The organism is Sulfitobacter sp. SK011, assembly GCF_003352065.1.
GTDB lineage: Bacteria > Pseudomonadota > Alphaproteobacteria > Rhodobacterales > Rhodobacteraceae > Sulfitobacter.
Genome location: NZ_CP025803.1, coordinates 459,703 through 690,388, shown reverse-complemented (window position 1 = coordinate 690,388; position 230,686 = coordinate 459,703). Strand labels below are relative to the sequence as shown.

Annotated in this window: 214 protein-coding genes (2 of these 214 running past the window's edge); 106 read left to right on the top strand and 108 right to left on the bottom strand. The window is 56.4% G+C overall.

The genetic code is table 11. The features are described 5' to 3' along the window. The 3 genes from C1J02_RS03235 to C1J02_RS03225 all read right to left on the bottom strand — a co-directional run. On the bottom strand, window positions 1-356 hold the 5' end (the start) of the coding sequence (locus C1J02_RS03235) for an ABC transporter permease (RefSeq protein WP_114877132.1). It extends 406 nt beyond the left edge of the window; 356 of the gene's 762 nt are visible here — the first part of the coding sequence; the start codon lies at window positions 354-356; its stop codon lies beyond the left edge, outside the window. Further along, the gene (locus C1J02_RS03230) at window positions 353-1,282 is read right to left on the bottom strand and encodes an ABC transporter ATP-binding protein (protein ID WP_114877131.1); all 930 of its coding nucleotides are present in this window, start codon (window positions 1,280-1,282) and stop codon (window positions 353-355) included. Before C1J02_RS03230 ends, C1J02_RS03235 begins: the two co-directional genes overlap by 4 nt. Window positions 1,283-1,343: 61 nt before the next feature. Then, window positions 1,344-1,859 carry a CoxG family protein gene (locus C1J02_RS03225; RefSeq protein ID WP_114877130.1) on the bottom strand — a complete coding sequence of 172 codons (516 nt, stop codon included), beginning with the start codon at window positions 1,857-1,859 and terminating at the stop codon, window positions 1,344-1,346. A 105-nt stretch (window positions 1,860-1,964) separates the two neighbouring features. Between C1J02_RS03225 and C1J02_RS03220 the strand changes: the two genes are divergently transcribed. Then, the gene (locus tag C1J02_RS03220; RefSeq protein WP_114877129.1) at window positions 1,965-2,942 is read left to right on the top strand and encodes a DMT family transporter; all 978 of its coding nucleotides are present in this window, start codon (window positions 1,965-1,967) and stop codon (window positions 2,940-2,942) included. Here C1J02_RS03220 and C1J02_RS03215 read toward each other — a convergent pair whose 3' ends face one another. The 6 genes from C1J02_RS03215 to C1J02_RS03190 form a co-directional block, all read right to left on the bottom strand. Then, entirely contained in the window at window positions 2,943-3,911 is a 969-nt protein-coding gene (locus tag C1J02_RS03215; protein ID WP_114877128.1) for an NADPH:quinone oxidoreductase family protein, read from the bottom strand. A gap of 78 nt (window positions 3,912-3,989) precedes the next feature. Further along, window positions 3,990-4,100 (bottom strand): DUF2474 domain-containing protein, encoded by a 111-nt coding sequence (locus C1J02_RS03210; protein ID WP_114877127.1) that lies wholly within the window; start codon window positions 4,098-4,100, stop codon window positions 3,990-3,992. Next, on the bottom strand, window positions 4,100-5,107 hold the full coding sequence (gene cydB, locus C1J02_RS03205) for a cytochrome d ubiquinol oxidase subunit II (RefSeq protein ID WP_114877126.1): 1,008 nt from the start codon (window positions 5,105-5,107) through the stop codon (window positions 4,100-4,102). Before cydB ends, C1J02_RS03210 begins: the two co-directional genes overlap by 1 nt. Before the next feature lies 1 nt (window position 5,108). Then, on the bottom strand, window positions 5,109-6,518 hold the full coding sequence (locus tag C1J02_RS03200; protein WP_114877125.1) for a cytochrome ubiquinol oxidase subunit I: 1,410 nt from the start codon (window positions 6,516-6,518) through the stop codon (window positions 5,109-5,111). 82 nt (window positions 6,519-6,600) lie between these two features. Further along, complete coding sequence (locus C1J02_RS03195; protein ID WP_114877124.1) at window positions 6,601-7,944, bottom strand: HAMP domain-containing sensor histidine kinase; 1,344 nt, start codon at window positions 7,942-7,944, stop codon at window positions 6,601-6,603. After that, window positions 7,941-8,612, bottom strand: coding sequence for a response regulator transcription factor (locus C1J02_RS03190; RefSeq protein ID WP_114877123.1), 672 nt, complete (start codon window positions 8,610-8,612; stop codon window positions 7,941-7,943). Before C1J02_RS03190 ends, C1J02_RS03195 begins: the two co-directional genes overlap by 4 nt. A 151-nt stretch (window positions 8,613-8,763) precedes the next feature. On the opposite strand from C1J02_RS03190, the gene C1J02_RS03185 reads away from it, so the two are divergent. Further along, window positions 8,764-9,876, top strand: a complete 1,113-nt coding sequence (locus tag C1J02_RS03185; protein WP_114877122.1) for a Do family serine endopeptidase — start codon at window positions 8,764-8,766, stop codon at window positions 9,874-9,876. 190 nt (window positions 9,877-10,066) lie between these two features. Then, window positions 10,067-11,266 carry a sodium:proton antiporter gene (locus C1J02_RS03180; RefSeq protein ID WP_114877121.1) on the top strand — a complete coding sequence of 400 codons (1,200 nt, stop codon included), beginning with the start codon at window positions 10,067-10,069 and terminating at the stop codon, window positions 11,264-11,266. Window positions 11,267-11,295: 29 nt separating this feature from the next. On the opposite strand, the gene C1J02_RS03175 is transcribed toward C1J02_RS03180, so the two are convergent. Further along, the gene (locus tag C1J02_RS03175) at window positions 11,296-13,869 is read right to left on the bottom strand and encodes a DUF3131 domain-containing protein (protein WP_114877120.1); all 2,574 of its coding nucleotides are present in this window, start codon (window positions 13,867-13,869) and stop codon (window positions 11,296-11,298) included. Continuing rightward, window positions 13,866-17,129, bottom strand: a complete 3,264-nt coding sequence (locus tag C1J02_RS03170; protein ID WP_114877119.1) for a glycosyltransferase — start codon at window positions 17,127-17,129, stop codon at window positions 13,866-13,868. The genes C1J02_RS03175 and C1J02_RS03170 overlap by 4 nt, the downstream gene beginning before the upstream one ends. A 900-nt stretch (window positions 17,130-18,029) precedes the next feature. Here C1J02_RS03170 and C1J02_RS03165 point away from each other — a divergent pair. After that, on the top strand, window positions 18,030-18,563 hold the full coding sequence (locus C1J02_RS03165; RefSeq protein ID WP_254693191.1) for a hypothetical protein: 534 nt from the start codon (window positions 18,030-18,032) through the stop codon (window positions 18,561-18,563). A gap of 29 nt (window positions 18,564-18,592) precedes the next feature. On the opposite strand, the gene araD is transcribed toward C1J02_RS03165, so the two are convergent. The 7 genes from araD to iolD all read right to left on the bottom strand — a co-directional run bounded on the left by araD (window position 18,593) and on the right by iolD (window position 26,783). After that, a complete protein-coding gene (araD, locus tag C1J02_RS03160; RefSeq protein WP_114880340.1) occupies window positions 18,593-20,326 on the bottom strand; it encodes an L-arabinonate dehydratase in 1,734 nt (577 codons plus the stop codon). Between the two features lie 81 nt (window positions 20,327-20,407). Continuing rightward, on the bottom strand, window positions 20,408-21,394 hold the full coding sequence (gene iolG, locus C1J02_RS03155) for an inositol 2-dehydrogenase (RefSeq protein ID WP_114877118.1): 987 nt from the start codon (window positions 21,392-21,394) through the stop codon (window positions 20,408-20,410). Next, the gene (locus tag C1J02_RS03150; protein ID WP_114877117.1) at window positions 21,395-22,237 is read right to left on the bottom strand and encodes a class II fructose-bisphosphate aldolase; all 843 of its coding nucleotides are present in this window, start codon (window positions 22,235-22,237) and stop codon (window positions 21,395-21,397) included. After that, window positions 22,234-23,088, bottom strand: coding sequence for a 5-deoxy-glucuronate isomerase (locus tag C1J02_RS03145; RefSeq protein ID WP_114877116.1), 855 nt, complete (start codon window positions 23,086-23,088; stop codon window positions 22,234-22,236). The genes C1J02_RS03150 and C1J02_RS03145 overlap by 4 nt, the downstream gene beginning before the upstream one ends. 10 nt (window positions 23,089-23,098) lie before the next feature. Then, window positions 23,099-24,082 (bottom strand): 5-dehydro-2-deoxygluconokinase, encoded by a 984-nt coding sequence (gene iolC / locus C1J02_RS03140; RefSeq protein ID WP_114877115.1) that lies wholly within the window; start codon window positions 24,080-24,082, stop codon window positions 23,099-23,101. Then, complete coding sequence (locus C1J02_RS03135; protein WP_114877114.1) at window positions 24,079-24,918, bottom strand: phytanoyl-CoA dioxygenase family protein; 840 nt, start codon at window positions 24,916-24,918, stop codon at window positions 24,079-24,081. The genes iolC and C1J02_RS03135 overlap by 4 nt, the downstream gene beginning before the upstream one ends. Next, a complete protein-coding gene (gene iolD / locus C1J02_RS03130) occupies window positions 24,918-26,783 on the bottom strand; it encodes a 3D-(3,5/4)-trihydroxycyclohexane-1,2-dione acylhydrolase (decyclizing) (protein WP_114880339.1) in 1,866 nt (621 codons plus the stop codon). The genes C1J02_RS03135 and iolD overlap by 1 nt, the downstream gene beginning before the upstream one ends. 117 nt (window positions 26,784-26,900) lie before the next feature. Here iolD and C1J02_RS03125 point away from each other — a divergent pair, with 117 nt between their 5' ends. Genes C1J02_RS03125 through C1J02_RS03115 form a run of 3 tightly spaced genes read left to right on the top strand, consistent with a single transcriptional unit; the run spans window position 26,901 to window position 30,058 of the window. Next, complete coding sequence (locus tag C1J02_RS03125) at window positions 26,901-27,998, top strand: Gfo/Idh/MocA family protein (RefSeq protein WP_114877113.1); 1,098 nt, start codon at window positions 26,901-26,903, stop codon at window positions 27,996-27,998. Window positions 27,999-28,018: 20 nt separating this feature from the next. Next, window positions 28,019-28,909 (top strand): TIM barrel protein, encoded by an 891-nt coding sequence (locus tag C1J02_RS03120; RefSeq protein WP_114880338.1) that lies wholly within the window; start codon window positions 28,019-28,021, stop codon window positions 28,907-28,909. 12 nt (window positions 28,910-28,921) lie between these two features. Beyond that, window positions 28,922-30,058 carry a Gfo/Idh/MocA family protein gene (locus C1J02_RS03115; RefSeq protein WP_114877112.1) on the top strand — a complete coding sequence of 379 codons (1,137 nt, stop codon included), beginning with the start codon at window positions 28,922-28,924 and terminating at the stop codon, window positions 30,056-30,058. A gap of 1 nt (window position 30,059) precedes the next feature. Here C1J02_RS03115 and C1J02_RS03110 read toward each other — a convergent pair whose 3' ends face one another. Continuing rightward, a complete protein-coding gene (locus C1J02_RS03110) occupies window positions 30,060-31,058 on the bottom strand; it encodes a LacI family DNA-binding transcriptional regulator (protein WP_114877111.1) in 999 nt (332 codons plus the stop codon). A 187-nt stretch (window positions 31,059-31,245) separates the two neighbouring features. Here C1J02_RS03110 and C1J02_RS03105 point away from each other — a divergent pair, with 187 nt between their 5' ends. The 7 genes from C1J02_RS03105 to C1J02_RS03075 all read left to right on the top strand — a co-directional run bounded on the left by C1J02_RS03105 (window position 31,246) and on the right by C1J02_RS03075 (window position 40,100). Continuing rightward, entirely contained in the window at window positions 31,246-32,196 is a 951-nt protein-coding gene (locus C1J02_RS03105) for a sugar ABC transporter substrate-binding protein (RefSeq protein WP_114877110.1), read from the top strand. Window positions 32,197-32,277: 81 nt separating this feature from the next. Further along, complete coding sequence (locus C1J02_RS03100; RefSeq protein ID WP_114877109.1) at window positions 32,278-33,390, top strand: ABC transporter permease; 1,113 nt, start codon at window positions 32,278-32,280, stop codon at window positions 33,388-33,390. Next, window positions 33,390-34,166, top strand: a complete 777-nt coding sequence (locus C1J02_RS03095; protein ID WP_114877108.1) for an ATP-binding cassette domain-containing protein — start codon at window positions 33,390-33,392, stop codon at window positions 34,164-34,166. The genes C1J02_RS03100 and C1J02_RS03095 overlap by 1 nt, the downstream gene beginning before the upstream one ends. A gap of 115 nt (window positions 34,167-34,281) precedes the next feature. Then, window positions 34,282-34,950: a cupin domain-containing protein gene (locus C1J02_RS03090; RefSeq protein ID WP_114877107.1), complete on the top strand. Its 669-nt coding sequence runs from the start codon at window positions 34,282-34,284 to the stop codon at window positions 34,948-34,950. Between the two features lie 466 nt (window positions 34,951-35,416). Next, window positions 35,417-37,873 (top strand): Lon protease family protein, encoded by a 2,457-nt coding sequence (locus C1J02_RS03085; protein WP_114877106.1) that lies wholly within the window; start codon window positions 35,417-35,419, stop codon window positions 37,871-37,873. Continuing rightward, on the top strand, window positions 37,873-38,670 hold the full coding sequence (locus C1J02_RS03080) for a hypothetical protein (RefSeq protein WP_114877105.1): 798 nt from the start codon (window positions 37,873-37,875) through the stop codon (window positions 38,668-38,670). The genes C1J02_RS03085 and C1J02_RS03080 overlap by 1 nt, the downstream gene beginning before the upstream one ends. A gap of 563 nt (window positions 38,671-39,233) precedes the next feature. Further along, window positions 39,234-40,100 carry a helix-hairpin-helix domain-containing protein gene (locus C1J02_RS03075; RefSeq protein WP_114877104.1) on the top strand — a complete coding sequence of 289 codons (867 nt, stop codon included), beginning with the start codon at window positions 39,234-39,236 and terminating at the stop codon, window positions 40,098-40,100. Window positions 40,101-40,185: 85 nt separating this feature from the next. On the opposite strand, the gene C1J02_RS03070 is transcribed toward C1J02_RS03075, so the two are convergent. From C1J02_RS03070 to C1J02_RS03025, 10 genes are read right to left on the bottom strand one after another with little or no spacing between them, the layout of a single operon-like run. Beyond that, window positions 40,186-41,112 (bottom strand): FoF1 ATP synthase subunit gamma, encoded by a 927-nt coding sequence (locus tag C1J02_RS03070; protein ID WP_114877103.1) that lies wholly within the window; start codon window positions 41,110-41,112, stop codon window positions 40,186-40,188. Continuing rightward, window positions 41,096-42,634: a F0F1 ATP synthase subunit alpha gene (locus C1J02_RS03065; RefSeq protein ID WP_114877102.1), complete on the bottom strand. Its 1,539-nt coding sequence runs from the start codon at window positions 42,632-42,634 to the stop codon at window positions 41,096-41,098. The genes C1J02_RS03070 and C1J02_RS03065 overlap by 17 nt, the downstream gene beginning before the upstream one ends. Then, window positions 42,624-43,394 (bottom strand): F0F1 ATP synthase subunit B, encoded by a 771-nt coding sequence (locus C1J02_RS03060; RefSeq protein ID WP_114877101.1) that lies wholly within the window; start codon window positions 43,392-43,394, stop codon window positions 42,624-42,626. Before C1J02_RS03060 ends, C1J02_RS03065 begins: the two co-directional genes overlap by 11 nt. 3 nt (window positions 43,395-43,397) lie before the next feature. Further along, complete coding sequence (locus tag C1J02_RS03055) at window positions 43,398-43,685, bottom strand: F0F1 ATP synthase subunit C (protein WP_114877100.1); 288 nt, start codon at window positions 43,683-43,685, stop codon at window positions 43,398-43,400. After that, on the bottom strand, window positions 43,682-44,377 hold the full coding sequence (locus C1J02_RS03050; RefSeq protein ID WP_114877099.1) for a F0F1 ATP synthase subunit A: 696 nt from the start codon (window positions 44,375-44,377) through the stop codon (window positions 43,682-43,684). Before C1J02_RS03050 ends, C1J02_RS03055 begins: the two co-directional genes overlap by 4 nt. Continuing rightward, window positions 44,374-44,673 (bottom strand): ATP synthase subunit AtpR, encoded by a 300-nt coding sequence (locus C1J02_RS03045; RefSeq protein WP_114877098.1) that lies wholly within the window; start codon window positions 44,671-44,673, stop codon window positions 44,374-44,376. The genes C1J02_RS03050 and C1J02_RS03045 overlap by 4 nt, the downstream gene beginning before the upstream one ends. Further along, a complete protein-coding gene (locus tag C1J02_RS03040) occupies window positions 44,670-44,957 on the bottom strand; it encodes an AtpZ/AtpI family protein (RefSeq protein ID WP_114877097.1) in 288 nt (95 codons plus the stop codon). The genes C1J02_RS03045 and C1J02_RS03040 overlap by 4 nt, the downstream gene beginning before the upstream one ends. Then, on the bottom strand, window positions 44,954-45,364 hold the full coding sequence (locus C1J02_RS03035) for an ATPase (RefSeq protein WP_114877096.1): 411 nt from the start codon (window positions 45,362-45,364) through the stop codon (window positions 44,954-44,956). The genes C1J02_RS03040 and C1J02_RS03035 overlap by 4 nt, the downstream gene beginning before the upstream one ends. Further along, complete coding sequence (gene atpD / locus C1J02_RS03030; RefSeq protein WP_114877095.1) at window positions 45,361-46,737, bottom strand: F0F1 ATP synthase subunit beta; 1,377 nt, start codon at window positions 46,735-46,737, stop codon at window positions 45,361-45,363. Before atpD ends, C1J02_RS03035 begins: the two co-directional genes overlap by 4 nt. Beyond that, window positions 46,734-47,675 carry a carbamate kinase gene (locus C1J02_RS03025; protein ID WP_114877094.1) on the bottom strand — a complete coding sequence of 314 codons (942 nt, stop codon included), beginning with the start codon at window positions 47,673-47,675 and terminating at the stop codon, window positions 46,734-46,736. The genes atpD and C1J02_RS03025 overlap by 4 nt, the downstream gene beginning before the upstream one ends. A gap of 501 nt (window positions 47,676-48,176) precedes the next feature. On the opposite strand from C1J02_RS03025, the gene C1J02_RS03020 reads away from it, so the two are divergent. From C1J02_RS03020 to C1J02_RS02980, 10 genes are all read left to right on the top strand, one after another. Further along, the gene (locus C1J02_RS03020) at window positions 48,177-49,358 is read left to right on the top strand and encodes an acetate/propionate family kinase (protein WP_114877093.1); all 1,182 of its coding nucleotides are present in this window, start codon (window positions 48,177-48,179) and stop codon (window positions 49,356-49,358) included. 275 nt (window positions 49,359-49,633) lie between these two features. Further along, the gene (locus C1J02_RS03015) at window positions 49,634-51,412 is read left to right on the top strand and encodes a heme peroxidase family protein (RefSeq protein ID WP_114877092.1); all 1,779 of its coding nucleotides are present in this window, start codon (window positions 49,634-49,636) and stop codon (window positions 51,410-51,412) included. 36 nt (window positions 51,413-51,448) lie between these two features. After that, entirely contained in the window at window positions 51,449-53,116 is a 1,668-nt protein-coding gene (locus tag C1J02_RS03010; RefSeq protein ID WP_114877091.1) for an amidohydrolase family protein, read from the top strand. Between the two features lie 44 nt (window positions 53,117-53,160). Continuing rightward, the gene (locus C1J02_RS20770) at window positions 53,161-54,405 is read left to right on the top strand and encodes a peptidase M10 (protein WP_162798216.1); all 1,245 of its coding nucleotides are present in this window, start codon (window positions 53,161-53,163) and stop codon (window positions 54,403-54,405) included. A gap of 28 nt (window positions 54,406-54,433) precedes the next feature. Further along, window positions 54,434-56,653 (top strand): S8 family serine peptidase, encoded by a 2,220-nt coding sequence (locus C1J02_RS03005; protein ID WP_162798215.1) that lies wholly within the window; start codon window positions 54,434-54,436, stop codon window positions 56,651-56,653. Continuing rightward, window positions 56,650-57,783 (top strand): serine protease, encoded by a 1,134-nt coding sequence (locus C1J02_RS03000; RefSeq protein ID WP_114877089.1) that lies wholly within the window; start codon window positions 56,650-56,652, stop codon window positions 57,781-57,783. Before C1J02_RS03005 ends, C1J02_RS03000 begins: the two co-directional genes overlap by 4 nt. A 219-nt stretch (window positions 57,784-58,002) precedes the next feature. Next, the gene (locus C1J02_RS02995; protein ID WP_114877088.1) at window positions 58,003-59,577 is read left to right on the top strand and encodes an inorganic phosphate transporter; all 1,575 of its coding nucleotides are present in this window, start codon (window positions 58,003-58,005) and stop codon (window positions 59,575-59,577) included. Window positions 59,578-59,590: 13 nt separating this feature from the next. Further along, the gene (locus C1J02_RS02990; RefSeq protein ID WP_114877087.1) at window positions 59,591-61,423 is read left to right on the top strand and encodes a Na/Pi cotransporter family protein; all 1,833 of its coding nucleotides are present in this window, start codon (window positions 59,591-59,593) and stop codon (window positions 61,421-61,423) included. Window positions 61,424-61,488: 65 nt separating this feature from the next. After that, the gene (locus C1J02_RS02985) at window positions 61,489-61,740 is read left to right on the top strand and encodes a hypothetical protein (RefSeq protein ID WP_114877086.1); all 252 of its coding nucleotides are present in this window, start codon (window positions 61,489-61,491) and stop codon (window positions 61,738-61,740) included. A 471-nt stretch (window positions 61,741-62,211) separates the two neighbouring features. Then, the gene (locus C1J02_RS02980; RefSeq protein WP_254693190.1) at window positions 62,212-63,084 is read left to right on the top strand and encodes a formylglycine-generating enzyme family protein; all 873 of its coding nucleotides are present in this window, start codon (window positions 62,212-62,214) and stop codon (window positions 63,082-63,084) included. A gap of 4 nt (window positions 63,085-63,088) precedes the next feature. On the opposite strand, the gene C1J02_RS02975 is transcribed toward C1J02_RS02980, so the two are convergent. Continuing rightward, a complete protein-coding gene (locus C1J02_RS02975) occupies window positions 63,089-64,225 on the bottom strand; it encodes a mandelate racemase/muconate lactonizing enzyme family protein (protein WP_254693189.1) in 1,137 nt (378 codons plus the stop codon). After that, window positions 64,222-64,950: a GntR family transcriptional regulator gene (locus C1J02_RS02970; protein WP_114877084.1), complete on the bottom strand. Its 729-nt coding sequence runs from the start codon at window positions 64,948-64,950 to the stop codon at window positions 64,222-64,224. The genes C1J02_RS02975 and C1J02_RS02970 overlap by 4 nt, the downstream gene beginning before the upstream one ends. Window positions 64,951-65,055: 105 nt before the next feature. Between C1J02_RS02970 and C1J02_RS02965 the strand changes: the two genes are divergently transcribed. The 7 genes from C1J02_RS02965 to betC (C1J02_RS02935) all read left to right on the top strand — a co-directional run bounded on the left by C1J02_RS02965 (window position 65,056) and on the right by betC (C1J02_RS02935) (window position 75,548). After that, window positions 65,056-66,687: a GMC family oxidoreductase gene (locus C1J02_RS02965; protein ID WP_114877083.1), complete on the top strand. Its 1,632-nt coding sequence runs from the start codon at window positions 65,056-65,058 to the stop codon at window positions 66,685-66,687. Further along, window positions 66,677-68,065: an aldehyde dehydrogenase gene (locus tag C1J02_RS02960; RefSeq protein WP_114877082.1), complete on the top strand. Its 1,389-nt coding sequence runs from the start codon at window positions 66,677-66,679 to the stop codon at window positions 68,063-68,065. Before C1J02_RS02965 ends, C1J02_RS02960 begins: the two co-directional genes overlap by 11 nt. 4 nt (window positions 68,066-68,069) lie before the next feature. Beyond that, window positions 68,070-69,692, top strand: a complete 1,623-nt coding sequence (gene betC, locus C1J02_RS02955) for a choline-sulfatase (RefSeq protein WP_254693188.1) — start codon at window positions 68,070-68,072, stop codon at window positions 69,690-69,692. Window positions 69,693-69,818: 126 nt separating this feature from the next. Beyond that, complete coding sequence (locus C1J02_RS02950) at window positions 69,819-71,018, top strand: ROK family protein (RefSeq protein WP_162798214.1); 1,200 nt, start codon at window positions 69,819-69,821, stop codon at window positions 71,016-71,018. Next, window positions 71,011-72,954, top strand: a complete 1,944-nt coding sequence (locus C1J02_RS02945; protein ID WP_162798213.1) for a TRAP transporter fused permease subunit — start codon at window positions 71,011-71,013, stop codon at window positions 72,952-72,954. Before C1J02_RS02950 ends, C1J02_RS02945 begins: the two co-directional genes overlap by 8 nt. Continuing rightward, a complete protein-coding gene (locus C1J02_RS02940) occupies window positions 72,951-73,922 on the top strand; it encodes a TAXI family TRAP transporter solute-binding subunit (protein ID WP_114877079.1) in 972 nt (323 codons plus the stop codon). The genes C1J02_RS02945 and C1J02_RS02940 overlap by 4 nt, the downstream gene beginning before the upstream one ends. A 63-nt stretch (window positions 73,923-73,985) precedes the next feature. Beyond that, on the top strand, window positions 73,986-75,548 hold the full coding sequence (betC, locus tag C1J02_RS02935; protein WP_114877078.1) for a choline-sulfatase: 1,563 nt from the start codon (window positions 73,986-73,988) through the stop codon (window positions 75,546-75,548). A 347-nt stretch (window positions 75,549-75,895) separates the two neighbouring features. On the opposite strand, the gene C1J02_RS02930 is transcribed toward betC (C1J02_RS02935), so the two are convergent. After that, a complete protein-coding gene (locus tag C1J02_RS02930; protein WP_114880335.1) occupies window positions 75,896-76,354 on the bottom strand; it encodes an Lrp/AsnC family transcriptional regulator in 459 nt (152 codons plus the stop codon). A gap of 112 nt (window positions 76,355-76,466) precedes the next feature. Between C1J02_RS02930 and C1J02_RS02925 the strand changes: the two genes are divergently transcribed. From C1J02_RS02925 to yghX, 5 genes are all read left to right on the top strand, one after another. Next, window positions 76,467-77,672 carry a methionine gamma-lyase gene (locus tag C1J02_RS02925; RefSeq protein WP_114877077.1) on the top strand — a complete coding sequence of 402 codons (1,206 nt, stop codon included), beginning with the start codon at window positions 76,467-76,469 and terminating at the stop codon, window positions 77,670-77,672. Window positions 77,673-77,683: 11 nt separating this feature from the next. After that, complete coding sequence (locus tag C1J02_RS02920; protein ID WP_114877076.1) at window positions 77,684-80,059, top strand: 1-deoxy-D-xylulose-5-phosphate synthase N-terminal domain-containing protein; 2,376 nt, start codon at window positions 77,684-77,686, stop codon at window positions 80,057-80,059. An 878-nt stretch (window positions 80,060-80,937) separates the two neighbouring features. Continuing rightward, window positions 80,938-81,807: a glutathione-dependent disulfide-bond oxidoreductase gene (yghU, locus tag C1J02_RS02910; RefSeq protein ID WP_114877075.1), complete on the top strand. Its 870-nt coding sequence runs from the start codon at window positions 80,938-80,940 to the stop codon at window positions 81,805-81,807. Window positions 81,808-81,935: 128 nt separating this feature from the next. Then, window positions 81,936-82,952 carry a Fe(3+) ABC transporter substrate-binding protein gene (locus tag C1J02_RS02905; protein WP_114877074.1) on the top strand — a complete coding sequence of 339 codons (1,017 nt, stop codon included), beginning with the start codon at window positions 81,936-81,938 and terminating at the stop codon, window positions 82,950-82,952. Window positions 82,953-83,044: 92 nt separating this feature from the next. Then, window positions 83,045-83,941 (top strand): YghX family hydrolase, encoded by an 897-nt coding sequence (gene yghX, locus C1J02_RS02900; RefSeq protein ID WP_114877073.1) that lies wholly within the window; start codon window positions 83,045-83,047, stop codon window positions 83,939-83,941. A 37-nt stretch (window positions 83,942-83,978) separates the two neighbouring features. Here yghX and C1J02_RS02895 read toward each other — a convergent pair whose 3' ends face one another. From C1J02_RS02895 to C1J02_RS02855, 9 genes are all read right to left on the bottom strand, one after another. Continuing rightward, window positions 83,979-85,643, bottom strand: coding sequence for an iron ABC transporter permease (locus tag C1J02_RS02895; RefSeq protein ID WP_114877072.1), 1,665 nt, complete (start codon window positions 85,641-85,643; stop codon window positions 83,979-83,981). 64 nt (window positions 85,644-85,707) lie between these two features. Then, window positions 85,708-86,913 (bottom strand): phenylacetate--CoA ligase family protein, encoded by a 1,206-nt coding sequence (locus C1J02_RS02890; RefSeq protein ID WP_114877071.1) that lies wholly within the window; start codon window positions 86,911-86,913, stop codon window positions 85,708-85,710. 46 nt (window positions 86,914-86,959) lie between these two features. Next, window positions 86,960-87,796 carry an ABC transporter ATP-binding protein gene (locus C1J02_RS02885; protein ID WP_114877070.1) on the bottom strand — a complete coding sequence of 279 codons (837 nt, stop codon included), beginning with the start codon at window positions 87,794-87,796 and terminating at the stop codon, window positions 86,960-86,962. 69 nt (window positions 87,797-87,865) lie between these two features. Then, on the bottom strand, window positions 87,866-89,149 hold the full coding sequence (locus tag C1J02_RS02880; protein ID WP_114877069.1) for an ABC transporter substrate-binding protein: 1,284 nt from the start codon (window positions 89,147-89,149) through the stop codon (window positions 87,866-87,868). A gap of 76 nt (window positions 89,150-89,225) precedes the next feature. Further along, window positions 89,226-90,338, bottom strand: coding sequence for a branched-chain amino acid ABC transporter permease (locus tag C1J02_RS02875; protein WP_114877068.1), 1,113 nt, complete (start codon window positions 90,336-90,338; stop codon window positions 89,226-89,228). Further along, entirely contained in the window at window positions 90,339-90,611 is a 273-nt protein-coding gene (locus tag C1J02_RS02870) for a hypothetical protein (protein ID WP_162798212.1), read from the bottom strand. A gap of 73 nt (window positions 90,612-90,684) precedes the next feature. Next, the gene (locus tag C1J02_RS02865) at window positions 90,685-91,692 is read right to left on the bottom strand and encodes a branched-chain amino acid ABC transporter permease (protein ID WP_114877066.1); all 1,008 of its coding nucleotides are present in this window, start codon (window positions 91,690-91,692) and stop codon (window positions 90,685-90,687) included. A 48-nt stretch (window positions 91,693-91,740) separates the two neighbouring features. After that, window positions 91,741-92,559: an ABC transporter ATP-binding protein gene (locus C1J02_RS02860; protein WP_114877065.1), complete on the bottom strand. Its 819-nt coding sequence runs from the start codon at window positions 92,557-92,559 to the stop codon at window positions 91,741-91,743. 5 nt (window positions 92,560-92,564) lie between these two features. After that, the gene (locus C1J02_RS02855; protein ID WP_114877064.1) at window positions 92,565-94,550 is read right to left on the bottom strand and encodes an AMP-binding protein; all 1,986 of its coding nucleotides are present in this window, start codon (window positions 94,548-94,550) and stop codon (window positions 92,565-92,567) included. A gap of 168 nt (window positions 94,551-94,718) precedes the next feature. Between C1J02_RS02855 and C1J02_RS02850 the strand changes: the two genes are divergently transcribed. Beyond that, complete coding sequence (locus C1J02_RS02850) at window positions 94,719-96,629, top strand: PAS-domain containing protein (RefSeq protein WP_114877063.1); 1,911 nt, start codon at window positions 94,719-94,721, stop codon at window positions 96,627-96,629. After that, window positions 96,626-97,327, top strand: coding sequence for a response regulator transcription factor (locus C1J02_RS02845; RefSeq protein ID WP_114877062.1), 702 nt, complete (start codon window positions 96,626-96,628; stop codon window positions 97,325-97,327). The genes C1J02_RS02850 and C1J02_RS02845 overlap by 4 nt, the downstream gene beginning before the upstream one ends. Here the strand turns inward: C1J02_RS02845 and C1J02_RS02840 are convergent. Both C1J02_RS02840 and fdhF read right to left on the bottom strand, forming a co-directional pair. Continuing rightward, complete coding sequence (locus C1J02_RS02840) at window positions 97,324-98,514, bottom strand: hydantoinase/carbamoylase family amidase (RefSeq protein ID WP_114877061.1); 1,191 nt, start codon at window positions 98,512-98,514, stop codon at window positions 97,324-97,326. The two genes, C1J02_RS02845 and C1J02_RS02840, sit on opposite strands and share 4 nt — an antisense overlap. Before the next feature lie 150 nt (window positions 98,515-98,664). Next, entirely contained in the window at window positions 98,665-101,433 is a 2,769-nt protein-coding gene (fdhF, locus tag C1J02_RS02835) for a formate dehydrogenase subunit alpha (protein WP_114877060.1), read from the bottom strand. A gap of 208 nt (window positions 101,434-101,641) precedes the next feature. Between fdhF and C1J02_RS02830 the strand changes: the two genes are divergently transcribed. Genes C1J02_RS02830 through C1J02_RS02820 form a run of 3 tightly spaced genes read left to right on the top strand, consistent with a single transcriptional unit; the run spans window position 101,642 to window position 103,985 of the window. Continuing rightward, window positions 101,642-102,295, top strand: coding sequence for a histidine phosphatase family protein (locus C1J02_RS02830; protein ID WP_114877059.1), 654 nt, complete (start codon window positions 101,642-101,644; stop codon window positions 102,293-102,295). A gap of 11 nt (window positions 102,296-102,306) precedes the next feature. After that, the gene (locus C1J02_RS02825; RefSeq protein WP_114877058.1) at window positions 102,307-102,927 is read left to right on the top strand and encodes a glutathione S-transferase family protein; all 621 of its coding nucleotides are present in this window, start codon (window positions 102,307-102,309) and stop codon (window positions 102,925-102,927) included. 2 nt (window positions 102,928-102,929) lie between these two features. After that, the gene (locus C1J02_RS02820) at window positions 102,930-103,985 is read left to right on the top strand and encodes a saccharopine dehydrogenase (protein ID WP_114877057.1); all 1,056 of its coding nucleotides are present in this window, start codon (window positions 102,930-102,932) and stop codon (window positions 103,983-103,985) included. A gap of 4 nt (window positions 103,986-103,989) precedes the next feature. Here the strand turns inward: C1J02_RS02820 and C1J02_RS02815 are convergent, their stop codons facing one another. The 5 genes from C1J02_RS02815 to C1J02_RS02795 are packed head-to-tail and all read right to left on the bottom strand — an operon-like array spanning window position 103,990 to window position 108,601. Next, complete coding sequence (locus tag C1J02_RS02815) at window positions 103,990-104,721, bottom strand: SDR family oxidoreductase (protein WP_114877056.1); 732 nt, start codon at window positions 104,719-104,721, stop codon at window positions 103,990-103,992. Then, the gene (locus tag C1J02_RS02810) at window positions 104,721-105,281 is read right to left on the bottom strand and encodes a DUF3833 family protein (protein WP_114877055.1); all 561 of its coding nucleotides are present in this window, start codon (window positions 105,279-105,281) and stop codon (window positions 104,721-104,723) included. Before C1J02_RS02810 ends, C1J02_RS02815 begins: the two co-directional genes overlap by 1 nt. Beyond that, window positions 105,281-106,516: an MFS transporter gene (locus C1J02_RS02805; protein ID WP_114877054.1), complete on the bottom strand. Its 1,236-nt coding sequence runs from the start codon at window positions 106,514-106,516 to the stop codon at window positions 105,281-105,283. The genes C1J02_RS02810 and C1J02_RS02805 overlap by 1 nt, the downstream gene beginning before the upstream one ends. Then, the gene (locus C1J02_RS02800) at window positions 106,513-107,271 is read right to left on the bottom strand and encodes a DUF1365 domain-containing protein (RefSeq protein WP_114877053.1); all 759 of its coding nucleotides are present in this window, start codon (window positions 107,269-107,271) and stop codon (window positions 106,513-106,515) included. Before C1J02_RS02800 ends, C1J02_RS02805 begins: the two co-directional genes overlap by 4 nt. Window positions 107,272-107,281: 10 nt before the next feature. After that, complete coding sequence (locus C1J02_RS02795) at window positions 107,282-108,601, bottom strand: NAD(P)/FAD-dependent oxidoreductase (RefSeq protein ID WP_114877052.1); 1,320 nt, start codon at window positions 108,599-108,601, stop codon at window positions 107,282-107,284. Between the two features lie 208 nt (window positions 108,602-108,809). Between C1J02_RS02795 and C1J02_RS02790 the strand changes: the two genes are divergently transcribed. Then, a complete protein-coding gene (locus C1J02_RS02790; RefSeq protein ID WP_114880334.1) occupies window positions 108,810-109,379 on the top strand; it encodes a sigma-70 family RNA polymerase sigma factor in 570 nt (189 codons plus the stop codon). Window positions 109,380-109,387: 8 nt separating this feature from the next. Then, on the top strand, window positions 109,388-110,032 hold the full coding sequence (locus C1J02_RS02785) for a ChrR family anti-sigma-E factor (protein ID WP_114877051.1): 645 nt from the start codon (window positions 109,388-109,390) through the stop codon (window positions 110,030-110,032). Here C1J02_RS02785 and C1J02_RS02780 read toward each other — a convergent pair. From C1J02_RS02780 to C1J02_RS02765, 4 genes are all read right to left on the bottom strand, one after another. Continuing rightward, the gene (locus tag C1J02_RS02780; protein ID WP_114877050.1) at window positions 110,029-111,267 is read right to left on the bottom strand and encodes a DNA recombination protein RmuC; all 1,239 of its coding nucleotides are present in this window, start codon (window positions 111,265-111,267) and stop codon (window positions 110,029-110,031) included. The two genes, C1J02_RS02785 and C1J02_RS02780, sit on opposite strands and share 4 nt — an antisense overlap. Next, entirely contained in the window at window positions 111,264-113,105 is a 1,842-nt protein-coding gene (mutL, locus tag C1J02_RS02775) for a DNA mismatch repair endonuclease MutL (RefSeq protein ID WP_114877049.1), read from the bottom strand. The genes C1J02_RS02780 and mutL overlap by 4 nt, the downstream gene beginning before the upstream one ends. Before the next feature lie 184 nt (window positions 113,106-113,289). Further along, the gene (locus C1J02_RS21015; RefSeq protein WP_205389851.1) at window positions 113,290-114,264 is read right to left on the bottom strand and encodes a LysM peptidoglycan-binding domain-containing protein; all 975 of its coding nucleotides are present in this window, start codon (window positions 114,262-114,264) and stop codon (window positions 113,290-113,292) included. Continuing rightward, window positions 114,261-114,881 carry a rhodanese-like domain-containing protein gene (locus C1J02_RS02765; protein WP_114877048.1) on the bottom strand — a complete coding sequence of 207 codons (621 nt, stop codon included), beginning with the start codon at window positions 114,879-114,881 and terminating at the stop codon, window positions 114,261-114,263. Before C1J02_RS02765 ends, C1J02_RS21015 begins: the two co-directional genes overlap by 4 nt. A 259-nt stretch (window positions 114,882-115,140) precedes the next feature. Between C1J02_RS02765 and uraH the strand changes: the two genes are divergently transcribed. Further along, a complete protein-coding gene (gene uraH, locus C1J02_RS02760) occupies window positions 115,141-115,500 on the top strand; it encodes a hydroxyisourate hydrolase (RefSeq protein ID WP_114877047.1) in 360 nt (119 codons plus the stop codon). On the opposite strand, the gene C1J02_RS02755 is transcribed toward uraH, so the two are convergent. From C1J02_RS02755 to C1J02_RS02725, 7 genes are all read right to left on the bottom strand, one after another. Then, a complete protein-coding gene (locus C1J02_RS02755; protein ID WP_114877046.1) occupies window positions 115,480-116,409 on the bottom strand; it encodes a metal ABC transporter permease in 930 nt (309 codons plus the stop codon). The genes uraH and C1J02_RS02755 overlap by 21 nt on opposite strands. After that, the gene (locus C1J02_RS02750; RefSeq protein WP_114877045.1) at window positions 116,406-117,611 is read right to left on the bottom strand and encodes a metal ABC transporter permease; all 1,206 of its coding nucleotides are present in this window, start codon (window positions 117,609-117,611) and stop codon (window positions 116,406-116,408) included. Before C1J02_RS02750 ends, C1J02_RS02755 begins: the two co-directional genes overlap by 4 nt. After that, on the bottom strand, window positions 117,608-118,408 hold the full coding sequence (locus C1J02_RS02745; RefSeq protein WP_114877044.1) for a metal ABC transporter ATP-binding protein: 801 nt from the start codon (window positions 118,406-118,408) through the stop codon (window positions 117,608-117,610). Before C1J02_RS02745 ends, C1J02_RS02750 begins: the two co-directional genes overlap by 4 nt. Window positions 118,409-118,411: 3 nt before the next feature. Continuing rightward, window positions 118,412-119,335 carry a metal ABC transporter solute-binding protein, Zn/Mn family gene (locus C1J02_RS02740; protein WP_254693187.1) on the bottom strand — a complete coding sequence of 308 codons (924 nt, stop codon included), beginning with the start codon at window positions 119,333-119,335 and terminating at the stop codon, window positions 118,412-118,414. 127 nt (window positions 119,336-119,462) lie between these two features. Then, on the bottom strand, window positions 119,463-120,407 hold the full coding sequence (locus C1J02_RS02735; RefSeq protein ID WP_114877042.1) for a HAMP domain-containing sensor histidine kinase: 945 nt from the start codon (window positions 120,405-120,407) through the stop codon (window positions 119,463-119,465). Next, the gene (locus C1J02_RS02730; protein ID WP_114877041.1) at window positions 120,392-121,090 is read right to left on the bottom strand and encodes a response regulator transcription factor; all 699 of its coding nucleotides are present in this window, start codon (window positions 121,088-121,090) and stop codon (window positions 120,392-120,394) included. The genes C1J02_RS02735 and C1J02_RS02730 overlap by 16 nt, the downstream gene beginning before the upstream one ends. After that, window positions 121,087-122,574, bottom strand: coding sequence for a DUF4173 domain-containing protein (locus tag C1J02_RS02725; RefSeq protein ID WP_114877040.1), 1,488 nt, complete (start codon window positions 122,572-122,574; stop codon window positions 121,087-121,089). Before C1J02_RS02725 ends, C1J02_RS02730 begins: the two co-directional genes overlap by 4 nt. A gap of 178 nt (window positions 122,575-122,752) precedes the next feature. Here C1J02_RS02725 and deoC point away from each other — a divergent pair, with 178 nt between their 5' ends. Both deoC and C1J02_RS02715 read left to right on the top strand, forming a co-directional pair. Continuing rightward, complete coding sequence (gene deoC / locus C1J02_RS02720) at window positions 122,753-123,766, top strand: deoxyribose-phosphate aldolase (RefSeq protein ID WP_114877039.1); 1,014 nt, start codon at window positions 122,753-122,755, stop codon at window positions 123,764-123,766. Window positions 123,767-123,776: 10 nt separating this feature from the next. Then, window positions 123,777-126,119 (top strand): aldehyde dehydrogenase family protein, encoded by a 2,343-nt coding sequence (locus C1J02_RS02715; protein ID WP_114877038.1) that lies wholly within the window; start codon window positions 123,777-123,779, stop codon window positions 126,117-126,119. A 105-nt stretch (window positions 126,120-126,224) separates the two neighbouring features. On the opposite strand, the gene C1J02_RS02710 is transcribed toward C1J02_RS02715, so the two are convergent. The 6 genes from C1J02_RS02710 to C1J02_RS02685 form a co-directional block, all read right to left on the bottom strand. Next, window positions 126,225-127,541, bottom strand: coding sequence for a pitrilysin family protein (locus tag C1J02_RS02710; protein ID WP_114877037.1), 1,317 nt, complete (start codon window positions 127,539-127,541; stop codon window positions 126,225-126,227). Then, window positions 127,538-128,881 carry a pitrilysin family protein gene (locus tag C1J02_RS02705; protein WP_254693262.1) on the bottom strand — a complete coding sequence of 448 codons (1,344 nt, stop codon included), beginning with the start codon at window positions 128,879-128,881 and terminating at the stop codon, window positions 127,538-127,540. The genes C1J02_RS02710 and C1J02_RS02705 overlap by 4 nt, the downstream gene beginning before the upstream one ends. 105 nt (window positions 128,882-128,986) lie before the next feature. After that, window positions 128,987-129,493, bottom strand: a complete 507-nt coding sequence (locus C1J02_RS02700; RefSeq protein ID WP_114877036.1) for a DUF3035 domain-containing protein — start codon at window positions 129,491-129,493, stop codon at window positions 128,987-128,989. Window positions 129,494-129,544: 51 nt separating this feature from the next. Continuing rightward, window positions 129,545-130,033 carry a signal peptidase II gene (gene lspA / locus C1J02_RS02695; RefSeq protein WP_114877035.1) on the bottom strand — a complete coding sequence of 163 codons (489 nt, stop codon included), beginning with the start codon at window positions 130,031-130,033 and terminating at the stop codon, window positions 129,545-129,547. Between the two features lie 12 nt (window positions 130,034-130,045). Continuing rightward, window positions 130,046-131,632: a bifunctional phosphoribosylaminoimidazolecarboxamide formyltransferase/IMP cyclohydrolase gene (purH, locus tag C1J02_RS02690; protein ID WP_114877034.1), complete on the bottom strand. Its 1,587-nt coding sequence runs from the start codon at window positions 131,630-131,632 to the stop codon at window positions 130,046-130,048. A 17-nt stretch (window positions 131,633-131,649) separates the two neighbouring features. Further along, window positions 131,650-133,398: a heparinase II/III family protein gene (locus C1J02_RS02685; protein WP_114877033.1), complete on the bottom strand. Its 1,749-nt coding sequence runs from the start codon at window positions 133,396-133,398 to the stop codon at window positions 131,650-131,652. A gap of 175 nt (window positions 133,399-133,573) precedes the next feature. On the opposite strand from C1J02_RS02685, the gene C1J02_RS02680 reads away from it, so the two are divergent. Beyond that, window positions 133,574-134,326 (top strand): phosphate/phosphite/phosphonate ABC transporter substrate-binding protein, encoded by a 753-nt coding sequence (locus tag C1J02_RS02680; protein ID WP_114877032.1) that lies wholly within the window; start codon window positions 133,574-133,576, stop codon window positions 134,324-134,326. Here the strand turns inward: C1J02_RS02680 and C1J02_RS02675 are convergent, their stop codons facing one another. Beyond that, entirely contained in the window at window positions 134,327-135,601 is a 1,275-nt protein-coding gene (locus C1J02_RS02675; RefSeq protein WP_114877031.1) for an RsmB/NOP family class I SAM-dependent RNA methyltransferase, read from the bottom strand. A 109-nt stretch (window positions 135,602-135,710) separates the two neighbouring features. Between C1J02_RS02675 and C1J02_RS02670 the strand changes: the two genes are divergently transcribed. Further along, complete coding sequence (locus C1J02_RS02670; RefSeq protein WP_114877030.1) at window positions 135,711-135,977, top strand: DUF1674 domain-containing protein; 267 nt, start codon at window positions 135,711-135,713, stop codon at window positions 135,975-135,977. Between the two features lie 55 nt (window positions 135,978-136,032). On the opposite strand, the gene C1J02_RS02665 is transcribed toward C1J02_RS02670, so the two are convergent. After that, window positions 136,033-136,389, bottom strand: coding sequence for a dihydrodipicolinate reductase (locus C1J02_RS02665; RefSeq protein WP_114877029.1), 357 nt, complete (start codon window positions 136,387-136,389; stop codon window positions 136,033-136,035). 82 nt (window positions 136,390-136,471) lie between these two features. After that, entirely contained in the window at window positions 136,472-137,287 is an 816-nt protein-coding gene (gene dapB / locus C1J02_RS02660) for a 4-hydroxy-tetrahydrodipicolinate reductase (protein WP_114877028.1), read from the bottom strand. An 84-nt stretch (window positions 137,288-137,371) separates the two neighbouring features. Between dapB and rbfA the strand changes: the two genes are divergently transcribed. The 6 genes from rbfA to rpsO all read left to right on the top strand — a co-directional run bounded on the left by rbfA (window position 137,372) and on the right by rpsO (window position 141,674). Next, window positions 137,372-137,788, top strand: a complete 417-nt coding sequence (gene rbfA / locus C1J02_RS02655) for a 30S ribosome-binding factor RbfA (RefSeq protein WP_114880331.1) — start codon at window positions 137,372-137,374, stop codon at window positions 137,786-137,788. After that, a complete protein-coding gene (locus C1J02_RS02650) occupies window positions 137,785-138,522 on the top strand; it encodes a phosphodiester glycosidase family protein (protein ID WP_114877027.1) in 738 nt (245 codons plus the stop codon). The genes rbfA and C1J02_RS02650 overlap by 4 nt, the downstream gene beginning before the upstream one ends. A 95-nt stretch (window positions 138,523-138,617) precedes the next feature. Beyond that, window positions 138,618-139,541: a tRNA pseudouridine(55) synthase TruB gene (gene truB / locus C1J02_RS02645; protein ID WP_114877026.1), complete on the top strand. Its 924-nt coding sequence runs from the start codon at window positions 138,618-138,620 to the stop codon at window positions 139,539-139,541. Window positions 139,542-139,638: 97 nt separating this feature from the next. Beyond that, window positions 139,639-140,163, top strand: coding sequence for a DUF1643 domain-containing protein (locus C1J02_RS02640; RefSeq protein WP_114877025.1), 525 nt, complete (start codon window positions 139,639-139,641; stop codon window positions 140,161-140,163). Between the two features lie 111 nt (window positions 140,164-140,274). Beyond that, entirely contained in the window at window positions 140,275-141,231 is a 957-nt protein-coding gene (locus C1J02_RS02635; RefSeq protein ID WP_114877024.1) for a calcium-binding protein, read from the top strand. A 173-nt stretch (window positions 141,232-141,404) separates the two neighbouring features. Then, a complete protein-coding gene (gene rpsO, locus C1J02_RS02630; RefSeq protein WP_114877023.1) occupies window positions 141,405-141,674 on the top strand; it encodes a 30S ribosomal protein S15 in 270 nt (89 codons plus the stop codon). 111 nt (window positions 141,675-141,785) lie between these two features. On the opposite strand, the gene C1J02_RS02625 is transcribed toward rpsO, so the two are convergent. Then, window positions 141,786-142,670 carry an HAD-IIA family hydrolase gene (locus tag C1J02_RS02625; protein ID WP_114877022.1) on the bottom strand — a complete coding sequence of 295 codons (885 nt, stop codon included), beginning with the start codon at window positions 142,668-142,670 and terminating at the stop codon, window positions 141,786-141,788. A gap of 251 nt (window positions 142,671-142,921) precedes the next feature. Between C1J02_RS02625 and C1J02_RS02620 the strand changes: the two genes are divergently transcribed. The 10 genes from C1J02_RS02620 (at window position 142,922) to C1J02_RS02575 (ending at window position 153,582) form a co-directional block, all read left to right on the top strand. Continuing rightward, window positions 142,922-143,701, top strand: a complete 780-nt coding sequence (locus C1J02_RS02620; RefSeq protein WP_114877021.1) for a DeoR/GlpR family DNA-binding transcription regulator — start codon at window positions 142,922-142,924, stop codon at window positions 143,699-143,701. Then, window positions 143,698-144,720, top strand: a complete 1,023-nt coding sequence (locus C1J02_RS02615; protein WP_114877020.1) for an ABC transporter ATP-binding protein — start codon at window positions 143,698-143,700, stop codon at window positions 144,718-144,720. The genes C1J02_RS02620 and C1J02_RS02615 overlap by 4 nt, the downstream gene beginning before the upstream one ends. Before the next feature lie 47 nt (window positions 144,721-144,767). Continuing rightward, complete coding sequence (locus C1J02_RS02610) at window positions 144,768-146,036, top strand: ABC transporter substrate-binding protein (protein WP_114877019.1); 1,269 nt, start codon at window positions 144,768-144,770, stop codon at window positions 146,034-146,036. Window positions 146,037-146,105: 69 nt separating this feature from the next. Then, a complete protein-coding gene (locus C1J02_RS02605; RefSeq protein WP_114877018.1) occupies window positions 146,106-146,999 on the top strand; it encodes a carbohydrate ABC transporter permease in 894 nt (297 codons plus the stop codon). Next, window positions 146,996-147,805, top strand: coding sequence for a carbohydrate ABC transporter permease (locus C1J02_RS02600; RefSeq protein WP_114877017.1), 810 nt, complete (start codon window positions 146,996-146,998; stop codon window positions 147,803-147,805). Before C1J02_RS02605 ends, C1J02_RS02600 begins: the two co-directional genes overlap by 4 nt. Beyond that, the gene (locus tag C1J02_RS02595) at window positions 147,802-148,593 is read left to right on the top strand and encodes a phosphodiesterase (protein ID WP_114877016.1); all 792 of its coding nucleotides are present in this window, start codon (window positions 147,802-147,804) and stop codon (window positions 148,591-148,593) included. The genes C1J02_RS02600 and C1J02_RS02595 overlap by 4 nt, the downstream gene beginning before the upstream one ends. Window positions 148,594-148,953: 360 nt before the next feature. Next, on the top strand, window positions 148,954-151,089 hold the full coding sequence (gene pnp, locus C1J02_RS02590) for a polyribonucleotide nucleotidyltransferase (protein ID WP_114877015.1): 2,136 nt from the start codon (window positions 148,954-148,956) through the stop codon (window positions 151,087-151,089). Between the two features lie 163 nt (window positions 151,090-151,252). Further along, complete coding sequence (locus tag C1J02_RS02585) at window positions 151,253-151,813, top strand: L,D-transpeptidase (protein WP_114877014.1); 561 nt, start codon at window positions 151,253-151,255, stop codon at window positions 151,811-151,813. A gap of 197 nt (window positions 151,814-152,010) precedes the next feature. After that, window positions 152,011-152,814 carry a substrate-binding domain-containing protein gene (locus C1J02_RS02580; RefSeq protein WP_114877013.1) on the top strand — a complete coding sequence of 268 codons (804 nt, stop codon included), beginning with the start codon at window positions 152,011-152,013 and terminating at the stop codon, window positions 152,812-152,814. An 18-nt stretch (window positions 152,815-152,832) separates the two neighbouring features. Then, a complete protein-coding gene (locus C1J02_RS02575) occupies window positions 152,833-153,582 on the top strand; it encodes a glycosyltransferase family 25 protein (RefSeq protein ID WP_368073762.1) in 750 nt (249 codons plus the stop codon). A 2-nt stretch (window positions 153,583-153,584) separates the two neighbouring features. Here C1J02_RS02575 and C1J02_RS02570 read toward each other — a convergent pair whose 3' ends face one another. Continuing rightward, window positions 153,585-154,238: a peroxiredoxin gene (locus C1J02_RS02570; protein ID WP_114877011.1), complete on the bottom strand. Its 654-nt coding sequence runs from the start codon at window positions 154,236-154,238 to the stop codon at window positions 153,585-153,587. Between the two features lie 163 nt (window positions 154,239-154,401). On the opposite strand from C1J02_RS02570, the gene C1J02_RS02565 reads away from it, so the two are divergent. Continuing rightward, window positions 154,402-155,829: an aldehyde dehydrogenase family protein gene (locus C1J02_RS02565; RefSeq protein ID WP_114877010.1), complete on the top strand. Its 1,428-nt coding sequence runs from the start codon at window positions 154,402-154,404 to the stop codon at window positions 155,827-155,829. A gap of 92 nt (window positions 155,830-155,921) precedes the next feature. Here the strand turns inward: C1J02_RS02565 and C1J02_RS02560 are convergent, their stop codons facing one another. Further along, the gene (locus C1J02_RS02560) at window positions 155,922-156,587 is read right to left on the bottom strand and encodes an FkbM family methyltransferase (protein ID WP_114877009.1); all 666 of its coding nucleotides are present in this window, start codon (window positions 156,585-156,587) and stop codon (window positions 155,922-155,924) included. 81 nt (window positions 156,588-156,668) lie between these two features. Here C1J02_RS02560 and C1J02_RS02555 point away from each other — a divergent pair, with 81 nt between their 5' ends. Continuing rightward, window positions 156,669-157,514: an alpha-1,2-fucosyltransferase gene (locus tag C1J02_RS02555; RefSeq protein WP_114880330.1), complete on the top strand. Its 846-nt coding sequence runs from the start codon at window positions 156,669-156,671 to the stop codon at window positions 157,512-157,514. On the opposite strand, the gene C1J02_RS02550 is transcribed toward C1J02_RS02555, so the two are convergent. From C1J02_RS02550 to C1J02_RS02505, 10 genes are all read right to left on the bottom strand, one after another. Then, window positions 157,511-158,158: a pseudouridine synthase gene (locus C1J02_RS02550; protein WP_114877008.1), complete on the bottom strand. Its 648-nt coding sequence runs from the start codon at window positions 158,156-158,158 to the stop codon at window positions 157,511-157,513. The two genes, C1J02_RS02555 and C1J02_RS02550, sit on opposite strands and share 4 nt — an antisense overlap. A gap of 11 nt (window positions 158,159-158,169) precedes the next feature. Continuing rightward, a complete protein-coding gene (gene rarD / locus C1J02_RS02545; protein WP_114877007.1) occupies window positions 158,170-159,087 on the bottom strand; it encodes an EamA family transporter RarD in 918 nt (305 codons plus the stop codon). A gap of 53 nt (window positions 159,088-159,140) precedes the next feature. Next, complete coding sequence (locus tag C1J02_RS02540) at window positions 159,141-161,585, bottom strand: FAD-dependent oxidoreductase (protein ID WP_114877006.1); 2,445 nt, start codon at window positions 161,583-161,585, stop codon at window positions 159,141-159,143. 11 nt (window positions 161,586-161,596) lie between these two features. Then, window positions 161,597-162,478 carry a homocysteine S-methyltransferase family protein gene (locus tag C1J02_RS02535; RefSeq protein ID WP_114877005.1) on the bottom strand — a complete coding sequence of 294 codons (882 nt, stop codon included), beginning with the start codon at window positions 162,476-162,478 and terminating at the stop codon, window positions 161,597-161,599. 63 nt (window positions 162,479-162,541) lie between these two features. After that, entirely contained in the window at window positions 162,542-164,989 is a 2,448-nt protein-coding gene (locus tag C1J02_RS02530; protein ID WP_114877004.1) for an FAD-dependent oxidoreductase, read from the bottom strand. Further along, the gene (locus C1J02_RS02525) at window positions 164,982-165,365 is read right to left on the bottom strand and encodes a GFA family protein (protein WP_254693186.1); all 384 of its coding nucleotides are present in this window, start codon (window positions 165,363-165,365) and stop codon (window positions 164,982-164,984) included. The genes C1J02_RS02530 and C1J02_RS02525 overlap by 8 nt, the downstream gene beginning before the upstream one ends. Window position 165,366: 1 nt before the next feature. Continuing rightward, a complete protein-coding gene (locus tag C1J02_RS02520) occupies window positions 165,367-165,987 on the bottom strand; it encodes a LysE family translocator (RefSeq protein ID WP_114877002.1) in 621 nt (206 codons plus the stop codon). 1 nt (window position 165,988) lies between these two features. After that, window positions 165,989-166,561, bottom strand: a complete 573-nt coding sequence (locus tag C1J02_RS02515) for a helix-turn-helix domain-containing protein (RefSeq protein WP_114877001.1) — start codon at window positions 166,559-166,561, stop codon at window positions 165,989-165,991. A 68-nt stretch (window positions 166,562-166,629) separates the two neighbouring features. Then, window positions 166,630-167,097 carry a GAF domain-containing protein gene (locus C1J02_RS02510; protein WP_114877000.1) on the bottom strand — a complete coding sequence of 156 codons (468 nt, stop codon included), beginning with the start codon at window positions 167,095-167,097 and terminating at the stop codon, window positions 166,630-166,632. 5 nt (window positions 167,098-167,102) lie between these two features. Continuing rightward, window positions 167,103-168,275: an acetyl-CoA C-acyltransferase gene (locus tag C1J02_RS02505; protein ID WP_114880329.1), complete on the bottom strand. Its 1,173-nt coding sequence runs from the start codon at window positions 168,273-168,275 to the stop codon at window positions 167,103-167,105. Between the two features lie 87 nt (window positions 168,276-168,362). Here C1J02_RS02505 and C1J02_RS02500 point away from each other — a divergent pair, with 87 nt between their 5' ends. The 3 genes from C1J02_RS02500 (at window position 168,363) to ggt (ending at window position 171,068) form a co-directional block, all read left to right on the top strand. Beyond that, the gene (locus C1J02_RS02500; protein ID WP_114876999.1) at window positions 168,363-168,701 is read left to right on the top strand and encodes an STAS domain-containing protein; all 339 of its coding nucleotides are present in this window, start codon (window positions 168,363-168,365) and stop codon (window positions 168,699-168,701) included. Beyond that, window positions 168,694-169,188 (top strand): ATP-binding protein, encoded by a 495-nt coding sequence (locus C1J02_RS02495; protein WP_254693185.1) that lies wholly within the window; start codon window positions 168,694-168,696, stop codon window positions 169,186-169,188. The genes C1J02_RS02500 and C1J02_RS02495 overlap by 8 nt, the downstream gene beginning before the upstream one ends. Window positions 169,189-169,490: 302 nt before the next feature. Further along, entirely contained in the window at window positions 169,491-171,068 is a 1,578-nt protein-coding gene (gene ggt / locus C1J02_RS02490; protein ID WP_114876998.1) for a gamma-glutamyltransferase, read from the top strand. 4 nt (window positions 171,069-171,072) lie between these two features. Here the strand turns inward: ggt and hspQ are convergent, their stop codons facing one another. Further along, window positions 171,073-171,399: a heat shock protein HspQ gene (gene hspQ / locus C1J02_RS02485; RefSeq protein ID WP_114876997.1), complete on the bottom strand. Its 327-nt coding sequence runs from the start codon at window positions 171,397-171,399 to the stop codon at window positions 171,073-171,075. Window positions 171,400-171,812: 413 nt separating this feature from the next. On the opposite strand from hspQ, the gene C1J02_RS02480 reads away from it, so the two are divergent. Then, window positions 171,813-172,400: a lytic transglycosylase gene (locus C1J02_RS02480; protein WP_114876996.1), complete on the top strand. Its 588-nt coding sequence runs from the start codon at window positions 171,813-171,815 to the stop codon at window positions 172,398-172,400. 38 nt (window positions 172,401-172,438) lie between these two features. Here the strand turns inward: C1J02_RS02480 and C1J02_RS02475 are convergent, their stop codons facing one another. The 4 genes from C1J02_RS02475 to C1J02_RS02460 all read right to left on the bottom strand — a co-directional run bounded on the left by C1J02_RS02475 (window position 172,439) and on the right by C1J02_RS02460 (window position 178,749). Next, a complete protein-coding gene (locus tag C1J02_RS02475; protein ID WP_114880327.1) occupies window positions 172,439-173,038 on the bottom strand; it encodes an outer membrane lipoprotein carrier protein LolA in 600 nt (199 codons plus the stop codon). A 175-nt stretch (window positions 173,039-173,213) separates the two neighbouring features. Continuing rightward, window positions 173,214-176,078, bottom strand: a complete 2,865-nt coding sequence (locus C1J02_RS02470) for a DNA translocase FtsK (RefSeq protein WP_114876995.1) — start codon at window positions 176,076-176,078, stop codon at window positions 173,214-173,216. A 15-nt stretch (window positions 176,079-176,093) separates the two neighbouring features. Continuing rightward, a complete protein-coding gene (locus C1J02_RS02465) occupies window positions 176,094-177,281 on the bottom strand; it encodes an aminotransferase class I/II-fold pyridoxal phosphate-dependent enzyme (RefSeq protein ID WP_114876994.1) in 1,188 nt (395 codons plus the stop codon). A gap of 139 nt (window positions 177,282-177,420) precedes the next feature. Continuing rightward, window positions 177,421-178,749 (bottom strand): amidase, encoded by a 1,329-nt coding sequence (locus C1J02_RS02460; protein WP_114876993.1) that lies wholly within the window; start codon window positions 178,747-178,749, stop codon window positions 177,421-177,423. A gap of 88 nt (window positions 178,750-178,837) precedes the next feature. Between C1J02_RS02460 and C1J02_RS02455 the strand changes: the two genes are divergently transcribed. Next, window positions 178,838-180,064, top strand: coding sequence for an FAD-dependent monooxygenase (locus C1J02_RS02455; RefSeq protein WP_205389850.1), 1,227 nt, complete (start codon window positions 178,838-178,840; stop codon window positions 180,062-180,064). Between the two features lie 4 nt (window positions 180,065-180,068). On the opposite strand, the gene C1J02_RS02450 is transcribed toward C1J02_RS02455, so the two are convergent. From C1J02_RS02450 to C1J02_RS02425, 6 genes are all read right to left on the bottom strand, one after another. Further along, window positions 180,069-180,254, bottom strand: coding sequence for a Trm112 family protein (locus C1J02_RS02450; RefSeq protein WP_114876992.1), 186 nt, complete (start codon window positions 180,252-180,254; stop codon window positions 180,069-180,071). Then, window positions 180,251-180,895, bottom strand: coding sequence for an LON peptidase substrate-binding domain-containing protein (locus tag C1J02_RS02445; protein WP_114876991.1), 645 nt, complete (start codon window positions 180,893-180,895; stop codon window positions 180,251-180,253). Before C1J02_RS02445 ends, C1J02_RS02450 begins: the two co-directional genes overlap by 4 nt. A gap of 27 nt (window positions 180,896-180,922) precedes the next feature. Beyond that, window positions 180,923-181,834, bottom strand: a complete 912-nt coding sequence (gene trxA, locus C1J02_RS02440; RefSeq protein ID WP_205389849.1) for a thioredoxin — start codon at window positions 181,832-181,834, stop codon at window positions 180,923-180,925. Between the two features lie 58 nt (window positions 181,835-181,892). Beyond that, on the bottom strand, window positions 181,893-182,681 hold the full coding sequence (locus C1J02_RS02435) for an exodeoxyribonuclease III (RefSeq protein WP_114876989.1): 789 nt from the start codon (window positions 182,679-182,681) through the stop codon (window positions 181,893-181,895). 69 nt (window positions 182,682-182,750) lie between these two features. Continuing rightward, window positions 182,751-183,713: a zinc-dependent alcohol dehydrogenase family protein gene (locus C1J02_RS02430; RefSeq protein WP_114876988.1), complete on the bottom strand. Its 963-nt coding sequence runs from the start codon at window positions 183,711-183,713 to the stop codon at window positions 182,751-182,753. Between the two features lie 236 nt (window positions 183,714-183,949). Then, window positions 183,950-184,636, bottom strand: a complete 687-nt coding sequence (locus tag C1J02_RS02425; protein ID WP_114880325.1) for a response regulator transcription factor — start codon at window positions 184,634-184,636, stop codon at window positions 183,950-183,952. 163 nt (window positions 184,637-184,799) lie between these two features. Between C1J02_RS02425 and ribA the strand changes: the two genes are divergently transcribed. Together ribA and C1J02_RS02415 are read left to right on the top strand one after the other, a co-directional pair. After that, window positions 184,800-185,888, top strand: a complete 1,089-nt coding sequence (gene ribA / locus C1J02_RS02420; protein WP_114876987.1) for a GTP cyclohydrolase II — start codon at window positions 184,800-184,802, stop codon at window positions 185,886-185,888. Then, entirely contained in the window at window positions 185,885-186,379 is a 495-nt protein-coding gene (locus tag C1J02_RS02415) for a L,D-transpeptidase (RefSeq protein WP_114876986.1), read from the top strand. The genes ribA and C1J02_RS02415 overlap by 4 nt, the downstream gene beginning before the upstream one ends. A gap of 15 nt (window positions 186,380-186,394) precedes the next feature. On the opposite strand, the gene C1J02_RS02410 is transcribed toward C1J02_RS02415, so the two are convergent. Then, window positions 186,395-187,048 (bottom strand): YggS family pyridoxal phosphate-dependent enzyme, encoded by a 654-nt coding sequence (locus tag C1J02_RS02410; protein WP_114876985.1) that lies wholly within the window; start codon window positions 187,046-187,048, stop codon window positions 186,395-186,397. A gap of 101 nt (window positions 187,049-187,149) precedes the next feature. Beyond that, window positions 187,150-188,121 carry a porin gene (locus C1J02_RS02405; RefSeq protein WP_114876984.1) on the bottom strand — a complete coding sequence of 324 codons (972 nt, stop codon included), beginning with the start codon at window positions 188,119-188,121 and terminating at the stop codon, window positions 187,150-187,152. Window positions 188,122-188,410: 289 nt separating this feature from the next. Here C1J02_RS02405 and C1J02_RS02400 point away from each other — a divergent pair, with 289 nt between their 5' ends. The 5 genes from C1J02_RS02400 to C1J02_RS02380 all read left to right on the top strand — a co-directional run bounded on the left by C1J02_RS02400 (window position 188,411) and on the right by C1J02_RS02380 (window position 193,656). Then, a complete protein-coding gene (locus tag C1J02_RS02400) occupies window positions 188,411-188,920 on the top strand; it encodes a DUF3576 domain-containing protein (RefSeq protein ID WP_114876983.1) in 510 nt (169 codons plus the stop codon). An 85-nt stretch (window positions 188,921-189,005) separates the two neighbouring features. Continuing rightward, window positions 189,006-191,567, top strand: a complete 2,562-nt coding sequence (leuS, locus tag C1J02_RS02395; protein WP_114876982.1) for a leucine--tRNA ligase — start codon at window positions 189,006-189,008, stop codon at window positions 191,565-191,567. Then, a complete protein-coding gene (lptE, locus tag C1J02_RS02390) occupies window positions 191,554-192,036 on the top strand; it encodes an LPS assembly lipoprotein LptE (protein WP_114876981.1) in 483 nt (160 codons plus the stop codon). The genes leuS and lptE overlap by 14 nt, the downstream gene beginning before the upstream one ends. Then, complete coding sequence (holA, locus tag C1J02_RS02385; protein ID WP_114876980.1) at window positions 192,033-193,031, top strand: DNA polymerase III subunit delta; 999 nt, start codon at window positions 192,033-192,035, stop codon at window positions 193,029-193,031. The genes lptE and holA overlap by 4 nt, the downstream gene beginning before the upstream one ends. 31 nt (window positions 193,032-193,062) lie before the next feature. Then, window positions 193,063-193,656, top strand: a complete 594-nt coding sequence (locus C1J02_RS02380; RefSeq protein ID WP_114876979.1) for a glutathione S-transferase family protein — start codon at window positions 193,063-193,065, stop codon at window positions 193,654-193,656. Here C1J02_RS02380 and C1J02_RS02375 read toward each other — a convergent pair. Together C1J02_RS02375 and C1J02_RS02370 are read right to left on the bottom strand one after the other, a co-directional pair. After that, complete coding sequence (locus tag C1J02_RS02375) at window positions 193,653-194,834, bottom strand: TIGR03862 family flavoprotein (RefSeq protein ID WP_114876978.1); 1,182 nt, start codon at window positions 194,832-194,834, stop codon at window positions 193,653-193,655. The genes C1J02_RS02380 and C1J02_RS02375 overlap by 4 nt on opposite strands. Next, window positions 194,831-196,165, bottom strand: a complete 1,335-nt coding sequence (locus tag C1J02_RS02370; RefSeq protein ID WP_114876977.1) for a mechanosensitive ion channel family protein — start codon at window positions 196,163-196,165, stop codon at window positions 194,831-194,833. The genes C1J02_RS02375 and C1J02_RS02370 overlap by 4 nt, the downstream gene beginning before the upstream one ends. 179 nt (window positions 196,166-196,344) lie before the next feature. Between C1J02_RS02370 and C1J02_RS02365 the strand changes: the two genes are divergently transcribed. Then, entirely contained in the window at window positions 196,345-196,638 is a 294-nt protein-coding gene (locus C1J02_RS02365; RefSeq protein ID WP_114876976.1) for an HNH endonuclease, read from the top strand. 49 nt (window positions 196,639-196,687) lie between these two features. Here the strand turns inward: C1J02_RS02365 and C1J02_RS02360 are convergent, their stop codons facing one another. Both C1J02_RS02360 and C1J02_RS02355 read right to left on the bottom strand, forming a co-directional pair. Beyond that, on the bottom strand, window positions 196,688-197,329 hold the full coding sequence (locus C1J02_RS02360) for an enoyl-CoA hydratase/isomerase family protein (RefSeq protein ID WP_114876975.1): 642 nt from the start codon (window positions 197,327-197,329) through the stop codon (window positions 196,688-196,690). Then, window positions 197,326-198,075, bottom strand: a complete 750-nt coding sequence (locus tag C1J02_RS02355) for an SDR family oxidoreductase (RefSeq protein WP_114876974.1) — start codon at window positions 198,073-198,075, stop codon at window positions 197,326-197,328. Before C1J02_RS02355 ends, C1J02_RS02360 begins: the two co-directional genes overlap by 4 nt. A gap of 154 nt (window positions 198,076-198,229) precedes the next feature. Between C1J02_RS02355 and C1J02_RS02350 the strand changes: the two genes are divergently transcribed. From C1J02_RS02350 to lpxK, 6 genes are all read left to right on the top strand, one after another. Then, entirely contained in the window at window positions 198,230-199,759 is a 1,530-nt protein-coding gene (locus tag C1J02_RS02350; protein WP_114876973.1) for a DUF2125 domain-containing protein, read from the top strand. Window positions 199,760-199,889: 130 nt separating this feature from the next. Then, window positions 199,890-201,236 carry a TldD/PmbA family protein gene (locus tag C1J02_RS02345; RefSeq protein WP_114876972.1) on the top strand — a complete coding sequence of 449 codons (1,347 nt, stop codon included), beginning with the start codon at window positions 199,890-199,892 and terminating at the stop codon, window positions 201,234-201,236. Next, window positions 201,223-201,999 (top strand): 3'(2'),5'-bisphosphate nucleotidase CysQ, encoded by a 777-nt coding sequence (locus tag C1J02_RS02340; protein WP_114876971.1) that lies wholly within the window; start codon window positions 201,223-201,225, stop codon window positions 201,997-201,999. Before C1J02_RS02345 ends, C1J02_RS02340 begins: the two co-directional genes overlap by 14 nt. Before the next feature lie 54 nt (window positions 202,000-202,053). Then, entirely contained in the window at window positions 202,054-202,296 is a 243-nt protein-coding gene (locus C1J02_RS02335) for a DUF4170 domain-containing protein (protein WP_114876970.1), read from the top strand. Window positions 202,297-202,303: 7 nt separating this feature from the next. Beyond that, window positions 202,304-203,536 carry a 3-deoxy-D-manno-octulosonic acid transferase gene (locus tag C1J02_RS02330; protein ID WP_114876969.1) on the top strand — a complete coding sequence of 411 codons (1,233 nt, stop codon included), beginning with the start codon at window positions 202,304-202,306 and terminating at the stop codon, window positions 203,534-203,536. Further along, complete coding sequence (lpxK, locus tag C1J02_RS02325) at window positions 203,533-204,525, top strand: tetraacyldisaccharide 4'-kinase (RefSeq protein WP_114876968.1); 993 nt, start codon at window positions 203,533-203,535, stop codon at window positions 204,523-204,525. Before C1J02_RS02330 ends, lpxK begins: the two co-directional genes overlap by 4 nt. Before the next feature lie 56 nt (window positions 204,526-204,581). Here the strand turns inward: lpxK and C1J02_RS02320 are convergent, their stop codons facing one another. From C1J02_RS02320 to C1J02_RS02310, 3 genes are read right to left on the bottom strand one after another with little or no spacing between them, the layout of a single operon-like run. Further along, window positions 204,582-205,694 carry a CaiB/BaiF CoA-transferase family protein gene (locus C1J02_RS02320; RefSeq protein WP_114876967.1) on the bottom strand — a complete coding sequence of 371 codons (1,113 nt, stop codon included), beginning with the start codon at window positions 205,692-205,694 and terminating at the stop codon, window positions 204,582-204,584. Beyond that, the gene (locus C1J02_RS02315) at window positions 205,694-206,365 is read right to left on the bottom strand and encodes a DsbA family protein (protein ID WP_114876966.1); all 672 of its coding nucleotides are present in this window, start codon (window positions 206,363-206,365) and stop codon (window positions 205,694-205,696) included. The genes C1J02_RS02320 and C1J02_RS02315 overlap by 1 nt, the downstream gene beginning before the upstream one ends. Window positions 206,366-206,387: 22 nt before the next feature. Then, window positions 206,388-206,897: a DUF721 domain-containing protein gene (locus C1J02_RS02310; protein WP_114876965.1), complete on the bottom strand. Its 510-nt coding sequence runs from the start codon at window positions 206,895-206,897 to the stop codon at window positions 206,388-206,390. Between the two features lie 84 nt (window positions 206,898-206,981). On the opposite strand from C1J02_RS02310, the gene mutY reads away from it, so the two are divergent. From mutY to C1J02_RS02295, 3 genes are all read left to right on the top strand, one after another. After that, window positions 206,982-208,103, top strand: a complete 1,122-nt coding sequence (gene mutY / locus C1J02_RS02305) for an A/G-specific adenine glycosylase (protein WP_114876964.1) — start codon at window positions 206,982-206,984, stop codon at window positions 208,101-208,103. Between the two features lie 18 nt (window positions 208,104-208,121). After that, entirely contained in the window at window positions 208,122-209,273 is a 1,152-nt protein-coding gene (locus C1J02_RS02300) for an alkane 1-monooxygenase (protein WP_114876963.1), read from the top strand. A gap of 67 nt (window positions 209,274-209,340) precedes the next feature. Further along, window positions 209,341-209,775, top strand: a complete 435-nt coding sequence (locus C1J02_RS02295; RefSeq protein WP_114876962.1) for a response regulator — start codon at window positions 209,341-209,343, stop codon at window positions 209,773-209,775. 107 nt (window positions 209,776-209,882) lie between these two features. Here C1J02_RS02295 and C1J02_RS02290 read toward each other — a convergent pair whose 3' ends face one another. The 3 genes from C1J02_RS02290 to C1J02_RS02280 all read right to left on the bottom strand — a co-directional run bounded on the left by C1J02_RS02290 (window position 209,883) and on the right by C1J02_RS02280 (window position 212,366). Continuing rightward, window positions 209,883-210,983 (bottom strand): site-specific DNA-methyltransferase, encoded by a 1,101-nt coding sequence (locus C1J02_RS02290; RefSeq protein WP_114876961.1) that lies wholly within the window; start codon window positions 210,981-210,983, stop codon window positions 209,883-209,885. Between the two features lie 90 nt (window positions 210,984-211,073). Further along, complete coding sequence (locus C1J02_RS02285) at window positions 211,074-211,703, bottom strand: ribonuclease HII (protein WP_114876960.1); 630 nt, start codon at window positions 211,701-211,703, stop codon at window positions 211,074-211,076. Window positions 211,704-211,856: 153 nt separating this feature from the next. Then, a complete protein-coding gene (locus C1J02_RS02280; RefSeq protein ID WP_114876959.1) occupies window positions 211,857-212,366 on the bottom strand; it encodes a hypothetical protein in 510 nt (169 codons plus the stop codon). A 179-nt stretch (window positions 212,367-212,545) separates the two neighbouring features. Here C1J02_RS02280 and C1J02_RS02275 point away from each other — a divergent pair, with 179 nt between their 5' ends. The 6 genes from C1J02_RS02275 to C1J02_RS02250 all read left to right on the top strand — a co-directional run bounded on the left by C1J02_RS02275 (window position 212,546) and on the right by C1J02_RS02250 (window position 217,761). Further along, a complete protein-coding gene (locus tag C1J02_RS02275; RefSeq protein WP_114876958.1) occupies window positions 212,546-212,836 on the top strand; it encodes a hypothetical protein in 291 nt (96 codons plus the stop codon). Further along, a complete protein-coding gene (locus tag C1J02_RS02270) occupies window positions 212,808-213,512 on the top strand; it encodes a hypothetical protein (protein WP_254693183.1) in 705 nt (234 codons plus the stop codon). The genes C1J02_RS02275 and C1J02_RS02270 overlap by 29 nt, the downstream gene beginning before the upstream one ends. Window positions 213,513-213,775: 263 nt before the next feature. Beyond that, complete coding sequence (locus C1J02_RS02265) at window positions 213,776-214,552, top strand: aldolase/citrate lyase family protein (RefSeq protein WP_114876956.1); 777 nt, start codon at window positions 213,776-213,778, stop codon at window positions 214,550-214,552. Continuing rightward, on the top strand, window positions 214,549-215,724 hold the full coding sequence (locus C1J02_RS02260; RefSeq protein ID WP_114876955.1) for an MFS transporter: 1,176 nt from the start codon (window positions 214,549-214,551) through the stop codon (window positions 215,722-215,724). Before C1J02_RS02265 ends, C1J02_RS02260 begins: the two co-directional genes overlap by 4 nt. Before the next feature lie 79 nt (window positions 215,725-215,803). Then, window positions 215,804-216,826 (top strand): aspartate-semialdehyde dehydrogenase, encoded by a 1,023-nt coding sequence (locus tag C1J02_RS02255; protein ID WP_114876954.1) that lies wholly within the window; start codon window positions 215,804-215,806, stop codon window positions 216,824-216,826. A gap of 743 nt (window positions 216,827-217,569) precedes the next feature. Then, window positions 217,570-217,761: a hypothetical protein gene (locus tag C1J02_RS02250; protein WP_114876953.1), complete on the top strand. Its 192-nt coding sequence runs from the start codon at window positions 217,570-217,572 to the stop codon at window positions 217,759-217,761. Window positions 217,762-217,993: 232 nt separating this feature from the next. Here C1J02_RS02250 and C1J02_RS02245 read toward each other — a convergent pair whose 3' ends face one another. After that, complete coding sequence (locus C1J02_RS02245) at window positions 217,994-218,644, bottom strand: carbonic anhydrase (protein ID WP_114876952.1); 651 nt, start codon at window positions 218,642-218,644, stop codon at window positions 217,994-217,996. 150 nt (window positions 218,645-218,794) lie between these two features. Here C1J02_RS02245 and C1J02_RS02240 point away from each other — a divergent pair, with 150 nt between their 5' ends. The 3 genes from C1J02_RS02240 to C1J02_RS02230 all read left to right on the top strand — a co-directional run bounded on the left by C1J02_RS02240 (window position 218,795) and on the right by C1J02_RS02230 (window position 221,391). Beyond that, window positions 218,795-219,172, top strand: a complete 378-nt coding sequence (locus tag C1J02_RS02240) for a hypothetical protein (RefSeq protein WP_114876951.1) — start codon at window positions 218,795-218,797, stop codon at window positions 219,170-219,172. A 66-nt stretch (window positions 219,173-219,238) separates the two neighbouring features. Beyond that, the gene (locus C1J02_RS02235; RefSeq protein ID WP_114876950.1) at window positions 219,239-220,621 is read left to right on the top strand and encodes a M17 family metallopeptidase; all 1,383 of its coding nucleotides are present in this window, start codon (window positions 219,239-219,241) and stop codon (window positions 220,619-220,621) included. After that, window positions 220,618-221,391, top strand: a complete 774-nt coding sequence (locus C1J02_RS02230; RefSeq protein WP_114876949.1) for an NlpC/P60 family protein — start codon at window positions 220,618-220,620, stop codon at window positions 221,389-221,391. Before C1J02_RS02235 ends, C1J02_RS02230 begins: the two co-directional genes overlap by 4 nt. Before the next feature lie 78 nt (window positions 221,392-221,469). Here C1J02_RS02230 and C1J02_RS02225 read toward each other — a convergent pair whose 3' ends face one another. Continuing rightward, on the bottom strand, window positions 221,470-221,817 hold the full coding sequence (locus C1J02_RS02225; RefSeq protein ID WP_114880324.1) for a DUF2794 domain-containing protein: 348 nt from the start codon (window positions 221,815-221,817) through the stop codon (window positions 221,470-221,472). A 115-nt stretch (window positions 221,818-221,932) separates the two neighbouring features. Here C1J02_RS02225 and paaI point away from each other — a divergent pair, with 115 nt between their 5' ends. Next, window positions 221,933-222,364: a hydroxyphenylacetyl-CoA thioesterase PaaI gene (gene paaI, locus C1J02_RS02220; RefSeq protein ID WP_114880323.1), complete on the top strand. Its 432-nt coding sequence runs from the start codon at window positions 221,933-221,935 to the stop codon at window positions 222,362-222,364. Between the two features lie 5 nt (window positions 222,365-222,369). Beyond that, complete coding sequence (gene paaK / locus C1J02_RS02215) at window positions 222,370-223,680, top strand: phenylacetate--CoA ligase PaaK (RefSeq protein ID WP_114876948.1); 1,311 nt, start codon at window positions 222,370-222,372, stop codon at window positions 223,678-223,680. Here paaK and C1J02_RS02210 read toward each other — a convergent pair. Continuing rightward, a complete protein-coding gene (locus C1J02_RS02210) occupies window positions 223,677-223,952 on the bottom strand; it encodes an I78 family peptidase inhibitor (RefSeq protein ID WP_114876947.1) in 276 nt (91 codons plus the stop codon). The genes paaK and C1J02_RS02210 overlap by 4 nt on opposite strands. 260 nt (window positions 223,953-224,212) lie before the next feature. Next, window positions 224,213-224,830, bottom strand: coding sequence for a TetR/AcrR family transcriptional regulator (locus C1J02_RS02205; RefSeq protein WP_114876946.1), 618 nt, complete (start codon window positions 224,828-224,830; stop codon window positions 224,213-224,215). A gap of 140 nt (window positions 224,831-224,970) precedes the next feature. On the opposite strand from C1J02_RS02205, the gene mbfA reads away from it, so the two are divergent. The 7 genes from mbfA to zapE all read left to right on the top strand — a co-directional run. After that, entirely contained in the window at window positions 224,971-225,945 is a 975-nt protein-coding gene (gene mbfA / locus C1J02_RS02200) for an iron exporter MbfA (RefSeq protein WP_114876945.1), read from the top strand. A 76-nt stretch (window positions 225,946-226,021) separates the two neighbouring features. After that, window positions 226,022-226,951 carry an AEC family transporter gene (locus C1J02_RS02195; RefSeq protein ID WP_114876944.1) on the top strand — a complete coding sequence of 310 codons (930 nt, stop codon included), beginning with the start codon at window positions 226,022-226,024 and terminating at the stop codon, window positions 226,949-226,951. 71 nt (window positions 226,952-227,022) lie between these two features. Further along, window positions 227,023-227,856: an S-formylglutathione hydrolase gene (gene fghA / locus C1J02_RS02190; RefSeq protein WP_114880322.1), complete on the top strand. Its 834-nt coding sequence runs from the start codon at window positions 227,023-227,025 to the stop codon at window positions 227,854-227,856. A gap of 73 nt (window positions 227,857-227,929) precedes the next feature. Further along, window positions 227,930-228,400, top strand: a complete 471-nt coding sequence (locus tag C1J02_RS02185; RefSeq protein ID WP_114880321.1) for a YaiI/YqxD family protein — start codon at window positions 227,930-227,932, stop codon at window positions 228,398-228,400. A gap of 49 nt (window positions 228,401-228,449) precedes the next feature. Then, window positions 228,450-229,070 carry an HAD family phosphatase gene (locus C1J02_RS02180; protein WP_114876943.1) on the top strand — a complete coding sequence of 207 codons (621 nt, stop codon included), beginning with the start codon at window positions 228,450-228,452 and terminating at the stop codon, window positions 229,068-229,070. After that, on the top strand, window positions 229,067-229,987 hold the full coding sequence (locus C1J02_RS02175; protein WP_114876942.1) for an ornithine cyclodeaminase family protein: 921 nt from the start codon (window positions 229,067-229,069) through the stop codon (window positions 229,985-229,987). Before C1J02_RS02180 ends, C1J02_RS02175 begins: the two co-directional genes overlap by 4 nt. A gap of 228 nt (window positions 229,988-230,215) precedes the next feature. Continuing rightward, window positions 230,216-230,686, top strand: the start of a protein-coding gene (gene zapE / locus C1J02_RS02170; RefSeq protein WP_114876941.1) for a cell division protein ZapE. Its footprint extends 588 nt past the window's final position; the window shows 471 of its 1,059 coding nt (coding positions 1-471); its start codon is at window positions 230,216-230,218; its stop codon lies off the right edge, out of view.

The window sequence follows — 230,686 nt, the reverse complement described above, 5'->3', positions numbered from 1 at the left end:
ACCCCAATGAACAACGCCTTGGTCGCCGCCGCCCCGACATAGCCGATCACGATCTCGAAAAAGTTGATCGGTGCAGAGAGCAATTCAAAAATCGTACCGATGAATTTCGGGAAATAGATGCCAAATGACGCGTTTGATATCGCCTGGGTGATCACGCTGAGCATGATCAGACCCGGTACGATGAACGCACCATAGCTGACACCCTCAACCTCTTGGATGCGGCTGCCGATGGCCGCACCAAAGACCACGAAATAAAGCGATGTGGACAGTACGGGCGAGATGATGCTTTGCGCGATGGTGCGGAAAAACCGTGCCATTTCAAAGGCGTAAATGGAACTGATCGCCGTCCAGTTCATGCCGCATCCTCCTGAACCAAATCGACAAAGATATCTTCGAGGCTGCTTTGCCGGGTCATCACATCCGTCAGTACCAGACCAGCCTTTGAAACGTCGGCCAACAGCTTGGTGATGCCTGTCCGTTCCGCCCTCGTGTCATAGGTGTAGATCAGTGTGGTGCCGTCCTCAGAAAGCGTCAGTGCGTCCGATTGCAGCGCCTTTGGCAGCGCCTTGATTGGTTTGCTCAATTGTACTTCCAGTTGCTTCTTGCCCATTCGCGCCATCAGCTTGGCCTTGTCTTCAATTAGCAACAGTGCGCCATGTGCAATCACACCGACACGATCGGCAATCGCCTCCGCTTCTTCGATGTAATGTGTGGTCAGAATGATGGTCACGCCATCAGCCTTCAGGTCTGCCACAATTTCCCACATGTCTTTGCGCAGCTCAACGTCAACACCAGCGGTGGGTTCATCCAGAAACAACACCCGTGGGTCATGCGCCAGCGCCTTGGCAATCAAAACCCGCCGTTTCATCCCGCCAGAGAGCGCCCTGATCTGGCTGTCTTTCTTGTCCCACAATGACAATTGGCGCAGAATTCGTTCAAGCGCGGCATCGTCCTTTGGTTTGCCAAACAACCCGCGCGAAAAGCGAACCGTGTTGATCACTTTTTCAAAGGGTTCCAGATTAATTTCCTGCGGCACCAGCCCGATCATCGAACGGGCAGCGCGGTATCCGGTGATGATGTCATGGCCCCCAACAGTCACGGTGCCGTCCGTCGGCGTTGTGATCCCGCATATGGTGGAAATCAACGTGGTCTTACCCGCGCCGTTCGGGCCGAGCAGCGCCAGAATCTCTCCTTCGTGTATTTCCAGATCAACGCCTTTGAGCGCCTCAAAGCCACCGTCATAGGATTTACGCAGGTTCTTGATGTCCACAATGGTCGGCATGGGGCTCTCCGCTAAATGTCGCGGCAACCTAAACCGGAAAATCACAAGTGAACAGACCGGTTCAGTCTTTGGACCTTCCGAACCAACCTTTTTTGGCAGGGCCCTCTGTGGCGTCGTTTTCGGCTGTGTCCTCGGTCGGGCCTTCAAGTGATTCCTGAAGGTTGTTAAAGAACTGATCGGCCATCTTTTTGGCAAAGCCGTCAATAATCCGACTGCCAAGTTGTGCCAGCTTGCCACCCACCTTGGCCTCAACGTCATAACTTAGCTCAGTGCCACCATCCTTGGCTGACAACCGGACCTCGGCACCGCCTTTGGCAAAGCCAGCAGCCCCACCTTTCCCTTCGCCTGTGATGGTCAATGATTGATCCGGCACCAGATCACTCAGCGTGACCTGACCTTTGAACGTGGCCTTAACCGGCCCAACCTTTTGCACGACAGTCGCCTCGTAGCCGTCTTCGACGGACCCCGTCACATCCTGTGCGCCCGGCACACATTTTTGCAACATGTCCGGATCCAGCAATGCGGCATAGACGGCGGATGGCGGAACTGCGATCTGGCGGGTGTCTGACATCTGCATCGGGGTGGCTCCTTTGGCTTTCGGGTTTGAACCTAGCCGAGAATCAAAGCGCGCGCCAACACCAAAGGCGCTGGACTATGCAGCCAAGCTTGATAGGTCTGGACCATGAACACCGCCCCGCAGAACCGCGCCGGATTGGCAATCTTGTTTGTCCTTATCGGGGTCGGTGCGATCTCCATCAATGACATGCTGATTAAACAGCTGTCGGGCGGGTATCCTTTGCATCAGATCGTGTTTGCACGCTCTGCAATCGGGATCATCATTAGCCTTGGTTTGGTCAAGCTCGAAGGTGGCTGGCATCTGCTCAGGACCAAACATCCCGGTTTGCATGTTCTGCGTGGGGTTCTGGTTGTGATCGCCAACATGGCGTTTTTCCTAGCGCTTGCAGCACTGCCACTGGCCGAAGCGACCGCGCTGTTCTTTGCGGCACCTCTCTTTATCACGCTGCTGTCCATCCCGATCCTGGGTGAAAAAGTCGGCGTCATGCGTCTGAGCGCGGTGGCTGTCGGTTTTGTCGGTGTGGTCATCATGCAGCGCCCCTGGGCAGGCGATGAAACCCTGCACGCCTCGCGGTTGGTGCTGTTGTTGCCGGTCTTGGCCGCAGTCACTTATGCGCTCAACCAGTTGATGACCCGCAAACTCGGCGTCACTGCCAAAGCATCGGTGCTGTCACTCTATATTCAGGCGGTGTTCATTGTCGTTTCGGTCGCATTTTATCTGGTTGCGGGCGACGGTCGGTTTGTTGACGAAACGTCCATGGCATCCATGCAATTCCTGCTGCGCGCTTGGGTCTGGCCCGCCCCGGGTGATGGCTGGGTTTTTTGGGGGCTTGGGTTGAACGCCGCCATCATTGGGTATTGTTTAAGCCAGGCCTACCGCATGGCAGATGCGGCCACCGTGGCCCCGTTTGAATATGTCGGGCTGCCTTTGGCTGTCTTTTGGGGCTTTGTGATCTTTGGCGACCTGCCATCTTGGGAAGTCTGGGTGGGCATCGCACTTATCCTTGGGTCGGGCCTTTTTGTATTCCTGCGCGAACGGCAAAAAGCCCGCAACATCACTCGGGCCCAAGGCGGGCGACGATAGCTATTTCGATGTCACCTGCACGACCACCTTTCCGGTCGCCTTGCGGGTACGCAACAGCTCCAGCGCCTCGTTGGCCTGATCCAATGGCAGAACATGACTGACATGCGGTTTCAGCTTGCCCTGAACATACCATCGGGTCAGTTCCTTGAAACTGTCGGTCAATACCGACGGTTTGATCCGGGCATATGCACCCCAGTAAAATCCTAGCACTGTCAGGTTCTTGACCAGCAGGATGTTTGCCGGGATTTGCGGCACGTCACCAGAGGCAAAACCAAGCGGGATCAACCGCGCCTCGGGGTTACAGGCCCGCATCGCCGCTTTGAATTGATCGCCACCGACGGGGTCATAAACCACATCTGCCCCGCCCAGCGCCTTGACTATTTCGCGGATGTCGTCCGTCTTTGAATTGATCAGATGGTCGGCCCCGGCCGCTTTGCAGACCTCAAGTTTGTCCGCACCGCGCGCGCAGGCGATCACTTCGGCACCCATCAGTTTGCCCAACTCGACAGCGGTTAATCCAATCCCACCAGAGGCACCCAAAACCAACAACCGTTCACCCGGTTGCAAGCGCGCCTTATAGGCCAGCCCCACATGGCTGGTGCCATAGGCGATCAGGAATGCGGCGGCATCGACTGCATTCATCTCATCCGGGATGGGGACACAAACATCGGCAGGGATTGCAGCATATTCTGCAAGCCCGTTGAAGCCGGTGTAGGCCGCTATACGTTGACCCACTTTTAAATGATCCACACCGTCGCCAAGCGCAGTGATTGTTCCCGCAAGCTCCATCCCAAGGGTGAACGGCAAGGGTGGCTTTTCCTGATACGTCCCTTTGATGATCAGCAGGTCGCCAAAGTTCAACCCGCAAGTGTCAATCTGAACCAACACCTGACCTTTTTCAGGGACAGGCATCTGCAATACCTGCATCGACAATGGCTGATCATAGGCGGTGACTTGCATGGCACGCATCAGGCGGCTCCCTCGTTTGAATTTGGTGCAGAGTGGCCAGTGGGTGGAACATTGGCAAGAGGATGATCGTCACGTCACCTAGCCTGCGAAAATCACCATCCGAATGCCGTAGGCAACACCGGCCAGCACCAGCACCGATGCCACCCAGATCAACACAAACCAGCCAACGCGCCTGACCCAGGGCGGCATCAATGATAGCCCTCATCGGGGTCAACCTTGCCGCGAAATACCCAATAGGCATAGGCAGTGTAACCCAGAATCATTGGCAACAGGACCAGGGTGCCAACCAGCGCAAAGGCCAATGAACTGTCTGGCGCTGCGGCCTCGGCAATCGTGAGGCTCGGGGGGACGATATGGGGATAAAAGCTGATCCCGATCCCGACAAATCCGAGGACGAAAAGCGAAAGAGCGCACAAAAAAGGACGTATCTCGCGGCCCGTGCGTATCCCTTGAAATAGCCCCAGTACTGCCAAGCCAACCAACACTGGCACCAAAACGCTAAACGCGGCAGTCGGCCAAGCGAACCAGCGGCCAAAGAACTCTTCATTCTGGAAGGGCGTCCAAAGGCTGACCAGCGCCATAAACACCAGCGTCGCAATTGCCAGAGGCCAGACAAGTCCGCGCATGTGTTCCTGGATGCGCCCCACCAGTTTCATGTTCAGCCAGGTCGCGCCAAGCAGCGCATAGCCAACGGTGACCGCCACCCCGGTCAGCACGGAAAACGGGCTCAGCCAATCCCACCAGCCCCCGGCATAAGCGCGGCCTTCAATCTCGATCCCTTGCACCAGTGCACCCAGCGCAATGCCCTGACACATTGCTGCGGTTAGCGATCCGCCAAAAAATGCCATGTCCCAAAACGGCTTGAAACGCTTGGTGCGCCAACGGTATTCAAACGCCACACCGCGAAACACCAGCCCAAGCAACATCAGTGTGATCGGAATATAAAGCGCGGGCATGATGACGGCATAGGCCAAGGGGAACACGGCAAAAAGCCCGCCACCCCCCAGCACCAGCCACGTTTCATTGCCATCCCAGATCGGGGCCACGGAATTCATCATCACATTGCGTTCGCCTTCGTCCTTGGTCAGAGGAAACAGCAACCCGACGCCAAGGTCGAAGCCATCCAGAATGACATAGATCAGCACAGCGAGCGCGATAATCCCTGCCCAGATGAACGATAGTTCCAATCCAAACATATCAGGTGTCTCCTTTTGCCTGGCTCTGCGCCATCGGGGTGGTGCCTGCTGTGCGTGTGGGCGCGTCATCTCGCAACGGCTGCGCGCTGACCACTTTGACCGACTGGCCCATCATCCGCAGGATGTAGAAAGTCCCTGCCCCAAAAACAAAGAAATAGACGACAATGAACGCGACAAGGGACGCAGCCACCGCCGGGGCCGCCACTGGTGCCAGACTGTCAGAGGTGCGCAGCAGGCCATAAACCGTATACGGTTGCCGCCCCACCTCGGTGGTGATCCAGCCCGCGAGGACCGCGATAAACCCGGTCGGCCCCATCACGATCGCCGCACGGTGCAGCATTGGCGCGTCAAAGAGACGCCCGCGCATGCGCGCCCAGAGCCCCCACAGGCCAAGACCCAACATCGCAAAACCAAGGCCAATCATCACGCGAAATGAGAAAAAGACAATCGCGACAGGCGGTTCATCCTCGTCTGGGATTGTGTCCAATCCGGCCAACGGCGCGTTCAGATCATGCTTGAGGATCAGCGAGGACAGCTTGGGTATTTCAACTGAATAATCGATCCGTTTTTCTGCCGCATTCGGGATGCCGAACAAGATCAGCGGCGCGCCATCTTCGTGGCTGTCGTAGTGGCCTTCCATCGCCATCACCTTGGCTGGTTGATGTTCCAACGTATTCAGCCCGTGAAAATCGCCCGCGAGAATTTGCAATGGCGTGACCAGTACGAGCATCCACATTGCCATCGAAAACATCCGGCGGCTGGGGTTGTCAGACCGGTCGCGCAGCAGATGCAGCGCACCCACGGCCCCCACCACCAAAGCGGTGGTCAAAAACGCCGCCAACACCATATGCACCAACCGGTAGGGAAACGACGGATTAAACACGATCTGCCACCAATCGAGAGGGATAAACTGGCCTACGTCATTCATCCCGAAACCGGCAGGGGTCTGCATCCAAGAATTTACCGACAATATCCAGGTGGCCGACACCAGCGTCCCAAAAGCGACCATGCCTGTGGCAAACATATGCAAGCCGTTGCCCACGCGCTTGCGACCAAAAAGCATGATGCCAAGAAACCCGGCTTCCAGAAAGAACGCCGAAAGAACCTCATAGGCCATCAATGGCCCCAAAACTGGCCCCGCCTTGTCCGAAAAAACGGACCAGTTGGTGCCAAATTGATATGACATGACAATGCCCGACACGACGCCCATGCCAAAAGCCACCGCAAATATTTTCTTCCAGTAATCGAATAATACGCGGAACGTATCATCACCGGTCCATAACCAGCGTGCATTCAGAACGGCCAGGAAACTGGCTAGCCCGATCGAAAATGCCGGGAAGATAATGTGAAACGATATGGTGAATGCAAATTGCATCCGGGCCAATGTCTCAGCGGTGAACCCATCAAACATGGTGAAATCCTCGCACCTTAATTTGGCGTATAATATGGTGCGTCATCGCCGGGCGCACAGGCGCATAACGCCGCACGTACACCTAGAAGAGAATAATCGCGCTTAGCCCCGGCGCATTTTCGCCCAGTTCAAATTCTGCGCCGTGCAGCTTTGCCACTGCATCGACCAAGCTTAGGCCCAGTCCATTGCCCGGCGTGTGCCTGCTGCGATCCAGACGGTAAAGCCGACGCACTGCCTTGTCTCTTTCATCCAGCGGAATGCCCGGTCCTGTATCCGTGACGCGGAGGCGTGGACGCCCTTTATGTCGGTCCAGAGCGACCGTAATGGTGGTGTCGCGCGGCGTGTGGCGCATTGCGTTTTCCAGCAAATTAGAAAGCATTTGCCCCAAGAGCGCCCGATCACCGGTCACAATCAGGGACTCCTCGGCCAAATCGCTTTGCAATATTTGCCCATGTTCGACGGCTGCAGGCTCAAACACCTCGACTATCGTTCGGCATAAGGCGGTCAAATCAACCGGTGTAAAGCGCGCTTTGGGTGATCCTGCTTCGACTTGGGCAAGCTGTAAAAGGGACTGAAAGACCGACGCGATACCATCCAATTCTTCCTGAGCCTTGTCGACCAAAGCGGCCTGATCCGAGCCGTCCTTGGTGATATGGGCCAATGCGTCGAGGTGCACAGATACCCGCTGGATCGGGGTTTTCAGGTCGTGAGCGATATCTAAAGACACTTGTTTGAGCGCTGCAACAGAGGTCTCCTGCGCGCCTGCCATCTCGTTCAGCTTGCCGCCGATTTGTCTCAGGTCGTCGGACCAGCGCGGCCCGATTTCGACACGCGCGCTAAGGTTGCCGGAGGTCATATCGTCAAGCGCACGGCCCACGACCTCAACGTGCCGCTTTGAGCGCCGCGCGAGGATCAGACCGCCGGAAAGCGCAATCAGCACTGTAGGCAAAAGGGAGATCAGCAATATATTCACAAATACATCGCCAAGTGCTGCAATCTCGGCGCGGCTGCGTGCGATGGTCAGCAATCCACCAAAAAGCGGTTCGGTGAGGGTCAGATAGGCACCGTCATATTCGGCCCTATCTGCATCCAATGATATGATGTGGAAACCTTCGTCATCGCGCGCGATGGCACCGTTGCCGTAAATCTGGCCGCTGGGCGACACATAGCTCAGTATCAGACGGTTGGGGTCAGTTTCGCGCGATTCCGCCTTGACCAAAAGCGCCACGGCGCGGGCATTTGGAGCGGCCCGGAAGCCGGCCAGATCCTGTGCGAGATCGGCGCGGATGGCCTGTTCGAACGAGGATTGGGTAACGGCATAGCTGGCCGCTAGGCTCAGCAGACTGACCGCTGAAAACAAGCCCACCATCAGAACCGCCAGCCGCAACGGCATTGACCGCCATAGCTGGGACAGCCGCGCGTTCATCCGATTATCCTGTATCCCGCACCGCGCACGGTCTGGATCAGTTCTGTCTCGAACGGTTTGTCCACCTTGGCGCGCAACCGGCTGATGTGCGTTTCAACCACATTCGTCATTGGATCAAAACTGAGGTCCCAGACCGATTCAAGCAGCATCGTACGGGTCTGCACCCTGCCCTTTCGCCGCAGCAAATGTTCCAGCAATTGGAATTCTCGGGGCAACAGATCGATTTCAACGTTCCCGCGTGTCACTTTGCGGGTGATCAGGTTCATCGTAAGGTCGCGTGCGCAAAGCGTTGTTTGTTGTTCCAAAGCTTGCGGTCGGCGCGCAAGCGCCGCCACCCGTGCGGATAATTCGCCAAAAGAAAAGGGTTTGAGCAGATAGTCATCCGCACCCGCGTTCAGCCCAGCGATCCGATCCTCGACATCGCCCATCGCGGTTAGCAACAGCACTGGCACCCGGTTGCCAGCGCCCCGCAATGTCTTGAGCAAAGTCAGCCCATCCACTTCGGGCAACATCCGGTCCACGACAAGCACATCGTGTCCCCCACCAGTCGCCGCGATAAGCCCGGCCCGACCATCGGTGACCAGATCCACCACATGCCCTTCTTCACGCAATCCGCGCGCAACATAAGCCCCGGTGGTCGCATCATCTTCGATCACAAGCAGTTTCATCTGGGTTCGGTCCTGAATTCCAACATACCCTATATAGCCACCCTGCCGCCGATGTGGGGCAATCTTACAAATTTGTATAGCCAATCAAAGAACGCTGTAAGCCGCAGGTCTCATGTGGGGAGGGTAACAACAGAATGCGAGGAGCATCTCAATGAAATCCTTCCTTAACAAATCACCTCATGTCGCAGCACTGGCGCTGAGCGCGGCGCTTGTATCTACATCTGCACTCACATTGGCACCTTCCGCCGCTTTCGCCGTACCCCCCGGTGGCTATGCCGATCTGGTTGAGGCCGTTTCACCCGCGGTCGTGTTCATCGAAGTCACAACAAAGGCCCAAGATGCCAACGTCACATTGCCACAGAACATGCCGGATGCGCTGCGCAAGCAGTTTGAAGAAATGTTGCCGGGTAGGGACGGCGCGCCCATGCCTCGGCAGGGGCTTGGCTCTGGTTTCATCATATCCAATGACGGGCAGATCGTGACCAATCATCACGTCGTTGAGGGCGCTGAAGAGGTCACCGTCAAGCTTGCGGATGGGCGCAGTTTTGTTGCCATGGTGGTCGGCAGCGACCCGATGACCGATATCGCGGTCCTGAAGATCGAGGCAGATGTCGACTTGCCTTTCGTTGAATTTGGCACATCCGAGACGTTGCGCGTCGGGGATGAAGTGGTTGCTGTCGGTAACCCCTTTGGTCTTGGTGGCACAGTGACGTCCGGCATTATCTCGGCCCTGTCGCGTGACATTCATGCAGGCCCTTTTGATGACTTCATTCAGACCGACGCCGCAATCAATCGCGGGAATTCAGGCGGACCGCTCTTTAATAACAATGGTGATGTGATTGGTGTGAACACCGCGATCATCTCACCAGGTGGCGGGTCTGTCGGGATCGGCTTTGCGGTGCCTTCTGACCTGGTGCAAATGGTCGTTGCTGACCTTGCTGATGACGGCCTGATTGCGCGCGGCTGGCTGGGCGTCAATATCCGCCCCATGACCGAAGAAGTCGCCAATGTTCTGGGCTATGACACGCCCAAGGGTGCCGTGATCGAAGCCGTTGCGGAAGACAGCCCTGCAGCAACGGCGGGCTTGAAAAAAGGCGATATCATCTTGTCTTTCAATGACGCTGAAATCACGGAACTGCGCGATCTGACACGGGCGGTGGCAACGACCACACCCGACGCGACGGCCAAGATTGTCGTGCTGCGTAAAGGGACAGAGCAGACATTGGACGTCACCATCGGCGCGCTCAAACCCAAGGCGGCCTGAACAATCGTCACCATTTCCGGCGTTGGTCCCCAACGCCGGATAGCCACCGCAGGGTTCGCCTGCGGGGCATCTGCTTGCGGTGTTGGGGAGGTATCGCAAGTATGATTTCCTTCCCCAGACGGTTCTTGGCATTGGCAGCAGCGATGCCGCATAGTCACCTTGCGCGCCCAATTGTTTGCAAGGGAAGATCATGACCACGCCCAGCCTTTTGTTACTTACGATTTTAGCGGCATTTGGCCTCTACGCCCTTCTAAGCAAAGCAATTGACCGCAGCATTTTGACGCTTCCGTTAATCTTTACACTGGTAGGTCTGGCCTTGTCCGAGCCGGTTACACGTCACGGCAATCCAGAGGTGCTGTCTGAAGGAAAGCGCCTTTTGGCAGAGATTACGCTGATCCTGATTTTGTTTTCGGATGCCAGCCACGTGCGGTTTTCTCAGCTACGGAAGAACTGGGTATTGCCAGCGCGCATGTTGGTGGTTGGAATGCCACTGACAGTTGGGCTTGGCACAGTTATCGTATTTTGGCTGAACCCCGCCTCGGGCTTTGCGATGGCACTATTAACCGCTGCGGTACTCACCCCGACCGATGCCGCCTTGGGTCAGGCGGTGCTGAAAAGCCCGGATGTGCCCGAGAAATTGAGCGAAACGATTAATGTGGAAAGTGGGCTGAACGATGGTCTGGCACTGCCTTTCGTGCTGCTGGGTGCATTGCTGGTGTCCGCTGAAATTGGCCAGGCAGAAACGGGTTCATTGGCCATTTCATCTGTTTTGCAGATCATAGTCGGGCCATTGGCCGGCATCGCTATTGGTTGGGCCATGGCGCGCCTGACGGACGCCGCCCAAGACCGTGATCTTATGGGCGAGGCCGCGGGCGGGATCGTTTTCCTTTCAACAGCCTTTGGCGCGTACCTGATGTCAGAGCAGATTGGCGGCAACGGTTTCATTTCCGCATTTGTTGCCGGGATGGTCTTTGGTAATTCTTATCGCCACGACATTCATTTCATCACAGAATTTATGGAAGACGTCGGTCAGCTTCTGACAATGGCGGCGTTTTTGGTGTTTGGCGCAATCTTGCTGACGGATGGCCTGTTGCACATGACGCCCAAAGTGTTTGTGTTGGCGATCCTGTTTCTGACAGTTGTGCGGATGGCTCCCATATTTCTATCTCTTGCAGGGACGGGTTTGACGGTACGCGACAAATTATTTCTTGGCTGGTTTGGCCCGCGCGGTTTGGCCTCAATCCTGTTTACCCTTATCATCGTGGACGAATTTGATCTGCCGGGCGAAGCCGAATTGCTGGCCTGTGTCTCTATGACCGTTGCAATGTCAGTACTGCTGCATGGGTTGTCAGCCACGCCTTTTGCAAAGATGATGCGGGCGCGGGTTTGACCGCTGAAAAATGCTGGCATACCGACGCGTTATAGCCCCTCAGCGGTTTTCAATATCCGCGCAATGGACTGCAGAATAATCGCGTTGGTGTTGATATCTGCATAGTTGGATGTCGCCTGCCCGGTGTTGCGGTAAATGCTTGAGCAAAAGCCAAAAGGCGTCTGTGCTTTGCTGCGGACATATTCAACCAAGGCATCGCAATAATCGTGATTTTTGTAGGCCGCCCACAAATACGCGCCTTTTGAGCTGACAACTGCGTTTTTCTCTCTGAATTCCGGCGACCGATGCGCTGCCAGTCCAGCAACCGTATCCGTTGCCCAAACTCTGCCCGGCGCATCAAATTGCAGTCCCTGATAGGTAAACCATGGTGGGCGATCAAGCGGTCCCTCTGAGACGGAGGTAAGTTGACCAGTTTGATCATATTCCTCAAGCTGGGCTGCAAAGAGAACGTCGGCCAGATATGACGACTCGGGCGACATGCCCAGCTCAATTGCTTCCAGCAACAATGGTTCGGCACCCATCGGACCAATATTGCCGGCCACCTCAAGCAATCGCATCCTGCCATCAGCCGCTGTGTTGCCCACGAACACCTCGTAAGGGGAAAGCGCCTCAATTCCCCATGTACGGAACGCCCAGGCCGCGTAATGCGCACAATGGGACCGAAAGGTGCTTTCCAGTTCTCCGCCCTGAACCGAATTGATGACCCCGTCTTTGATGATTTCGCGCAGGTCCCATTTCTTGACAATAGGGGCCGACTTATCCCGGGCCAAAGGATGGCTATCCAAATTGTAGAGCGCCGCCATTAACCGGCCTGCATCGCAGCCATCGAAATTTTTAGTGCCCCATTTGAACCGATCCGTCGCAATCCAGCCTTGCGGCAACAAGCGCCCCTGTGATCTGCGCCCGGCAATATTTGGCAGGATTTTCTTGATGGCTGCCTGAAATTGCTTAGACGTGATAAGGCCGATATCAACCGCAGCTATCAATGCGTTGATCTGGCTGCCGACATCCCACATGGTAACGGCCTCATGCAGGATCGGCTCACCCTCTGGGGAAGAGATTGTGGCGGGACACAGACCGGTCGTCCTGTTCGTCCATCGATCAAAATATCGCCACGCTGTTTTGGCGTCCTGCAAATACGCATCTATCGCTTTCGTGCTTAAAGTTCTTTGCCTTGGCTGGCCCGCGGCGGCATAGGCAACAGTGCGGCGAAAGTGCGAGATGTAAGCGCCTTTCGGCACAATGGCCCGCACATAATCCGGCAAAGACACAGAAGACGTTATTCCATCTTGGGACAAATTCAGCAGTGTGGACTTTATCATATTGCGTTGGGCGCGGGTGCGTAACGCAGCGTTCGACACCACGATCACAAAATCACCTGTCCCCAAATCAACTTTGCGCAAATCAGAGATACTGACGGGGTCATCTACCAAGAAGGCAGGGACTCTAAGTTGGCCCTGCGCGCCAAGTCCTGTGTTGCTTGGATCGTCCCAGTCTACCAATGCGACGCCTAGTCCATAAGTCTCAGGCATCGGCGCGGTCCTGGTAGGCCGAGCGACGGGCTCGGATACATCCAGACGCTGAAGCGGAAGATCAGGTCTGTCGGATATCGCAGGGCCTTGAACATCAATCCAGTAGGTTGCTTGCCCGTCTTTAGCAGCGTGCCCGATTGCCGGCGCGCCAAAGCTAGACGCAAGACCGGCCACTGCCAGTTCTTGGCGAAATCCCGCAAGAATTTCCTGATCCTCAGCGTTGGCGTTTTCACCTAGCACAAAGTGCAGCCCGATGTTGCGCCGGTATCCGTAAGCATCCCTGAATTGCAAATCTGAGCCGAGAATGGGCGTAGACCAATCCGCACCATCTGAGGATTGGACATCAAGCGCGAACTGCGCGGCCGCGGCCTCCAGATTGGCAATCGGCAAATTGGCGAAGTCTTTTGCCGACAGGTACAACACCTGTTCAACGCGATGCGGTTGCGCAGCACCCACGTCCCCCTTCGCACCCCCAAGTGTCACACGGCGGCCACCGATCATACGCAGAACGCCGTCGTCCCATGCTTCTGGTCGCACCTCTTCAGTTTCAGACGGGCGCATCAGCACATTGCGAAAACCACCTGCCCGTATGCCAGACGGAGCGAGCGGGTCATTCGCCATGTCACAGGCGATGGTGCGCAGATGCATGACATTTGCAATGCCTGCGCCGTCGCCCCAAATACTGGTGGCCAAATCAATCCGCGCCTGGTGGGCTGCGCGTGCCTGAAAGTAGGGGTTTAGAGTGGCCAGATCCTTTGCAACTGGCACAACCTCAAAAAGGCCCGGAAGCTTTTGAAGATGCGTGCGCAGCGCGCTTGCAACGAGACCTTGAGAATGGAGCCGGTCCGTCTTGTTCTTTGGCACCTCAATCAAACAGGTCAGCGGCACGCCAGCCTTGGCAAACGTATTAAGAACGATTGCCAATCGCTCTGCATCCGTGTCCGGGCCAACTCCGTCCATGACCAAAACCGTGTTTTGTGTCACTGATGTCGCGCCAATGGCCGCACCTGATGCAGTCATGAGGATCGGTGCGGCGCTGCCCCACTTCAGGAATGTGCGACGGGAAATCATGTCAGTCTTGAATGATCAAATTCGAAACCCAGTCGGTTCGCACGACCCCATTTCGCCAATGATCCAGTGGCCGCGCGCCAGAGCGCCCGGATGACGGAATAATACAGCAGCTGGCGATAGAATATTCGCTGCAAGGGGATCAGCCACATTAAACGACGATCTTCTCTGGGATCCATTCTAAAGGCGAGCGCCACAGTCAGAACTTCAAACATCGGTAACGCAAGATAGGCCAACAGCATTGAACCTGATGCTGATGCAGGGACGCCCTGTGTGGGTAGGCCTGAGCTGCTAAAAAAGTTGTAGATCAGGATGATCAGAAAAAGATCAGCCAGAGGTGCCAATAGCGGCATAAGGTATCCAAAGATGGCCAAATCGGGCAGCGAAATCAGGCCAAGTTTGCGGCCCTCAACCATTGCGCCACGATGTTTCCAACCGGCCTGCATCATCCCTAATGACCAGCGTAAACGCTGCGCCAGCAAACCTTTGACGGTGCTCGGGGTTTCGGTCGTCGCGATCGCCCTTTCTTCGTAGGCGACGCGGTAATCCGTTCGGATGATTGCCATGGTCATGTCAGCATCCTCGGTCAGTGTTTCGGTCGAGAATATGCCCGCCTCCATCAAGGCTGTGGTCCGCCATGCCCCGATTGCACCGGGCACGACTGTGATGGCGTTAAGGTATTCTTTCGCACGCCGCTCAATGCTCTGAGCTGTAATATATTCAAGCGCCTGAAGGCGCGTCAGGATATTGGTGCGATTGCCAACCACAACCCGTCCTGCAACGGCACCGATTGCAGGGTCTTTGAAATGCGCGGCCAAATATCCGACGGCCCGGCGGTGGATATGTGAATCAGCATCAATGCAGATCAACACGTCGCTGTCCGTTTCAAACAACGCCGCGTTTATCGCACTGGCCTTGCCCCTGTTTGGTTGCTTCAGAACTGTGATCAACGAGTGATCCGCAAATACCATCGCCGCCTCATAGGTGCCATCGGTTGACCCATCATCAATAATGATCACGTCAAAATCAGAATACTCTGTCGCCAGAACATTCTCGATGCATGCACCAATCACGTCCGCCTCGTTGAACGCGGGAATGACAATCGTGACAGATGGCGCATGGCCATTAGGTGGCAGGTGCCGCTGGCGCGCGGCAGTCAGGATCAAAAGGAACACCGACCGCAGCAAACCAATTGTCAGAACTGACCAAAAAATGATCTCAAGCAGGGACCAGCTGTTGCCAACTGCCTGAAAAGAGAGCTTTTGAAATGTTGAATTCAGGCCGCCCGTATCATGCAGCAGGCTTTGCGGTGAAGTCTCAAGAAAATCGGCGATGGATGTAAATACATAACCTTTGTCACGCAGTGTCTCGATCACCATTGGCAAGGCTTTGACCATGTGAGTTTGATCACCGCCACCATCATGCAAGAGAATAATGCCACCTGCATTTTCTTCTACTTCGGCAACAATTTTTCTAACCAAAAGTTCGGGGGCTTGTGGCACCCAGTCATCAGGCACGATATCCATGCCCGCGATCACATACCCCAACTTCTCCAGCGGCAATAACGACGCGACCTGCTTGGAAGATACAGGTCCTCCGCTGACCATGTATGGTTCCCGGTAGAGACGCATCTCCTTGCCCGTAATACCGTTAACCAATTGTTGGACTGAGTTGATTTCGATCGTTGCCCGTCCGGCAGAAATGTCACCCATGCGAGGATGGGAATAGGTATGCGATCCTAATTCATGCCCCTCTGCCAGAATGCGCTCGACCAATTCCGGAGATTTCAAAACATTATTGCCCAACACAAAAAATGTTGCTGGCGTGTCCGTACTTTTAAGGATGTCCAGTGTCTTGGGCGTAAAGGCTGGATCAGGTCCATCATCGAAAGTCAGCACAACCTTGTTTGCCTGCCCCTGTCCATAAAAGCGAACGACACTGGCCTGTGGCATTTTGGGATAGCTGAGCGACACTATTTGGTTGCTCTGTGGATCAACAGACACGTCACGTTGGCCGACGATTGGCATTGATATCGGCGATACAAACGGGCCATTTCCAATACGTTCAACGTAGTTGGAAAAGACGACGTTACTCAAGCTGTCGGCGGACAGTGGTTGTGATTTCCGCGCCTGATCCAGAACCGCCCAAATCCCCGGATCTTCGTATCCCAAACCCCACACTCCGATGGAGGCCACGTCGCGGTCAGTTAACAGCAACAGCTGGTTATGCATCGTCACCGCGTCCAGCATCCAAAGCCGGTGTTGAAATCCCTTGGCATCAACAAAGACGGCGCGCGCATTGCCGACGGTCGGTTCAAACTGTGGCGCTTTTTCGGCCTGCGCCAAGGCGGACATGGCTTTGGCGTAGGGAACGGTTTGCGGCTTTGGCGTGCCCGATACCCAATCGACCGTGAACGTGCCAAGTGCAATAACCAGCTTCTCTGGTGCGACCGTCGTCTGCAGCATTTCAACTTGACGTTCAAACCAGTCGGTCGCCGCGAGCGGTTGTGGTGCCGATCCTATCCAGGGTTCGGCAAATGCCTTGGCCACAATGATATCCGCAAAGCGATCTGCTATTCTGAATGAACGACGGTCGGCCGCCCACGGCATTATGATGCAGGTTCGAAGTCCCTGTTCTTTCAGGCTCCGTCCGACCTGTCTCAGCAGGGACGCAAACGCAGCCGTGCCTTGTTGGGACAAGTTGGTCACATCCAGACACGCGCCGACCACGTCGTTGGCAGGGTTCCACCGATCAAAGAAACGAGCCAGTGAAACATTGATTTCGGCCTGTCCTGGCGCAGTAAGATAAAGCTGCGCTGCGGTTTCCCCGAATGAGATCACCGGCAAAACCTCTATCTGACGGGGATGGCGCGCCGCATCTTCAAGCAATGTCGCCCGTGCCTCAGCGTTTGGGTCCTGCATTGCAAGCCCTTGAGGACCGCCGCCCAATTCGTACCATTCAGGGACAAGAACATCGATCGTATCACAACTTTGTTCAAGCGCATCGCCGCTCCAGGAATGCGTGCTGGGAACAAAGCCATATATTTGTTTTACGGGCGCGGCCGCGCCCATCTTTGCTTGCCCGTTGGTCGGCAGGCAGCGATATTCAGCGGCAGCTTGGCGATGGTATGTTTCGATTGCAGTTGTAAAACCATCAATTCTGCTTGGCGCATTTCGATCCTTTTCTGATCCGGTTTGGGTGAACTGTCCTTTTATGTGGACAAGATCATCTGGAAGAGCCGCTTCCAGTTCATGGGTCGACATGAGCCCCACTGAAAAAATTATCACCCATAAAAAAACGGCAACCAATAATGTTGCCCCGGAATACAGAATTCGCCCGCGCCGGCGATTGCTCGGATCGAAAAAAACTCGTTCAGACAAGCCGCGTTCGATCCTCGGATCGCGAAATGAATGTGACGATTTGTGCAAACTTCGCTCCGGAAGAACGTTAAATGAAACAGTGAATTTCTCACTGCTGTGGGCATGAATTCTCAGGTACGATTTGGGCGCACGGAGAATTCAAATGAAATTTTATAAAAATAGCCGACAATTAATCAGAAACAGCACCCCACTCAACAATTCACCAATCACCTAATTCCAGTGCGGCGCGCTCAGCGCAGTTTTGCAGAAATTGGATCCGCCCGGAATTAACAACTTTAACCGGATCCAGCAGCCTCACAAACGTCTGCTGACCCAAAGTAGCCCCCAATAATATATGATGATATCCATTGTCGTGTCACGGATTGCGTTGCGAATTCGCGCAATCTCAACCGACAGTAGAAAGGTCGTTCTGAAAAAGAACACGATCGTCTTTGAAAACCGATATTGGCGCTCTTACGATCACCTTCAACGTGACTTCTTTCAATAAAGACAATTACAAGTTGAGTGAATATTCCATTACCCTACCTGATTCTAAATTTTGCTCCTGTTGAATTTGGTTTTCTTGAGATTGCACTGACTCAAGTTGATTTTGAGGGGCTGCAAAATGGACTGACTTCTCGACCCACTTCAGTGCAACCGTAACAAACCGTCATATTTCTAACTGGTTTCCGCCCCCAGGTCTTAAGCATTCATCAACCATTTCTGTCCACCTTCGCATGATCGCTCGGCCTCTCACACGTGGCGGCCAGACACGCGGTTTGATTTGAAAAGGGGACAATCGAGATGGAGCTTGGTCAGTACTTTCGGATTTTAGCATGTGCTGCTTTTGCGGCATGTGGTGCCAACATAGCATCGGCGGAACAGCAGTTTAATGCATTTCTGACAGGGTACAGTTATTGGGACAACACACCCAGAGGATCAAGCCAGATCGCGCGCCCAGTGGTGCACCGTCAGGCCGGTGGTTCCGGTACATACCGCGATCCGGTCACGCTCGCCGTGGGACATGTCAAACATGGGGGGCGCAGCGTGATGGACTTCCCGGCAGGCACTCGGTTTTACATTCCCCGCCTGCAAAAGTATGCAATTGTCGAAGACTTATGCGGGGACGGCAACACACCACAATATGGTCCCTGTCACAGTGGATATAATGGTCATGTCTGGCTTGATATCTATGTGGATGGAAAAAATGCAGGTGGACAGGCGGCCAATCGGTGCATGCGCAGTCTGACGGGTATTCAAAGGGTGATTATCAATCCCGCTCCCGGCCGCCCTGTGTATCGTGGGCCAATCACCGAAAGTGGTTGCCGACTTTTCTAGCGGTCGAACCGGAAACGTCTACCAATCTGTCAATGGATGTCCGGTTCAGGAACAGGCGCACCAAATTCGGTACCCAGAAAATCGAAATCACAGCCCTTGTCAGCTTGTTCGATATGTTTGGAAAATATCCAGCCATAGCCCCTTTCATATTTTGGCTCGGGCGGCTGCCACCGTTCCCGCCGCTGGGTTAGTTCATCTTCTGAAAGTTCAACTTCCAAGCGGCGGTTTGGGACATCCAGCAAAATAATGTCTCCGGTTTCGACCAATGCCAAGGGTCCTCCGATAAACGCTTCCGGAGCGACATGAAGGATACAAGCGCCGTAGCTTGTGCCGCTCATCCGCGCATCTGACAGGCGGACCATATCGCGATGACCTTCATTCAACAACTTTTGTGGCATGGGGATCATGCCCCATTCCGGCATCCCCGGCCCCCCCTGTGGCCCCGCATTGCGCAGGATCAGCACGTGATCGGCTGTGATCTGGGCCTGCGGATCATTGATGATTTTGGATAATTCCGGATACGAGTTCGCCACAATCGCAGGGCCGCGGTGGGTCATGAATTTCGGGTCCATTGCAGCCGGTTTGATCACCGCACCATCGGGGGCAAGATTGCCTTTCAGAACCGCCAGTGATCCTTCATGATAGACCGGATTGGTCAGCGGCCGGATCACATCCTCGTTGTAATTTTTTGCATCCTTCAGGCCGTCGCCAAGGCTCTCTCCTGTTACCGTAAGCGTGGTCAAATCCAGCTTCGGCCCCAGTTCTTTCATCAGGGCAACAAGGCCACCCGCATAATAGAAATCTTCCATCAGGTATTGGTTGCCAGAGGGGCGTATGTTGGCGATCACCGGAGTTGTGCGGCCAATCGCATCCAGATCATCAAGGGTAAGGGCACTGCCGGCCCGTCGTGCCATGGCGATCAGGTGAATGATGGCGTTGGTCGAACATCCCGTTGCCATGGCCACCGTGACGGCATTGCGGGTGCTGGCCGGGGTCATGATTTTGTCAGGGGTCAGATCCTCCCAAACCATGTCAACGATCCGCCGCCCGCATGCAGCGCTCATGCGTTGATGGTTCGCATCTGCGGCTGGGATTGATGAAGCACCCGGCAGGCACAGACCCCACGCATCAGCAAGAGCGGTCATCGTGCTGGCAGTACCCATTGTCATGCAGTGGCCGTATGACCGCGCAATGCCACTTTCGACACCTTGCCATTCTGATTTGGATATATTGCCAGCGCGCCGCTCATCCCAATATTTCCATGCGTCGGCACCCGACCCCAATGTTCGCCCCGCATAATGTCCGCGCAACATCGGTCCGGCTGGAAGAAAGATGAACGGTAACCCCATCGACACCGCACCCATAATCAACGCAGGTGTGGATTTATCGCAGCCTCCCATCAAAACAGCACCGTCAACGGGATTAGACCGAAGAACTTCTTCCACCTCCATCGCGACCATGTTGCGATAAAGCATTGCAGTGGGTTTCAGCAGTTGCTCGCCCAGAGAATGCACCGGGATCTCCACAGGCATGCCGCCTGATTGTAAAATTCCCTTCTTCACAAACGCCACACGGTCTCGAAAATGCATGTGACAAGGTTGAAGGTCGGACCAGGTGTTCAATATCGCGATGATGGGTTTGCCTTCCCAATCCTCGGCAGATAACCCCATTTGCAAAGTGCGGGAACGATGCCCAAAGGACCGCAGGTCATCAGGTGCGTACCATCGGGCAGAACGAAGATCTTTGCTGTCTTTCAGGGCCATCTTGGTCAACCTCATTCTTCGGCAAATTGTATCATCGCGTCCGAGTTTGACCAAACTTCATGATGATCCATCTCCAAACCGTCAGACAGAAACGGGTTGCCCTTTTTCAAGCGAAAGTGCTGCGGCATCTGCCAGCAATTGCGCCTTGAGCCCATCCTCGATCGACGGTTTTGGCGCTTCACCCTTGCTCACTGTCTCAACGAAATGACTAATTTCAGCCAGATACGCCGCCTCGTACCGTTCGAGGAAAAAGTGTTGTGCGGGTGCCCGGATAAATCCGGTCGCCGTGGCCTGCTCTACTGTGTTTTCCAGTATGTTATCGGCGCGCAACATGCCCTTTGCACCGTGCACTTCGATCCGCTGGTCGTAGCCATAGGTGGCCCGGCGTGAATTGGATATCTGGCAGATTTTTCCACCCGCTGTGGTTAATGTCACTGCCGCAGTATCGACATCCCCGGCCGCGCCAATTTCAGGATCGACCAAGGCCGATCCGACGGCATAGACGCTGATCGGCTCCTCACCCAAAAGGAAACGCGCCATGTCGAAATCATGGATCATCATGTCGCGGAATATCCCGCCAGAGCTTTTGATATACGAGATCGGTGGTGGGTTCGGGTCTCTGGATTGGATGGTCACAATCTCGACCGCGCCAATGGCACCTTCGGCAATGCGTGCCTGGACATTGGCAAAGTTCGGATCGAAGCGTCGGTTGAACGCAGTCATGAACGCCACGCCACTGGTGCGCACAACGTCTATACAATCGCGAATGCGCGCAGCAGACAGATCTACCGGTTTTTCGCAAAAAATCGCCTTGCCAGCTTTTGCAGCCGCGTGAATCAGATCGTAATGTGTGTCGGTCGGTGTGCAGAGGATGACCGCGTCAATATCCTTGGATTCGATAATCGCCTGAGCGTCACGCACTTCGGCACCCGTTTGTTCAGCGAGTGATTGCGCGGCCTCAGGGAATGCATCTGCAACAGCGACGAGTGAAGCATCGCGCAGCCGCATGAAGGAGCGGGCATGGACCTGCCCAATTCGGCCACACCCCAATATTCCGATCCGCATCATTCATGCCCCTTTTTGATGATGGCCGAAGGCAGATAGAACAGTTCTTGCTGCCCTCACCATCGGTTCATGGGTTTCTTTCAATATCGCAACGCGGTCAAACCGCCCCGGATCACTGTTAACAGCGTGGCGCAAAGCATCCCCAAACGCCATTCTTAGTTCTGTACCGATGTTGAACTTGCAAATCTTCGACCCCGTTGCCAGCGCCCTGCGCTGTGAGACAGGCACGCCAGAGCCGCCGTGAATGACAAGCGGGACATCTGTCAGCGCTTCAATTTCCGCGATGCGTGCCACATCCAAACCGCCTTGTTTATCTTGTTGCAGATGCACGTTGCCTACCGAGATCGCCATTGCATCCACACCGGTCTCACGTGCAAATTGCGCGGCTTCTTTTGCATCAGTTCCCGCCGAACTTTCGCCTTCGGCGTAGCCAACAAAACCAATCTCACCTTCGCAAGAGATGCCAGCATCATGGGCCAGCCTTGCTATCGCAGCAGTTTCGTCAATGTTCTGGGCCAACGGCTTGCGCGAACCATCGTACATCAAGGACGTAAATCCGGCGTCCAATGCGGCGCGGCATTCTTCGACGGAATAGCCGTGATCCAGATGCGCCACGACCGGGACACTGGCCGTTTCCGCCAGATGGCGAAACATCTTGCCCAGAATCGGCAAGGGTGTATGGACCCGGCAGGATGGCCCGGCCTGAAGTATCACGGGGCACCCTTCGGCCTCAGCTGCTGCAACAAAGGCGCGCATGTCTTCCCAGCCCAATGTCACCAGACCGGCGACCGCATAGTTGCCTTTCAAGGCGGGCTGAAGAACCTCGGCAAGTGTGGCAAGTGTCATTTGAACTTGGCCACCATGTCTTTGATGCCGGGGATCGTTTCAACCTGATAGGCATGCGTTGGCTGGAAAAACTGGACCAGCGACCGCTGCGATAGCCCGCCAAGGATAGTGAAATAATACATCTCATATCCCGGCATGACGGCGCAGGGGTGATAGCCGTTGTCGATACAGATCGTGGAACGGTCCATCAGTTGATAGGCGTCGCCAGGTTTGCCCTCTTCACGTTGAAGAATTTGCACGCCTGCCCCATGATTTGGGCGAAACCGAAAATTATAGGTTTCGTCATGGCGCGTTTCGATGATGTTGCCGTTTTCGTCTGTGCGGTCCGTGTCATGCTTGTGTGCAGGAAAACCCGACCAGCCACCCTGGCCGACCGTGTACAGTTCCGACACCAGCAACCGCCCCACTTTGCCATGCTGCTTTTGACCGAGGATATGTTTGATCTTGCGATGTGTTTTGGTGTCATCGCTGCCATATTGGACCTTGTCCAACTCGGCCACGCGCACGTCAAAGGGATCGAGCACTTTGTCATATTTTGCACCCGCGACAAACGTCTCTGTATCCTTGGTGGCGACGATCGTGACCTTGGCACCTACGGGGGCATAAACGCCTTCGGGTTCACCGTCCCAGACATCGCTGCCCCGGTTGCCAAGGGCGGCAAACGAGACCCCTTCAACAGACACATCTACCGTCCCGGTCGCCGGCACGATGCAGGTTTCATACCCCGGGACCTGATATTCAAAGGCCTCGCCCGCTTTTAATCTGACAATATTGAAGTAGTTGAGCGGGACCGTAGGGTTATTGGCATCAACGATGGCTTTGTTCTTGTTGTCGTGCGGCGCAATATGCATGGATTTTCCTTTAGGCAACGTCAGTTGGGCCGGGATGATCGGCAAGAAAGGTGTCGAGTTCGATCGGGTATGGCATCGCAGGCGCGCAGCCAGGCTTGGCCACAACAATGGCCGCGCAAGCAGAGCCGCGTAGGACGGCGGATTTCATCCCATCACCGGCAGCCAGGCTTGTCAGGAAACCAGCCATGAAACTGTCGCCGGCACCTGTGGGTTTCAAAGCATCGACCGGGTAAATGCCGGTGCGCAGTTCCTGACTACCCGAGAATGTCACAGCGCCTTTTTCGCCCATTTTGTAAACCACGATCCGCCCACCGGAGGTCGCCAATTGACGGGCTCTGGCCAAGCCATTTTCGATACCGCCAGCCATAAATCCAAATTCCTCATCATTGCCGACGATCACGTCCGACAAATCCCCCGCCTTTGAAAGAACCTCTTGTGCGACTTGAACTGAGGGCCAGCTGTACGGCCGATAATCAACGTCAAAAATAATTGGCAGTCCCGCAGCCCGGGCCAGTTCGAACGCGCGAAAAGCCGCAGTCCGGGAAGGCTCTGCCGCGAAAACGGTGCCTGCTGTGACCAACGCGCCAAATTGGCTGTAATCCACTGCCTCGACATCCGCCTCTGTCATTTCAAAGTCTGCAGCACCGTTTCGGTAAATTACCGACTGGTGATCCTTAATCCGGCTTTCATAAAGCGCCAGCGAATTGCGGGCCTCGCCACCTACGGATTTCACGTAGCTGGTATCGACGCCATAGTGGCGCAATTTATTGATGCAAAATCGCCCCACGGCGTCATCTGATACGCACGTCACCAGCGATGCAGTACCGCCCAGCTTGACGATGCCAGCAGCAATGTTCGCAGATGACCCGCCCATGTCGGCAATAAAACTGTCGGCGTGTTCTGTCGCAACGCCGGGTGCTGGAAACAAATCCATTCCCACGCGCCCTACCACAACAAATGCGTTGCGCTTGATACCTGACATCACATCGGTCATTTGCGTCCTTCGGTGTTGCCAGCCTTGGCCGCGTCCAGAACTTCTGGATAGGGATAGTTGAGGCCCATCAGCTGTCGGATATCGTCGCTGGCACCATCGACGAACGACTGCGGCAGGGCACCGGGAATATCTTCCATCGGTTTGACCCACTTGGGCAGATATTGAATCAGGATCGCGCTGCGGTCGTGATCAGAATTGTTGGGCATCGCGCAATGCCAGGTCACGCCGTAAAACAGTGCCACATCTCCCGGCTCACCCGTCATCTGGGCGCAATTGTCGTAAAACTTGTCCTCTGGCGTAGGGTAACGCAGCATTTTCTGACTGCCGGGATAGTATCCAGTAGCACCGCTTTCGGCGGTGAAAGGATCAAGGATTATGGAAACCTGCGCATTCATCGGAAACGATCCGTTAAAACCAACGGGGTGCGTTTCAGGTTTGTGAAAGTCCCAATAGGGATAGTCCACATGCGGCTCCTGCCCCGGCCCACCTGGCAATATCCGGTTCGCAGCAATCGAGCCCATGATGAATTCGGTCCCTAGAAATTTGCGTAAAATGTCCATCAGAACGGGATGGGCTGCCATCTGCGAAAACACCTCGCCCTTGGCCAGCAGGTTCCAGACACGGCGTTGCAGGCTAATTTTGCCTTCCTGCTCAGCGGCACCTTGGAAGTGGGTCACTTTCTCTGCGTTCTGTTCGGAATGTACCATGACAATGGCGCGGGCTTCGGCGATTTGCTCGGGCGTAAACAATCCAGAGATTTTGACAGCCCCGCCACCATTCAGCAACTCATCAACGATGACATCAGGATTTGCTGTCTTTGCTGTGAAACTCTTCATCAAACGCCCTTTCGTTGTTTGCTGCGTGATGCTTCAATCTCTTTGTGTTTTTCGGTGACATTGTGATTGTCAGACAGATGCGGCGTGCCGACTTCCCACCATGTGTGGCCTTGGCTCGTCCACCCCTCGTAGGCGTCAACTTTCATGACGATAACGCTGGTTTTATCGGCGGCCTTGGCACGTTTGAAAGCCTCTCCAAATTCGACCGGATTTGCGACAGTTTCGGCGTGCGCACCCATCGACGCCGCGTGCGCCTCAAAATCGACGGCAAAGGCATCGGGTACCGTCGGACAATCCGCGATCAGGTTGTTAAAGCTCTCATTGCCAGTGTTGTTTTGCAGCTTGTTGATCACGGCAAATCCACCATTGTCGAGCACACAGATGATCAGCTTGCGCCGCGTCAGGACAGATGAATAAATGTCTGAATTCATCAGCAGATATGAACCGTCGCCTGTGAACACGATTGTATCCTTGCCGGGTTCACGTTCAAATTGGGCAATGCGCGCACCCCATCCACCGGCAATTTCATATCCCATGCAGGAAAAGCCAAATTCGACGTCGACAGTACCGATGTCCTTGGTTTGCCAATGTGCTGTGACTTCGGCGGGCAGGCCACCAGCGGCGGCCACGACACGGTCACGCGGATCACACAAGTCGTTCGCCACGCGGATCGCTTGGGCATATGAATTGGGTCCATTGCCCGGTGCGGTGACCTTGTCAGTGTAGGCAACCCATTTGGCCCGCGCCTCTTGGGCAAATCCGGTCCAGTCGGTCGGCGTTTTGTAGCCGCTCAGCGCCTTGCCCAGCGCCACCAGCCCAAGTTTGGCATCCCCCACAACCGGCAGCGATAAATGCTTCATCGCATCATGCCGCCCGACGTTTAGCCCAATGATCCGTGCATCTTTGGCAAAGGCTGTCCATGACCCGGTCGTGAAATCCTGGAGCCGCGTGCCGACTGCCAGAATCACATCCGCTTTTTCGGCCACAGCATTCGCGCTGTCTGACCCGGTGACGCCCACAGGGCCGATGTTGAGCGCGTGGTTTTGAGTAAGGTTCGCACGGCCCGCGATCGTTTCAACCACGGGAATGTCATGTGCCTCTGCAAAGGCTGTCAATTCCGCAACCGCCCCGGAATACTGAACACCGCCGCCTGCAATAAGAATCGGGCGCTTTGCACCAGCCAACAGTTTCGCCGCATCTGCGACCTCTGATGCATCCGCCGCTTGGCGTCTGATCCGATGCACACGCTTTGCAAAGAAACTTTCGGGATAATCATAGGTCCATCCCTGCACATCCTGCGGCAATCCAATAAAGGCAGGGCCGCAATCGGCAGGGTCCAGCATCGTTGCCAGTGCAGCGGGCAGCGATTGAAGGATTTGCGCGGGATGGGTGATGCGATCCCAAAAGCGGCTCACCGATCTAAAGGCGTCGTTCACCCCCAGCGTCGGATTCCCAAAATGCTCAAGCTGTTGCAGCACGGGATCAGGCAACCGCGTCAGAAACGTATCGCCGCACAACATCAGCATCGGCAGACGGTTGGCGTGCGCAAGTGCCGCTGCGGTCAAAAGGTTCGCTGTGCCGGGCCCTGCGCTGGAAGTGCAAAACATAAACCGCTGGCGCAACCATTGCTTGGCATAGCCTGCAGCGGCAAATCCCATGCTCTGTTCATTCTGACCCCGATAAAGCGGCAGCGCATCGCGGGCATCATAAAGCGCCTCACCCAGACAGGTGACATTGCCGTGGCCAAAAATGCCAAATCCACCACCGCAGACGCGCCACTCTTGGTCATCCACCTCGATATACTGGTTCGCCAGGAACCGGATGATCGCCTGTGCGGTCGTCAGTTGAATTGTGCTGTCGGTCATTGCTGATGAAATCCCATTTTTGGCCACCTTGAGCGATTGCAGCTTGCGTGTTTTCGAATCTGACGATACTTATTTTGCAACCGGTTGCAAACCCAAATTCATGGAAAGCGCAGTGCAATGACTGAAATAGGCATTGGTATTATTGGCGGCGGCTATATGGGCAAGGCCCACGCCGTTGCTATGTCAGCGGTCGGACCGATATTTGACACAACGCTGCGTCCCCGTCTTGAAATGGTCTGTGCCCGCAGCGCCAAAAGTGCTGAGACATATCGTAAGGCCTTTGGCTTTGCCCGCGCAACAGACAATTGGGAAACGCTTGTTGCCGACCCAAAGGTCGAGGCGATCATCATTGCATCCCCGCAAGAAACCCATCGCGCAATAGCAGAAGCCGCGTTCGCCTTAAACAAGCCGGTGTTTTGCGAAAAACCCCTTGGCGCATCTCTTGTCGACAGCAGGGCCATGGTGAAAGCCGCCGCTGGTCAGATCAGCATGACGGGTTTCAATTACATCCGAACGCCTGCCAGCCAATTTGCGCGGCAGCTGATTTCCGATGGCGCGATTGGCGACGTTACGTGGTTTCGCGGAGAACATACCGAAGATTTTCTGGCAGATCCCCAATCGCCTGCCAACTGGCGCACCGATGGGGATGCAAATGGCACAATGGGCGATCTGGCACCGCATATGGTGAACGGAGCGCTGGCGCTGATCGGACCGATAATGTCGGTGATTGCCGAAGTTGAAACGGTACATGACAAGCGACCGGGCGGCAACGTGACCAACGACGACCACGGTCAGATGATGTGCCGATTTCAAAACGGTGCCATGGGACAAATGTATTTTAGCCGGATCAGTCATGGCCGCAAAATGGGCTATGCCTACGAAATAACCGGGACCAAAGGTGCCATTCGATTTGATCAGGAAGATCAAAACGCACTTTGGCTCTATTCGATGGACGAGCCTGAAAAAACCCGTGGTTTTCGCAAGATCCTGACCGGCCCCGCGCACCCGGACTATGAGGCATTCTGCCAAGGCCCCGGGCATGGCACAGGGTATCAAGACCAGATCACCATCGAAGCGCGGGATTTTCTGCACGCGATTGAAACCAAAATCCCAGTTTGGCCAACATTTCAGGATGGCATGGAAGTGAACCAAGTTATTGCTGCTGCAATGGCGTCGTCCCGTAGCAAAACATGGATCGACGTGGCAAGCGTCTAACCTTTTCGAAAGGCATCAAAATGACAATCAGAATAGGCAATGCCCCTTGTTCTTGGGGCATCGAATTTCCCAGCGACCCTTCATATCCAACCTGGCAGTCCGTTTTGGATCAATGTGCAACTGCCGGATATACCGGGATTGAATTGGGGCCGATTGGCTATATGCCCGAGGACCCCACTGTGTTGGCCCCCGAGCTGAACGCACGCGGTTTGGAAATCATCGGTGGCGTTGTCTTTCGCGCCTTTCATGATCCGGCAAAGTGGGATGATGTGCTGGACGCTTCTGTGCGCACTTGTAAAGCGTTGTCTGCCCACGGCGCGCAGCATCTTGTCTTAATCGACAGCATTTCGCCACGCCGCGCTCCTACGGCCGGCCGTGCGCACGAGGCCGAACAGATGGACAAAGCCGAATGGACCGCATTCCGGGATCGCATTGCCACCATCGCCAGACTCGGGACCGACGAATATGGGCTGACTGTTGGCATTCACGCACATGCGGCGGGCTTTATGGACTTTGAACCTGAGCTTGAAAGGCTGCTTGATGAAGTTGACGACAGCATTCTGAAAATCTGCTTTGACACCGGCCACCATTCTTATGCGGGCTATGATCCCGTCGCATTCATGGATCGGCACATGGACCGCATTTCGTACATGCACTTCAAAGATATCGACCCGGCTATCAAGGCGAATGTGGTGGAAAACCGCACCGATTTTTATACGGCCTGCGGTCAGGGTATTTTCTGCAAACTCGGTCAGGGCGATGTGGATTTCCCGGCCGTGCGTCAACGTCTGCTGGATGCGAATTTTGAAGGATGGTGTACCGTCGAGCAAGACTGCGACCCGGCGCTGCCCGGCACTCCTTTAGAAGATGCGCGGGCAAACCGCGAATATCTTCAGTCAATTGGTTTCTAAGGATAAATTCATATGAAAAAGCTGAAATGGGGTATGATCGGAGGCGGCGAAGGCAGCCAGATTGGACCTGCCCACAGGTTGGGTGCGCAGGCCGATGGGCGGTTCGAATTTGTGGCAGGCGCGCTTGACCATCGCGCGGATGCGGGGCGGGCCTATGCCACGCGTTTGGGCATCGATCCTGATCGTGCCTATGGCGACTGGCGCGAGATGCTGGCAGGGGAAAAGAACCGTGCCGATCGTGTTGACCTTGTTACCGTGGCAACACCGAATGCCACCCATTTCGAAATCACCAAGGCCTTCTTGGAGGCAGGTTTCAACGTTTTGTGTGAAAAACCCATGACGATGACGGTCGAACAAGGTGAAGAGATCGTGCGTGTTGCAAAATCCACCGGAAAGGTCTGTTCGGTAAATTATTGCTATTCCGCCTATCCGATGGTGCGTCAGGCCCGCGCGATGGTGCGGGCCGGGGAACTGGGGAAAATCCGGCTGGTTGTCACAAACTTCAGCCATGGCCATCATGGCGATGCAACGGACGCGGACAACCCGCGTGTACGCTGGCGGTATGATCCGGCAATGGCGGGCGTGTCCGGGCAATTCGCAGACTGCGGCATCCACGCGATGCACATGGCAAGCTTTGTCTGCGATGACGAGGTCGAAAAACTATCCGCTGATTTTGCGTCCACCATCCCCTCACGTGAGTTGGAAGATGACGCAATGGTCAACTTCCGTATGACCGGAGGTACAGTTGGTCGCCTGTGGACATCCTCAGTCGCGATTGGCCGCCAGCATGGGTTTGATATCCAGGTTTTCGGGGAAACTGGCGGACTGCGTTGGGCGTCTGAGCAGCCCAATCAACTGATCTATACACCTGTGGGCGGACGTACGCAGATCATCGAAAAGGGCGAAGCCGGGCTGCATGAAGATGCGCAGCGCCTGTCGCGCGTTTCGATTGCGCATCCAGAAGGTTTCCCATTGGCAGTCGCAAACATCTACTGCGATCTGGCAGATGCAATTTCGGGCGAGGTGCGAGATAGCCTGCCAAGTGCCGCTGATGGTGTCAGATCTATGGGCGCAGTTTATGCCGCTGTGGCGTCGGCGCAGCAAAATGGCGATTGGTTGGATGCCAGACCACCGATGTTTCGGACATAACCTAAGGGCGGGGCCGCAATGTGTTCCGCTCTATCACCCGACACGGAAAAAGCCGTGCTTCGGGATAGCGGTCGGGCTCGTCCAACATCGCTGCCATCAATTCAACCGAAGAGTTGATGATCTGTTTGATTGGTTGATGAATGGTCGTCAGCGAGATGTTTTCCCAACTCGACATTTCCATATCGTTCAAGCCAATCAGCCCAACATCCCTAGGCACGCTCAAACCGAGGTCTTTGACCGCGCTCAGAGATCCAATGGACAGAACATCGTCACCGCAAAAATAGGCCTCGGCTAATGTGCCCTTTGCCAGGCGCATCATTTCGGCCCGTCCCGCCTGGAACGAATACTGTGTGGCAAACGAAAAACTGACATTGATATCTGGATGTTTTGAAACTTCCTCGAGAAAACCTTTGAGGCGATCCTGTGTCGAGGTCGCCTCTTCTGGCCCGCCCAGAAACGCGATGTTCTTGTATGCGCGGTCAATCAATTCGCGCGCGGCCATACGCCCCGCTTCGGCGTTATCAATCCCCACCACATGCACTTCGGGACTGCTGGAATATCGACCAAATGTATTGACGACAGGGATTCGCTTGTCTCGAAACGCTTTGGAAAATGCAGGTGGTAAGGTTGAGGACGCCACGACAACACCATCAACCGAGTATTGGCGCAGCATCTGGACCGATTGTTCGGGATCGGTTTCGTTGCTGAGGTTGACCAGCAACGGGCGAAGTCCCCGGTCCTGAAGCCCTCGTGTAAAGAGGTCAAACACTTCCAAAAAGATAGGATTGTGAAAGTTATTGCTGACCAAACCGATCAACTTGGTACGGCGTGTCGTCAGGCTGCGTGCGAGGAAATTTGGGCTGTAACCCAATTCATTCGCAGCTTTTTCCACTTTTCGACGCATCTTGTCGGACACCGACGCGCCATCCGTAAAAGTACGTGAAACAGCCGAGGTAGAAACCCCAGCTTTTAATGCCACATCCTTTAACGTTGCTGACATGCGGTCGTCCTGTCCGTCAGTGTTACCCGGGGCTTGATTACAGTCTTATCCATGAGGTTGCAGTAAAATTCCATTCGATTCCTTTTGCAACCGGTTGCAAAAAATTCGAATCCATGGTTCCCTCCTGCCCAGAGACAGCTCAAGCCTGCTCTGTAAACAGCAAGTTTGCTTTTGGGAGGAAGAAAATATGAAATCTATTTTGAAGAAATTGATGCTGACAGCGGCGGTGGTATTGTCACCACTTATGGCCTCTGCAGATGGCCATGGCGATGACCTGAAATATGTTCTGGTCAGTCACGCCCCTGACAGCGACAGCTGGTGGAACACGATTAAGAACGGCATCGCACTTGCCGGAGAACAGATGGGCGTAACTGTAGAATATCGCAATCCGCCGACAGGTGATCTGGCAGATATGGCGCGCATCATCGAACAGGCCGCAGCGTCTAATCCGAATGGGATCATCACAACGCTGGCGGACTTTGACGTCTTGTCCGGCCCGATCAAATCTGCTGTCGACCAAGGCATCAATGTGATCATCATGAATTCCGGCACACCAGAGCAAACGCGCGAAGTTGGCGCTTTGATGTTTGTTGGTCAGCCCGAATATGACGCCGGCTTTGCTGCGGGTCTGCGCGCCAAGGGCGATGGCATTGGGTCTTTTGTTTGCGTCAACCATGTGATTTCGAACACGGTCGTCGCCGAACGCTGCCGTGGCTTTGCGGATGGTCTGGGGATTGAACTGGGGTCATCCATGATCGATTCCGGCCAGGACCCTGCCGAGATCAAAAACCGTGTGATCGCTTATCTGACGGCGAACCCCGAAACGGATGCGATTTTGACGCTTGGTCCAACTTCTGCTGATCCGACCATTCTGGCGGTCAAAGAAATGGGCATCGCGGGCGACATCTATTTCGGGACATTTGACCTGGGCACAGAGATCGTGAACGGGATCAAAGATGGCACAATCAAGTGGGGAATTGACCAACAGCCGTTCCTGCAGGCCTACCTGCCGGTTGTCGTCCTGACCAACTATGACCGGTATGGGGTTCTGCCCGGCAACAACATCAACTCTGGCCCGGGCTTCGTGACAGCTGATGGTCTGGAAATGGTTGAAAAGTTTGCAGGCGAATTCCGCTAAAGCGATCTGAATCCGGGCGGCCCTGATGAACCATCAAGGCCGCCCTTTTTTCGAAATCACATCCGAATAAAGGTCAAGACGATGTCAGACGCCACCAACACTGATGAACGAATAAAGGAAATGTCGGGCCTGCGGCGCGCCTTGATCCGCCCCGAATTGGGCGGCATGGTCGGTACTGTTGCTGTCTTCACATTTTTCATTTTGTTTGCCTACGACAGCGGCATGTTCAATGCACAAGGTGTGATGAACTGGTCCATTGTATCTGCGCAATTCATGATCATCGCGGTGGGTGCCTGTCTTTTGATGATCGCAGGCGAATTCGATTTATCCGTTGGTTCCATGATTGGATTTGCGGGCATGATGATCGCCATCTTTGGCGTGGTCATGGCGTGGCCGATGTGGCTTGCAATCCTTGTGACTTTTGTCATCTGCATCGCGTTTGGCTGGCTGAACGGCTACATTGTCGTGAAAACTGGCCTACCTAGTTTTATCGTTACTCTGGCGACGCTTTTCATTCTGCGCGGGTTCACGATTTTTATTCCCCAGACGATCGAATCCAAGACCATTATCGGCGGCATTCGCGAAGCCGCTGAGGGCGATTGGCTCGCCCCTCTGTTCGGTGCCAAGATCGGTGGCCCGTTCTTTCAGTGGCTGGGAGACATTGGCGTCATTGGTGTTTTCACCCGCGGCAACCGCGCAGGTGAGCCGGTCGTCGATGGTATCCCGATGCTGATGATCTGGGCCATCGCGTTGGTGATCTTTGGCCATGTGTTGTTGACCCGCACGCGCTTTGGTAACTGGATTTTCGCCGCCGGAGGTGACGCCCAGGCAGCGCGCTATGCGGGTGTTCCTGTGGACCGCGTCAAAATCAGAATGTTCATGTTCACGGCCTTTTGCGCGACCGTATTCGCTGTCTGCCAGGTGATGGAATTTGGATCAGCGGGGGCTGATCGCGGCCTGCTCAAGGAATTTGAGGCGATCATCGCGGTCGTCATCGGCGGCGCATTGCTAACGGGTGGATACGGGTCCGTCATCGGCGCGGCCCTTGGCGCATTGATCTTTGGGGTCGTACAACAGGGCCTGTTTTTCGCCAATGTAGAAAGCTCGCTTTTCCGGGTGTTCCTGGGTGTGATCCTTCTACTTGCGGTCATTCTGAACACCTATATTCGCCGACTGATCACAGGAGAGCGCTGATGGAACCGATCATTCAAATGCAAGACATCCAAAAGCACTTTGGCTCTGTCATCGCGCTCGCTGGTGTCACAATCGACTTCTACCCCGGTGAATGTCACTGCCTGCTGGGTGACAACGGTGCGGGGAAATCGACATTCATCAAGACCATGTCGGGCGTGCACAAACCCACGTCAGGTGAGATCAAGTTTGAAGGCAAACCCATGCACTTTGACGATCCGCGGGATTCCATCGCGGCCGGGATTGCCACGGTTTATCAGGATCTGGCGATGATCCCACTGATGTCAGTGAGCCGTAATTTCTTTATGGGAAACGAGCCGATCAAGAAAAAGTTCGGTTTGCGGTTCTTTGATCATGAACACGCCAACGCAACGACAATGACAGAAATGCGCGAAATGGGCATCAACCTGCGTGGTCCCGATCAGGCGGTTGGAACCCTTTCGGGCGGCGAGCGTCAAACCGTTGCGATTGCGCGTGCAGTGCATTTTGGCGCAAAGGTTCTGATCCTTGATGAGCCCACTTCTGCACTTGGCGTCAGGCAGACGGCCAATGTGCTTGCCACTGTCGACAAAGTGCGCAAACAGGGCATCTCAGTTGTGTTTATCACTCACAATGTTCGCCACGCGATGGCTGTCGGTGATCGGTTTACTGTCCTCAATCGCGGCACGACCTATGGCACCGCCAGTAAAGGTGAAATAACGCCGGAGGAATTGCAGGATATGATGGCTGGCGGGCAAGAGCTGGCCACGCTTGAGGGATCGCTTGGCGGGACGGTTTAGCGCCCTGCAATTGCAGGTGGAACACACACTGACGACGGGTTAAGGAACGAGCGACGGAAACGAACTCATTGCTGTTTGATAACCGTCGCGGCCGACAACACCGAAGGGACATGCAATGGAATTGAATGCAGATTTCGACGAACGCGTGGTTGTTCATTCCGATCAGCTTGAATGGAGCCCCTCGCCGATGCCCGGTGTCGACCGCCGCATGCTGGATCGCATCGGGGGTGAAGTCGCGCGCGCAACCAGCATCGTGCGCTATGCCCCCAACAGCAAATTCTCGGCACATACCCACACGGGTGGTGAAGAGTTCATCGTGCTTGATGGCGTGTTTCAGGACGAACACGGCGACTTTCCAGAAGGCACTTATGTGCGCAACCCGCCAACAACATCACACACCCCAGGTTCTGAACTTGGCTGCACAATCTTTGTGAAACTTTGGCAGTTCGACATGGATGATCGGAACCAGTTTCGCAAGGATATGGCTGCGGAATTGAATGCGCCGGTTGATGGCGTTGCAACCGCAGTCTTGCACAAAGACAGCCGCGAAACGGTCACTTACAGCCACCTGGACGCAGGCGCTGTATTGATGAATACGGATGCTGGCGGGATTGAGGTGCTGATCATCGCGGGCTCTGTCAGCGTAGATGGGAATACACTGGGCAAGCATGATTGGTTGCGGCTGCCAGAAGGTCAATCGCTGTCCGCAGTGGCAGGTGAGGATGGCGCAAAGGTCTGGATTAAGACGGGCCACCTGCCCGATGCAAAACCACCGTCCATCTGATGGTGCCGTGACGGCCATAAAACAGCAGGCCTTGGCACACGATACCTGAGGCGATGCGCCCCCTCCGCGGTGCTAACGCAAGTTGTTGACCTGTGGCTGCGGTCTTTAGATGCCACGCTTCGCACTAACACAGGTTTCTGTACTTCTATCTCAACCCTTTTGACCTCCACCCTCAAGAAATTATCTCGGTGTTCCCCAAACCCGAGAACCACTCACTGCATTGATACGCATCAATGAAGTTCGCGTCTGTTTGTGCAGTCTGATGGTACAAATGGGCGGAGCATTGCCATGCAGAACAACACGCAAGAGGTCATCCAGCGTCTTTCAGGCGCAGCCTTGCTGGAGGAAGCGATCAGGGGCCAAGACGGATGCATTGAAATTTTTCAAGCTGGTTTGGTGCCCACTCCCTCCCCAAATAGAGGCCCCGAGTATGCCGACCTTATAAGTGCCTGGGGGAGGTGATGTGATGCGGAAAACTTCCAAAAAATCAGGCATCCCAAAAGGCTTGTCCCCCCTGCGTCTGCGCGCGGAATGCGACCCAAAGACACTTGGCTTTACAACGACTGCCAAGCTCAAACCCGTGCCGGGGCTCATTGGCCAGGATCGTGCCATCGGAGCGATTAAGTTGTCCGCCGAAATCACCTGCAAAGACTTCAATTTGTATGTTTTGGGGCGCGAAGGTACGGGGCGTCATACCGTGGTTGATCAATTGCTATCAAAAGCCGCAGAAAGCCGCCCAGAACCTTGCGACTGGGTGTACGTCAACAATTTTGAAGCTCCGCATAAACCGAACGCGATGAAGCTGAACCCCGGCACCGCCGCCACGCTGAAATCAGCGATGCAGCGTTTGGTCGATGATCTTGCAATTGAAATTCCCGCATTGTTCGAGTCCGAGGAATATCAGACCCAGCGGCGCGCCATTGAAGAAGAATTCGGGCAAAAGCACGAGGTGCCGATTGCCGAATTTGCAGAGCGGGCACAGGCTGAGAATGTGGCGCTGCTGAGAACGCCGATGGGGTTCATGCTGTCGGCGATTGTTGATGGCAAGCCGATTAAGCCAGAGGTCTACGAAGCGCTGACGCCCGAACAACGGTCTGAGATCGATGCAAAAATCGAAGAACTGCAAGAACAACTGGCCAGCATTCTGAAAAATGGACCGCAGTTGGAAAAGGAGCACAGGCAGAAGGTAGAGGCGCTGCACGCGGAAATGGCCGAACGTGTTGTTTCTCTTAGGGTGCGTGAAGTCGAAACTGAATTTTCGGGTAGTGCTAATATCTGCTCTTATCTGGAACAGGTGCGCACAGACATGGTGTCGAATGCCGATCTGTTTCTGGTGTCCAGAGGGGCGGGCAACACTGGCCCGTTTCCGGAAGTCATCCGCAAGTATCACAAAGATCCGATTTTTAACCGATATGCCGTGAACATCATGGTTACTCATGACGCAGGGCCAAGGTACGCGCCGATTGTCAGGGAAGACCTGCCTTCGCTTAACAACCTGACCGGTCGGATCGAACATATTTCTGAGATGGGCACTCTGGCCACCAATTTTACCCTGATCAAACCGGGTGCATTGCACCGTGCGAATGGCGGATATCTGGTTCTGGATGCCCAGCGCTTGCTGTCGGAACCCTATGCATGGGATGGTCTCAAACGTTGTTTGCAAAGCCAATCAATTTCGATCACATCGCTCGCGGATCGCCTCAGTCTGTCATCTACCATTACGCTTGAACCTGATCCCATTCCGCTGGATGTCCGCGTGGTGCTGGTCGGCGATCGACGGCTTCACATGCTGCTGGTTCTTCTTGATCCCGAGTTTGGTCAGCTTTTCAAGATACAGGCTGATTTTGAGGACGATCTGCCCCGCACTGCCAAAAACACGCGTGCACTGGCAAGAATTGTCGCCGGATATGCAAACAGGCAAGGTCTGAGGCCAATGACGGCCGCGGCCGTCGCGGCGCTGCTTGATCACGCCGTTCGGCTTGCCGACGACGCCAAGAAGCTCACGCTTGAACTGGGCGCATTGGCCGATGTTATGCGCGAAGCCGATTTTTATGCAGCGCAACAAAAACGTAGCTTGATTGCAGACAGCGACATCAAACAGGTGATCCAACAGGCAATGCTCAGATCGTCCCGCATCAAGGAGCGCATGCAGGAAGCCATCACACGCGAAATAATTCTAATTGATACAAGTGGCCGTGCGGTCGGTCAGGTCAATGGCCTTTCGGTTGTCGGAATTGGTACGCACCATTTTGGCCGTCCCTCACGGATTACGGCGCACGCACGTATGGGCGCGGGCAAGTTGATTGATATCGAACGCGAGGTAGAGCTTGGCGGCCCACTGCATTCAAAGGGTGTGCTCATTCTGAGCAGCTATCTTGCCACCCGATTTGCGCTGGATGTCCCGATGTCCTTGCATGCAAGCCTGGTCTTTGAACAAAGCTATGGCGGTATCGACGGTGACAGTGCGTCATCGGCTGAACTTTATGCGCTGCTGTCGGCCCTGTCAGGTGTTCCGATCAGCCAGGCGTTCGCCGTTACCGGGTCAGTGAACCAGAACGGAGAGGTGCAGGCGATTGGCGGTGTAAACGAAAAGATTGAAGGGTTTTATGACGTATGTCATGCGCGCGGACTAACTGGCAAACAGGGGGTTCTTATTCCGGCATCAAATGTCGATCACCTTATGCTGCGTCGTGACGTCGTCGACGCTGCCAAGGCCGGCACATTCCGGGTCATTCCGATCAAGACCATTGATCAGGGCATAGAAGTGCTGACGGGCACGTCCGCTGGCAAACGTGGACGCAGCGGTGAATTCCCTCCTGACAGCATCAATGGTCTGGTCGAGGCACAATTGCGCAGCTTTGCCGAAAATCGCCGCCGTTTTGCGGCTCGGGATCACGAGCAACCCGACGGGGGGGCGGACTGATGGCAGAAACACCTCGTCCCGGCCTGCGCATTCTCGTCGGTGCAGGCTCTTTTGCTGACGCCGCCGCGGCGCTGCGTGTTGTCGCGCAATTGCCCAATGCGTTCCAAGCCGGACTTGGTGGCATTTTGGTTGAAGAGGTCGACACACTTGCCTCATGCCAAATACCAAATCAACGCATCGTGCTGGTCAGCGGCGCAACAAGTCTGGCACCCACTCAATCGCAGATGCACACACTTTTGAAAGCGGATGCGCGGGCGTTTCAGAGGTCTCTGGCACACACCGCAAATCCAACAGGCGCTCATTGGGTTTTTGCACAAGACAGGGGCGATCTTGTCGGCACGGCACTTCGTGCTGCCACAGGTTGGGACATTCTTGTGATTGGATACCGTCAGGTTCACAAGATACCAGGAAAAATTGTCGTTCTCGAAGCAACCCACCATCCAAGTGACGCCGTAAGAGAGGCCTCCAATCGCCTGTCAAAGCAATTATCAGCTGATCGACTGGTGTTTTCGGTCGATCAAGGCGTTGACCGGCCAACTGCCAACCAGCATCCAGAAGGGTTTCAGTTTAAGACTTTTGATGACGCGCTAAAGGCCCTCACACGCACGAATGCGCAAGCCGTGCTGGTGGATCTGACACACGGGCCCATTCACAATCTGGATGATCTTGCGCGACTTCTTGAAGTCGCACGCTGCCCTCTGCTGGTGTTTGGCATGTCCGGAATGAACGCAATGCTCGAACACAGCACGCATATTCCACCCCCCTCCGATATCGCAGGTCGCAATGGTGGTTCATAAGCTCTAAAACGGTGTGCAATTTGTGGATGCAGGCGCAATCCCGACCCTGAGACGCGCCATCACCCTGCCGCTTTTGATCTTTTATGAGCTGCGCGTCACAATTAGCACCGGTGCCCTTGTACTTGTCGGCACCACCGCCGTTCGGGCAGGATAATAAGCGCGGCCTCAGCAATCCCTATGGGGAGCGCGGGCTCATTTCCAACAAACGTGTCGTTGCCGCTTTGGCTCTTCCTTGTAATGATCATTCTATTCACCCGATTGATTGCGGTCTGGGGGATTATCGAGTCAGTCAGATTGGCGGCGATATGGCACCAACCCGAACTCATTCGTGATCTGCCAACTGTTTTGCAGTCAATCACGGACACTCCTGCTGTGATAGCAATTGCGTTGACCAGTTAGCTGGTTGCTGCTGCCTTCATCGGGCTGGTCACTTGTGTTGCGATGCTGGTCGGTCTCACCCATTTTATGGATTAAGACTGTCATCTGCGCCGCTTTGACACCGATCAATGTGCACATAGATCACTGATCTAAGCTGCCTGACATATATGGAAAGGCAACCACCGATGGCAGCGCAGCATATTGAAACCAGCCCGATTGCGGAGAACGTCTTTGTCGCGGAAAAGCTGAGAGAGGTGGCCGACCTGCTTGACCAACAGGCCGCTGCGCAATTCCGCGTGCGGGCCTATCGAGAGGCCGCAAATTATGTCGCAACACTGCCCGACCCGATCCGCACCATTTATCAAATACAGGGCGGACGCGGGCTGGAGGATCTGCCGACAATCGGCGTGTCTATCGCCGCCGCTATTGCTGAGTTGCTTGATACCGGTGCCCTGGGCGTTCTGGACCGGTTACGTGGGTCTTTAGACCCCGAAAAGCTGTTTCAGACCGTTCCAATGATTGGCCCGACACTTGCACGCGCAATCCATGATGCGCTGCATATTGACACGTTGGAAGCTTTGGAAGCCGCAGCCGTCGATGGTCGACTGAAATTGATCAAGGGAATGGGCCAGCGGCGTGTCGACAGCATTCGCCATTCCCTGAATGATCTGCTGGCGCGACGGCGACCGTCAGGACCAAGAAAGGCAACAGCGGAGCCGTCCGTCGCCGACATTCTGGCTGTGGATCAGGAATACCGCGGCGCGGCGGATACCTTACCCGCCATCAAGCCGCGCCGCTTTAACGAAACCGGGCATCGCCGCATCCCCATCTTGCACACCGAGCGCGGCAAGTGGCAGTTCACCGCGCTCTATTCCAACTCTGCTTCAGCCCACCAGTACGGCAGAACCCGTGACTGGGTCGTCATCTATTTTGAGCGCGACGGCCATGCCGAAGGTCAGGCCACCGTCATCACGCAACACGGTGGCGCATTAGACGGGCGGCGCATTGTGCGCGGGCGGGAAAAATCCTGCGCGGAATTCTACGGAATTTGAGCCTCGCCTCAAGCGCTGGCGCATGCCGGACAGGGCATGTTTGCGAGCATAATTGGTTCCTGATTCAAGTGATAATCATGAGAAGTCAGAAGTCTCTAATGCTCACAGTATCTGCGCTAGTGTATCGATGCTCGCTTTTTTTGAGGGCCTCATACCCGATTATCACATCAAGAAGCTCAGTGGTTATTTCGGTTTGCCGCACAGCACGCGTCTCCGACTTCAGTTCTTCCAGCCTGTCGTCGACGGATTGTTCCGCCTGCTGCATCAGCGCAAGCCGCGCTGCATTCTCAGTCACCATCGCTTCTGCAGCAGCCCGGAAAATGCTGGCAAACAGATGGCCCCTGACCAGCGCCCTCAAAAGATCGTCTTGCGCCATTGAAAAGTATGGCAGGCTGCGCGAGGCCCAGGGCTTTACCCCAAGATCTCGGACAAGGGCGCTATCAAGAGGCAGCAAAGGCGTTAATTCAGGGGCCTGCGTTCCGCCCTTTTTGCGCGCGAAATAAGCAAGCGAGACGGCAATGTCACGTGGGTGGCTGCGACGCTGCAAATCGTCCAGTTTCTGGGTCAGAAGGTTTGCCAGACGTCCGATCCCATCGACGGATGCTGGCGGAAAGAACGCCTTTTCAACACTAATGCCATTGCCCGCCAGCGCATCCGTCATTTGTGCCCCAACACAAAGAACGGTCGTTGCCTTGTCACTGCTTGGATAAATGTACTTTGCAACATGCGTGGCAAGTGCCTCATTATAGTTGCCGCACAAACCATGATCCGATCCGAATACGACCACCACCCGCTGAGCTACGGCCGCAGTCGCACGATCCAATGGCGCTGATTGCGACAGCAGGGCATGTAAGCCGTCCAGCACCGTGTGATGATACGCTTCGATGGCGCGGGCCGCGTGCTCATAGGGTGCAGAATTGATTGCCGATAAGGTTTTCATTGTGTGAACAACGCTGCGAATGCCCTGCATGCTGGTTGTGCGCCGTGACAGCGCCTCAAGCGTCTGCGCCATCTTGCCCTCCCAGTGCTTCACGGACTTGCTTTCCAAGTGCGACGAGCCGGGCGCGGGCGTTGTCGTCAAAGGGTTCGTTCCGCCTGATCAATTCGGCAATATCGTCCAGATCACGTGCAGCAGCGGTTCTGAGGGCCACCATTGTCGCAAGGGCGTCGGCCTCGCTCAATCCATCGAACTGGCCATCCATCGCGGCAACCAGAACGGTCAGCTGTTCGATGGCAGGGATCGGGTCGCGTTCGGCCTGTCGTAACGAGGCCCGGACCGCGGCACCCCGTGTCAGTCGGGCGCGTGTTGCGTCGTCCAGCCGTGTGCCAAAACGGGCAAAACCCTCCAGCTCTTCAAATTGTGACAGGGTTACGCGCAGATTTCCGGCCACGGATCGGAACGCCTTGCTTTGTGCCTTGCCGCCTACCCTTGAAACTGACACCCCCAGATCGACCGCCGGAAACTGATTTTTGCGCACAAGGCGTGGCGACAGATATATCTGGCCATCGGTTATCGAAATGAGATTGGTCGGAATATACGCGGACAGGTTTTCCGCCTGCGTTTCGACAACCGGCAGAACCGTGATCGACCCACCGCCAGCGGGTTCCGTAAATTGGCCTGCACGCTCCAATAAACGCGCGTGGATGTGAAAAATATCGCCGGGAAAAGCCTCCCGCCCCGGCGGACGGCGCAGCAATAGCGACAATTCCCGGTAAGATCGGGCGTGGTGGGTCAGATCGTCAAGCACAACCAGCACATCGCGACCCTGACCTGAGAAATACTCCGAAATGGTCAGCGCGGCATAGGGCGCGATATAGGCAAGCCCTGTCGCATCTTCATCGCTGGCCGATAGGATGACTGACCGCGCCATCATACCACCCTCGCGGATCGCACCGATCACCTTGGCAACCGCGTCGCCGCGTTGCCCGATGGCACAATAGATGCAGATTACGTCGGTTCTTTTCTGGTTCAGGATCGCATCGACTGCCAATGATGTCTTGCCGGTCTGCCTGTCCCCGATTACCAGTTGCCGCTGTCCGAGGCCAATCGGCACTGCGGCATCTACGGTTTTGATGCCTGTCGCCAGAGGCCGTGTGATGGCCTGTCGATCAAGGATCTTCGGTGCCTCGGCCTCAACAGGGCGCGAGGCCTCTGCCTTGATCGCGCCTTTGCCATCTTGTGGTTCACCAAGCGCATCCACAACGCGCCCCAAAAGTGCAGGGCCAACCTTGGTGCTGACCACAGTGCGCGTCCGCAGAACGCTTGAGCCCACCGCAACACGATCAGACGTTCCCAACAGAACAACGCCCAGACGTCCCGGTTCAAGATCAAGCACGATGCCTTGCACGCCGCTCTCAAAGCGCAGCACTTCGTCTGACAAGGCTCGTTCCAGCCCTGTTACAATGGCAATTCCGTCAGCCACCTCGGCAACCTGCCCGATTTCACTGAGCGTTGGCGCAGGAGCCGGACTGTCCAGAAGCACCTTCAAGATAGCCTCAGGATCAGCACCCTGTTTGATGGTGTCACTGCTCACGAGACTGCACTTTCAACTCGGCACCGCTGGCAAGCCGCTTGCCAATCAGCGATTCAAGTTCATCAATGTAGGAGTCCACGGTCCAAGCCAGCTGCGCCCCACCCATGCGAAGCACCAGACCCGGCGCTTGATCCGCATCCGTGTCGAATTCCACTGAAATATCAGGGAATACAGCATTCAGTTCGGTAGCAAAACCAACTTGCGCCGATTTCGGCAACGGCTCATGACTTGTCATCACAGCAACAATCGCCTCCCCGGCCGCATGTTGCAGTTCTGCGGCCATCGGTTTGATTTGCTGAACAAGGTGCCGCGCCATCCGCTCTTCCAGCGTTTCATCCGCCAGATCAATGAGCGCCTTGCGCGTCAGCGAAAGTAACGCACCGGCCCCGGCATGATGCATCTTGGTGGCATATTGACGGGCTTCTTCGTCCAAATGTGCCTGCAAGCTGACATGTTCCTGTTCCATCCGCTGGTGCGCTTCGGCCAACAGTGCATCGCGCTTTTCCTCGGCGGTTTTGCGGATTGTCTCAGACATCTCGGACTGGGCAACGTGCAGGGCCCGCTTCTTTTCGCGGTACTCTGCCTCGATAGCCGCTGCCTGATCCTTGGCCTCGACAGCCTCTTGCATTCTATTGGTGATCTCAGCCTCTCTTGCGTCAATACCGTCCAGAATCGGGCGGTAGAGGAACCGCTTCAAGAGCCAGACCAGAACCAGAAAGTTGGCGATCTGTGCAGCAACAGTGATCCAGTCGATGGACATGGTTCAGCCACCTGCCGCTTTTGCCGCAGCAACAGCCGTGTTCCAGAATGGGTTTGCAAATATCAAGATCATGGCAACGACAAAACAATAGATCGCCGTCGACTCGATCATGGCGAGGCTCACAAACAGGGTCCGCGAGATGTTCGGGGCGGCGTCGGGCTGTTGGGCAATCGCGCTCAATGCCGTCGCGGCGGCGCGTCCTTCACCGAGTGCCGGACCGATCGCACCAAATGATACGGTCAGTCCCGCTGTGAAAATGGAGATGGCAGCGATGATTCCAAGGTCTGTCATGGCTTGTCCTTTTCGGGCTGGGGAGGGGTCGGCGCACCGGTAGCGCTGGAGATGTAGACCGTCGCTAAAATCGCGAAGATATAGGCCTGAATGATCCCGGTCAGAAGGCCAAGCACATCCATCACCACCGGGAAAAAGAAAGGTGCCACGCTAAGCAGGATCGCCGCAATCACCGCACCGCTCATGATGTTCCCGTAAAGCCGGATGGCAAGTGAGATACCACGCGAAAACTCTGCGATGATATTGAAGGGAAGCATGATGAAAGACGGTTCCAGATAGGTCTTGAGATACCCACCTAGACCTCGGCTGATCACACCAAAGAGCGGGACCGCAATGAGAACTGAAATCGCCAGTGCTGTCGTCGTCGACAGGGATGATGTGGGCGGGTCAAAGCCCGGAATAACCAAAAGCAGATTTGAAACGGCGATGAACAAAAACAGCGTCCCTGCGAAATACAAAAGGTAGCGTGACGGGCCGGGGGCGATTTCCTGAATCTGTCCCTGTATGCCTTGCACAATCACTTCGAGCATCGTGCGCCATCGGTTCGGCGGCACATCCGGCTGCAGTCTGCGGGTGATGACCATTGAAGCGACCGTCAGCAGCGCCATCACGACCCAGGTGTAAAAGATGGTCGCGTTGATGGGATATCCCCATACGTCGAACATGATCGTTTGATCGGGCGACAGATTCATGGTGCGCCTCCGGCAGGTGCGCCTGTGCCTACAAAGGTCGTCGCGATGAAACGCGCGAAAAAGAACGCGATTGCGTACCCAAGAGCGGCCCATAGCCCGCCCAGCCCCACGACGACCAAACCAACCCCAAGCAAGCCTGAGATCCGCAAAGCTGCGCTGAATGCGAGAATTCTGATCGGGTTTTGGGTCCTTAGGGCAAACCGCATCCCAAAAGCCAGCCCAATGAAAAAGACCGCCCCCATTGCGCTGCCGATCGCAAGGCCAAGTATCATAGTCATCCAGTCAACGTGTATCATCGTTCGCCTCCTTCTTTGTTGATCCATGCCGCGGCAATGAACGCGCCCAGGACGACGCCGCCGAGGATCAAAGCGATGGTCCAGGAAAAACTCTGTGGGGCCACACGATCCAGCCAAAGGCCGAGAAATGCGCCGCCAACCGTAGGCACCGCGACGGACCAACCGATCATGCCGAATGTACCGATGCCGCGCAGTGGGCTTGGCCCCGGATGATCGCGCGTCGATTTCATCCGCCTGGCCTGGCGGGCGATTTCTTCGGTGGCTTTGTCGGGTTTCGGTGTCATTGCCATGGCCTTTGCAATTCCGCGAACCGACGGACCATATTGGCTTCAAGTCGCGACAGGGCGGACCGGGCCTGACGCTCATCTTCATCCATTTGGACAAAGCTTGCCTCAACAGTTTCTTGCAGATTGCCCAGATCATCACCGCGGACTCCGCGCAGGGCGGCAACAGAAACCTTTTGTCCTTTCTTGACCAGCAGGCCTTCGTCGATGCCAAAAATTTCTTCGGATCCGTCGACAAGGCGCAGCGTCATGACCGACGGGACCAGTGCTGTGACGAAATCAACATGATTGGGCCAGATGCCGAATGCGCCGTTCTGTCCCATAGCTGTCAGGCGCGTCGCCTGTCCCTCAAATAGCGTGTGGGTTGGCAGGCGCAGCGTTACTCTCATGTCAGGTGCCATACTCATGGGTTGACCTCCAGATCATCAAGGCCACCAATCATGTAATAGGCGCTTTCAGGGCGATCAAATTGCGTCTGCGCGAGGATGGTCTCGCAACCAGTCAGCGTATCCTCGATCGCCACCCGCTTGCCGTCCATCCCGCTGAAAGACCCCGTCGTGAAAAAGGGCTGCGTCAGAAACCGCTCCAGCCGCCGCGCCCGCGCCACGGTGGCGCGGTCGGCCGACGACAACTCCTCAAGTCCGAGCATGGCGATGATGTCACGCAATTCTTCGTATTCGGCCAGTGTCCGGCGCACGGCGCGCGCAATGTCGTAATGCCGCTGCCCGACGACCGAAGGCGTCAACATCACCGATGCAGACGCGAGTGGATCAACCGCTGGATAGAGCCCCTCACTTGCCCGTTTGCGCGACAAGACCACGGAGGCGGACAGATGTGAAAAGATATGCGCCGCTGCCGGGTCGGTAAAATCGTCGGCGGGCACATAGACCGCCTGAATGGATGTGATGGCACCGCGGATTGTGGATGTAATGCGTTCCTCAAGTGCCGCCAGTTCTGTGGCCAGCGTGGGCTGATAGCCAACACGTGATGGCATCCGCCCCATCAGGCCCGACACCTCGGACCCGGCCTGGACAAACCGAAAGATGTTGTCGATCAGCAGCAGAACGTCTTGCCCTTTGTCGTCGCGGAAATATTCGGCCATCGTCAGCGCAGTGTTGCCCACCAGAAATCGCACGCCCGGGGCCTCGTTCATCTGGCCGAAAAGCATCACTGTTTTCTCTCGCACGCCTGCCGCACCCATTTCGCGGTACAATTCCTCAGCTTCGCGTGAACGTTCGCCGATGCCGCAAAACAGGCTCACGCCCTTGTGGCGCTCTACGGTGTTGTTGATCAATTCGGTGATCAGAACGGTCTTGCCCACGCCCGCCCCGCCGAACAAACCGGTTTTGCCGCCCCGTTCGATGGGAGAGAGCAAATCAATGGCCTTGATTCCAGTTTCGAGTATCTGGGAATGCAGCACACGGTCGCGGAGCTTGGGTGGGGATTGATGGATCGATCGGTATTCGGTTGCCACCGGGGCCGGACGGTCATCAATCGGCGCGCCGAACACGTCCAGCATTCGGCCCAAAACAGCGTCGCCAACCGGAACGTGGATCGGCCCCCCTGTCGCCCGCACTGTCATGCCAAGGCCAAGCCCGCGCACCGGTGCCATGGCAATGGCCCGGACCATACCGTTGCCGATCAACCCGGCCACTTCCAGCGCGATCTTACCCACGTAAAGCAAGTCATGAATGCGCGGAACTGGCCCATCGAACTTCACATCAACAACACCACCACGAATGGCCGCGATGCGACCATCGGTCATTGTGTCGGGTTTCATAGGGGTCTTAATTGCCATCCGTTTGCCTCAGTTTTCTGGGACACGCGGGTGCCCGCCGTGCCGTCAAGGATCGCCAGCGCATCTGTCAGGCGGCCAATGCCCGAAACGCCGCCACGATCCGCAAGATCGCAAGCAGCCGCCAGTTTGGGGCCCATCGACCCCGCCGGCACATCAAGCGCACGGCCCTCATTCGGTGTCAGGTGGCGGAGCGGCATGGCGGCGTCAGTTCCAAAGCCCTGGTAGACAGCATCCACATCCGTCAACAGCAACAAAGCCTCCGCGCCGATATCGGCAGCCAAAAGCGCACTGGCAGCATCTTTGTCGACCACCGCCTCGACCCCGATCAAGCTGCCGTCAGCGCGGCGTATCACCGGGATGCCACCGCCGCCTGCGCAAATCACGATCACGCCCTGATCAAGCAGCATTCGCACCACCCGCAGATCAGGGATTTCGACCGGTTTGGGTGACGCGACGACGCGACGCCAGCATGCGCCATCCTGTGCGATGGTCCAGCCCGCCGCCTTGGCCCGTGCCTCCGCTTCGTCCTTGGTGTAAACTGGGCCCACAAATTTGCTTGGCGTGCCAAAAGCGGTGTCGTGGGCATCCACAATCACCTGCGTCAGAAGTGTTGCAACCGCATGATCGTGACCAAGCGCATTTTCCAGTTCCTGTTCGATCAGGTATCCGATCATCCCTTCGGTTTCGGCACCCAGCACATCCAGAGGATAGGCTCCATCTTGCTTATAGGCAGCGCCCTGCAACGCCAGTAACTCCACCTGCGGACCATTGCCGTGGGTGACGATCATCTGATGACCGGCCTGCACAATCTGCGCCAGCGACCGCGCCGCCGTTTTGACATTGGCCCGTTGCGCTTCTGCGGTCAGAGGCTGCCCCCTTTGCAAAATTGCGTTTCCACCGACAGCAGCGACAACCAACATCTCACGCCCCCGAAGTGGCGAAAGGAACCACCTTTGTTGTGTGCATCCGGTCATGCGCCTGACCACAAGAGATTGAGACGCCCGTGTGTCCTATGGATATGGACAAATCTTTTGGCATTGGCCTTCTCCTTTGGTTCACGGGCCACACCCGCGTTCCAATTCGGTCTTTGAACTGGTCGGCCCAATGTCACAGGGTAGGCCCGACCAGATCTGCTTGAACTCAGGAGTGACACATGAGACCTGCGATTGATTGACAAAGGTCAATAATCAAGCGTCTGCTCCATATAAGACGGACATGAATTTACTTTGCTGTGGAACGGTTTGCGCGATGGCGGGCGGCATTTTACTTTGTAACGCGACTTCTTTGGTCCAGATGTCCCCGCAGACCTCCGGACAGTCTCCCAATAGTTTTGCCACTTTCTGTTTTGGTGGGGCGATGTGTCTGGCCTCAGCGGTGATGGCGCGGGTATCTGTTCAGGGCCCTTTTGCTGGCTGCACTGCATGAGCAGGGTTCTACTGACGATCAACGCTGGATCATCGAGCGTTAAATTCGCGGTATTCGAGGGCGATACTGTCTCCACTGAACCCGTGATTTGCGGCAAGATCGCGGGGATCGGTAATGCCCCCATCTTCACGGCGCGGGACAAGAACGGCGCGCTACTTGATAAAGGAATGCTGGAAACGCTCGAGGTGTCGGCCGACCATGATCAGGTGATAGCACGTCTGTTGCCATGGCTTGAAACGCACCATGGTCAGGGGTCGCTTGCCGCAGTAGGTCACCGCGTTGTGCACGGCGGTCGGGACTTCACTGCACCAGAACGCATTTCCGACGAGGTGTTGCACAAGCTGGAAACCCTCGCGCCGCTCGCCCCGCTGCACCAGCCGCACAACATCGCGGCCATCCGCGCGGTTGCGAACTGGAAACCCAACCTGCCTCAGATTGCCTGTTTTGATACAGGCTTTCACCGTGACCAGATGCGGCTGGCAAAGCGCTTTGCCCTGCCCCGCACCCTTACCGATGCGGGCATCATCCGTTATGGATTTCACGGTCTGTCCTACGATCATATTGCCAGCGTCCTGCCAAGGCACCTTGGCAAACAGGCGGATGGGCGGATCATTGTCGCCCATCTTGGCAACGGGGCCAGCATGTGTGCGATGAAGGATCGCAAGAGCCACGCAACCACCATGGGCTTTACGGCTCTGGATGGGTTGATGATGGGCCGCCGCTGCGGCACGCTTGATCCCGGCGTGGTGTTATACCTGATGCAATCCAAAGGTATGCAAGCCGCAGAGATTGAGAAACTGCTCTATAAGAAATCCGGGCTTTTGGGTGTCTCAGGACTGACCAACGACATGCAGGTGCTGCAAAACAGCGACGATCCACATGCAAAGGATGCTATCGCGCTTTACTGCTATCGGGCCGCAAGCGGTCTGGCGGGGCTTGTGCCTTCGATTGGCGGTTTGGACGCCGTGGTATTTACCGCGGGCATCGGTGAAAACTCGGCCCTTGTCCGCAGACAGATCTGTGATCAGCTTGACTGGCTTGATGTCATGCTGGACGACGCCGCCAACACCCGCAACGAGGTCCTGATCAGCACAGCGGCATCCAAGGTGAAGGTCCTCGTGATACCCACAAACGAAGAGTTGGTGGTGGCGAAAGCCTGTCGCAATTTCCTGTCCTGATCGGCATTGAAAAAAGGTCCGGCGATGTTATCGCAAGCCGCCTCACGCAGGTCACGCCAAGACGATTGGTGGCTGCGAGAAACTCGATCTTTTGACAAAACGAATCATGAACGCCCTGCTCGATAAGTCAGTATTTTCGCGTGAAACGAGAACTGCAAGGCAGAAATAATCCAATAAATACAGACGGTTTAGACAGGGTACGGAATGCCACCATAGATAGAAAGCTGCCGTTAGGTTAACATCGTAAGTATTTTAATAAATAGATGGAGTATTTCATGTCCATATTTTTCCAATCGCATGGCGGTTCTAACCGCGTTTCAAAACCCAAGACCAGAGCCGCGGCTGCGCCATCTGCACTGGTTCCCGCAACAGGCGATGTCGCCGTCGATGAAGCGGCGGATTTCGGGTACCTGTTTCCACCATCCGGCAATCCCGGCGACTATCTTTCTGACGATGTTCTGGGTGAACTGGATGAGTTGGGCAACCTGATGGTGCCCGACGAAGATCCTGGCAATCTGCATGTTACACCGGATTCGACCCTCCCCCCGATCTTGACCTATTGGGGTCAGTTTCTGGACCACGAGCTGACGGCACGTACGGACCGCGAGACGGATATTTCCAAGATCGATACGGCAGTGCCGTTGATGTCAGCCGCAGAAATTGAGACCAAACTCAAGAATGCACGGACGCCACGCTTTGATCTGGACAGTGTCTATGGCGGCTTGCCGGTGGGCGTCGACATCACGCCGGACGTCGTCAAGGTCATCTCCGGCATGCGGCATCCGGCCCATCCTGAAAAGATGCGCGTCGGCACGGCAGAGGCGATAGGACCATTGCCAGATGGCTTGGACCCGCACCGTGATCTGCCCCGGTTTCAGCAGGTGCAGCCAGAAATACGCGACGCCTATCTGAATATCTTGCGCGACAGCCTGTCCCCGGCGGATTTTGCCGCCTTCGAAGCTGGTTTGCCGCAGCGGGCCATCATCGGGGACATGCGCAACGACGAGAACCTCATCATCGCGCAGTTCCACCTGAGCTTTCTGCGCTTTCACAATCGCGCGGTAGACTTTCTTGAGGCCAACGACACCGGCTGGATGCCTGACTTTCATGCAGCACAGGCGCTTACACGGCTGCATTATCAATGGCTGATCGTCGACGGATATCTCAAGAAAGTTTGTGACCCAGCGGTGGTCGACGCCGTTCTTGCGGCCAAAGCGCGGCACTTCTTTGAATTCCGTGCCGCCCATGCCGATAGGGTCGGTGCCAAAACCTTGGGCAACGCCATGGCGCTGGAATTTTCCGTGGCGGCGTTCAGGTTCGGGCACACCATGGTACGCGATGCCTACGATTATAACAAAAACTTTGGCCGCTCGACGGGCGGGGCGTTCCTGCCCTCCGCGCCGTTCGACGAGATATTTACCTTCACCGGTGGCGGTGGCTTCAGAGGCGGTGCCCGGGTGCCTGAAAACTGGATCATTGACTGGACCAGGTTCGTAGAGGCCGACGGCAACAGTGCCGATGGACATCCTGCCAAGACGGCCCGCAAAATCGATACGCTGCTGGCACCACCATTGGGCGATTTGCACAACGAGGCCAAGGACGAACCCAACCCCAACATCAAAGCGTTGTTCCGGCATCTTGCGCGGCGCAATCTTCGGCGCGGGTTAAGCCTGCGGTTGCCAACCGGGCAAGCGCTGCATGCGCATCTGAAATCCGTTGGCGCGGTGACCAGCGATCCCGTCGCAAATGTCGCCGACCTGCTGGACGGAAAGCCCAACCTAAAGGCCTTTCTGGAAGGGTCGCAGTCGCGCTTGTTCGAGCGGACGCCATTGTGGTTCTATTGTCTGGCCGAAGCCGAAGCGACAGGCGGCGACCATCTGGGCGAACTGGGCAGCTGGATCGTGGCAAGCACGTTCATCGCAATCCTGCTCGCGGACCCGGATTCTGCGCTCTCGCTTGATTTCACGCCGCAGGACAGCCCATTGGAGGCACCCGATGGCACCCCCATCGACAGCATTTCCAAATGGATGAAATTTGCGCTGGTAATGGAGTAAGGGAACCGCAGGCACTCGAAAGAGAGGGAGACGATAATGATCACCCGCAGACGGCTTTTGCAACGCGGCCTTGGCTTTGGTGGGCTGTCGCTTTTGCCGGGCTGCGGGCGGATCAAAAGCTTTTTCCAGCCTGAGGTTTCCCGTACCGCGATCGACATTCACGCGCATATTTTTAATGGTCGGGATGTGCCGCTGGTGGGCTTTTTACAGCAGACTATATTACGCGACCCGCACCAGCCGGTCGAAAGCGCGCCCGTCACCGGAGCTTTTCTGAAACTGCTCAAAGCCATCATGTTGTCAGGAACACCGCGCGCCGGAAAGGAACTTGAGACGTTGGGTACCCAAGGTTTCATATCTGCGCCAGAGCCAGAGGTCCTGAAGCGCGACGAACGCAACGTGGCCGCAGGACTGGCCGCGTTCAGCCGTAATCTGGGTCAGCAGACCGCCGGGTTGCGCACCACACGAACCGAAGAGGAACAGGTGCTGGACCGGATTGCCGCAGAGGTGGGGCAGCCAAATTTGCGAAACTCGCTTCAAACCCCAGAAAATCAAGGGCGCACCTTGGCCGCTGAAATTTTCAGGCAAGGCAATACCGGCGCGTTGTCACAAGGCGAAACGCGCAGCTATGTCCATTATTCACCGTTCATGCAAACGATCCGTTGGGCCGGTCTTTTGACGCGACCGCGCGTGGATATCCTCGCAGAGTTGGGGCGGCTTTACGGCGGGCCCTCAGGCATCCGTATATTCTCGCCCTCACTGGTGGAATTCAGCGCCTGGTTTTTGACCGAAGAAACGGTCACTCCGACAGAGGATCTGATCACGCTGTTTTCTGCGATTGCCAAGAGTTATCCGGATGCTGTGATCTTGAACTTTGCACCGTTTTGTCCGCTCAAGGCCGCCCTTGAAGCCGAAGATGATCCGAATGCCGACACATTGCGCCACGTCAAGCGGGCGGTTCTCGAATTCGGGTTCGCCGGCGTGAAGCTCTATCCGCCGATGGGTTTCGTTCCGTCCGGAAATGACCGGATCGACATCACATGGGCACCACGCAAACCCAAGGCGGGCGGCGCAGCACTGGATGCGGAGCTGTTCAAACTTTATGAATGGTGTGTGGCGAATGACGTGCCGATCAAGGCGCATGCCAACAATTCCATTGCCGCTGGCCCGGACACTGGCGCGTTTGCTTCCCCCGATGGATGGCGCGGCGTGCTGGACCAGCCCGGACTGAAAAATCTGCGCCTGAACCTCGCACATTTTGGCGGCTTTGATGAGAGCGCACCTGCCGGGGCATTGGCGACAGGGGTGGATTGGGAAGAAACCCTCGCAGGTATGCTGGAGACCTATCCGAACCTCTTTTTCGATCTAAGCTATTGGACCGACGCGGCTGATCCAGAGTCTCCATCAAGGGACCGGGTGATGCAACGGGTCGCAACGTTGCTTGGGCGGACGCCCAAAATGCTGGACCGGATGATGTATGGGTCGGACTGGTCAATGATCGGGCGGGTGCCAAGCCATCCACAGTATCTTGCGGGTGTGCGACAGGCGCTGGACGAGTTGGCACTGGATGATGCCACCCGAGAAAGCGTCATGGGAGGCAATGCCGCGCGCTATCTGGGGTTGGACGCTGATGGCGCGCAACAGTCCCGGCTTTCACAATTTTTTGCCGGTCATCCGGTTTTTGAGGACATTTTCAACAGCGGGTGATCGTTTCCAGAGTTTGATCGCCACATTCATCAAGGGGATTTCTGATGACCACAAGAATACTCATTGCAGCCTTACTGGCACTCACGCCGCATCTAGCCTCGGCACAGCAGGCCACACCGGAAGAGGCCCAAGAGGCGTTGAAATCCGCGGCCGAGGCGGCCCGCACGCAAGCAAAACAACTGACCTTCGAAGAGTTTCGCGACCAGACGCCTTTCTTGCCCGAGACAGGAAAATACTACGTCAATGGCGACACGCCGATACGCAACGAGAAGCTGTTGCGCGAGTTTTATGAGCAGAACATCGCAAACACACCACCAGTCCCCAGCGGCAATGTCCCCGAGTTTACGATCATCACCAACGGCGGCCTTGACCAGCTTTGGGGTGCCACTCAGCAACGTCAGCTGAGCTATTGCATCAGTACGGCATTTGGTGGGCGTCATGCTGCGGTGGTCGCGGACATGCAAGGTGCAACAGCAGCGTGGGAGGCCGTGGCGGATGTGGATTTTATCTATCATCCCGGCGAAGATTCAATCTGTGACACATCCAACGACGGGGTGCTTTTTGATGTGCGTCCGGTCAATGCCGGCGGTCAGTTTCTTGCCGCCGCGTTTTTCCCAAACGACCCACGCGATGACCGTAGCGTCGTAATTGACCCTTCGTCCTTTGGCCTCGATCCGAACGGCAACCTGACGCTGCGGGGGATCCTACGGCATGAACTGGGGCACGTCATCGGTGCAAGGCACGAACATGTCCGTCCAGACGCCGGGGCCTGTTTTGAGGATACCGATTGGCGACCGGTGACAGACTATGATGCCTTTTCGGTGATGCATTATCCGCAGTGCAATGGATTGGGCGACTGGACTTTGCGCCTGACCGAAACCGACAAGAACGGTGCCGCCTGTATCTACGGTGCGGCGGCGGGGTTTGTCATCGACACCTCGGTCTGTACGCCTCTGCATGGCAGCGGTGGCGGGGCCATGACAGAAAGCTTTGGGCCCATGGATGTTGCCCAGGATGATTTCATCCTGATTGGCCAGTTTCCTGTCGCGCCCGGAACCCCTTTTAGCGCCGTCATGACGGGGGATGGTCCTGCGTCAGGTGATCCTGATCTTTATGTCAAATTTGGCGGTCCGGCGCTGATCTCAAACTTTGACTGTCGACCGTATTCCGATGGCGCAGAAGAAACCTGCGCTGTCGACGTGCCGGCAGGGCAGAGCACTGCATTTGTCGCTGTCCACGGGTATGACGCGGGCCGTTTCGCTATCACCGTCACCCACACGGGTCCATGACCTGCGAAGCCAACAAGGAGGAATAACCATGAAGGTGTTTGCCCGAGTTATTGCACTGCTGCTGTGCGGTGTGGGGCCAGCGTGGGCCCAAAGTGCAGTGCCGGTTGCAGAGCTGGAGTGGCGCTCTGCCAGCCAGTCAGACGCAGAATTGGCGATTGAACTGAGCACGCTTTATGTCGTGCTCTACAACTCAGGCAATCTGACAGTCCGCGAGGCGACCACGGCAAAATCACCCTTTGTAGAGATTCTGCTTCGCGAAGAGGGCGTGTTCATGGGATCGTTCTTTCCCGAGGCGCTGGACGCGCTCTTGTGTGATCTGAACCCAGATGTCTGTTCGCGAACCCGCAAAGCCGTATCGGAAAAGACGATATCGGACGTTGCCGCTCATATTGGTGGGTTTACCATCAGCCGAGGGCGTTGGGCGACCCGGGCAGGCACGACAATCCTGATCCCGGATTACCTGTTCGAAAGCGTGACGGTCCTGTCACGCATCGAAGTGCCGGCGGACTGGCGCGCTGAGGATTATGTGGTACCGGCTGGGGTGGAGTGTTCCGCCTGGAAAGCAAGCTGCGAAGACCTCGTGAAACGTTTCAACCCCACGACGATCAAGCGGCCCACGGGCACGATCAAAGTTACGGTTCCACAGCTTCGGTTGGCAACAACGGTTGCACTCAAAGCAGACGGCAAGTCCAGCTTCAGCAAAGTACTGGCAGACCTCGGCATGGCGCAACCCGGCAGCAAGACGGAACGCGAATTTGTGAGCGTCACGGAGCGCTCAGCAGAATGGAACCAGCTCATCACGACCGAGTCGCCCAATGATCTGGCGCTGGATGCCATGCAGAAAAATCTGCGCCCTGTTGGGTCCGTGTCCAAGTACGCGGTCGAAGATGAGCCATACTTTGACCAACAGATTGATCTTTTCAAGCTGATAAACCATCCGTTTGCTGGGTCTGGGGATATGCCAGATGAATATAAGCGCCCCATAGGTGTTGTGGTGATCGACAGCCGGTTATTGTCAGGTCATTGCGACTGGCCAAATGTATCGACAACAGACGGGACCGAACTGGTTGCCCCGGTTGAAGAGTTTACAGCAGATGTTCTTGAAGCCTCCAATGACACCACGACAGCGGCCATACCCAGTGTGGACTGTGCCAAGATCGACGAACTGGCGCTGAGCGACAGTGATCACGCGGCATCGGTTGGTGGGCTGATCGCATCGCAGGAAAATGGCAAGGGCATGATCGGTCTCAATCCTGCGGCGCAGTTGCGGTTTTTGGAATTCGACAAGAATGCTGTGGCAGAAACCCAGATCGAAAATCTGGTAAACCAGTTGCAGCAGGATATTCCCGAAGGGACCCGCGTTGCAAACATGAGCTTTGGTATCCTGCAAATTTGGGGCAATTTCGATGAGGTCGAAGCCGCCTTGGCCGCGCAAGGTAGCCGGATGTTGTTTGTTGCGGCGGCCGGCAATGAAGGCCAGGCGATGGACGATGAAAGCTGCCGTATCTTGCCCGCCTGCCTGAACGGGTTGCCCAATGTTATCACGGTCGTCGGGCTGAACGCTGATCTCGCTGATCCGCGCCCTTGGCAAACCGATACGGCGGCGACCAATACCAATCCAGAATTCGATGTAGGCGCAATTGCGCAAAACGTCCTGTCCACAGTTTCCAACAACCGTTTCGCGCATAAATCGGGCACGTCGATTGCAGCCCCACAAGTTGCCGCCGCCGCCTCACTTATCTTTTCTGCCGGGGAATTTATCTATCGGGACGCTCAGGGCGGCGCGCAGTTGGCCCCCAAGATCGTCAAGGATCGGCTGATCTATACCGCTGACTTTTTTGGGGAGTTGAGCGGTGACGTCAGTGCCGGGCGGCTGAATATCGGCAGGTCGATGCATCTTGGTGACGCCCAGTTCGAGCTTTTCGATGGCCGCAGAATCGTCGGACAGGTCAAGCAGGCCCCAGACGAATTCTCCTGTCGCACGCCACATGAGAACCAGAAGTTTCAGAAGTGGTGGAATGTCCGGCGGCTGGTCTTCAACGAAGCCCGCAATCGGCACATCATTTTCAGACATATCGGCGGTGATCTGGGTGACCGTTATGGGGCACTGGAAAGGTATCCTTCGTGCAATGTGACCACAGCGTCAGCTCCAGTGAAAGTACAAACCAGCGTCGCGGACGGGTTTGAGATTGTGGAATTCCGGTTTGCCGACATCAAAGATTACACGTCGCCGTTGTTCGACGAATGAAACTTCTGTTGATCCTCATCTGTTTTGCGCTCGCGGCACCATTGGCAGCACAACAAGCGCCGGTCATGGAAGCCCATGTTGACGGTAAGGTGCGCGGCAGCGACATCCGCGTGGGGCCAGATCGCATGACAGGCCAACCGCCGGTGCTGTGGACTGGTGAGATCAGCCAACCCGGTGCGGACTATATCCGCCTGCTCTTGCGGATCGAGGGGGAGGGGTTTGACCCCGCCGCTTTTGTCCACCTTGTATCTGCACTTGACCAGAGCTTTGACATTCCTCTATCCACAATCGGGCCTGAGGGATACTGGACCAATCTGATGCCGCTTGGCCGGGTGCGGCTGGCGCTGGTTTCTCAGAGCGTGCCGCAGGAGGCGGCGCTGATCATTGAAAACCTCGCAGTGCAAAGCGCCAAAGGGTCGCTCTATTCTACCTGGGGCGAAAATGAGATCCTGCCAATCAACGCGCAGGAAGTCCCCGAGGCCATTCGTGCGCTGGCCGCCCCCGTCGCATTCCTGTCGTTCATCGACGGCGGTTTTGCCCGCACCTGCACCGGATTTCTGATCGAACCCGATCTGCTGGCGACGAACGAACACTGCATCAACAGCGCCGAGACCTGCCGGAGCATGACCGCCGTATTCGGCTATGAATTCGATCCGCAGAACCGTCTTGTCATGGGGCCGCAACTGCGCTGTGACGAATATGACGATACACGCAGCACATTTGACCTGGACGTGTCGGTGATCCGGCTGAACCGCCCCGTCGGGCCTGAGTATGTACCGGTCGATATCACAACTGACATTCCAGACCCTGACGGCCCGCTTTTTATCATTCAGCACCCTGGGTCACAGCCAAAACAGGTTTCCTTCATCAACTGTGCCGCAGTGCAGACGGGCGTGGACGGGCGCGCGACAGGCAGCGACTTTACCCATACCTGCGATACCGCAGGTGGGTCGTCGGGGTCGCCGGTTTTCAATGCCGATGGGGTGCTTGTCGGGGTGCATCATTTCGGTTTCATGGATGACACCGACGGTATCTGGTCCGAAAACCGCAGCACCCATGCAGATCAGATCGGTGCGTGGTGGAAAGGCTGCTGCCAGCCAGTGGATGCCACAGCCCTGCCCGCTGATTAAGTGATATACTCCAGTGCGGCTCTGCCAGCACCAGAGGGAACACACCGAACCTCCTTCTTTTTTGAGCTTCCAGTCGATTTACCGCCGCTGAAATTGATCCATCTCATGGCGCGCTTTTTCTGACCGTGATCTGATTAGTTCAACAGCGTGATCCGCCCGCACGATCATTGAGCGTGCTGGGTTGTTTTGCGCGGACTGCAGATACCGGGGGGGTAATCAATGAAGATCAAGGACTATTTAAAGATCGAAAGTGCGACTGATTTAAGCCGTACAGAAGTGGGGCGTTTGGGCACCGCGATATTGTTTGTCGTTGGCGTGATGGTCTATGCGGGATCGAAATTTGCCCATGTTGAACAATCGTATTTGCTGGTCGCTGCCGCAGTAATCGGTGCCTATATGGCCATCAACATTGGGGCCAACGACGTTGCCAACAATGTCGGGCCCGCGGTTGGTTCTTTTGCGCTGACATTGACCGGGGCGATCATCATCGCTGCGATTTTCGAAGCAGCGGGGGCAATCATTGCCGGCGGCGATGTGGTCAGTACAGTCAAGAAGGGCATTATCAATCCGGCCGATGTTGCCGACCCGCAAGTCTTTGTCTGGGTTATGATGGGTGCCCTGACCGGGGCGGCAATCTGGCTTAACGCCGCCACATGGCTTGGCGCGCCGGTGTCCACAACGCACTCAATCGTGGGCGGTGTCATGGGTGCAGGCATCGCGGCGGCTGGATGGGATATTGTAAACTGGGACGCGATGGCAAAAATTGCGGCAAGCTGGGTCATTTCGCCTGTCACCGGCGGTATCATTGCCGCGTTGTTCTTGTATTTTCTAAAGCGGACAATTTTTTTCAAGTCCGAGCCTGTGGAATCGGCGCGCAAAGTCGTGCCGTTCATGATCGGTATCATGACATGGGCGTTTGCCACATACATTGCGCTGAAAGGTATCGCGAAACTCGTCAAGATTGACTTCACCAATGCTATTTTGATCGGTCTGGTTGCCGGTCTGCTTGCCATCGTCATCGTTCGTCCGCTGATTAACAATGTGGCTCCAAATCTGGAAAACAACCGCGAAGGGGTGAACCAGCTTTTCACTATCCCGCTGATCATCTCAGCGGCCCTGCTCAGCTTTGCGCATGGTGCCAATGATGTCGCCAACGCTGTTGGTCCTCTCGCCGGTATTGTCGATGCCCTAACCGCCGGTGAGGGCGGCGCGTCAAAAGTCGCGATCCCGCTTTGGGTCATGGTTATCGGCGCGATGGGCATCTCGGTGGGTCTGGCGCTGTTCGGGCCCAAGCTGATCCGCACTGTCGGTTCGGAAATTACCGAGCTCGACCGCAGTCGCGCCTTTTGTATTGCGCTGTCGGCCGCGATCACCGTGATCATTGCGAGCCACCTCAAATTGCCGGTCAGCTCGACCCACGTCGCACTTGGGGCGGTGTTCGGGGTTGGCTTCCTGCGCGAGTTCCTTGAGTTGCGGCTGGGTAGGGTCGTCGAAGATGTTCTGGCTCAGCACAAAGGCGAGCCAAACTTTGAGCAGGCCGAAAAGGTGCTGATGGATTTTCAGAACGCACCACCCGAAGACAAACAGCGCATTCTGAAGGAACTTCAGAGAATGGGGTCGGAGGCCGTCATTGATGCCGCTCAGAGAAAGGAACTGCAAAAGGCATTGAAACGGCAACTGGTCAAGCGCTCATCGCTGTTCAAGATCGTGTCGGCATGGATCATCACTGTTCCGGTGTCGGCGGTTCTGGCCGCCATGTTCTATTTCGTCTTACGCGGGATGATGTTGCCGTAGGGGGTCACAGGTGATGTTCAAAAGACTGCTTTTGCCTGTCATCCTGTTGGTGCTTACCCTGGGGTTTTGGGCCAGTTCCGACTTTCAGGAGATTGCCGCAGGCGTGGCCATCTTTCTTTTCGGCATGTTGATGCTTGAAGACGGGTTTAAGCTTTTCAGTGGCGGATTTCTTGAACGTGCGCTGGAGAAAGCAACCGGGTCGATCGCAAAATCTGTGGGCTTTGGCGTTGTGTCTACAACGATCATGCAATCAAGCTCTCTGGTCTCGGTGATCACGATCTCGTTCCTCAGTGCGGGTCTGATCTCACTTTTGGCAGGGGTCGGCATCATATTCGGTGCCAATATCGGAACAACGACCGGAGCCTGGCTGGTTGCCGGTTTCGGGATGAAGGTCAACATCTCGGCCTATGCCTTGCCGATGCTGGCGATTGCGATCGTTTTGGTGTTTCAAAAATCGAAATACCTGCGCGGTGCCGGCTATGTTCTGGCGGGGCTTGGCTTTTTGTTCCTGGGCATTCACCACATGAAGGAGGGCTTTGAGGCCTTCAAAGACCAGTTCGATCTGACCCGTTTTGCGTTGACCGGGCTGCTTGGGCTTGTCGTATATACGCTTGTGGGGGCCACGGCGACCGTTGTCATGCAGTCAAGCCATGCCACGATGGTGCTGATCATCACAGCACTGGCCGCCGGGCAGATCAGCTATGAAAACGCAATCGCGCTGGCAATCGGTGCCAACATCGGCACCACCGTCACCGCGATCATTGGCGCTTTTACCGCGAATTTTCAGGGTAAACGGCTGGCGCTGGCACATCTTATCTTCAACCTTGTCACTGCAGGCGTGGCGCTGATTTTCATCAGCCAAATTCGTTTGGCGGTAGATTACATAAGTGCAGGCGTCGGTATTCCAGACACCGATTACGCGCTGAAATTGGCCGTGTTCCACTCAATCTTTAATGTGCTGGGCGTCGCTTTGATCCTTCCACTCATTCATCAGTTGATCGCATTCCTTGAATTCGCCATTGCACAACCAAAGGAAGACCTAAGCCAGCCGAAATATCTTAACGAAGCGGTAGACGAGTTTCCGCAAACTTTTCGGACAGCGATGCGCCGGGAAGTTCAGCACCTTTATGACAATGCAATCGAATTGATCACCCATGGTCTCAACCTGCACCGAAGCGCTTTGTTTGAAACCAACGATATCGCTGCAACTGTCGCGGCCAGCCGTGCATCCTTTGAATTCGATATCGGTGAACGCTATGAAAAACGGGTCAAGACACTTTATTCCGCGATCATCGAATTTGCGACACGGGTCGGGGCCAAGGACATGCCCGAGGATGTCATGCAAGACATTTACACCATGCGAGATGTTGCCGGGCGTATCGTCAGGGCCGTGAAAGCGGTCAAACACCTGCGGCGCAACGCCACCCATTACACGGTGCGCAAGCAAGGTGTGATCACGGACCTCTACAATGACTTGCGTACAGAGATCGCCCGCATCCTCGTGGAAATCCGCAAGCTTGAGCTGGCGGACCCAGAACACCGATCAAGCCTTTGGCTGGATCAGGAACGCATTCAGGTCGAAAAGGACGAACAGGAAACCAACAGCAAGATCGACAGGCTAATCCGCGCCCGAAAGATCGACGCTAAGATGGCAACTTCATTCCTGAACGATTCAAATTACGCCTACAGCGCCATGCGCGATCTTCTGGGCGCGGCGCGGGCCTATTACATCGAAACCGAAGACGCGATGGCAGAGGTCGAACGCATCTTGGAAGTAGAGGACGATGAATTGAGCGATCTGGTGGCTGCTGCTCCATCGGCGACTGTAAAGCGGCGGAGATTGTGATGCACACAGATGTAACATCGCTGCTTCAATGTGGCGGTATGTTGATCTGACAACGGGAGACTAAAATGGGACTCGAGAAAATCGGCGAGAAACTGGACAGATACTTCAACCGTCTGGAACAGGGAAAAGCGGCCAAGATAAAACCCAACCATGTGGAGAAAGTGATTTCAAAGCTTCGTGCAAAGCAAAAGCTGCTCCAAGAGGAGCTAGGAAGTGCGGAAAAGCCATCGAAAAAGACCCGTCTTGAAAGCAAGCTCGCGACCGTTAGCGAACAAATTGAGCGTGCAGAGTGGCTGTTAGAAAAGATCGTTGATTAAGTCTCTCACGACAAAGCCGGTCATTCCTTTGGGCGAGGCCTATGCCCTCCTTCGAAACAACAGAGGCCGTAGCGTGATCATGGAATGTTACTGGCACGGGCACTTTCGCGGGGCCAAGATCGCGCCAATCATCTTTGGTCATTAGACTTCGTATCTGATGCCTTTGCAGGCGGTCCGCTGGTTCTGCCACCTGTTTGTCTCGGGATCTTCGAATCTGTTACTTGGGACCCGGACGCATGTTCGATGTTTTCAGGTAGTTTAATCAAAATCAGTCCGATACAATTTCGGCGCAGCGTTTGTTTCTTATCTACTGCCCATACGACTGCCCCTTCCCTTTCACCAGATTTGGGAGCGGAAAGCCGAAGGTTCATTTCAGAAGTCTGCCGTGGGGTGTTGATGCCAACTGTCAAACGAGAAACGAAAAAGACCTGCTGCACACCGGCGAGGGGCGGATCGCTCGGGCATCCACAATTGGACTTTAAAGCTGGCGGAAGCCACGGCAGTACAGAGACCGTAGTTGTCCCAGCCGGATCGGCCATCGTCGGCACCGGCGCGCCGCAGATCCCGGACGACGGAGAAGGACCGCTGCGCAGGGTCGCGGTCAAATCCTTCCGCATCGCGGTCACCGCCGTCACCAATACTGAGTTCCGCGCTTTCGTCGAGAATACCGGCTATATCACCGAGGCAGAGCGCTTTGGCTGGTCTTTCGTGTTCTGGAGCCAGGTCCCCCATAGCGTCGGCCCTACCCAAGCGGTCAGCGAGGTTGAATGGTGGCGAAGGGTCGATGGTGCCTGCTGGTTCGCCCCAAACGGTCCCAACACCGAAGACGATTGTCTGCCGGATCATCCTGCTGTTCACATCTCGTGGCATGATGCCCGCGCCTATGCGGCCTGGGTCGGCGGACGGCTTCCGACCGAAGTAGAATGGGAACACGCCGCCCGTGCCGGTCAGGGTGACGTCAGGTTCCCCTGGGGCGATGACGAGCCGAATGACACCACGTTCACCCCCTGTAACATCTGGCAGGGTGATTTTCCAAAAGTGAACAGCGCCACGGATGGGTATGTCACAACGGCACCTGTTCGGTCGTTTGAGCCAAACCCCTGGGGGCTCTATAATCTTGCAGGCAATGTATGGGAGTGGACCGCGGATCCTTACCGCGTCAAGTCGCTGAAACGCTCAGTCAAGGCGCGGCTGGCTGGGATGAAGGGGTATAAACTATCAAAGGGCGGATCGTTTCTTTGTCACCGCAGCTATTGCTATCGATACCGCATCGCCGCACGCTCGGGCTCATCGCCGGACAGTTCGACAACGCATCACGGCTTCCGCGTGGTCTGGTCGGTCTGAGCGCCTAGCGGATCTCGGCGAAAAGAGTCTCGAACTGCGCCAGCCCCTCGGGGATGTCGTGAATGCCAAGCCCCGGCCTGTCAGAACACTGCCACATGCCGTCCGACACAGGCTCACCGCCCTCAAAGAGCATCGAACGGAGCGGGTTTTCATTAACGTCGACCTCCAAAAGGCCGTCGCCGCCAGCACCTGCGAGCAGCTCTGCCGATGCGGCCATTCCGATGCCTGCGCCAAGGAAATGCGGGAAATAGCGGCGAGAGTTGGCAAGCGCATTCCGCGCCACCGCAAGATTGCCGGTGACGCCGCCCCATTTCGCAACGTCCGGCTGGATCACAGACAGAACGCCTGCCTTAATCGCGTTGTCAAAGTCGGCTTCCCCGATGATGTTCTCTCCGCCTGCCAGCGGGATGGTTGCGTGATCCGCGAGGGTCCGCCAGTCTGCGGCATCGTTGAAAACCGGCAGCGGTTCCTCAAGCCAATGCAGTGGTACGCCCGCAATGCCCGAAAGAAATTCCTTGGCTTGTTGCAGGGACCAGGCTTGATTGGCGTCGCAGGCGATCAGTTCATTCTGCGCCAGATCCGCCTCAACCCTGTGCACTGCGGCGATGTCGGCGTCCATGTCAAAGCCGACCTTCAACTTGAAACGCTGGTGCCCGTCAGCGCGTGCACGCGGCATCAGGTCATCAGCCGCTGAAATCTGGATGCCACTGGCATAGGCTGGAACGCTGTCGGCCGCATCCTTGCGGATCAGACGGCGCAGCGGCAGCCCTTCGCGTCGCGCGGCCATGTCCCAAAGCGCGATGTCCAGCCCGGCGATCACTTGCGCAAAAGGTCCGACCTCGCCGCATTGGACGGCGCGGATGCGGGTCTGTGCGTCGAGCTTGTGAAAGAAGTCGGTTGGTGAAGCGAAGGGCACGCCGAGCACCAGATGGGCTACATCCATTTCCAGCAGGCGCACCCGATGCTCTGCCCCTGCAGCGGGCCAGTTGGCCCAGATCTCACCCCAGCCAAAAGCACCATCGCGATCCTCGATACGTACCAACACAGCCGGGCGGTCATGCATGACGCCGAAAGATGTGGCGACGGGCTTTTTCGTCGGGCTGCGGAAGGCCCATGCCTGAATGCGGGTAATTTCGATCATGCAAGCAGGTCCATTTCCAGTCGCACATAATCACTGCGATAGGTAACGTCGGCGACGTAAATGATCTGATCCTGAGCATCGCAGATCACCCGCCGGACTTCGACCACCGGGTCGCCAACCGCAAGGCCCAACAGGCCCGCGGTGCCATAATCGCACTTGCCAATAGTGAGCGACTGGCGCGCGCGGGCAATATCGATGTCGCCTGAATCAACCAGCACCGGCAAGGCAAGCTGGGTCCTGAACTCAGCTTCGTGGCGGGCAAAGACATCCTTTTCGAAGTAGATCGAGATGACACAATAGGTCTCGCCATTGCGCGTATGGGTGCGCCGCAACAGGTGATAGCCACGCTCTGACACCGTGCCGATCACCAGCTCGCCCGTCACATCCGCGTCCCGATCTTCCAAAAGGTCGAGCGCCGGTTTGTCACCGCGATAGAGATCAGCCAGGTTTGAGAGGCGTGTGCCAAGATGCAACCTGTCCCGCGATGGTGGGGGCGGCAGAACCGTTGTACCACGTCCGCGCCGCGATTCCAGCAGGCCCTCTTCCTCAAGGATTTTCACGGCTTGCCGCACAGTGATCTTTGCCACCGAATATTGTGCCGAAAGAGCTGAAATTGTTGGCAAAAGTTCACCTGCAGTCCAAACGCCCCGATCCAGATCCTGCCTCAGGATCTCGGCGATCTGAAGGTAAAGCGGGGAGCGGCTTTGCCGGAGCGTGTCTGTCATAGCGGCGGTCGTCCATATTAGTTCTAAAGTCCTATATATAGATTTTTTGTTGCATCACCAGAGCTTTTGAATTAATTCCATTATTAGAACTTTTGGGGTGGATGCGTGGCGGGCTTTGATTACATCATTGTCGGATCGGGAACGGCAGGGTCGACATTGGCCGCCCGATTGTCTGAAAACGACGCAGCGCGCGTTCTGGTCCTGGAGGGCGGTGGTGCTGATCGCGGTTTCTGGCTGAAACTGCCGGTTGGCTACTACAAATCCATCTACGACAAACGCGTCTCGCACCTTTATCGCGGCGACCCGGACCCCGGCATCATGGGGCGACAAATGGATTGCCCGCGCGGACGCGTTGTCGGCGGGTCAAGTTCAATCAATGGTCTGATCTATATTCGTGGACAACACGCGGATTTCGACGATTGGGCCTCGCTTGGCGCGGATGGATGGTCGTTCAACGATGTGCTGCCACACTTTCGCGCGGTCGAGACCTATGCCGGCCCGCCCTCGCAACTGCGCGGCGCACATGGGCCTTTGCAAATCTCGGACTTACGCAACGACAACCGCGCCTGCAAGGACTGGATGCAAGCGGCCAAGGGTCACGGTCTGCCGCAGAACGACGACTTTAACGGTGAAAGCGCGCATGGCGTCGGCGCGTATCAATTGACACTGCGGGGCAAGTGGCGCGACAGCGCGGCGACGGCCTTTCTGCATCCCGCATTGCAGCGCCCGAACCTGACGCTGGAAACCCATGCCCACGTTACCCAGATCCTTTTTGATGGCACGCGCGCAACCGGCGTCCGCTATATCAAGGACGGCCAGACGCACGAGGTTCATGCCGATTGCGAAGTGATCCTGTGTGGTGGGTCCGTCCAGTCGCCGCAGCTTCTGCAGCTGTCCGGGATCGGACCGGCGGAGCTGCTGCGTGACCACGGCATCGCGGTGCGCCACGACGCGCCTGAGGTGGGCGAGAACCTTCAGGACCACCTGCAGATGCGCACCATTGTCGAGCTGGACGCGCGCGGTGCCTCTCTTAACGATCACATGCGAAACCCCATCAGCATGGCAAAAATGGGGTTGGAGTGGCTGTTGCAGTCGCGCGGACCACTGACCGTCGGTGCAGGCCAGGTTGGGGGTGCGGCCTGCACAAAGTACGCCGAAGGTGGTCGCCCCGATCTGCAACTATTCGTCATGCCATTGTCCGTCGACAAACCCGGCAAGCCGCTGCATCGTTTTTCCGGCTTCACGACCTCGTTCTGGCAGTGCCACCCGGAAAGCCGTGGCTCGATCCGAATCACCACGACCGATCCTTTTGCCGATCCGAGCATTTGCACGAATTATCTGTCAGCTGAGAAAGACCAGAAGGTCATCGTCGAAGGTGTCAGGCTGGTCCGCGCACTCTACAACCGCCCCGAATTTCGCCATCGCTGGCGGCGCGAGGTGATCCCCGGTGCCGAGCATCAAAGCGACGCCGAGGTGCTGGCCGCCGTGCGTCAGATGGCCGGAACGGTTTATCATCTGGTAGGCACCTGCCGCATGGGGTCGGATACGCGCGCTGTTGTGGACCCTCAGTTGCGGGTCAATGGCGTTGAGGGGCTGCGCGTCGTTGATGCCTCGGTCATGCCCAAAATCACGTCGGCCAACACAAACGCCCCCACTTTCATGATCGCCGAAAAGGCTGCCGCGATGATCCGCGATGCCGTCTCAGGTGCAAGACAGGACAACACCCATGCCCATTGAAATCCGCAACCCCGCCGCCCCGGACCAGATCGTGGCAAGTTATAATGAAATGCCCATGGACGCTCTGGACGACTGTGTTGGCCAAGCGCGTCAGGCTCAGGTTGACTGGGCAAAGAAACCACAACCGGAGCGCGGTGCGCTGGTCGCCAGATACGTTGATGCGCTGGAGGCCCGCACCGAGGACATCGCCTTGTCCATCACCCGGGAAATGGGCAAGCCCATGGCCGAGGCGCGGGGCGAGGTCGGCAAGGCAATCGGCGAAGCGCGGGCCTGTATTGGCCGGGCCAGCGCACCGATTGGCGAGGTGTTTCCGTCGCAGATCCCCGGCACCGTCGCCTATTCGACACGCCGCCCGCGTGGCGTGATCCTTGGCATCAATCCCTGGAACTTCCCGTTCAGCACACCGATGCGCAAGGCAATCCCTGGCCTGATTTACGGCAACGCAATCTTGCTTAAACCTGCGTCTTTGACACCCGGCGCCATCGCCCTGATGGCCGAGATCGCCACCGGGATCCTGCCTGCGAAACTTGTGCAGGCCGTGATCGGCGGCGGCGCTTTGGGACATGCCCTAACCGAGCACAAGGGCGTCGATGCCGTCAGCTTTACCGGATCGGTCGACGTCGGCAAACGGGTTGCCATCGCGGCGGCGGAACATCTGGCGGAAGTGTCGCTTGAACTTGGCGGCAAGAACCCCGCTATCGTGAATGACGCCAGCGATCTGGACGCCGCACTTGATCAGATCATGGCGTCGGCCTTCGCGGTATGTGGCCAGAGGTGTACCGCGGTCAGCCGTGTCATCGTGCACCGCGCGCTGGAGGCGGACGTCGTCGCAGGACTGACACGGCGCGCAAACACCATGGAGCCAATGGACGGCACGGCAGAGGGTGCGAAAATTGGCCCGCTGTCCAGCGCACAGCAGCTTGAGGATGTGGACGGCTTTGTCGCACGCGCCAGGTCCGAGGGCGCGACAGTCGCGGCAGGCGGTCACATGCTCGACACACCCTCAGGCGGGTATTTCTATGCGCCGACCATTCTTTCCGGCGTCACGCGCGACATGGAGGTTGCTCGCGACGAGGTCTTTGGCCCGGTCCTGTCGGTGATCGCTTATGACACGGTGGACGAAGCTATGAGCATTGCCAATGATATCGCTTTTGGTCTGTCGTCCTGTCTGTACTCGGAACGCACAGACGTGGTGGAACGCTTTGTCGCCGAAAGCGAAAGCGGGATGATTCATGTGAACGCGGGCAGCTTTCCAGAAAACCACCTGCCTTTTGTGGGCGTCAAGAACAGTGCCATGGGCGTCGGCGGATCGAACGGCCCGTCGACCATCCAGTTCTATACCACCGAGCACACAGTCTATCGTCGGGCAAAGGTGTAACGCCGTGAGCGAAAAGCCGAACATCCTGATGATCATGGCCGATCAGCTGGCCCCGCAAGCCTTGTCGTTCTATGGCAACACGGTCTGCAAGACGCCGCATCTTGATCGGTTGGCAGCCGACAGCGTGGTGTTCGACAATGCCTATTGCAACCATCCGGTTTGCGTGCCCTCGCGTGCCTCGATGATGTCGGGGCGGCTGACGCCCGCGATAGAGGTTTGGGACAACGCCTGCGCCTTGGCCTCCGGCCAACCAACACTGGCGCACCATCTGCGTCATCTGGGCTATCACACTGTTCTATCAGGAAAGATGCACTTCATCGGACCCGATCAACTGCACGGGTTTGAAGAGCGCACGGTGACGGATGTGTACCCCTCAGGCTTTGACTGGGTTGCCGATTGGGAGGCCGGACCGGTCTTTGTGCCATCGGCCACAGGATTGAACGGTGTCGTCGATGCCGGACCCGCCGCACGCACCCTGCAGGAAGATTTTGATGAAGAAGTCGCGCACGCTGCGGTGCAGACCATCTATGATCTGGCAAGGCGCGGTAAAGATGCGGGCCCGTGGTTTCAGATTGCATCCTTCACCAGCCCGCACACACCGTTCGTTGCAGACCAGAAATACTGGGACCGCTACGATCCGGATGACATTGATCTGCCAAAGGTCGGCACCCTGCCCTTCGACAATCTGGATTACGCGTCCCGCGCGCTGTTCTTCGCCCACGGGCGACACCGGCACCGGGTGACAGAAGATGACCTGCGTCGTGCACGCCACGGATATTACGCCATGATATCGTTCATTGACGAAAAGGTCGGTGAGATCCTCGCGGCTTTGAAGGCCAGCGGACAAGCCGACAACACAGTCGTCCTCTTCTGCGCGGATCATGGCGAGATGCTGGGCGAGCGCGGCATGTGGTTCAAACAAAGCTTTTATGAATGGTCCGCGCGGGTGCCTTTGATGGTGTCCGCACCCCGTAAATACGCGCCCAGACGGGTCAATGATTGTGTGTCGCTGGTTGATCTGTTGCCAACGCTTGTGGGCATCGGGGGCGGCGAGGTGAGCTTGCCATGCGATGGTGAAAGCCTTGAACCTGCTTTGACCGGGGGCGCGACCCGCGATCTGGTGATCGCTGACTACTACGGCATCGGGCCTTGTGTGCCCTACCGCATGGTCCGTCAGGGACGGTTCAAGCTGATTTATACCCACAACCACCCGGACCTGTTGTTCGATCTCAAGGCGGATCCGGACGAATTGCAAACCCTTGCGGACGATCCGACCCATGATGAGACGTTGCAGCGGCTGAAATCCATCCTGCTGGACGGATGGGACCCCGAGGACATCGACCAACAGATTCGCACCAGCCAAGCCGAAAGGCTGTTTCTGAAAACAACGCCCGGCACGCCCGAGGTCTGGGATTTCGTCGCGCGCATTGGCGACGAGGCGCGTTATGTGCGACGTGGATCGGGCGGCGTGGACGGGACCAAGGCCAATCGCCGTTTGCCCAAAGTGGAACCGATCGAAGCGCATTTTCCTGAGCTTTCTCAAGAAGATGTGGCCGCGATTATTGCCGGCCGCGTGCCACTGCCAAGCTACCTTTCAGAAGACGGGCACGATGTTGGCAACTCCTGAAATACGCCCCTGTGGGCGAGAAATGATTGACAGAATCAATTTATCACAATTACAAACTAACAGATGGTTAATAAAGAATCCTCCAGCGCCACCCCCGCCAGTCTCCGCCGCACACACCGGGGCCTTATGTTAAGCCGCATACAGGCAGAACCGGGTGTGTCCCGCGCCGAATTGGCACGACGCTTTGGCTTTTCCGAGATGGCCGCAACGCGGATCGCGCGGGATTTGCTTGGTGCTGAGATCATCGAGGAATTCGATCTGCCCGACGAAGACACCGGCAAGCAACGCCGTCTTGGACGTCCGCGCAAGGGCCTGCGGATTAATCCGCAAGGGGTCTTTGCGGCTGGAATAACTGTCTCGGCCTATTTTTCGGAAGTGTCGATCTGCGATGCGAACGGGCAGACGATTGCCCGAAGGGAGGTCAACAACAGCTCTTTTGAAGACGCCGCCGAAACTGCCCGCCTCTACTCAAATGCACTGAACGCCCTGATCAAAGATACGGACATCGACATCAGCCGGATCGTTGGTGTCGGCGTCGCCCTGTCCGCCAAAACCTCGCCAGATCGGAGCGAAATTGTCCGATCGGAATATTTTGGCTGGGAAAACGATGGCGGACAGTTCTGGGAAGAAGTGCGCCGCAACACCGGCCTTCCCGTCGTGATCGAGAACATCGCCAACGCGCTTGCGCTTTCGGAAATGCGGTTCGGCGCGGCCCGCGGCATTTCGGAATTCGCATTGGCCCATGTTGCGACCTTTGCAGGCGTAGGAGCCGTTTCGGAAGGGCGCGTTGTGCGTGGCGCTTCTGGTGACGCCGGGCGCATTGGTCACTTCCGCTCGCACCAAAAGCCGTTGCGCTGCACGTGTGGACGAGACGACTGTCTGAACCTTTCCGCAACGGGGTTCGGTGTGCTGGCGAAGTTGGGCAAACTGGACCATGACACATTTGATCGCTCGAAGCTTCCGGTTTATGCGACATCGCTTCTGGCAGTGATCGATGACGACGCGAACACCCCGTACCTGCAAGTAGCAGGGGCGGGACTGGCCGAGGCCTTGGATCCGGTGGCCAAGATCCTGGCACCTGAGCTGATCATCCTGAGCGGAATTCTTGGATCAAGCACCGCATACTTTGAAGGTGCCAAGCAAAGACTGACGGCCGCTTACGGCTATGGCCCAAACAACAGCTTCCAACTGGTGAAAGGCGAGGTTTCTCCTGCGGAGGCCGCAGCACTTCTGGCGCTGCATACGTTCTGTTATTCGGACAGGCTCGATTTCGAACGCCTGAACGACAGTGCATCAAATCATGACAAAGGTGCAGCCTATGCTTAGCGCATTGCCAGACAGGTTTTTCGACTGGACCATCGGCATCGTGTCTTTGCTGCTGGTCAGCCTGACGCTTTACACCGCGTATTTCGGTGTTTTTCCGGACGGGCTTCAGCGCAGTGCTCATCTGCTTCTGGTGATGGCGCTGGTGTATGTGGCGGCCCTGCGTACGTCATTGAATGACAAAGGGGCAAGCAGCCCGTCGCGGACCCTGCAAACGCTTTGGATAGTGGTTGTTCTGACTGCGGGCATTATCGCGACCGGACATCACATCTTCAATTTTGACGCCATCAACGACCGTTGGGGCGAAATCACCGGGCTTGAGATCATCTTTGCCGTTATTCTGGTGATCGCGCTGTTTGATGCATGCCGCCGGACCATTGGCTGGCCCATCGTGATCCTGGCGGCGATCTTCATCGCCTATGGGCTGCTTGGGTCTTATCTGCCTGACGGCCTGGCGCATCGGGGCTATTCCCTAAAACGGGTGACCGCGCAACTTTATCTGGGCGGCGGTGGTATCTTCGGTACACCTTTGGGTGTCAGCGCCACTTTTGTCACCGGGGTCGTTGTGTTGGGTGCGCTTTTGGAAAAGACCGGCGCGGGACAGGTGCTGATGGACTTTGCCACTGGGCTGACGGGCAGGATGCGCGCCGGGCCGGCAAAAGCCGCCGTCGTCGGATCCAGCCTGATGGGGATGATCTCGGGCACTGCCGTGGCCAATGTGTTGACCACCGGTCCGATCTCGATCCCACTGATGCGTAAAAGCGGATATCGCAAGGAAGCCGCCGGAGCCATCGAAGCTGTCGCCTCCACCGGTGGGCAGTTGATGCCGCCCGTCATGGGTGCCGCTGCATTCATCATGGCCGAGTTTACCTCGACATCCTACCTGACCATCGCCAAAGCGGCCTTTCTGCCCGCGGTGATCTTCTATGCGGTCCTGCTGGCGATGGTGCATTTCGAAGCAGTCAAACGGAACATTCCCCTACTGCGCGACGCAGATTCGATCACCGATTGGCAATCCATTTTAAGACGGTCCTACCTGTTGGCACCGCTGCCGGTCTTTGTCGGCATGCTGCTGAACGGCTATTCGATCATGCTGTCATCCTTCTGGGCCGTGGCGGCATCGGTGATCGTCAGTTTCTTCAGCCGGGCATCGGCACAAACACCGCGCCGAATGGTCGAGACTGCAGTTGCGGCGGCCAATGCTGTTATCCCTGTGGCGCTGGCTTGTGCTGCGGCAGGGTGCATTATCGGGATTATCACACTCACCGGCGTCGGCCTGAAATTTTCGACCCTCGTCGTACTGCTGTCTGGCGGGCATCTTCCGCTGGCATTGGTGCTGACCATGCTTACCTGCCTGATCCTTGGGATGGGTCTGCCCACGGCAGCGGCCTACATCCTTGTGGCGACGTTGGTCGCACCTGCGCTTGTTGATCTGGGCGTCGGGCTTCTGGCGGCACATCTTTTCGTGCTCTATTCCGCGATGTTGTCCTCAATCACGCCTCCTGTCGCGCTCGCGGCCTACGCGGCGGCTTCGATCTCGCAGGGTAATCCGCTAAAGATCGCTGTGCTGGCTTGCCAGTTCGGCATGGGTGCCTTCGCGGTGCCCTATTTCTTCGTCTATGATCCCGCCCTTCTGGGGATAGACGTCACTTGGGTCCAAGTCGTATTGTCATTCCTCACCGCAATTGCCGGCGGCGTATGCGCCAGCATCGCGATGATGGGCGTATTCGCCTACCGCCTCAGTATCATTGAACGGCTTGGCTTTGCCTTGGCAGCCTTGTTGTTCGTAAGCTCGGACTGGCGATTAGACGCTTTGGCGGTGCTGGTCGCAGTAGGACTGATCGTCTGGCACATGCGCAAGGGCACAGCTCACACAACAAAAACAACAGAAATCGGATCAGAACCGGTCAATTTAACTTCAAAGGGAGATATCCAATGAAATATACGCTTAGAAACACCCTGCTTGCGGCGGCCACAGTTCTTGCACCGGTCGCGGCCCACGCCGAATTCCTGTCCATCGGGTCCTGCCCGGTCGGCTGTACGGCCTACACGTGGTCGGCTGGCATCGCCGATGTCATCAACAAGAACGTCGACGGCATTGAAGCCACGGCGGAGGAGACCAAAGGCTACGTCGCCAACATCAAACTACTGCAGGATGGTGAGATCGAGGCGTCGATGGCAACCTCGCTGTCCTCTTACGAAGCTTGGGCGGCGACGGGGCCATATGAAGGCACCGAGCCCGGCAAGATCCTGTCCTGGATGTCCATCGCACCGGTTGGAATGCATATCATCGCCCTAGAAGGCGGCCCGATCAATTCGGTCGAGGATCTGAAAGGCAAGCGGGTCGGCATGGGTCAGCCAGGTGGTGTGTCGATGCTGGACGCAAATGCGCTGATGGGTATGGTCGCGGGCGAGGACTTCGAAGCCTTCCGCGTGCGTCTTGGCGACATGGTGGACATGCTGAGCGACGGCAACATCGACGCGGCGCTTTGGAACGGCTCTTTCCCGCTGCCGCCGGTAATCAAACTGTCCGCGCAGCGCGACATGAAGCTGATCCCGATCTCCGACGCGTTTTTCGCCGATCTCAACGCCAAGTATCCACCCTATTTCCGGCTCACAATCCCCGGTGGCACCTATGAAGACGTGCCGGGTGAAACGCCCAGCTACGGACTTGCCAACGGGTTGGTGATCTCGGCGGATGTGTCCGAGGATCGCGTTTACGAGATGACCAAGGCGATTTTTGAAAACCTCGACATGTTGGCCGGCGTGCATCCTGCCTTTGGCCGGGTGTCAAAGGAAACTGTCTTGAACGGGTTTGGTGCCCCACTGCACCCCGGCGCGCTGAAATACTACCGTGAGATCGGTGTGCCCGGCATCGAGGAATTCGTGACCCGCACCAGCGGATAATTCACCCCTCCCAACTCCGCCCGGGCCTGCGTTCGGGCGGAGACACTTGCGCAAGGAAATCCCATGACACGCCCCAACATCCTCGTAATTCAAGCCGACCAGATGACCGCACTTTGCCTTTCCGCTTACGGCAAGCCCTATGCGATCACACCGAACATCGACAAATTGGCTGCGAATGGGACGACCTTTGCCAACAGCTATTGCAACAACCCGGTCTGCGGCCCCTCGCGCGCCTCGATGATGACCGGGCGGCTGCCCTCGGATGTCGGCGTTTTCGACAACGGGGCCGAGTTTCTGCCGTCTGAACCGACCTATGCCCATTACCTGCGGAAACTTGGCTACAAGACAACGCTTTCGGGCAAGATGCATTTTGTCGGGCCGGACCAACTGCACGGGTTCGAGGAACGCCTGACCACCGATATCTATCCGTCCGATTTTGCCTGGACGATGGACTGGGACAAAACGGATGAGGCCTATGCCCCCTCGGTCATGAGCCTGCTCAGCGTGGTTGAATCCGGTTCTTGCGAACGGAACCTGCAACTGGACTACGACGAAGAGGTGTTCATCGCAGCCCGTAAAGAGCTTTATGATCACGCGCGATCCACCGACGACCGCCCGTTCATGCTGCACGTCTCATTCACACAACCGCACAATCCGTTCGTCGCAGGCCGCAAATACTGGGACATGTACGAAGGCCGTGACATCCCCGAACCCGAAGTGCCCTTTATCCCCTACGAGGAGCGGGACCCCTGGTCGCAGCGCTATTTCATGACCATCCGGCAGGACGAATTCGACATCACACCGGAACAGCTGCACAATTCACGCCGCGCCTATTTCGCCATGGTTACCCATATTGACGAACTCGTCGGCGGGCTGATCGAAACGCTGGAAAGCATTGGGCAATTGGACAATACGTATGTTTTCCTGATCTCGGATCACGGCGAAATGCTGGGTGAACGTGGCATGTGGTTCAAATTCAATCCCTATGAGGCCTCGCTACGTGTGCCGATGATCATGCAAGGCCCCGGCGTCAAGGCCGGTCATCGCGAGGAGGCGCTGGCCTCGCTCGTTGATCTGATGCCGACATTCACCGATATCGCCAGCGGCGGCAGCTTCGATAGTTATGTCGCGCCTCACGATGGACGCAGCCTGCTGGACCGACCGGAACGCAACGGCCCTGATGACCGCGTTTTCATCGAATCCACCGGCGAAAGCCTTTATGGCCCTGCGTTCATCATGATCGAAGGGGCGAAAAAACTGGTCTACACGCGTACCGATCCCAAGATGTTCTTTGACACGGAAGCTGACCCACTGGAGCTGACCAACCTTGCGGACGCGCCTGAGCATCAAGCTCAGATCGAACGCATGTTCGCTGCCATGATGGAGCGGTGGGACGAGGCGGACCTGGAAGTGCGGATACGCAACTCGCAGAAAAAACGCATGTTCGTTCATGACGCCATGAAGCACGGCCGCTTCCCGACCTGGGACTTCGGACCCGATTATGATCCCGGCAAAGTTTATGTCCGTGGCGGCACCGACCCCAGCACAACCGCAACCAAGCAACGCGGACGTTTCCCTTATGTGCCAGTCACACCGCCGCAGTTTCCCCGCGACGCGAAGAAGTGAAGCTCTATGCCGGCGGGCCACTTGAACCCGCCCGAATAGCTGCTTGTACTTACTACGCGGCGCTATGCCGGCGGGGTCGTCCTCATAGCCACACAGTACCAGTGCGCGGTCTATGGCGTCCAGATCGCCTTTGAGGGCGTTTGCGACCTTCACAGCGGCCTTGTGCTGGCCTGCGATTTCACCGCGCTTTCTGATAAGTCCGTGAAAGGTTTTCCGCATACCGCATTATGGGTTCGCGTGGGCAGATTGTTCAGCTAGATTGTTGGTGCGTTTGATACATAAGGCCGGTCTTTCACTTCGACTGCGCCAATGTCTGCTAATCAACTCTTGTTAACTGCCAACCAACATTACCTGATAGTTGGAAACACGTTTGTTTTCTTAACGACACCATAGACAAAACTGCTGTCGATGGATGCGATACTGCCAATAGAATGCAGCTTTCGACGTACGAAATTTTCGTAATCTGCAAGATCGACCACAACCACGCGAAGCAAGTAGTCCGATACGCCAGTCATGACAAAGCATTCCAGAACCTGATCTACGCGCGCGATGTCTGCTTCAAATTGCTTGACCTTAGCCTCTGTGTGGCTTTCCAGTTTGATATGAACAAATACAGTGACCGGTAGCCCATAGGCATCCGCATCAATGTTGGCACTGTAACCCGTGATCACTCCGCTTTGTTCCAGCAGCTTGAGCCGCCTAAGACAGGGAGAAGGAGACAGGTTTACCTCTGCCGCCAAGTCTTGATTCGTCATGCGACCATTTCGCTGCAGCGCTCGGATGATCTGTTGATCTTTATTGTCTATTTTTTTCATTTATTAGCATATAGTGCCAATATATATACCATTCAAAGCATAATTTAAAATCTTCTGCTGTCCTATTGCAATATTATGATCCCTGAAACCAGGGAGCCATCCAATGCGCAATCGTCCAGACAGCTTTTCCACACGTGCCATCCACCATGGTTATGACCCGATGGAGAACGAAGGCGCTTTGACGCCGCCGTTGCATCTGACATCAACCTTTGCCTTTGAGACGGCAGAAGCGGGCGGAGAGATGTTTGCCGGGGATCGCGCAGGGCATATCTATTCGCGGATTTCCAACCCAACATGTGATTTACTGGAACGCCGCATCGCAGTGCTGGAGGGGGCCGAGGCCGGATTGGCGCTGGCGTCGGGGATGGGGGCGATCACCGCGACCATGTGGACATTGCTAGCCCCCGGAGACGAGGTGATCCTGGATAAAACCCTCTATGGCTGCACGTTTTCGTTCATGCAGCACGGGTTGGCGAAATTCGGAGTCACTGTGACCCATGTCGACTTGACGACGCCGGAAAACCTGACAGCCGCGATCAGCGACAAGACCAAGGTGGTGTATTTTGAAACACCCGCGAACCCCAATATGCGGCTGGTGGATATTCGGGCCGTGTCCGATATCGCACATGCGCAGGGGGCCCTTGTTGTTGTCGATAACACCTATGCGACACCCTATCTGACCCAGCCAATCACACATGGCGCAGATATTGTGCTGCACTCGGCCACCAAATATCTGGGGGGCCATGGCGATGTTGTTGCGGGGCTGCTGGTTGGTTCTGCCGAACTGGTATCGGAAATTCGCCTCTATGGCATGAAGGATATGACGGGTGCCGTGATGGCACCGTTTAATGCGATGTTGATCCTGCGGGGCCTGAAAACGTTGGAACTGCGTATGGATCGGCACTGCTCCAGTGCCGCGACTATTGCTGAGATGCTGGAGCAGTCACATGGCGTGCAAAAAGTCTGGTATCCGGGGTTAACCAGTTTTGAGCAGCATGACGTGGCCCAAAGACAGATGGCGCAGTTTGGTGGCATGATTGCGTTTGAGCTGGAGGGCGGTCTGGAGGCGGGGCGCGCGATGATGAATAGGTTGCAACTGATCACCCGCGCTGTGTCACTGGGCGATGCGGAAACGCTGGTGCAGCACCCGGCCAGCATGACCCATTCCACCTACACTCCCGAAGAACGCGCCCTGCACGGCATCAGCGAAGGGCTGGTACGCCTGTCCATCGGGCTCGAGGGGATTGATGACGTGATTTACGATTTGGAACAAGCTTTGCCCAAACCGCAAACCCGTAACGCTGCATAAGGAAATTCGACATGTCCGAAGACCTCAAAGCCATCGAACAGCGTTTGCTGTGGCTGTCGCATTGGATGATCCACCACGCCAACCACATTCGGCCTAAGGCCGATGGCATCAAGGTGGGTGGGCATCAGGCGTCTTCGGCGTCGATGGTGTCGATCATGACGGCGCTTTATTTCTCGGCGCTCAAGCCCGAGGACCGGGTGGCGGTCAAACCGCATGCCTCGCCCATATTTCACGCCATCCAATACCTGATGGGCAACCAAACGCGCGAGAAGATGGAGAATTTCCGCGGTTTTGGCGGGGTGCAAAGCTATCCCAGCCGCACCAAGGACGTGGATGACGTGGATTTTTCGACCGGCTCGGTGGGGCTGGGCGTGGCGATCACGTCCTTTGCGTCCATCGTGCAGGACTACATTGGCGCGAAAGACTGGGGCAAAGGCGCGCCGATGGGGCGGATGATTGCGCTGGTAGGCGACGCCGAACTGGACGAAGGCAACATCTATGAGGCCCTGCAGGAAGGCTGGAAGAACGATCTGCGCAATTGTTGGTGGGTGATCGACTACAACCGCCAATCGCTGGACGGGATCGTGCGCGAGGGGCTGTTCCAGCGTGTTGAGCAGATCTTTGACGCCTTCGGCTGGGACGTTGTGCGGGTCAAATACGGTGTACTGCAGCGGGCGGCCTTTGCTGAGCCCGGTGGTGACAAGCTGCGTAAGTGGATTGATGCTTGTCCCAATCAGCTCTATTCCGCGCTGACCTTCATGGGCGGGGCCGTGTGGCGGCAACGTCTGATGGATGCTTTGGGCGATCAGGGTGATGTGACCGCCCTGATCGAGGCGCGCAGCGATAAAGAGCTGGCCGCTTTGATGGAAAACCTTGGTGGCAACTGCGTCGAGACCATGGCCGAAACGTTTGCGTCGATTGATCATGACCGCCCGGTTTGTTTTCTGGCCTATACGATCAAGGGCTGGGGCACGCCGATTGCAGGCCACAAGGACAATCACGGAGGCCTGATGAACAAGACCCAGATGGCCGAATGGCAGAAATACATGGGTGTGGCCGAGGGCGATGAGTGGGAGAAATTTGCCACTATCGCAGATCCCGCAGCCTTTGAGGACATGCTGAACAACACGCCGTTCTTCTCCAAAGGCCGCCGTCGTTACACGGATGATATTATTGATGTTCCGGCGATTGCCTTGTCCTCGGATCGAGAAATCTCTACCCAGATGGCGTTTGGCAAGATCCTGGATGATCTTTCCAAGGGCGACTCTGTGCTGGCGCAGCGCATCGTCACCACCTCGCCCGATGTGACCGGAACAACCAACCTTGGCCCGTGGGTCAACCGGCGCAAGCTGTTTGCGCGTGCCCATCAGGAAGATACGTTCAAGGCGGAAAACATTCCCTCCACGGCGAAATGGGAGTTTACGCCCGAGGGTCAGCATATCGAATTGGGCATCGCCGAGATGAACCTCTTTCTGCTGCTTGGCGCGGCAGGGTTGTCGCATTCGGTATTTGGCAAAAGACTGATCCCCATCGGTACGGTCTATGATCCGTTTGTGTCGCGTGGCCTCGATGCGCTGAACTATGCCTGCTATCAGGATGCGCGCTTCATGATCGTGGGCACGCCATCGGGTGTGACGCTGGCCCCTGAAGGTGGCGCGCATCAATCCATCGCCTCGCCGCTGATCGGGATGAGCCAGGACGGGCTGGCGGCGTTTGAGCCTGCCTTTGCTGATGAACTCGCATTGATCATGGAATGGGCCTTCGACTATCTGCAACGTGATGGCGAGGGCGACCCGGATGAACGCACCTGGCTGCGCGATGAAACCGGCGGCTCGGTCTATCTGCGACTGACCACCAACCCGATTGAGCAGCCCGGCAAGCGCCATGACGATGCCTTTCGCCAAGGGGCCATTGATGGCGCGTATTGGTTGCGCAAGCCGGGGCCGAACTGCGAGATCGTGATTGCTTATCAGGGTGCTGTGGCTCAGGAAGCTATCAAGGCGGCAGGGCAGATCGCCCAAGGCCGCCGCGACGTTGGCGTTCTGGCCGTGACATCTGCAGACCGATTAAATGCTGGCTGGACGGCGGCGCAACGGGCACGTGCAAACGGCATTCAAGATGCTAAGTCACATATCGAAACGCTGCTGGCAGATGTGGCGCGCAATTGCGCCCTGATCACGGTGATTGATGGTCACCCGGCGACGCTGTCTTGGCTGGGGGCTGTTCACGGACATCAGACTATCCCGCACGGCGTCGAACATTTTGGCCAGACCGGAACCATCGCCGAGCTGTATCGTCATTTCCGAATTAACGCATCTGCATTGGTACAATCCGCCAGTGAGCTGTCACATGGTCGAAAAATTCCCCGGATCGCGGCTGTAGGATAGCAAGAGCAGACATTGGTTCACGGCGCAGAATCTGTCAGATTGGGTTCTTTGCGGTCATCCGACTGTTTTACTCAGATGACCACTTCATCAAGTCAAGCAGGCATTGCAAGCCATCGTTCGAAAACTCTCACTTGGACGACGGCTTCTACCAGCACCGGACGCTCAACAAAAACTGCCGGATGACCGGATTGCGGACGAAGCTGCCATTGCGCGACGTTCCTTGCGACTGATACACGTCAGTCGAAATCAATCAAATAGACCATTAGATGGCACAGAAAGAAAGCCTCTATCCAAGAGCGGTTTCGCCTGAGAAGGTCGGGACTTATCCCGCTTCCGCGAAAGCAGGCGGTGGCTATGTTTGGGATGAGGTCCTAGAATAGCAAGTATGGTGCAGCCCACGTCTTGAGGCGAATGATTTGGAATGCGGCTCGGACTACTACTACAGCTTTGAAAATTATGAAGAGGCTCTTGAGTATTCACGTAATCTGGAGGGTGCAAAGGCTCCATTGGCATTGATCCTAAAACGTGAATATCTGGATGAATCTTCGCCGGGTGAATACATTCACGTAAAGGCCGAAAGGGTCACAGAGTGGCCGGCTGAATTTCTGGGTCGACCTAAGAGAACCGATGACACCATCCCAAATTTCTTAGCGCCGGATGCTCCTGAAAACCGACTCGAAATCCTACGGGGAGAAGAGGCTGCAGGAGAGTGATTTGGCCTCACAGCAGCCATCTTCCCACAATATTGGGCACTAGGTACATCTCACTGGCCCGTCTGCCTGCATCCTCCCATCACAAACCCCTGATCCCTCTGGCCCTTGCACCCGCTTCAGGCCAACATATGTCCAACCGATCACCCCAAATGAAGCGAGGCCCATATGACCGATATCTACACACCGCCCAAAGTCTGGACATGGGAGGCCGAAAGTGGCGGTCAATTCGCCAGCATCAACCGCCCCATCGCCGGGGCCACGCATGACAAAGACCTGCCCGTCGGCAAACATCCACTACAGCTTTACTCACTGGCCACCCCGAATGGCGTCAAGGTCACTGTCATGCTTGAGGAATTGCTGGCCGCTGGTCACCCCGGTGCCGAATACGATGCGTGGCTGATCAAGATTGGGGACGGTGATCAATTTGGATCGGGATTTGTCGATGTGAACCCCAATTCAAAGATACCCGCGTTGATGGACCATTCCGGTGACACACCTCAACGGGTTTTCGAATCCGGGGCGATCCTGCTCTATCTGGCTGAAAAATTTGGGGCGTTCCTGCCTTCGGACCCGGCCCAACGGACCGAGGCGCTGTCATGGCTGTTCTGGCAGATGGGCAGCGCCCCATATCTGGGCGGTGGATTTGGCCATTTCTACGCCTATGCTCCTGAAAAATATGAATATCCGATCAACCGGTTTTCCATGGAAACCAAGCGGCAGCTGGACGTGCTGGACCGCCATTTGGCCGATAATGAATATCTTGCAGGCCCATATTCCATTGCCGATATCGCCATCTGGTCGTGGTACGGGCAACTTGTGCTGGGCCGGCTTTATTCAGCGGCTGAGTTTCTCGACGTGACTTCTTACAAGAACGTGTTGCGGTGGGCCGAGGCGATTGATGCACGTCCCGCCGTGAAACGGGGCCGCATGGTTAACCGGACCTTTGGCGATGACCTCTCGATGCAGTTGCACGAGCGTCATGATGCCAAGGACTTTGAGATCAATACCCAAGACAAAATTGCGCCACAAGAATAAGGGTTTCGCCCCATCCGAACAGCGGTGGGGCGAAAAACCAAGTAAAATAATCAGGAATATCTTGCATCCCAGATGGGAATCTGTTTCTTACTGTTTTAGTCAGATTAACTTAACATTCAGGTTCCCCCATGGCTCTTTTCAGATCAACGACCACAGCAATTGCTCTTATGACAGTCGCGCTGCCCGCTTTCGCCGAGGGCGAGGTAAACCTTTATTCATCGCGTCACTACGACACTGATGAACGCCTATATTCCGATTTCACCGAACAGACCGGCATCACCATCAATCGCATTGAAGGCGATGCTGATGAACTGGCCGCGCGCATGCAGGCCGAAGGCGCAAATTCACCTGCTGACGTGTTGATCACCGTCGATACCAGCCGCCTGAAACGGGCCAAGGACATGGGCCTGTTGCAGCCGATTGACAGCGAAACCCTTGAGGCGCGCATCCCGGCAAACCTTCAGGACGCCGACAACATGTGGTTCGGCTTTTCACAACGGGCGCGGATCATTTTCTACAATGTCGAAACAGTGGGCAATCCTCCAAAGACCTATCTTGATCTGGCTGATCCAGCCTACAAAAACCAAGTGTGCATCCGGTCGTCATCCAACACCTACAACCAGACCTTGCTTGCCGCCATGGTGACCCATGAGGGCAAAGAGGCCGCCACGAAATGGGCGCAAGGCGTGGTCGACAACATGGCGCGCGCCCCTCAGGGCGGCGACACCGATCAGTTGCGCGGTATTGTCTCGGGCGAATGTGATATCGCTGTGTCCAACACCTATTATTTCGCCCGTGCGATCCGTACCGAAGTGGACGGCGTCAGCGCCAGCATCGGCAAAATCGGTCATGTCTTTCCTGATCAGGCCGGAAACGGCGCGCATATGAACCTGTCGGGTGCGGGGGTTGCGGCCCATGCGCCAAACAAGGAAAACGCAGTGAAATTCCTCGAATACCTCGCCTCAGATCAGGCACAGCAATACTTTTCAGCAGGAAATGATGAATACCCGGCTGTCCAAGGCGTCACCTTGGCCGCATCGGTTGAACAGCTGGGCGCATTCAAGGCCGACGAGGTCAACCTGTCTGATGTGGCGGAAAACCTGCCCACAGCACAAAAAATCTTTGATGCGGTTGGCTGGGAATAATCCGCGCCGGATATCGTGATGAACAGGGCATATCGACGAAACGTCGGTATGCCCTATTCTGTCTGATATGAAACAGTATCAGGAGATTCGCCATGACTGCCCCCCGCAAGACTGCACGAGACTTTGATCCCCATCTGCTTGAAATTTACGATGGCTATGTCCACGGAAAGGTCTCAAAGCGTGAATTCATCACGCAGGCCGGAAAATATGCTGCTGTCGGCGTGACCGGTGCGATGCTGCTGGAACAACTGCAACCCAACTATGCGCTGGCCCAACAAGTGGCACCCGATGACCCCGATATCGAAACCCAGGTCATTACCTACCAAAGCCCTGATGGCCATGGGGACATCAAAGGTCTGATGGCCAAGCCCGCCGGAGCCACCGACCCCCTGCCAGCGGTGTTGGTTGTGCACGAAAACCGGGGCCTTAACCCCTATATCGAAGATGTTGTGCGCCGCTGCGCCAAAGCTGGCTATATGGCGCTTGGCCCTGATGGCCTGACACCCTTGGGCGGCTATCCCGGCACGGATGAAGAAGGCCGCGAGATGCAGCGCACGCTGGACGGTGGCAAGTTGATGGCAGATTTCTTTGCCGCCTTTGAATTCCTGCGCGACCATGAAGGGTCGACAGGCAAGGTTGGTGCCGTTGGTTTCTGCTATGGTGGCGGTGTGTGCAACGCGCTTGCAGTGGCCTATCCCGATCTTGCGGCCTCTGTGCCCTTCTATGGCCGACAGCCCGACGCCGCAGATGTCCCCAGAATCGAGGCCCCGTTGATGATCCATTACGCGGGTCTCGATGAACGTATCAATGCTGGCTGGGATGCCTATTCTGATGCGCTCAAGGCCAATCAAAAGGAGTTCACGGTCCACTTTTACCCGGATGTGAATCACGGTTTCCATAACGACACGACGCCACGGTATGACGAAGCCGCAGCAACGCTTGCGTGGGATCGAACGCTGGCCCATTTTGCAGAAAATCTAAGCGGCTAACAATCGCTCGACAGGTGAGACGCAGGGTGCCTGCGTCTCATTTCTGCCGCCCAACCTGACGGCAAATCAGGATCACAGGCAGCAGCCCCATGGCGACTATCACCAGTGACGGCACCGCTGCACCGTCCAGCCGCTCGTCGCTCGCCAACCGATAGGCCTGAACCGCCAGCGTGTCATAGTTGAACGGCCGCATGATCAGCGTTGCGGGCAATTCTTTCATCACATCGACAAACACGATCAGCAACGCCGTCAACAAGCTCGGTGCAAGAATGGGCAGATGCACCCGGCGCAAGGTGCCCATCGGCGTTTGACCCAGCGACCTTGCGGCCGCATCCATATTGGCATGGACCATCGCCTGCCCACCCTCATAGGCACCCAGTGCCGCCGCGAGAAACCGCACCAGATAGGCGGTCACCAGCAACCAGATCGATCCGGTAACGAGCAGCCCCGTCGAGATATCAAAAGTGCTGCGCATCCATGCATCAAACGCGTTGTCAAACGCGGCAAACGGCACCAGCAATCCCACGGCAATAACGCCCCCCGGCACGGCATATCCCAACCGCGACACATAGGCGGCACTGCTCGCCAAGCGCCCCGGTCGCGACCGTTGAAAAAACCCGACGCAGATCGCCGCGAGGACCGTCAGTATTGCGGCAACTCCGGCCAGCGTGACAGAATTACGGATAAACCCAAGATAGCGCGGGCTCAGCAGATCCTGCTCTGACCCCAGACCCATCGTCAGCAAGATCACGATCGGCAGCATTGCCCCGAAAAGCACCGGAATACCGCAAAGCACCGTTGCGGCGACCGCATGCCAACCTTTCAATTGCACAGGCGGCATCGCTTGGCTTCTGCGGGCTGGATCATGGTACTTGGCACGGCCGCGCTGCAACCGTTCCAACATGGCCAGCAAAAGCGCAAAGCTCAGCAAACACAACGCCAGCTGCGCGGCACCGGCCCGGTCAAACAACGAGAACCACGAGGTGTAGATGCCCGTGGCAAATGTCTGAACCCCAAAATACGCAACGGTGCCAAAATCCGCGATGGTTTCCATCACAGCCAACAATACGCCACCGGCAATTGCCGGGCGCGCAAGCGGCAGGCTCACGCTGAAAAACGCGGCCCAAGCACTTGATCCCAAGGCACGGGCCGCCAAAAAGGTCGTGCCGCTTTGTTGAAGAAACGCCGCACGGGCCAGCAGGTAAACATAGGGATATAGAACGAGGATCAGCATCACCGCCGCACCGCCCAGCGATCTGATCTCAGGGAACCAGTATTCGCGCGGGCCCCACCCTGTCACATCGCGCAGCACAGATTGCACAATGCCCGGATGATCAAGCACGTGGGTATAGGCATAAGCCAACACATAGGCCGGAAAGGCCAGCGGCAGAACCAGTGCAATTTCCAGCACCTTGGCACCGGGAAAGCGCGTCATCGTGACCAGCCACGCGGCCCCGACGCCAATTGCAAATGTCCCGATCGATACCATGACCACCAGCATCAGCGTGGTCGCCGCATACCGTCCCAATACCGTATCGATGAGGTGTTGAACTGTCTCGGTGCCACCGCTGAGTGCTGCAACCAGGACGGCCAGCATCGGCAATGCACAGATGATCGCCACACATACCGCCGCAACGGCAAGGCCATTCACCCCATCGCGGGGTTTTGATTTTGACAAGGCTGGCACGGCGTTTCGGGTCATGCCCCTATTTCGACTATTTCAGTCGGGATTTCCAGTGCGGCGTTGCCCAAAGGTTACCCACGGATTATTCGTATGTCCGCTGATCCTCGATCACCAACCCATCGCGGGGCAGGCTGCCGGGTTCTACCACCACAACCTTGCCTTTCAGCTTCAGCAATTGAACGACCGACTGCGCATAGGCATCTGCATCACCGCCTGCACTTTCGATCTGCACAGTCATCACATCCTGCTCACCTGCGCGGCTGGCAATCACCCGTGCCTTGTTGACCTCTTCATGATGCGCGACCAGTGCGGCGACCTGTTCGGGCCGCACGAACATGCCCTTGATCTTGGTGGTCTGATCGGCGCGGCCCATCCAGCCCTTGATCCGCGTATTGGTGCGCCCACACGGGCTTTGTCCCCGCATCACCGCGCTCAGATCGCCAGTGGCGAACCGGATCAATGGATAATCCGGGTTCAACGATGTGACCACAACTTCACCCACCTCGCCTTGCGTCACCGGGATACCAGTTCCGGGGGTCACGATCTCAACGATGACGCCTTCATCTATGATCATCCCTTCCATCGCAGGCGTCTCATAGGCGACGTTGCCAAGGTCAGCGGTGGCGTAACACTGCAGGCAGGCAATGCCGCGATCCTGGTAATACTGACGCAGAGACGGGAACAACGCCCCGCCCCCTACGGCTGCTTTGGTGATGCCAAGGGACACGCCCATTTCATCGGCTTTCTCAAGAATGATCTTGAGGTAATCGGGCGTCCCGGCATAGGCCGTTGTCCCCACATCCCGTGCCGCCGCGACCTGCAATTCGGTCTGGCCCGTGCCAGCGGGCAAAACCCGTGCCCCCACCGCCCGCGCACCGCTTTCAAACATGTGCCCGGCAGGCGTCAGGTGATAACCAAAGCAATTCTGCACAGTATCCGACGCGCCAATCCCAGCCGCATGCAGGAATCGCCCCATCCGAAACCAATCATTTTCCAGCGCGCCGGGTTCATAGATGGGTCCGGGCGATTGGAACACATGGGTGACGTTGCCAATTTCGATCCCGCCAAAGGGCGGTCTGGCCTTTTGCCACTCAACCAGATCGGATTTGCGCAGCACCGGCAGGTGCACCAGATCGGCAGCAGTTTTCACCTCAGCCGCCGCATCCCGCCAGTCTTGCGGTGCCGTCGTGATGGCCGCCAGCCGGGTGCGCAACAGCGCCGATTGCTCGGCCTCACGCTGATCGGCGCTGCGGGTCTCGAAATCATCGAAAAAGGAGGAGGTCGGCATACAGCAGACTTTCTATGTTAGCGTATCGCAGGATGGGTGATGCGGCTTAGCTCAACCAGCGTTTGCGGCGGCGGTAACTGCGTACATCGCGAAATGATTTGCGGCCCTCATCGGACATCCCGAGATAGAATTCTTTCACGTCCTGATTTTCGCGCAGATCCTTGGCGGGGCCATCCATGACCACACGGCCAGATTCAAGGATGTACCCATAATGCGCAAACCGCAGGGCCACGTTGGTGTTCTGTTCAGCCAAAAGAAAGGTCACGCCTTCCTTTTCATTCACCGATTTCACAATCTCGAATATCTGTTCCACCAGTTGCGGGGCCAATCCCATTGACGGCTCATCCAGCAAAATCGTTTCGGGCCGTGACATCAACGCGCGCCCAATCGCGCACATCTGCTGTTCACCACCTGATGTGTATCCGGCCTGTGATTTGCGCCGTTCGCGCAGGCGCGGGAAATACTCATAAACCATCTCAAGATCAGCGGCGATGGCCGCCTTGCCTTCGGTGCGCGTGTACGCCCCGGTCAGCAGGTTCTCTTCAACCGTCAGATGCTCAAAACAATGGCGGCCTTCCATCACCTGCACGACACCGCGTTTCACAGTTTCGGCCGGATCGGTGTGCTGAATGTCATTGCCGCGATACTTGATTGATCCTTTGGTCACCTCACCACGCTCGGACGCCAACAATCCCGATATCGCCTTGAGCGTCGTGGTCTTGCCGGCCCCATTGCCACCAAGCAACGCCGTGATCCCACCCTTGGGCACATTCAAACTCACGCCCTTAAGCACAAGGATCACGTGGTTATAGATCACCTCGATGTTGTTCACCTCAAGCAGGTTCTCATTTGTGGCCTCAACAGATTTGGCGGTGTCCAGCATGGGCTTCACCCTTTTGAAAATACCTTAGAACTCCGGCGGCAACAGATGCTGCCGCCAGAGAGGTTTCATTTACTTACAGTTGGGTTCGATGTTGTTTTCCGCCGCAAACGCAGCGGAATCCTCATCGATCAGCGGCTGAATGATCTCCATATCCGATTCCTTGAATTCAGAGATCAGGCTCCATTCCTTTGCTGTCGCATCCCACTGACCCACAGCAACCAGACCCGGTCCACCATGGTTTTCACAAGACACCTGGAACGATGGCCCAAAGTTCGGCATCCCCAACGAGGCCATCCGCTCTTCGGTGATGCTCAGGTTTTCCATCGCATCGCGCATCATGCCGCCGGTGATGTCTGTGACACCATTGGCTGCTTGCGCGTCTTTGGCTGCTTCTGCTGCAAGCATCGCAGCATAGAGACCACGGTTATACAGCACCGTGCCAACCTGATCACCGGCCCCAGCAGCCTTGCCCGCATCAACGACATATTTGCGAATGTCGTCAAACACCGGATAGTCATCGCCAACCGCGTGGAATGTCACAGCCTTGTACCCATTCGCCGCATCACCTGCAGGCAGAACGTCATGTTGCGCGCCAGACCACCAAACACCAATGAATTGATCCATCGGATAGCGGATGTTCGCGGCTTCCTGAATGGCGACCTGGTTCATCACGCCCCAGCCCCACATGACCACATTGTCCGGCTTTTCACGACGGATTTGCAGCCATTGCGATTTCTGCTCCTGACCGGGATGGTCAACGGGCAACAAGCTCAGCTCGAAACCATGCTTCTTGGCCAGCTCTTCCAACGTGCGGATCGGCTCCTTGCCATAAGCAGAGTTGTGATAGATCAACGCGACCTTCTTGCCATTGATGTCGCCACCATTGATGTCAAGCAGATGATTGATGACACCCGAGGCTGCGTTCCAGTAGTTGCCTGGATAGTTGAACACGTGACTGAACACATTGCCATTCGCGGCAGACGTCCGGCCATACCCCATTGAGTGGATAGGAATATCGTCAACTGTGGCTTTGGGGATCAGCTGATAGGTGATGCCGGTGGACAGCGGTTGATAGATCAACGCGCCTTCGCCCTTGGTGCTTTCATAGCATTCCACACCTTTTTCGGTGTTATAGGCGGTCTCACATTCGATCACTTTGGCAGGCACGCCGCCGATACCACCGTCACGCTCATTGAGCAGGGTAAAGTAATCTGCATAGCCATCCGCAAACGGAATACCGCCCGCCGCATATGGGCCGGTGCGGTAGCTCAGAGACGGGAATACAAGATCCGCCATGACCGGGCTTGCCGCCATCATGGCCGCAACGGCCATTGTTCCTAGTTTATATTTCATCGGTGTTTCCTCCCTTGGATTTTATCCGATTTGGTTTGTAGGCCGGGTTTCAACCCGGCTTCGTTACGCGGCCCCCCTAATGCGGGAACGGCCACAATCTCAGTTTCTCTTTCGCAACGCGCCACAGTTGCGCAATCCCGTGTGGTTCAGCGATCAAGAAGATGATGATCAATGCGCCCACGATCACCAATTGCAGATGCGCCACAATGTCCGTGGGCCAGCCCAGCCAATCGACGCCGACCACCTTTAGCACCACAGGCAACAGCACCAGAAACGCCGCCCCGGCAAAGCTGCCAAAGATGCTGCCAAGGCCACCGATGATGATCATGAACAACACAAGGAACGACTTGGTGATGCCAAACGCCTCGCCCACTTCCACAGCCCCCAAATAGACAGAAAAGAATAACGCACCGGATATGCCGATAAAGAATGATGACACCGCAAAGGCCGTCAGCTTGGCGCGCAGTGGGTTCACCCCAATAATCTCGGCCGCAATATCCATATCGCGGATCGCCATCCATTTACGCCCCGATGCGCCGCGCGTCAGGTTGCGCGCAATGACCGCACAGATGATCGTAAAGAACAGACAAAACAGATAGGTCGCCCAAGGCGCCGTGCTTGGTCCGGTGATCAGCACCCCCAGAATATCGCGTTCCGGCGCGTTGATCTGACCGGAGGCGGAGTAGTTGTAGAACCAGGACACCCTGTTAAAGAGCCAAACCAGAAAGAACTGTGCGGCCAGTGTCGCCACCGCGAGGTAAAATCCTTTGATCCGCAAGCTTGGCAGACCAAAAAGCACACCTACGATGGCCGTCATGACCCCGCCCATAATCACGCTCAAAATAATGTTGAATTCCGGCAGCCGGAACAGCAATTCACCGCCCCACCAGATGTCCACGCCGGTCATGAATTTATAACAGGAATACGCGCCCACCGCCATGAACCCGCCGGTGCCAAGGCTGACCTGTCCGCAATATCCGACCAGAATGTTCAGCCCGATCGCCGCAATCGCATAGATCAGGAACGGCATCAGCAGCGAGTTGACCCAGTAGTCATTTACCACAAACGGCACAACAAAGATGGCGATGAACAGCACGACGTAATAACGATACCGATCAAACTTGATCGGGAATGTCTGTTGATCCTCGGCGTAGGTCGTGCTGAAATCGCCTGCTTCACGATAGAACATTCAGACGTCCTTTTTCTTGTTGGGCAGAACCCGTTTTGCAATACGCTCGCCTGACTTTGCTGCCAGCACAAACAACAATTGTACCCCTCCGATCAATACCAGAAAAAGGCCTGCGATCCAGAATATACCGGTCTTGATTGCAACTTCCGCGTATGCCCAAAACCAATCACTTTTGCCGGCCAGATTTCCAATCAGCGGTGCGGCATGGGTCAGGATGGCATTGGCCCACACATAGGCAATTCCCAAACACAGCAGGCCAGACAGAAATTGCATCAGACCAGGCCATTCCGACGTCTGCCCACCGCGCTCCCAAAAGGGCTTGCGGGCAGATCGAAGAAAAAAGCGCTTAAACCCGCTCAATGATCTTCTCCCCGAACAAGCCTTGCGGACGGAACACCAAAAACAAGAGCGCCAACATGTAAGCAAACCAGTTCTCCGTGGCCCCACCGAGGTAGGGCGCACCGATTAGGAATTCGAACAGCTTTTCACCCACGCCAATGATCAGCCCACCAACAATCGCACCGGGGATTGAGGTGAAACCGCCCAACATCAACACGGGTAATGCTTTCAAAGCGATCAGCGACAGCGAAAACTGCACGCCTGATTTCGCGCCCCACATGATGCCCGCAACCAAGGCGACAAACCCGGCCAGCGACCACACAAGCACCCAGATGAAATTCAGCGACACACCAACGGAAAGTGCCGCCTGATGGTCATCGGCCACAGCCCGCATCGCGCGGCCCTGCTTGGTGTATTGCGCAAACATCACCAGCCCGATCACCAGGATTGCCGCAACGATGCTGGCCACGATATCAAGATTATCAATAAAGAACCCATAGCCCAGCGCCTCGTATGTCGTACCCTCAAGCCAGACATTCATGCCCTGCGGCAAACAGGTGCCTTCGGCTGCACATACATTCAGCGACTTGATCTCGGACCCCCACATCAGGTCCGCCACCCCTTCGAGGAAATAGGCCAGACCGATGGTCGCCATGAACAGGATGATCGGCTCCTGGCCCACCAGATGTCTGAACACGAACTTCTGCACCATCCAGGCCAGCGCAATCATCACAACAACCGTCAGCGCAATGGCAAGGAACGAATGCACGTGCCAGCCAAAGTGATGCACCTCCGTGCCAAAGATCGCATTGATCAGATGCGCAAACGGGACCTGTCCGTTCTGAATGCCCACCAGAGTCATCGCCGCGAACAGCGCCATCACCCCTTGGGCATAATTAAAGATCCCGGATGCTTTGTAGATCAGGACAAACCCGAGGGCGACCAGCGCGTAAAGCACCCCCGCCATCAGGCCGTTTGCGAACACTTCAATGGTATAGGCCAGCTGTTCATTCATTGGTCATTCTCCACCGACGCAATACCGACAAAATACCGACGTACAAAATCAGTCATGGGCCACCCCCAGATAGGCATCAATGACCTCCTGATTGTTGCGCACGTCTGATGGTGTGCCATCGCCGATTTTCTTGCCGTAATCCATCACAACCACCCGGTCGCTAAGGTCCATCACCACGCCCATGTCATGCTCGATCAGTGCAATCGTCGTGCCAAATTCGTCGTTCACATCCAGAATAAAGCGGCTCATATCCTCTTTTTCCTCGACGTTCATGCCCGCCATCGGCTCGTCCAGCAAAAGCAACGACGGCTCCGCGGCCAACGCCCGCGCCAGTTCAACCCGCTTTTTCAGACCATAAGGCAGACGGGCGACCGGCGTTTTGCGGATCGCCTGAATTTCCAGGAAATCAATAATCTTTTCAGCAACTTCACGGTTCTCTATTTCTTCACGCTCGGCTTGCCCCTTCCAGATCGACTGGGCCAGCATACCGGTTTTCATGTGGGTCAACCGCCCGGTCATCACGTTGTCCAGCACCGTCATCCCTTCGAACAGCGCGATGTTTTGAAAGGTCCGCGCGATACCCTGCTGGGCCACCTCAAACGGTTTCATCGGCGGTCGGCGGCTACCCTGATACCAGACTTCGCCCTCCTGAGGGACATAGAAGCCACTGATAACATTCAGCATTGACGACTTTCCGGCACCGTTTGGGCCGATAATTGCGCGAATTTCACCTTCGCGAATATCAAAGGAAATATCCTTGATCGCCTCCACCCCACCAAAGCGCAGGGTGATGTTTTTCATCTCCATCAGAACAGGTCCGATGGTGCGACCATCTGCTGTGGTAAAGCTTTCATTTGCCATGTTCATATCACTCACTCTGCTGCCATCTTTGCGGCAACCGGTACGACCTTGGCTTCCCGAATTTCCAGCGTTGCTTTGATGCTGCCCTTGCGGCCATCCTCATATGTCACTTCGGTCTCCGTGCTCACGGATTTGGACCCGTCATAAAGTGCGGCGATGATGTCATCGTATTTTTCGCCAATGATCTTGCGGCGCACCTTGCGGGTTCGGGTCAACTCGCCGTCGTCCGCATCCAATTCCTTGTGCAGGACCACAAAGCGGTGAATCTGACAGCCCGACAACATTTCATCCTCGGCGACAGAGCGGTTCACGTCTTCGACATGGGACTGGATAGTATCCATCACCTGGGGGTGACGCGCGAGTTCCTGATAGGACGCATAGCCGATGTTATTGCGCTCTGCCCAATTGCCCACGGCTGTCAGGTCGATGTTGATAAACGCCGTGCACTCTGTACGGCCATTGCCGAACACAACAGTCTCAAGAATATTGGGAAAGAATTTAAGCTTATTCTCAACATATTTGGGCGCAAAGAGCCGTCCATCGGCCATCTGGCCTACATCCTTGGCCCGGTCAATGATCCGCAAATGGCCACTGCCCTCTTCGATGAAACCAGCATCCCCGGTGGCGACCCAGCCTTCGGCATCTTTGGTGTCTGCGGTGCTTTCGGGGTTCTTGTAATACTCAACAAAGACGCCGGGCGACCGGTAAAAGACCTCGCCATTGTCTGCGATTTTCAACTCCACACCGGGGCAGGTCACGCCGACCGTATCCGAGCGCACCTCGCCATCAGGCTGCGCTGTGATAAACACCGTCGCTTCGGTCTGACCGTAAAGCTGTTTCAGGTTGATCCCCAGGGATCGATAAAAATCGAAAATTTCAGGCCCGATTGCCTCGCCCGCCGTATAGCCGACACGCACCCTGCTGAAACCCAATGTGTTTTTTAGCGGCCCATAGATAAAGACTTCGCCCAGTTTGTATTTGAACCGATCCCATTGGGACACCGATTTGCCATCAAGAATGTCGGGGCCAACCTTACGGGCATGCGCCATGAACACGTCAAAAAGCCATTTCTTGAAACGGCTCGCATCCTCCATGCGGATCATCACATTGGTCAGTTGCGTTTCGAAAACACGTGGCGGCGCGAAATAATAGGTCGGACCAATCTCACGCAGGTCCACATGCAAGGTATCGGCACTTTCCGGACAGTTGGTACAGAAACCAGTCCAGAGCGCCTGCCCAACAGAAAAGATGAAATCCCCCACCCATGCCATTGGCAGATAGGCCAGAATATCGTCGGTTTGCCGCAGGTCATCAAACTCAGAGCTCGATTTCGCTGTCTCAATAACATTGCGATTGCTCAGCACGACGCCCTTGGGCTTACCCGTTGTGCCGGATGTATAGAGCATGACGCCGATGCTATCGTAATCCAGTTTGTCCTGCCGCGCGGTCAACTCCTCGGTAAGCTCGTCGCGCTTGGCCCTGCCTGCGTCCTGAATATGGGAATACTGGTGCAGATGGCTGTGGTCATATTTCCGCAAGCCCCGCGGGTCGAGATAGATCATATGCTCGAAATCGGGCAACCCTTCTTGCACCTCAAGAATTTTGTCCACCTGCTCCTGATCGCCGACGATGGCAAACCGGGCACCGCAATGGTTCATGACATATGCCATCTCTTCTGCGTTGGCATCCTGATATAGCGGCACAGGCACCGCGCCACACATTTCCGCAGCCATCATCGCCCAATAGAGATAGGGACGGTTGCGCCCAATGATCGCAACAAAATCACCCTCATTCACGCCGAGGTCCAGCAGCCCAAGCGCCAGGGCTTCAACCTCGTCACGGGTCCGTGCCCATGTCCAGCTTTGCCAAATGCCATATTCTTTTTCGCGGTACGCTGGCGCATCCGCGAATTTTTCTGCGTTGCGGTGCAAAAGCGCTGGAACCGATTGTGGTCCATCAGCGCGCGTTTCAGGCGTGGCCAATTGTAGTCCTCCCATGTCTGCCTTTTCGGCAGATCCGACCGCTCGTGCGATTCTGTTGTTGCACAAGGATGTTCTCTTTGGTGTGAAGGTCAACTTTTTCCTGATGTTTTCTCAATCCTTACGAATTGTAACAGTGTGAACTGCGCTCTTTTCTGACAACGCGCCGGGTGCTAGCGATAGAAGATGCAGATCACCGACAATCAGACCAAGGCAATGACCAGCGCAGGGTTGAACCTGATTGCGCAGGCCTTGACCATCTATGATCAGGACCTGCGGCTCGCCGTGTGCAATGCGCCCTTTCAGACCATGTTCGACCTGCCAGCCCCCCTTGTCACCCCCGGTGCCACGTTTCAGGATACCATCCGTCACCTCGCCAGTCGCGGCGAATATGGACAGGTTGATGACATCGACACCTTTGTCACTGAACGCGTTGAAATTGCCCGCGCGTTTGAACCGCATTACATGGAACGCACCCGTGCAAATGGCCGCACCATCAGCGTCGAAGGGTCGCCGCTGCCGCAGGGGGGCTGGGTGACGGTTTATACCGATATCACGGCCACCAAACAGCAAGAACTGCTTTTGCGCGCCCGCTCTGATGCGCTGTCTACGCAGGTGTTGACCCACGCCGAACAATTGTCCGCAACCAACCGCGAACTGGCCGCGATGATCACCACGCTTGAAGAAACCAAGCGCCAACTGACTGAATCAGAGGCGCGCACCCGGCTCACCACCGAGATGATGCCCGCCCATATCGCGCATGTGAACAGCGCTGGCCATTACACCTATTCCAACCGCCGCCTGTCGTCGGTTATTCCCGGACGGCCCAGCAATATCGTTGGGCTGCATATCAGCACGGCTTTGGGACAATCCGCGCACAGCCGCATCGCCCCAGCATTGGCGCAAGCCTATGGCGGGACGGCGGCGGTCAAGGAATTCACTGACAATGACAGCGCGCGCCGCATCCGGGCCGCCTTTACCCCTGACACCCGGGGTGGCGTTTACATCTTGTCGATGGACGTCACCGAAGAAACGCAAAATCGCGTGGCCCTGCAACAAACCCGCAAACGCGAATTGGCCGCCCAAATGATCTCGGGGCTTGCCCACGATTTTTCAAATCTACTGACCATTATTCTGGGGATGCAGTCCCGCCTTGGCCGCCTGCCTGATCTGCCGTCCGAGGCGGCACCGCTGATTGAGGGCACGTTAACCGCAGCGCGCCGCGGCGGTACACTGCTTAGCTCTATCGCAGACGTCACCGGGCCGCGTGCAATGCGGCCCACTGCAACTGATCTTGGGATCCTTCTTGACGATCTGGTGACGCTCGCCACGCCAACGCTGCCGCCCGACGTCCTTTTATCTGTGCAAAACCTCGTACCTGACACACCTGTCCTGATCGACAAAGGCAAGGTGCAGGACAGCTTGCTCAATCTCATCCTCAATGCCCGCGATGCGTGCGGTGCGTCAGGGACAATCACGCTTTCGCAACATCTGGTGCATGACACCTGGATCGAATGGCGGATACAGGATTCAGGTCCCGGGTTTTCGGCCTCGGCCCTCGAACACGGATTTGATCCATTTTTCACCACCAAAGGCAGCGAAGGATCCGGGCTTGGCCTTTCCATGGTCTATGACATGACCAAAACTGCAGGCGGCGACCTGCGACTGGCCAACGCATCCGAAGGTGGTGCCAAGGTGATCCTGCGATTGCCGTACCGCATTGCCATGGCCGCCACGACCGGTCTGGTGCTGCTCGTGGAAGACGAGGATGACATCCGCGCCACCGTCCGCGATATGCTGATGTCGCTGGGTCATTCCGTGATTGAGGCGTCAAGCGCGGATGAAGCGACCGCGCTGCTTGCCGATCTGCCCGATATTGCCAGTGTCGTATCCGATATCCAGTTGACTGGCGAGGCAACCGGTCTGGACCTTGCGGCGCGCATCGGCACCAACATGCCGTTGGTGTTGATGACGTCGCTGCCCGCGGATCATGCATTGTTTCACACCGCCCAGACATTGGCCCCGGTGCTGCGCAAACCCTTTGATGCTGTCGATCTGGCCGCGCTGATTTCTGCGGCTAAGGATGTCCCGGAATGACCCGCCCGCTTGTCACGATCCTTGATGATGAACCCGAAATTCGCACCATGCTGGCGGATGTGCTGGAGGAAGCGGGGTTTGACACGCTTTGCTTTGGCCGCGCCCGCGCCTTTGAGGCGGCATTGGCCACGCACCAGCCTGACGTTTGCCTTGTCGACCTGTCGCTACCTGACACGGACGGGTTGACCCTGGTCCATCGGTTGGCGCTGGAACAGGGTGCAATCGTGATCATTATTTCTGGCCGCGCACAGGTTCAGGACCGCGTGACTGGTCTGGAACTTGGTGCCGATGATTACATCATCAAACCCTTTGACCCCGCCGAAGTTGTCGCCCGTATCCGCGCCCGGTTGCGCAGCCCGAAATCAGCCACGCACGCGGGGAACACGGCATCATTCAATGGGTGGAAAGCGCATTTTGACAGATATGTATTGGAGGATTCAGCCGGGATCGAAACCGGGTTTTCACATGCGGAAGGCGAGGTGTTGCGCCTGTTCCTTGAAAGCCCGAAACGTCTGATCAGCCGCGATCAAATGCAAACCAGTCTGGGTGGTGCTGCGTCCGAAAGCTTTGACCGCGCGATGGACGTCCGGATCTCGCGCCTGCGCACAAAACTACGCGAGGACCCTAAGAATCCGCAGCTTATCAAGACAATATATGGGGCGGGTTATATTTTCTTGGGCGATGTTATGTGGAGCTAAGCCAGATGCCTGATGGCCCGCACCAAAACCGAAACCCCAGCGACCAAATCCGCCTCATCAGTGTCTTCTTCAAACGCGTGACTTATGCCGCCAATTGAGGGCACAAACAGCATCGCCACCGGCATAAGACGCGACACATTTGTTGCATCATGCAGCGCGCCAGATGGCATTTCACGCCATTCGCCGGGGGCAATGTCCTGCGCACCCCGCATCAGCGCCTGACGCAATCGGGCGTCCATCACCACAGGCTCCAGCCCCAACAACGGCCCAAAGGTCAGCGCCATGTCACGCTCTTGCGCGATCTCTTCTGCTGTGTTGCGAACGATCTGCTCCATCCGGGACAGACGGTCCACATCACCATCGCGCCACTGCATGGAAAACACGGCTTTGCCCGGCACGATTGACGACGCATTCGGGTGCAGGCTGAGATGGCCCACCGTCCACACCGTGCTGGGCGTCACAACATTGCGAAACCGCTCGTTCAGTGCCGTGTTAAACGCTGAAACCGCCTGAAAGGCGTCTTTACGCAGGTGCATTGGCGTGGTGCCCGCGTGATTCTGCTGGCCCTCAAATGTCATCTTCATATCGCGGATACCGACAATATCCGTCACTACGCCAATCTGTTCCCCACTTTGATCCAGCGTCGGGCCTTGCTCAATATGCAGTTCGATAAACCCCTGAAATTGAGTTGCATCCACCGGGCCAGTCACCATCCCGGCAATGGCATGCCGCGCCTGGACAAGTGGAATGCCTGCATGGTCCGTCAGCAGATCAGCCTCTGCCAACGACAAATGCCCTGCCCAGACGGCGGAACCGGTCGTCACACCAAATCGACCTTCTTCATCCTGAAAGGAAACCACCGAAATTGCAGGCCCACCCGTTTCACGACTGCTGCGCGCAACTTCCAATGCCGCGATCACGCCCAGCGCACCATCCAACCAGCCGCCCTCAGGCTGGCTGTCCGAATGCGAGCCCATCAAAAGAGACGGTGCATCAGCAAGGCCAAAGAGATTGCCCATCTCATCAGTCTCCACACGCAACCCGGCTTCGGCAAATCGCTCTGCAAGCCATTTGCGTGCGGCAATGTCAGGCTCGGAATAGGCGGGTCTGACAACACCCTTGCCCACACCCGATGCGCCAAAAGAACGCAAATGATTAAGATCGTTCAAAAACCGTTCTGCGTTCATGATCTTTCCCTATTGCCGGTTGCTCTGGCCATAAATCGCCAGACGTGACTGAAAGGATCGCCATTCGGACACAACTGATCCGAATGACAGCAACGTCACTCCCTCATCAACATCGCAGTCCCGCAGGAGCGCAAGAGGCGCGCCTTTCGATTACTCCGCTGCAACCTGCTGTGCGACCGCCTCAACCTTCACGGCTGAAAACTTGAACTCCGGGATTTTCCCGTAAGGATCGACAGCCGGGTTGGTCAGGATATTTGCCGCGGCCTCGACATAGGCGAACGGCAAAAATACCATGTCGGGCGACACAGCGCGGTCCTCACGTGCCATGATCTCAATGGAGCCGCGTTTGGTGGTCAGGCGCACATGGTCGCCGGGTGACACGCCCAACTTGCGCAGGGTGCTTGGATGCAGCGAACAATTCGCCTCAGGCTCCAACCCATCCAAAACCGACGCACGCCGTGTCATGGATCCTGTATGCCAATGTTCCAACTGCCGCCCGGTGGTCAAAATCATTGGATATTGCGCGTCTGGGACATCGTCAGGTGCAATCACGGATGCAGGCGTAAACTTTGCCCGGCCATCTTTGCGGGGAAATCCATCGCTGAACACAATCGGCTGTCCGGGGTCCGTGGCGGAAAGCGACGGATAGGTGACCGCGTTCTCGCGTTCCAACCGATCCCACGTGATGTTCTTCAATGACTTCATGTTGAGCGTCATCTCGGCAAAGACATCTGCCGGATTTTCGTATGTCCACCCAAGCCCCAGCCGTTTGGCCAGCTCAACTTCGATCCACCAATCCTCGCGTGCCTCACCGGGAGGTGCCACTGCAGCCCGGCCCATCTGGACTTGTCGATTGGTGTTGGTCACAGTCCCGGATTTTTCGGCAAAAGCAGATGCAGGCAAGATCACATCGGCATAGTTTGCCGTTTCGGTGATGAAAATATCCTGCACAACCAGATGTTCCAACTTGGCAAGTGCATCACGCGCATGTTCCACATCCGGGTCCGACATCGCCGGGTTTTCGCCCAGTATATACATGCCGCGAATATCACCGTCATGCACCGCATCCATGATCTCGGTGACGGTCAGCCCTTTTTCATTGCTGAAATCCTCAGACTTCCAAACATCCGTAAAGGCCGAGCGCACACCGTCATCAGTCACCGATTGATAATCAGGCAAGAACATCGGGATCAGGCCGGCATCGGACGCGCCCTGCACATTGTTCTGACCGCGCAGCGGGTGCAGGCCCGCACCCGGACGCCCTACCTGACCGGTCATCAGTGCCAGCGAAATCAAGCAGCGTGAATTATCTGTCCCGTGGATGTGCTGGGAAATACCCATACCCCAGAAAATCATCGCCGCATTGGCCCCGGCAAAGGTCCGTGCCACGTCACGCAGCACGTCCGCTTTGATCCCGCATACTTCGGCCATTTTCTCTGGTGAGAAGTCTTTCAGATGTTCTTTTTCCGCTTCCCAGTTCTCGGTGTAGGCCGCGATATATTGCTCGTCATAAAGCTTTTCTTCGACAATCACATGCATGATCGCGTTCAGCATCGACACATCCGTGCCGGGTCGGAATTGCAACATATGCGACGCGAAACGGCGCAGGCCGACGCCGCGCGGGTCCATCACAATCAGCTTGCCACCCCGTTTGGTGAACTGCTTGAAATAGGTCGCAGCAACGGGATGGTTTTCAACCGGGTTCGCCCCGATCACAATCGCCACATCGGAATTTTCGATCTGGTTAAAGGTCGCTGTCACAGCACCCGAGCCCACATTTTCCATCAGCGCCGCAACAGATGAGGCATGGCACAGACGCGTGCAGTGATCGACGTTGTTATGACCAAATCCCTGGCGGATCATTTTCTGGAAAAGATAGGCCTCTTCGTTGGTGCATTTGGCTGAACCAAAACCCGCAACACCGCGCCCGCCAATGTCTTTCAGACCCTTGGCGGCGAAATCCAGAGCTTCATCCCAAGATGCTTCCCGAAAAAATTCAGCCCAGTTGCCGGGATCCACATTCAGCCCCTTGGCAGGTGCATCCTTACGCCGGATCAGCGGTTTGGTCAGACGGTGATCATGGTGAATGTAATCAAACCCGAACCGCCCTTTAACGCACAAACGCCCCTCGTTCGCGGGACCATTGATGCCATCCACATACTTGACTTTTCCGTCTTTCACCTTGAGCGAAATCTGGCAACCGACACCACAGAATGGGCAAATACTTTCGACTTCACTGTCAAAATCGGCGCTGTCGCCCACCTGATTTTCATCCATCACAGCAGCGGGCATCAATGCCCCGGTCGGGCAGGCCTGCACACATTCACCGCAGGCCACACAGGTGGACGCCCCCATCGGGTCCGCCATGTCAAAGGTAGGGTATGTATCATGCCCGCGACCCGACATACCGATCACATCGTTGACCTGAACTTCGCGACAGGCCCGCACACACAGCCCACATTGGATACAGGCATCAAGGTTCACCGACATCGCGACGTGGCTGTCATCAAGCAGCGGAATACGGCCCTCTTCCAACTTGGGAAAACGGCTGGCCTCAACGCCGTTCATCGCCGCCATATCCCACATGTGGCTCGACTTGTCATGGGCAACGTCTTGGTCCGGATGATCCGCCATCAACAGCTCAACCACCATCTTGCGCGCATTCACAGCACGCGCATTGTTTGTGGTCACAACCATGCCATCGCTGGGCTCGCGGATACAGGACGCGGCCAATGTGCGTTCGCCCTCGATCTCGACCATGCAGGCGCGGCAGTTGCCATCCGGGCGGTATCCCGGCGCAGGTTTATGGCACAGATGCGGAATGATCAGCCCCCTGCCATTCGCCACCTCCCAGATCGTCAGGCCCGCCTCGGCTTCGACTTTTTCGCCGTCCAGCGTAAAGGTGATCTTGTCTGACATGGTATTCTCCCGAGATGTCTTGCTTCACCCTATACCCAATTCCAGACAAGATCAGGAGTCCCAATCCCGACACCCTGCCAAAGTTTTGCGCCAAACAGTTCACAATCAAGAAGACGCCTTTTTCATTTCACCCTTTTACAAATACCGATCCCGCACTTTCATTGCGGTGCCACCTCACCTATCAAAGCACCAAAGGGAGCTGCACTTCATGTCTCACATCACTCTTATCCGCCACGGTCAGGCCAATTCAGGTGCCAAAGACGAAGTGAGCTATGATAAATTGAGCGATCTTGGCCATGAACAGGCGGTCTGGCTGGGCAGTTATCTGCGCGACACCGGCACCCATCATACGCGGCTTTATACCGGCACATTGACCCGCCATATTGAAACGGCAAACGGGATGGAAACAGGGATGGAGCCAATCCGCGATGCGCGGCTCAACGAGTTGGAGTATTTCACCCTCGCCACATTGATGGAAGAACAGCATGCAATCCCGTTTCCGACTGAACAGGGCGCGTTTTCCAGCCATTTGCCGCAGGTTTTCGATTTCTGGAAATCCGGCAAAATAGAAGATCCTCCAGAGAGTTACAGCAATTTCGAAGAGCGGATTCAAACCGTGCTGCACGAAATATCCGCAGGCCACGGGCCCGCGCTGGTCGTTACCTCGGGCGGGTTGATCTCGATGGTGATGGCACAGGCGATGGGGCTTGGTATTCCGGCCATGTCACGTATTGCACTGGCAATAATGCATACGTCGATGCACCGTCTTTTCCCAATCGGCGGTCACTGGTCGCCGGTGTTGTTCAATGCCGTACCGCATCTCGACACGCCCGAACGGCGCGTCGCGCAAACGCATATCTGAAAGGCGTCCCGATGCTCAAACTATTTTACGCCCCCGGAACGATCTCCATCGCTGTTGCCATCGCCTTACAGGAGGCCGGGCTGGATTATGAACCGATCAAAGTTGACTTCGCATCGGCGGCGCAGACCAAGCCGGACTATCTGGCGATAAATCCAAAGGGCCGTGTTCCTGCACTGGTGACATCCAAAGGCACGATACTGACCGAAACCGGGGCGGTGCTGGACTATATTGCCACCCTCGCCCCCGCTGCGAATTTGGTTCCTCAGGATACAGAGGTCGCCGCACATATGCGCAGCGTGATGTATTATCTGGCCTCAACCATGCATGTCGCTCATGCCCACAAAATGCGCGGCAGCCGTTGGGCAGATCAGCAATCCAGTTTTGAGGACATGAAAGCCAAGGTCCCACAAACCGTTGCTGCCTGTGCCGCTTATGTTGAGGCCGAATGCCTGCGCGGTGATTTTGTGACAGGTGACCAGATCAGCCTCCCTGACCCCTATCTCTTTGTGGTGTGCAATTGGATGGAAGGTGACGGCGTACCACGTGCTGGTTTTCCCAAGATCGACGCCTTTTTGAACCGTATGGAAACCCGCGACAGCGTTAAGGCGGTCCGCAAATTGGGAATGTTGTGAGCATGACACATATCTGGGTACGCGCTGAACAACGCGCAAACGAGACACGGGTTGGCCTGACACCTGACGGGGCAGCGACGCTGCTGAAAGCCGGTTTCAAGGTCACTGTCGAAGCATCAGACACACGCGCCATCGCAACCCAAGGCTACGTCGATGCAGGCTGCACTATTGCAAGCGAGCACAGTTGGCCTGACGCACCGCACGACGCCGTGATTTTTGGCCTCAAGGAATTGCCCGAGGATGGCACTGCCCTGCCGCATTGCCACATCATGTTTGGCCATGCCTACAAAGGACAATCAGCCGGACGCACCCTTTTGCAGCGGTTCAAGGCGGGGGGCGGCACCTTGCTTGATCTGGAATACCTTACCAATGACACCGGCCGCCGCGTCGCCGCGTTCGGGTATTGGGCCGGGTTTGCCGGTGCCGCCGTCACGCTCAAATGCTGGGCCGCTCAACAGCGCGGCGCGGTCGCGGGGCCCGTCGCTCCTTATGCAAGCGCTCAAGCGCTCAAACTCGCGTTGGCAGAAGAACTCAGGGAAGCTGGGGCACCGCCAAAGACGGCGCTGATCATCGGCGCTTTGGGCAGGGTTGGCACCGGGGCTGCCGACCTGTGTCGCGCGATGGGGGTGACGGTCACCGGATGGGACATGGCCGAAACAAAAAGCGGCGGTCCATTTCCTGAGATCCTCGACCATGATTTGTTCTTCAATTGCATTCTGGCCGGTCCAACCACGCCTGCCTTCGTGCGCCCGGATGCGCCCACGGCAGCACGCAGATTGCGGGTGATTGGCGACATTGCCTGCGATCCTGACAGCGACTTCAACCCGGTGCAGGTCTATGACCGTGCAACCACCTGGGCGGCACCCGCGCTGCGCGTGCACGACGATCCGCCGCTGGATGTCATGGCCATCGACAATCTGCCTTCGATGTTGCCACGTGAAAGCTCAGAGGACTTTGCGGGACAATTGCTGCCGACGTTGCTGGACCTTGGGCAGGATCGCAGTGGCACGTGGTCACGCGCCAAAAGCCTCTTTGACGATCATGTCAAACGCGTCTGAACGATCAGGCGAAAATTCGATAATAAAGCCAATCTGGCAAGAACTGTGCGCCGCGGAACACCAGTGAAAAGAGCCATGGAAAGCTCTTTTTGAAGCTGTCACCACTCATGTGCTCAAGCACTTCTTGGGCGGCGGCGTCGGCTTCCATCAGAAACGGCATTTTGAAGTCATTCTTGTCCGTAAGTTGCGTCTTTATAAAGCCGGGATTGATGACCTGAACCTGCACGCCGGTCTTGCGCAGATCGGCATACATACATTCCGCCAGCGACATCGTCGCGGCCTTGGATGCCGTGTACCCGATCGAACCCGGCAGCCCCCGAAATCCGGTCAGGCTTGAGGTGATGACGATGTGACCCTGATCACGGGCGACCATGTCGGGTACAACCTGCCCCATCACCCGCACCAACCCGGTAAAGTTAACGTCCGCCATGGCCGTGGCTTTTTCAGCGTCCCATTCCGTGGCCGCAAATGGCCAATAGACACCTGCCAAAAAGACAATTCCGTCGATCTGCCCCACAGCCTTGGCCGCCGCTGCCACGCTCGCATCGTCCGCCACATCAATGGTTTGCGCAGAGGCGCGACCGGGCAATGCAGAGACCAGATCATTCAGCTTATCCTCTGACCGCGCAGAGACGATCACCTCGGCACCTGCACGGCTGAGTTTATGGGCAAGGGCCGCCCCCAACCCATCGCTCGCCCCTACAACCCAATACCGCTTTGATTGCCAATTCTTCATTACATCTCCTTGGGGCGGATCGTGGCCACCAGTTCAGCCACCTTAAAACCGAATTTCCGAAACTGGCTGCGATTCACAATTGTTCCGTCTGGGGTCAGATACATCCAGTCGACCGTGTTCAGGACATGTCCGCCCACATCCTCTGGCAGCTTGATCTTATATCGCATTTGCACGGCTGACCCGGCCTGAACACCGCGCCCCTTGCCCGGAACGTCAGGTGCGGCGGCAGTAAAGTGCCCATCCTCACCCATGGTGATTGTCCATTGGCGAAGTTGGGTCGAGCCGTCATTGTATCGAAACTCTTCAGCCATCACGCCGGTATCGCCATCCCAGGTGATGTTGAAATCCGCGACAAACGAACTTGTCATCCTGCCCATCGGACCAAAAATAATACCTTCACAGATCATCTCACCGTTGAGGTGTTCCTTCAGGGAAAACGCGGGGAAACCATCGTCATAGTCTTGCGGGGTCTGGCCGGGAAATTCTGCATATCTCCGGCGCATGAAAACAAGCGAGACTGCAATGCACAGACCGATCATGAACCACAAAAAAGCTTCCATTAGCTATCCCCAATCTCTTTGACGCTGCCCAACAGCGCAATGGCAATGAGTTTCAGCATGCAAGGAACACCGGCATAAAGCCAGATCAGCAGTTGCACTGCTTCTTGCGGGCTTTTACCAGAACCCGACTGTAATCCCGCCCCCTCCAGCAAAGGAAGTAGGGCAACAGCCGCCAATGCCAATGTGAACTTTGAAACAAACGACCACAAGCCAAAGCCGATGGCCGCTGAGGGTGAGATTTTGGCCATACGCGTCGCAAACAGCGCGGGCAACAACGTCATGTCAGCCCCCAGCACCGCCCCCGAGGCCGCGCAGACGATGACGAACAGCCAAACATCCCCCGGACCCAGAAACAGCGCCCCGCCAAATGCCGCAATGCCAAGCACCATCGCGAGCAGCAGAACCCGCTTGCCGCCAAACCGCTCGGCCACCAATCCCCAGAACGGGGCCGCGACAGCAGCGCTCAGAAAGAACAAAAGCAGCAATGGCCCCTCAAAACCCGGTGCCTCCAGCGCGATCTCTACGTAGAACAGAAAAAGTGTTGAGCTAACGGCGACCGGTGCCGCGTTAAACAGGGCAATCAGCAACAGTGTCCGTGCAATCGGATCGCGCAGGACGGTTGCGAAACCTGTTGAGGTTGGCAGATCGGCGTCCCGCCATTCACCCCGCATGGACCAGACGGCTGCCAAGGCCAGCACGATGAACCCTGCCGCAAACCCGGCAAAGGGTGCGTCAAGCCAAATCCCCAGTCCCACTGGTGTCACAGACGCCACGCAAATGCCCAAAAGCGCGCCCGTTTCACGCCACCGCGCCAATTCAAGGTGGCCTTTGCCGGGCATCAGATCGGCCTTTGCCACGCCTTGGGCATAAAAACAGATCGTCAAAAAACTGAACGCAGAAAAGACCAATGTCAGCATAGCGCCAAACCAGATCAATGGTGATCCCAGGGGGTTTACGGCGAACAAACCGAACATCGCGATGGCCATGATGGCGGCGGCAATTCCGACCGCCAATCCGCGCTGGTGGCGCAAAGCTTCTGACAACCGCCCAAGCAACGGATCTTGCACCACATCCAGCAGTCGCAAGCCAAAAAGGACGGCCCCGAGTGCTGCCAACGACACGCCGTATTCATCGACAAAGAACTTCGGCGCGTGAATATAGATCGGCAAACCCGCAGCAGACAGCAAAGCGGCGAACAACGCATAAGACGGCAATCGTTGTGAACGTGCCGTCATCCGCGGGTGATTTCTTTTTCCGGGGGCGTGGGGCGCGGTCGAAAGGTGGCACCTTTCCACCAAAGCTTAAGAGCCTGCCAGTGGATCAACGCCAGCACCCGCCGCGCCCCAAACGGACGTCGCCAAAGTGCATGCAGTATTCCCAAATTTGTCAGCGGCTTACGCTTGCCAGTGAGTGTTGCGATCAGGCCGCCATTGCCTGCGGTATAATCGATCCATATCCCGATGCGGTCGTCTCGAATATCAAATCGAAATGTATAAGACCCCGTCACCGGCTGGAACGGCGAGACATGAAATATCTTTGTTGCATGCAGATGATCATTAGCCGCGATGGGGCGCAGATCGTCGTGATGACAGAGATAGCAGTGACGGTCCCCATAGGTGTTGGAAACTTCGGCGATCACCGCAATCAGCGCCCCGCCTCGGCGACAGAGCCAAAAGCTGACCGGGTTAAAGACATGGCCCAGAACACGCGGTTGGGCCAAAAGCTCAATCTGATCTACGCCCTTCACATTATGTTCCAGCAATACGTCACGCACCCACGGCGCGCCCCGACCCTGTTTGGGCGCTCCCCCATGGTCCACGTCCTGAAGCGATGAAACACCCGCTTTGTTGCGTCCGAACAGCAGGGGCGTGGTGACGGGTACTTCTGCATCGCAAAGCACATAGTCAATGGAATATCGGAACGCGTTTTCAACCGCACCCTTGCGGCCGTGAAACGTATGACCTGCGATATGATCGACTGTTGCTGTCATGGTTTCATCATCACTCTGCTGCCATCGTCAGGCCTGCTGCACCTTCGATGCGATGCACAACTTCGACGGCACTGGCCAGCCCGTCTTCGTGAAACCCATTGCGCATCCAAGCGCCGCAGAACCAGGTGTTATCTGTGCCATTGAATGTCGCGATTTCCCTTTGTGCCGATAGTGCAGCAAGGTCATAGACCGGGTGGCGCAACGTGGTCTGGTCATAGATCAACTCTTCACGGATGGTGCGTTTTGTGTTGAGGGTCACAAAATGCAAATCGTCCATCGGAATCGGCTGCAGGGAATTCATCCAATAGGTCAGGTCAATCTTGTCAGATTTCGCATTGCCATCTTCGGTGTAAACCCAAGAGGCCCAGGTGGATCGGCGCTTGGGCATGATGGAAGTATCGGCATGCAGGGTAATGTCGTTCGGTTGATATTTAATCGCGCCCAAGCTGCGTTTTTCGTGTGGTTTTGCGTCTGTCAGCATCCCAAGAGTGTCGTCAGAATGGGTGGCGAATATGACCTCGTCAAATTGTTCCCAATCCCCGCCCCATGTCTTGACCTCTGCGCCCATTGGCGTGCGGCGCACCCCCTGCACGGCAGCGTTCAGGCGAATGTCGATACCCTTGTTGCGCATCGCACGATCCAGCCGCGTCACATATTCCTGTGAGCCGCCTTTGACGGTGTACCACTGATGCTGACCGGAGTAATTAAGCAAGGCGTGGTTTTCGAAAAAATTGATCATCGCATGGGCGGGAAAATCCATGATCTTGTCGGTGGGTGTGGACCAGATCGCACCTGACAACGGTGCAAGATAGTAATCTCGGAAATAGCGACCAGTGCCCAATAGCGACAAGAACTCGGCGATCGTGAGGTTCTGATCCTTGGCAATTTTCAACGCGTGTTTGTTGAACCGAAAGATATCCCGCAACATGCCTATGAAAGCCGGGTTCAATAGATTTCGGCGCTGCGCAAAAACAGCGTCGAGGCTGGTCAGCGCATATTCAAACCGCCCGCCGTCAATAGAGGCCCCAAAGCTCATGTTGGATTTAACCACAGGGACGTCAAGTTCGGCGAAAAGTCCGGCCAGATATGGATAATTGGCGTAATTAAAAACGATAAACCCGGTATCTACGGGTTGATCACCGTTTTTTCCCGCCATGACAGTCCTTGCGTGACCGCCTATTTTTTTGCCTGCCTCAAACAAGGTCACGCGGTGATTGCCGCCCAACAGATGCGCCGCCCCCATCCCTGAGATGCCTGCACCGATCACGGCGATGTTGCGTTGTTTTTTGGAGGAGGCAAAGGGACCATTGGTCGCTGCTTCGATTGGCATAAGCTATTTTATTCCCGTACTTTCTTAGTCTTTTGCTTACTATACGCACCAACCACGCGGATGGATGCAAAAGAGTTCGAAAGAAATTGATCCGTTCCGCGATGTGTCACGTATTCTGGATATGAACGCCTCGACACATACATTGCAATCTCTGCCCCGGCCCGCCACTCTGACTGATGGGGGTCCCTGTGCGTTGTGGGGCGGCAAGATGTCGGGGTTTGGGAAGTTGTCGATGGAGCAGAAGTCACAGAACTCAGATTGGATCGCCGAGATGTTGCGCGTTCGGGATCAGAAAGACCGCAAGGCGTTTGCCGCGCTCTTCACCCATTTCGCGCCGCGCATAAAAGGGTTTTTGATCAAGTCCGGTGCCGATGCCGCAATGGCCGAGGAATGTGCGCAGGATGTGATGACAACCCTTTGGCACAAGTCGGAACAATTCGACCCGACGCGCGCCTCGGTTGCCACATGGATATTTACCATCGCCCGCAATCGCCGCATCGACATGTTGCGCCGGCAGCGCCGTCCTGAGCCGGAAGAGCTGACATGGGGACCTGAGCCGGAACCGGATCAGGCTGACACAATCGCGCTGATGCAAGAAACCGAACAGCTCAAGGCGGCGATGATCGCCTTGCCTGATGCGCAGCGCGAGCTGATCGAAAAGGCCTATTTTGGCGATCTCAGCCAAGCCGAAATTGCAAAAATCACCGGTCTGCCATTGGGCACGATCAAATCCCGTATTCGACTGGCGCTTGACCGTTTACGCCACGCTATGAATTGAAGGTAAATATGACTATCAGACATCATTTGGATGACGCCACCTTGATGGCTTATGCCGCAGGTACTTTACCAGAGGCGTTCAATCTCGCTGTTGCGTCACATGTATCGCTCTGTGATGAGTGCCGGGCGGCTGTCGCAAGCTGCGATGCGGTTGGGGGTGTTTTGATGGACACCGTTGAGGTTTCTGATCTGGCGGATGAAAGCCTTGCACATGTGATGGCACGGCTGGATCTGCCCGAGGCGCAAACGCCACCGCACAGGGTGATGAAAAAGGGTACACTGCCCGGTCCATTGCAAGACTATGTTGGCGGTGATCTGGAAAGCATCAAATGGCGGCCGATTGGCATGGGCGTAAAGCAAGCGATATTGACCACCTCGTCAGAGGCGGTTGCACGGCTGCTTTACATTCCGGCGGGTGTTGCAATGCCCGATCACAGTCACGGCGGCAATGAATTGACCTTGGTATTGCAAGGCGCATTCTTTGATGAAGACGATAGATTTGCCCGTGGTGATATCGAGGTCGCCGATGGCAGCGTAACCCACACACCCATCGCTGACATTGGTGACGATTGCATCTGTCTTGCGGTAACGGATGCACCATTGGAATTCAAAAAATTGCTGCCGCGGATCGTTCAGCGTTTCGTCGGCATCTAACCTTCGGGTTTGGTCAGTGGCACAACGTTGACGGACTCTTCGGGGGTCAATTCCTCAAAATCGAAATTGTCCAGACGGGCGGCGCGTTTGCCCGCCCGTTCCGCAGCAGTGCCGATGCCGTCAAGATCGGCACGTGCCTGACCAAAATGGGTGTTCAGCTTGTCCACACGCGAGACCACAAGTTCTACGTCGCGGTGCAATTGCTTGAGCGTCTTGCGGATGGCCCCCGCCTGTTCGCGCATGCGGGCATCTTTGAGGATCGCGCGCATGGTGTTCAGGGTGGCCATACACGTGGTCGGCGATACAATCCACACCCGGCAGTCAAAACCATACCGCACCAGTTCAGGAAAATTCGCGTGCAGTTCGGCATAGACCGCCTCTGACGGCAAGAACATCAATGCGCCGTCGGCGGTCTCCCCCTCAAGAATGTATTTGTCCGAAATGGCATTGATGTGAGCGCGGACCGCAACTTTCATCTGCGCAGCAGCGGCTTTTAGCTCGATTTCGGTCTTGGCCCGACGCAGTGCCTCGTAGGCCTCCAGCGGGAATTTGCTGTCGATCACGATCGGACCGGGCGGGTTCGGCAAATGGATCAGACAATCGGCACGTTTGCCGTTCGACAGCGTCGCCTGCAGGGCATAGCTGTCTGTTGGAAGCGCTTTGGACACGATATCGGTCAACTGGATTTCGCCAAAAGCCCCGCGCGTCTGCTTGTTGCTCAGAATGTCCTGAAGGCTCAGCACATCACCGCTTAATTTGGTGATGTTATCCTGCGCCTTGTCGATAGACGCCAGACGTTCCTGCAACTGGGTCAGGCTGGTCGTTGTCTGTTTGGATGACCCGTGCAGCGTCTCACTCATCCGTTCCTGCATCTCGGCCAAGGAGCGTGCGGATTTAGCGGCATTGTCGGCCAGCCGGTCCTGCATGTTCTGCTGAACACTGGCCAGCCGTGCCTCCATGCTTTGGATCATCTGCGCCTGGGCATTGGCCTGGGTGTCAGATACGGTTTGCAGACCCCCCCGCAATTGTTCCTGCCCCGCGCCCAATTGCTGCACGTGGCCGCCCATGATTTGCATTTGTTGGCTCAGCGGGGCCGCCATTCTGGCAGAGCGACCGGCGGCACGCACCGCCATGATCAACAGGATGAAGATGACCACCAAAATCGCCGCGCCGCTTAATGCGGCGATTACAAGGGGATCACCCCATTCATATCTTTGCCCTGCAATTTCAATCATGTGCGTCCGAATAGCCGTTCAATATCGGCCAGTTTGAGTTCAACATATGTCGGGCGACCGTGGTTGCACTGACCCGAATGCGGTGTCGCTTCCATCTCGCGCAAGAGCGCATTCATTTCCTCGGCGCGCATCCAACGGCCGGACCGGATTGAGCCATGGCAAGCAATACGACTGAGGATCGCTTCGATCTTGGCTTGCACGATATTGCTTTCGTTTTGGTCTGCAAGTTCATCAAGGATATCCATGATCAAGGCCCGCGCATTCACCGGGCCAAGAATGGCAGGCGTTTCGCGCACGGCAATGGCACCCCCCCCAAATGCTTCGATGCCAAGACCCAAGCGCGCCAAATCGTCAGCACATTCCAGCAGCCGTGCGGAATCCCCAGCGGACAGTTCAACAATCTCGGGGATCAGCAACGCCTGCGCTGCAACGCCATTTTCCGCCATCTGGTTTTTGAGCTTTTCATAGACCAGCCGTTCATGCGCGGCGTGTTGGTCAACGATCACCATGCCAGTGGCGGTCTGCGCGATGATATAGTTTTCATGTACCTGCCCGCGCGCGGCCCCCAGCGGGTGATGCGTCGCGTCATTTTCTGTCTGTTCTGGCTCTTGTGCCGCGCTTTCGACCCGTCCCCACATCCCGGCCGTTTCCGCAAAACCGGGCGCTTGGGTGGTATAGGCTGTCATCCGTGCGCCAGCGCTGGGGCGGTCCATCTGATAGACACGCGCGCCGGTCGGCTCTGGACGCATTGCGCCCAATGTGGCCCCGGCAACCGTCGTTGAGGCACGATGTCCGGCCTCGGCCAACGCATGGCGCAGTGCCGACACAATCAGCCCCCGCGCCAACCCGGGATCGCGAAAGCGGACCTCGGATTTTGCCGGATGGACATTCACATCGACCAGTGTCGGATCGCAATCCAGAAACAGCGCGGCGGCAGGATGGCGGTCACGGCTCAGAAAATCGAAATAGGCACCGCGCAACGCGCCAACCAGCAGTTTATCCCTGACCGGACGGCCATTGACGAAGAGATACTGCATCACAGCAGACCCGCGTGAATATGTTGGAAGGGCGGCAAAACCGGTCAGGTGAAGCCCCTCGCGCGTCGCATCAATGGGCAGTGCGTTATCTGCAAATTCGCGCCCCAGAACCTGTGCCAGCCGTCCCTGCAACGCATCGAACATTTCACCTTGTTCTGCCGCGGCGCGGAACACCTCGCGTCCCGAACCGTCGCCCGATACATCGCGCAGCACAAATTGAACGAACGGCTCTGCCATCGCCAGACGTTTGATCACATCGCCAATTGCCTGCGCCTCTGCGCGGTCCGTGCGCAAGAATTTCAACCGCGCTGGTGTGGCAAAAAATAGATCGCGCAGCGTCACAACGGTGCCGCCATTCAATGCAGCGGGGCGAACGGGTGTGGCGTGACCCCCATTCACCGCAATTTCGGCACCGTCATGACCGGCGGCCCGGCTGGCAATCGTCAGACGACCAACAGCCCCAAGGGAAGGCAACGCTTCGCCCCTGAACCCGAACGAATGAATGTTCAGCAGGTCAGACCCGTCGATTTTGGAAGTCGCATGCCGTGACATCGCCAGCGTCAGATCACCCGGTGCCATTCCGCATCCGTCGTCTGTCACCCGGATCAGGGTCTTGCCGCCATCGCTATATTCCACGGTGATCCGCTGCGCGCCCGCATCAATGGCATTTTCCACCAGCTCTTTGACGGCAGATGCCGGGCGTTCAACCACCTCGCCCGCTGCAATGCGGTTCACGGCAGCTTCATCCAGTTGACGGATGATGGGCTGCGTTTCGCTTATATTGGGGTTAGGACGGGCCATACCGCTAGACCTAGCATATCTAAGGGCGATTCTTCCAGCGGTGGAACATAGTTATCCACGGCTAATTTGGCGGCAGACCCGCAACAGTCCGGCCCTTGGCCAGACTGCGTAAAAGCCAGCGGGCCGACCCTGTTAAGAATCGGCCCGATGCCAGAAAGGCTGCTTTTGCGCGCTGTGTTTTTTATTATCCTGGAATTATCAGGCGCTGGCCAATCTGAATGAGATCGGGTGATTTGAGAAGGGGACGGTTTGCCTGAAAAATGCGGTGGTAGTCACTGGGGCGCCCGTAAAACTGAAGCGAGAGATAGGCAAGACTGTCACCCGGCTCGACCACGTAAATGCGCTTACCCTCAATCTCGCGGATTTTGGCGCGTGACGCGGCAAAGGCACGGCGGCTCATTTCCCGGGCGGCCTCTGCGCCCTCCTCAGTCCCATCCTCGGCCAATGAGGTCTGAACCAGATTGAACAGCAGCGTGTCCATATCGACGTTGCCGTCCGTCGTGTTCAATGACGCCGGGAGTTCGATGCGGCCCTCGTCCGCTGCTTTTTGCAACAGATTTGCCATTATTTTGCTGGTCAGGTCAGCATTGATGGTTTTCAGGACGATCCGTTCCTGAGCGTTCTCAGTGTTGACGCTGACGGTGTATACACCTGCCAGAACACCCTCACGCAGCATGCGCAACTTGTTGCGGCTGACAATGGCCAATGCTTCGCGGGATTTGGCTTTGCGTTCATCCTCGGTCAACTTACCCACAGTGCGGATTGGCATCAGACCTTGCAGAATTGACGCCTCAAGGTTCGGGAACCGAGGGTCGTTGCGCAGTGCATCGCCCGTTGGCGACAGCAGGTCTGGGGACTGCTGACGTGTCACTTCTTGCTCAAGGCTGGCCGCAACAAATATTTCAAGGTCAGAAGGTGTCGGCTCGGTCGGCGCGACAAAGGCAATAGATGCGACAGGTTCGGTTGGTCCGCCAAATTGCACTGTGGACATGATGACAAGCACGAATGTCAAAACCGCTACGAGACTGACCGCCGCGATTGTTCCATTAAAGCCCATTGCCCGACGGGATGCCGCATTTTCGTGCAACGTTTCGGGAACATCGTAGCTCTTAAAGATGATGGGCGGCGAGGTCGGATCAGGAAGGCGATGCATGCTCATGAGGTGACTTCTTTTATACTGAAGCCCAAGATCGCCCAAACCTGCATGCCACCGCGATAATATCGGATTTTGCTGGCAGGATACCCTTCGTCCAAAAGATTTCTAACCAGTTTTCCCGCGTCATCCGCGCTTGGCCCGTTGTCATACACCAGCAGTTCGCGGGCGTCTGTAAAGGTGAACATGCCATCAATTTCGCGCACACCAAGGGCTCTCAGGATCTCGTCCTTGAATTCATTTTCTGGCGAAAGCGTCGCGTAAGGAAGGCTCACGGTGCCGGGAATGTAACCCTTGGCCCGATCAGCCGGCATGCGTGCATCCACCATCAAACCGGTGTTGCCTGCGACTTCATTTACCAGAAATGCAAGCACATCGAGCTCGCCAAACGTTTCTATCCCATCTGCGATAACCATCGGCGCGATACAGGGCTCGTCACATTCTGCACCATTGGTCGAAAAACGTGTGGCAATGCGAGCAGGTTCTTGGTTTTCTCGACTGATGTTCACACGTTCGCCGTTGAAAATGAACGACGCTTTGGCTTCTTTGAATATGTCTTGTGCTGTAACTACGCCGCTGGCGAGGCAAAAAATTGCAAATAGCGTTGCCGCCAACCTTAACATGATATCGTCCCCCCAGACGCACTACCAGATATAGTTGCGCTGGCCGGCAAGCCGCGCACCCCTTGGATTGTGGGCTACATATAGTCAAATGATGATTCGGAGGTCAAAGCAAAAACGAATCACTTTGGCAAAAATGTCGAATGAGTGGAACAGTGAGTCGAATTGGCATCTATCCTGGTCAGATTGACGACATTGACCTTGGCTGGATGGCCTCTATCCTGCCCCTTTCAACCTGAGATAGCCAAGAGGGGGAACCGTGATGTCTGCTGGATATTTGACGACGCATGTCCTTGATACGGCCCGCGGGCTGCCTGCAGGCGGGATGACAATCACTCTTTATCGGATTGACGGGGCAAACCGCCTCAAGCTTGCGACAATGCAGACGAATTCTGATGGGCGCACAGAAACGCCAATTCTGCCAAAGGGGCAATGCGTCACCGGCACATATGAGTTGGTCTTTGATGCCGGCACCTATCTCGATCGATCCGGGGCCGCGCCGGAAAGCCCACGGTTCCTAGACGAAATACCGATCCGATTTGGGATCTCTGATGCGGATGCGCATTATCACGTACCTCTCTTGTTGTCGCCGTTCGGTTTTTCAACCTACCGGGGCAGTTGAACCGCGCAGGCGATGCGGGCCAAAAAGCGCTGCGATCCCCAAAAGAACACCGGAGACCGTGGCAATCATACCCGCCGCGGAAACACTATCGGCAAGACCGATCCACAAAGGGCCGTATCCCGCCAGAACATACCCAATGACAGCTGAAACTGTGGCAAAGACCACAGACCATGCCACCTGATGTTCCAGTCGATTGGTCATCAGCCGTGCTGCTGCAGGCGGACAGATAAACATCGCGATCACAATGATGCTGCCAACCGCATCAAAGGCCGCAACCGCCGCGATTGCCGCCATGATCACCAGCGCCAGCCCCAGTGGACTGGTGCGCAGGCCGATGGTCCGCGCGAAGCCTTCGTCAAATGTGCTGATCTTGAGCGGCCGCCAAAATACGAAAATAAACAGTGCAACGGCCACAAGTGTGATGGCCATACGTGGCAATTCAACCGGCAAGCCAGCCAGCGCAACAGGATCCAGCAGGGAGTGCCATCCGGTCGCGTCCAGCCAGATCAGGCTTTCCAGATTACCGTAAAGCGCATGTTCAACATCCAGATGGACGCTGCTGGTATCAGACTGCTCCAACAGCAGCACACCGCCTGCAAACATGGATGTAAAAATAACGCCCATTGCGGCACCGGCTTCGATCTTGCCCAAACGCCGGACCGCCTCAATCCCGATAACCGCCACCACGGCGGCACCGGCGGCCCCCAGCAACATGGGCCATGTGGTCACAACACCGGTCACAAGAAACGCAACAACGATACCCGGCAGGACAACGTGGCTGATCGCATCCCCGATCAACGCCTGACGTCGCAACACCAGAAAATTGCCCGGTAACCCACAGGCCACGGCAACGAAAATGCCCGTCAGCATCGGCACCAGCGACAGGGGAACAAATTCCGCGCCGCTCATGCCGGTACCACGGCGCGCAGGTCAATGCGGCTGTCCACTTCGGTGATTTGGTCGGGCGTGAGCACTGTTTCGATCTCGGTCAGCCCGTCATAGAACGATGCAGCAGCTTCATAGGCCGGGTCCCTGCGGATGATCTGCCACCGGGTTTCGTCACGCAGTGCTTTTGTCGCACGCGCGCGGCCTTCTTTTGTCGCAACGCCATCGGGCAATGCCCACCCTTGGGCCCGAAGCAGCCGGAGCGTGAGGCGCTCGTATATCGGCTGTCCATGCGCCAGCGCCAGCAACCCCTGCCGCAAATGAACCCTGCGTTGATAGGCGGTGTGGCGCAGCACTGCCGATGCAACGCCGCGACCGGGGGCCAGCAACAATGACACTGCGAAAAAGCCGAAACTAACCAAAACGATAATGGGTCCGGTCGGCATGTCTGGCAAAGATGCAGAGAGTGCGGCACCGATGTAGGCGGACAGGCCACCCAGCACCCCGGCGATCAGCACAACATGGTCGGTCCGTTCGGTCCAGAAGCGCGCTGTCACAGGCGGGATGATCAGCAAGGCCACAATCAAGATCAGGCCAACAATTTTCAGCCCCACAACTGTCACCGCCAGCACCAGCCCCATCATTGCAAGATCAGTGCGCCTTACATTCTGCCCCAATGAAATTGCAAAATCGGGATCGAAAGACGCAAGTGTGAGCGGGCGGCGCATCAAAAGCACCAGCGCCAGTGTGAACGCAGCAGACCCCGCAATCACCAATGCGTCGGCGCGCAACATCCCCGCAGTTGAGCCAAGCAGAAACCCTTCAAGCCCGGCTTGTCGTCCCGCGCTCATCGTTTGGATCACTGTCAACAGCACGATCCCAAAGCCGAAGAACACCGACAGGACAGATCCAATCGCTGCGTCTTCGGCCAATCGCGTGCGCGTCGTAAGCCAGGATACCAACAGCAATCCAGTCGCCGCGGACAGAGCCGCACCGCCCAGCAGGCCCACCAGATTGCGCCCCTCGCCGCCCAGCGCCACCATCAGCATGAAAGCCAGCGCAACACCCGGCAGCGTTGCGTGGCTGATTGCATCACTGACCAGTGCGCGTTTGCGCAAGAAAAGGAATGTTCCCCCTACACCGGCGGCCATACCCAAAAGGGCTGCACCCAGTGTCACCAGCGTGGCGTTATACCCCAATTGAAGCGTCAGCGCGTCCCAGATCATATGAGCTGCAGCGCCTCCATCTGTGGGGCGGCCAGACGCCCGCCATAGGCGTCTTGCAACATCTGGGTCGTGAATGTCGTTGCAACCGGCCCTTCGGCCACACGGCGGGTGTTGATCAGAAACACATTGTCAAAATACTCCGCAACAGTGCTGAGGTCATGATGTACTGCAACAACCGTTTTACCGGCATCACGCAAGGATTTCAGAACGGCAATAATCGCTTTTTCGGTGGCGGCATCGACGCCTGCAAAAGGCTCGTCCAACAGATACAGATCCGCATCCTGCGCCAGCGCGCGCGCCAAGAAGACACGCTGTTGCTGACCCCCTGAAAGCTGACCAATTTGGCGCGTGGCAAAATCCTCCATTCCGACACGGGCCAGACACCCCTTTGCCTTTTCGCGATGGGCGGGCCTGACCCGACCCAAAAGACCAAGCTGAGGATAAAGCCCCATCAGCACCACGTCGATCACCCGCGTGGGGAAATCCCAGTCTACAGAGGCCCGTTGCGGCACATAGGCGATGCGGTGGCGCTGGTCGTCAACGGGTTTGCCGTAGATCGTGGTCGTCCCGGCCAGGGGTTTGAGGATGCCCAATGCCGCCTTCAGCAAAGTGGATTTCCCCGCCCCATTCGGCCCGATGATCGCTGTCATTTTGCCAGTCTCGACCGTCATATCGACAGAGAAAATAGCGGGCTTCTGGCCATATGAAACCGTCATGCCACGTATTGCCAGCGGACTGTTCTCGCGGTTCACTTTAACGGGGTCCGCGTCTTGGGTTGTGGCCAGTTCAACACTCATTGATCAGCTTCCCTGCGCCAGTTTTCCCTGCATCCCCGATGCCGGGATATCAGCACCCAACGCAGTCGCGATGGTGGTGACATTGTGGTCAATCATGCCAATATAAGTGCCCTCATAGGTGCCATCGGACCCCATTGCATCACTGAAAAGCGATCCGCCAATGCGTACCTCGTGCCCCTGTGCGCCAGCCCCTTCGATCAAGGCGCGCATATTGCGGTCCGAGACTGAGGTTTCCACAAAAACGGCCCCGATTTTGCGGGCCACAAGGTCATCAACCAATTCGCTGATCCGGTTCAGGCCAGCTTCGCTTGCTGTGGAAATGCCCTGAATGCCAATAACCTCAAACCCAAACGCCCGTCCGAAATAACCAAAGGCATCATGGGCAGTGACCAGAACACGCTGATCTTGGGGTACTTTGGTCAGCGCATCATTAGCATAGGCCGCCAGCGCCGTCAGTTCTGACTGATAGGTGCTGGCATTTTGCGCAAAGGCATCCGCATGCTCTGGGCGCGCCGCTGACAAGGCCGCGGTGATTTCGCTGACGACGCCCTGCCAGGTGGTGGGGTCCATCCACACATGCGGATCAAATCGCCCGTCATAAGACGGATGGCTCAGCAAACTGTCTTTTGGCAAAGCTTCTGCGACCGCCACGACGGTGCGTTTGCCAGCGAGCTCTTCAAAGAACCGCTCCATCTGCGCCTCAAGATAAAGTCCGTGCCAGAGCACCAGATCGGCGCGGGTCATGGCAACGATATCGCTGCGGGTCTGGCGGTATCCGTGCGGATCAACACCCGGTCCCATCAGCGCGCGGACAGTCACAAAATCGCCGCCGATCCGGCGGGCGGCATCGGCAATCATGCCCGTGGTCGCCACAATCGCAATGGTATCAGCGGCCCTGACCAGCGAGGCGGTGCTGATCAATGCCATGCCCCCCAATAGGGTAGCGCGTCGGGTCAACGGGGCTGATGCAAAATTTATTTTCATGGTCTCTATATGAGAATAATTCGCAACTAAGTCAATCTAGTTGCGAATTATTCTCAATCTCGATTGGCAGTCAGAACGAGATATCAAACCGTGCGCCCTGTTCCGACGGTACAAATACAATCTTGCCACCGTGCGCGCCCAGCAATGCTTGCGCAATTGGCAAGCCCATGCCCGTACCCCCTTCGGTCCTCGTTGTGGTGAAAAACGGATCAAACAACCGCGACTGGTTGCCGGGGGCCACGCCTTGGCCATCATCTGTGACCCGCAGAACCCCGTCAGCCCAACTTAGATCAAGGCTTGACGCCCCGTGACCTGCTGCGTTCTGTGCAAGCTGGGTCAGTACCGCCCGCAGATCATCCGCCGAAATGGGCAATGTGCCACCTTGCATGACATTTGTGTTGATACCAGTGAGCGTTGCCGCCACCTCGGCAAGATCCGCCTGCCCTCCCGCACGTTCCAGCCCTGCGGCGGCATGGGCGCGCATATCGCTCAGCAAATGTTCCATCCGCGTCGCTGCTTCTTCAATCGTTGCGGCCAGCACAATACGGTCCTGTTTGTTCACGTCGCCCTGCAGCAATTCTGCCGCCCCGGAAATGGCGGTGAGCGGTGATTTAAGCTCGTGGGTCACGTGGTTTGCATAGGCCCGCAAGCCAGAGGCGCGGTTGTGCAAGGTATCGCCCATATCAATGACACTTTGTCCCAACTCGCTGAACTCCGGCGTGCCAAAATGCACCGGCAACGGCGCATCCACCCGTCCGGCCTTCATGGCGCGGGCATGGGCCGTCAGCGCATAAACCGGTCGCAACACCAGACGCCACAGCAGAAAGCCAAGGATTGTCGTCGACAGAATTGCCATCCACGCAATCAGCCAGGCGGTTTCTGCCCAACCCAGCACATTTCCAGCAACCCTGAAATACCCGATACCAATAAGCGGCACGCCCAGCACGGCCGCCAGAGTGCCCCCCACCACCAAGGCCAGGGGCGGGCGCCATTTGCGTCTCACGCGCTGCGGCATGGTCCCATCCTGATGCCAACGCCATGTATTGTCTCGATCGCATCAGCGCAGCCCGCATCCGCCAGTTTGGCACGTAAATTGCGCAGATGGCTGTCCACCGTTCGGTCCGAGACATGAATATGCGCGCCATAAACGGCGTCGGTCAGCGAAGGCCGAGGAACAACCTGATCGGGCCGCGTCATCAAATGGTTCAAAATGCCCATCTCGCGCGCAGTCAAGGCAACCGGAACCCCATTCACGAGACACCGATGGCGCGCCGGGTCAATTGCCAGGCTACCGGTCTGCAGCACAGCCTGCCCGTTCGTATTGACCGGTCCCGCGCCGCTGCGCTTGAGGATCGCTTTGATCCGGGCGACCAGTTCGCGGGGTGAAAACGGCTTGGTCACGTAGTCATCGCCGCCCAGTTCAAACCCCAAAACGCGGTCGATCTCGTCATCGCGCGCCGTCAGGAACAGAACAGGCGTCTGGTCGCTGACCCGCAATGTGCGGCAAACCTGCAGCCCGTCCATTTCCGGCAATCCGATGTCCAGCACGATCAAGTCAAATCGCCCGGACCGAGCCTTGGCCAATCCTTCGGTGCCATCTCCAGCCTCACTGGTTTGCATTCCCGCCTGTCGCAGGGCGATCGAAATCACGTTCCGGATGTGTGGATCATCATCAACAATCAGAATGTGCGACTTCACGGGGCGACCTCGGCTTGCATGTCCCGCAGGCTACTCAGGGCGCGCCAATTGCGAAAGCCCCATTCGCGCCAGTCTTGTGGGGCTCTGACCCGGTATCGTGCGTGGCAAAGGGGTCGGCCAAGCTTCAATTCATGTGCTGCAATGATTGGCTGGGCCGCATCGCCCAGCCAGCACAGGTGATAGGTGTCGCGTTGCACCGGATGGCTCAGATTGTAGCGCGCGATCACCGCATCGAAACTGACCAGCGCACAGACATACAGCACAACACCCGCCATTGCCCCGCCGCGCAGCATCAGCCAGCCGTTGCGATGCCGCCGCCAGACCTGCCAAAGGATCAACGCCAGCCCCCCTGCGACCAGACCCATCCAGATCGCGGCGGCAACCCGCAGATGCGTCAGACCATACACCTCAACGTAAAGCTCAAGGCGCACCAGTGAACTGACCACCAGCATCACGTTTTGGGCAACCCAAAACATCAACAAGGCGCGAAGCATCCGATTGCCGTCGGTCCAGCGTCGCGTCAGCAGGGCAAATCCACCCGCCAGCAAGGCGGTGATCACCAAAGGATAAGCGCCCCGATGCGCATATTCGGCATAGGTAATGCCCTCTGGCAGGCCCACGCCGCCATAAAGATAGATCACATCCATCGCGGTCTGTAGCGCAAAGACAGCGTTGAACAAAACCAAGGCCCGCGTCACCGATGCCGGATTGATGATGCCCTGCCGCGCTGGGCCCATCTTGTGGGCACGTGGCACGGCCCGCAGACGCTCACGCATTTTTGTCAGCGATAGGGCCGTCCAGATCACCGGCAGCAGGCAAAGCCAAAAGAGCAGCCTGTCTTCATTTGGCAACGCGATGTCTATGCGCCAAACCGCATCCGCCCAGCCTTGGGCAATCGGGTTTGCCTCAAGCAACAACAGCAAAAAGACCAGCCCAAGCGTGATGGGCACCAGCCACCCCATCAGCATCCGCTGAACCAGCGCGGCCAGGCCGGCACCATCTTTGTGTCGCAGCATATGCGCGCCATCATCAAATGTTTGCCGCAAACCCATTGGCCATAACCGCAACGCACCGCCGCCAAGTTCCGCCGGGTTCAACCCCGCCAGCAGCGCCAACATCGCTGAAACGCCACAGATCGCGATCAACAGTGACAGGGGCTGCACAAGCTCGACCAACGGCAACAACGCTAACACGCTGCCGCCCGCCACCAGACCAAACCTTTGGCCGCTGATCTGTTTCCCGGCAACCCATAACGCCGCCACCACAATAGCCGCACCAAAAACCGCCAGCGACAAGCCTGGCAAAACCTGCCAGACCAACACATCGCCGAGCGCAATCAAGGGTATCAGCAGGGCAAGCCGCCCCGTTTGCGGTGTTTTTGACGCGGCCTCTGGATCCCGCGTGTCGGCCCGAGTGTTGCCATCCATCCACCAACCATCCTGCTGCATTGCCAATGGCACGCCCCGGATCAAAAAAGTTTTCATATTTCACTGCCCTCATTGTCATATTTCTGACCTTGGTTCTGACAATCTGATGTGCAGGATCCGGGGCGCGCGTGTGCATTTTTCGCGCAAATGACATCGCGGCAGTGCGCGGCAGAGGCATTGCCAAAGGGGGCGTTTGCGTGGCACTTTGGATACCTGACCGACCCGGAGATGCCCCATGGCCACCCAGATCACCACCGCCCAATCCGCTGCTGCGACCACAACGCAGTCGCATCTGCCGCAAGTGACAGAACCCCGTAATCCGGGCATGCCTCTTGATATGGATTGGGTCCGCACGGTGCAGGCGAATACATCTGCCATCGAACGGCGCGCGGCATCGCTGCCTGCGCGCAGGTCCGTAAAAAAACAGCATCAGGCGGCGTGGCTGTTGCGTGCAATCACCTGCATTGATCTGACGACGCTGTCTGGCGATGACACCGCCCGCCGGGTTGCGCGCCTGTGCGCCAAGGCCCGTCAACCGGTGGCACCAGCCTTGCTTGATGCCCTTGGGATGGGGCCGATCACCACGGGTGCGGTCTGTGTCTATCATGAGATGATCCCGGCCGCGAAAGCCGCCCTGAGCGGTACCAATATTCCCATCGCAGCTGTCTCAACGGGCTTTCCGGCGGGGTTGTCGCCGCTGGAACTGCGGATCAAAGAGATTGAAATGAGCGTGGCCGCAGGGGCGTCTGAGATCGACATCGTCATTTCGCGGCGGCATGTTTTGTCGGGTGATTGGCAGGCGCTCTATGACGAAATGCAGGCTTTCCGTGTCGCGTGCGGTGATGCGCATGTCAAAGCGATCCTTGCCACGGGCGAATTGGGCAGCCTGCGCAATGTCGCACGGGCATCGCTTGTTTGCATGATGGCCGGTGCCGATTTCATCAAGACCTCAACCGGCAAGGAAACGGTGAACGCGACGCTACCTGTCAGCCTCGTGATGATCCGCGCCATCCGCGACTATTATGACCGCACCGGACTGCGCGTTGGGTACAAACCTGCGGGCGGCATTTCCAAGGCCAAGGATGCGATCACCTATCTTGCACTGATGAAAGAAGAACTGGGGGACCGGTGGTTGCAGCCGGATCTCTTCCGGTTTGGTGCCTCGTCCCTGCTCAATGACATTGAACGGCAACTTGAACACCACATCACCGGCAACTATTCCGCCGGGTATCGCCACGCGACAAGCTGAGGGCTGTAACATGACCATTTCCGACATCTTCGAGACCATGGACTATGGCAAGGCCCCGGAATCAGCCGCTGATGCGCTGGCTTGGCTGGTTGATATGGGCGACCGCTTTGGTCATTTCATTGATGGGGCCTTCACCGATCCAGGCAATGGTTTTGACAGTAAGAACCCGGCGACCGGCGAGGTGCTGGCAACATTAACCCAAGCCACACAGGCGGATGTGGACGCCGCCGTAAAAGCCGCAAGGAAAGCGCAACCCAAGTGGGGGAAACTTGGCGGTCACGGCCGCGCGCGGTATCTCTATGCGCTCGCAAGGCTCTTGCAGAAGCACAGCCGCCTCTTTGCGGTTCTCGAAGTCCTCGACAATGGCAAGCCGATCCGCGAGGCGCGTGATATCGACGTGCCATTGGCGCAACGGCATTTTTACTACCACGCGGGTATGGCACAGTTGATGGAAAGCGAACTGCCGGATGCAGAAGCTCTGGGTGTCTGCGGTCAAATCATCCCGTGGAATTTCCCGCTGCTGATGCTCGCATGGAAAGTCGCACCTGCCTTGGCGATGGGCAATACAGTGGTGCTGAAACCTGCTGAATACACATCTTTGACCGCCCTGCTGTTTGCAGACATCTGCCGTCAGGCGGGCCTGCCCAAGGGGGTGGTGAACATTGTCACCGGTGATGGCACGGTGGGCGAGATGATCGTGAATTCAGATGTCGACAAGATTGCCTTCACCGGCTCCACCGCCGTGGGCCGCCGCATCCGCGAGGCAACGGCTGGCACCGGCAAGGCGCTCACGTTGGAGCTGGGCGGGAAATCCCCTTATATCGTGTTTGACGATGCCGATCTGGATTCCGCTGTCGAAGGATTGGTTGATGCCATCTGGTTCAATCAGGGGCAGGTCTGCTGTGCCGGATCTCGCCTGCTGGTGCAGGAACCCGTTGCCGATACTTTCTATGCCAAATTGCGGGCCCGAATGGGCAAACTGCGCGTTGGTGATCCTTTGGATAAATCCATCGATGTGGGCGCTCTGGTGGATCCGGTGCAGTTGAAATCGATCAGCGATATGGTCAGCGCCAATACGGCTGGCGAAAAATTCGTGGCTGACACGGCGATGCCCGGACAGGGATGTTTTTATCCTCCGACGCTGATTACCGGACTGAACCCCGCTGATACGCTGATGCAGGAAGAGATATTTGGCCCTGTGCTGGTTTCGACCACCTTCCGCACCCCGTCTGAGGCCGTGGAACTGGCCAACAACACCCGCTACGGGCTGGCGGCAACGGTCTGGTCCGAGAACATCAATCTGGCCCTGGATATCGCCCCGAAACTGGCCGCGGGCATTGTCTGGGTCAATGGCACCAACCTGATGGACGCCGCAGCCGGGTTTGGTGGCGTGCGCGAAAGCGGGTTTGGACGTGAAGGTGGTTGGGAAGGTCTGGCGGGATACACCCGTCCCAAGGGCCAGCAAAAGCCGCTGAAGCTGATCGAGCCGATGGCAGGTGACGGCACCCCTGTCGATCCGATCGACCGCACCGCGAAACTCTACATTGGCGGCAAGCAAGCGCGTCCCGATGGCGGCTATTCCGCGCCGGTCTGGGGCAAAACCGGTGCTTTGCTGGGGCATGCATCGCTTGCCAATCGCAAAGACGTGCGCAACGCGGTTGAGGCGGCGCATGCGGCAAAGGGTTGGTCCAAAACGACCGGGCATCTGCGCGCCCAAATCCTGTATTACATCGCCGAAAACCTTGCCGCCCGGGCCGACGAATTCAGTCACCGACTGGATGCGATGCAAGGCGGAAGGCACGGCAAAAACGAAGTCGAAGCCAGCATCAAACGCCTTTTCACCTATGCCGCATGGGCCGACAAATTCGATGGGCAGGTCCACGGCGTTCCGATCCGGGGTGTCGCGATGGCGATGAAAGAACCCGTTGGTGTAATTGGCGCAGTTTGCCCCGCCGAGGCCCCCCTACTGGGTCTGATTTCGTGCATGGCACCGGCCATCGCGATGGGCAACCGGGTGGTGCTTGCCGCCTCTGAACCGTTCCCCCTGTCCGCTACTGATTTTGCGCAGGTGATTGAGACTTCTGATGTGCCCGCAGGCGTGGTCAACATCCTGACCGGCCCGCAAAGCGACCTTGCAGAGGCGATGGGCCGTCACATGGATATCGATGCAGTCTGGTGTTTTGGGGCCGCCGACTTAAGCAAAACAATTGAACACGGCGCAGCGGGCAATCTGAAACGCACATGGGTCAACCATGGCCTTGCGCGTGACTGGATGGGGCAAGCGGGCGAAGGGCGGGCATTTCTTGAAGCCGCGACAGAGGTCAAGAATATCTGGGTACCCTACGGGGAATAAATCCAGGTCCAGGCTGGCAAATAAATGCAAAACGGCCTTGGCCTTCTCAAAGCCAAGGCCGTATTTCGCACAGTAGATTCCCCATTAACCAATGGTCGTACGGCATCAATTCCCGGCAGTGGTTTCAAGACCGACCGGCTGACCCACCACCACAAAATGTAACCCCTCAGGGTCAAGCAACTCGTCCGCCAGGCGTTTCACATCATCCAGCGTGACCGCCTCAACCTTTTCGTTGCGGGTCGCGATGTAATCAATCGGCAGCCCCAGCATCTGCATTCCAACGAGGATGCTGGCAATCGGACCATTGCCATCAAAACGCAACGGATAAGACCCGGTAATAAAGGTCTTGGCATCGCGCAGTTCCGTTTCTGTCACGCCGTCACGGGCCAGCTTGGCCCATTCATCGCGGATCACGTCAATGGCGTCAGCGATCCGGTCATTGGCCGAACTGACCGACCCCATATAAGTCTCTGCCAAATCGCGGGGCACCAGGTATGAATAGACCCCATAGGTCAGCCCGCGCTTTTCGCGCACCTCATTCATCAGGCGGCTTTCAAAGGAACCACCCCCTAGGACATGATTAAGGATGGTGGCCGCGAAAAAGTCCGGGTCGCTTTGTTTGATCCCTTTTTGACCAAACAGCGCCACAGATTGCGGTGTGGCAAAATCCACCACGGTGACACCGGGTGGGATGGTGACCTCGGCACGCGGCGGCATTGGCGCACCTGTTTGAGGCAGATCGCCCAACAGATCATCCATCAGTACCCCAAGTTCTTCGGGCGTAATGTCCCCGACGGCACCAATGTAAATGCGGTCACGTGCCAATACCGCATCATGCGCTGCAATCAGATCATCACGGGTCAGCGCCGCAACGCTGTCCAGTGTTCCGTTGAGCGATGAGGCATAGGGGTGATCGCCAAATACGATACGATTGAAGGTTTCGCTGGCGATGTCATCAGGGTCCTTTTGATCCGATTGGATGATTGACAAAACCTGCCCCCGCACCCGATCAATGGCTTCCTGATCAAAGCGCGGCTCTTGCAAAGCGGCCCGCAACAGCGCGACAGACGCCTCTCTGTTCTCCGTCAAAAACCTCGCTGAAATCGACAGGGAGTCACTTGAGACTTCAAATCCAAAGCTTGTGGCCAGCGCCTCGGATGCGCGGCTGAACGCGCGCGCGTCCATGTCGGCGGCCCCTTCCTCAAGCAATCCGGTCATCAGATTGATGGCACCGCGTTTGCCGGGCGCATCCAACGAAGCACCACCGCGAAACCGCAGTTCCAACGCGACAAATGGGATCGTATGTTCCTCAACCAGCCAAGCGGTCAGGCCACCGGGGCTGGTGACCGATTGAATGTTCACCTCTGCACGGGCCGGCAATGCCGCGATCATCATCAGGAAAAGTGCCGTTAACACTCTCATTGCGCTGCTCCCTCTTTCATTAACCATCCGGTGACGGACGCACGGCGGTCAAAAACTGCGGCAGCGGCCTGCATGATATCGTCAGCACTCACAGCTTCGAGGATCTTGGGCCAATCCTGCACGTCGCTTACTGTCAATCCGATGGCCAGCGCCCGACCATATCGGCTGGCAACCTGATCTGCATTGTCGCGCGCATAGATCTGTTCTGCGCGGATCTGCAACTTGATCCGGTCCAACTGCTCTGCATCGACGCCTTCCTGCATGAAAGCGGTCAGCGCCTCATCCAGGGCATCTTCGGCATCCTGCAGGCTGGTGCCAGCGGTCGGGACCACGACCAGATCAAAGGTCGTGTCATCCAGCGCTGTCCCATTGTAGAAAGCACCGGTATAGGTCGCAATTTGCCTGTCAAACTGCAGCTTTTCGGTCAGGTAGGATGTCGTGCCACCCCCTAAAATCTCGCTGAGTATGGTCAGGGCGGCCGCCTGTTCCTGCGCGCCCGTGTCACGCTCTGGCGCAAGGTAGGACCGGCTGACATAGGGCTGCGCCACCCGTGCGTCCCGAAACAGCAAACGGCGTTCTGCGGTTTGCGGAGGCTCCTCGGTCCGCAGCCGTGCCGGCAATTCAGGATTGGCAGGGATCACACCATAGTATTTTTCGGCGAGTGCTTTCACCTCGTCCGGCCTCACATCACCGGAAACCACCAAAATCGCATTATTGGGGGAATAGTAGAGCCCATAAAAAGACAGCGCATCTTGCAGATCAAGCTGCTCCATCTCATGCTTCCAGCCGATAATAGGTGTGCCATAGCGATGGTTGAGGTATTGGGCTGCTTTCAGTTGTTCATTAAACAGCGCGCCGGGACTGTTTTCAGTGCGTTGGTTGCGTTCTTCCAGGATGACATCGCGTTCCGTTTCGATGTTCTCTGGCGTCAGACGGATGTTTTTCATCCGGTCGCTTTCCATCTGCATCATCAGTTCCAAACGGTCCGCCGCGACCCGTTGGTGATAGGCAGTAAAATCATAGCTGGTAAAGGCATTGTCACGTCCGCCATTGGCCGAAACCGTTGCCGAAAATTCGCCCGATTCCATCTTGTCCGTCGCCTTGAACAGCAAATGTTCCAGAAAATGCGCAACGCCCGACGATCCTTTTGGTTCATCAGCAGACCCGGCACGGTACCAGACCATCTGTTGTACCACCGGTGCGCGATGATCTTCGACCACCACCACGTCCATGCCGTTTTCCAGGGTAAAATATGTCACGGCTTCGTTGTCGCTCGCGAAAGCGCTGACAGGCACAAGGACAAAGGCCATCAGGGCCGCAAAAATCGGCGATCGGAACATCATCAATCCTTTGGTGTATAACATTGAAAGGTAGGTACGCCGTTGCACCCCACATTCAACCCACTGCGCAAAAAAGTGAGCAGGCAGGCGCTCACCAATTGCTGTTTAACGGATAGCAGGTGGCGAGGAAGGCGTGCGTGCACCCGCGCGGCGCCAACGTGCGGCCTCAACCTCAGCATTCAGCGTTTGACGGCGATAGACTTTGGCATAATTGTCGGTGGGGAAAATGCGGTACTGGGTAAGGCGCGCCTTGCGCCTGCGGAAATCAGCATCCGTTTCGGCCAATTGCTGTCGCACACCCGGCGTCACACCCAATCGGCTGGCATGTTGCACCAATGCACCGTCGCTTGCGGGAATACCACCGCCTGCGGCTTCGGGCCGGCCCCCAAATGCCGCAATCCCTTCATTCAGCGCTGAACGATCTGTGAGGTTCGCCTGACCCGGTGTTGGCGGAGGCAGGCTGGCGTAGCTGTTTGGTGCCTCAAGGGCTTTGACAGGGGCCACCCGGAACTCATCGGGACCGCTTGAATTCGTACGCAGGTCTCTCAACCCGGTGCTGGCACATGCCGCAAGGGTCAGGGGGATCAGGACTAATATGAGCGTACGGCGCATGGGTCGTCTCCTTTGGGTCTGCCCCTCAATATCGCAGGCAGGTGGTCAATGTCACTGTCGTTTTTGCACAGCGCTTTTCGGAGGTGCCTTTTTGTCGGTTGTGAACAACACCAAGCCCAACGCACCCGCAAAGATAAAGATGTCGGCAATGTTGAAAACAAACGGATTATTGATGCCGCAACAAGACATATTAAGAAAATCAAGCACATAGCCATAGATCAGCCGATCCGCCACGTTACCAAGTGCCCCGCCCACCAGAAGGCCACCACTTATTTGCGCCCAGAACCCTTGTTCTGATCGTCGCAGCCACAGGGTAACAGCAAGACAAATAACCAACGCGAGGACGATCAAGAACCAGATGCTGACGCCATCGCCAAGGCCAAAGTTGATGCCCCGATTTTCGCCATACCGAAAATTCAGAACAGGCGGCAACACGTCAATCGACCGAATGCGGGCCAGTTCCATCATGTGGATCACCACATATTTGCTGGCCTGATCGATCAGAAAGGCGGCAAATCCGGCCCAGATAAAATTGCGCATCTGTTGCCCCTCTTAGTGCCGAAAGTGGCGCATGTTGGTAAAGACCATCGCCAGACCAGCCGCGTCCGCAGCCGCGATCACCTCGTCATCGCGCATCGACCCGCCCGGTTGAACAAGTGCCGTTGCCCCCGCCTCTGCTGCGGTGATCAACCCGTCAGCAAAGGGAAAGAACGCGTCAGATGCCACAACAGACCCTTGTGTCAAGGGGGCCGGCAGGCCCATCGCCTCGGCCATGTCCTGTGCCTTGCGGGCCGCAATTCGGGTGCTGTCGACGCGGCTCATCTGGCCCGCGCCCACGCCGACTGTGGCGCCATCTTTGACATAAATAATCGCATTGGATTTAACGTGTTTCGCAACCGTCCAGGCAAAAAGCAAATCGCTGAGCTCTTGGTCAGAGGGCGCGCGCTTGGTCACAACTTTCAGATCATCACGGGTGATCCGACCCACATCCTTGTCCTGCACCAGATATCCGCCCGACACCTGCCGCACCGCCAGCTTTGCCAGTGTGGGGTCAGCCAACCCATCTGTGGTCAGTAACCGAAGATTCTTCTTTTTGCCAAAAATACTCATGGCGTCTGCATCAGCACCGGGCGCAATCACAACTTCGGTGAATATCCCGCTGATGGCTTCCGCAGTTTCACCGTCAAGGATTTGGTTCAAAGCGATGATGCCGCCAAACGCCGAGGTGCGGTCACAATCAAAGGCGCGCGTGTAGGCCTCGATCATGGTGCTGCCCGTTGCAACGCCACATGGGTTGGCGTGCTTGATAATCGCGCAGGCGGGGCCGTTCGCGGGTGCAAATTCGCTGACCAGTTCAAACGCCGCATCGGTGTCGTTGATGTTGTTATATGACAGCTCTTTTCCCTGATGCTGGGTGGCCGTTGCCACGCCGGGGCGGTCACTGCCATCGGTATAGAACGCCGCGTGCTGATGGGGGTTTTCGCCATACCGCAAGGTTTGCGCCAAGGTTCCGCCAAAGGTGCGGCGGCGCGGTGTTTCACTGACCTGCTCTGCCATCCATGTGCTGACCGCTGTGTCGTAGGCCGCCGTGCGGGCATAGGCGGTCTGGGCCAGACGTTGGCGCAGGGCATAGGTCGTCTGACCGGCATGGGCATCCAGTTCGGCAATCACCTGAGAATAATCTTCCGTATCGACCACAACAGTCACAAAGCCATGGTTCTTGGCCGCTGATCTGATCATCGCCGGGCCACCGATGTCGATGTTCTCAATAACCTCAGGATAGTCCGCCCCCTTGGCCACCGTCGCCTCAAACGGATAGAGGTTCACCACCACCAGATCAATTGCGCCAATGCCATGGGTGTCCATCGCGGCCAGATGATCCTTGTTGTCGCGCAGGGCCAGCAACCCGCCATGCACTGCGGGGTGCAATGTCTTGACGCGGCCGTCCATCATTTCCGGATATCCGGTCGCATCTGCCACATCGCGGACATCAAGCCCCGCATCGCGCAATGCCTTGGCCGAGCCACCCGTGCTCAGCAATTCAACCCCATGCGCCGTCAGAGCCTTGCCTAGATCAATCAATCCGGTCTTGTCAGATACAGAAAGCAGGGCGCGTTTGACGGGGTGCAGGTCGGGCATGGGCAGAGGTCCTCTGGTCAGTCTTCTTCGGCATAAGGATCGTCTCGTGACAGATCCCGCACGCCAATCGCAGTTTCCTGCGCTTTGGACAAGGACCACCTGACCCGTGTGGCATAGGTAAATGCCATTCCGGTCAAAATAATCTGTTGTGCAGCACGTGGTTTCAGCCGCGTGGTTTCCAGATAGACGCCTGCTTCGAGTTTGAGATTATGTGTGCCGTCATGGCGGAACACCCATATTTCACCGCTCTTGAGCGCCATAGAGATCGCAGCACCGCCCAGATCGAGGGTCGCATCGACGTCAGGGTGCAGATGAAACCGTATATCAAACTGAATGCCTTTCAACTTGCCGGCATCCAGAGCGCGGTCAAAACGCCTCTTCTCAACGTCCTCCAACGCCAGCAGCATATCCTCACCCGCCAGCCCACGCCCATCCAGCGTTAACTCAAGCGTCCGCGCATGGGTCAAACCATGGGTCGCGACATATCCGTTGTGACCGCCTTGAAAGCGAATGCCGTCGGACATCTGGCTGATCTCGACGGGCACATGGGTCGCCGCATCAATCAGCGCCTCATGACCGGTGTGGCGATCCGGTTCGGCAAGCCGGGCACTTGAATAGCCCCCCAAAGACAGCGTTGAATGTGACGGTGTGGCCCGACCTGCCCTGCGCCAATCGGCACCAAAGGACGCGCCAGAGCCACAGTTGACCACCAGGGGCCTGCGCCCCGAGGTCAGTTCAAAAGCGAGCGTTGAGGCATGGGCGTTGTCAGACGCTGCACCCGACGGCGGTGTTTCCGCGTCGATGATCACGCTGGTGCGGCCCGCCGACAGTCGCGCATACCCCATGGCCAGCCCGTCTGGCTGAGTGGCCCGTACATTGGACGCCGCAAGCGCATGATCCAACCACCCCTCAGCGCCGCGGCCGCCGCCATGAAACCGTGCCAGGGCACCATCGGCGTGCCGCAGGCTGCGCAGGGTGGGTGCGATGCGTTCGATGGCTTCAAGATGTTCCTTGGGCGCACCACGGCCCGCATCACTCAGCGCCGCCGCAGCCCATGTGAGAAGCGTGAATACAGCAAGCAATTCTTCGGGGTTGCGTGTCGGCAAACCGCCTTGGTTGTCTATTTGCGATGTGCATTCGCGCGCCAAAGCCTTGATGGCCGGATCGGCCAGCGATTCCTGCCCCTCAAGCGACAAGCCCGCGTAAATGAGGCCCGTCAACGCCTCAAACCTCGGCAATCCGGGGGCGGCCCCGCGCCAGCGCCGTGACAAGAACTGGGTTTGCTGTTCCAACGAGCGATAGAACGCTTTGCTTTGATCCGATTCCTGCCCGCGCAGCACAAAAAGCGCGTGATTGATCCAGCGGATCAACCGGCGCCCCGTCAGATCAGGTGTCCATCCCGGACCCTTGCCCTTGCCATAAATGTCAATCCAGGCCCACAGCCAGTTTTGTGCCGCAGTTCGTGCTGCAACGTCGCCGACAGCGGCCAGATCGTCCATCCACGCAAACCCGTGAATTTCTTCGGCATATGCCGCATCAGGCGGTTCCACATCCCAGATGGACGTGCCCGGTTCGTTCAATAATGTCCCTGCAAACAGGTAATTGCCTGCCACCAACTGCCGCCCACGCGCATAGGACCCGATGGTGCGGGGTTCCGGCGAGGATACAAATCCTTTGACCTGCGCACGGGTACGGGTTGCGACCTTTGCGTGCCACAGATTGAGAAAACGCGCTTTGCGCGCCTTCAGACTGGTGGTGTTTAACATATGTGCTGCCCTTGACGCTCTGCTGGCGTTTGGCGCAAGCATACCCTGAGTCAACCTGCAAGTCACCGCATTTTGGTATTTTTTCTGGCAATCGGCGGGATTGGTCGCAAATGGGCGTTTGCCAGCTGCTTGCACATATTAACTTCCGGGCGAAATATCCAAAGGAAACCAGTTCATGATCGCCAGCCTGATGATGTACATGCGCCCCGAGCTTGACGCGGCACATGCGCGGTATTGGGGTCTGATCCGTGCTGAATTGTCCGCGCGGGGCGTTGCCGCCCCTCTGGCCCTGTCCCATGATGTGGATGAATTCAAAGTATGGAACGATCCGTATCTGGTGCTTAGCCAAACCTGTGGGATGCCCTACCGGAAATGGTTGCACGACAAGGTCACGCTGATCGGCACACCTGACTTCGGCGTGCCCGACTGCCCGCCGGGATACTACAAAAGCGCGATTGTGGTGCGGGCGGATGACACACGCGGGGCGCTGCCAGACTTCAAAGATGCGAGATTCGCTTTTAACCAGACGTTTTCACAATCAGGTTTTGCGGCACCCTATGCCCACACAAAACCGCTTGGGTTCTGGTTCACAGATCGGGTGCAGAGCCACAGTCATTTGTCCTCTGCCCGCGCCGTGGCAGAGGGTCAGGCGGACATTGCGGCACTTGACGCTGTGTCTTGGCGATTGATCGCGCGGTATGAACCTTTTGCAGAGCGCCTGCGGGTGCTGGAATGGACATCCCCGACCCCCGGTTTGCCCTATATCGCTGCTGCCGGTGCCGACCAACCAGCAACATTTGACGCCGTCAGCGCCGCAATTGCAGCATTGGAAGGTCCGGATCGTGCAGCGATGGGCATTCAGGGACTGATCCCGATCCCTAAAGAGGCCTATCTGGCCGTCCCCAACCCGCCAGAAAGTGACAGCTGATCAACCTGCCTTGCGCAGGCAGGCGATGTAGAAACCATCCATCCCACCCCGATCGGCCCAATAATCCGGGCGCAGGCGCAAGCCGCCTTCGGTGGTGTGCCAGTCAGGATCAATCCCCGGCACATCCAAAGCGTCGGTATCCGTTGTCATGTCGGCGTGACGCTCCAATGCCTCGTCCACCTGCACTTCGCCTTCATCAGGCAAGAGTGAACAGGTGCAGAAAACCAACCGGCCACCGGGTTTCAATAATGACCACGCATGGTCGATCAACTCCGATTGCAGTTCGATCAGATCGCCAAATTCAGACCCATCCTTGGCATAGGGCAGATCAGGGTGCCGTCGGATCGTGCCGGTGGCCGAACACGGGGCATCCAGCAAAATGGCATCATATTCACCTGCCACCTCGCGCGCGTCCTGCACACGCGTCTTGGCGGGCAGATGCACACGTGCAAGGTTTTCCTTGACCCGCACCATGCGCGACGCAGAGCTGTCGACGGCCGTGACCTGTGCCCCAAGTGCTGCCAGTTGCATCGTCTTGCCCCCCGGTGCCGCACATAGATCAAGCACATTTTCGCCCTTTTGCGGGGCCAGAACCTGAACCGGGAACGCCGCGGCGGCGTCCTGAACCCACCAATCGCCCTCTGCATACCCCGGCATTGCGGATACTTGCCCTGCATCCCGAACCCGCACCGACCCATTGGGCAGCACCACGCCGCCAACGGCCTCGGCCAATGCCACAGGATCGCGTCTCGCAGTCAGGTCCAGCGGCGCGCCCGCGAAATGTGCGGCCTCAATGGCGGCCATTGCCTCGGCCCCCCAGGCTTCGGTCAGTGGACCGCGCAACCATTTGGGCAAACGCGGCGCGCGCAGGGCGGCCCAGGCGTCCGGCCCCTCTGTAGCGATCTTGCGCAGAACGGCGTTTGTCAGTCCTTTGAGATGGCTCAGGGTGCGGTGACCCGAAACCAGATTGACCATTGCGTTCACCACACCATGCGCGGCACCGCCCTGGCAAAGCTCTATCGTGCCAACGCGCAGGACGTTGCGGATGGTCAGGGGTGGATATGAGCTTAAGTATTTTTGCAGCAAGCGATCCGCCCGTTCCATGCCGCGCAGCGTTTCGAGCGCCAGACGTTGCGCGCGGGCGCGGTCATCAGGGGGCAGTTTATCAAGCGCACCACCGGCCAAAAGTTCAGACATCAGGCGCGGCTCTTCGCCCAGTATCTGATCCAACAAATAGACGGCACTTTTTCGGGCCTGAACGCCTGTATCTGCCATGAGGTCACTTTCTATCTGGGGGCCAGCCTTGCGGGCATGTCTGAAGGCATGGGTTGTCTGCGGTAATCCGGGACGTATATCAAGGTGGAAGTTGCCTCAAGAGGACCCCATGCCAAATCCTACGTCACCCCCCGGACCGGACCTGCCGCCTCAGCCCAAGCCAAGGGAAAACCCCGCCCCCGACGTGCCCAACCCGACCCCGCCAGACCCCAAGCCCGACCTACCACCAGCCGCCATGCGCGCGCTGGCTGAGGCTGAAGAGCGGCGGAAGGCCAAAAAAGTGATAAATCTGCCGCCGGAATTAGGCGGTCGGGACGGGCCGGAGCCTGTCAGATACGGAGATTGGGAGAAAAAAGGTCTTGCGGTCGATTTTTGATCAGGGCCGAACCGTTGTTACGAAAACCTGTGAGTCTTTTTGATGGCTCAAATGATCAACGCAGCCTGAACTCAGCCGACTGACCGGTACCCTTGTCAGAAGTGATGCGCATCTTGGCCCCATCCGCTTCGACCGACTGGCAGTTGTAGCCCAGATCGTCACCGCCCCATTCGAGGCTGCGGCAAAGATAGTTGCCTTTCCACTGCCATTGCCCCGTAATCTCCCAGACTGCGCCCATGCCCGAGATTTGTCCGTTTGGCAGCACCGACAACTTCACCATGGGACGCGTCAGTGACTTTCCCGCGACCAGCGCAACAAAATCGGCTTTGGTTGTGACCTGTTCATAATCCGCAAAGGCAGGTGTTGCCAAAGCGAGGACACAAGCGGAAATGGAGGCAAACGATAATTTCAAGGCGCATCTCCTTTGACTGGTTATAAAGGATACGTTTCAACCGCCCGATTGGTTTCATCTTTGTTGAAGAACCTCTCGACGCTCAATCAGACAGGCCCAGAACGTCAAGCATATCATATTGACCGGGGGACTGCCTCAGCCCCCAAAGTGCTGCCTTAAGCGCGCCACGCGCAAACACCGAGCGGTCAGAGGCGACATGCCGCAAGATGATCCGTTCACCGGCAGCGGCAAACATCACGTCATGTTCTCCGATAATATCGCCACCGCGGATGGCTGAAAAACCAATGTCGCCGGTTCGGCGCGCGCCGGTCATGCCGTCACGCGCCCGGTCCGAAACCTCGGCCAGCGTTACACCCCTGCCCGATGCTGCCGCTTCACCCAACATCAGCGCCGTGCCAGAGGGCGCATCAACCTTCTGATTATGATGGGCCTCGATGATCTCAATGTCGTAATCTTCATCCAGCGCGGCCGCGACCCGTTTGGTCAATTGGGTCAACAGGTTCACCCCAAGGCTCATGTTGCCGGCGCGCACGATCACAGCATGGCGGGCAGCTGGTTCAAGGGCCGCGATCTCATCCTCGGTCATGCCGGTTGTCCCGATGACGTGTACGGCGCGGGCCTGCGCTGCGAACGCAGCAAACTCAAGTGTTGCTTTGGGCGCGGTGAAATCAATGATGGCTTGCGCGGGTGCAATGGCGTCCAGCGGATCGTCTGTGACCGTCACACCCAAAGGTGCGCCGCCCATGGCCACGCCTACATCCTGACCCACCCACGCATGGCCGGGTCGTTCAATCGCGCCAACCAACCGCATCCGATCGCTTGCTGAAACCTGCGTGATCAGCATCTGGCCCATACGGCCTGAGGCACCTGTGATGGCGATACCGGGGGTTTGGGTCATGATCGCGCTCCTTGGTCAATTTGGTTTGGTTTAGCCTGCATGGCGCGGCTTGGCAAAGGCTGCTGGACGTCTTAGATGGAAGCCATGGGAAAGAACAAGTTTCATGAGGGCACAGGCCCATCGCAACGACAGCTTCGGGTGGGTGAAACCATTCGACGGGCTTTGTCAGACGTTCTGGCGCGTGGCGATGTGCACGACCCCGAACTCAACCGCATGTCGATCACCGTCGGCGAAGTGCGCACGTCATCAGATCTCAAGATCGCCACCGCCTATGTTTTGCCATTGGGCGGGCAAGGCAAGGATGAGGTGCTGCAGCTTTTGGCGCGCAACAAAGGCGAATTGCGGCGCATGGTCTCAAAGAAACTAACGCTCAAATTTGCGCCGGATTTGCGGTTTCAGCTGGATCAGACCTTTGACCAGATGGACGAAACGCGGCGGATGCTGGCCCAGGATATTGTGCGCCGGGATGCCAATGCCCCGGATCAGGCACCGGACGAATGAGGCTGCTTGTCCTCTTGGCTCTGGTTCTTGTGGCCAGACCAGCGGACGCTGCGACATGTCGGTCCGAAACCTACGCTGGCAATAAATACTCAATTTGCGAGGTCGATCTGACGCAGGAAAACCTGCAGCTTTTCCTCAAGGATGAGGATGGCCAGATTTACGGACATTTTGGCAATATTGAAGCAGCCCTGACTGCAAACGGTCAGCATCTTGGCTTTGCGATGAACGCCGGGATGTTTCACGAAGACCGCGCGCCGGTGGGCCATTATGTCGAAAACGGGCAAGAGGTCCAGCGTGTGATCAGCAGCGATGGTCCCGGCAATTTTGGTCTGCTGCCCAATGGTGTGCTGTGCCTTCGGGACGGTCGGGCAGATGTTTTTGAAACCAAAGCGTTTTTGCGCGACAAGCCACCTTGCGTCTCTGCCACACAATCTGGTCCGATGCTGGTGATTGATGGTGCGCTGCACCCAAAGTTTCTCAAAGACGGGACGTCACGCTACATCCGCAACGGTGTCGGCACCACGGCGGATGGCACCCGTGCGGTGTTTGCGATTTCGGACAACACGGTCAATTTTTATGATTTCGGTGTTCTCTTTCGCGACCACCTCAAGATGCCGAATGCGCTTTATTTTGATGGGAATGTATCGCGCCTGCGTGCCCCCGAACTGGGCCGGGACGATGCAGGGTTTAGCGCGCTGGGCCCGATCATTGGCGTGGTTGAGCCAGCCAGATAGCGGCCGCTTGCCCGTTCGGGTTCTTTTCAAACTTGGGTCTGGGCAGTCACGCTTTGGCGCGTTAAGTGGCACTTTGGTCAACAAAGAGAGTGAACATGGCACGCAAACGCAAAGGTCGGGATATTTCAGGTTGGCTGGTGGTCGATAAACCCGCCGGGCCGACCTCAACGGCGGTGGTGAACAAGGTGCGCTGGGCAATGGATGCCAAGAAAGCAGGCCACGCTGGCACGCTGGATCCGGATGCGACCGGGGTTCTGGCCGTGGCACTGGGTGAGGCCACAAAAACTGTGCCCTATATCACCGATGCCTTGAAAGCCTATGTGTTCACCGTGCGCCTGGGGGCATCGACAAACACCGATGACGCCGAAGGGGAAATACTTGAGACATCTGATATGCGCCCGGATGATGCGGCAATAAAGGCGGCGCTGGGTGCCTTTGTCGGTGATATCGAACAGGTGCCGCCACAGTTTTCTGCGGTTAAAATTGACGGGGAACGCGCCTACAAACGCGCCCGCGACGGCGAAGCGATGGATTTGGCGGCGCGGCCCCTCTGGGTGGAGAGCCTGCTTTTGACCGACAGACCGGATGCGGATCACGTGACACTAGAAATGGTGTGCGGCAAGGGCGGCTATGTCCGATCTGTCGCGCGGGACCTGGGGCAGGCATTGGGATGTTTCGGCCATGTCCGCGAATTGCGGCGTATCTGGTCAGGGCCCTTTGACGCGTCCGAGGGATTGACCATGGAAGAGGTTGAGGCGATGGCCCGCACGCCCGAGCTTGATGCGCACCTCTTGCCGCTTGAGCAGGGGTTGCACGCTTTGCCTGAGGTCAAGGCAACCGCAGAAGGTGCCGTCCGCCTGCGCAATGGCAATCCCGGCATGGTCATCGCACATGATGTTGAATACGGCGACGAATGCTGGGCGTCCTTTGACGGCAAAGCTGTTGCTGTTGGCCGCTTCAAATCAGGCGAACTTCATCCCACACGGGTTTTTAATGTATCTTCGTCAGGCAACGACTGAGTGATGCCGTTCATTGCGATGCCGCACCAATCAGGCCAATTCCAGACTGTCTGCCAATCGAATTGCACCGAGACGCTAGGATTGGCACAACCAAACCATGATCACCCGAACACACACCAAAGGCGATGCGCCCTCTACTGCGGTCTATTCCGACTGCGAGAGATACCGCTATAGCCTTGGCCGCATTTGGGACCCGGCGGGCAAGAAGGTGATGTTCGTGATGCTCAACCCGTCAACCGCAACCGAAGTGCAGAACGACCCAACTGTTGAACGCTGTGAACGTCGGGCGCGGGCGCTGGGGTACGGCGGTTTTCGCGTGACCAACATCTTTGCGTGGCGCGCCACGGATCCACGCGACATGCGTGCCGCCCCCGATCCTGTTGGCCCTGAAAATGATTCAACCTTGAAAGAAGGTGCGCTGTGGGCCGACCACATCATCGCGGCATGGGGCACTCATGGTGCGCATCTGGATCGGGGCATTGCTGTGGCTGACATGCTGTCCCGACAGGGCAAATCATTGTTCCATTTGGGTTTATCGAAGGCAGGGCACCCTAAACATCCGCTCTACCTGCCCTATTCCCAACAACCCATTTCGTGGTCAATCGATCAGGTCACCCTTTAACGGCCCATTAACCAGTTAACTCTATTGGCTTAGGCGACCGCGCGGTTGCGTGGTTTATCTGCGCCGGGGCGGTACTGGTTGGGCCGAAGACCCGCTTTTTAGGATGATCAGATGTTGTGGTTGGCAGGGTTGATGGGTTTGATGGCGGTCAGCACGGCGGTCTATGTCGATCTGAGCGAAGAATTGGACGGCGACGACCAGCCGGGCACACCGGAAAACCGCATGGCTACACAAGACGACATCATTCTGGGCAGTGCTGATGCGGACTTCATTACCGGCGGCGACCACACCGACCAGATCAATGGTTATGACGGCAACGATGCCATAGATGGCGGGGCCGGCAATGATGATGTTCATGGTGCCGGGGGCGATGACACGCTTTTTGGCGGGCCAGACGACGACACTGTCCATGGGGATCAAGGCAATGACGACATTCATGGGGATGATGGCGACGACAGTGTGATGGGCCACGGTGATGATGACATCCTTTATGGCGGTGTCGGGCAGGATTCCCTTCACGGGGGCGAGGGTGATGACCAGCTTTTTGGTGAGGAAGGTTCCGATGCCCTGCAAGGCGGCCTGGGCAACGACACACTTGAGGGTGGCGCGGGACAGGACGTTCTTTTTGGGGGATGGGGTGCTGATGTGTTGAATGGCATCGTCGATGACCCCGATACAGCAGGAATTCAAGACCGCGATGACCAGGATTTCCTGAACGGTGGCGGTGGCGATGATGTGATTCTGGCTGGTCAGGACGATATTGTGACCACGGGTGATGGGGCCGATCAGATCGTCATGGGGGACTGGATTGGCGCAGGTCACGCGGCACATATCACAGATTTCGTGCCAACCGATGACGCCTTGCTGTTTGTCTGGGATGACAGCGCCGCTGACAGCGAAGCACCAGAGGTTTCGATTGTGGCCGATCCTGACAAGGCGGGCCTTCTAAACATCTTTATGCGTGATGTGATCGTGGCAAATGTCACAGGCGAAACGGCGTTGGACAGCGCTGAGGTGATGCTGATCCCGCTCAGTTCCGCATTTACCAGCGGATTGATCACCGCCTGACCAGCGGGCAGCCGAACCGCTATGGCAATAAGTCTTTGCCATTCCCAAGCTATTTTCCTATACGCGCCCATCACCTGCTGATTCTGATTGGCATGTGATGCCTCCATGGGCCTGAGCTGGACGACATCCCGGCCTGCGCCATTCATTTTAACTTTTCCGCAAAGGAGACCCCGATGTCGATTACACTGGAAGAAAAAGCAAAAGTCATGAAGGACTTTGGCACCAAAGAAGGCGACACAGGATCGCCAGAAGTACAGGTCGCCATCCTGTCCTCGCGCATCGCGACGCTGACAGAACACTTCAAGACTCATAAGAAAGACAACCACGGTCGCCGTGGCCTTTTGAAAATGGTCGCGACCCGCCGCAAATTGCTCGACTATGTCAAAGGCAAGGATGAGGCCCGCTATCAGGACCTGATCAAACGTCTGGGCCTGCGCCGCTAAGCGCTGAGGCATCGTTGAAGAATATGAAACCGCGCTCTGGCAACAGAGGGCGGTTTTTTCATGGGCACCGCATGGCGAAAAGCCTGCGAGAAGCGGGGAAAAACCCGATCATCAAATACGGCCCAGCCGCCAATTGGCAAAAAGGTTCGACTTATTCGAAAAGGTGTTTGTTTCGTACCCGGCAAACAATCCATCTTGAGTCACAAGAACGGTACGCCATCCGCGTGCCGCAGCCCCAAGTATGTCAGTGTGCAGCGTATCCCCACACATTGCGATCCGATCTTTCGGCACGTCGGGAAGCGTTGCTTCAACAAGGTCGTAAACCTCGGGAAAAGGTTTTCCGAAGAATCGCACCTTTTCAGGGAACAGGTCTGCAATCAGATGACCAAAGTGGCCGGGTTCCACGGAAAACCCATCGTCGCGCGGGGCCGCCAGATCGGCGTTGCCAATGAACAGTGTCCGCGGGCGGTTCTGCATGGCTTGTTTTAACAAATCCTGACGGTCGGTTGTCCAATTGGACGTCGAAAGGAACAGGAATTTGTCTACCATATCATAGTCTTTCGGATCATCGCCCAAGCGCAACGCAGTGGCAGGCAGGTCGATCAGCCGGTCCGTATCCGCAGCAATAACACCCCATTGCCCTTGGGTCAGGTAAAGCAATGCGGCCTCGCGGCTTGTGATGATCTCATCATCTGAGAGTGTAAGCCCCAGACGTTTGAATTTCGCGACAGCGCCGCTGCGGTCATAGCTGGCGGCGTTGGTCAGGATACGAATGGCGCAGCCCCGTTCGCGCAGCTGATCCAGCCTGTGATCAGCCCCCGGAATCATGGTTTCGCCCACATTCAGCACCCCGAAGGCATCAAAAACAAAGGCATCAACGTCGTCGGCGATATCCAGAAGGCAGGTGATATCGACAGTTTCTGTTCGGGCAGCAACATTTGGAAAACGGCTGCGGACGGCCTGATAGCGATCAAAGATTGATTGCGTCGTAAGCATGAAGTCCCCGCGCTTGTCAGTGGTCGTTTAGTCTTCTGTGCATCTCTGAGGGTACTGAGCCAGAACACAGGCGTAAACAACAAAACAACATTTATTCCGTCATCTCGCAATAGATTTACAGTATTCTATCGAAAACCGCCGCCAACACGACCCCATTCAGGTAATAACCCCAAAAATTCGCCCATCTTTTTTGTTGTTTTGTTGCTTTTTATGACCTAGCGTAAAGTCAAGATCGGGATTCGGGGGGCAGAATGTCATCGAAAAAGCGCAGTCGGCGAGAAGCAATCACGTCTCTTGTTCAAGAGCAGGGCGCTGTGACTGTCGGCTCGCTCGCCGAGCGTTTCGATGTCTCGATGCAAACCATCAGGCGCGACGTGGATGCATTGTGCGAAGGCGACATGCTGCACCGGGTTCATGGCCGCATAGAGCTAAGCGAACAGTTTCTGAACACCCCGTTCGATCAACGCGCAGGCACCAACCTTTTGGGTAAACGCGCCATCGGACAGGCCGCAGCGGCCTTGATCCCCGATGGATCAACGGTATTCATCTCGATCGGGTCCACCCCTCTGAGTGTGGCGCAGGCGCTGCGCGGCCGCAAAGGGCTGACGATCATTACCAATAATCTCAGCGCTGCGATGGCGTTGAGCGAAGAGGTATCCAACCGGATCATCCTGCCGGGTGGTGAACTGCGTCTGCCAGATCGCGACATACTGGGGAACGAAGTTCTGGATTTTTTCGGGCGTTTCCGGGCCGGGTTTGCTGTCTTTGGCGCGGCCGGTGTTGCCAGTGACGGCGGCCTCTTGGAATTTCACACAACTGAAGTCCGCGCGACACAAAAAATTCGTGCAAATGCGCAAAAGTCCATTCTGGTGGTCGACTGGTCAAAGTTCGGACGGCAGGCGCCGGCCCTTGGTGACAACATCGCCGATATTGACACCATCATCATTGACCGGCGGCCGGGCGAGACCTTTGCGCCGCTGCTCGAAAAAGTAAACGACAGGCTGCTGGTGGCCGAAGGAGAAGCGACATGACAACACCCCCATTTGTTGTGCTCAAGGACGTGGCGAAGCGCTGGAATGGCCAGCTTGGCGTCGAAGGCATCACGCTGGATATTCCCGAGGGCAGCTTTACCGCGCTGCTTGGGCCGTCGGGCTGTGGTAAATCGACGACGCTGCGCCTGCTGGCTGGATTGGAATTGCCGGATGAAGGCCAAATCCTGATCGACGGCAAGGATGTCACCACAAGTGCGGCGTCCGACAGAAACCTGTCGATGGTGTTTCAGTCCTACGCTCTGTTCCCGCATTTGTCGGTTGCCGAAAACGTTGTGTTCGGCCTGAAAGTGCGGCGTGTGCCCAAGGCAGAGCGGCAACAAAAGCTGCACCGCGCCTTAGAGATCACGGGCCTGCTGGGCTATGAGGATCGCAAGCCTGGTGAACTGTCGGGCGGTCAGCGTCAGCGCGTCGCACTTGCCCGTGCGATTGTGGCCGGTCAGCGCCTGTGCCTGATGGATGAACCCCTGTCAAACCTCGATGCAAAGCTGCGTAATTCGGTGCGCAAGGACATCAAGAAACTGCAGCGCGATCTGGGCATCACGGTCGTCTACGTGACCCATGATCAGACCGAAGCGATGAGCATGGCGGATACGGTTGTGTTGATGAAAGACGGTCATATCCAACAGATCGGCGCGCCAGAGGACCTGTATAACAAGCCCAACAACACTTTCGTGGCCGAATTTGTCGGTGCCCCCCCGATGGCGCTGATCGGATCTGCCGCACTGGACGGGTTCGGTGCGGATCAGACCATCGGCATCAGGGCCGAGAATATCCAGATCGTCCCAAAGGGCGAAGGCCGCCTGCGCTGCATCGTCACCGAAAGCGAATTTCTGGGATCGGAAACACTGATTGGGCTGGACCATGCGCATACCGAGGGTCTCTGCGTGTTGAGGTCCGGGCTGTCGCTGATGGCCGAGGGCGAAGAGATCGACATTACGTTTCAAGACGACAACCTGCACGTCTTTGACGGGTCAGGACAACGGATGGCGGCACGGTAATACCTTATCACGCCATAAAGACAAAGATCAAAACAAGGGAGAACGACATGAAACTATTTTCAATAACGGGATTGGGATTGGCCACTGCGATGGCGGCTGGCCTTGCTGCCCCGCTCAGCGCCGAAACCGAACTGACAATGTATTACCCCATCGCGGTCGGGGGCGCGCTCACAGAGGTGGTGGACGGCATTGTCGCGGATTTCGAGGCTGAAAACCCCGATATCAACGTCACCGCGATCTATTCCGGCAACTACGACGACACACGCGTGCGCGCGCTTTCCGCCCTTGCATCGGGTGAGGCGGCACAGCTTGCTGTCATGTTTTCCATTGATGCCTATGACCTGATCGAACAGGAATTGATTGTGCCATTCGAAGAGGTTGCAACCACGGATGCCGACAAGGAATGGCTCGGCAGCTTTTATCCGGCATTGATGGCCAACAGCCTGATCGAAGGTCAGACATGGGGCATTCCGTTTCAGCGTTCGACCATCGTCGCCTATTACAACAAGGACATGTTCCGCGCTGCAGGCTTGGACCCCGAAGCACCGCCAACCACGTGGGATGAAATGGTATCAATGGGCAAGGCGCTGACGCAGGGCGATACCTATGGGCTGATGATCCCCTCAACCGGCTATCCCTATTGGATGTTTCAGGCGCTTGCGATCCAGAATGGCAAAGAGGTTATGTCGAACGACGGTCTGACGACGTACTTTGACGATCCCGCCGTGGTCGAAACGCTTGAGTTCTGGAAATCACTGTCGGCTGAACATGGCATCATGCCTACTGGCACTGTTGAATGGGGCACATTGCGTCAGGCGTTCCTTGAAGGGCAAACGGCGATGATGTGGCATTCCACAGGCAACCTGACAGCGGTCAAGAACGGCGCAAGCTTTGACTTTGGTGTGGCGGAACTGCCCGGCAATGTGCGCAAAGGGTCACCTACGGGTGGCGGCAACTTCTATCTGTTCAAAAACACAACTGATGAAGAACGTGCCGCAGCGCTCAAGCTGATGCAGTTCATGACAGCCCCAGCGCAGGCTGCTGCATGGTCCATCGCGACCGGCTATATGGGCGTGTCACCAGCCGCCTACGAGACTGAAGCGCTGAAGGCATATACCGCTGAATTTCCGCCGGCACTGGTGGCCCGCAATCAGTTGGAAAATGCAGTTGCTGAATTCTCGACATTCGAAACAGCGCGTGTGCGTGATGGCCTGAACAACGCCATTCAGTCTGCGCTGACCGGGGCAAAGGCCCCTGCGGATGCCTTGGGCGAAGCACAAGAAGCCGCAAAGCGCCTGCTGGCTGCATACCAGTAACTTTGTCGGCGGGGCCGGTGCATCCCTTGCATCGGCCCCGCCACCTCCCCCATACCCGGAGACGCGCCCATGTCCGCCCATGCCAATCTTGAACGCCGCAGACAGGCCATCTACGGCTGGCTGTTGTTGTCACCTGCCGCGGTGTTGCTGACGGTCTTTGCGTTTTATCCGTCGATCGCGACTCTCTGGTCGAGCATGTTTTCCCGCGGCACCCGCCGCAACCCAACAGAATTCATCGGCACCGAAAATTATGCGGACCTGTTCGCTGATCCGACCTTCTGGCTCGTGGTCAAAAACAATCTGCTCTACGCGGGCGTCACGATCCCCGTTTCCATCGGCATCGCGTTGGCAATGGCGCTTTGGGCCAATTCAAAGATATCTGCGCGGGGATTCGTGCGGACCGCCTATTTCACGCCCACGGTGCTGCCGATGATTGCCGCCGCCAACCTGTGGCTGTTCTTTTATACCCCCGGATTGGGCGTGCTGGATCAGATCGGCAGCCTCTTTGGGCTGCCTTCGGTCAACTGGCTGGGCCAGCCCGAAACAGCGCTTTGGGCGATCATCATTGTAACAATCTGGAAAGAGGCAGGGTTCTTTATGATCTTTTACCTCGCCGCATTACAGACAATTCCAGAAGACCTCAAGGAAGCCGCCGATATCGAAGGCACCAGCCGCTGGACCTATACTCGCCGGATCGTGCTGCCGCTGTTGATGCCCACCACGCTGTTCATCGCCGTCAACGCAATGATCAACTCGGTCAAGCTGATTGATCATCTGTTCATTTTGACCAAGGGCGGGCCTTCGGACGCGTCCAAGCTGATCCTTTACTACATCTGGGAAATGGCCTTTGCCTTCTTTGACGCGCCCCACGCCGCCGCCATGACGATCCTTGTGATCGCAGTGCTTGGGATCGTGGCCGCGGTGCAGTTCCTCTACCTTGATAAAAGGACGCACTACCAATGAAGAGCCTTACAAATTTCATGGACAGCTTTGGCGCGATCCTTTTGGCAATCATCTGGATTGCACCTTTGTTGTTTGCCTTCTGGGCCGCGACCCACTCGACCTCCGACGCCGTCAACCTGAACCTGTTCGCGCCCTGGACAATGGACAATTTCCGCGTCGCCTGGGAAGGCGCGCCTTGGCTTAAGTACTTCATAAACACCTTCATGCTGGTCACGGTGATCCTGATTGGTCAGTTCATCCTGACCACGCTTGCAGGCTTTGCCTTTGCGCAGTTACAGTTTCCGGGCAAGGACTACGTGTTCATACTGGTGCTGATGCAGCTGTTCATCCTGCCCGAAGTGCTGATCGTGGAAAACTATGCGATGGTCTCGCGCCTTGGTTTGTTTGACACAATTCTCGGCGTCGGCATGCCCTATATGGCCAGTGCGTTTGGCATTTTCCTGATGCGGCAGGCTTTCAAGGGCGTTCCCATAGAACTTCATGAAGCCGCAAGGATCGAAGGCTGCGGGCTTTTGGGCATTCTCTGGCGGGTCTATGTGCCGTTGGCGAAACCCACCTACCTGGCCTATGCTCTGGTGTCGGTTTCAACCCATTGGAACAATTTCCTCTGGCCGCTGATTGTGACAAATTCGCCTGACACACGGCCCCTGACAGTTGGCCTTTCGATCTTTGGTGCGCCGGAAAACGGTGTGGATATCAGTGTGATTTCTGCCGCGACCCTGATGTCGGTCGCCCCGCTCCTGATTGCTTTCCTGATCTTCCAGCGCCAGTTCGTGCAAGCATTCCTGCGCGCGGGGATCAAATGACCACAATCCTGCAAATTTCGGACACGCATATCGTGCCCGAGGGCGCATTGGTGTCGGGACGGTTGGATACGGCAGAGGCTTTGGCGCGACTGATCACCCGTATTCAAACGATCCGCGACGAGATCGGACCGATTGATGCCGTACTGGTCAGCGGCGATCTAAGCGATGATGGCAGCCCGACAAGCTACGACCGGTTCAAGACGTTGATGGCGCGGTTGAACCTGCCGCTGCTGGTCATTCCCGGCAATCACGATGCGCGCGAACCGATGCGCGTGGCCTTTGCCTACCAGTTGCCCGCGCAAGGCCGGCTGAATTGGGACACGCAAATCGGTGAGATGACGGTAATCGGCCTTGATACCCTTGCAGAAGGGTCGGGCAAAGGTGTCCTTTCGGCCCAGTCCCTGTCATTTCTCAAAGCGACATTGGCAAAAACAAAGACCGCGCCAACTCTGGTCGCGCTGCACCACCCGCCTTTCCCATCCGGGATCAAGTTCATGGATGACATCGGGCTGACAAATCGCGACGCTTTTCGGGCGATAGTGGCTGATCATAAAGGCCCGCTGCGGATCGTCTGCGGTCATATTCACAGTATGATGGTGATGGATATCGGAGGTCACATCGCGATCTCAGCGCCGTCACCTTGCAGCACATTCGCCTATGATGTGCGTGGCGGTGCACCTGTGGGATTCATGACGCTCGAAGATGGATGTGTGCTTCACCGGTGGAATGCGGGCTTTCAATCTGTGCGGATCGGGCCAGTTGCAGGGGCCGGACCGTTCCCGTTCTAGGTCTGCCCGCTGAAAGAAAATCCGCCTTCCACGAAGCATAGCGTTCCACAGCAGTGCAGCAGCGCGCACATCGCCTTTGTCTCTACATTGTTGGGCGAAAGAAACCGACGTCATACCGACGTCGTACAGACCGTAGAAAGCACGCAAAATTTTCGTTTTTGCCCACCGCATCGAACAGGGATCGTAACCGCCGAGGCGCTACGCATCCCCACCCTTCCCATCCCCTTTAAAACACTGTATGCCCCCGCAATCTGAAAGCAGGTGCCCGGACCTCAGCCCCTGTTAAAAGAAGATACCGAGGTCAGGGGCAATTCGGCCCCTATGCAAATGGCCCAAACAGGGCCGAAACAGGAAACGTAGATGTTTAATGTAACGACAAAATCAATCCAGTGGGGCGAAGAAACGCTGACACTGGAAACCGGCAAAGTGGCCCGTCAGGCAGACGGTTCTGTGATTGCCACGCTGGGCGAAACCAGCGTCATGGCGAACGTGACGTTCGCACGTCAGCAAAAGCCCGGACAGGACTTTTTCCCACTGACCGTTCACTACAACGAAAAATATTATGCTGCCGGTAAAATCCCCGGTGGTTTCTTCAAGCGCGAGGCGCGCCCGACTGAAAAAGAGACGCTGACAAGCCGTCTGATTGACCGTCCAATCCGCCCGCTGTTCGTCCCTGGCTTCAAGAACGAAGTTCTGGTGATGTGTACCGTGTTGTCACACGATCTGGTCAATGATCCGGACATGGTTGCGATGATCGCCGCCTCTGCCGCCTTGACCATTTCTGGCGCGCCGTTCATGGGCCCGATTGCGGCATGCCGCGTTGGCTTCTCGGATGGTGAATACATCCTGAACCCTGAAATCGACGACATGCAGGACCTGCGGCTGAACCCTGATCAGCGCCTTGATCTGGTTGTTGCCGGCACCAAAGACGCCGTGATGATGGTCGAATCCGAAGCATATGAGCTGACCGAAGCAGAGATGCTGGGTGCGGTGAAATTCGCGCACGAGCAGATCCAGCCGGTGATCGACCTGATCATTGATCTGGCCGAAGACGCTGCGAAAGAGCCGTTTGATTTCCAGCCCGTTGACTATTCCGACCTGTCGGCCGCTGTCAAAAAAGCTGGCGAAAAAGACATGCGGGCCGCCTTTGCAATTGCTGACAAGCAAGAGCGCACAACAGCCGTTGCTGCCGCGCGCGAGACAATCAAAGCCGCACTGAGCGAAGAACAATTGGCCGACGCCAATCTGGGTTCCGCGATGAAGGGTCTTGAGGCGTCTATCCTGCGCGGTGACGTTGTGAAGACTGGCAAGCGGATTGATGGCCGTAAAACGGATGAAATCCGTGATATCGTGTCCCAGACCGGCATCTTGCCACGGACCCACGGTTCAGCCCTGTTCACACGTGGCGAAACCCAAGGTCTGGTTGTGACCACGCTGGGCACCGGGGATGATGAACAATTCATCGACGCGCTGCATGGCAACTTCAAATCGAACTTCTTGCTGCATTATAACTTCCCTCCCTATTCGGTTGGTGAAGTGGGTCGCGTGGGCCCTCCAGGCCGTCGTGAAATTGGTCACGGCAAGCTGGCATGGCGTGCGTTGCAGGCGGTTCTGCCTGCTTCGACCGATTTCCCGTACACGATCCGCGTTGTATCCGAGATCACTGAATCCAACGGCTCATCTTCGATGGCGTCTGTTTGTGGTGGCTCATTGTCGATGATGGACGCTGGTGTGCCGCTGAAAGCCGCTGTTGCTGGTGTTGCCATGGGTCTGATCCTTGAAGAAGACGGATCATATGCGATCCTGTCCGATATCCTGGGTGACGAAGACCACCTGGGCGATATGGACTTTAAGGTTGCGGGTACAGAAGCCGGGATCACCAGCCTGCAGATGGACATCAAGATCGCGGGCATCACGCCAGAGATTATGGAAAAAGCCTTGGCGCAAGCCAAAGAAGGCCGCATCCATATCCTTGGTGAGATGAACAAAGCGATCTCTGGTGCTGCCGAATTCTCTGAGCACGCGCCACGCATCGAAACCATGCAGATCCCAACCGACAAGATCCGTGAAGTGATCGGATCTGGCGGTAAAGTGATCCGTGAGATCGTCGAAGTGTCCGGTGCCAAGGTCGATATCAATGACGAAGGCATCATCAAGATCGCAAGCCCGAACGGTGAAGCGATCAAGAAAGCCTACGACATGATCCATTCCATCGTCGCAGAGCCAGAAGAAGGCAAAGTGTACACCGGGACGGTTGTTAAGATTGTCGATTTCGGTGCATTCGTGAACTTCTTTGGCAAGCGCGACGGTCTGGTCCATGTGTCACAGATCGAAAACCGCCGCCTGAACCACCCTTCCGATGTTCTGAAAGAAGGTCAGGAAGTGAAAGTCAAACTGCTTGGCTTTGACGATCGCGGCAAGGTGCGCCTGTCGATGAAAGTGGTTGATCAGGAAACTGGCGAAGAAGTGAAAAAAGAGGAAACGGCTGAGGAGTAAGTCCCAAGCCCGACCTTTAAGAGCATAAAAAGAAGGCCCTGATGGAAACATCGGGGCCTTTTTGCGTTGGGATGTGTACCGGGCCTGCGCCGCTTTACGATTTGCGCCGTTTTTTGCGACGGGCTAGGCTGCCGCAAACACGATTTGAGAGAGGGGAATTTTAATGACACATTTCAACCGTCGCACCATTCTCACCACAGGTGCTGCCGCCATTTTGGCTGGCCCTGCGTTTGCCGCGACCGAAGCCTATGAAATTCCCAAGCACCATCAGGCCAAGATTGTAAAGATCAGGGACGGGTTCCGCCCCGGTGAAATCCATGTCGATCCGGGCCAATTCGCACTTTATTGGACGCTGGAAGGCGGCAAGGCCATCCGATACCCGGTCGGCATTGGTAAAGCTGGGCGCTATGCCTCAGGTACGTTCCGGGTCGGTCGCAAAGCCGAATGGCCAAGCTGGACACCGACCAAGAACATGATCCGGCGCGAACCGCACCTTTATGCCAAACACGCAGGCGGCATGGCGGGTGGTGGCAATAACCCGTTGGGCGCACGCGCGCTCTATCTTTATGCCGGCAGCCGCGACACGTACCTGCGCATCCACGGCACACCGCGTCCGCAAAACGTCGGCCTGGCGGTTTCAAACGGGTGTGTGCGGATGATCAATGCGCATGTCATTGACCTTGCCCAGCGGGTGCCGAACGGCGCGCGCGTAGTGCTGCACTAGCGCTGAGAGATCAGAAATATTGGACTCAGGTATAAGGTTTCGATTTTCAGTGGCAGTTCCTGAGGGAATAGACCAATAGTCACAACAGAGATGGTGGATAGAGACATTCGAAATCGGTAAGATCAGTCCCGAAGCCGAGTGTTTCAATACCCTCAGATCCGCTCGCTAGGTGCTTTGTTCAAGGGAGATATCGTCGAATGGCCCGTATGGTTCTTGCAGCTTTGCTCGTATTGACCGCCAGTATCTTGCACGCCGAAACGATCAAATTGGCGGTGACGACATCTTTTAACAATTCCGGTTTGTCTGACGTCTTGCTGCCCGAAATCAAGCGCGACACCGGGATTGATGTGCAGCTTTTGGTCGTCGGTACAGGTCAGGCTCTGCGGGTTGGCGAAGCGGGGGATGTGGATGCAATTCTAGTCCATTCAAAAAAAGCCGAGGAGGCTTTTGTTGAGGCGGCTTTCGGGACACATCGGCGCGAACTCATGTACAATGATTTTGTTTTCATCGGGCGCATGGATGATCCTGCCGCGATTGGAACTGCGCCATCCGCGAACGATGCGCTGCGGCGTATTGCAGCGCTGCAATCGCCATTTGTCAGCCGTGGGGATGACAGCGGCACCCACAAAAAAGAACTGTCGCTCTGGGCTGCGGCAGAGCTTGACCCCACAACATTTGCCGATTGGTATAAGCCCGTCGGGTCCGGCATGGGTGCAAGCCTGAACACCGCGGCGGCTTTGGGTGCCTACATTGTGTCGGATCGGGCAAGTTGGTTGAATTTTGCCAACAAGCGCGACCTTGCATTGCTTTATGCGGGCGATCCGACGCTCTTTAATCAATACGCCTATATTCCGATCAACCCTGCACGACACCCGCATGTGAATGCCGATGCCGCCCGCCGGCTGGAACAATGGTTGGTCGCAGATCATGCGCGAGAATTGATAAACGGGTACCAATTGAACAATCAGCAGCTCTTCACATTCAACGCCAAGCCAGAGTAGCTGCACCAGATTTAGTCTATGACCGGCCGCGAATTGACGCTAACAAACGCTATGAAATCGCTGATTATTCATATGTCATCAAGCATTGCGCGCCGCGGAAATGCGCATCGATTGTTGTCAGCGTTGCCCGACGCACGATTGGTTGAAGCGGTTGATGGCCGCGATCCGGTGCAAGTGGAAGGTGTGCAGATCATGCCCGGCACCCATCTTGATCCCGCCTACCCTTTTACCCTTGGCCCCGGCGAGGTTGGATGTTTTCTGAGCCACCGTAAATGCTGGCAGATGATCGCAGATGACAAGGCACCCTTTGCCCTGATTGCTGAGGATGATTTAAGTATTGATCCGGTTATTTGGCCCGATGTCCTGAAATTGATTGAACGACACGCCGCCGAGGACAGCTTTATCCGCATTCCTGCAAAGAACCGTGAAACAGCTGCATCAGCGATTGAAACACAGGGGAGTGCGTCCCTCTTTGTACCGCGTGTCATCGGGCTTCAGACGGTTTGTCAGGTTGTCGGGCGGGGTGCCGCGCAGCGTTTGCTGGCGGCGTCCGAAACGCTGGACCGATCGGTCGACACCTTTCTGCAAATGCATTGGGCAACAGGTCAGACCATCCGTACAATCCTGCCAAATGGTGTGCGTGAACTCACCGCAGAGACCGGCGGATCAACCATCCAAAAGAAAACCCGCACCAGTGCCAAACTGATGCGGGAAATCAGACGCGCGCTCTATCGCGCAAAGGTCAGACAGAGACCTCAAAGAGCGTAAACTTATTTTGGCGCTGCTGTGGTCCTCAGGTAGGGCAGCACTGTCTTGAACTCACCGAATTTTGCCTTGGCGTCCTCATTCGACACGGATGGGGGAATAATTACATCCTCACCCACATTCCAGTTCGCCGGTGTCGCGACACCTTTGCCAATTGACATCTGCAAGCCGTCAAGCGCGCGCAGCACCTCGGCAAAGTTGCGGCCCACCGTCATTGGATAGGTCATGCTAAGCTTTAGCTGTTTGTCTGGTCCGATGATGAATACAGACCGTACCGTGGCACTGTCTGCGGGTGTGCGGCCATCGGGCAGATAGGCTTCTGCCGGCAACATGTCGAATGCCTTTGACACCTCAAGCCCCGTGTCAGCAATGATCGGAAAACCCGCCTTGGCTCCTGCGACTTTCTCAATATCCGCTTTCCATTTTTTGTGGTCCTCAACACCGTCCACGGAAACACCAATCACCTTTGTTCCGCGCTTGGCCCATTCGTCGGCCAATTGGGCAACAGCGCCAAATTCGGTGGTGCAAACGGGGGTAAAATCTTTGGGGTGCGAGAAAAGTATCGCCCAGCTGTCGCCGACGAAATCATGCAGCGAAATAGAGCCTTGGTCCGTTTCGACAGTGAGATCAGGAATGGTGTCGTTGATGCGCAAGCCCATGATGTCCTCCAGGGTATGATTCAGAATATTGTCCCTATGATGTAGTATTTATTCGCCGCACTTGCATCCCCTCTCTTGCGGCCACATCTGCCCAGTGACAATGTTACGCAGATTTAACCGAGGCAATCGCCCCGGTCGCGCAAGTGAATAAAGGAGTACTTCAATGCTCGAAAAACGTGATTTCTATATCAACGGCCAATGGGTAGCCCCCGCAGAACCAAACGACTACGCCGTGATCGACCCATCGACCGAAGAACAATGTGCGGTCATTTCCCTTGGCGGTCAGGCCGATACCGATGCCGCCGTTGCTGCGGCACGCGCGGCATTTGACAGCTGGTCACAGACTTCAAAAGAGGAACGCACCAAACTCATTAAAAAACTGGCCAAGATTTATGATGCCCGCCAGGAAGAGATGGCGCAGGCGATGTCCATGGAAATGGGTGCCCCGATTGATCTGAGCCGCAACCAGCAGGTCGGCGCAGGGAGCTGGCATATTGATGGTTTCCTGAACGCGTTCAAAGACTTCTCATTTGATCGGGATTTCACTGCAACTGAAAAGACGTTGCTTGAGCCGATCGGTGTTTGTGCCCTGATCACGCCTTGGAACTGGCCGATGAACCAGATTATTCTCAAGGCGATCCCTGCGATGGCAACAGGGTGTACCGTCGTTCTGAAGCCATCCGAAATTGCCCCCTTGTCGGGTCTTCTGTTTGCAGAATTTGTGCACGAAGCCGGCTTTCCCCCCGGCGTGTTCAATCTGGTGAACGGCGATGGCCCCGGCGTGGGCAGCCAGTTGTCTGTGCATCCCGAGGTCGACATGGTCAGCTTTACCGGCTCGACCCGTGCCGGTATTGCAATTTCCAAAGCAGCGGCGGATACCCTCAAGCGCGTTTCGCTTGAGCTCGGCGGCAAAGGTGCCAACATCATCTTTGAAGATGCGCACCCCAAAGCGGCGAAATCCGGCGCAATCCGCTGTTTCCGCAACTCTGGTCAGTCGTGCAACGCCCCGACTCGGATGCTTGTGCACAAATCGCGGTACGATGAAGCCGTTGAAATGGCGGCTGATGTCGCCAAGAACACCCATGTCGGTCCCGCATCAGAAGAGGGCCAGCACATTGGTCCGGTGGTTTCAGAAGCGCAATACAACAAGATCCAGGGTTTGATCGAAGTGGGTATGTCCGAGGCGCGTCTGGTCGCTGGTGGTCTGGGCCGTCCGGATGGGTTGAACCGTGGCTATTACGTCAAGCCAACGGTCTTTGCTGATGTGAACAACCAGATGACCATCGCGCGCGAAGAGGTGTTTGGCCCGGTGTTGTCAATCATCCCGTTTGAGACCGAAGAAGAGGCTATCGCGATTGCCAATGACACGCCCTACGGCCTGACCAACTACATCCAAACCGAAGACACCGAAAAACGTCGCCGTGTGGCGCGTCGGGTGCGGTCGGGCATGGTGGAAACCAATGGATCGGGCTTTGCCCAAGGCTCGCCATTTGGGGGCTATAAGCAATCGGGAAATGGCCGCGAGGGCGGCGTTTACGGACTTGAGGAATTCCTCGAAGTCAAAGCGGTATCTGGCTGGGCAGCGGAATAACCAACCTCAGAGAAGCGATGCAATAGGGGCTGCCTTTTGGCGGCCCCTTTTGTCCATGAGGTCAAGCGAATGGGGTCAAGGTTCAACCGCTCCTAGCCCGCTTTGCGCACCCATTCTTCCCAAATGAACGGATATTCCCAAACACATTCGTGGGTTTTGGAAAGACCGTTGCGAATTTCATCGCGTTGGCCAATCTGAGCCTCCGAATACCGATGAAATTGTACGGTCAACCTGTCAATCTGTTCAATATGTCCTGTCTCGATCATTGCGGGCAGCAGATCATATTCGCCCCCTTCAATATTCATTTTGACCACGGCAATCCGGCGTAGACCAAGTTCCTTGAACACGTCTTCGACCGGGCGGATGTCACCACTGACCGTTGGTCCTGAGGTGACCAATGCCGATGATGCATTTTCATCATCTGACAGATCAAGTTTTCCAGCTTCGGCACCCATGGCATATCCGTGAACTTGCACATCATCCCTGCCGGCAAACCGGTTCTGCATGTGCGTGATGAACCTTGGATGCGGCTCGAATACATGGACCGTAACACCATAAAGGTCGGTCATTCTTTGCGCCCAGTCCCCGTGATAACCGCCCACATCCAAAACCACATCGCCCGGCTTAAGGTCTGAATACCGCTCGGGCGTGCCCCGACCATGTGCTGCCCGAAATGACGCCATCTGGGGTATCATGGCGCGAAATTCGGGATCGCTGATGCGTTTCCACACTTTGTGCAGTTCGCTTCTGACACTCATGGTGGGTTACCGTTTCATCTGGCGAAGATTGTCATCTATATCCTACAAGGTGTTGAGCAAACTCAAAAGGCACCCTTTCAGATGATCTATACCCGATTGCACGGCTTTCTTGGTAATCAGATGTTTCAATATGCCGCCGCGGCTGATCTTGCCGCCCGATTGGATGTGCCGGTTGCCCTCGATCCACGTCGCGCGATGGCCAAGGGGCAAGGGAACCTGACGTCGGTGTTTGATCTGCCCGTGGTCACACCTGACCATCTGCCGCCAGACCAGGACAAACATCCGCTGGCCTATATGGCCTGGCGGTTTCTGGGCCGCAAACCGTACCTTCGCAGGGAGAAATCCTTGGCCTATGATCCGGCGATCACGGGTTGGGAAGATGAGAGTTACCTTCATGGATACTGGCAAAGTGACAAATACTTTGCATCCATCGAAGAGCACCTGCGCAAGGTGTTTGTCATGATCCCGCCCATGTCACCCGAAAATGCCGCAATGGCGGATCAGATAAAAGCGGGGCCGTCGGTCGCGCTACATGTGCGTCGCGGCGATTATGTTGCGCTGGGGGCGAGTGCTGTGTGTGATCAGGCCTATTATACAGCGGCGCTGAGGGCAGTCACCGATGGGTTGCCAAAAGACCCCAAAGTGTTTGTCTTTTCCGACGATCCGACATGGGCACGCAATAATCTGGATGTGCCGTTTGAAAAGGTCGTGGTCGATCTGAATGGGCGCGAAACAGCACATGAGGACATGCGGCTCATGTCCCTTTGTCACCATAACGTGATTGCCAATTCGACGTTCTCGTGGTGGTCCGCCTGGTTGAACAGTAACGCAAAAAAACGCGTTGCAGCGCCCGCGCGGTGGTTCGCCAATGACCATCAGCGCAACCCGGATATCCTCCCCAGCGACTGGATCGCCATCGCCAGTTAGAAGGGGGCTTTGGCACGTACCTTTGTCGAATGGCCGCCTTGCGGGTGGTTAAAGCGCAATTCCTCTGAGTGTAGCATCAGGCGCGGGAAATCCCGTGCCGGGCCCGTCGCGTAAAACGGATCACCCAAAATCGGATGCCCCAGCGCCAGCATATGCACGCGCAGTTGATGGCTGCGGCCCGTTTTGGGCGTAAGCCGCACGCGTGCTGTATCACCCTGGTCTTTTAGCACCCGCCATTCTGTTTGTGCGGATTTTCCGGTTTCATGGCACACCATTTGCAATGGCCGGTTTGGCCAATCCACTATCAACGGCAGATCAATCACCCCCGTTTTTTCAACAGGCACACCCCAGACGCGTGCAACGTAGGTTTTGCGTGTCATTCGTTTTTCAAACTGCAGACCGAGGTGTCGCTGGGCGTAGGGTGTCAGTGCGAAAATCATGACACCAGAGGTATCGCGGTCCAGTCGGTGCACCAGCAGTGCGTCCGGAAACACCGCCTGAATGCGGGTCAGAAGGCAGTCTGCCAAATGTGGTCCTTTTCCCGGCACGCTGAGCAATCCGGCGGGCTTATCGACCAACAACACTTCGGCGTCTTCGTGCAGCACCACCAGCGGCCCGTCAGGGGGGTTATATTCAGTTTCCATGCTGCCCTGTCTCACCCGGTTTTGTGCCGCATCTGGTGTAGCATTGAAGTCGAATAGATCACCAGCGCGGCCCAGATCATGGGAAAGGCAATCATTCGCGCGGGGCCGAAAGGTTCGTCAAAAACAAAAACTGCAATGAGAAAGATCATTGTGGGCGCGATATACTGAAGAATGCCCATGGTCGACAGCCTGAGCAGTTTCGCGCCGTTGGCATAGATCATCAGCGGGATTGCCGTCACCGCCCCGCAGCCAATCAACAGCCAGGTATCCAGCGCGCCGCCCGTTAGAAAATGGGACTGTCCTGTGCTCACCAGATATCCAAAAACTGCAAGTGCGGGCAGCATCAGGATTAAGACCTCCAACAGAAACCCCTGATTGGGGCCGATGGGCAGCTTCTTTTTGGCAAGCGCGTAAAGGCCCCATGACAACATCAAACCCAGCGCAACCCAAGGCATGCGTCCGGCATCAAGGGTCAGAACCAGCACCGCACCAGCAGCCAAAGCAATCGCCGCCAACTGCGCCCGCGACAAACGTTCACCAAGCAGAACCGCGCCGAGAAAGATGCTGAAGAGCGGGTTAATGTAATACCCCAATGCAGCGTCCAACGCATGGCCTGAGGAAATTGCCCAGACATAGATACCCCAATTGACTGAGATGAGTGCCGCCGTCACGCAGCCCATCACCAACATGCGCGGGGATCTAAGGGCATCGCGCAAATCGGACGTCCGGCGCAAGGCTATCAGAACGATCGCCGCGATTGGCAGGGACCAGATTATCCTGTGCGCCACAACTTCAGCCGCGGACATATGAGACAACAGTTTCATATAGAGCGGCAAAAAACCCCAAAAGACATAGGCCCCCACAGCAAATGCCAGGCCCTGCGGCGTATCCTCATTAGCGTTTTTGGTCAGGCTGTAAGGGTTGCGCATTCGGTGTCCTCCACCTCAAGGCAGGTAACGCGATACGCACTCCGCTGCCAGTGCTAAACCTTCACACGCTCAGACGTGGGATCATACATTGGTTTAAGGGATACTTCTGCTCTGACCCGTGTTCCGGCCACGTCGATTTCATATGCTGATGCCAGAACATCACCGGCAGTTTGATCCTTGCAAGGGACGTACCCCAATCCAATTGCCGCACCCAAATGGTGGCCATATGATCCAGAAGACAAGAAACCAACGATCTGATTGTCCCGGATGATCGGCTCATTGTGATAAAGCAATGGTTCAGGATCGGTCAGACGGAATTGCAACAGACGGGCATTCAACCCCTCTTCTTTTTTGCGCAGGACTGCGTCGCGCCCGATGAAGTCAGGCTTGTCAGTTTTCACAGCAAACCCAAGACCCGCCTCAAGAACGTGATCCTCTGACGTGATGTCATGACCAAAATGCCGGAAACCTTTTTCGATCCGTGCAGAATCCATCATATGCATGCCGCACAATTTAAGCCCCATATCCTGCCCCGCTGCGTGCAGTGTTTCAAAGGCATGTGCAGCCATGTCAGCACTGACATAAATTTCCCAGCCAAGCTCGCCGACATAGGTGACGCGGTGGACACGAGCGAGCCCCATCCCCAACTCGATCTCCTGCGCCGTACCAAACGGGTTTATGTCGTTCGAGAAGTCATTCGGTGACACCGCCTGCAACAACTTACGGGCATTCGGGCCCATGACGGCCAACACACCTTCGCCCGCTGTGACATCGGTGATGACGACGTTAAAATCATCCACATGCCGGCGCATCCATGTTTCATCCGCCAGACGGGTCGCGGCCGGTGTTACCACCAGATACGCCGTTTCAGAGAGGCGCGTCACCGTCACATCCGCCTCGATCCCGCCGCGATGGTTCAGGAATTGAGTATAGACGATCTTGCCCACCGGCACATCGTATTGCCCACCCCCCACACGGTTCAAAAATGCAGTTGCATCGCGCCCTTCCACACGGATTTTGCCGAAAGATGACATGTCGTACATCCCGACATTCGTGCGGATCGCGGCCAGCTCTTGGGCCACATTGTCAAAGAAATTTTGCCGCTTCCACGAGTATTCGTACTCGGGTTTTTGCCCATCTCTCGCATACCAATTGGCACGCTCCCATCCGGCCAGTTCGCCCATGACCGCGCCTTGATCTAGCAGGTGTTGATGAAACGGCGTGCGCCGCACACCGCGTGCAGAGGCCTTTTGCCGGTAGGGATAGTGATCAGCATAGAGCAATCCCAGCGTTTCTTTGGAGCGCTCAAACAGATAGGTCTTGTTGCCCTGAAAGGGTTGCATGCGGCCAATGTCGACATCGCCCAGATCAAATGGCTTTGCGCCATCCTCCATCCATTGCGCCAGTGCCATGCCTGCGCCGCCCGCCGATTGAATGCCGATGGAATTGAACCCGGCGGCGACCCAAACATTGTCCATATCGGGGGCCTGACCCAGATGGTAAGCATCATCGGGCGTAAAGGATTCCGGCCCGTTGAAAAAGGTGTGAATGCCTGCGTCTGCCAGCATTGGCATGCGTGTAACAGCCGATTCCAAAATGGGTTCAAAGTGATCAAAATCTTCGGGCAGTTGATCAAATTCAAAGTCTGCGGGGATGCCGTTCATCGCCCATGGTTTTGCATTCGGTTCAAACGCCCCAAGCAACATCTTGCCAGCGTCTTCTTTGTAATACGCACATTCGTCAGGCACGCGCAGGACAGGCAATTGGGTCAGGCCTGGGATCGCCTCGGTCACGATATAGAAGTGTTCGCAGGCATGCAGTGGCACGTTCACGCCCAGCATGCGGCCCACCTCGTGGCCCCACATGCCACCACAGTTCACAACCATGTCGCAAGTGATGTGACCCGTCTCGTCGCCCTGTTCCCAAGTGACGCCAGTGATCCTGCGGCCCTCGCGGGTGACCCCGGATGCGCGGGTACGCTCGATCACCTTGGCACCGCGCTGCCGCGCGCCTTTGGCCAGTGCCAGCGCGATGTTGGCCGGGTCTCCCTGCCCGTCCTTTTCAAGAAACACAGCCCCTGTAACCCCGTCAATATTCAGGTGTTCGTATTTCGCTTTGACCTCTGCGGGGCTGATTTCTTCTACGGCTACACCAAAGGCGCGCGCCATCGCCGCCTGGCGGTAAATCTCTTCCTTGCGCTCCTCGGTCAGCGCCACAGTGATGGACCCACAGCGTTTGAACCCGGTCGCCACGCCTGTTTCTTGCTCAAGGTTGCCGTAGAGTTCTTGGCTATACTTGGCCAGTTTGGTCATATTGGCCGTCGCCCGCAATTGAGCGATCAGTCCTGCCGCATGCCATGTGGTGCCTGACGTCAGTTGCTTGCGTTCCAGCAACACAACGTCTTTCCACCCCAATTTCGTCAGGTGATACGCAACCGAGCAGCCAATAACGCCGCCGCCAATGATAACCACGCGTGCGTGTGAGGGAACGTCAGCCATTGTCAGGCTCCTTATACAATATCATGCCCAGCCGCGCGCAGGCGGCTGGCGATTTCAGCGATATGGGCAGGGCTTACTTCGCAGCATCCCCCGATGATGGTGGCCCCCTGATCGACCCATGCCATCGCGTGATCGGCATAAGCAGCCGGCGTCATATCCTGCCGTTCGGTCAGCGCGTCCACGGTTGGTTTGTCCTTGAGGAAATCATCCGTGATCTGCTCAAAAGCATTGGCATAGGCACCGTACGGGAGGTCGCCCTGAGCAAGGACATTCAGTGCTGCCGGGATCGCCTCTGGTGCAGAGCAGTTTATCAAGATTGCCGCAGCCCCTGCATTCGCTGCCTCAAGAACCGAAACAAGCGGTTCGCCAGAGCGCAGCAATGTGCCGTCCTTGTCATTGACGGTCAGCGACAGCCACACTGGTTTGCCAGCCGCTCCCGTTCCCTTGAGCACGCTGACCGCATGATCATACGACGCAACTGTTTCACAAATGAGCAGATCACATTCAGGCGCAAGCAGGCCCGCCACTTCTGCATAAAGCAGGGCACCAACCTCAGGCTCCGGATGCAGATCAGGGCGATAGGATGCGCGCAACGGCCCAATTGAGCCGGCAACGCGCCGCGCGCCACTGCCCCGTGCCTCATTCAGGGCCAATGCATAAAGGGCCTCAAATTCGTTTTCAAACGTCGTGCCCGCCAGACGGTCGCGGTGCAGGGCATAGGTGTTGGTGGTGATGATCGTGGCCCCCGCAGCGGCAAAGTCCCGGTGCACTTCTGCCACCATGCCGGGATGGTCGATCATCACTTGCGTGGACCACAAGGGTGTTGGGCGATCCCCCGCCCGATGGACCAGTTCCTGGCCCAGTCCACCATCCAGCAGCGTGATTTCTGTCATTGTCATTCCTCCGCCGCAGGGATTTTATCGTTTTCCTGCGGCGTTTTGATTGAAGCGAAGCAGTTAAGCGCGCAACCGCTCGTTATCCGGATCCCACAGCGGCTGATCCGGTTGCACCGTGGCATTGTACATCTTGCCGAAGATATTGATGGTCAGTTCGGTCCCCGGCACCGCCAGATCGGTGCGGATCATGCCCAGCGCCACCGATTTTCCAATACGGTAGCCCCAATCGCCCGAAGTCGTCTCACCGACAACTTCACCGTTGTGCAGCACCGTGGACATATAGGGCGCATCCTGATCCCCGGCGTCGACGACCATGGTCACAAAGCGCTTTTTGCTGCCCTGCTGTTTTTCGTTCAGCAATGCCTGCTTGCCGGGAAAATCTTGTGGTTTGTCAAGTTTGACAAAGCGGTCCAACCCGCCTTCGAGCAAGGTGTAATCTGTGGACAAATCGCCCTTCCATGCGCGGTACCCTTTTTCGATGCGCAGCGAATTCAGCGCCCACATGCCAAACGGCACGGCACCTGCGCCCGTCACAGCATCATAAAGCGCGGGAATGTCTGCGTTCGCGGCATGGATTTCCCAGCCAAGTTCGCCCGCAAAGCTGACCCGCGCCAACGCGCATTTGATACCCGCAACTTCAGCCATCTGATGCGACAACCATGTGGCAGAGAGGTCGGCCTTGGTCGCCAAAGCCTCAAACAGGTCACGTGATTTTGGACCGGTCACAATCAATGTGCTGTATTCGGTTGTGCGATCGGTCAGGTCCAATCCGGCATCCAAGGCAGGGCGCAGCACGTCGTAGTCATGCCATTGCGCTGTGGCGGCTGTAATCAGGGTAAAATGATCCTCCGCATGGCGCAGCACGGACATTTCGGTCAGGATACGCCCGCGATCATCCGCGAAATAGGCAAGGTTCATACGGCCCACTTTGGGTAGGCCGCCAGTGATCCGGCCCCGCAACCACTCGGCGGCACCATCGCCTGTGAGGTTGAACCGCGAAAAGCCCGGCAGATCCAACACACCGACGCCGTCGCGGACCGCTTCGCATTCTTCTTTGATGCGCGCCGCCCACGGGCCGTTTCGATCCCAGGTTTGAGTGGCCTCTTCGGAGGTGTCGTCGCCATTCTTGGCAAACCAGTTGGCGCGTTCCCAACCGTTATAGGCACCCATCACGCCCCCCGCCGCGATCACCTTGTCATGCACAGGTGATAGTTTCTTGTCGCGGCCCGCTGGCCAAGCGTGGTGCGGAAAATGCATTGCATATTCGTGGCCATACACTTCCACAGCTTTTTGGTTGCAATAATCCTGATCGGTGTAATCGGTGTAACGGCGCGGATCGACGGCCCACATGTCCCATTCCGTTTGCCCTTCGATGACCCATTCGGCCAACACCTTGCCTGCGCCACCCCCTTGGGTGATGCCAAAGGTGAACACGCAGGCCTCATAGGCGTTTCGCACACCGGGCATCGGGCCCACCAGCGGCAGCCCATCAGGGGCATAGGGGATCGGGCCGTTGATGACCCGTCCTACACCGGAGGTGCCCAGGATCGGCACACGCGCCATGGCGTCCTCGATATACCATTCGAGCCGCTCAAGATCATCGGGATAGAGCTGGAAACTGAAATCCTCTGGCATCGGATCATCAGGTGTCATCCAATGGCCCTTGCAGTTGCGTTCATAGGGACCCAGGTTCAGCCCGTATTTGTCCTGGCGCAGATAATACGAGCTATCTACGTCGCGCAGCAGGGGTACCTTGTGACCCTGTGCCAGCGTCCATTCCTTGAGCTCTGGAATCTCTTCAGTCAGGAAATACTGATGCGACATGGTAGCCATTGGCACGGTGCGCCCGCCATAGGGTTTGAACCATTCACCGACACGTTGGGCATAGTATCCCGCCGCATTGACGACCTTTTCACACCGAATGTCACCCTTGTCCGTGTGCACAATCCATTCATCACCATCGCGGCTGACACCGGTTGCCGGACAGAACCGTTCGATGCGGGCACCCATGTCGCGCGCCCCTTTTGCAAGCGCTTGGGTCAGTTGCGCGGGATCAATATCACCATCGTCGGGATCATAAAGACCGCCCGCCAGATCATGGGTTTCGATGAACGGGTATTTCGCCTTGATCGCGTCCAAATCCATCATCTCAAGGTTCAGGCCCTGATAGTTGCCCATGGAACAGGCGCGCTCAAATTCAGCCATGCGTTCTTTGCCATGGGCCAGTCGGACAGACCCGGTGACGTGATAGTTCATCGGGTAATCGACTTCTTCAGCCAGCCGTGAGTAAAGCTCCAGCGAGTACCGCTGCATGTTCATCACAGCCCAAGACGTTGAAAAGCTTGGGCAATTGCCCGCAGCATGCCATGTTGACCCAGCCGTAAGTTCGTTCTTCTCAAGCAAGACACAATCCGTCCAACCGGCCTTGGCAAGATGGTAAAGCGATGAAACGCCGACAACGCCCCCGCCGATGATGACCACGCGGGCCGTGGTTGGGAAATCACTCATCTTCTTGCTCCTCCTGCCGAACGTTGTCGGTAATGTCGTAATAGTCGCCTTTGTCTTCGGTAAAAATGTGCCGCTCAAGGTGCAGACCTGTCGGCCCGTCCAGCGCGCCCAGGGCGATGCCGGTATCGTCGTCGGCAGCACCCTTCCAGAACAGGAAGCTGCCGCATGTTGGGCAAAATCCGCGTTTGGCGCTGGGGCTGGCGGCGTACCATTTCGGCGTTCCGGTTATGGTCAGGTCGGCGTCCATGACCTGAACGGCGGCCCAATAATGACCCGATTGCTTTCGGCATTGGGTGCAATGGCAGGCCGCTGGATCGCGGGCGGCACCACGTGCTGTAAACTTAATCGCGCCGCACAGGCAGCTTCCGTTTAACACATCAAACCCTTTCCGGCGTAGAGGCCACACCAAGAAGCACGCCATAAATAACAAAGCACACGGCCATGATCCGGCGGACCCAAACGTTGAACACCGCACCCAACGCAGCACGTCCAATGCCTGCGCCAAGCGCGGTAAATCCAGTATAGCTGAGGGCCGTCAGCGTGAGGGCGGTGGGCATGATCACCAACATCTGACCCCAGATTGGCGCGTCGGGTTGCACAAATTGCGAAAACGCCGCGAGGTAGCCTGCAACGCTCTTGGGGTTGATCGTCGCGATGGCAAAGGCCCGCACATAGACCGAGGATGCCGGGCGCGCATCCACTTTTACCGGTGTCTTTGCCATGATCCAGCCCCGAACGCCCAGGTAGACAAGAAAAGCCGCCCCGACGAATTTTGCGATCATAAAGCCCGTAGGTGATGTTGCGATCAGCGCGGTGACCCCTGCCGCAGAGAGCACAAGAAACAGCGTCGCCTGAGTCAGTATAGCCAACACGCCGATCATTGACCGGCGAAATCCAATGGTCATGCCATTGGTGATGCAATTCACCGCATTGGGCCCAGGCGTGGTGACGAACACCAACCAGAACAGCGCGAATATGATCCAGGCGTCAAACGTCATATCAGTACACCGGCGGCGCAATGACCCAGATGGCCACCGCAGGTTCGTCGGATTGATTGGCCCAGCGAAACGGTTCGCCGCGCACCCGAAAGCTGTCGCCGGGATTTAGGTGATGGCTTTTCCCGTTGATCTCAATCTGAAGGGTCCCTGAAACGAGATACCCAACCTCTTGGGTTGGCCTTATGACGGTATCCTTGATCTTGCTGTGCGGTAGAAAGGTGGAATGCACCATCTCAAAATCATCGGTAAGATCAGGGGACAGCAATTCTTCTACCAGCCCGGCAATCGATGATCCGATGGGCCGCCGGGCATCCTTGCGTACGACAAACCCGGCCTCATGCGCGGGCGCTGCGGCGTGGCGAAAAAGCATAGAGACAGAGACATCCAGACAGGCTGCGATTTCGCGCAGATCAGTGATAGAGGGTTCCGACATATCCCGCTCTACCTGACTGAGCCAGCCAACAGAGCGGCCCAGCACATCTGCCATTTCCAACAATTTCAGCCCCCGCGCCTTGCGCAGGGCGCGCAGGTCAGCACCCAGTGTATGTGGCGTATCAGGCAGATCGTGGCGCATGGGAATCCGTGAAATTTTAGGTCAGAATTTCACGATGGCCTAGTCGCATGAAAAAATCCAGCATTATTTCATGAAAGCGGATCAACCGATGCAAAGACGTTCGACAGAATTCCTGACAAGGCATCTGCATCCTCTTGGGTGAACGCATCATGTTGATCGCTGTCGATATCAAATACCGCCAAAAGCCTATCCGTTTTGTCAAAGACAGGTATGACAAGCTCTGACCGGGTTGAACTGGCGCAGGCGATATGACCGTCAAAAGCATCAACATCCGGCACCAACTGAACCTCACGGGTCCGGGCCGCCGCCCCGCAGACACCACGCGAGAACGGAATGACCAAACATCCATGGCCACCCTGGTATGGGCCGATCTTTAACAACTCTGGCCCGGTGACCCGGTAGAACCCCGTCCAGTCAAAGCGGTCGTCGGCATGGTGCACTTCGCAGGCAACCGTTGCCATAAGGGCGATGGGATCATCTTCGCCTGACGTCAGTGATGCGATTGATTGGGACAGGCTAGGATAGTCAGCACGCATGGATATCAGACCCGTTCAATCGCAATCGCAGTGCCCTCACCGCCACCGATACAGATGGCTGCAACACCACGTTTCAGCCCGCGCTTTTCCAAGGCGTTCAAAAGAGTAACCATGATCCGCGCGCCGGATGCTCCAATGGGATGGCCCAGCGCGCAGGCACCCCCGTTTACGTTGACGATGTCATGGCTCAGCCCCATTTCATGCATGAAAGCAAGCGGCACAACGGCAAAGGCCTCGTTCACTTCCCAAAGGTCGACCTCTTCTTTGGTCCACCCAATGCGTTGCAACAGTTTTTGCGCTGCAGGCACGGGTGCGGTTGTAAACAACCCCGGTGCCTGAGCATGGCTGGCATGGCCGACAATACGCGCCCGCACCGTGAGGTTTTGCGCCTGCGCTGCGTCCTCGGACGCCAGAACAAGCGCGGCTGCACCGTCAGAAATGGATGATGAATTTGCGGCTGTGACTGTACCTCCATCGCGAAACGCTGGCTTGAGCTGAGGGATTTTTTCAGGTTTGGCACTTGCAGGCTGTTCATCTGCAGCGATCTCATGGTTTCCCCTGCGGTCCTTGACCGTGACCATCGTGATCTCGTCCGCAAAAGCCCCGGATGCCTGTGCCTCAAGCGCGCGGGACAGAGACGCCAGTGCATAATCGTCCTGCACTTTACGGGTAAATTGATAGGTTTCTGCGCAGTCTTCGGCAAAGGTGCCCATCAGGCGGCCTTTGTCATAGGCGTCCTCAAGACCGTCCAGAAACATGTGATCCACCACTGCACTATGGCCAAGCCGCGCACCGTTCCGCATTTTGGGCAGCATATAGGGCGCATTCGTCATGCTTTCCATGCCGCCAGCCACCATCACATCGGTCTGGCCAAGTGCGATCTGATCAAAGGCGATCATTGCGGCCTTCATACCAGAACCACACATCTTGTTCAGGGTCGTCGCAGGCACGTCTTCACCCAGACCAGCCGCAAATCCGGCTTGTCTTGCAGGGGCTTGGCCCTGTCCCGCAGGCAGGACGCAACCCATCAGCACTTCTTGCACCACCGCGGCACCGGCACCATCAAGTGCTGCTTTGATCGCCTTGCCGCCCAGTTCGCCGGCTGTCAGCATCTGAAACGCGCCCTGAAATCCGCCCATTGGCGTTCTTGCCGCACCGGCAATTACTACATTTCTCATCATGGTCTCCTGGTCTGGTCACACTCATAACTTGGTAAGCAATCGCTGCTATCCAATTGAGCGGATGTAAAGCTCAAAGGTATGTCTATGGAAATCTCTGCAAGGAATGAAGGGTGTTTGTGCGTCGTGAGTGTGCAGGAAGCGCGTATTGATGCGGCGGTTGCGCTTGCGTTCAAAGAAGCGATGCGCAAGGCAACCGATGGCGGACAATCTGACGTGGTGTTGGACCTGCAGCAGGTTGAGTTCATTGATTCCAGCGGCCTTGGCGCAATTGTCGCCACGATGAAGTTTCTAGCGCCCCAACGTGCATTGATCCTCGCGGGGCTGACAGCGGGCGTCGAAAAAGTATTCAAACTCACCCGGATGGATTCCGTTTTCAGTGTTTATACAACTTTGGACCAGGCATTGATGGCTCAAAGTGACTGATCCGGCGCTATTCCCTTATGTGCAGGACGAAGGTGAAATATGTTCCTTGCAGCCTTTTGATGTCTGTGTCGATAGCGGCAACTTGGCCGTGCGCGATGCCTTGGGTCAGGTCCTTGCGGGATTGAAAGCGCTGTCGCTGGATATCGAAGAGACAGCAATCGTCGAGCTGGTCCTTGCCGAAGCCCTGAACAACATTGTCGAACACGCATACCCCGCATCGCTTCCGCAGGGGCCTATCAATATTCGATGTCGCCACCGGGCCAACGGCCTTCATTTTACGATCAATGACCAAGGCAATTCGATGCCAGATGGACAGATGCCCCTTGGTTTGCCCCAGAACATCGAAGTGGATCCCATCGATCTGCCCGAGGGCGGATACGGCTGGTTTTTGATCAAAGATCTGGCAAAGGACATTCAGTATCATCGCGTTGGTCAGAAAAACCAGTTGGATTTACGGATCGCGGTGGCAATCCCACGCTTCAAGTAGTCGCTGAATATTGTTCACCAGCTGTCTCAAAGAACGGCAGAGAGGCGCATCTTTTGGCTCGTCATCGCCCCTGCCACGCCGCAATTAGGCCCAGAACATTCCTGAAATTGCCGCGTTTGCATCACATTTGCGCCATGGTCACAGCGCATAAAGAATTCATAGCTGATTATGGCTTCCCTCGGCGTTGCGTTTAATAGCCCCCACCCAGTGCGCGACGTCGAGGATCTTATCCCTTACATTGTTGGCAGTATGACAAACCCGAGCTAGGTTCGCTTTTTGAACGTAATTGGTAAGGGGCAGACATGCGTGATTTTCATCTTCCGGGGCGATCCTCGGTGTTCGCAACCAACGGCATGTGCGCCACTTCACACCCACTCGCTGCCAAGACGGCAATCGACATCCTTGAACGAGGGGGGAACGCGATGGATGCAGCCATTGCTGGCGGGGTTTTGTTGGGCATCTGCGAACCCCAGATGACCGGGATCGGAGGGGATTGTTTTGCACTCTACACACTTCCCGGCAGAGATGAGGTTCACGCGCTCAACGGGTCGGGGCGCGCACCTGCCGGGCTTGATGCAGCAATGCTGCGCGAACAGGGTGAGACAACCGTGCCTTTGCAGTCCGCCCATGCGGTCACAATACCAACCGCCATTGACGCTTTCTGTCATCTCTCTGGGACCGTTGGGAAGATAGGGTTGGATGCAATACTGCAACCGGCCATCCATTATGCAGAAACCGGTGTCCCTGTGGCAGCGCGCGTCGCGATGGATTGGGCCAACGACGCCGGCACCTTACAAGGCAAAGCGCAAGACTACTTTTTGAGCAACGGAAAACCGCCCTTGGTCGGTGACATGTTCAAGGCCCTCGGTCAGGCCGAGGTGCTGCGCCGGATCGCAAAGAATGGGCGCGATGCTTTTTATACGGGCGAGGTTGCTGAGGATATGATTACCGCACTGCAGGCCATGGGTGGCACCCATACCAGTGCCGATTTCGCAGCCGCCGCATGTGACGCGGCAACGCCTGTCGCGGGCACGTACAAGGACATCGAAGTGGTCGAACATCCGCCAAACGGTCAGGGTGCCACAGCGCTGTTGCTGCTTAACATCCTTGCTGAATTTGATTTGGCCGGGATGGACCCATTGGGGGCGGAGCGGGTACATATTGAAGCGGAGGCCACAAAACTGGCCTATGATGCTCGCAACAGGTACCTGGCTGATCCGGATTTTACAACACGGTTGGATCATATGCTGGCCCCTGAAACTGCGCGTAAATTGGCCAGACTGATCGACCCGCGCAAAGCGATGAAGGCCGCGGCACCGCTGAGCGAGGCGGTTCACAAAGACACCATTTACATCACCGTCGTGGATCGGGACGGCATGGCCGTGTCGTTGATTTATTCAATCTTTCACGGCTTCGGGTCTGGTATTGCATCTGACAAATTCGGAATATTGCTGCAAAATCGGGGGGCCGGGTTCACGTTGGAGGCAGGCCACCCGAATGAGTTGAAGGGCGGAAAACGCCCGATGCATACCATTATTCCAGGGATGATCAAAAAAGACGGCAAGGTCATCATCCCCTTTGGCGTGATGGGCGGTTCGTATCAGTCCTGTGGCCATGCGCGATTTGCTTCGAACCTCGTTGATTTCGACATGGATTTGCAAACCGCAATCGACGCGCCGCGGGCATTTGCCGATGCTGGCGCGCTCAAGGTTGAACGGGGTTTTGGCAAAGATGTGCATGCCAAACTATCCGATATGGGCCATGACGTTGTTATTCCTGACACCCCAATCGGCGGGGCGCAGGCGATCAGAATACGCGATGACGGTGTTCTGGAAGGGGCAAGTGACCCGCGCAAGGACGGCTGCGCGTTGGGTTACTGACAGATCAGTTCAACTGAAAATGCAGCGGATACGCGCCATCGGTAAAAGGTCCGAACAGATCGGGGATGTCCGGGTGATCCACCGGTTCGCCTGAATAGTCCGCAACCAGGTTCTGTTCGGACACATAGGCGACGTAATAGCTTTGATCGTTTTCGGCCAACAGATGATAATATGGCTGATCTTTGATGGGACGATTGTCTTCCGGGATCGCTTCGTACCATTCATCGGTATTTGCAAATTCAGGGTCCACGTCAAAGATCACCCCGCGAAAGGGGTGTTTTTTGTGCCTAACAACCTGGCCCAGATGATATTTTGCGCGCGTTCGTAGCATAACATTACTGCCCCTATCTTTCGTTAGTAGTCGTTTCAAGGGCCTTTTGTCCAATCACGCTGCGGCAATTCGCGGAAACAAACTGTTGATACTCGCAATGATAGAATTCGGCACCCAAACCGCAGTAATTTGCTGGCAGGGAATAGGTTTAGCTTCATCAGACGTCGTTCTGACGGGCGGGTAAAATCCCTCACACAACTGGCACTCATGATGCTGGATCATACCATATTTTTGCGCCATTGACGAAAACTCAGATGGATCCGGCCCGCAGTAACAACGCTTTTGTCGGCAACTGTTGCGGCAGGGGCGCGGGCACGGTGCTGACGACCTTGCATTAGAAAAAGTGATGTGACGCCGACGCATTTTCGGTTAAGATAGGCGAAAATAAGAAACGACAAAAAAGCGAGAGGCAGATGAGCAAAACTCTTCGCGCATTGATTATTGTGTTGCTGGTGGCATCCTGCGGTGGTGGACAGACGTCTGCACCCCGTGGATTGGATGATGCCTGCACAATTCTTCAACAGCGCCCCGAATATTACAGAGCATTCCGTGCGGCAGAACGCAGATGGGGTGTGCCGGTGCATGTGCAGATGGCCACCATCCATCAGGAAAGCAAATTTGTGGCGGACGCCCGCACACCTTTCAAATATGTGCTGGGCGTCATTCCGATGGGTCGCCAATCCAGCGCGTTTGGCTATAGTCAGGCGCTTGATGCCACATGGGATGAGTACCGAAATGCCCAGGGGCGACGCTCGGCCAAGCGGGACCGGATCAAGGATGCCACCGATTTTATGGGCTGGTACATGAATCAAAGCCGGGACCGAAACGGGATCGCATTGTCAGACGCGCGCAACCAATACCTAGCTTATCATGAGGGTCACACTGGGTTTTCGCGGCAAAGCTACAACAGCAAGGCTTGGTTGGTTGCGGTCGCAGGCAAAGTCGATGCACGCGCGCAGATGTACCAAGGTCAGATCGCTGGCTGCCGGTTGCGTGGCTAATATAAAAGCCCCGGCAGAAACTGCCGGGGCTTTTGTCGTTATCGGTTAATTGTAGCGCGGCTGATGTCGAATTTGCTGTTCGGGATGTTGCCGCCCTTTTTCAGATTGCCAAGAATTACAGTTGTCTGGCCGCCATTCCCATCGTTGATGATCCATTGGCGCAACTCGACAGGGTTGGCCGTGAACTTGAGCTGAATATTCCCATATTCAGGATGTTCCGGATCCTGCGCCGTCACAGTTGTTGCTGTTCCATCATAACTATGTCCGGTGACCATTTTTGCCCGGCCCAGATCAACCTGTTTTGCCAGAATAATGGACAATGGGGTTCGGGACAGCGGATAGGTTTCGGGCGGCTGGTTCGACTTTTTGTCATAGATCACAACCGTATTGCTGCCTGCGACCACCAGGGCAGTTTCCGGCGGGTTATACTCGAACCGGACTTTGCCGGGGCGTTTGATCAGGATCGTGCCTGTGCTGATCGACCCATCATCATTGATCTGGGTGAATTCGCCCTGGGCTGTTTGCAGCTTGTTCAAATAGCCGGACAAATCGTTCAACGGCAGCTTTTGCGCCATCGCAGCAAAGGGTGTCAGTACGGCCAGCCCCAATGTGAGGGCGATAGAGGTGATAAAACGCATAACTTTTGTTCCTGTGTTTAGGTCTTGTCCAACCACATAGGTCCTTTGCAGCTGATATGCGATATCAAGGCGCGGCTTTTTGCCGAGCCAAGTCATACTGCCCATAAGAAACACCGCCGAAGCGAATTTCGGCGGTGCTTAAATCCGGTTTGATAGTCTCGTCAGGACGTAAAACTCAGCCCTGTTCCGGCACCAGAATTTCACGTTTCCCAACGTGGTTTGCAGAGGAAACAAGTCCTTGTTCTTCCATCTGTTCAACCAGACGCGCGGCCTTGTTATATCCAATCGCCAATTTGCGCTGGATGTAACTTGTCGAACATTTGCGGTCCTTGATCACGATCTGAACGGCGGTGTCATAGAGGGCATCTTCGCCATCGGTATTGCCACCAAGGCCGAGAACCGCGTCGATGCTCGTTTCCGCGTCTTCTGCCGGGCCTTCGACCACCCCGGAAACATAATCCGGTGCACCAAACGCCTTGAGGTGATTGACGATTTCCTCGACTTCTTCATCGCTGACAAATGGCCCGTGACAGCGGGTGATCTTTGCACCCCCCGCCATATAAAGCATATCACCCATGCCGAGCAGTTGTTCGGCACCCATTTCGCCCAAAATCGTACGGCTGTCGATTTTCGAAGTGACCTGAAACGAAATTCGCGTTGGAAAGTTCGCCTTGATCGTCCCGGTGATCACGTCAACTGAGGGGCGTTGTGTCGCCATGATCAGGTGAATGCCTGATGCACGCGCCATCTGTGCCAGGCGCTGAATGCAGGCTTCGATCTCTTTGCCGGCAACCATCATCAGATCGGCCATCTCATCGACGATCACCACGATATAGGGCAATGCGACGGGTGTGTTTTCTTCAGTCTCAAAAATTGGCTCGCCGGTGTCTTCGTCAAATCCGGTTTGTACTGTGCGGCTGAACAACTCGCCCTTGGCCAGCGCTTCGCGCACCCGGCCGTTGTATCCTTCGATGTTGCGCACGCCCATCTTTGACATCTTGCGATAGCGTTCTTCCATTTCGCCCACTGTCCATTTCAGTGCGACAACGGCTTTTTTCGGGTCGGTTACGACTGGGGACAGAAGATGTGGGATGCCGTCATAGACGCTGAGCTCCAGCATTTTCGGGTCGATCATGATCAACCGGCATTCTTCTGGCGTCAGCTTATAAAGCAGTGACAGGATCATCGTGTTGATCGCGACCGATTTACCAGAACCGGTGGTCCCCGCAATCAAGAGGTGGGGCATCTTGGCCAGGTTGGCGACCACGGGATCACCGCCAATGTCTTTGCCCAGGGCCAGCGGCAGGCGCATGGTGCTGTCACCAAAGTCGCGGGCCGACAGAATTTCACGCAGGACGACCTTTTCACGTGTTTCGTTGGGCAATTCGATGCCGATCACACTGCGTCCCGGCACAGTCGAAACACGCGCGGATAGCGCCGCCATTGAGCGGGCAATGTCATCAGCAAGCCCGATCACACGCGATGCTTTGAGACCCGGCGCGGGTTCAAGTTCGTACATCGTGACAACGGGGCCGGGGCGTACGGCGACAATTTCGCCCTTGACGCCGTAATCATCCAGCACGGATTCCAACATCCGCGCGTTTTCTTCCAATGCCTCATCAGACAGATGCAGGCGCTCCACCACATCGGGGCTTTCCAACAGGTTCAGCGGCGGCAATTCAAAGCCCGGATGCGTATCGTCGAATGTCAGGGTCGGTTGCGCCTCGGCCTTGGCCTGTTTGCTGGGCTGGACCGGTTTGCGCACCGGTTGCTGCACAACTTTGCGCGGCTCGGCCAGTGGGATCGATGCCATGTCAGGTGCCTGTGCAGGCTCAAGCGGCAGGGCCTCGGCATCTTGAAAAGCAGCCTCTGATGACGCGGTCCAATCCAGCGAACCCCTTGACGCGCTAAGTGGCGGTTCGGCACGCATCGCACCCGTCAGAGGTGGCTCGGCGCGCAGGTCTGCAGGTGCATTGGCACTCAGCACAAGCGGGTCAGGTCCACGCCCCCGGCCTTTTGTAAGCGGCGCTGTGGTCGGCGTATGCACTGCATTTCCGGTGCGCACCCGGCTCTTGATGACGTCAGCGATCTTGCTTCTGATGCGGTCTTCTCCGGGTCCTTCATCAACAACGGCATCGCTGTAGTGTTCAACCAATTCGGGTTCCGGCATCACTTCAGGACGCTTGATCAACGCGGGCATCCGCGCAAGCAGCCCGGCTTTTGGCCCCGTTGGTTCGGTCAGCATCGGTTCATATGCGCGCGCAGCAGAAGTAAACTCGGGCTGGCTTGCGGCAAAGGCGGCCGCCTCTTCGGCCTCAATCCGGTTGCGTTCACGGCGTTCCTGCTGGCGGGCCTGCAAGCCCTGCGCGGCTTGCACGGCACCGCTGGCACCACGGCCCAGAACATTCATCAGACCGGCGTAAACCATGATCACACCAACCAGAAGGAACCGACCGATACGCGTCAATTCCAGCTTGGTGAAGCCCAATACGAAGGTCCCCAAAACGACAATCGAAACACCCATGAAGAGTGACATCAGTTTGACCGTAAAGGTCGAACCGATGGGCAAAAGCGTCAGCAGGAAACCCATTACGAAATCGCCAAACAGCCCGCCAAGCCCAAAGTTGTGGGTTTGCAGCCATTCCGCATTTGGCGTCAAGGTCGCTGCATAGATGGCGCATGCTGCCGCTGCGATTGGGGCAAAGATCAGTCGCCCAACCGCAAGCTCCTCGCCCCGGTGCAACGCGAAACGAACGCCCCAGACCAACAGAACCACCGCAATGCTCCACGCACCCCATCCGCCGATCATGAACAACGGTGCTGCAATGGATGCGCCCATGCGTCCAAGCCAGTTTTGGACAGCGGCATCCGTTGAGACAAGGAAGTTCGGATCGTCAGGGGTATAGCTGCCGATCATCATCGCGGCCATCACACCCAAACCAATGAGCGCCAGCCCCAGCAATTCCTTACCACGTCTTTCAATCGCCTCGGCGGTTTTGCTGTCCAACAGTGGGTCGCGCCCGCGTGTCTGATATGCCATTGCTCTATTCCCTCGTTATACGTCTGAGTACAGGCAGTCGCGGATTGCTTCCAATCCACGCTCCGTCTCGTCTTTTGGGGCCACAAGTGCGACCCGGATGTATTCTTTGCCGGGGTTTTCCCCGTTCACGTCTTGGGCCAGATAGCTGCCGGGCAGAACCCGCACGCCAGTCTCGCGCCAAAGTTTCAGGGCAGCCACTTCACCGTCTTGCACAGGCAACCACAGGAAAAATCCAGCTTGGGGGCTGACGTAGCCCGGCACATTGCCCAGAATACGATCAGCGATCTGGTATTTTTCAGCGTAAAGGGCGCGGTTTTCTTCGACGTGCGCCTCGTCATCCCAAACCTTTGCCGCAGCCTGTTGCAGGGGTAGCGGCAGTGGCGCGCCCGCATAATTACGCAGTTGCTTGACCTCGCGGATCGTGTCCGCCCCGCTGGCGACAAAACCTGACCGCAGACCGGGCAGGTTAGATCGCTTGGACAATGAATGGAACGCAACGATGCGGTTGCGGTCTGCGCCCATACTTTCCGCCACTTGCATCGCCCCGACGGGCGGCGTGTCGCGATAAATCTCTGAATAACATTCATCCGCAAAAATCATAAAATCATGCTTTTCGGCCAAAGCAATCAGGCTCGCCCAATACTCATGGGTCGCCACCGTGCCTTGCGGATTGGCCGGAGAGCATATGTAGGCTGCGGTGGTGCGATCCAGAATATCCTCAGGCACGCTTGTGAAATCCGGCAAATGCCCGGTTTCTGCAGTGGCTGGTACCAAAATCGGATCAGACCCACCCGAAATGGCACCAATCATATAGACCGGATAGAACGGGTTCGGCATCAGGATAGCGGGCGTTTGGCCGTTTTTTGTCTCAGGACACAGCGCGATCACCGCATTATAGAGACCCTCGCGCGTGCCATTCAGGGCCATCACTTCGGTATCGGGGTCCATTTCAACGCCGTAGCGTCGTTTGATCCAACGGGCGATGGCACCCCTCAGTTCGGGTGAGCCGTCGTTTGGAGGATAGCTGTTAAAACCAGCTGCATTTTGCGCAATTGCATCTGTGACCCAGGCCGGAAAGGCGTGTTTTGGCTCACCAATCGTCATGTGAATAGGCGTACCGCCCCCGTCATGCGCATCCAACAATGCGCGCAGACGCGGCCATACATGGGCCGGAAGGTTCGAAAACCGCTCGGGAAACTTCATCAAAACTGCCTCAGGGTCGGGATCATTAACGTCCCGTTTCCCCCAAATTAGACAAGGCCCGCCCATTCGTCCAGAAAAACCCGACCGTAATCAGGCATTTGTGGCTTTTCGGTTGTGTAGGTGTGTGAATGTGGCCGCTTTAGCTGATCGCCTCTTCGACAGCGATGCCCAGACGCAACAGTTGTTCTTCCATTTCGGGGGGGCACATCATCATGACGCCACAAGACGGCTGTCCCGTAGGCAGCGTGAGTGCACAGACACCCAAAAGATTGCCGATACGCGTGTTGCGCAGAGCCAAAAGGTTTTGCGCGATATAGTAATCATGATCACGCGTCAGCCGCTCAAGATTAGGCGGCACAATGGGCGCGGTAGGCAAGAGCACTGCATCATATCCTGCAACGGCCTGATCATAGCCCATACGCGCAACCTCAAGCTTGGCCCAGGCGGCAACATAATCCGGGCCAGAAAACCCCTTACCCAAACGAAAACGCTCCAAAATCTCGCTGAACATTGCTTCAGGATTTGCCTCAATTACATCACGCCAAAGCCCGTAAGCCTCTGATGTGTAAAGACACGCGCTCAATAGCATGGCGTCTGAGACCTCTGGCACCTCAATATACTCAATGGCGGCACCGGCGTTTTGTATCCGCTCTATAGCGCTTTTGAATGCGGCCGCCGGCTGGTCGGCGACGTCGTCCATGGCCACGGTCCGCAAAACAGCAAAGCGGCGGCCTTCGAGTGTCGCGTGTTGCAGGTCGGCAGGCTTTTTGCCTTCAAGTGCTGCCAGCAACAGCCCTGCATCTTCGACAGAGCGGCAAAGCGGCCCGATCGTGTCAAATTTCAATGCCAGTGGGACCACCCCTTCGAGGGACAAACGGCCAGATGTTGTCTTGAGCCCGACCAGATCATTCCAAACGGCGGGAATGCGCACCGAACCGCCCGTGTCAGACCCGATGCCAGCAGCAGCCAAACCAAATGCCACGGAAGCGGCAGCCCCTGATGAGGAGCCGCCCGAAACCCCATCAGCATCGTTGACGGAAGGAGGAGTGGCCGTACTGGGGTTGTGGCCAAGGCCGGAAAACGCAAGTTCGCTCATGTGGGTTTTGCCCAGACATACCAAACCGGCGGCTGTCGCATTGACCAATACAGCAGCATCCGCATCCGGTATCCGACCCTCAAGCAGCTTTGATCCCGCTTCAGTTGCGACACCAGTTGTGTCAAACAGGTCCTTCCACGAAATTGGCACCCCGTCCAAAGCAGACAACCGATGCCCTGACTTTGCCCGGTCTGCTGCTGCCTGCGCTTCTGCCAACGCACGGTCAGCGGTCACACGGGCATAAATCCGGTCGCGCAGCGGATGCGCCTCAATGGCATCCAGATAGGTCTGGCACAGTGCCACAGGATCAATTTGCCCTGCTGCAATGCCGCGGCCCAAATCCGCAGCGGTCATTTTCAACCATGCCTGCATCTATCATCCCCTGTTATCTACTTTCGTCCTGACGGTAGCGACCGTTGGGCACATGGACAATCCCTGTGCAGCGGTCATATCTAGGGCCATGGATTTTGATACGGATATTGCCATCATCGGTGGCGGATTGAATGGCCCTGCCTTGGCAATTGCCTTGGCGCAAACAGGGCTGCGGGTGACAATGATAGACGCATTGGCGATCAAGACCCGCAAGAACGCGGGTTTTGATGGGCGGTCCTATGCACTGGCTTTGACCTCAACCCGATTGTTGCAGGGTATTGGCGTATGGGACGCGGTTGAGCCATATGCGCAACCGATGTTGGAGATCAAAGTCACCGATGGGCGCGCAGGCGATGGGCCGTCGCCGATGTTCATGCACTTCGATCATGCCGAGATTGAAGAAGGACCAATGGGCTTTATGGCCGAGGATCGGCATCTGCGGCGTGCGTTGCTGGATGCTGTCAAATCCATTCCAAACATCGTTCAGATGAACGGACAGACAGTTGTGGCGCAGCAGGCCGATGGTTCAGGCATCACACTAAGTCTGGCGTCCGGAAAAAGCTTGCGTGCGCGTCTTGCCATAGGGGCGGATGGGCGCAGCACCGGCACCGGCGGGCGCGCCGGGATCAAGAGGATTGGTTGGGAATATGGACAGACCGCTCTGGTCTGTGCGTTGGAGCATGAATTGCCTCACCACGGTGTCGCGCATCAGTTTTTTATGCCGCCCGGCCCCTTGGCGATCTTGCCACTGACGGGAAACAGATCGTCCATCGTCTGGAGCGAAACAGACCAGAATGCCGCCGCGATCAATGCGCTATCTGATGAGGCATATCTCGACGTATTGCGCCCTCGTTTTGGCAGTTTTCTGGGTGAATTGTCAGTTGTCGGTCAGCGCTACACCTATCCGCTGAGCCTCTCACTCGCGCACGATATGGTCGCCCCTCGCGTGGCATTGGTGGGCGATGCTGCCCACGGTGTTCACCCGATTGCGGGTCAGGGGCTTAATGCGGGACTGCGTGATGTGGCGGCATTGGCCGAAGTCATCGCAGATACCCAACGTCGGGGCGAGGATGTGGGGTCTGATGCCGCACTGGCGCGCTATCAGGAATGGCGACGCTTTGACAACACAACGTTGGCCTTGGCGACGGACAGTTTCAACAGATTGTTCTCAAACGACAATCCGCTGATCCGCATGGCCCGTGATATTGGAATGGCGGCGGTGAACGCCCTGCCCGTTCTGCGGCGGGGGTTCATTCGTGAAGCGGCCGGATTGACCGGTGAACTACCCCGTCTGATGCAGGGAAAACCGCTTTAGCAGATCAGTCGAGCGCCCGCGCTTCATCCACCAGCATCACAGGAATGCCGTTGCGGATCGGATAGGCCAGATTGGCTGCTTTTGAGACCAGCTCCTGTTTGTCTGCATCATAGCTGAGTGTGGTCTGGGTCCGCGGACAGATCAGCCCGTCAAGCATCCGGCGGTCAAAATCGACGCGAACATCGCTCATTGCATCATTCCTTCTTCCTGTCCGCCCCGCATTGTGTATTCGATCAATGTCACCAGCGTTTCGCGGCGGGTTTCGAGCGATGGTGCCTCAAGCAGCGCCTGCTTATCTTCTGCCTCAAAGTCCAGCATCATCGACAGCGAATTGATCAGCAATTCGTCGTCCGCTTCTTTGAGGGTATCCCAATCTGCGGACAGCCCACGCGTATCAAAATACCGCTCAAGCAGATCAAGAAAAGACTTCCGGTTAAAGCCCGTATCGGCTTCGTCCTTGCCAAGGTCGCGATCAAATCCATCCCAGTTCACATCGCACCGGCGATAGGGGGTAAATCCTTCGACCTCTTTCGTCACCCGAAAGCGTGACACCCCCCCAAGCGTGATCATATAGCGCCCATCTTCGGTCTCAGAAAACTGCGTGATCCGTCCCGCGCATCCGATCGTATGCAAACCCGGTCCATCACGTCCGGGGACCGGGTTTGGCTGGATCATGCCGATCAGACGGCAATCGGTCTTGAGGGCATCTTCGATCATCTGCAGGTATCGCGGTTCAAAAATGTGCAAAGGCAGGCGCGCGCGCGGCAACAAAAGCGCCCCACCAAGCGGGAAAATCGCAATTGTATCTGGCAGTTCGCTTTGCTTTATCATGGTTACTGACCTAGCGCGCTTCGTGGATCAGGCAAATATCATTGAGCTGAGTTTGCGGCGTCCGTTGAGCACTACGGGATCATTCGCTTTCAACGCATCGAATATCGTAAACAACTGAGTTTTCGCAGCGCCCTCATTCCATTCGCGGTCTCGGCGAAAAAGATCAAGAAGGTGATTTACTGCCCCCTCGGCATCCCCATTTGCATAAAGAGCCTGTGCCAGATCAAACCGCGCCTGATGGTCGTTCTCGTCTGCCTCAACCGCTGCCATTAATTCGCCTACAGGACCCGCATCCGCCGCCTGTCGCGCCAGCAGCAACTGCGCATGTGCCGCTTCAAGTTCCGGGGATTTTGAAATCTCAATTGGTGCACCGTTCAACAATGCCTCGGCCTGATCAAGCTCGCCTATCGCGATGTGCGCCCGCACCAGACCACCGTATGCCCCGGCGTGATTGGGGTCTTCGCCCAAAATAGCGGCAAATGTCTGGGCCGCATCTGCTGCTTCACCTGCGGTCAGCATATCTTCTGCGGCCTCAACCGCTTCGGCCAGGCCGTCGCCGGGCGCTTCGCCACCGGCGGCTTTGATCGTGCGGTCCACGAAAGCCTTGATCTCTGATTCTGGTTGCGCGCCCTGAAAACCGTCAATCGGCTTGCCCTGAAAAAATGCATAGACGGTGGGGATTGACTGGATCTGCATTTGACCGGCGATCATCTGCGCCTCGTCAACATTGATTTTGACCATTTTGACCGCACCCTTTGCGGCCTGCACAGCTTTTTGCAGCTGCGGCCCAAGCGTCTTGCACGGCCCGCACCACGGTGCCCAGAAATCAACAATGACCGGGGTCGTTTGGGACGCCTCGATCACATCAGCCATAAAGCTGGCTTCGTCACTGTCTTTGATCAGGTCAGCATCTGTTGCGCCGGCGAGGTTCAGTTCCATAATGTCAAATTCCTTGGTCGTTCCTGTTTGCCTTTATATGTAGGCAAGGCGTGATGATTCAAAGGTCAAAACTGGCAAAAACCGGCGCGTGGTCGCTGGGTTGTTCCCAACCACGCACTGCCCGCCCAATATGGCTGGAGTGACCGGCGTTCGAAATATCCGCTGTGGCCCAGATGTGATCCAATCTGCGACCTTTGTCAGCAGCGTCCCAATCTGGGGACCGATAGGACCACCAGCTATAAAGGTTGCCGTCAGGTATATCCTTGCGGGTTATGTCGACCCAGTTGCCCGCATCCTGCGTGGCACCCAGCGCCTCAACCTCAATGGGGGTGTGGCTGACGACCTTGAGCAGTTTTTTGTGATCCCATACGTCGTCTTCGCGCGGGGCAATGTTCAAGTCACCGACAAGGATCGCTTTTTCTGGCTTCTGCTCGTGGAACCAATCCCGCATCTCAGAGAGATAGTCGAGCTTTTGACCAAACTTTTCGTTTATTTCGCGATCCGGTTTATCACCGCCGGCCGGCACATAGAAGTTGTGGACCGTGGTCCCGTTCTCAAGTCTGGCTGACACGTGGCGGGCATGACCGAGGGCTGCGAAATCACGATCGCCGGTATCTTCCAATGGCAGCTTGGACAGGATCGCGACACCGTTATATCCCTTCTGACCACGCGCCACCATGTGCGTGTATCCCGCGGCATGGAACGCCTCGGTTGGAATTTTCTCAACCGGGCTTTTGCATTCCTGCAAACACAAGACATCCGGGCCATGCTCCGCCAACAGACGCAGAACCAGAGGTTCGCGCAGGCGAACAGAGTTGATGTTCCATGTGGCAAGTGTGAATGGCATTGGCAGGCTCCGAGATTGGGGTGACGTCCGGCACCCTACTCCTTGCCGCCGGCCGCCGCCATGGTGAATTCAGATGCCGTTTGGGGTCAGGATTACCTTCCCTCTGCGTTCACCAGCCCATGAATATTTCGCCGCCTCGGCGATCTGATCCAATGTAAAATGCCGGTCAACGGGTGCAAATAGCGTTCCTGCGGCAATGGCTTTGGTCAATGCGCCATAAACGGCCATGCGTGCAGCAGAGTCACCACGCTCAAACCAATTGACCAGCCAGAAGCCGTGAATGTGGATGTTGCGAAATATCAGCGCACTGGCATCAATGCTGCAGGGTTCGTTTGACATGCCGCCATAGTTGACCATCGTACCGCGTCTCTCCAGACAGGCCGCCAGACGCCCAAATGTTGGGCCCGCGACAGCGTCGACAGCCAGTTTCATCTTGGCCCCGGTCGCCGCCTTGACCTTGTCCGCAAGGTCAGGACCATCAATCAGAACGATATCCGCCCCGAGGTCTTTGAGACCTTGAATCGCACTTTCGCGGCGCACGACGCTGACAACATTGATCCCCTGCTCTTTTGCCAATTGAACAAGATACCCGCCAACCGCAGAATTCGCTGCCGACTGGATCACCCAATCGCCGGGGCTTAAGGCGACAAATTCACTGAGAAGCAAATGCGCCGTCGCCGGGTTTACCATAAGCATCGACAATTGATCCAAATTGCCCTCCGGCAACGGGATCAGGTAACGTGGATCGCAAATGACTTCACTGACCCATGTCCCCTGCCCCGCGGGCAGCAGAACCAATTGCCCCGTGCCCTCACCTTCAACAATGCGGCCCAGCCCTTCATTACCGGGAACTGCGGGCAAGGGTGGCTTGACCCCATAATTGCCTGAAACCTGGATCAGATCAGAAGGGTTGATCGGCGCGCGCAACACCTCAACCCGCACCTGACCTGCGCCTAACGGCTCTGACGGGACCTCAACGACTTTGAGGACCTCTGCGGGATTTCCGAACGCTTCATAGATCACTTTTTTCATGCTGTCGCTCCTTGGATTGCCACAACCATGGCGTGTCGCGACATTCAAGGCCAGCCTTCACACCGCGACGTCATCCAACAGCGCAAAAAAAGGCCGAGCACAAAGGCTCGGCCAGTCCAACAGGGAGGTATGTGTCATAACCCGGACACAAAAGTCGGGATTCGGGTCGATGGGCGGGTCATGACAACCCGGCCCTTCGGAATATGAAAGACCCTGAGGCGCGAATCATTGCGACCTCAGGCCATTAATCTATATCCGCCAGATTCGGTCACAAGAAGGCGAGCATTTGACGGATCTGGTTCAATTTTTTGACGAAGACGGTAAATATGCGTCTCAAGCGTATGCGTGGTTACACCCGCGTTATAGCCCCAGACCTCGTGCAGCAGCACATCACGAGGCACCACGCCATCGTTCGAGCGATAGAGGTACTTGAGTATATTGGTCTCTTTTTCCGTCAGACGCACCTTTTTGTCATCTTCAGTGATCAGCATCTTCATTGACGGTTTGAAGGTATATGGCCCCAGCTGGAAAACCGCGTCTTCGGATTGTTCATGCTGGCGCAACTGCGCACGAATGCGGGCAAGCAGCACGGGAAATTTGAATGGTTTACTGACGTAATCATTTGCACCCGCGTCAAGGCCCAGGATGGTATCTGCATCGCCATCATGCCCGGTCAGCATCATGATCGGACTTTTCACGCCCTGTTTGCGCATCAGACGGCACAGTTCGCGGCCATCGGTATCGGGCAATCCAACATCGAGAATGACCAGATCATACAGCGCCTCTTTGGCCCGGCTCATGGCGTCGCTGCCATTGGCGGCCTCGAAAACGTCGAAATCCTCAGTCATGATGAGTTGCTCACTCAGCGCCTCGCGCAAATCATCGTCGTCGTCAACAAGCAGGATTTTCTTGAGTTGCGCCATGGTGTTCTCCGTTTCGCTTACTAGAAAGATGTGCCTTGTGATCAGTTCCGACAAGGTTTGCGGCAAATCTTTCACAGCCTCGTGTTATTGGCCGGGTCAATTGTTTCAATTTCATGCTTTGTGGCATAGATATCCTTCAATACCGCTGCGGAGATGTAACACAATGAGCTTTGCACCCGACATCACAGAACAGATTGCGCGCGCCCGGGCGGATCTGCGCATGGGTGTTCCTGTTGTTTTGACGGGGGCGCATCCAGTGATTGTCATGGCAGCCGAAACTTTGACGGCACAAAGATTGACGGACCTGCTTGCCTTGGGCGGGGCCCCTGTTTTGGCCATCACAGCGCGCCGTGCAGAGACGCTAAAGGCACGGGCCTATGATGGCGATCTGGCACGCATTGCATTGCCGGTTGATGCGACACCTGCCTGGGTTCAAAGCATTGCAAACCCTAGCGATGATTTGCGCGCGCCGATGAAAGGGCCTTTCAATTGCTTGCGTGGCGGAGATGTGTCCGCGCACCGTGCCGCCATTCAACTGGCCAAAACGGCGCGATTGCTGCCGGCAGTTCTGGTGCTTGAACTGGCTGATGCTGTGGCATTTGCTGCAGAAAACAACCTGAATTGCATCGATCTTGCGTCTGCGACACCTGCTTTGAGCAAACGAAGCCCACTGCATCCTGTCGTCAATGCGCGGCTTCCTATGGAGGTGTCAGAGACCGGTCGGCTGCATATCTTCCGTCCAGACGATGGTGCGGAGGAGCATTATGCGATTGAAGTTGGCCGCCCAGACAGAGCCAAGCCGGCACTTACCCGACTGCATTCGGCCTGTTTTACAGGTGATTTGATGGGCAGCCTAAAGTGCGATTGCGGACCGCAGTTGCGCGCCGCATTGGCGCAGATGGGGCAGGAAGGGCACGGCATTCTGCTGTACCTGAACCAAGAAGGCCGTGGGATCGGCCTTGCCAACAAAATGCGCGCTTATTCCCTGCAAGATCAGGGGTTTGATACTGTCGAAGCCAATCATCGACTGGGCTTTGAAGACGATGAGCGTGATTTTCAGCTTGGGGCCGATATCCTGAAATCAATGGGGTTTTCTGCGATACGCTTGCTGACCAACAACCCCCGCAAGGTTGATATGATGATAAAGAGCGGGATCGAAGTAACCGAACGGGTGCCTTTGGCGGTGGGTGAGACCCGCCACAATCGCGCGTATCTGGCAACCAAAGCCGCGAAATCGGGGCACCTGTTGTGACACCCCACGATCTGGTCCTGACGCCGCGTGGCCTGCGGTTTCAGGGGTGCATTTTGCCATGTAGCATTGGCAAAGGTGGACTGAGCGATGCCAAACGCGAGGGCGACGGGGCAACGCCGCGCGGTGTTCACAGGATCGTCGGTATGCTTTATCGACCTGATCGAATGGCCCGGCCTGCTGATTGGGCGACACCTATTGGGCCATTGGATCTTTGGTCAGATGATGTGTCATCGCCAGTCTACAACCATAAGGTATCAGCACCCTATGAGGGCAGCCACGAAGCCCTCAGGCGCGCCGATCCGCTGTATGATCTTGTTCTGGTGACCAATTGGAATTGGCCGGTTGCGGTGCCGGGCAAGGGATCTGCCATATTTATCCATCAATGGCGGCGTCCGGGCTATCCAACCGAAGGATGTCTGGCGCTGGATCGGATGCGCCTGCGGTTCGTTGCGCAACGGATTACACCCGCAACCCGGCTGATCATCCTCTGAGACGGAGGGCCTGTGTTATGTCGCTGTGCGTTCGCCAAAAATCGCGGAACCGATGCGGACGTGGGTCGCTCCCAAGGCAATAGCGCGTTCAAAGTCGCCACTCATCCCCATGGAAAGCCCAGCTAGGCCATTGCGCGCGGCGATTTTGGCCAGAAGGGCGAAATGCAATGACGGTTCTTCGTCGGCGGGCGGGATGCACATCAGGCCCTGAATGTTAAGGTCAAGCCCCTGACAGTCCTTGATAAAAGCGTCAGCATCGGCAGGCAAGACGCCTGCCTTTTGCGATTCTTCTCCGGTGTTTACTTGAATGAACAGATCAGGACAGCGCCCGATTTCCTGCGCGAGACGCGCAATCGTGTTCGCCAATTTGGGGCGATCAACGGAATGGATGGCATCGAAAAGCTCCATCGCCTGCCGGGTCTTGTTGGATTGGAGCGGTCCGATCAGATGTAGATTGACGCCCGCATAGGTCTCGCGGAAATCCGGCCATTTGCTGGCTGCTTCCTGCACTTTGTTTTCTCCAAAGCATCGGTGTCCTTGGTCCAGCACCGCTTTCACCCGCTCGTTCGGTTGAACCTTGCTTACAGCAATAAGCGTGACGGCACCGTCAGCGCGATCAGCGTCACGTGTCGCTTGTTCAATTCTGGTGATGATGTCGCGCAGGGTCATATTCTACCTCTTTGTTAGAGGTGCAGAAAACAATAGCCATGCGCAAAAGAAAAGGGGCAGACCAATGGCCTGCCCCAAATACTGTAGTGTGTTAGATCAACTTAGAAGTTGAAGATAACACCCAAGTCAGCAACTGTCTGGTCTGCAGTGTTACGACCAACCATACCGCGCAGGGCAACGCCGCCGCCCAGATCGTGGTCGAAACCGATACCGTAAGAAGATTTCTTAGTTGTGGTAACGTCATCACCACCACCAGAAACAGAGGCGAGGATTTTTGTCGACGCGCCTACATCAAAGCGACCGGAGATACCGTAAGAAGTGCCTTCGTACTTGTCATCACCGATGAACAGAGCAACGTCAGCAACACCCAAAGAACCACCAACAGTCAAAACTGTACCGTCGTTCTTGGAAGTCGGGTTACCTTCACCATCGTCAGACTCTTCGTATCCCAGAGCAACTGTCCAACCGCTGAAAGTGTACGCAACGCTGACAGATGTTGATTCGGAATCACCAAGAGCAGCGGCATCGTCACTGTCGCCATCGTAAGACAACTGAGCGCGGAAATCGCCCATTGAGTAGATAGCGCTTACGCCGTTTTCGCCTGCACCACCTGAGGTGTAACCAGTTACTGGGCCGGAGAAATTAGCGTACTGACCAACTGCGCCGATCAAGCCTGGCTCGTAACCGTAGTAGTTCGCCAAGTTGTCGAGTGCGTGTGCAATGTTGCCAACTTCAAGACGGAAGCCGCCGGTTTCAGCGTGGAAACGTGCGCCGTTGAATGTACCGCCGCCTACTCCGCCGCCGCCAGCTGCGCCAGAACCACCATTTTCGTTGATTTCAAGACGAACACGCGCGCCGAAAGTAACACCAGCGTCAGATTCTGTTGACGCGTCGATGTTCAGGCGGAAGCGGCTTTCGATGATTGTATCTTCATCGGTTGCAACGCCAGAACGGAGCGCACGATCTTCCTGGTGCTGAAGACCAAAGCGGCCGTAACCGCCAAATGTAACGTCTGCTGCTGCAACGCCGGCCGTTGCGACCAAAGCTGTTGTAGCGAAGAGAACTTTTTTCATGGGCTTTCCCTCGATTTGAATTCATATGCCCTGACCGGAGCATCCGGAAAGGGTATGAGGGGTGTTTGCATCCAATGACCCTGTCTTGGCAAGAAGACTGAACATCATTGCATCAATGTCGTGATCAATGGTGCAGCTTTGCCACAGTTTTCCCCGACACTTGAGCCTACATTGATATGGTCAGGTGCCAAACCCCCACAAAACCTGCGGAATCACCCTTTACATAGACCTTGCTCACACGGGCATGCTTGTTTAGACAATTGACCAAACAGGCAAAGGAAAGCTGAGAATGGCGCACGGGACCGTTGGCAGAATCGCAATCACCTTATTCATGGTAGGTACTCTGGGTGCCTGTGGTGCATTGCGCAACATTACTGGCGGCAGCGGTGGTGGCTCTGACCAGTCCTATGCGCGTCCCAGTCTGAGTGGTTCGAATGATGTCGAAACCAACCCTGACAATACGATCTGGTCCGTTTTCCGCAAAAAGACCGCCGAAAACAAAGTGCAGGTCAACAGGTACATTTGGGCCGCATCGCTTGAAGTGTTGAATTTCCTGCCTGTGCAATCGGTTGATCCTTTCACCGGCGTTATTGTTACCGGATACGGCACCCCGCCCGGCGGTGGACGTGCGTACCGCGCAACTGTACTGATTGATGACCCTGCGCTTGATGCCCGTTCTTTGAATGTGGCCCTTCAAACACGTGGTGGTAGCCCGGTCAGCAAGGCAACAAGCCGTGCCGTTGAAGATGCTATTTTGTCGCGTGCCCGAGAACTACGCATCGCCGATAGCAAGTTCTAATCCGGCCGATCTTCAATTCTCAATCCAACGCCGGGCTTTGTCTTCCAAACTGCCCGGCGTTTTCATGTTACAAGGTTCCTCGTAAATGCCCCGTTATACACCTGCCGAAATCGAAGCCCGCTGGCAGCAAGCCTGGGAAAAGGATGCCGTGTTTCAGGCCGTCCGTTCCGCTGAAAAGCCCAAGTATTATGTGCTTGAGATGTTCCCCTATCCATCAGGGCGCATCCACATGGGGCATGTCCGCAATTATACGATGGGTGATGTGATCGCACGGTATAAGTTGGCGACGGGCCATAATGTGTTGCATCCGATGGGTTGGGACGCCTTCGGCATGCCCGCTGAAAATGCCGCGATGGCCATAGGGGGGCATCCCAAGGACTGGACCTACAAAAACATCGACGACATGCGCGCGCAGATGAAACCATTGGGCCTTTCTATTGACTGGTCGCGCGAATTTGCCACCTGCGACCCCGAATACTATGGCCAGCAACAGGCGCTGTTCCTTGATTTTCTGGATGAGGGATTGGTGTACCGCAAGAACGCCATCGTGAATTGGGATCCGGTGGATATGACCGTGCTGGCCAACGAACAGGTAGAGGCCGGGCGCGGCTGGCGGTCTGGTGCTTTGGTGGAACGCCGCGAACTGACCCAATGGTTCTTTAAAATCTCTGATTATTCCGATGAATTGCTGACGGCACTTGATACGCTTGATAACTGGCCTGCCAAGGTCAAGTTGATGCAGGCGAATTGGATCGGCAAATCCCGCGGTCTGCAGTTTGCGTTCAGCACCATCGACGCACCAGAAGGCCATGACCGCATTGAGGTCTATACAACACGCCCCGACACGCTGATGGGCGCGTCCTTTGTTGGCATCTCGCCGGATCATCCGCTCGCCAAGGTGCTGGAACGCGGGAATGAAACGGTTGCAACCTTCTGTGGCGACTGTCGCAAAGGGGGCACTACCGAAGAAGCCATCGAAACGGCTGAAAAGCTGGGTCTGGATACTGGTATCCGCGTGCGCCATCCCTTTGATACGGCACATGAACTGCCTGTCTACATCGCGAACTTTATTTTGATGGACTATGGCACCGGTGCCATTTTTGGCTGCCCTGCGCACGATGAACGTGATTTCGAGTTTGCGACCAAATACGACTTGCCGATCATTTCGACGTTCTTGCCGGATGAAGACAGCCCAGATGAGCTGGAGGCCGCCTTTGTCCCCGCAAAAACTGAAACTGTGTTCTACAATCGCGGTTTCGCGGGGGAACCGCACCAAACGGGAAATGAAGCCATCGACACCGCCATCGCATTTTGCGAGTCAAATGGGGTCGGACGGGGCGTCACCAAGTTCCGCCTGCGCGACTGGGGCCTGTCGCGACAACGTTATTGGGGCTGCCCCATTCCCATCGTGCACTGTGAAACCTGCGGTGTGGTGCCGGAAAAGAAAGAAAACCTGCCAATCGAGTTGCCATATGATGTCAGCTTTGATGTTCCCGGCAATCCGCTTGATCGCCATCCAACATGGCGCGACTGCGCCTGCCCGTCTTGCGGGGCCGGAGCAAAACGCGAAACCGACACGATGGACACCTTTGTGGATTCGTCGTGGTATTATGCGCGCTTCACGGCTCCGCACGCCGAGACCCCAACCAATCTGGAGGATGCGGCATATTGGATGAACGTCGATCAGTACATCGGCGGCATTGAACACGCGATCCTGCATCTGCTTTATTCGCGCTTTTTTGCGCGTGCGATGCAGATCACCGGACATCTGCCCGCATCCGCGATCGAACCATTTGATGCGTTATTCACGCAAGGGATGGTGACCCACGCCATATACCAGACCCCAAAACAGGATGGTCGGCCCACTTATCACTATCCCGAAGAGGTTGAGTTGCGCGATGGCAAAGCATTCCTGAAAGACGGCGGTGCCGAGGTGCAGATCATACCCTCGGCCAAGATGTCGAAATCAAAGAACAACGTGGTCGATCCGCTGAACATCATCTCAACTTACGGCGCGGACACCGCCCGCTGGTTCGTATTGTCCGATTCGCCCCCTGAACGAGATGTGGAATGGACGGCATCGGGCGCGGATGCCGCGTTCAAGCACCTGACACGGGTGTGGAACCTGTGTGATCGCATCGGCGAGATGGACAAGGATGCCCATGGCACAGGCGATGACGATCTTTTGCGTGCCATGCACAAGACCATTCATGATGTCACCATGGGCATTGAAAGCTTTGGCTTTAATGCCGCGATTGCAAAACTCTATGCATTCACCGCCATCTTGCAGAAATCACAGGCCAGCCATGCCGCCCAGCGCACAGCCATCATGACGCTTGCGCAACTGATGTCACCAATGACGCCGCATTTGTCCGAAGATATCTGGGCGCATCAGGGTGGAGAAGGGTTGATCGCAACCGCCCCCTGGCCGGTTGCTGACGATGCAATGCTGGTTGATGACACGGTGACCATGCCGATCCAGATCAACGGCAAACGGCGTGCTGAAATTCAGGTTCCCGCCGACATGTCCAAGGAAGAGGTTGAAAAGATCGCGCTAAGCCACGAAGCTGTCATTCGGACCCTGGATGGTGCCACTCCGAAAAAGGTGATCGTTGTGCCGGGACGGATCGTGAATGTCGTTGCTTAATCGCAGAACCCTGCTTTTGGCCCCGCTGGCATTAGCCGCCTGCGGGTTTGAACCGGTGTATGGCCCCGGTGGCAATGGCACGGCATTGCAGAATCGCGTTTTGGTTGATGAACCGAATGAGCGTTATGGATATTTCCTGACCCGCGAAATTGAAGGGCGGCTGGGCCGCGCCGCGACACCAACGTATGGTTTGGCACTTACAATCGCGACCAAACAAGCAGGTCTTGCCACAGATGTTGAGGGCAATACCCGGCGGTTCAACCTGATTGGCACCGTGGATTATGCGCTGCGTGACCTGTCGACGGGTCAGATTGTCACGTCGGGCAAGGTTGACAATTTCACAGGTTATTCTGCGACCGGCACAACCGTTGCGACACTGGCCGGGGAACAGGATGCACAGGTACGGCTGATGACCATTTTGGCAGACCAGATTGTCACCCGCTTGTTTGCCGCTGACATAAGCGGATGAAACTTTCGCCACGTGACGCCAACGCTTACTTCGCGCGTCCCGACGCATCCAAGACGGGGTTGTTGATCTATGGCGGCGATGCAATGCGCGTGGCGCTCAAGCGGCAGGAGTTTCTGAAATCACTTCTGGGGGTCAACGCAGAAGAAGAAATGCGCCTGACCCGGATGCAAGCAGCGGATTTACGGCGTGATCCAGCGATGTTGCTTGACGCGATCAAGGCCGTGGGGTTCTTTCCCGGCCCGCGTGCGGCGTTTGTCGAAGACGCCAATGACAACATCGCACAAATTCTAATTGATTCTCTTGCGGATTGGTTGCCCGGCGATGCGCAGATTGTCGTCAGCGCTGGCGATCTGAAAAAGACGTCCAAAGTCCTCAAGGCGTTTGAGGCCCACAAGACCGCTTTTGCAGCGGCGATCTATGATAACCCACCCGACCGCGCCGAGATTGAGCGTCTTCTCAGTGAGGCGCGATTGGTGCCTGAACCTGATGCCATGGCGGCGTTGACAGATCTGGCCCGGGCCCTTGATCCCGGTGATTTTCGCCAAACCATCGAAAAGATTACTCTGTACAAGCTCAACGATGCCAGCCCGCTAAGCTCAGAGGATGTAGTGGCCTGTGCGCCAACCTCAACCGAGGCAGAAGTTGACGACATCTTGCATGTTGTGGCCGAGGCGCGCGCGGGCGACATCGGCCCGGTGATGAGCAAACTGCAAGGCCAAGGCGTCAACGCCGTGACCTTGACCATCATGGCCATCCGGCATTTTCGCACGCTTTACCGAATTGCTGCCAACCCCGGCGCGCCCATTTACGGTGTCCGCGACCGTGACCGCGCGACCCGACAGGCCAAAAGCTGGGGCGCGGCAAAGCTGGAAATGGCATTGGGTGTCTTAACTGATACGGATCTGACGCTGCGCTCTGCCGGGCAACACGCACCCGCACTTGCGCTGGTGGAACGTGCCTTCATCCGTCTGGCCATGCTGGGCGCGCAACGCTGAGAATCTGACTGATCTTTTGAAAGGATACCCCATGTATACTGTTGTTGGTGCCACCAAATCACGGGCATTTCGCGTGATGTGGATGCTTGAAGAAATGGGGATCGACTATGATCATAACCCTGCCGGACCACGCTCGGATGATGCAAAAAAGTTCAATCCGCTGGGGAAGATACCCGCACTTGTCGATGGCGACGAGGTGCTGACCGACAGCATGGCGATCATGACCTATCTTGGCGACAAACATGGACAATTGACTGCGCCTGCCGGCACCCCCGCCCGCGCCCGGCAAGATGCAATGACCTTTTGGTTGGTTGACGAATTTGATGCCATCCTGTGGGCCGCAGCCAAACACAGTTTCGTACTGCCCGAAGACCAACGCGTGCCCGCCATCAAAGACGCCCTGAAGGCCGAATTTGCACGGTCCGCCGCGGTTTTGTCAGACCGCTTGACCGGTCCGTTCTTGATGGGCGATCAAATGACGATCCCCGATATTCTGGCAGTGCATTGCATCAACTGGTCGATTGGCGCGGGATTTCCACGGGTGGATGACAAATTGGGCGCATGGGCCAAGGAAATGCGAGACCGTCCAGCGTTCAAAGCTGCGCAAGCCAAAGAGACGTCCTAGCCCCGCAGCGCCCAATCTGCGGCATGTTCACCGGCCCAGCGGCCTGTCGCAAGGCAGGCCGAGATCAGATAGCCACCGGTCGGGGCCTCCCAATCCAGCATTTCGCCTGCCGCAAAAACGCCCGGCAGTGCGTCGATCATCAGGCCTTTGTCGAGCGCATCAAACCGGATGCCGCCAGCGGTTGAGATGGCTTCATCCATTGGACGCAGACCCGCGTGTTTGATCGGCAACGCTTTGATCAGCCGGGCAAGGGCGCGTAAGCCATCAGGTAGAGGGCGCGCCATTTCCTGAAGCAATGCAATCTGTGCCGGTGGCAATTTCAGCGTCTTGCGCAGGTGTTCCTTAAGGCTGGCTTTGCCGCGCGGCTTGGACAGGCGTGCGGTGATCTCTGGCACACTCAAGTCCGGCAACATATCCAGCGTCAGCGGATGCCCCTCGCGCACGCCGCGCGAGATCGAATAGACACCGCCGCCTTCCAATCCCCGCTTGGAAATCGCGGCCTCGCCTCGCGAGGAATACGGCCCGGATGTGAGGGCGATACCCTTGAGGGCCGCACCGAAATGACGTGTCATGTGATCGGACCATTCGACCCGGATACCCGCATTGGCTGGCGCAAAATCGGTCAGTGCCACTCCCTTGGCACGCAAATAGGCGGCCCAATCGCCCGTCGATCCAAGACGCGCCCAACTGGCCCCGCCCAACGCCAACACGGTTACATCTGGCGAGAGATATTCACGTCCCTGAGGCGTCACAAACTCCAACGCCACACCTTCCCAGCCTCGCCAAAGCCATCTTGTGTTGATCTGTACATTCGACTGCCCCAACCGTGCCAACCACGCGCGCAGAAGCGGCGAGGCTTTCATCGCCTTGGGAAAGACGCGCCCGGTGCTGCCTGTAAACACCTCCTGCCCCAAATCATGCGCCCAGGCCTGAACAGCTTGTGAATCAAACGCAGTGATAACCGGTTTAAGCGCGCGCTGCGCCTCAGCGTAGGCACCCATGAACGGGTCCAGCGGTTCGGATTTTGTGAGGTTCAAACCCGATTTTCCCGCCATCAGAAACTTGCGCCCTACGGATGGCTTTGCATCACAAACCGTGACGTGAAGCCCTGCAGCGGCCAAAATTTCTGCAGCCATCAATCCGGCCGGGCCAGCGCCTATGACAACGGCCTGCTTCACAATTTCATCTGGGACAAGCCACCCTTTATCTCAACCACCCGCTGTGGATAAGGAATTTCGATACCGGCGTCTTTCAACGCGTTCCAAACCAAAAACAGCACGTCGGAGGTATATTTATTCGGGCCATCATCCAATCCTTCGACCCAAAACTCGACGGCAAAGTCGATGCCGCTGTCACCAAATCCGCGCAATTCGCAATCTGGTGGGTATGGTTCGTCCAAGACATCTGGATGTTTGGACACCGCCGCTTCGATCAAGGCAGGCACCTTGTTGATATCAGTGTCATAGCTGACGGAAAATTCGGCCTCAAACCGGTTGGCCGATCCTGAATCGGAATAGTTTGTGACCCGCGTGGTGATGAAGTCTTCGTTCGGGACCACAATCCAGCGACCGTCGAACGTTTCCAGAATAGCGGCACGGGCCATCATCTTGACGATTGTGCCTTTCTCGCCGCCGTCGAGTTCGACAAAATCGCCAACTGTTGCCTGGCCTTCAACCAGCAGGATCACACCAGAGATAAAGTTTGACGCAATCTTTTGCAGACCAAACCCGAGGCCCACCCCGATGGCACCGCCCAAAAAGGCCAGCGCACCAAGGTTGATTCCCATGATGTTGAGCAACAGAAAGAACGCGGTCGCAAATATCACAAATTCAATCGCCTTGCCCACCAGTTGCCGCACAGACGGGCGCATCTGCTCCTGGGCCTCGATGAACTGCGATGTCTGGCGGGTCGACCAACCGCCCAGCCAAAACAATACGCTGCCTGCAATCGCACCGCGCAGCAGGGCCATGACCGAAATTGAGATGTTGCCAAACGTGACCTTCATCGACTTGAGCGCGGCCAGCACATCGTCCAGAACGCCAAACATATAAAGGGCTGCAATCGGCAACAGAATGTACCGTCCCAACACTTTCAGGAATGGATCGTGGATGATATCGCGGACCAATCGACGGACTGCGAGGAACAGAAAGACGCGTTTGCCAAATGCGATGACAGCACCGCTATCGAACATCGACCGCACGAGCGTTTCGCCAATTGCGGTAAAGCCATAGGCCAACAGCGGCAGCAAGAGCGGCAGGAACAACACCGCAAAGCGCCGGACATCAGCAAGGGCACCTGTACTGTCTTTTGCCGGCGCGATCTTCGTCGCCAAAACGGGCCGCAACCGCCGCGCGACAAGAATTGCCAAAAGGTAGGCAAGCACCAGGAGGCCAAATTGCGACCATGCGACCGGGCTTAAGAGCCAACTTAAGGCCAATTCCCAGCCCTGAAGCGCATACCCATAGGCCTGCTGGACGATTTCTGGCTGAGATGAGAGATCAAACTCCATACGGAACCTTTGCTTCATGGCGATAACAACGCGTCCTATTGCCCCGCATGTGCGATGGGATCAAGGTTTATCGGGGTTGTTCCCGCCTGCGGAGCGGGTCAATCAACATGTTAGTCGACGCTGAGGTCAGGCGGCCTATGTTTTAGGAGGCTCCAACACGATGTGAAGGCGGCGCTGCGATGCCTCACCCAATCTGCCCCCTGTGCGCCCGCGACATACCACCCGACGTGCCGCAAAGCCGACATCACCTCATTCCAAAGCTCAAAGGCGGTAAAGGCGGTCCGACCGTTCTGATGCATCACATTTGTCACCGCGAGATCCACGCGACACTGACAGAGGCCGAATTGGCACGCAGTTACAGCACGATGGACGCTTTGCGCGCGCATCCTCGGCTTGCAAAATTTGCTGAATGGGTGGCGAAACGACCACCGGGATTTAGGTCCAAGGTGCCGGGCGGAATGCGCAAGCGTTAGGTGCCCTGCCTAACAGTGCGCCTTTTCCATGTTCTCGCTAGTCTTCTGGCTAAAGGATATCTTGGGCGATGTCCCGAGCCGTGCCTGCGCACATCTCTTTGATCCCCATTGCAATCTGTGGTGCGGCGGCAACCGTATCAGCGGCCAGCAGGCGTGCGTGCCCTAACAGATCGGCATCCGGCACGATCCGGTCGATCAGCCCGAAGGCCAGCGCTTCATCCGCCGTAATTTTCTGGCCACCCATCAAAATCAATTTGGTACGCGACGGTCCAATCAGGGCCACCATACGTGTGGGGTCGGAAGGTTGCGGCAAAAACCCCAGCTTCATAACAGGATAGAAGAATTTGGCACTCGCCACGGATATGCGCAGATCACAGGCCAGCGCCATGCCCATGGCCCCACCTGCCAATGTTCCGTTCAGGGCCGCGATGCTTAGCCCCGGAAGGGCCGCAATAGCGCCTGACAGGCGCTCCCAAACGTCGGATTCCGCAAGGCCCGCACCGGCCTCGGCCAGGTCCGCACCAGCGCTGAACACCTTGCCGTGCCCGGTCAAGATCACTGCGCGGGCGTTTTGGGCGTCTTCCATAATGCTCGCCAATTTGCTGAGCATCGCGTGGGTCAGCGAATTGGCTTTGTCCGGGCGGTTGATTGTCACCGTCCAGACATCGCCGTCGCGCGCAAGCTCAATCATATAAGACCAACAGCGCGGCGGACATCATCGTCCCGTAATGAGATTTCATCGCCCACATACTTGTCAGCCTCGGCGCTGCACATCCACAAAAGCGTTCGGGCAGGCCAATCAGCGGGAATATGGACATCCCAATCCAATTGGCTAACCGGGTTGATCCCGCTGGCCTTGATCTCGCGCTGCATCTGGGTGGCGACGGTGCCTGGCGACAATCCAATCGCGCGAATCCCGTTTTCTGCTTCCTCTTTGTCCACACATCGGTTGAGCATGTTCACGGCGGCCTTTGAGGCGCAATAATGGCTCCAGGCTTCGATCGGGCCATGTGCAGCGCCCGATGAAATGGTGAGGATCGACCCGGCCCCAGCTGCCTTCATCACAGGTAGCGCCGCGCGGATGCCGAAGAATACGCCCTTTAGATTGATGTTGATGACCTGACCCCAATCGTCGGGATCGGCATCTTCAAGGCGCGCGATGGGTTCGATCACGCCTGCGTTGTTGATCAGCACATCCAGACCACCAAACGCCTGGACAGTCGTTGCAACCGCCGCAGACACCTCACCAAAGCGCGCTACATTGCAGGGGATTGCGATGGCTTTTTCACCAATTTCTCCGGCAAGGTCTGCAATCGCTTCCTGGGATCGCGCGATCAAGGCAACATTGGCCCCCGCTGCGGCAAAAACGCGCGCGGTTTCGGCGCCGATGCCCCGACTGGCCCCTGTGATCATCACTGTTTTACCTGTCATATCCATGGCGCTGATCCTTTGTATCCTGAAAAGAGGTTTTGCATCCGATGTCAGCCAAGTGGTAATCTGCCTGTAAGATTTGGTCCAGCCCTCGACACCTTGACGATCCGTCGGGTTTGTCCGACCTATGGTCCCGAGAATTGCACAAAGGAATTTCATCATGTCTCGTCTTTCCCCAACGGCTTTTGGCCTTGCTTTGCCCCTTGCGGTCATGTCTCAGGCGGCGCTGGCCGATCTGACCCCGTCCGAAGTGTGGGGCGACTGGCGTCAATACATGGAGGGCATGGGCTACGGTATTGATGCCTCAGAGAGCCAGAATGGCAGTGTTCTAACGGTTGCTGACATCCGGTTGAACATGGTCATGCCGGAAAACGCCGGCGCGATGTCGATGACTTTGGGTACATTGGAATTCGTGCAAAACGGGGATGGTACGGTTTCTGTCGTTATGCCCGGTGAACTGCCGATGACCGTCAACATCGCACCCGAGGGAGGTGCGGAACCCGTCACGGTCAGCATGCGGTACAGCCAAACTGATCACGCCATGACGGCCAGCGGATCACCCCAGGAAATGGTCTATGATTACTCTGCAGGGACGGTCGCGTTTACGTTGGACCGATTGCAGGTTGGTTCCGAAACCTATGGGCAGGAAAACGCCAAGGTAAACATCATCGGCACGGGCTTTAGCAGCAGCACAACAATGGCCATCGCCGAGATCCGGAGTTATCAGCAAACCGGCAAGATCGACAGCATCCAATACGATATCGCGATCAATAATCCGACAGAGCCTGCCAAGGTGAAGATGAATGGCAGCGTTGCAAATCTGACTATGGATGGCGGCGGCATAATCCCGTTGGTGATCAGTGATGCCGCAGACATGGCTGCGATGCTCAAGGCCGGGTTCGATGTCTCTGGTCTGATCGCCTATGGCGCCGGCTCAACTCAGATGGATGTCGAAGATTCCGAGAACGGAAATTTTTCAATGTCCACGACATCGGATGGCGGTGATCTGGGCATCAAGATGGGCGCAGATGGGCTGGCCTATAACGGATCCCAGAACAATATGGCGATAACAGCGAATGTCGCTGGCCTGCCCTTTCCGATTGATATGAGCATGGTGAAGGGTGCGTTTAACCTAAGCATGCCCGTCAGCAAATCAGAGGACCCACAGGATTTTGCATTTGGCATCACCTTGGGCGAATTCAAGATGTCCGACGTGATCTGGAGTATCTTTGATCCTGCCGGCCAACTGCCACGCGACCCGGCGACCATGGTGGTTGATCTGTCAGGCAAGGCAAAATTGCTGGTTGATTTCCTTGACCCTGATGCTGCGGCACAGCTCGCAAGCGAACAACCCGGCGAAGTACAGTCCCTGACGGTGAACAAGCTGCAATTAGATGCGGCGGGTGCCAAACTGGACGGCGCGGGCGATTTCACCTTCGACAATACCGACATGACAACCTTTCCCGGCATGCCCAAACCCGTGGGCGCGGTCGATCTGTCCTTGGTTGGCGGCAACGGATTGCTGGACAAGCTCGTGGCGATGGGGCTGCTCCCTGAGGATCAGGCAATGGGCGCACGCATGATGATGGGGCTTTTTGCGGTACCTGGATCCGAGCCGGATACGCTCAATTCGAAAATTGAGTTTACCGAAGAAGGTCAGGTTCTGGCCAATGGTCAGCGCATTAAGTAACTGAACTGCCGATCCAAGTAAGGGGCGTGCCAATTGGTGCGCCCTTTTAGCTGGCAACTGGTGTGGTCCCCTTGCCCTGCCCCTTTGGGACCATTACGTCTGCCCTTCAGTCACAAACGGAACCAGTACCATGTCCCAGCCCCTAGATGCGCTCACAAAATCACTGCTGCGGGCGGCAGGCAAAGCGGGTGCCGACGGTGCGGATGCCAAAGCCGTAAGGGCCACATCGGTATCCGTTGATGTGCGCGGCGGCGCATTGGAACAGGCCGAACGGGCCGAAGGCATCGACATTGGTTTGCGGGTCTTTGTGGGCCAAAGATCGGCAAATGTATCGGCCTCGGACACATCAGACCGGACGATCGAAGAAATGGCAGCACGTGCTGTCGCAATGGCCAAAGAGGCACCGGAGGATCCACATAGTGGTCTTGCCGCACCGGATCAACTTGCGACAGATTGGGACATCGACGCACTTGAGCTTTACGATGCCACACCTGAACCTTCCCCCGCTGATCTGCAACAGGATGCTGTATTGGCTGAGGCGGCGGCATTGGCGGTCAAAGGTGTTGCACAGGTGCAGTCGGCAAGTGCCGGGTACAGTGCACAAGAAGTCCATTTTGCCACAACGAATGGATTTAAAGGTGGGTACGCCCGCACGGATCGTGGCCTGTCTTGTGTCGCCATTGCCGGTACAGGCAGCGGGATGGAACGAGACTATGACGGTGACAGCCGCATTTTTCAAAGCGATCTGCGCGATCCACGCGATATCGGCACGTCAGCGGGCGAAAGGGCGTTGCGCAGGCTGGACGCGCGCAAACCGCCGACGGGCGCTTATCCGGTGCTCTTTGATGAACGTATCTCATCGTCATTGATCGGCCATCTTCTTGGGGCCGTCAACGGTATGGCAATCGCGCGCGGTGCCTCATGGCTGCGGGACGCATTGGGTCAGCCCGTTCTGCCCGATACTCTGTCGCTGATCGAAGACCCTCATCGCCCCCGGACCAGCGGTTCGCGCCCATTTGACGGTGAAGGGTTGCCAACGGCCCGACGGTTGATTGTTGAGAATGGCGTTCTGCAGGGCTGGACGCTTGATCTGGCAACGGCGCGGAAACTCGGGCTGTCCTCTACGGGGAATGCCGCACGCAGCACGTCATCAGGACCAACTCCGACAAACTGGAATATTGAACTGACCCAAGGCGAAAAAACCCGTGATGACCTGATCCGCGACATGGGCACAGGTTTGTTGGTGACATCTTTGATCGGCAGCACCATCAACCCCAACAATGGGGATTATTCGCGTGGCGCATCTGGTCTTTGGATTGAGAACGGCGAGATCACGCATGCGGTCAATGAATGTACAATTGCGGGAAATCTGCGGGACATGCTGCGCGCGATCGTGCCAGCCAATGACGCGCGCGCGCATCTGTCACGTGTTGTCCCGTCATTGTTGGTATCAGGAATGACCCTTGCCGGGGCGTGATTTGTCTTTGTTGATAGATGCGGCGCGGATGGCGGGCCGGGTCGCGACCAGCTTTGTGGGGCGCACGGCACAGCGTTGGGACAAACCCGGCGGTGCCGGTCCCGTAACAGAGGCTGATTTGGCGGTAAACGATTTGCTACGCTCTGTGCTCAGCTTGGCCCGTCCGGAGTACGGATGGCTGTCAGAAGAGACCGAGGATAACGACAAACGCCTTTCCAAAGAACATGTGTTTATCATTGACCCCATTGATGGCACCCGAAGCTTTGTCGAAGGGTCGAACACCTGGGCACATTCGCTTGCCATCGCAAGAAACGGCATTGTCACCGCTGCGGTTGTCTATCTGCCGATGCGCGAAAAGCTATACGCTGCGGGTTTGGGCATCGGTGCCACGCTGAACGCCAAACCGATTGCAGCATCACAAATATCAGAACTTTCAGGCGCGACAGTGCTCGCGGCGCGCCCCGCAATGATAGCAGATCATTGGATATCCAAAACTGAACCCATTTTTAAGCGGAGCTATCGCCCCTCACTGGCGTACCGCCTTGCCTTGGTGGCCGATGGGCGCTTTGACGCTATGATCACCCTGCGCCGCAGTTGGGAATGGGACATCGCCGCAGGTGCATTGATTGTGTCAGAGGCAGGTGGGGCATGCAGCGATCAACAGGGGACGGCATTGTTGTTCAATAACCGTGATCCACGGCTGAACGGTGTTGTCGCGGGCGGGTCGAACGTGCACACCGCTTTGATAGACGCTCTTGCGTGACGTGCCCCATCTGATACGCAAAGACCCGAGCTCATTGATGAAAGGATAATATCCATGACCCAACGCCTGCACCTTGTCTTTGGCGGTGAACTGGTGACCCCCACCGAAACTGCGTTCAAGAATGTGGATGATATTCATGTTGTTGGCATCTTTGCCGACTATGCATCGGCATATGACGCCTGGAAGAACGAGGCCCAGCGCACCGTGGATAATGCGCACATGCGTTATTTCATCGCGCATCTGCACCGCTTGCGTGACGAAGAAACGGCCGCATCATCGACCGAAGAACTGGGATAAATCACACATGGCTCAGTCGCTGGGGTTGACGGCGTATCGGGCTTTGGCCCGGCGGAGCGAGGCGCGCATGGACACGCCCGCAACGCCCCGCCCCGATGGCGAACTGGTGTGGATACACGCCGCTGAGCCCGGCAATCTGATCGCTGTCCAAGACCTTGCACTGCGACTTTGTGCAAACCGGGTCGGGTTGAATGTGTTGATTACCTTGCCCGAAGAAACAACACAGCCGAGCCGCATTGCCGTCCCTCACGATGCAGTGTTGATTGTGCAAAACGTGCCAAATGAGCATCCCGGCAGTGTTGCCGCGTTTCTGGACCACTGGCAGCCTGATCTCTGCGTCTGGGTCTGGGGCGCGCTGCGTCCAAACCTGATCTTGGAGGCCGCTGAAAGGAAATGCCCGTTGATCATGATAGATGCCGATACCAAAGGCTTCGATGGTCGCAGGGATAGATGGTTGTCGAAGCTGACAAAGAATATGTTGAGCCGTTTTGAGGCCATCCTGACCCGCTCCGACGCTGGCCAGCGGCGGCTGGTCCAACTGGGTCTCAGGCGCGAAGATATTGAGGTCACATCGCCGTTGATGGCTGGTGGGCAAACGCTGCTTTGTGCCGATTCAGATCTGGCAGAATTGTCGGCGGCTCTCGCTGGGCGCCCAGTTTGGTTTGCCGCCCACGTTTTGGGACAAGAAGCCCCGGTTGTTCTGGCCGCGCACCGCAAAGCGCTGCGGCTTTCACATCGGCTGTTGCTGATCATTCATCCCGCAGATGCGGGCGATGCAGATGCGATCACAGAACATGCCAGTGAGAATGGTCTTAATGTGATCCGATGGGGTGGTGCCAATAATCCCGACGATTCAACGCAGGTGATGATTGCCGATGATCCGCATGATTTGGGGCTCTTTTTTCGCGTGGCACCGGTGTCGTTTCTTGGCTCATCCTTGATGTCTGAAAAGGGCGGCTCCGATCCCTTTGAAGCAGCGGCCCTTGGATCAGCAGTTCTGTACGGCCCTAAAGTGCGGCACTTCATGCCATCCTACACGCGGCTCGCTGCGGCGGGTGCCGCGCGGATTGTGAATGACGCGGATGCGCTTGGCACTGCGGTGTCGCATCTGATCGCAGCAGATCAGGCCGCCGCGATGGCGCATGCGGGATGGGACGTCATCAGCCAAGGAGCCGCATTGATGGACCGGGTTATTGATCTGGTGCAGGACGCGCTTGATAAACGGGCCGGGCAACCGTGAGCCGCGCCCCCGCCTTTTGGCACCTGCCCAAACCTGATTGGCGGGCACGGGCATTACGCCCGTTGGGCGTGGCATATGCGATGGCAACAGCGCGACGGCTGAAAAAGGGCGTACCGATCACGTTGGACATACCCACGGTATGCGTCGGCAACATCAACGCGGGCGGTACCGGAAAGACGCCGACTGCCATTGCCGTCGTTGATCATCTGCGCGGGCTTTTCCATGAACCGCACATCGTCTCTCGGGGCTATGGGGGAACACTTGAGGGGCCTGTGCGCGTTGATCCCGCCCGGCACAAAGCGGCGGATGTCGGTGATGAACCATTGCTGCTTGCTGCATTTGCCGAAGTTTGGGTGGCGCGTGACCGCGCCGCAGGTGCGCGGGCAGCACAGGATGCCGGTGCAAGTGTTGTGGTTTTTGACGATGGGTTTCAAAACCCAGCGGTACATTATGACCTCAGCATTGTCGTGGTGGATGCACAAAAGGGATTTGGCAACGGCCTTTGTCTGCCTGCTGGACCTCTGCGGGAACCTGTTGAAATGGGTCTCAAACGGGCCGATCTGATATTGTCGATTGGTGATGATGCCGCGCAAAGTGGTTTTGACACAGCGCAGCTGCCTGCCCAATTGCCTCATGTCCGTGCCACGCTAAAACCCCTTAAGACTGGCATGGATTGGACGGATATGCGGGCATTGGCCTTTGCCGGCATCGGGCACCCAGAAAAATTCTTTGCCACATTACGAGGATTGGGGGCGACCCTTGTGCAGTGCGAAGCGCTGGACGACCACCAACCCCTGACAGCAGCATTAATGGCCCGCCTGGAGGCGGATGCCGCACTGCGCGGGGCGCAATTGGTGACAACAGAGAAAGATGCCGTGCGGCTTCCCGCAACATTTCGGACCAAAGTCATCACATTGCCGGTGCGGTTGGAGTTTCCTGAGGATAACGCGCTCTTTGCCTCTTTGAGGGCATTGCCCAAGCCAAAGTAACCCTCGGAAACTATAAATTCCCTAGGCCGTTTTTCGTCGGGGCCAACGTCTGATCATCAATTGTCCTCGCCCAGCTTTGGTGATGGACGATGCAGGGACAGTTCCGCGTCAGAAAACGTAAACGGCGAGCGCAGCCCCGGTACACCGTCCAACTCGATCTGCATGCCACGGGCAACGACCTGTGGGTCTGCCATCACATCTGCCATGTCGTTAATCGGCCCTGCGGGCACATTATGCGCTTCACACGCTGCCAAAAGATCATCCCGCGTGCGAATTTGCGTCGCTGCATTCAGATGGCGGATCATGTCAGGTCGGTTGGCAACCCGGTCCGCGTTCTTCGCGTATTCCGGGGCCGTTGCCATGTCATCCAGACCCAAAAGCCGACACAGCCGTTGGTATTGACCATCATTACCCGTCGCGATGATCAGATGGCCGTCACTGCATGCAAAAACTTCATAGGGGGTAAGGTTTGGATGCGCATTGCCCATCCGCTTTGGTGCCTTGCCTGTCGTCAAATAGTTCATCGCCTGATTTCCGGTGATGGCCACAGCACAATCCAGCAAGGACATGTCAATGTGTTGGCCCCTTGCGGTATGCGCGCGTTGATGAACGGCGGCGAGAATGGCCGTGGTGGCATACACCCCAGTGAAAACATCCGTAATGGCCATGCCGGATTTCTGCGGTTGGCCATCAGGATCGCCGGTGATGGACATCAGGCCAGACATACCTTGGATAATAAAGTCATATCCGGCGCGGTGGGCATAGGGGCCCGTGTGGCCGAAGCCGGTGATCGAACAATAAATCAGCTTTGGAAATTGCGCCGCAAGGCTGGCGTAATCCAACCCATATTTCGCAAGACCGCCGGTCTTGAAATTCTCAATCAGGATATCCGCGTCACGCAGCAACTCCTTGACATGCGCCTGCCCCTCGGGCGTGCGAAAATCGATTGTCACCGACGCTTTGCCACGATTGGTCGAATGGAAATAGGCTGCGGACACATCATCATCACGCGTGACAAAGGGTGGTCCCCATTGCCGCGTGTCGTCGCCATCCGGGCTTTCTACCTTGATGACTTCACAGCCAAGATCGGCCAGCGTCTGACCGGCCCATGGGCCAGCCAGAACACGCGCCATTTCAACTACTTTGAGACCCGCTAATGGTGCCGCCATCAGCCGTCAATTGCCGCATCGATCAGATCTTTCATGTCACTGTATGACATGTTCGAATACTTTGTGCCGTTGATCAAAAAGCTGGGCGTCGAGGTCACATCATCTGCCTCGCGGTTCTGCTTTTCCCATGCAACAAGAGTTTCTGCTGTGCCTGCGTCTTTCAGACAAGCGTCAAGCGCTTCAGCATCAATCCCGGCGAGCCGGCCAATCTTGCCCAATTCGCCAGCAATCGCAGCAGGTTCACCGGCGCGGGTCCATTCAGGTTGCCCTTTGTAAATCAGGTCTGCGATCCCAAAGTATTTGTCCGGGCCACCACACCGCGCCACCATCGATGCCCAAAGGCCAAACCGATCAAAATAGACCTCGCGGTAAACAAAATTGATTTTGCCTGTGTCGATGTAATCTGCCTTGAGCTGTTTGAACGGTCCTGCGTGAAACGCCGCACAATGGGGGCAGGTGAACGACGCGTATTCAGTGACAGTGACCGGGGCATCGGGGTTACCGATCATCATGTCCTGAATGGCTGACGTATCAACATCGGCTGTTTGTGCATTGGCGGCATTGGCCAGCGGATTTACGGGTGTGGAGTTGGGGCTCATGCTGCTGCTTAAGGCCCAACCGCCGACACCGAGTACGGCCAATACGGAGAGAATAACGTTTCTGCGGTTCATCTGGTTTTCCTTTGTCGGCTTTTCAGCGTTTCATCTTGTTCAATATGTTCTCACCCAGGCGCGCAAGGGCATCGCGCAGACCATCGTCCGAAACAGGCTTTGTTGCCTCTGCCGCTTTTTGACGCAGGGCGGGATCAGGAGGGGCAGTGTCGATGGTCGGTTTCTGGTGACCAAAGGCCACCTTGCCTTCGGCAAACCCTGATGCGGCGGTTTGGGTGATGCGAACCCGCGCGATGGCGTTGTAGCCATAAACAGCGTTCACCTTGGTGCGCAATTGTTCCTTTTGCATTTCCAGCATCGGGGCGTTCGACCCCGTCGTCAGCAAGGTCAATGTTGCCCCCATCCCGCCACGCCCATAGCTGATTTCGACGGGCTGCGCGATGGCCGCCGTTGCCGTGCCTGCGATTTCAGCCCATTGCGTCAGCAAACGCGACTGCGCGAAACCACGGGATTCAGATGCATGCCGGATTTGTCCGGATAGCAAGCTGTCTGTGCGTTTGAACCCTTTTGTGCTGGTGCGCCGCGGCGGCATGACTATGTTCCTCAGGTGATCTGGTCCTACATAACCTGCCTGACCCTTCGCACCAACCCATGACCCCATCAGGAGCCATAAATATTGCGTGACACTGCACCGACAAACGACCTGCCGCGCATCTTGCTGGACTGGTACGATGTGCATGCCCGCGACATGCCGTGGCGCGTTGTTCCATCTGCGCGCAAGGCAGGTGCCCTGCCCGATCCTTATCGTGTGTGGATGAGCGAAATCATGTTGCAGCAGACCACCGTTGCAACGGTGCGCGATTATTTCACACGGTTCGTGACGCGCTGGCCCACTGTGGCCGATCTGGCCGCAGCACAAGATGCCGATGTGATGGGCGAATGGGCGGGTCTTGGGTATTATGCGCGTGCGCGCAATCTGCTGAAATGCGCGCGTGCAGTCGTCGATCAGTATGGCGGCACCTTTCCGGCGGATCACGCGGCTTTGCTCACGCTGCCGGGCATTGGTCCTTATACGGCTGCGGCATTGTCATCGATCGCATTCGATTTGCCGCATACGGTGCTGGACGGCAATGTTGAACGGGTGATGGCGCGGATGTACGACATTCATACGCCCCTGCCCACCGCCAAGCCCGACCTGATGGCCAAGGCTGAGGCGCTGACCCCGACGGAACGCCCCGGCGATTATGCGCAGGCTGTCATGGATCTGGGGGCAACCATATGCAGCCCAAAATCACCGGCATGCGGCATCTGCCCATGGCGTGATCCTTGCGCGGCGCGGGCGGCAGGGACCGCATCCGAACTTCCTAAAAAAACGCCGAAAAAGGCAAAGCCTGTGCGACATGGTACTGTTTATCTGGCCCAGCGTGACGACGGCGCCTGGTTATTGGAAACCCGCCCGGACAAAGGATTGTTGGGGGGCATGCTGGGCTGGCCCGGTTCCGATTGGTTGGATGTGCGCCATGATCGGCCCGAGGGGATACCGCCTATCGGAGCCAAGTGGCAGGACCTGCCCGGTGAAGTACGGCATACTTTTACACATTTTCATTTGATCCTGACCGTCAAAATTGCCCAAGTTGACGCCAGTACCGCCGCTGCATCAGGACAATTCATCCCCCGCGACCAATTTCGTCCCTCTGATCTGCCGACCGTGATGCGCAAGGCATTTGATTTGTCGCAGGGCGAGCGCAGCGTCACAGCTATGAGCACATCACATTCTGCGCTATATGGCACCGAATAGGACAAGAGGTTCGTCACCATGGCCAAGCAGCATCAAATCATCGCCCCTGCCGATCTTGCGCGGATGTCGCGTGTTTTGCCGTTTTGGCTGTCGCTTGGCCTGATCCCGTTGACGTGGTTTTGTGCGCTGCAAGGCGGATGGACCATTGCCCTTTTGCCGCTGATGACCTGGATGTTATTTTCGCTGCTCGATCAAATCGTCGGGCTGAACCTTGAGAATGCCGATCTTGAAGCGACCGACGAAGACCTTTTTTGGTACCGACTTGTCACGCTGATCTGGGTGCCGTTGCAATTTATCACGTTGTTTGGCCTGCTTTGGTATGCCCCGCGCGCCGATCATCTGGGTACGGCAGAGCGGGTATTTTTATTCTTTGGCGTGGGCGTGATTACCGGCACCATAGGTATCAATTACAGTCACGAATTGATGCATCAAAAGAACAAGCTGGAGCGATTTTTGGGCGACGCATTGTTGGCCATGGTGCTTTATTCGCATTTCCGATCCGAGCATCTGTTGGTGCACCACCGCTATGTGGCAACCCCACGTGATACTGTGACAGCCCATTACAACGAAGGTTTTTACCGCTTCTATCCGCGTGTCCTCAAGCAATCGTTGAAATCCGCGTTCCGGGCCGAAGCGCAGATGTTGGCGCGCAAGGAGTTGCCGTGGACAAATCTGAATAACCCGTTTTTCAAATACTGGGCGCTACAGGGCGGGTTTTTGTTGTTGGCGCTAATCCTGGGCGGATGGTCCGGACTGGTGCTGTTTTTGGTTCAGGCAGGTGTCGCGATCTGGCAGTTGGAGCTGGTGAATTATATTGAACATTACGGTTTGACCCGGAAACATCTGGGGGGCGGCAAGTACGAACACGTGCAGCCTCGGCATTCCTGGAACGCCGCGCAAAAGGCTTCAAACTGGCTCTTGATCAATCTGCAACGTCATTCCGACCATCACTTTAAACCAGATCGCCGTTTCCCCGTGCTGCAGACCTATGGAGCGGATCAGGCTCCACAATTGCCGTTTGGGTATCCGATCATGACGATCGCAGCGATGTTTCCACCACTCTGGCGGCGGATCATGAACCCGCGGGTGCGCAAATGGCGCGACATGTATTATCCCGAAATCACCAACTGGCAGGCTTACAACAAAGGCACGACCCCGATGCCACGCTAGATCCTGCGAACAGTATCTTAATACTTCTCTGCCACAAAAATGCGGTCCATGGTGAGAAGGGGACGTGATGAAACATCCGGCATCAGCAAGAACCGCTGCGCAGCAAAGAACCTGTCTGATCGTTGAAGACAGTGATTTTGACCGCGAAAAGATGACCCGTGTGCTGAACAGAACCATGGGAAAGATAAATGTTGAGGTTGCCACCACCCTTCGTTCGGCGCGGCTTGCCCTGTCGAACGCTGAGGTGTCGTTGATCCTGCTGGACAATAATTTGCCGGACGGCCTAGGCGCGAATTTCGCGCTCGAACTGTCCCTTGATGCGCGCCTTTCTGTAATTCCAGTTATTCTTGTAAGCGATTGGCCTTCTCCTTTCATGTGGGAAAAAGCCGCTTCAGCAGGTGTTCTATACGTGTTGAACAAGGGCGAATTTGATGCCCGTTACGTTCACGCGGCACTCAAGATGGGATCAGCGCGGCGCACCAAAATGAACTTGGCCCATTGAGGTTCAAAAAAGGCCCCGCCAAAAAGGCGAGGCCAAGGTGAGTGCCATTCAATGCGAACCTTCATCTGGAAGGCCGCAGGCACCGGCGGTGTTCAGTTTTCGGTAAGTCAGTTGGCCATTTCGGCCCTGATCTGTTGACGAAGGATGTCGATTGGCACCCGTTTGCCATCTTTTTTATAGCACCAATATGTCCAGCCATTGCAGCTTGGTGCCTTTTCATAAGCCGCGCCAACCTGGTGAATGGATCCTTTGACGTCACTGCCAATCAATGTCCCATCCGCGCGAACCTTGGCTTTATAGCGCCCGTTCATTGAAAACAGCTCTTCTCCAGGGCGCAACATGCCGCGTTCAACCAGTTGACCAAAGGGTACGCGAGGTTCGGCGCGCTTTGATGTGGTTGTCTGCAACGCCTCTTTGTCGAACTTCCGCACCTTGCTGATGCGTTTTGTTGCGACCTTGCGATATGCTTCTTCCCGCTCAATACCGATGAAATCGCGGCCCAGCATTTTGGCAACGGCCCCTGTCGTACCTGTGCCAAAGAACGGATCAAGGACCACATCGCCAGGGTTGGTCGAGCCGACTAAGACGCGATGCAAAAGGCTTTCTGGTTTCTGGGTTGGATGAGCCTTGTCCCCTGCGTCATCTTTTAACCGCTCGTGGCCCGTGCAGATCGGCAAAACCCAATCGCTGCGCATCTGGATGCCTTCGTTCAGCGCCTTGAGGGCCTCGTAATTGAACGTGTACTTGGCATTCTCATCTTTGCCAGCCCAGATCATTGTCTCATGAGCATTGGTAAAGCGTTTGCCACGGAAATTTGGCATCGGATTCGACTTGCGCCAAACGACATCATTCAGAATCCAATAGCCTTGATCCTGCAACGCGGCTCCAACACGGAAAATGTTGTGATAGCTTCCAATGACCCAGATCGCCCCGTTGGGTTTCAGCAAACGGCGCGCCGCCTTCAGCCACGCCTTGGTGAATTTGTCATAGATTGCAAAACTGGCAAACTGGTCCCACTCGTCGTCCACAGCATCCACTTTGGAGTTGTCAGGACGGTGCAAATCACCCCGCAATTGAAGGTTATATGGCGGATCCGCAAAGATCAGATCAATGCTCTCCGCAGGCAGTGCATTCATTGCTTCAATGCAGTCACCCGCAAGGATGGTGTTCAACGGAAGCGCACCAGCGCCCTTTGTCATTGTCTTCATATATCTGCCTCTGTCCCCGGCACATTTTGTGCTCGTTGGTTGAGGGACAGGATGATTCAAAGGGGATTCGCGGTCAATTTCTTTTTTGAATCAATCGCTTAAGTTTTTATCTTGATACAACATCTTGTGGACGGGTTTAAACAAACGTCTATGGTGTGGGGTCACACCCAAATTCTGCAGCGCCTCCATGTGTCTTTTTGACCCGTATCCCATGTTAGTTTCCCAACCATACCCCGGATGCTGTTGCGCCAAGGACAACATGACACAATCCCGACATATTTTGGCCATAATTGAAGCCGCCGAAATCGACTGTGATCGCGCGTCCCCCTTGATGATCGTCTCGGCAGGAACTGTCAGCCCGTTTGGCACCATGTTGCCGTCGATCAGCACATAGTCCGCTGCCTGCCTCAGTCCCTCCAACGCCCGTATCATGGCAAGGTGACTGGCCCGCAAAATATTCAGTTCTTCGATTTCCTCGACCGATGCGTGGGCGATGCTGACGTCAGCGACCTCCATTATCTCTTCGTAAAGACGCGCACGGGTTTTCTTGGTCAGCTTTTTAGAATCGTTCAGGCCCTGCGGGATACATGCTGGGTCCAACACCACAGCCGCAGCAGTCACCGGACCGGCCAACGGCCCACGGCCCACTTCGTCAACGCCAGCGATGCGCACATAACCGCGTGCATGGGCGCGGCGTTCAAATTCAAAATCTGGTTTCATAGATGTCTCAAAACGCAAGACAGCCCAAACCGCAAGGCTTGGGCTGTCTGCATTGTCTGTTACTCGTTAAAAAATATGGAAGGGAAAGGTGCCCGAACAACTTTCCCTTCCTGTCCGGGCAACAGGGACGTGTTGCCCGGATCGGCGACGGGATTATCCGCGCGCCAATCGGTATCCCGCGTCGCGCAAGCACCTGGCCTGATACCCTGTGCGTTTCCCGTTGTAGGTTTTCACCCGTACCTTGCAGTGTTGTGGCAAACGGTTTGCGTGGCGGAAATTATTCTGGAGGCAGCGGTTGCCGAACATCCGAACCGGGCCGCTGCGGGTATCAAAACTGCGAAAGCATTGGCTTGGCAGCAATTTGTCGTTGCGGACATGTCTGGGCAGCGGGCGGGGCTGGATGTGCTGGTTGTAGCGGCGCTGCTGCACCCGCGGCTGGTTGTAGCGATGCGGCGCTGTATAAACCGGCGCTGTGTGACGACGCGTTACTTCGCGTTCCTTTTTCTTATTGTTGTCGTGAATGATCTTCCCGACAACAGCGATGCCCAAAATCGCGGCCAATGCCCGGGCCACGTCTCTGTCATCTGCGTATGCCGGGGCCGAACCAAGTGCAGTGATGGCGATCGACGCGGCTGCAACAGTAGCAATGAATTTGCGGTACATGGTTTGATCCTTTCAAAGTGTGGCACCTGACATCGTGAAGGGCGCTTTGTGGTCGTCGTGGGACCAATCTGGGTTTTGATGCTCAGACAGGCAATAACATCGCCATGTTATCCAATAGCAGCCACGCCAAGTGCTTTTGGATATTGAATAACCAGCGGCAAAAGCGCAAAACACCGCCTATGAAAAACATTACGCTTTCCCTTTTTACGGCACTTGTTGTTGGCTTGGCGCTGCCGGCCACAGCAGCCAATTGCTATGCCGATTATAAGGCGAAGCAGGACAATCCGTTGCGTCTGCATTACGGTGTTGCGCAGTTGACGGGTGCCTGCGATGCAGCTTCTGCACAGACCGAATTGGCGGAACGCCTTGCCAGGCAGGGTTGGAAATTGCTGAATATCGTTTCGGTCTTCGGCGACGAAGGCTTGGCACAAAGGAGAGACAGTGCAGGACCAAACTACCTCCGCTTCTAAGATGCGCCGCGTTGGTGGCCGGTTCGTGGGTGGTGGCATCGCTGCCATTGTCGCCGTTCTTCTGATCGGTATCGTGGTCTTGTTCTGGGCCTTGCCGGACGCCAATGTCTTTAACGCTCAGGTAGAACGTATTTTCATTGAAAATGACGACCTGAATACTGGTGCCGAGATCAAATTGCTGGAAATTCTCGCACAATCCGGCACGGCGTTTTCAGACACCCTCGCCAGCTACCGCGTGGTGATTATGGTGCTTTTGTTGTTCGCCACAGCCATGCTGATTGCCGCCATGGTATTCCTCGTCATGTTGATCGGCTTCAACCGCCGCATGGCACAGATTGAACGTGTCGGCATTCAGGTGAATTCCCTGCTGATCAGTCGCGAAGAAAACACTGTTTACATCAACAACCTCGGTTTCAAACTGACCGCCGCCGCCATGGAAACCATGTCGGTGCTGGCCGAGGCACGGATGGATGATGACGTGATGTCCGGGTCTGAAATCGAAGGTGTCATTTCCGGCCGAAACGCATCGGATTGTGACGAAGCTGCCGGGGCTACGCGTATCAAGCGCCTGCGCGATACGCTTGGAAACCAAATAGTTGCAGAGCTGCTCGTCAAGAATATAGCACGGCGTGGCTACATGCTGGCCATCGACAAGGACGTGATCAAAGTCATCTGATTTACACTGATGCTGCTTCATTGTTCTTCAAATACACTCATCCCAGATCACAAACAGGTGCCAACTTGCCTATTTGTGCACTTGGACAGAAGCTGGTTCAGCGCATCACTGTCATTCTGGCTCTATTTGTAGACGCGGTTCACAGCGACCTATGGGCTGCGACGGCTCCACACCGTTCGACGCGCAAAGCAACGGCACCCCTCTGGTCAATTCACAAGATCCATGTCTAGGGTGCGCCGACAATCAGACCGAGGATCACGCAGATGCCAGCACCGATAAATCCCTTCAAGACAGCACTGCGCGCGGGAAAAACTGTTTTTGGATGTTGGCTCGGTCTTGCCGATACTTTTAGTGCTGAATTGATGGGGACTGCTGGTTTCGACTGGCTGGTCATTGACGGCGAACATGCACCAAATGACCTGCGTTCCATTCTGGCTCAGCTGCAAGTCCTTGAAGCCAGCCCAAGTCACGCAATTGTCCGTGTGCCCACAGGCGAGACTTACCTGATGAAACAGGTTCTGGATGCCGGTGCGCAAACCGTTCTGGTGCCGATGGTCGACAGCGCCGATCAGGCGCGCCAGCTGGTGCGCGATGTTACCTATCCGCCGCATGGGGATCGTGGCGTTGGCTATGCGCTTACCCGTGCGTCTGCCTTTGCCCAGATCGCTGATTACGGGACCACGGCAGATGAACAGGTGTGCCTGCTGGTTCAGGTCGAAAGCCTGAAAGGGCTTGCCGCTTTGGACGCGATATTGGCGATTGACGGGATTGATGGTGTGTTTATCGGCCCTGCCGATCTGGCCGCTGATATGGGGCATATGGGCAATTCATTACAGCCCGATGTGCAGAACAAGATTATGGATGCGCTGCGCCGCATCGCTGCTGCCGGCAAGGCACCGGGCATCCTGTCGACCGACGATGCAATGACACAAAATGCTTTGAAGGCAGGCGCAAGGTTTGTTGCCGTTGGTGCGGACAGCCTGCTGCTCGGCCAAGCAGCGCGACGGCTTGCTGACAAATGGGTAGGGTCCAGCATATGAACGCAGGTATCTTCCTTCTGGGACTGGCTTATGTCCTTAGCCAGTTCTTTCGTGTCTTCCTTGCCGTGCTCGCACCCGTTCTTGAACGCGATGTCGGGGCAACGCCGGATGACTTGGCGTTTGCCTCTGGCATGTGGTTTTTGGCATTTGCTGCGATGCAGATCCCTGTTGGTTGGGCGCTTGATACCGTCGGCCCGCGGCGCACCGCAGGGTGGCTTTTGCTGGCGGGCGGCTGTGGTGGAGCGGCAGTCTTTGCGCTGGCAACATCTCCCGCGCACATCGACATCGCAATGGCGTTGATTGGTGTGGGCTGCTCCCCGGTTCTGATGGCCTCGTATTACATCTTTGCGCGCGATCATCCGCCGGCACAATTCGCCGTCCTGGCATCGCTTATGGTGGGGCTGGGCAGCGTCGGAAACCTGGTTGCCTCCTATCCCATGGCGCTTGCCGAAGAAACGATTGGCTGGCGCGCATCCCTTTGGGCCTTGGGGGGTGTTTCGGCATGTGTGGCCTTTGGGACGCTTGTTCTGGTCAAGGATCCCATCAGAATCATCGGCGAAACCAAAGGATCGTTGGCTGAGTTGTTTCGCCTGCGGGCGTTGTGGTTCATTTTTCCTCTGATCGGTGTCAGCTATGCGATTTCCATCGCGGTGCGCGGCCTTTGGATTGGCCCCTACCTTGCGGGTGTTTTTGGCGCAGATACTGCGACGATCGGGCGTGCGACACTCATCATGGGGCTTGCGATGATTGCAGGGACTTTGGCTTACGGGCCACTTGATAAGGCGCTGCGGTCACGCAAATGGATGATTGCAGGCGGCTCCTTCGCTGCTCTGATCGCAGCAGTGGTTCTGATCATCATCCCCTCCCAGTCGGCCGGGCTGTCCATTGCGATGATGTGCGCGATTGGCTTTTTCGGGGCAACCTATCCGGTGATTATGGCCCATGGTCGCAGCTTTCTGCCGCCACATCTGATCGGCCGAGGCGTGACCATGCTCAATCTCTTCAGCATAGGGGGCGTCGGCCTTTTGCAGTTCCTGTCAGGGAACGTGTTCAGCAGCGCAGTGCCCGCCGCGACCACGTCAGACCCCTTTGTTGCCGTGTTCACGCTATTTGCCATGTCTCTGGCTGTTGGTTTGGTAATTTATCTTTTCAGCAGTGACAGCCCCAACTAACACGCCTCCAGCCCTTTCCCTTGGTGCACAAGCGCGCTAAAGGGCAGCGACCATCACACATCAATTTTGGAGAAATCAGATGGGTTATCGCATCGCCGTCGTTGGTGCCACTGGTAATGTGGGCCGCGAAATGCTGAATATTCTGGCTGAACGCCAGTTCCCCGTGGACGAGATCGTGGCCCTGGCCAGCCGAAAATCTATGGGTTCTGAGGTTAGCTTTGGCGATAAGACGATCAAGACAAAGGACCTTGATACATTTGATTTCAAAGGCTGGGACATTGCGTTGTTCGCAGTCGGCTCTGAAGCGACCAAGAAATACGCGCCTTCCGCGGCCAAGGCCGGCTGCGTTGTCATCGACAACTCGTCGCTTTATCGCTACGACCCCGATGTACCGTTGATTGTGCCGGAAGTGAATCCGGAGGCGGTGCATGGGTATTCAAAGAAAAATATCATTGCCAACCCCAATTGCTCAACCGCGCAGATGGTTGTTGCACTTAAGCCCCTGCATGATCGTGCAACGATCAAGCGTGTGGTGGTCAGCACCTATCAATCGGTGTCCGGTGCAGGCAAGGAAGGCATTGACGAGCTTTGGGATCAAACCAAGTCGATCTATAATCCGGTCGACAACAAGCCACCGACAAAATTCACCAAGCAGATCGCTTTCAACGTGATCCCGCACATTGACGTGTTCCTGGAAGACGGATCCACCAAAGAAGAGTGGAAGATGGTGGCGGAGACCAAGAAGATCGTGGATAAATCGATCAAGGTTACTGCAACCTGCGTGCGGGTGCCGGTCTTCGTAGGCCACTCGGAAGCCATCAACATTGAGTTTGAGGACCACCTGGACGAGGCAGAAGCCCGCGAGATCCTGCGCGCGGCACCCGGTGTCATGGTGATCGACAAGCGTGAGGACGGTGGCTATGTCACGCCAGTTGAATGCGTCGGAGATTTCGCCACATTCATCAGCCGCATTCGCCAAGACAGCACCATCGATAACGGCCTGAACCTGTGGTGCGTCAGCGACAATCTTCGTAAGGGTGCCGCGCTGAATGCCGTTCAGATTGCCGAACTGCTGGGACGCGAAGTGCTGAAAAAGGGGTAAACCTGACACAGGTTTCTCAAGCGTGCCGCTTTTGATCTCAACGATCAGAAGCGGCATTTTTATGTTTTTTTTCCAAAAGCTGCCCGCGTCGCATCCGAGAATCGCTTAACGATTCGTTACCCTGCGAAGGTCATGCAAAAACGATTGTTTCCAAACCAATATAAATCTTGGCATAGACATGTTATCAATTGGCAAACTTGGCGACAATCCCGTGTCAAAATTGTGATTCAACAAATTCTAGACACAAGAATGAACGATTCCCGCCAGATTTCAATTCAATCATGAGTAGGTATTCGGTAGTTGGTTTGGTGAGTGAGTTCGGGCAAGTCCTCTCTTGAATCAATTGGAGGACAAGCGTCATCCAGCCCGTACACCCTTCACCCCCAGCAGCTAGCGGATGGAAATTTTCCAGCGTCAGATGGCATTCATGCGAATGCTTTGGCGCGGACGAAAATACGTAGCCATGGGGATGGTTGCACTTAAAAACAAGGCGAATTCGCCTGCTGCAAGGAAGGAAAACATGTGAACAACGTCATCTCTTTCAAAAAGTGTACCAATAATCGCAAGCGTGCGGTTATTCAGAAATTATCCGACAATGTCGTGTCTCTTATGGAATGGAAGACCACGCCACGGGCCCTTCGAACCCCGAACGGAGTTTTCTTCATCACATCCGTCCTGGCGCAGCCCGGAAACCTCGCCTGATCCCTCCCTCTCTCACAATCAAAATTCCTTAGGAGAACACAATGAACACTTCACTCTATGAAACAGCCCGCCAGAACCGCACCGCAGCTCTTGAAACACTTCGCCTCAAAAAGCAGGTAAGCCAAAGCGAAGGTCAGGTGCTTTGCCTTCGATCCATGCGCGAAAAAATGGCCGCCAAGCCGGTTTTCAGGTCTGTCAGAGTGTACCGCTTTGAAGAGCGCCGCGCAGCGTAATCAGCTGGGGATCATGATCATGTATCGCGGTCCCGCCGAAATAGAAAAGGCTTGGCCCCCTGTTTTGCCAAGTCGGAATGGGAAGGGCAATGGCAGCGGCCCTTCCCATTCCTAAAGTTCTTCAGCCCGCAGTGGATCGGGACGGATCAAGATCGTAAATCCGTCCTAATTCGTTGTCCTGCCGACAAAGAAAGCGCCAATCTATTGGTCAGCCGACCCATTCAGCCTGACCTCAGACAGATTGAAACATCTTTGTCTCGGGGCTGTAATATTCCAACCCACCCTCGCCAATATCGGTCCACAGGCCATGCAGGCTCAGATCGCCGGCCTGCACCAGTTCGTTGATCCAAGGGAACGTCATCAGGTTTTCGAGCGATATCATCACCGCGTGCTTTTCAAGTTGCCGCAGCTGGTCATTGGCATCTTTAATGTCCGCAACGACCTCGTACTTTGGCCGCAGAATATCCATCCAACGACCAACAAAGCTGTCCTTTGCCTCAAGCTCGGGCGCTTTGCCCTGGCACATGTCGATGCATCCCTGCACCCCACCGCAATTGGAATGCCCAAGGACAATCAGATGGGCCACTTTGAGGACCCGCACGGCATATTCAACGGCAGCAGACGTACCGTGGTGATCGCCATCAGGCTGATACGGCGGCACAAGGTTGGCAATGTTGCGATGGATAAAGAATTCACCCTGATCCGCGCCGAAAATCGACGTTACATGAACGCGGCTGTCACAACACGAGATCACCATCGCGCGCGGTCGCTGACCCTCGGCGGCCAACCTGCGATACCAAGATTGATTGTCGGCATATCCGGTTGCCTTCCACCCATGATAGCGTTGCAGCAAGTACGCTGGCAGTGGCTTTGCCTTGTTCATTTCGGCCCCGTCCCTTCACTCTATTGCCCATGCGATATCGCAAATTCTGCGACAATTCGAGGGAAAATGCGTTTGTGCTTCAATCATTTGAATACTTGTTCGGGCCATAGTGCAAATCTGCCGTGGGGGCTGATTATGGGGTGAGAGACAATGCAGGTACTGCAAATTAGACCATTGGAACAAGTGAACCTCGATCAGGAACGTCTGGGCGCGCTTTACTCGCAATTGGGCGAAGCAAGCGCCGAGGACATCGTTTGCCGTGCGCTTGAGGAACTTGCACTCAGGATGTCACATTGTGACCGGCTATACCGCGAACAAAACTGGCCAGATTTGCGTAAAAATACACGGTCTTTGATCGCAATCGCAGATCAGATCGGCATGCAAAAGCTGGCTCAGGTTGCGGGGGATGTCACGCGATGCATTGACGCTGGCGACACCAACGGCCTTGCCGCCACGCTGTCGCGGTTGCTGCGGATTGGTGAAAAGTCCCTGACCACCATTTGGGATATGCAAGACTTGAAAATCTGACGGCTTGCGAGCATCTCAGGAAAGGCTAGGCTATGCAAATAACCCCGTCAGCCTGAAAGGCCGAACATGCCTGCGACCTTTGCACCTTCCTCTGATACCGCAATTCCATTGCAAGTGATTGCCGAAGACGCTTTGGCAGAGTGGTTGGGTGACCAACCGACGACCACCAAGTCTTGGGTGAATGCACATGGTTTCACGGGTGGTTTGGGTCAGGCTTTGACCGTCAGCGATCGTGCCGGAATGCCAGCCCTTGCGCTTGCAGGATATGGAACCGAGGCATCGCGTCGGCGCGGCCGGTTTGCGCTTGCGGCGGCGACGATGAAACTGCCCAAGGGTGCCTATCGCATCATTGGTGGATTGCCCGAAGATCAGGTGGCGAACGAGGCTTTAGGCTGGCTCTTGTCCGGATATCGGTTTGACCGCTACCGCAAACAAACTGGACTGGTCGCAGGTCTTGTTACCCCTGATGGTATTGACGCGGCCCTGATTGAGGCTTTGGTCGCGGGTGAAATCCTGACCCGTGATCTGATTAACACGCCAGCGTCTGACATGGGCCCACCAGACCTTGAACAAGCCGCACGCGATTTGGCGGATCAACATGGTGCCTCAATTCATGTGACGATGGGTGACGACCTGTTAGCCCAGAATTTCCCGATGATTCACACTGTGGGCCGCGCTGCCGACCGCGCACCTCGGTTGATCGACATGCGCTGGGGCAAAGCGGGGCCAAAGCTGACGCTGGTTGGCAAGGGCGTTTGTTTCGATACCGGGGGGCTGAACCTGAAACCCAGTGCGTCGATGGGGTTGATGAAAAAGGACATGGGCGGGGCGGCGGCTGTTCTGGGGCTGGCGCATATGATCATGGCCACGGGCCTGAAACTGCAATTGCGGGTTCTGATCCCAGCGGTCGAAAATGCAGTAGCCGGCAATGCGTTTCGTCCCCAGGATATCCTGACGTCCCGCAAGGGCCTGACAGTTGAGATTAACAACACCGATGCAGAAGGACGGTTGGTGCTGGCGGATGCGCTGGCGTTTGCAGACGAGGAAAAGCCAGATCAGATCATTTCGATGGCGACGCTGACCGGTGCTGCACGCGTGGCTGTCGGGCCCGACCTTGTCCCTTACTTCAGCGACGATCCGGGATTTGTTCGGTCGCTTGAGGATGCGGCCACGCAGCATGCGGACCCTGTTTGGCGGCTGCCCTTTCATACCCCTTATGAAACGATGATCGAACCCGGTATCGCGGATTTGGACAACGCGCCCAAGGGCGGTTTTGCGGGGTGTATCACCGCCGCATTGTTCCTGCGCCGATTTGTTACGGACAGCCCCTATGCCCATTTTGATCTGTTCGGATGGCAACCCAGCGACGCACCGGCCCGGCCTAAAGGAGGCGTGGGTCAGGCAACGCGGGCTCTTTATGCGGCGCTCGGCCCGCTGTTAAAATTATGAGCGACCAGCGCACCACACCTGATCCTGCTCAGATCACGCAGCGCGATCCAGCGCAGATTGTGTTGGCGGTGTCGGACCTTTGCCGCACGCCCGATGGGCCACGCGTCCGGCAGTTGATCTTCGGTGACAGCGTCGTGGTGCTCAACACTCGTGATGGGTGGTGCTACGTGCAGGCGGACAAAGACGGCTATTGTGGCCACATCAGATCATCCACTTTGGGTGCTTTGCTGCGGCCAAGCCACAAGGTGACTGCGCCCGCCACCCACATTTATGAACGGCCAGATTTTAAGTCACCCAACCTTTTGGGCCTAAGTTTCGGCAGCCAGTTGCAGGTCACGGGCAAGACAGAAAAATTTGCACAGATCGACGCTGGTTTTGTGCCTTTGCCCCATTTGGCAGAGGTTGATACCTATGCCACAGATCCCGCCACCGTCTGCGCACTCTTTCTGGGAACACCCTATCTTTGGGGTGGCAACAGCAGGGAAGGCATTGATTGTTCCGGGCTCGTCCAAGCCGCCCTCTTGGCCTGCGCCATCCCCTGTCCCGGGGATAGTGATCAACAACAAAGTATCGGAGCCGCCGCGACAGGCCCTTATCAGCGGAACGATCTGATATTTTGGAAGGGGCACGTGGCGCTGGTCGTCGATGCGGATACACTCATCCATGCAAATGCGTACACAATGTCCGTCACCAATGAACCGATCACTGCCGCCATCAAAAGGATCAGCGAGCAGGGTGACGGCCCCGTTACGGCGCATCGTCGGTTATGACGCGCCAAGACAACGTTCGAAGTGACCCAAAATACCCCTGCACAATTGTCGCCGCCATCGTGACATTTGGCTAGATCGCTATTCGACTGCCCGGATCAATTTCCGTTCCAACACACGCAAAACCGATTTAAGGTCATGCCCCCGCCGCATGACCAGACCACCGGTGCCGACAACCGCATACATCCCTTGTTTTGCCTTCAACTTGGGCCGTTTTTCGATCCGATACAGCGGGATTTCGGCTGTCCGCCTGAAAACCGAGAAAACGGCAACCTCACGCAAACAAGATATGCCATAGTCACGCCATTCGCCCGCCGCGACCATGCGCCCATAAAGCGATAAGATGACTGAAAGCTCAGTACGGTGAAACGCAACTTGCTCTGGTGGGCGGTCAATCGGGCCATTCATTGGCGGGATATGTAGTGTCATGATTTGACAGTTGCGCTGTTCCATCCGCAAATCAAGACTTAGAGCAAATCATAAATATTGAATGCGTTACACAATACTGTAAGTATCCATGAAACTGAAACACAAAGGCCCCCGTATGACCCCTGAAACCCGTGCAAAAAAATGCGCTGATATCATGTTTGCAAATGATGCGGTGTCGATGGGTCTGGGCATGAGCATCAAAACGATCAAGCCGGGCCAAGCGGTGCTGAGCATGCAGGTCAGGCCGGACATGTTGAACGGGCATGGCATCTGCCACGGTGGGTATATCTTTACGCTTGCTGACAGCGCATTTGCGTTTGCCTGCAACACCTACAATCAGGTGACTGTGGCGCAGCAGAACCAGATTACCTATCTGACGCCGGGAAAATTGGGGGAAACGCTGACCGCAACAGCGGCAGAGGTTTCTAAATCTGGCCGCTCCGGCACTTATGATGTCACGGTCACGGGCGAAGATGGACGCACGGTCGCGCTTTTTCGCGGCCTGTCGCGCAGTGTAAAGGGCCAGCATTTTCCAGAAGAGGGCTGATAAATATGAAAGATCTGACACCCCACAAGAACACCCTTGATCCAATTGAAATCGCCAGCCGCGACGAAATTTCTGTCCTGCAACTTGAACGCATGAAATGGTCGTTGCGGCACGCGTATGACAATGTGCCGTTCTACAAGACCAGCTTTGATGCGGCGGGTGTGCATCCTGATGATCTGCACGATCTGTCCGATCTGGCCAAGTTTCCTTTTACCGTGAAAACGGACCTGCGGGACAATTATCCTTTTGGGATGTTTGCGGTGCCGCGCGAACAGGTTGCACGCATTCATGCGTCCTCGGGCACCACAGGTCAGCCAACCGTTGTAGGATACACGGCTGATGATCTTACCAATTGGGCAAGCGTCGTTGCCCGGTCTTTGCGCGCGGCGGGCATGCGTCCGGGCGACATGCTGCACAACGCTTATGGGTACGGGCTGTTTACCGGTGGCCTGGGCATTCATTTGGGCGCGGATGCGCTGGGGCTGACAACCTATCCGATCTCGGGTGGGATGACGCCGCGCCAAGTCCGTCTGATCGACGATTTCAAACCAAAGGGCATAACCGTTACACCTTCTTACGCCCTGTCCATCTTGGATGAATTCGCGGCCCAGGGCATTGATCCACGCGCCTCATCGCTTGAGGTTGGGATATTCGGGGCAGAACCCTGGACCAACGCGATGCGGCTGGAAATTGAACACGCGTTCGATATGCATGCGGTTGATATCTACGGGTTAAGCGAGGTGATGGGACCCGGTGTGTCAATGGAATGTGTAGAAACAAAAGACGGCCTGCACATCTGGGAGGACCACTTTTTCCCAGAGATTGTCCACCCCGAAACCGGAGAACCGGTGGCAGATGGTGAAATGGGCGAGTTGGTTTTCACATCCCTGACCAAACAGGCGTTCCCGGTCATCCGTTATCGCACCCGTGATCTGACCCGTTTGCTGGCGGGAACCGCTCGGTCCATGCGCCGAATGGAAAAGGTGACCGGGCGCAGTGATGACATGATCATATTGCGTGGCGTCAACGTGTTCCCCACCCAGATTGAAGAGGCGTTGATGGCAACAGATGGGCTTGCGCCACACTTTCAGATCGAATTGAGCCGTCCGGGCCGCATGGATCAGATGCGGGTCTTCTGCGAATGCGCCGATGGATCGGTTTCGGTGGACATGCGCGATGCCGCCGCCAAGACATTGTCAGCACGTATCAAGCAATCGGTCGGGATCAGTGTGAAGGTCGAGGTTTCCGATGTGGGTGGCGTTGACCGATCCGAGGGCAAAGCCGTCCGGATCGTTGACAACCGTCCCAAGACCTAGCCACAATCAATGGCGACAATGACATCCGTCTCGTCCAGTTTGATGTTGACCCGATTTGCAACGTAATCCGACGTAACGGGTTGTCCGATGCGGTATTCGCGTTTGGGGTCTGGCACGGCCAGTGCTGTCACCGCCTCTTGACCAATAAGCCCCACATAGGCGGCCGCGTTACAGGTATCAGGCCCTGCTGACCCGCTTTTGCTTGCTGTGTTGTTGGTCGCAACGCCCGCACATCCCGCCAGTATCAGCAGACTGAAAAACATACATCGCATGAGCCGTCCTCTTCGTGTTGGTGTCGCCCTTCGTTAGTAGCATGCTCTCCGCCACTTACACTCACCCTTAATGATCTTTGGATTTAGAGGGTGGTTTTGGGTGAGCGGTGAGAAGCACAGCTTCCCGGATGATCGGGATATTGCCCAGCGCTTTGGCCCATCCGGTTTTCCAATCTGCAGCCATACTTGGGACCGCTTTCGTTTGCCGTATGCTGCCTCCGGATCATTTCGGCACCTTCATCACAGCAATTCCCGGCGGCTCACGCGCCGTACCTTGCCATAAAGGTTTCAACCGCCCCGTTGACCACCCGCACCATTTCGCAGTGGGTCACCGACCTGCTGACCCCGAAAATGAGCCGAGGCCAGATATCTGCCTTGCAAAGCTCGCCAAATTGATCCGCCGCCAAAATGGCATCGTCGATTTTCAATTCCCCGCGCGCCTGAGCCATACCGAAATACTTTGCCATCTCGGCCCGCATCACCGCAGGCCCCGAATTGTAGAAGCGCTGACCAAGCTCGGGAAAGCGATCCGATTCAGCCACGCAGATGCGGAATACCTGCTGACCAAACGTCGATGTGATGAACCCCAGAAAATGCAGACCCGTTTGCATCAACACTTCACGAGGTGGACCATCCATATCAATGCTGTCCATCGCTTCGCGCGATTGGCGTTGGCATTCGGCATTGGCCACTTCCATGAACAGCAACCTTTTATCCGGAAAGTAGCTGTAGAGGGTTGCTTTTGACACGGCGGCTACGCGCGCGATCTCGTCTACGCTTGCACCCTCAAACCCATCTGCCATGAAAACAGTCCGCGCGCCGGCAAGCACCTGATCAAATTTGCGGCCCTTGCGGATATGGTGGTCTATGGCTGTCATCGCGACTCCGGCTGTTGGAAGGACACTTTATAAACCGAATCGTTTAGTTCCAAGGCCTATTTGACTTTACCTCAGGCAATCCCAGTTGTTGTTTCTGAGTTATTTGGTTAGAATCATTCTAAGCAAGCAAAGGACATGTCATGGGTTTTTCTCGGAGCCGTAAGCGTTTCAAAGATTTGACAGAGCAAGAAGTGCTGGCTTTGGCGATCTCTTCTGAGGAAGACGACGCAAGCATTTATCGGGGCTACGCCGAAAGACTGCGTGGCGAATATCCTGACAGCTCCGCGGTTTTCGACGGAATGGCAGCCGAAGAAGATACCCATCGGCAGCGCTTGATCAATCTGCACCAAAAACGGTTCGGGGATGTGATCCCATTGATCCGCCGCGAACATGTGTCGGGCTATTATGCGCGGCGTCCGGTTTGGCTGATTGAGAACTTGGGCCTCGACCGCATCCGAGCAGAGGCAACCGCGATGGAACAAGATGCCGAGCGGTTTTATCTTGCCGCCGCAGCTCGGACGACTGACGCCGATACCCGCAAATTGCTGGGGGATCTGGCCGCCGCCGAGGCCGGGCATCAGATCGCCGCCGATGATCTGACGTCCAGACATCTGGACGACCATACGGTCAAGGACGAAGACGCCCGCGCGCATCGGCAATTCATTTTGACATGGGTGCAGCCCGGGCTGGCCGGATTGATGGATGGGTCCGTCTCAACGCTCGCACCGATCTTTGCCACGGCGTTTGCCACACAAGACACCTGGACAACATTCCTCGTTGGCCTGGCCGCATCGGTCGGTGCAGGCATTTCTATGGGATTTACCGAAGCGGCCTCGGACGATGGCGAACTGTCTGGCCGTGGATCGCCTTGGAAACGCGGCTTTGCGTCTGGCATCATGACGACAGTTGGGGGGTTGGGCCACGCCCTTCCCTACCTGATCCCCGACTTCTGGACCGCCACGACGACAGCTTTTGTTGTGGTGTTCATTGAGCTTTGGGCCATCGCGTGGATACAAAACAAATATATGGACACGCCCTTTTTCCGCGCGGCATTGCAGGTGGTGCTGGGTGGCGCACTGGTGTTTGCTGCCGGTGTCCTGATCGGGTCAGGCTAGCGGCACGCCATTTCGCCTCTGCTGGTCTCCTCCAGTACCTTGCGCGCACCAGCTTTGCTGGGGTAGGTCTTTGTCCATGCTCGCGATCTTCCTGAAAACCCTACCCTTCTTTGCACTGATCGGGCTGGGCTATTGGGCCGGACGCACGCGCTTCTTCAGTGCCGAAGCCACGGCGTATCTGACGAAATTTGTGTTCTACTTTGCCCTGTCCGCCATGCTGTTTCGGTTTTCCGCAAATCTGTCATTGGCAGAGGTCTGGGATACGCGCCTTGTTGTGGCGTATCTGTGGGGCACCGCATTTGTCTATGGCATCGCGACAATCGTTGGGTTCTTGCGGCGGCTGGACGTTCCGACGGTCGCAATAGAGGCGCAATGTGCAGCCATCGGCAATACCGGATTCCTGGGTGTCCCCATGCTGACCTTATTGCTGGGGCCGGATGCGATTGGCCCGGTTCTGTTGGCGCTTGCTGTCGATCTTGTGGTGTTTTCAAGCCTCATCGTGATCTTGATTACAGGCGCGCGCGACGGTCAGTTCAGTCTGAGAATGTTGCGCACGATCGGCCTCGGACTTATCAAAAACCCGATGATTGTGGCCATCGTCCTAGGATTTGCATGGTCCGGCATGTCGATACCGATCCCGGCCCCAATGAATGATTTTCTGGCAATTCTTGGCGGGGCCGCAACGCCCGGCGCGCTTTTTGCCATTGGGGCGTCTCTGGCCACAAAATCCGCCGAACGGTTGTCCATCGCGGGCTGGCTCAGCTTTTGTAAGCTGGTTCTGCATCCGTTGTTTGTCGGTTTTGCCGCACTTTTCGTGTTCGAGGTTGATCCGTTCAAGGCAGGCGTGATCATTTCGGCTGCTGCCCTGCCTGTTGCCGGCAATGTCTACATCCTCGCTCAGCATTACGGTGTCGCACCACAACGCGTGTCCGCCGCAATTTTGGTGTCCACCGCGCTCAGCATCGTTACAGTCAGCTTAGTTGTTGCCTGGGTGACTGGAACATGATCTTCACCCTTTCTCAAATACCGTCCGCCACCTGCCTCAAGCCAAAACAGATCGACATAAAGGACCAGCCCATGAAAACGCTCTCTGAAAATGCATGCTTTGGCGGAACCCAAGGCGTTTATTCACATGCCTCAGCAGCCTGCAACTGCGAAATGACATTTGCTGTTTTCCTGCCGGAAGAGGCCAAGGACGGGCCCGTTCCGGTGCTCTGGTATCTCTCTGGCCTGACATGCACGCATGAAAACGCGATGACCAAGGCGGGTGCACAGGCTTGGGCGGCTGAACACGGGATTGCACTGGTATTCCCGGATACATCGCCGCGCGGCGAAGACGTTGCTGACGACGAGGCCTATGATCTGGGCAAAGGTGCCGGGTTTTACGTGAACGCAACCCAAGATCCCTGGGCACCTCATTTTCAAATGCGGGATTACATTGCTGACGAATTGCCAGGCCTGCTGGCCGAAAATTTCGCGGTCGATATGACGAGGCAGGCCATTACCGGTCATTCGATGGGCGGCCATGGCGCGCTGGTATTGGCGATGACCCTGCCCGGGCGATTCCTGTCTGTCTCAGCCTTCGCGCCGATCGCAAACCCAAGCAAGAGCGATTGGGGTCGCAAACAGCTGGGTGCATATCTGGGCAGCAATGAAAAAGACTGGGGCAAGAATGATGCGACCGTCCTGATGCAGGAAAAAGGGTTCGACGGCCCCATCCTGATCGATCAGGGCGCGCAGGACCAGTTTCTTGACCTGTTAAAACCAGAAGCCTTGGCCGCTGCCATTGCTCTGCGTCGTCAGCAGGCGATTTTTCGGATGCAACCAGGCTATGACCACAGCTATTTCTTTGTGTCCACCTTTATGGAAGATCACATCGCGTTCCATGCCGATGCGCTTTATGCAGGTTGAGTTCAGGGGGGGGGACCGTGGGTTATGTCGTACAGAACACGGACGAGAGACCCACAGCCAAGAAGAAAGACAGATGACCGCACTTTATATTGATGCCGATGCCTGCCCAGTTAAGGGTGAAGCCGAACGCGTGGCGACCCGCCATAAAATTCGAATGTTCGTGGTGTCCAACGGCGGGCTGCGGCCCTCGCAAAATCCGTATGTGGAGATGGTGATTGTACCGGATGGGCCGGATGTTGCAGATATCTGGATTGCTGAGCGGTGCGGCCCCGGCGATGTGGTTGTGACGGGGGACATCCCGCTTGCCGCACGCTGTGTTGAGGCTGGCGCACGGGTGTTGAAACACAATGGTGAGGCGCTGACGGAGGCGAATATTGGCAATGTGCTGGCAACACGTGATCTGATGACTGATCTGCGTGCCGCTGATCCGTTTCGCCAGGGAGGGGGTAAGGGATTTACCAAGGCTGACCGCTCGCGCTTTCTGGAAGCGCTGGAGCGTGAGTTACGCGCTGCCGCACGTGTGAGCATTTCCCCCAAAAGTTAATCGCAACGGACCTGCCTAAGATTTCCACTGCAACACAAAAGGATAGAACATGGTGCCTCAAGCTGTCGTTTTCGACATTGGTAACGTCCTGATCGAATGGCAACCGGAGCGTTTCTATGACAAGGCCATTGGCCCTGAAAAAAGGCGCGAAATGTTTGCCGCGGTTGATCTGCACGCGATGAACGACCGTGTCGATTTGGGCGAGAACATTCGCGAAGTTGTCTATGAAGCTGCCGAGCAATATCCGGAATGGCGCGCCGAAATCCGGATGTGGAACGATTGCTGGGCCGACATGGCCACCCCGGCCATTGATCATTCTGTGCGGTTGATGAAAGCGCTTCGGGCGCGCGGCGTGCCGGTTTTTTCGCTGACCAATTTTGGCATTGAAACCTATGATCTCGCGGCCACGCACTATCCCTTTCTGCGCGACTTTGACCGTGACTTCATCTCAGGACATATGCGCATGATCAAACCCAATCCTCTGATATACAAGACCTTGGAAGAGAGCAGCGGCATTGCGCCCGAGGCCCTACTTTTCACCGATGACCGGGCCGACAACATTGCCGGGGCAGCGGCACGCGGCTGGCAAACTCATTTGTTTGACGGGCCCGCGGGATGGGCGAACAGGCTGGTCGACGCGGGCCTGTTGACCCAGGAGCAGGCGACATGAACGATATCCCCTTCATCCCCTTTGACGCTGGCGAAGCGGTGCTGGACTGGATCGGACTGACCGATGCGCTGTCGGCGGGTCACGCCCTGCCCCGTGCTGAGATTGGCGATACCTTTTTGTACCGCGGCAAGGATACATTGCTGAGCCGGGCAGCGTGGATCGATGGCTTGGGAATCGCCGTGAAATCAGCCACTATTTTTCCCGACAATCCCGCCCATGGCACACCGATGATCAATGGCGGTTTGAACCTCTATGCAGATGCTGATGGCACGCTGGAGGCGATTGTCGATTTTCACCTTGTGACCAAATGGAAAACTGCCGGTGACAGCCTGCTTGCGGCCCGCCGCCTTGCACGGCCAGACAGTCGGGATATCCTGATCGTTGGTGCTGGGAACCAAGGGCGCGCATTGCATGCGGCCTATTCAGCCGCGTTTCCGGCTGCCAATTTCACCGTCTGGAACCGTACCCGCGCCAATGCCGATGCGATGGCCGCCGAATTGCCGGGTCTACGTATAGCCGATGACCTTGAGACCGCCGTTCGGTCCGCTGACGTGATTACCAGCGCTACGATGTCAACCGAGCCACTCATCAAGGGTGCGTGGCTAAAGCCGGGTCAGCACCTTGATCTGATTGGTGCGTATCGCCCCGACATGCGCGAGGTGGACGATGACGCGTTGTTGAGAGCTCGCGTGTTTGTGGACAGCTATGACACGACCGTTGGCCATATCGGGGAGATTAAGATCCCCATTGAGGCTGGTGTCATCACCAAAGACACGCTGGTTGCGGATTACTATGATCTTGATCAGTTCAAGCGCACCTCAAACGACGAGATCACCCTCTTCAAAAATGGCGGTGGCGCGCATCTGGACCTGATGACAAGCCGCTACATCCTTGATCGTTGGAAAGCGCGCGGCTGATCGGGGCGTTGCCGCAACTCAGAACGAAGGAGCGATTGAGTGAATTTCAATTTTGACCGGCGGCACATGGTGACGCCGCGTTCGTAACCGCTTGCGTTCAAACAAACTTCTTGGTGATTAAACTATGTCACTGATCCATTCACCGCCTATGCCGGTCAGATCAGATAAATCGATAGCCAAGCGCAGCCTTGGCTTTTCAACTGGGCATCTGCACGCTAAGCCAGTGGTATGACCAGCCTTCGTGAAACCTATGACCGCCTGATTGACGAGGGCAAACTGCAATCTGATCCAGCGCAAGAAGCGCTGATACCAGAGTTTGATCGCATTCGCGACGCCATGTCCCAACCGATGAAAAAGGGCCTGTTTCGCAAAGCGCCGGAGCCGCCCAAGGGGCTGTACCTATGGGGCGGTGTGGGCCGTGGTAAATCCATGTTGATGGATTTGTTTGTTGAACACTTGCCCGACATTCCATCGCGCCGGGTGCATTTTCACGCTTTCATGCAGGAAATTCATGCCGCGATGCACGAGGCGCGCAAAACCGGCGTCAACGATGCGATTGCCCCCGTCGCTGCAGATGTCGCTGCCTCGGTGAGGCTCTTGGCATTCGACGAGATGCAAATCAGTGATATCACCGATGCAATGATTGTGGGTCGGTTGTTTCAGGCCCTGTTCGCTGCGGGTGTCGTTGTGGTGACGACC

Coding starts and splice junctions, on each gene's coding strand:
- C1J02_RS03230 (WP_114877131.1), bottom strand. CDS start 1,282: ATGCCGACCATTGTGGACATCAAGAACCTGCGTAAATCCTATGACGGT.
- C1J02_RS03225 (WP_114877130.1), bottom strand. CDS start 1,859: ATGCAGATGTCAGACACCCGCCAGATCGCAGTTCCGCCATCCGCCGTC.
- C1J02_RS03220 (WP_114877129.1), top strand. CDS start 1,965: ATGAACACCGCCCCGCAGAACCGCGCCGGATTGGCAATCTTGTTTGTC.
- C1J02_RS03215 (WP_114877128.1), bottom strand. CDS start 3,911: ATGCGTGCCATGCAAGTCACCGCCTATGATCAGCCATTGTCGATGCAG.
- C1J02_RS03210 (WP_114877127.1), bottom strand. CDS start 4,100: ATGCCGCCCTGGGTCAGGCGCGTTGGCTGGTTTGTGTTGATCTGGGTG.
- cydB (WP_114877126.1), bottom strand. CDS start 5,107: ATGTTTGGATTGGAACTATCGTTCATCTGGGCAGGGATTATCGCGCTC.
- C1J02_RS03200 (WP_114877125.1), bottom strand. CDS start 6,518: ATGTTTGATGGGTTCACCGCTGAGACATTGGCCCGGATGCAATTTGCA.
- C1J02_RS03195 (WP_114877124.1), bottom strand. CDS start 7,944: ATGAACGCGCGGCTGTCCCAGCTATGGCGGTCAATGCCGTTGCGGCTG.
- C1J02_RS03190 (WP_114877123.1), bottom strand. CDS start 8,612: ATGAAACTGCTTGTGATCGAAGATGATGCGACCACCGGGGCTTATGTT.
- C1J02_RS03185 (WP_114877122.1), top strand. CDS start 8,764: ATGAAATCCTTCCTTAACAAATCACCTCATGTCGCAGCACTGGCGCTG.
- C1J02_RS03180 (WP_114877121.1), top strand. CDS start 10,067: ATGACCACGCCCAGCCTTTTGTTACTTACGATTTTAGCGGCATTTGGC.
- C1J02_RS03175 (WP_114877120.1), bottom strand. CDS start 13,869: ATGATTTCCCGTCGCACATTCCTGAAGTGGGGCAGCGCCGCACCGATC.
- C1J02_RS03170 (WP_114877119.1), bottom strand. CDS start 17,129: ATGTCGACCCATGAACTGGAAGCGGCTCTTCCAGATGATCTTGTCCAC.
- C1J02_RS03165 (WP_254693191.1), top strand. CDS start 18,030: ATGGAGCTTGGTCAGTACTTTCGGATTTTAGCATGTGCTGCTTTTGCG.
- araD (WP_114880340.1), bottom strand. CDS start 20,326: ATGGCCCTGAAAGACAGCAAAGATCTTCGTTCTGCCCGATGGTACGCA.
- iolG (WP_114877118.1), bottom strand. CDS start 21,394: ATGATGCGGATCGGAATATTGGGGTGTGGCCGAATTGGGCAGGTCCAT.
- C1J02_RS03150 (WP_114877117.1), bottom strand. CDS start 22,237: ATGACACTTGCCACACTTGCCGAGGTTCTTCAGCCCGCCTTGAAAGGC.
- C1J02_RS03145 (WP_114877116.1), bottom strand. CDS start 23,088: ATGCATATTGCGCCGCACGACAACAAGAACAAAGCCATCGTTGATGCC.
- iolC (WP_114877115.1), bottom strand. CDS start 24,082: ATGACCGATGTGATGTCAGGTATCAAGCGCAACGCATTTGTTGTGGTA.
- C1J02_RS03135 (WP_114877114.1), bottom strand. CDS start 24,918: ATGAAGAGTTTCACAGCAAAGACAGCAAATCCTGATGTCATCGTTGAT.
- iolD (WP_114880339.1), bottom strand. CDS start 26,783: ATGACCGACAGCACAATTCAACTGACGACCGCACAGGCGATCATCCGG.
- C1J02_RS03125 (WP_114877113.1), top strand. CDS start 26,901: ATGACTGAAATAGGCATTGGTATTATTGGCGGCGGCTATATGGGCAAG.
- C1J02_RS03120 (WP_114880338.1), top strand. CDS start 28,019: ATGACAATCAGAATAGGCAATGCCCCTTGTTCTTGGGGCATCGAATTT.
- C1J02_RS03115 (WP_114877112.1), top strand. CDS start 28,922: ATGAAAAAGCTGAAATGGGGTATGATCGGAGGCGGCGAAGGCAGCCAG.
- C1J02_RS03110 (WP_114877111.1), bottom strand. CDS start 31,058: ATGTCAGCAACGTTAAAGGATGTGGCATTAAAAGCTGGGGTTTCTACC.
- C1J02_RS03105 (WP_114877110.1), top strand. CDS start 31,246: ATGAAATCTATTTTGAAGAAATTGATGCTGACAGCGGCGGTGGTATTG.
- C1J02_RS03100 (WP_114877109.1), top strand. CDS start 32,278: ATGTCAGACGCCACCAACACTGATGAACGAATAAAGGAAATGTCGGGC.
- C1J02_RS03095 (WP_114877108.1), top strand. CDS start 33,390: ATGGAACCGATCATTCAAATGCAAGACATCCAAAAGCACTTTGGCTCT.
- C1J02_RS03090 (WP_114877107.1), top strand. CDS start 34,282: ATGGAATTGAATGCAGATTTCGACGAACGCGTGGTTGTTCATTCCGAT.
- C1J02_RS03085 (WP_114877106.1), top strand. CDS start 35,417: ATGCGGAAAACTTCCAAAAAATCAGGCATCCCAAAAGGCTTGTCCCCC.
- C1J02_RS03080 (WP_114877105.1), top strand. CDS start 37,873: ATGGCAGAAACACCTCGTCCCGGCCTGCGCATTCTCGTCGGTGCAGGC.
- C1J02_RS03075 (WP_114877104.1), top strand. CDS start 39,234: ATGGCAGCGCAGCATATTGAAACCAGCCCGATTGCGGAGAACGTCTTT.
- C1J02_RS03070 (WP_114877103.1), bottom strand. CDS start 41,112: ATGGCGCAGACGCTTGAGGCGCTGTCACGGCGCACAACCAGCATGCAG.
- C1J02_RS03060 (WP_114877101.1), bottom strand. CDS start 43,394: ATGTCCATCGACTGGATCACTGTTGCTGCACAGATCGCCAACTTTCTG.
- C1J02_RS03055 (WP_114877100.1), bottom strand. CDS start 43,685: ATGACAGACCTTGGAATCATCGCTGCCATCTCCATTTTCACAGCGGGA.
- C1J02_RS03050 (WP_114877099.1), bottom strand. CDS start 44,377: ATGAATCTGTCGCCCGATCAAACGATCATGTTCGACGTATGGGGATAT.
- C1J02_RS03045 (WP_114877098.1), bottom strand. CDS start 44,673: ATGATACACGTTGACTGGATGACTATGATACTTGGCCTTGCGATCGGC.
- C1J02_RS03040 (WP_114877097.1), bottom strand. CDS start 44,957: ATGACACCGAAACCCGACAAAGCCACCGAAGAAATCGCCCGCCAGGCC.
- C1J02_RS03035 (WP_114877096.1), bottom strand. CDS start 45,364: ATGAGTATGGCACCTGACATGAGAGTAACGCTGCGCCTGCCAACCCAC.
- atpD (WP_114877095.1), bottom strand. CDS start 46,737: ATGAAACCCGACACAATGACCGATGGTCGCATCGCGGCCATTCGTGGT.
- C1J02_RS03025 (WP_114877094.1), bottom strand. CDS start 47,675: ATGTTGGTTGTCGCTGCTGTCGGTGGAAACGCAATTTTGCAAAGGGGG.
- C1J02_RS03020 (WP_114877093.1), top strand. CDS start 48,177: ATGAGCAGGGTTCTACTGACGATCAACGCTGGATCATCGAGCGTTAAA.
- C1J02_RS03015 (WP_114877092.1), top strand. CDS start 49,634: ATGTCCATATTTTTCCAATCGCATGGCGGTTCTAACCGCGTTTCAAAA.
- C1J02_RS03010 (WP_114877091.1), top strand. CDS start 51,449: ATGATCACCCGCAGACGGCTTTTGCAACGCGGCCTTGGCTTTGGTGGG.
- C1J02_RS20770 (WP_162798216.1), top strand. CDS start 53,161: ATGACCACAAGAATACTCATTGCAGCCTTACTGGCACTCACGCCGCAT.
- C1J02_RS03005 (WP_162798215.1), top strand. CDS start 54,434: ATGAAGGTGTTTGCCCGAGTTATTGCACTGCTGCTGTGCGGTGTGGGG.
- C1J02_RS03000 (WP_114877089.1), top strand. CDS start 56,650: ATGAAACTTCTGTTGATCCTCATCTGTTTTGCGCTCGCGGCACCATTG.
- C1J02_RS02995 (WP_114877088.1), top strand. CDS start 58,003: ATGAAGATCAAGGACTATTTAAAGATCGAAAGTGCGACTGATTTAAGC.
- C1J02_RS02990 (WP_114877087.1), top strand. CDS start 59,591: ATGTTCAAAAGACTGCTTTTGCCTGTCATCCTGTTGGTGCTTACCCTG.
- C1J02_RS02985 (WP_114877086.1), top strand. CDS start 61,489: ATGGGACTCGAGAAAATCGGCGAGAAACTGGACAGATACTTCAACCGT.
- C1J02_RS02975 (WP_254693189.1), bottom strand. CDS start 64,225: ATGATCGAAATTACCCGCATTCAGGCATGGGCCTTCCGCAGCCCGACG.
- C1J02_RS02970 (WP_114877084.1), bottom strand. CDS start 64,950: ATGACAGACACGCTCCGGCAAAGCCGCTCCCCGCTTTACCTTCAGATC.
- C1J02_RS02960 (WP_114877082.1), top strand. CDS start 66,677: ATGCCCATTGAAATCCGCAACCCCGCCGCCCCGGACCAGATCGTGGCA.
- C1J02_RS02950 (WP_162798214.1), top strand. CDS start 69,819: ATGTTAAGCCGCATACAGGCAGAACCGGGTGTGTCCCGCGCCGAATTG.
- C1J02_RS02945 (WP_162798213.1), top strand. CDS start 71,011: ATGCTTAGCGCATTGCCAGACAGGTTTTTCGACTGGACCATCGGCATC.
- C1J02_RS02940 (WP_114877079.1), top strand. CDS start 72,951: ATGAAATATACGCTTAGAAACACCCTGCTTGCGGCGGCCACAGTTCTT.
- betC (WP_114877078.1), top strand. CDS start 73,986: ATGACACGCCCCAACATCCTCGTAATTCAAGCCGACCAGATGACCGCA.
- C1J02_RS02925 (WP_114877077.1), top strand. CDS start 76,467: ATGCGCAATCGTCCAGACAGCTTTTCCACACGTGCCATCCACCATGGT.
- C1J02_RS02920 (WP_114877076.1), top strand. CDS start 77,684: ATGTCCGAAGACCTCAAAGCCATCGAACAGCGTTTGCTGTGGCTGTCG.
- yghU (WP_114877075.1), top strand. CDS start 80,938: ATGACCGATATCTACACACCGCCCAAAGTCTGGACATGGGAGGCCGAA.
- C1J02_RS02905 (WP_114877074.1), top strand. CDS start 81,936: ATGGCTCTTTTCAGATCAACGACCACAGCAATTGCTCTTATGACAGTC.
- yghX (WP_114877073.1), top strand. CDS start 83,045: ATGACTGCCCCCCGCAAGACTGCACGAGACTTTGATCCCCATCTGCTT.
- C1J02_RS02895 (WP_114877072.1), bottom strand. CDS start 85,643: ATGACCCGAAACGCCGTGCCAGCCTTGTCAAAATCAAAACCCCGCGAT.
- C1J02_RS02890 (WP_114877071.1), bottom strand. CDS start 86,913: ATGCCGACCTCCTCCTTTTTCGATGATTTCGAGACCCGCAGCGCCGAT.
- C1J02_RS02885 (WP_114877070.1), bottom strand. CDS start 87,796: ATGCTGGACACCGCCAAATCTGTTGAGGCCACAAATGAGAACCTGCTT.
- C1J02_RS02880 (WP_114877069.1), bottom strand. CDS start 89,149: ATGAAATATAAACTAGGAACAATGGCCGTTGCGGCCATGATGGCGGCA.
- C1J02_RS02875 (WP_114877068.1), bottom strand. CDS start 90,338: ATGTTCTATCGTGAAGCAGGCGATTTCAGCACGACCTACGCCGAGGAT.
- C1J02_RS02870 (WP_162798212.1), bottom strand. CDS start 90,611: ATGCAATTTCTGTCTGGCCTGCTGTGTTTGGGAATTGCCTATGTGTGG.
- C1J02_RS02865 (WP_114877066.1), bottom strand. CDS start 91,692: ATGAATGAACAGCTGGCCTATACCATTGAAGTGTTCGCAAACGGCCTG.
- C1J02_RS02860 (WP_114877065.1), bottom strand. CDS start 92,559: ATGAACATGGCAAATGAAAGCTTTACCACAGCAGATGGTCGCACCATC.
- C1J02_RS02855 (WP_114877064.1), bottom strand. CDS start 94,550: ATGGGAGGACTACAATTGGCCACGCCTGAAACGCGCGCTGATGGACCA.
- C1J02_RS02850 (WP_114877063.1), top strand. CDS start 94,719: ATGCAGATCACCGACAATCAGACCAAGGCAATGACCAGCGCAGGGTTG.
- C1J02_RS02845 (WP_114877062.1), top strand. CDS start 96,626: ATGACCCGCCCGCTTGTCACGATCCTTGATGATGAACCCGAAATTCGC.
- C1J02_RS02840 (WP_114877061.1), bottom strand. CDS start 98,514: ATGAACGCAGAACGGTTTTTGAACGATCTTAATCATTTGCGTTCTTTT.
- fdhF (WP_114877060.1), bottom strand. CDS start 101,433: ATGTCAGACAAGATCACCTTTACGCTGGACGGCGAAAAAGTCGAAGCC.
- C1J02_RS02830 (WP_114877059.1), top strand. CDS start 101,642: ATGTCTCACATCACTCTTATCCGCCACGGTCAGGCCAATTCAGGTGCC.
- C1J02_RS02825 (WP_114877058.1), top strand. CDS start 102,307: ATGCTCAAACTATTTTACGCCCCCGGAACGATCTCCATCGCTGTTGCC.
- C1J02_RS02820 (WP_114877057.1), top strand. CDS start 102,930: ATGACACATATCTGGGTACGCGCTGAACAACGCGCAAACGAGACACGG.
- C1J02_RS02815 (WP_114877056.1), bottom strand. CDS start 104,721: ATGAAGAATTGGCAATCAAAGCGGTATTGGGTTGTAGGGGCGAGCGAT.
- C1J02_RS02810 (WP_114877055.1), bottom strand. CDS start 105,281: ATGGAAGCTTTTTTGTGGTTCATGATCGGTCTGTGCATTGCAGTCTCG.
- C1J02_RS02805 (WP_114877054.1), bottom strand. CDS start 106,516: ATGACGGCACGTTCACAACGATTGCCGTCTTATGCGTTGTTCGCCGCT.
- C1J02_RS02800 (WP_114877053.1), bottom strand. CDS start 107,271: ATGACAGCAACAGTCGATCATATCGCAGGTCATACGTTTCACGGCCGC.
- C1J02_RS02795 (WP_114877052.1), bottom strand. CDS start 108,601: ATGCCAATCGAAGCAGCGACCAATGGTCCCTTTGCCTCCTCCAAAAAA.
- C1J02_RS02790 (WP_114880334.1), top strand. CDS start 108,810: ATGTCGGGGTTTGGGAAGTTGTCGATGGAGCAGAAGTCACAGAACTCA.
- C1J02_RS02785 (WP_114877051.1), top strand. CDS start 109,388: ATGACTATCAGACATCATTTGGATGACGCCACCTTGATGGCTTATGCC.
- C1J02_RS02780 (WP_114877050.1), bottom strand. CDS start 111,267: ATGATTGAAATTGCAGGGCAAAGATATGAATGGGGTGATCCCCTTGTA.
- mutL (WP_114877049.1), bottom strand. CDS start 113,105: ATGGCCCGTCCTAACCCCAATATAAGCGAAACGCAGCCCATCATCCGT.
- C1J02_RS21015 (WP_205389851.1), bottom strand. CDS start 114,264: ATGAGCATGCATCGCCTTCCTGATCCGACCTCGCCGCCCATCATCTTT.
- C1J02_RS02765 (WP_114877048.1), bottom strand. CDS start 114,881: ATGTTAAGGTTGGCGGCAACGCTATTTGCAATTTTTTGCCTCGCCAGC.
- uraH (WP_114877047.1), top strand. CDS start 115,141: ATGTCTGCTGGATATTTGACGACGCATGTCCTTGATACGGCCCGCGGG.
- C1J02_RS02755 (WP_114877046.1), bottom strand. CDS start 116,409: ATGAGCGGCGCGGAATTTGTTCCCCTGTCGCTGGTGCCGATGCTGACG.
- C1J02_RS02750 (WP_114877045.1), bottom strand. CDS start 117,611: ATGATCTGGGACGCGCTGACGCTTCAATTGGGGTATAACGCCACGCTG.
- C1J02_RS02745 (WP_114877044.1), bottom strand. CDS start 118,408: ATGAGTGTTGAACTGGCCACAACCCAAGACGCGGACCCCGTTAAAGTG.
- C1J02_RS02740 (WP_254693187.1), bottom strand. CDS start 119,335: ATGGCATTGATCAGCACCGCCTCGCTGGTCAGGGCCGCTGATACCATT.
- C1J02_RS02735 (WP_114877042.1), bottom strand. CDS start 120,407: ATGCCGCAGCGCGTGAGACGCAAATGGCGCCCGCCCCTGGCCTTGGTG.
- C1J02_RS02725 (WP_114877040.1), bottom strand. CDS start 122,574: ATGAAAACTTTTTTGATCCGGGGCGTGCCATTGGCAATGCAGCAGGAT.
- deoC (WP_114877039.1), top strand. CDS start 122,753: ATGGCCACCCAGATCACCACCGCCCAATCCGCTGCTGCGACCACAACG.
- C1J02_RS02715 (WP_114877038.1), top strand. CDS start 123,777: ATGACCATTTCCGACATCTTCGAGACCATGGACTATGGCAAGGCCCCG.
- C1J02_RS02710 (WP_114877037.1), bottom strand. CDS start 127,541: ATGAGAGTGTTAACGGCACTTTTCCTGATGATGATCGCGGCATTGCCG.
- C1J02_RS02705 (WP_254693262.1), bottom strand. CDS start 128,881: ATGTTCCGATCGCCGATTTTTGCGGCCCTGATGGCCTTTGTCCTTGTG.
- C1J02_RS02700 (WP_114877036.1), bottom strand. CDS start 129,493: ATGCGCCGTACGCTCATATTAGTCCTGATCCCCCTGACCCTTGCGGCA.
- lspA (WP_114877035.1), bottom strand. CDS start 130,033: ATGCGCAATTTTATCTGGGCCGGATTTGCCGCCTTTCTGATCGATCAG.
- purH (WP_114877034.1), bottom strand. CDS start 131,632: ATGCCCGACCTGCACCCCGTCAAACGCGCCCTGCTTTCTGTATCTGAC.
- C1J02_RS02685 (WP_114877033.1), bottom strand. CDS start 133,398: ATGTTAAACACCACCAGTCTGAAGGCGCGCAAAGCGCGTTTTCTCAAT.
- C1J02_RS02680 (WP_114877032.1), top strand. CDS start 133,574: ATGATCGCCAGCCTGATGATGTACATGCGCCCCGAGCTTGACGCGGCA.
- C1J02_RS02675 (WP_114877031.1), bottom strand. CDS start 135,601: ATGGCAGATACAGGCGTTCAGGCCCGAAAAAGTGCCGTCTATTTGTTG.
- C1J02_RS02670 (WP_114877030.1), top strand. CDS start 135,711: ATGCCAAATCCTACGTCACCCCCCGGACCGGACCTGCCGCCTCAGCCC.
- dapB (WP_114877028.1), bottom strand. CDS start 137,287: ATGACCCAAACCCCCGGTATCGCCATCACAGGTGCCTCAGGCCGTATG.
- rbfA (WP_114880331.1), top strand. CDS start 137,372: ATGGGAAAGAACAAGTTTCATGAGGGCACAGGCCCATCGCAACGACAG.
- C1J02_RS02650 (WP_114877027.1), top strand. CDS start 137,785: ATGAGGCTGCTTGTCCTCTTGGCTCTGGTTCTTGTGGCCAGACCAGCG.
- truB (WP_114877026.1), top strand. CDS start 138,618: ATGGCACGCAAACGCAAAGGTCGGGATATTTCAGGTTGGCTGGTGGTC.
- C1J02_RS02640 (WP_114877025.1), top strand. CDS start 139,639: ATGATCACCCGAACACACACCAAAGGCGATGCGCCCTCTACTGCGGTC.
- C1J02_RS02635 (WP_114877024.1), top strand. CDS start 140,275: ATGTTGTGGTTGGCAGGGTTGATGGGTTTGATGGCGGTCAGCACGGCG.
- rpsO (WP_114877023.1), top strand. CDS start 141,405: ATGTCGATTACACTGGAAGAAAAAGCAAAAGTCATGAAGGACTTTGGC.
- C1J02_RS02625 (WP_114877022.1), bottom strand. CDS start 142,670: ATGCTTACGACGCAATCAATCTTTGATCGCTATCAGGCCGTCCGCAGC.
- C1J02_RS02620 (WP_114877021.1), top strand. CDS start 142,922: ATGTCATCGAAAAAGCGCAGTCGGCGAGAAGCAATCACGTCTCTTGTT.
- C1J02_RS02615 (WP_114877020.1), top strand. CDS start 143,698: ATGACAACACCCCCATTTGTTGTGCTCAAGGACGTGGCGAAGCGCTGG.
- C1J02_RS02610 (WP_114877019.1), top strand. CDS start 144,768: ATGAAACTATTTTCAATAACGGGATTGGGATTGGCCACTGCGATGGCG.
- C1J02_RS02605 (WP_114877018.1), top strand. CDS start 146,106: ATGTCCGCCCATGCCAATCTTGAACGCCGCAGACAGGCCATCTACGGC.
- C1J02_RS02600 (WP_114877017.1), top strand. CDS start 146,996: ATGAAGAGCCTTACAAATTTCATGGACAGCTTTGGCGCGATCCTTTTG.
- C1J02_RS02595 (WP_114877016.1), top strand. CDS start 147,802: ATGACCACAATCCTGCAAATTTCGGACACGCATATCGTGCCCGAGGGC.
- pnp (WP_114877015.1), top strand. CDS start 148,954: ATGTTTAATGTAACGACAAAATCAATCCAGTGGGGCGAAGAAACGCTG.
- C1J02_RS02585 (WP_114877014.1), top strand. CDS start 151,253: ATGACACATTTCAACCGTCGCACCATTCTCACCACAGGTGCTGCCGCC.
- C1J02_RS02580 (WP_114877013.1), top strand. CDS start 152,011: ATGGCCCGTATGGTTCTTGCAGCTTTGCTCGTATTGACCGCCAGTATC.
- C1J02_RS02575 (WP_368073762.1), top strand. CDS start 152,833: ATGACCGGCCGCGAATTGACGCTAACAAACGCTATGAAATCGCTGATT.
- C1J02_RS02570 (WP_114877011.1), bottom strand. CDS start 154,238: ATGGGCTTGCGCATCAACGACACCATTCCTGATCTCACTGTCGAAACG.
- C1J02_RS02565 (WP_114877010.1), top strand. CDS start 154,402: ATGCTCGAAAAACGTGATTTCTATATCAACGGCCAATGGGTAGCCCCC.
- C1J02_RS02560 (WP_114877009.1), bottom strand. CDS start 156,587: ATGAGTGTCAGAAGCGAACTGCACAAAGTGTGGAAACGCATCAGCGAT.
- C1J02_RS02555 (WP_114880330.1), top strand. CDS start 156,669: ATGATCTATACCCGATTGCACGGCTTTCTTGGTAATCAGATGTTTCAA.
- C1J02_RS02550 (WP_114877008.1), bottom strand. CDS start 158,158: ATGGAAACTGAATATAACCCCCCTGACGGGCCGCTGGTGGTGCTGCAC.
- rarD (WP_114877007.1), bottom strand. CDS start 159,087: ATGCGCAACCCTTACAGCCTGACCAAAAACGCTAATGAGGATACGCCG.
- C1J02_RS02540 (WP_114877006.1), bottom strand. CDS start 161,585: ATGGCTGACGTTCCCTCACACGCACGCGTGGTTATCATTGGCGGCGGC.
- C1J02_RS02535 (WP_114877005.1), bottom strand. CDS start 162,478: ATGACAGAAATCACGCTGCTGGATGGTGGACTGGGCCAGGAACTGGTC.
- C1J02_RS02530 (WP_114877004.1), bottom strand. CDS start 164,989: ATGAGTGATTTCCCAACCACGGCCCGCGTGGTCATCATCGGCGGGGGC.
- C1J02_RS02520 (WP_114877002.1), bottom strand. CDS start 165,987: ATGACGTTTGACGCCTGGATCATATTCGCGCTGTTCTGGTTGGTGTTC.
- C1J02_RS02515 (WP_114877001.1), bottom strand. CDS start 166,561: ATGCGCCACGATCTGCCTGATACGCCACATACACTGGGTGCTGACCTG.
- C1J02_RS02510 (WP_114877000.1), bottom strand. CDS start 167,097: ATGCGTGCTGACTATCCTAGCCTGTCCCAATCAATCGCATCACTGACG.
- C1J02_RS02505 (WP_114880329.1), bottom strand. CDS start 168,275: ATGAGAAATGTAGTAATTGCCGGTGCGGCAAGAACGCCAATGGGCGGA.
- C1J02_RS02500 (WP_114876999.1), top strand. CDS start 168,363: ATGGAAATCTCTGCAAGGAATGAAGGGTGTTTGTGCGTCGTGAGTGTG.
- ggt (WP_114876998.1), top strand. CDS start 169,491: ATGCGTGATTTTCATCTTCCGGGGCGATCCTCGGTGTTCGCAACCAAC.
- hspQ (WP_114876997.1), bottom strand. CDS start 171,399: ATGCTACGAACGCGCGCAAAATATCATCTGGGCCAGGTTGTTAGGCAC.
- C1J02_RS02480 (WP_114876996.1), top strand. CDS start 171,813: ATGAGCAAAACTCTTCGCGCATTGATTATTGTGTTGCTGGTGGCATCC.
- C1J02_RS02475 (WP_114880327.1), bottom strand. CDS start 173,038: ATGCGTTTTATCACCTCTATCGCCCTCACATTGGGGCTGGCCGTACTG.
- C1J02_RS02470 (WP_114876995.1), bottom strand. CDS start 176,078: ATGGCATATCAGACACGCGGGCGCGACCCACTGTTGGACAGCAAAACC.
- C1J02_RS02465 (WP_114876994.1), bottom strand. CDS start 177,281: ATGAAGTTTCCCGAGCGGTTTTCGAACCTTCCGGCCCATGTATGGCCG.
- C1J02_RS02460 (WP_114876993.1), bottom strand. CDS start 178,749: ATGCAGGCATGGTTGAAAATGACCGCTGCGGATTTGGGCCGCGGCATT.
- C1J02_RS02455 (WP_205389850.1), top strand. CDS start 178,838: ATGGATTTTGATACGGATATTGCCATCATCGGTGGCGGATTGAATGGC.
- C1J02_RS02450 (WP_114876992.1), bottom strand. CDS start 180,254: ATGAGCGATGTTCGCGTCGATTTTGACCGCCGGATGCTTGACGGGCTG.
- C1J02_RS02445 (WP_114876991.1), bottom strand. CDS start 180,895: ATGATAAAGCAAAGCGAACTGCCAGATACAATTGCGATTTTCCCGCTT.
- trxA (WP_205389849.1), bottom strand. CDS start 181,834: ATGGAACTGAACCTCGCCGGCGCAACAGATGCTGACCTGATCAAAGAC.
- C1J02_RS02435 (WP_114876989.1), bottom strand. CDS start 182,681: ATGCCATTCACACTTGCCACATGGAACATCAACTCTGTTCGCCTGCGC.
- C1J02_RS02430 (WP_114876988.1), bottom strand. CDS start 183,713: ATGAAAAAAGTGATCTATGAAGCGTTCGGAAATCCCGCAGAGGTCCTC.
- C1J02_RS02425 (WP_114880325.1), bottom strand. CDS start 184,636: ATGGCGCAACTCAAGAAAATCCTGCTTGTTGACGACGACGATGATTTG.
- ribA (WP_114876987.1), top strand. CDS start 184,800: ATGAGCTTTGCACCCGACATCACAGAACAGATTGCGCGCGCCCGGGCG.
- C1J02_RS02410 (WP_114876985.1), bottom strand. CDS start 187,048: ATGACCCTGCGCGACATCATCACCAGAATTGAACAAGCGACACGTGAC.
- C1J02_RS02405 (WP_114876984.1), bottom strand. CDS start 188,121: ATGAAAAAAGTTCTCTTCGCTACAACAGCTTTGGTCGCAACGGCCGGC.
- C1J02_RS02400 (WP_114876983.1), top strand. CDS start 188,411: ATGGCGCACGGGACCGTTGGCAGAATCGCAATCACCTTATTCATGGTA.
- leuS (WP_114876982.1), top strand. CDS start 189,006: ATGCCCCGTTATACACCTGCCGAAATCGAAGCCCGCTGGCAGCAAGCC.
- lptE (WP_114876981.1), top strand. CDS start 191,554: ATGTCGTTGCTTAATCGCAGAACCCTGCTTTTGGCCCCGCTGGCATTA.
- holA (WP_114876980.1), top strand. CDS start 192,033: ATGAAACTTTCGCCACGTGACGCCAACGCTTACTTCGCGCGTCCCGAC.
- C1J02_RS02380 (WP_114876979.1), top strand. CDS start 193,063: ATGTATACTGTTGTTGGTGCCACCAAATCACGGGCATTTCGCGTGATG.
- C1J02_RS02370 (WP_114876977.1), bottom strand. CDS start 196,165: ATGGAGTTTGATCTCTCATCTCAGCCAGAAATCGTCCAGCAGGCCTAT.
- C1J02_RS02365 (WP_114876976.1), top strand. CDS start 196,345: ATGCCTCACCCAATCTGCCCCCTGTGCGCCCGCGACATACCACCCGAC.
- C1J02_RS02360 (WP_114876975.1), bottom strand. CDS start 197,329: ATGATTGAGCTTGCGCGCGACGGCGATGTCTGGACGGTGACAATCAAC.
- C1J02_RS02355 (WP_114876974.1), bottom strand. CDS start 198,075: ATGGATATGACAGGTAAAACAGTGATGATCACAGGGGCCAGTCGGGGC.
- C1J02_RS02350 (WP_114876973.1), top strand. CDS start 198,230: ATGTCTCGTCTTTCCCCAACGGCTTTTGGCCTTGCTTTGCCCCTTGCG.
- C1J02_RS02345 (WP_114876972.1), top strand. CDS start 199,890: ATGTCCCAGCCCCTAGATGCGCTCACAAAATCACTGCTGCGGGCGGCA.
- C1J02_RS02335 (WP_114876970.1), top strand. CDS start 202,054: ATGACCCAACGCCTGCACCTTGTCTTTGGCGGTGAACTGGTGACCCCC.
- C1J02_RS02330 (WP_114876969.1), top strand. CDS start 202,304: ATGGCTCAGTCGCTGGGGTTGACGGCGTATCGGGCTTTGGCCCGGCGG.
- C1J02_RS02320 (WP_114876967.1), bottom strand. CDS start 205,694: ATGGCGGCACCATTAGCGGGTCTCAAAGTAGTTGAAATGGCGCGTGTT.
- C1J02_RS02315 (WP_114876966.1), bottom strand. CDS start 206,365: ATGAACCGCAGAAACGTTATTCTCTCCGTATTGGCCGTACTCGGTGTC.
- C1J02_RS02310 (WP_114876965.1), bottom strand. CDS start 206,897: ATGCCGCCGCGGCGCACCAGCACAAAAGGGTTCAAACGCACAGACAGC.
- C1J02_RS02300 (WP_114876963.1), top strand. CDS start 208,122: ATGGCCAAGCAGCATCAAATCATCGCCCCTGCCGATCTTGCGCGGATG.
- C1J02_RS02295 (WP_114876962.1), top strand. CDS start 209,341: ATGAAACATCCGGCATCAGCAAGAACCGCTGCGCAGCAAAGAACCTGT.
- C1J02_RS02290 (WP_114876961.1), bottom strand. CDS start 210,983: ATGAAGACAATGACAAAGGGCGCTGGTGCGCTTCCGTTGAACACCATC.
- C1J02_RS02285 (WP_114876960.1), bottom strand. CDS start 211,703: ATGAAACCAGATTTTGAATTTGAACGCCGCGCCCATGCACGCGGTTAT.
- C1J02_RS02280 (WP_114876959.1), bottom strand. CDS start 212,366: ATGTACCGCAAATTCATTGCTACTGTTGCAGCCGCGTCGATCGCCATC.
- C1J02_RS02275 (WP_114876958.1), top strand. CDS start 212,546: ATGAAAAACATTACGCTTTCCCTTTTTACGGCACTTGTTGTTGGCTTG.
- C1J02_RS02265 (WP_114876956.1), top strand. CDS start 213,776: ATGCCAGCACCGATAAATCCCTTCAAGACAGCACTGCGCGCGGGAAAA.
- C1J02_RS02260 (WP_114876955.1), top strand. CDS start 214,549: ATGAACGCAGGTATCTTCCTTCTGGGACTGGCTTATGTCCTTAGCCAG.
- C1J02_RS02255 (WP_114876954.1), top strand. CDS start 215,804: ATGGGTTATCGCATCGCCGTCGTTGGTGCCACTGGTAATGTGGGCCGC.
- C1J02_RS02250 (WP_114876953.1), top strand. CDS start 217,570: ATGAACACTTCACTCTATGAAACAGCCCGCCAGAACCGCACCGCAGCT.
- C1J02_RS02245 (WP_114876952.1), bottom strand. CDS start 218,644: ATGAACAAGGCAAAGCCACTGCCAGCGTACTTGCTGCAACGCTATCAT.
- C1J02_RS02240 (WP_114876951.1), top strand. CDS start 218,795: ATGCAGGTACTGCAAATTAGACCATTGGAACAAGTGAACCTCGATCAG.
- C1J02_RS02235 (WP_114876950.1), top strand. CDS start 219,239: ATGCCTGCGACCTTTGCACCTTCCTCTGATACCGCAATTCCATTGCAA.
- C1J02_RS02230 (WP_114876949.1), top strand. CDS start 220,618: ATGAGCGACCAGCGCACCACACCTGATCCTGCTCAGATCACGCAGCGC.
- C1J02_RS02225 (WP_114880324.1), bottom strand. CDS start 221,817: ATGACACTACATATCCCGCCAATGAATGGCCCGATTGACCGCCCACCA.
- paaI (WP_114880323.1), top strand. CDS start 221,933: ATGACCCCTGAAACCCGTGCAAAAAAATGCGCTGATATCATGTTTGCA.
- paaK (WP_114876948.1), top strand. CDS start 222,370: ATGAAAGATCTGACACCCCACAAGAACACCCTTGATCCAATTGAAATC.
- C1J02_RS02210 (WP_114876947.1), bottom strand. CDS start 223,952: ATGCGATGTATGTTTTTCAGTCTGCTGATACTGGCGGGATGTGCGGGC.
- C1J02_RS02205 (WP_114876946.1), bottom strand. CDS start 224,830: ATGACAGCCATAGACCACCATATCCGCAAGGGCCGCAAATTTGATCAG.
- mbfA (WP_114876945.1), top strand. CDS start 224,971: ATGGGTTTTTCTCGGAGCCGTAAGCGTTTCAAAGATTTGACAGAGCAA.
- C1J02_RS02195 (WP_114876944.1), top strand. CDS start 226,022: ATGCTCGCGATCTTCCTGAAAACCCTACCCTTCTTTGCACTGATCGGG.
- fghA (WP_114880322.1), top strand. CDS start 227,023: ATGAAAACGCTCTCTGAAAATGCATGCTTTGGCGGAACCCAAGGCGTT.
- C1J02_RS02185 (WP_114880321.1), top strand. CDS start 227,930: ATGACCGCACTTTATATTGATGCCGATGCCTGCCCAGTTAAGGGTGAA.
- C1J02_RS02180 (WP_114876943.1), top strand. CDS start 228,450: ATGGTGCCTCAAGCTGTCGTTTTCGACATTGGTAACGTCCTGATCGAA.
- C1J02_RS02175 (WP_114876942.1), top strand. CDS start 229,067: ATGAACGATATCCCCTTCATCCCCTTTGACGCTGGCGAAGCGGTGCTG.